Source organism: Thalassotalea ponticola, from assembly GCF_041379045.1.
Lineage (GTDB): Bacteria > Pseudomonadota > Gammaproteobacteria > Enterobacterales > Alteromonadaceae > Thalassotalea_A > Thalassotalea_A ponticola.
Window position 1 is genome coordinate 288,358 of sequence record NZ_CP166871.1, and the last position, 230,686, is coordinate 519,043.

The 230,686-nt window shown below is 45.1% G+C and carries 209 protein-coding genes, 3 rRNA genes and 1 other RNA gene (2 of these 213 running past the window's edge); 130 read left to right on the forward strand and 83 right to left on the reverse strand.

Annotation, left to right across the window (positions count from 1 at the left end):
• The 3 genes from ACAY30_RS01295 to bioH all read right to left on the reverse strand — a co-directional run.
• Positions 1-709: the 5' portion of a mechanosensitive ion channel family protein gene (locus ACAY30_RS01295; RefSeq protein WP_290251156.1), read on the reverse strand. It extends 437 nt beyond the left edge of the window; the window shows 709 of its 1,146 coding nt (coding positions 1-709); its start codon is at positions 707-709; its stop codon lies off the left edge, out of view.
• A 57-nt stretch (positions 710-766) separates the two neighbouring features.
• Positions 767-2,044, reverse strand: a complete 1,278-nt coding sequence (locus ACAY30_RS01300; protein WP_290251155.1) for an NADH:flavin oxidoreductase/NADH oxidase family protein — start codon at positions 2,042-2,044, stop codon at positions 767-769.
• Between the two features lie 123 nt (positions 2,045-2,167).
• On the reverse strand, positions 2,168-2,959 hold the full coding sequence (gene bioH / locus ACAY30_RS01305; protein WP_290251154.1) for a pimeloyl-ACP methyl ester esterase BioH: 792 nt from the start codon (positions 2,957-2,959) through the stop codon (positions 2,168-2,170).
• A gap of 92 nt (positions 2,960-3,051) precedes the next feature.
• Between bioH and ACAY30_RS01310 the strand changes: the two genes are divergently transcribed.
• Entirely contained in the window at positions 3,052-3,840 is a 789-nt protein-coding gene (locus ACAY30_RS01310; RefSeq protein WP_290251153.1) for a ComF family protein, read from the forward strand.
• Here the strand turns inward: ACAY30_RS01310 and ACAY30_RS01315 are convergent.
• Complete coding sequence (locus ACAY30_RS01315; protein ID WP_290251152.1) at positions 3,837-6,446, reverse strand: M14 family zinc carboxypeptidase; 2,610 nt, start codon at positions 6,444-6,446, stop codon at positions 3,837-3,839. The two genes, ACAY30_RS01310 and ACAY30_RS01315, sit on opposite strands and share 4 nt — an antisense overlap.
• Before the next feature lie 228 nt (positions 6,447-6,674).
• Between ACAY30_RS01315 and nfuA the strand changes: the two genes are divergently transcribed.
• Positions 6,675-7,253, forward strand: a complete 579-nt coding sequence (gene nfuA / locus ACAY30_RS01320) for a Fe-S biogenesis protein NfuA (protein WP_290251151.1) — start codon at positions 6,675-6,677, stop codon at positions 7,251-7,253.
• A 106-nt stretch (positions 7,254-7,359) separates the two neighbouring features.
• Here nfuA and ACAY30_RS01325 read toward each other — a convergent pair whose 3' ends face one another.
• Both ACAY30_RS01325 and dinF read right to left on the reverse strand, forming a co-directional pair.
• Positions 7,360-8,622: an MFS transporter gene (locus ACAY30_RS01325; RefSeq protein ID WP_290251150.1), complete on the reverse strand. Its 1,263-nt coding sequence runs from the start codon at positions 8,620-8,622 to the stop codon at positions 7,360-7,362.
• 11 nt (positions 8,623-8,633) lie between these two features.
• Positions 8,634-9,974, reverse strand: coding sequence for an MATE family efflux transporter DinF (gene dinF, locus ACAY30_RS01330; protein WP_290251149.1), 1,341 nt, complete (start codon positions 9,972-9,974; stop codon positions 8,634-8,636).
• A gap of 73 nt (positions 9,975-10,047) precedes the next feature.
• On the opposite strand from dinF, the gene ACAY30_RS01335 reads away from it, so the two are divergent.
• Together ACAY30_RS01335 and ACAY30_RS01340 are read left to right on the forward strand one after the other, a co-directional pair.
• Positions 10,048-11,103 carry a polysaccharide deacetylase family protein gene (locus tag ACAY30_RS01335; RefSeq protein ID WP_290251148.1) on the forward strand — a complete coding sequence of 352 codons (1,056 nt, stop codon included), beginning with the start codon at positions 10,048-10,050 and terminating at the stop codon, positions 11,101-11,103.
• A gap of 118 nt (positions 11,104-11,221) precedes the next feature.
• Positions 11,222-11,740 (forward strand): NUDIX hydrolase, encoded by a 519-nt coding sequence (locus ACAY30_RS01340; RefSeq protein WP_290251147.1) that lies wholly within the window; start codon positions 11,222-11,224, stop codon positions 11,738-11,740.
• Between the two features lie 95 nt (positions 11,741-11,835).
• On the opposite strand, the gene ACAY30_RS01345 is transcribed toward ACAY30_RS01340, so the two are convergent.
• The 6 genes from ACAY30_RS01345 to ACAY30_RS01370 all read right to left on the reverse strand — a co-directional run bounded on the left by ACAY30_RS01345 (position 11,836) and on the right by ACAY30_RS01370 (position 16,715).
• The gene (locus ACAY30_RS01345) at positions 11,836-12,561 is read right to left on the reverse strand and encodes a YebC/PmpR family DNA-binding transcriptional regulator (RefSeq protein WP_290251146.1); all 726 of its coding nucleotides are present in this window, start codon (positions 12,559-12,561) and stop codon (positions 11,836-11,838) included.
• 193 nt (positions 12,562-12,754) lie between these two features.
• Positions 12,755-13,390 carry an SCO family protein gene (locus ACAY30_RS01350; RefSeq protein ID WP_290251145.1) on the reverse strand — a complete coding sequence of 212 codons (636 nt, stop codon included), beginning with the start codon at positions 13,388-13,390 and terminating at the stop codon, positions 12,755-12,757.
• A 32-nt stretch (positions 13,391-13,422) separates the two neighbouring features.
• A complete protein-coding gene (gene cyoE / locus ACAY30_RS01355; protein WP_290251144.1) occupies positions 13,423-14,328 on the reverse strand; it encodes a heme o synthase in 906 nt (301 codons plus the stop codon).
• 3 nt (positions 14,329-14,331) lie between these two features.
• A complete protein-coding gene (locus ACAY30_RS01360) occupies positions 14,332-15,330 on the reverse strand; it encodes a heme A synthase (RefSeq protein ID WP_290251143.1) in 999 nt (332 codons plus the stop codon).
• Complete coding sequence (locus ACAY30_RS01365; RefSeq protein WP_290251142.1) at positions 15,330-15,890, reverse strand: hypothetical protein; 561 nt, start codon at positions 15,888-15,890, stop codon at positions 15,330-15,332. The genes ACAY30_RS01360 and ACAY30_RS01365 overlap by 1 nt, the downstream gene beginning before the upstream one ends.
• Before the next feature lie 30 nt (positions 15,891-15,920).
• A complete protein-coding gene (locus ACAY30_RS01370) occupies positions 15,921-16,715 on the reverse strand; it encodes an SURF1 family protein (protein WP_290251141.1) in 795 nt (264 codons plus the stop codon).
• Positions 16,716-16,760: 45 nt separating this feature from the next.
• Between ACAY30_RS01370 and ACAY30_RS01375 the strand changes: the two genes are divergently transcribed.
• Positions 16,761-16,973, forward strand: coding sequence for a DUF2909 domain-containing protein (locus ACAY30_RS01375; protein WP_290251140.1), 213 nt, complete (start codon positions 16,761-16,763; stop codon positions 16,971-16,973).
• Between the two features lie 123 nt (positions 16,974-17,096).
• Here the strand turns inward: ACAY30_RS01375 and ACAY30_RS01380 are convergent, their stop codons facing one another.
• The 6 genes from ACAY30_RS01380 to ACAY30_RS01405 all read right to left on the reverse strand — a co-directional run bounded on the left by ACAY30_RS01380 (position 17,097) and on the right by ACAY30_RS01405 (position 24,843).
• Positions 17,097-17,978, reverse strand: coding sequence for a cytochrome c oxidase subunit 3 (locus ACAY30_RS01380; RefSeq protein WP_290251139.1), 882 nt, complete (start codon positions 17,976-17,978; stop codon positions 17,097-17,099).
• A 51-nt stretch (positions 17,979-18,029) separates the two neighbouring features.
• Complete coding sequence (locus ACAY30_RS01385; protein WP_290251138.1) at positions 18,030-18,605, reverse strand: cytochrome c oxidase assembly protein; 576 nt, start codon at positions 18,603-18,605, stop codon at positions 18,030-18,032.
• 12 nt (positions 18,606-18,617) lie between these two features.
• Positions 18,618-20,207: a cytochrome c oxidase subunit I gene (gene ctaD / locus ACAY30_RS01390; protein WP_290251137.1), complete on the reverse strand. Its 1,590-nt coding sequence runs from the start codon at positions 20,205-20,207 to the stop codon at positions 18,618-18,620.
• Between the two features lie 11 nt (positions 20,208-20,218).
• Complete coding sequence (gene coxB, locus ACAY30_RS01395; RefSeq protein WP_290251379.1) at positions 20,219-21,760, reverse strand: cytochrome c oxidase subunit II; 1,542 nt, start codon at positions 21,758-21,760, stop codon at positions 20,219-20,221.
• A 610-nt stretch (positions 21,761-22,370) separates the two neighbouring features.
• Complete coding sequence (lexA, locus tag ACAY30_RS01400) at positions 22,371-22,985, reverse strand: transcriptional repressor LexA (RefSeq protein ID WP_290251136.1); 615 nt, start codon at positions 22,983-22,985, stop codon at positions 22,371-22,373.
• A 1,450-nt stretch (positions 22,986-24,435) separates the two neighbouring features.
• Entirely contained in the window at positions 24,436-24,843 is a 408-nt protein-coding gene (locus ACAY30_RS01405; protein WP_290251783.1) for an energy transducer TonB, read from the reverse strand.
• A 522-nt stretch (positions 24,844-25,365) separates the two neighbouring features.
• On the opposite strand from ACAY30_RS01405, the gene ACAY30_RS01410 reads away from it, so the two are divergent.
• The 14 genes from ACAY30_RS01410 to ACAY30_RS01475 all read left to right on the forward strand — a co-directional run bounded on the left by ACAY30_RS01410 (position 25,366) and on the right by ACAY30_RS01475 (position 34,205).
• Positions 25,366-25,977, forward strand: a complete 612-nt coding sequence (locus tag ACAY30_RS01410) for a hypothetical protein (protein ID WP_290252677.1) — start codon at positions 25,366-25,368, stop codon at positions 25,975-25,977.
• 119 nt (positions 25,978-26,096) lie between these two features.
• Positions 26,097-26,555, forward strand: coding sequence for a hypothetical protein (locus ACAY30_RS01415; RefSeq protein ID WP_290252678.1), 459 nt, complete (start codon positions 26,097-26,099; stop codon positions 26,553-26,555).
• 103 nt (positions 26,556-26,658) lie between these two features.
• Complete coding sequence (locus ACAY30_RS01420) at positions 26,659-27,027, forward strand: hypothetical protein (RefSeq protein ID WP_371189922.1); 369 nt, start codon at positions 26,659-26,661, stop codon at positions 27,025-27,027.
• Positions 27,028-27,545: 518 nt separating this feature from the next.
• Positions 27,546-27,890, forward strand: a complete 345-nt coding sequence (locus tag ACAY30_RS01425; RefSeq protein ID WP_371189993.1) for a hypothetical protein — start codon at positions 27,546-27,548, stop codon at positions 27,888-27,890.
• Positions 27,891-27,938: 48 nt separating this feature from the next.
• Entirely contained in the window at positions 27,939-28,412 is a 474-nt protein-coding gene (locus ACAY30_RS01430; protein WP_290252260.1) for a DUF6438 domain-containing protein, read from the forward strand.
• Between the two features lie 582 nt (positions 28,413-28,994).
• Complete coding sequence (locus ACAY30_RS01435; protein ID WP_290252261.1) at positions 28,995-29,729, forward strand: hypothetical protein; 735 nt, start codon at positions 28,995-28,997, stop codon at positions 29,727-29,729.
• Between the two features lie 175 nt (positions 29,730-29,904).
• Positions 29,905-30,411, forward strand: a complete 507-nt coding sequence (locus tag ACAY30_RS01440; RefSeq protein WP_290252262.1) for a hypothetical protein — start codon at positions 29,905-29,907, stop codon at positions 30,409-30,411.
• Between the two features lie 171 nt (positions 30,412-30,582).
• On the forward strand, positions 30,583-30,960 hold the full coding sequence (locus tag ACAY30_RS01445; protein ID WP_290252263.1) for a hypothetical protein: 378 nt from the start codon (positions 30,583-30,585) through the stop codon (positions 30,958-30,960).
• Between the two features lie 47 nt (positions 30,961-31,007).
• Positions 31,008-31,202, forward strand: coding sequence for a hypothetical protein (locus ACAY30_RS01450; RefSeq protein WP_290252264.1), 195 nt, complete (start codon positions 31,008-31,010; stop codon positions 31,200-31,202).
• 89 nt (positions 31,203-31,291) lie between these two features.
• Positions 31,292-31,570, forward strand: coding sequence for a hypothetical protein (locus ACAY30_RS01455; RefSeq protein WP_290252265.1), 279 nt, complete (start codon positions 31,292-31,294; stop codon positions 31,568-31,570).
• 50 nt (positions 31,571-31,620) lie between these two features.
• Positions 31,621-32,061 (forward strand): hypothetical protein, encoded by a 441-nt coding sequence (locus ACAY30_RS01460; RefSeq protein WP_290252266.1) that lies wholly within the window; start codon positions 31,621-31,623, stop codon positions 32,059-32,061.
• Between the two features lie 93 nt (positions 32,062-32,154).
• Complete coding sequence (locus ACAY30_RS01465; protein ID WP_290252267.1) at positions 32,155-32,523, forward strand: hypothetical protein; 369 nt, start codon at positions 32,155-32,157, stop codon at positions 32,521-32,523.
• A 143-nt stretch (positions 32,524-32,666) separates the two neighbouring features.
• On the forward strand, positions 32,667-32,939 hold the full coding sequence (locus tag ACAY30_RS01470) for a hypothetical protein (RefSeq protein WP_290252268.1): 273 nt from the start codon (positions 32,667-32,669) through the stop codon (positions 32,937-32,939).
• A 183-nt stretch (positions 32,940-33,122) separates the two neighbouring features.
• Entirely contained in the window at positions 33,123-34,205 is a 1,083-nt protein-coding gene (locus ACAY30_RS01475) for a hypothetical protein (protein ID WP_290252269.1), read from the forward strand.
• A 131-nt stretch (positions 34,206-34,336) separates the two neighbouring features.
• Here the strand turns inward: ACAY30_RS01475 and csrA are convergent, their stop codons facing one another.
• Both csrA and ACAY30_RS01485 read right to left on the reverse strand, forming a co-directional pair.
• The gene (gene csrA / locus ACAY30_RS01480) at positions 34,337-34,510 is read right to left on the reverse strand and encodes a carbon storage regulator CsrA (RefSeq protein ID WP_290252270.1); all 174 of its coding nucleotides are present in this window, start codon (positions 34,508-34,510) and stop codon (positions 34,337-34,339) included.
• A gap of 148 nt (positions 34,511-34,658) precedes the next feature.
• Complete coding sequence (locus ACAY30_RS01485) at positions 34,659-34,895, reverse strand: hypothetical protein (RefSeq protein ID WP_290252271.1); 237 nt, start codon at positions 34,893-34,895, stop codon at positions 34,659-34,661.
• 284 nt (positions 34,896-35,179) lie between these two features.
• On the opposite strand from ACAY30_RS01485, the gene ACAY30_RS01490 reads away from it, so the two are divergent.
• Positions 35,180-35,572 (forward strand): hypothetical protein, encoded by a 393-nt coding sequence (locus tag ACAY30_RS01490; RefSeq protein ID WP_290252272.1) that lies wholly within the window; start codon positions 35,180-35,182, stop codon positions 35,570-35,572.
• 30 nt (positions 35,573-35,602) lie between these two features.
• Here ACAY30_RS01490 and ACAY30_RS01495 read toward each other — a convergent pair whose 3' ends face one another.
• Complete coding sequence (locus tag ACAY30_RS01495; protein WP_290252273.1) at positions 35,603-35,737, reverse strand: hypothetical protein; 135 nt, start codon at positions 35,735-35,737, stop codon at positions 35,603-35,605.
• Positions 35,738-35,745: 8 nt separating this feature from the next.
• Positions 35,746-35,955, reverse strand: a complete 210-nt coding sequence (locus tag ACAY30_RS01500) for a hypothetical protein (RefSeq protein ID WP_290252274.1) — start codon at positions 35,953-35,955, stop codon at positions 35,746-35,748.
• An 88-nt stretch (positions 35,956-36,043) separates the two neighbouring features.
• On the opposite strand from ACAY30_RS01500, the gene ACAY30_RS01505 reads away from it, so the two are divergent.
• Complete coding sequence (locus ACAY30_RS01505) at positions 36,044-36,382, forward strand: hypothetical protein (protein WP_290252275.1); 339 nt, start codon at positions 36,044-36,046, stop codon at positions 36,380-36,382.
• A 106-nt stretch (positions 36,383-36,488) separates the two neighbouring features.
• On the opposite strand, the gene ACAY30_RS01510 is transcribed toward ACAY30_RS01505, so the two are convergent.
• Positions 36,489-37,073 carry a hypothetical protein gene (locus ACAY30_RS01510; protein WP_290252276.1) on the reverse strand — a complete coding sequence of 195 codons (585 nt, stop codon included), beginning with the start codon at positions 37,071-37,073 and terminating at the stop codon, positions 36,489-36,491.
• A gap of 786 nt (positions 37,074-37,859) precedes the next feature.
• On the opposite strand from ACAY30_RS01510, the gene ACAY30_RS01515 reads away from it, so the two are divergent.
• The 6 genes from ACAY30_RS01515 (at position 37,860) to ACAY30_RS01540 (ending at position 45,417) form a co-directional block, all read left to right on the forward strand.
• Positions 37,860-38,372, forward strand: a complete 513-nt coding sequence (locus tag ACAY30_RS01515; RefSeq protein WP_290252277.1) for a Tn7 transposase TnsA N-terminal domain-containing protein — start codon at positions 37,860-37,862, stop codon at positions 38,370-38,372.
• Entirely contained in the window at positions 38,369-39,157 is a 789-nt protein-coding gene (locus ACAY30_RS01520; RefSeq protein WP_290252278.1) for a TnsA endonuclease N-terminal domain-containing protein, read from the forward strand. Before ACAY30_RS01515 ends, ACAY30_RS01520 begins: the two co-directional genes overlap by 4 nt.
• Positions 39,154-41,157 (forward strand): hypothetical protein, encoded by a 2,004-nt coding sequence (locus ACAY30_RS01525; RefSeq protein ID WP_290252279.1) that lies wholly within the window; start codon positions 39,154-39,156, stop codon positions 41,155-41,157. Before ACAY30_RS01520 ends, ACAY30_RS01525 begins: the two co-directional genes overlap by 4 nt.
• Positions 41,158-41,175: 18 nt before the next feature.
• The gene (locus tag ACAY30_RS01530) at positions 41,176-42,126 is read left to right on the forward strand and encodes a TniB family NTP-binding protein (RefSeq protein ID WP_290252280.1); all 951 of its coding nucleotides are present in this window, start codon (positions 41,176-41,178) and stop codon (positions 42,124-42,126) included.
• Positions 42,119-43,834, forward strand: a complete 1,716-nt coding sequence (locus ACAY30_RS01535; protein WP_290252281.1) for a TniQ family protein — start codon at positions 42,119-42,121, stop codon at positions 43,832-43,834. The genes ACAY30_RS01530 and ACAY30_RS01535 overlap by 8 nt, the downstream gene beginning before the upstream one ends.
• Positions 43,835-44,220: 386 nt before the next feature.
• Positions 44,221-45,417 carry a hypothetical protein gene (locus tag ACAY30_RS01540; RefSeq protein WP_290252282.1) on the forward strand — a complete coding sequence of 399 codons (1,197 nt, stop codon included), beginning with the start codon at positions 44,221-44,223 and terminating at the stop codon, positions 45,415-45,417.
• A gap of 565 nt (positions 45,418-45,982) precedes the next feature.
• On the opposite strand, the gene ACAY30_RS01545 is transcribed toward ACAY30_RS01540, so the two are convergent.
• On the reverse strand, positions 45,983-46,132 hold the full coding sequence (locus ACAY30_RS01545; protein ID WP_290252283.1) for a hypothetical protein: 150 nt from the start codon (positions 46,130-46,132) through the stop codon (positions 45,983-45,985).
• Between the two features lie 1,188 nt (positions 46,133-47,320).
• Here ACAY30_RS01545 and ACAY30_RS01550 point away from each other — a divergent pair.
• The 3 genes from ACAY30_RS01550 to ACAY30_RS01560 all read left to right on the forward strand — a co-directional run bounded on the left by ACAY30_RS01550 (position 47,321) and on the right by ACAY30_RS01560 (position 50,478).
• On the forward strand, positions 47,321-47,593 hold the full coding sequence (locus ACAY30_RS01550; protein WP_290252284.1) for a hypothetical protein: 273 nt from the start codon (positions 47,321-47,323) through the stop codon (positions 47,591-47,593).
• 352 nt (positions 47,594-47,945) lie between these two features.
• Entirely contained in the window at positions 47,946-49,115 is a 1,170-nt protein-coding gene (locus ACAY30_RS01555) for a MerR family transcriptional regulator (protein ID WP_290252285.1), read from the forward strand.
• Between the two features lie 376 nt (positions 49,116-49,491).
• Positions 49,492-50,478 carry a helix-turn-helix domain-containing protein gene (locus ACAY30_RS01560; RefSeq protein ID WP_290252305.1) on the forward strand — a complete coding sequence of 329 codons (987 nt, stop codon included), beginning with the start codon at positions 49,492-49,494 and terminating at the stop codon, positions 50,476-50,478.
• 32 nt (positions 50,479-50,510) lie between these two features.
• Here the strand turns inward: ACAY30_RS01560 and ACAY30_RS01565 are convergent, their stop codons facing one another.
• Both ACAY30_RS01565 and ACAY30_RS01570 read right to left on the reverse strand, forming a co-directional pair.
• Entirely contained in the window at positions 50,511-52,199 is a 1,689-nt protein-coding gene (locus tag ACAY30_RS01565) for an RluA family pseudouridine synthase (RefSeq protein ID WP_290252286.1), read from the reverse strand.
• Between the two features lie 166 nt (positions 52,200-52,365).
• A complete protein-coding gene (locus ACAY30_RS01570) occupies positions 52,366-52,740 on the reverse strand; it encodes a VOC family protein (protein ID WP_290252287.1) in 375 nt (124 codons plus the stop codon).
• Positions 52,741-53,025: 285 nt separating this feature from the next.
• On the opposite strand from ACAY30_RS01570, the gene ACAY30_RS01575 reads away from it, so the two are divergent.
• From ACAY30_RS01575 to ACAY30_RS01590, 4 genes are read left to right on the forward strand one after another with little or no spacing between them, the layout of a single operon-like run.
• Complete coding sequence (locus ACAY30_RS01575; RefSeq protein ID WP_290252288.1) at positions 53,026-54,135, forward strand: MBL fold metallo-hydrolase; 1,110 nt, start codon at positions 53,026-53,028, stop codon at positions 54,133-54,135.
• 4 nt (positions 54,136-54,139) lie between these two features.
• Positions 54,140-55,897 carry a class I adenylate-forming enzyme family protein gene (locus ACAY30_RS01580; RefSeq protein ID WP_290252289.1) on the forward strand — a complete coding sequence of 586 codons (1,758 nt, stop codon included), beginning with the start codon at positions 54,140-54,142 and terminating at the stop codon, positions 55,895-55,897.
• Between the two features lie 10 nt (positions 55,898-55,907).
• Positions 55,908-57,608: an FAD-binding protein gene (locus tag ACAY30_RS01585; RefSeq protein WP_290252290.1), complete on the forward strand. Its 1,701-nt coding sequence runs from the start codon at positions 55,908-55,910 to the stop codon at positions 57,606-57,608.
• A 1-nt stretch (position 57,609) separates the two neighbouring features.
• On the forward strand, positions 57,610-59,223 hold the full coding sequence (locus tag ACAY30_RS01590) for an AMP-binding protein (protein ID WP_290252291.1): 1,614 nt from the start codon (positions 57,610-57,612) through the stop codon (positions 59,221-59,223).
• A 116-nt stretch (positions 59,224-59,339) separates the two neighbouring features.
• Here ACAY30_RS01590 and ACAY30_RS01595 read toward each other — a convergent pair whose 3' ends face one another.
• Together ACAY30_RS01595 and ACAY30_RS01600 are read right to left on the reverse strand one after the other, a co-directional pair.
• A complete protein-coding gene (locus ACAY30_RS01595) occupies positions 59,340-60,293 on the reverse strand; it encodes a class I SAM-dependent methyltransferase (RefSeq protein WP_290252292.1) in 954 nt (317 codons plus the stop codon).
• 162 nt (positions 60,294-60,455) lie between these two features.
• Positions 60,456-60,977: a DUF962 domain-containing protein gene (locus ACAY30_RS01600; RefSeq protein ID WP_290252293.1), complete on the reverse strand. Its 522-nt coding sequence runs from the start codon at positions 60,975-60,977 to the stop codon at positions 60,456-60,458.
• Positions 60,978-61,278: 301 nt separating this feature from the next.
• On the opposite strand from ACAY30_RS01600, the gene ACAY30_RS01605 reads away from it, so the two are divergent.
• From ACAY30_RS01605 to pssA, 15 genes are all read left to right on the forward strand, one after another.
• Entirely contained in the window at positions 61,279-62,502 is a 1,224-nt protein-coding gene (locus tag ACAY30_RS01605) for an acyl-CoA dehydrogenase family protein (protein ID WP_290252294.1), read from the forward strand.
• Positions 62,503-62,517: 15 nt separating this feature from the next.
• On the forward strand, positions 62,518-63,561 hold the full coding sequence (locus tag ACAY30_RS01610; protein ID WP_290252295.1) for a ferredoxin--NADP reductase: 1,044 nt from the start codon (positions 62,518-62,520) through the stop codon (positions 63,559-63,561).
• 398 nt (positions 63,562-63,959) lie between these two features.
• Complete coding sequence (locus ACAY30_RS01615) at positions 63,960-65,114, forward strand: helix-turn-helix transcriptional regulator (protein ID WP_290252296.1); 1,155 nt, start codon at positions 63,960-63,962, stop codon at positions 65,112-65,114.
• A 120-nt stretch (positions 65,115-65,234) separates the two neighbouring features.
• Positions 65,235-66,005: an SDR family oxidoreductase gene (locus tag ACAY30_RS01620; RefSeq protein ID WP_290252297.1), complete on the forward strand. Its 771-nt coding sequence runs from the start codon at positions 65,235-65,237 to the stop codon at positions 66,003-66,005.
• Positions 66,006-66,041: 36 nt separating this feature from the next.
• On the forward strand, positions 66,042-67,019 hold the full coding sequence (locus ACAY30_RS01625) for a bifunctional MaoC family dehydratase N-terminal/OB-fold nucleic acid binding domain-containing protein (RefSeq protein WP_290252298.1): 978 nt from the start codon (positions 66,042-66,044) through the stop codon (positions 67,017-67,019).
• 11 nt (positions 67,020-67,030) lie between these two features.
• On the forward strand, positions 67,031-68,134 hold the full coding sequence (locus ACAY30_RS01630) for an acyl-CoA dehydrogenase family protein (RefSeq protein ID WP_290252299.1): 1,104 nt from the start codon (positions 67,031-67,033) through the stop codon (positions 68,132-68,134).
• Positions 68,121-68,552, forward strand: a complete 432-nt coding sequence (locus tag ACAY30_RS01635) for a MaoC/PaaZ C-terminal domain-containing protein (RefSeq protein ID WP_290252300.1) — start codon at positions 68,121-68,123, stop codon at positions 68,550-68,552. Before ACAY30_RS01630 ends, ACAY30_RS01635 begins: the two co-directional genes overlap by 14 nt.
• A 2-nt stretch (positions 68,553-68,554) precedes the next feature.
• Entirely contained in the window at positions 68,555-69,739 is a 1,185-nt protein-coding gene (locus ACAY30_RS01640; RefSeq protein WP_290252301.1) for a lipid-transfer protein, read from the forward strand.
• Positions 69,740-70,906 (forward strand): acyl-CoA dehydrogenase family protein, encoded by a 1,167-nt coding sequence (locus tag ACAY30_RS01645; RefSeq protein WP_290252302.1) that lies wholly within the window; start codon positions 69,740-69,742, stop codon positions 70,904-70,906. It begins immediately after the preceding gene.
• Between the two features lie 10 nt (positions 70,907-70,916).
• Entirely contained in the window at positions 70,917-72,116 is a 1,200-nt protein-coding gene (locus tag ACAY30_RS01650) for an acyl-CoA dehydrogenase family protein (RefSeq protein WP_290252303.1), read from the forward strand.
• Positions 72,117-72,118: 2 nt separating this feature from the next.
• The gene (locus ACAY30_RS01655; RefSeq protein ID WP_290252304.1) at positions 72,119-73,261 is read left to right on the forward strand and encodes an acyl-CoA dehydrogenase family protein; all 1,143 of its coding nucleotides are present in this window, start codon (positions 72,119-72,121) and stop codon (positions 73,259-73,261) included.
• A 648-nt stretch (positions 73,262-73,909) separates the two neighbouring features.
• Positions 73,910-75,449: ribosomal RNA gene (locus tag ACAY30_RS01660) — 16S ribosomal RNA — on the forward strand.
• A 442-nt stretch (positions 75,450-75,891) separates the two neighbouring features.
• A 23S ribosomal RNA gene (locus ACAY30_RS01665) occupies positions 75,892-78,776 on the forward strand.
• A gap of 165 nt (positions 78,777-78,941) precedes the next feature.
• Positions 78,942-79,056: ribosomal RNA gene (rrf, locus tag ACAY30_RS01670) — 5S ribosomal RNA — on the forward strand.
• Together the 16S, 23S and 5S rRNA genes form the textbook arrangement of a ribosomal RNA operon.
• A gap of 444 nt (positions 79,057-79,500) precedes the next feature.
• Positions 79,501-80,844 carry a CDP-diacylglycerol--serine O-phosphatidyltransferase gene (gene pssA / locus ACAY30_RS01675; protein WP_290252306.1) on the forward strand — a complete coding sequence of 448 codons (1,344 nt, stop codon included), beginning with the start codon at positions 79,501-79,503 and terminating at the stop codon, positions 80,842-80,844.
• A 57-nt stretch (positions 80,845-80,901) separates the two neighbouring features.
• On the opposite strand, the gene ACAY30_RS01680 is transcribed toward pssA, so the two are convergent.
• A complete protein-coding gene (locus ACAY30_RS01680; RefSeq protein ID WP_290252307.1) occupies positions 80,902-81,597 on the reverse strand; it encodes a 2OG-Fe(II) oxygenase in 696 nt (231 codons plus the stop codon).
• Positions 81,598-81,678: 81 nt separating this feature from the next.
• Between ACAY30_RS01680 and ACAY30_RS01685 the strand changes: the two genes are divergently transcribed.
• Together ACAY30_RS01685 and ACAY30_RS01690 are read left to right on the forward strand one after the other, a co-directional pair.
• Complete coding sequence (locus tag ACAY30_RS01685; RefSeq protein ID WP_290252308.1) at positions 81,679-82,071, forward strand: thioesterase family protein; 393 nt, start codon at positions 81,679-81,681, stop codon at positions 82,069-82,071.
• 86 nt (positions 82,072-82,157) lie between these two features.
• Positions 82,158-83,519, forward strand: coding sequence for an MFS transporter (locus tag ACAY30_RS01690; protein WP_290252309.1), 1,362 nt, complete (start codon positions 82,158-82,160; stop codon positions 83,517-83,519).
• A gap of 66 nt (positions 83,520-83,585) precedes the next feature.
• Here ACAY30_RS01690 and ACAY30_RS01695 read toward each other — a convergent pair whose 3' ends face one another.
• Positions 83,586-84,077, reverse strand: a complete 492-nt coding sequence (locus ACAY30_RS01695; protein ID WP_290252310.1) for a hypothetical protein — start codon at positions 84,075-84,077, stop codon at positions 83,586-83,588.
• 151 nt (positions 84,078-84,228) lie between these two features.
• Here ACAY30_RS01695 and ACAY30_RS01700 point away from each other — a divergent pair, with 151 nt between their 5' ends.
• From ACAY30_RS01700 to panP, 4 genes are all read left to right on the forward strand, one after another.
• Positions 84,229-85,164: an ABC transporter ATP-binding protein gene (locus tag ACAY30_RS01700; protein ID WP_290252311.1), complete on the forward strand. Its 936-nt coding sequence runs from the start codon at positions 84,229-84,231 to the stop codon at positions 85,162-85,164.
• Positions 85,164-85,937, forward strand: coding sequence for an ABC transporter permease (locus tag ACAY30_RS01705; RefSeq protein ID WP_290252312.1), 774 nt, complete (start codon positions 85,164-85,166; stop codon positions 85,935-85,937). The genes ACAY30_RS01700 and ACAY30_RS01705 overlap by 1 nt, the downstream gene beginning before the upstream one ends.
• Complete coding sequence (locus tag ACAY30_RS01710; RefSeq protein ID WP_290252313.1) at positions 85,937-86,602, forward strand: tRNA (guanosine(46)-N(7))-methyltransferase TrmB; 666 nt, start codon at positions 85,937-85,939, stop codon at positions 86,600-86,602. Before ACAY30_RS01705 ends, ACAY30_RS01710 begins: the two co-directional genes overlap by 1 nt.
• 253 nt (positions 86,603-86,855) lie before the next feature.
• Entirely contained in the window at positions 86,856-88,490 is a 1,635-nt protein-coding gene (panP, locus tag ACAY30_RS01715) for a pyridoxal-dependent aspartate 1-decarboxylase PanP (protein ID WP_290252314.1), read from the forward strand.
• Between the two features lie 77 nt (positions 88,491-88,567).
• On the opposite strand, the gene panC is transcribed toward panP, so the two are convergent.
• The 7 genes from panC to sfsA form a co-directional block, all read right to left on the reverse strand.
• Positions 88,568-89,437 (reverse strand): pantoate--beta-alanine ligase, encoded by an 870-nt coding sequence (panC, locus tag ACAY30_RS01720; protein ID WP_290252315.1) that lies wholly within the window; start codon positions 89,435-89,437, stop codon positions 88,568-88,570.
• Between the two features lie 12 nt (positions 89,438-89,449).
• Positions 89,450-90,244 carry a 3-methyl-2-oxobutanoate hydroxymethyltransferase gene (panB, locus tag ACAY30_RS01725; RefSeq protein ID WP_290252316.1) on the reverse strand — a complete coding sequence of 265 codons (795 nt, stop codon included), beginning with the start codon at positions 90,242-90,244 and terminating at the stop codon, positions 89,450-89,452.
• A 66-nt stretch (positions 90,245-90,310) separates the two neighbouring features.
• A complete protein-coding gene (gene folK / locus ACAY30_RS01730; RefSeq protein WP_290252317.1) occupies positions 90,311-90,808 on the reverse strand; it encodes a 2-amino-4-hydroxy-6-hydroxymethyldihydropteridine diphosphokinase in 498 nt (165 codons plus the stop codon).
• Positions 90,808-92,151 (reverse strand): polynucleotide adenylyltransferase PcnB, encoded by a 1,344-nt coding sequence (gene pcnB, locus ACAY30_RS01735; protein ID WP_290252318.1) that lies wholly within the window; start codon positions 92,149-92,151, stop codon positions 90,808-90,810. Before pcnB ends, folK begins: the two co-directional genes overlap by 1 nt.
• A 164-nt stretch (positions 92,152-92,315) precedes the next feature.
• A complete protein-coding gene (gene gluQRS / locus ACAY30_RS01740) occupies positions 92,316-93,227 on the reverse strand; it encodes a tRNA glutamyl-Q(34) synthetase GluQRS (RefSeq protein ID WP_290252319.1) in 912 nt (303 codons plus the stop codon).
• A 3-nt stretch (positions 93,228-93,230) separates the two neighbouring features.
• Positions 93,231-93,677 carry an RNA polymerase-binding protein DksA gene (gene dksA / locus ACAY30_RS01745; protein ID WP_290252320.1) on the reverse strand — a complete coding sequence of 149 codons (447 nt, stop codon included), beginning with the start codon at positions 93,675-93,677 and terminating at the stop codon, positions 93,231-93,233.
• Between the two features lie 508 nt (positions 93,678-94,185).
• On the reverse strand, positions 94,186-94,893 hold the full coding sequence (sfsA, locus tag ACAY30_RS01750; protein ID WP_290252321.1) for a DNA/RNA nuclease SfsA: 708 nt from the start codon (positions 94,891-94,893) through the stop codon (positions 94,186-94,188).
• A 233-nt stretch (positions 94,894-95,126) separates the two neighbouring features.
• Here sfsA and pepB point away from each other — a divergent pair, with 233 nt between their 5' ends.
• Complete coding sequence (pepB, locus tag ACAY30_RS01755; RefSeq protein WP_290252322.1) at positions 95,127-96,416, forward strand: aminopeptidase PepB; 1,290 nt, start codon at positions 95,127-95,129, stop codon at positions 96,414-96,416.
• Between the two features lie 88 nt (positions 96,417-96,504).
• On the opposite strand, the gene ACAY30_RS01760 is transcribed toward pepB, so the two are convergent.
• Both ACAY30_RS01760 and thpR read right to left on the reverse strand, forming a co-directional pair.
• Complete coding sequence (locus tag ACAY30_RS01760; protein WP_290252323.1) at positions 96,505-97,404, reverse strand: hypothetical protein; 900 nt, start codon at positions 97,402-97,404, stop codon at positions 96,505-96,507.
• A 28-nt stretch (positions 97,405-97,432) separates the two neighbouring features.
• The gene (gene thpR / locus ACAY30_RS01765; RefSeq protein WP_290252324.1) at positions 97,433-97,969 is read right to left on the reverse strand and encodes an RNA 2',3'-cyclic phosphodiesterase; all 537 of its coding nucleotides are present in this window, start codon (positions 97,967-97,969) and stop codon (positions 97,433-97,435) included.
• A gap of 245 nt (positions 97,970-98,214) precedes the next feature.
• On the opposite strand from thpR, the gene hrpB reads away from it, so the two are divergent.
• Both hrpB and mrcB read left to right on the forward strand, forming a co-directional pair.
• The gene (gene hrpB / locus ACAY30_RS01770) at positions 98,215-100,764 is read left to right on the forward strand and encodes an ATP-dependent helicase HrpB (protein ID WP_290252325.1); all 2,550 of its coding nucleotides are present in this window, start codon (positions 98,215-98,217) and stop codon (positions 100,762-100,764) included.
• Positions 100,757-103,090: a penicillin-binding protein 1B gene (gene mrcB / locus ACAY30_RS01775; RefSeq protein ID WP_290252326.1), complete on the forward strand. Its 2,334-nt coding sequence runs from the start codon at positions 100,757-100,759 to the stop codon at positions 103,088-103,090. Before hrpB ends, mrcB begins: the two co-directional genes overlap by 8 nt.
• Before the next feature lie 118 nt (positions 103,091-103,208).
• Here the strand turns inward: mrcB and hemL are convergent, their stop codons facing one another.
• The 4 genes from hemL to ACAY30_RS01795 form a co-directional block, all read right to left on the reverse strand.
• On the reverse strand, positions 103,209-104,498 hold the full coding sequence (gene hemL / locus ACAY30_RS01780) for a glutamate-1-semialdehyde 2,1-aminomutase (RefSeq protein WP_290252327.1): 1,290 nt from the start codon (positions 104,496-104,498) through the stop codon (positions 103,209-103,211).
• Between the two features lie 13 nt (positions 104,499-104,511).
• Positions 104,512-105,522, reverse strand: coding sequence for an aspartate carbamoyltransferase (locus ACAY30_RS01785; RefSeq protein ID WP_290252328.1), 1,011 nt, complete (start codon positions 105,520-105,522; stop codon positions 104,512-104,514).
• 138 nt (positions 105,523-105,660) lie between these two features.
• Positions 105,661-106,095, reverse strand: coding sequence for a protoporphyrinogen oxidase HemJ (gene hemJ / locus ACAY30_RS01790; RefSeq protein ID WP_290252329.1), 435 nt, complete (start codon positions 106,093-106,095; stop codon positions 105,661-105,663).
• Positions 106,095-107,777, reverse strand: coding sequence for a chloride channel protein (locus tag ACAY30_RS01795; protein ID WP_290252330.1), 1,683 nt, complete (start codon positions 107,775-107,777; stop codon positions 106,095-106,097). The genes hemJ and ACAY30_RS01795 overlap by 1 nt, the downstream gene beginning before the upstream one ends.
• 53 nt (positions 107,778-107,830) lie before the next feature.
• Between ACAY30_RS01795 and ACAY30_RS01800 the strand changes: the two genes are divergently transcribed.
• From ACAY30_RS01800 to ACAY30_RS01825, 6 genes are all read left to right on the forward strand, one after another.
• A complete protein-coding gene (locus ACAY30_RS01800; RefSeq protein WP_290252331.1) occupies positions 107,831-108,550 on the forward strand; it encodes a DUF6776 family protein in 720 nt (239 codons plus the stop codon).
• A gap of 119 nt (positions 108,551-108,669) precedes the next feature.
• Positions 108,670-109,011 carry an iron-sulfur cluster insertion protein ErpA gene (gene erpA, locus ACAY30_RS01805; RefSeq protein ID WP_290252332.1) on the forward strand — a complete coding sequence of 114 codons (342 nt, stop codon included), beginning with the start codon at positions 108,670-108,672 and terminating at the stop codon, positions 109,009-109,011.
• Positions 109,012-109,231: 220 nt separating this feature from the next.
• Positions 109,232-110,335 (forward strand): efflux RND transporter periplasmic adaptor subunit, encoded by a 1,104-nt coding sequence (locus ACAY30_RS01810; RefSeq protein WP_290252333.1) that lies wholly within the window; start codon positions 109,232-109,234, stop codon positions 110,333-110,335.
• Positions 110,336-113,470, forward strand: coding sequence for an efflux RND transporter permease subunit (locus ACAY30_RS01815; RefSeq protein ID WP_290252334.1), 3,135 nt, complete (start codon positions 110,336-110,338; stop codon positions 113,468-113,470).
• A gap of 76 nt (positions 113,471-113,546) precedes the next feature.
• Positions 113,547-114,959, forward strand: coding sequence for a M20/M25/M40 family metallo-hydrolase (locus ACAY30_RS01820; RefSeq protein ID WP_290252335.1), 1,413 nt, complete (start codon positions 113,547-113,549; stop codon positions 114,957-114,959).
• A gap of 131 nt (positions 114,960-115,090) precedes the next feature.
• Positions 115,091-115,996: a TraB/GumN family protein gene (locus ACAY30_RS01825; RefSeq protein WP_290252336.1), complete on the forward strand. Its 906-nt coding sequence runs from the start codon at positions 115,091-115,093 to the stop codon at positions 115,994-115,996.
• Between the two features lie 119 nt (positions 115,997-116,115).
• On the opposite strand, the gene ACAY30_RS01830 is transcribed toward ACAY30_RS01825, so the two are convergent.
• Entirely contained in the window at positions 116,116-116,778 is a 663-nt protein-coding gene (locus ACAY30_RS01830; RefSeq protein WP_290252337.1) for a cytochrome b/b6 domain-containing protein, read from the reverse strand.
• 11 nt (positions 116,779-116,789) lie between these two features.
• Positions 116,790-117,221, reverse strand: a complete 432-nt coding sequence (locus ACAY30_RS01835; RefSeq protein ID WP_290252338.1) for a cytochrome b562 — start codon at positions 117,219-117,221, stop codon at positions 116,790-116,792.
• Positions 117,222-117,349: 128 nt separating this feature from the next.
• On the opposite strand from ACAY30_RS01835, the gene rnr reads away from it, so the two are divergent.
• The 8 genes from rnr to ACAY30_RS01875 all read left to right on the forward strand — a co-directional run bounded on the left by rnr (position 117,350) and on the right by ACAY30_RS01875 (position 124,039).
• The gene (gene rnr / locus ACAY30_RS01840; RefSeq protein WP_290252339.1) at positions 117,350-119,716 is read left to right on the forward strand and encodes a ribonuclease R; all 2,367 of its coding nucleotides are present in this window, start codon (positions 117,350-117,352) and stop codon (positions 119,714-119,716) included.
• Positions 119,717-119,737: 21 nt separating this feature from the next.
• A complete protein-coding gene (gene rlmB / locus ACAY30_RS01845) occupies positions 119,738-120,496 on the forward strand; it encodes a 23S rRNA (guanosine(2251)-2'-O)-methyltransferase RlmB (RefSeq protein WP_290252340.1) in 759 nt (252 codons plus the stop codon).
• Positions 120,497-120,758: 262 nt separating this feature from the next.
• Entirely contained in the window at positions 120,759-121,169 is a 411-nt protein-coding gene (rpsF, locus tag ACAY30_RS01850) for a 30S ribosomal protein S6 (RefSeq protein WP_290252341.1), read from the forward strand.
• 57 nt (positions 121,170-121,226) lie between these two features.
• On the forward strand, positions 121,227-121,484 hold the full coding sequence (gene priB, locus ACAY30_RS01855; RefSeq protein WP_371190013.1) for a primosomal replication protein N: 258 nt from the start codon (positions 121,227-121,229) through the stop codon (positions 121,482-121,484).
• 9 nt (positions 121,485-121,493) lie between these two features.
• Positions 121,494-121,721, forward strand: a complete 228-nt coding sequence (rpsR, locus tag ACAY30_RS01860) for a 30S ribosomal protein S18 (RefSeq protein ID WP_169128084.1) — start codon at positions 121,494-121,496, stop codon at positions 121,719-121,721.
• A gap of 18 nt (positions 121,722-121,739) precedes the next feature.
• Positions 121,740-122,192: a 50S ribosomal protein L9 gene (rplI, locus tag ACAY30_RS01865; protein WP_290252343.1), complete on the forward strand. Its 453-nt coding sequence runs from the start codon at positions 121,740-121,742 to the stop codon at positions 122,190-122,192.
• A gap of 377 nt (positions 122,193-122,569) precedes the next feature.
• A complete protein-coding gene (locus ACAY30_RS01870; protein WP_290252344.1) occupies positions 122,570-123,301 on the forward strand; it encodes a complement resistance protein TraT in 732 nt (243 codons plus the stop codon).
• Between the two features lie 9 nt (positions 123,302-123,310).
• The gene (locus tag ACAY30_RS01875; protein ID WP_290252345.1) at positions 123,311-124,039 is read left to right on the forward strand and encodes a complement resistance protein TraT; all 729 of its coding nucleotides are present in this window, start codon (positions 123,311-123,313) and stop codon (positions 124,037-124,039) included.
• 19 nt (positions 124,040-124,058) lie between these two features.
• Here ACAY30_RS01875 and ACAY30_RS01880 read toward each other — a convergent pair whose 3' ends face one another.
• Entirely contained in the window at positions 124,059-125,003 is a 945-nt protein-coding gene (locus tag ACAY30_RS01880; protein WP_290252346.1) for a 1-aminocyclopropane-1-carboxylate deaminase/D-cysteine desulfhydrase, read from the reverse strand.
• Positions 125,004-125,406: 403 nt separating this feature from the next.
• Here ACAY30_RS01880 and ACAY30_RS01885 point away from each other — a divergent pair, with 403 nt between their 5' ends.
• The 8 genes from ACAY30_RS01885 to tldD are packed head-to-tail and all read left to right on the forward strand — an operon-like array spanning position 125,407 to position 136,168.
• Positions 125,407-126,450 carry a rod shape-determining protein gene (locus ACAY30_RS01885; RefSeq protein WP_290252347.1) on the forward strand — a complete coding sequence of 348 codons (1,044 nt, stop codon included), beginning with the start codon at positions 125,407-125,409 and terminating at the stop codon, positions 126,448-126,450.
• Between the two features lie 55 nt (positions 126,451-126,505).
• Positions 126,506-127,402 carry a rod shape-determining protein MreC gene (gene mreC, locus ACAY30_RS01890; RefSeq protein ID WP_290252348.1) on the forward strand — a complete coding sequence of 299 codons (897 nt, stop codon included), beginning with the start codon at positions 126,506-126,508 and terminating at the stop codon, positions 127,400-127,402.
• The gene (gene mreD, locus ACAY30_RS01895) at positions 127,383-127,865 is read left to right on the forward strand and encodes a rod shape-determining protein MreD (RefSeq protein WP_290252349.1); all 483 of its coding nucleotides are present in this window, start codon (positions 127,383-127,385) and stop codon (positions 127,863-127,865) included. The genes mreC and mreD overlap by 20 nt, the downstream gene beginning before the upstream one ends.
• The gene (locus tag ACAY30_RS01900) at positions 127,865-128,449 is read left to right on the forward strand and encodes a nucleoside triphosphate pyrophosphatase (protein ID WP_290252350.1); all 585 of its coding nucleotides are present in this window, start codon (positions 127,865-127,867) and stop codon (positions 128,447-128,449) included. Before mreD ends, ACAY30_RS01900 begins: the two co-directional genes overlap by 1 nt.
• Positions 128,446-129,912 carry a ribonuclease G gene (gene rng / locus ACAY30_RS01905; RefSeq protein ID WP_290252351.1) on the forward strand — a complete coding sequence of 489 codons (1,467 nt, stop codon included), beginning with the start codon at positions 128,446-128,448 and terminating at the stop codon, positions 129,910-129,912. Before ACAY30_RS01900 ends, rng begins: the two co-directional genes overlap by 4 nt.
• Positions 129,912-133,856: a YhdP family protein gene (locus ACAY30_RS01910; protein ID WP_290252352.1), complete on the forward strand. Its 3,945-nt coding sequence runs from the start codon at positions 129,912-129,914 to the stop codon at positions 133,854-133,856. Before rng ends, ACAY30_RS01910 begins: the two co-directional genes overlap by 1 nt.
• Positions 133,857-133,880: 24 nt before the next feature.
• Positions 133,881-134,717, forward strand: coding sequence for a carbon-nitrogen hydrolase family protein (locus ACAY30_RS01915; protein WP_290252353.1), 837 nt, complete (start codon positions 133,881-133,883; stop codon positions 134,715-134,717).
• A gap of 11 nt (positions 134,718-134,728) precedes the next feature.
• Positions 134,729-136,168: a metalloprotease TldD gene (tldD, locus tag ACAY30_RS01920; RefSeq protein WP_290252354.1), complete on the forward strand. Its 1,440-nt coding sequence runs from the start codon at positions 134,729-134,731 to the stop codon at positions 136,166-136,168.
• Between the two features lie 116 nt (positions 136,169-136,284).
• Here the strand turns inward: tldD and yjgA are convergent, their stop codons facing one another.
• Positions 136,285-136,818, reverse strand: coding sequence for a ribosome biogenesis factor YjgA (gene yjgA / locus ACAY30_RS01925; protein WP_290252355.1), 534 nt, complete (start codon positions 136,816-136,818; stop codon positions 136,285-136,287).
• Positions 136,819-136,982: 164 nt separating this feature from the next.
• Between yjgA and pmbA the strand changes: the two genes are divergently transcribed.
• Positions 136,983-138,326, forward strand: coding sequence for a metalloprotease PmbA (gene pmbA / locus ACAY30_RS01930; RefSeq protein WP_290252356.1), 1,344 nt, complete (start codon positions 136,983-136,985; stop codon positions 138,324-138,326).
• Between the two features lie 152 nt (positions 138,327-138,478).
• On the opposite strand, the gene mgtE is transcribed toward pmbA, so the two are convergent.
• The 12 genes from mgtE to ACAY30_RS01990 all read right to left on the reverse strand — a co-directional run bounded on the left by mgtE (position 138,479) and on the right by ACAY30_RS01990 (position 147,825).
• Positions 138,479-139,846: a magnesium transporter gene (gene mgtE / locus ACAY30_RS01935; protein ID WP_290252357.1), complete on the reverse strand. Its 1,368-nt coding sequence runs from the start codon at positions 139,844-139,846 to the stop codon at positions 138,479-138,481.
• Positions 139,847-139,997: 151 nt separating this feature from the next.
• On the reverse strand, positions 139,998-140,297 hold the full coding sequence (locus tag ACAY30_RS01940) for an HPr family phosphocarrier protein (RefSeq protein WP_290252358.1): 300 nt from the start codon (positions 140,295-140,297) through the stop codon (positions 139,998-140,000).
• A gap of 14 nt (positions 140,298-140,311) precedes the next feature.
• On the reverse strand, positions 140,312-141,157 hold the full coding sequence (gene rapZ, locus ACAY30_RS01945) for an RNase adapter RapZ (protein ID WP_290252359.1): 846 nt from the start codon (positions 141,155-141,157) through the stop codon (positions 140,312-140,314).
• Positions 141,158-141,169: 12 nt separating this feature from the next.
• Entirely contained in the window at positions 141,170-141,619 is a 450-nt protein-coding gene (ptsN, locus tag ACAY30_RS01950; protein ID WP_290252360.1) for a PTS IIA-like nitrogen regulatory protein PtsN, read from the reverse strand.
• 5 nt (positions 141,620-141,624) lie between these two features.
• Positions 141,625-141,912, reverse strand: coding sequence for a ribosome hibernation promoting factor (gene hpf / locus ACAY30_RS01955; RefSeq protein WP_290252361.1), 288 nt, complete (start codon positions 141,910-141,912; stop codon positions 141,625-141,627).
• Positions 141,913-141,935: 23 nt separating this feature from the next.
• Entirely contained in the window at positions 141,936-143,399 is a 1,464-nt protein-coding gene (locus ACAY30_RS01960) for an RNA polymerase factor sigma-54 (RefSeq protein WP_290252362.1), read from the reverse strand.
• Positions 143,400-143,495: 96 nt separating this feature from the next.
• The gene (gene lptB, locus ACAY30_RS01965; RefSeq protein ID WP_290252363.1) at positions 143,496-144,224 is read right to left on the reverse strand and encodes an LPS export ABC transporter ATP-binding protein; all 729 of its coding nucleotides are present in this window, start codon (positions 144,222-144,224) and stop codon (positions 143,496-143,498) included.
• Position 144,225: 1 nt separating this feature from the next.
• On the reverse strand, positions 144,226-144,774 hold the full coding sequence (lptA, locus tag ACAY30_RS01970; protein ID WP_290252364.1) for a lipopolysaccharide transport periplasmic protein LptA: 549 nt from the start codon (positions 144,772-144,774) through the stop codon (positions 144,226-144,228).
• Complete coding sequence (gene lptC, locus ACAY30_RS01975; protein WP_290252365.1) at positions 144,740-145,306, reverse strand: LPS export ABC transporter periplasmic protein LptC; 567 nt, start codon at positions 145,304-145,306, stop codon at positions 144,740-144,742. The genes lptA and lptC overlap by 35 nt, the downstream gene beginning before the upstream one ends.
• Positions 145,303-145,875, reverse strand: coding sequence for a 3-deoxy-manno-octulosonate-8-phosphatase KdsC (kdsC, locus tag ACAY30_RS01980; RefSeq protein WP_371190239.1), 573 nt, complete (start codon positions 145,873-145,875; stop codon positions 145,303-145,305). Before kdsC ends, lptC begins: the two co-directional genes overlap by 4 nt.
• On the reverse strand, positions 145,869-146,843 hold the full coding sequence (locus ACAY30_RS01985; protein WP_290252367.1) for a KpsF/GutQ family sugar-phosphate isomerase: 975 nt from the start codon (positions 146,841-146,843) through the stop codon (positions 145,869-145,871). Before ACAY30_RS01985 ends, kdsC begins: the two co-directional genes overlap by 7 nt.
• A 13-nt stretch (positions 146,844-146,856) precedes the next feature.
• Positions 146,857-147,825: a calcium/sodium antiporter gene (locus ACAY30_RS01990; RefSeq protein WP_290252368.1), complete on the reverse strand. Its 969-nt coding sequence runs from the start codon at positions 147,823-147,825 to the stop codon at positions 146,857-146,859.
• 253 nt (positions 147,826-148,078) lie between these two features.
• Between ACAY30_RS01990 and ACAY30_RS01995 the strand changes: the two genes are divergently transcribed.
• The 9 genes from ACAY30_RS01995 (at position 148,079) to murA (ending at position 155,121) form a co-directional block, all read left to right on the forward strand.
• Complete coding sequence (locus ACAY30_RS01995; RefSeq protein ID WP_290252369.1) at positions 148,079-148,888, forward strand: outer membrane protein OmpK; 810 nt, start codon at positions 148,079-148,081, stop codon at positions 148,886-148,888.
• Positions 148,889-149,248: 360 nt separating this feature from the next.
• Positions 149,249-150,052, forward strand: a complete 804-nt coding sequence (locus tag ACAY30_RS02000) for an outer membrane protein OmpK (RefSeq protein WP_290252370.1) — start codon at positions 149,249-149,251, stop codon at positions 150,050-150,052.
• Positions 150,053-150,439: 387 nt separating this feature from the next.
• A complete protein-coding gene (gene mlaF, locus ACAY30_RS02005) occupies positions 150,440-151,240 on the forward strand; it encodes a phospholipid ABC transporter ATP-binding protein MlaF (RefSeq protein WP_290252371.1) in 801 nt (266 codons plus the stop codon).
• Complete coding sequence (mlaE, locus tag ACAY30_RS02010; protein ID WP_290252490.1) at positions 151,240-152,019, forward strand: lipid asymmetry maintenance ABC transporter permease subunit MlaE; 780 nt, start codon at positions 151,240-151,242, stop codon at positions 152,017-152,019. Before mlaF ends, mlaE begins: the two co-directional genes overlap by 1 nt.
• 18 nt (positions 152,020-152,037) lie before the next feature.
• A complete protein-coding gene (mlaD, locus tag ACAY30_RS02015) occupies positions 152,038-152,511 on the forward strand; it encodes an outer membrane lipid asymmetry maintenance protein MlaD (RefSeq protein ID WP_290252372.1) in 474 nt (157 codons plus the stop codon).
• Between the two features lie 18 nt (positions 152,512-152,529).
• The gene (gene mlaC, locus ACAY30_RS02020) at positions 152,530-153,210 is read left to right on the forward strand and encodes a phospholipid-binding protein MlaC (RefSeq protein WP_290252373.1); all 681 of its coding nucleotides are present in this window, start codon (positions 152,530-152,532) and stop codon (positions 153,208-153,210) included.
• 5 nt (positions 153,211-153,215) lie between these two features.
• Positions 153,216-153,518, forward strand: coding sequence for a lipid asymmetry maintenance protein MlaB (locus ACAY30_RS02025; RefSeq protein WP_290252374.1), 303 nt, complete (start codon positions 153,216-153,218; stop codon positions 153,516-153,518).
• Positions 153,519-153,571: 53 nt separating this feature from the next.
• Entirely contained in the window at positions 153,572-153,829 is a 258-nt protein-coding gene (locus ACAY30_RS02030) for a BolA family protein (RefSeq protein WP_290252375.1), read from the forward strand.
• A gap of 29 nt (positions 153,830-153,858) precedes the next feature.
• Complete coding sequence (gene murA, locus ACAY30_RS02035) at positions 153,859-155,121, forward strand: UDP-N-acetylglucosamine 1-carboxyvinyltransferase (protein ID WP_290252376.1); 1,263 nt, start codon at positions 153,859-153,861, stop codon at positions 155,119-155,121.
• A gap of 97 nt (positions 155,122-155,218) precedes the next feature.
• Here the strand turns inward: murA and ACAY30_RS02040 are convergent, their stop codons facing one another.
• The 3 genes from ACAY30_RS02040 to ACAY30_RS02050 form a co-directional block, all read right to left on the reverse strand.
• On the reverse strand, positions 155,219-156,280 hold the full coding sequence (locus ACAY30_RS02040; protein WP_290252377.1) for a trypsin-like peptidase domain-containing protein: 1,062 nt from the start codon (positions 156,278-156,280) through the stop codon (positions 155,219-155,221).
• 138 nt (positions 156,281-156,418) lie between these two features.
• Positions 156,419-157,765: a Do family serine endopeptidase gene (locus tag ACAY30_RS02045; protein ID WP_290252378.1), complete on the reverse strand. Its 1,347-nt coding sequence runs from the start codon at positions 157,763-157,765 to the stop codon at positions 156,419-156,421.
• A 136-nt stretch (positions 157,766-157,901) separates the two neighbouring features.
• On the reverse strand, positions 157,902-158,354 hold the full coding sequence (locus ACAY30_RS02050; RefSeq protein WP_290252379.1) for a ZapG family protein: 453 nt from the start codon (positions 158,352-158,354) through the stop codon (positions 157,902-157,904).
• A 326-nt stretch (positions 158,355-158,680) separates the two neighbouring features.
• On the opposite strand from ACAY30_RS02050, the gene zapE reads away from it, so the two are divergent.
• The 8 genes from zapE (at position 158,681) to ACAY30_RS02090 (ending at position 165,302) form a co-directional block, all read left to right on the forward strand.
• Positions 158,681-159,796, forward strand: coding sequence for a cell division protein ZapE (gene zapE, locus ACAY30_RS02055; RefSeq protein ID WP_290252380.1), 1,116 nt, complete (start codon positions 158,681-158,683; stop codon positions 159,794-159,796).
• Positions 159,797-160,279: 483 nt separating this feature from the next.
• Positions 160,280-160,708: a 50S ribosomal protein L13 gene (gene rplM, locus ACAY30_RS02060; RefSeq protein WP_290252381.1), complete on the forward strand. Its 429-nt coding sequence runs from the start codon at positions 160,280-160,282 to the stop codon at positions 160,706-160,708.
• A gap of 2 nt (positions 160,709-160,710) precedes the next feature.
• Complete coding sequence (rpsI, locus tag ACAY30_RS02065) at positions 160,711-161,103, forward strand: 30S ribosomal protein S9 (RefSeq protein WP_290252382.1); 393 nt, start codon at positions 160,711-160,713, stop codon at positions 161,101-161,103.
• A 375-nt stretch (positions 161,104-161,478) separates the two neighbouring features.
• The gene (petA, locus tag ACAY30_RS02070) at positions 161,479-162,069 is read left to right on the forward strand and encodes a ubiquinol-cytochrome c reductase iron-sulfur subunit (protein ID WP_290252383.1); all 591 of its coding nucleotides are present in this window, start codon (positions 161,479-161,481) and stop codon (positions 162,067-162,069) included.
• The gene (locus tag ACAY30_RS02075) at positions 162,069-163,334 is read left to right on the forward strand and encodes a cytochrome bc complex cytochrome b subunit (RefSeq protein WP_290252384.1); all 1,266 of its coding nucleotides are present in this window, start codon (positions 162,069-162,071) and stop codon (positions 163,332-163,334) included. The genes petA and ACAY30_RS02075 overlap by 1 nt, the downstream gene beginning before the upstream one ends.
• Positions 163,334-164,089 carry a cytochrome c1 gene (locus tag ACAY30_RS02080; protein ID WP_290252385.1) on the forward strand — a complete coding sequence of 252 codons (756 nt, stop codon included), beginning with the start codon at positions 163,334-163,336 and terminating at the stop codon, positions 164,087-164,089. Before ACAY30_RS02075 ends, ACAY30_RS02080 begins: the two co-directional genes overlap by 1 nt.
• Before the next feature lie 143 nt (positions 164,090-164,232).
• Positions 164,233-164,874: a stringent starvation protein SspA gene (sspA, locus tag ACAY30_RS02085; protein WP_290252386.1), complete on the forward strand. Its 642-nt coding sequence runs from the start codon at positions 164,233-164,235 to the stop codon at positions 164,872-164,874.
• 17 nt (positions 164,875-164,891) lie between these two features.
• The gene (locus tag ACAY30_RS02090) at positions 164,892-165,302 is read left to right on the forward strand and encodes a ClpXP protease specificity-enhancing factor (protein WP_290252387.1); all 411 of its coding nucleotides are present in this window, start codon (positions 164,892-164,894) and stop codon (positions 165,300-165,302) included.
• 413 nt (positions 165,303-165,715) lie between these two features.
• Here ACAY30_RS02090 and ACAY30_RS02095 read toward each other — a convergent pair whose 3' ends face one another.
• The 4 genes from ACAY30_RS02095 to ACAY30_RS02110 are packed head-to-tail and all read right to left on the reverse strand — an operon-like array spanning position 165,716 to position 169,254.
• Positions 165,716-166,279 (reverse strand): BON domain-containing protein, encoded by a 564-nt coding sequence (locus ACAY30_RS02095; protein WP_290252388.1) that lies wholly within the window; start codon positions 166,277-166,279, stop codon positions 165,716-165,718.
• 28 nt (positions 166,280-166,307) lie between these two features.
• Positions 166,308-166,898 (reverse strand): phosphoheptose isomerase, encoded by a 591-nt coding sequence (locus ACAY30_RS02100; protein ID WP_290252389.1) that lies wholly within the window; start codon positions 166,896-166,898, stop codon positions 166,308-166,310.
• 3 nt (positions 166,899-166,901) lie between these two features.
• Positions 166,902-167,282 (reverse strand): YraN family protein, encoded by a 381-nt coding sequence (locus tag ACAY30_RS02105; protein ID WP_290252390.1) that lies wholly within the window; start codon positions 167,280-167,282, stop codon positions 166,902-166,904.
• Positions 167,269-169,254: a penicillin-binding protein activator gene (locus ACAY30_RS02110; RefSeq protein WP_290252391.1), complete on the reverse strand. Its 1,986-nt coding sequence runs from the start codon at positions 169,252-169,254 to the stop codon at positions 167,269-167,271. The genes ACAY30_RS02105 and ACAY30_RS02110 overlap by 14 nt, the downstream gene beginning before the upstream one ends.
• A 130-nt stretch (positions 169,255-169,384) precedes the next feature.
• Between ACAY30_RS02110 and rsmI the strand changes: the two genes are divergently transcribed.
• Positions 169,385-170,233: a 16S rRNA (cytidine(1402)-2'-O)-methyltransferase gene (rsmI, locus tag ACAY30_RS02115; RefSeq protein ID WP_290252392.1), complete on the forward strand. Its 849-nt coding sequence runs from the start codon at positions 169,385-169,387 to the stop codon at positions 170,231-170,233.
• Positions 170,234-170,243: 10 nt separating this feature from the next.
• Here rsmI and ACAY30_RS02120 read toward each other — a convergent pair whose 3' ends face one another.
• Both ACAY30_RS02120 and ACAY30_RS02125 read right to left on the reverse strand, forming a co-directional pair.
• Entirely contained in the window at positions 170,244-170,498 is a 255-nt protein-coding gene (locus ACAY30_RS02120) for a DUF3081 domain-containing protein (protein WP_290252393.1), read from the reverse strand.
• Positions 170,499-170,706: 208 nt separating this feature from the next.
• Positions 170,707-172,005 carry a DASH family cryptochrome gene (locus ACAY30_RS02125; protein WP_290252394.1) on the reverse strand — a complete coding sequence of 433 codons (1,299 nt, stop codon included), beginning with the start codon at positions 172,003-172,005 and terminating at the stop codon, positions 170,707-170,709.
• A gap of 118 nt (positions 172,006-172,123) precedes the next feature.
• Between ACAY30_RS02125 and rnpB the strand changes: the two genes are divergently transcribed.
• Positions 172,124-172,503: RNase P RNA component class A (gene rnpB, locus ACAY30_RS02130), an RNA gene on the forward strand.
• A gap of 314 nt (positions 172,504-172,817) precedes the next feature.
• On the opposite strand, the gene ACAY30_RS02135 is transcribed toward rnpB, so the two are convergent.
• On the reverse strand, positions 172,818-173,249 hold the full coding sequence (locus ACAY30_RS02135) for a hemerythrin domain-containing protein (RefSeq protein ID WP_290252395.1): 432 nt from the start codon (positions 173,247-173,249) through the stop codon (positions 172,818-172,820).
• A 415-nt stretch (positions 173,250-173,664) separates the two neighbouring features.
• On the opposite strand from ACAY30_RS02135, the gene gdhA reads away from it, so the two are divergent.
• The 4 genes from gdhA (at position 173,665) to ACAY30_RS02155 (ending at position 177,839) form a co-directional block, all read left to right on the forward strand.
• Positions 173,665-174,978, forward strand: coding sequence for an NADP-specific glutamate dehydrogenase (gene gdhA, locus ACAY30_RS02140; protein ID WP_290252396.1), 1,314 nt, complete (start codon positions 173,665-173,667; stop codon positions 174,976-174,978).
• 215 nt (positions 174,979-175,193) lie between these two features.
• On the forward strand, positions 175,194-176,516 hold the full coding sequence (locus ACAY30_RS02145) for a GntP family permease (protein WP_290252397.1): 1,323 nt from the start codon (positions 175,194-175,196) through the stop codon (positions 176,514-176,516).
• Between the two features lie 82 nt (positions 176,517-176,598).
• Complete coding sequence (locus tag ACAY30_RS02150; protein WP_290252398.1) at positions 176,599-177,330, forward strand: YdiY family protein; 732 nt, start codon at positions 176,599-176,601, stop codon at positions 177,328-177,330.
• A 38-nt stretch (positions 177,331-177,368) separates the two neighbouring features.
• A complete protein-coding gene (locus tag ACAY30_RS02155) occupies positions 177,369-177,839 on the forward strand; it encodes an EVE domain-containing protein (protein ID WP_290252399.1) in 471 nt (156 codons plus the stop codon).
• Between the two features lie 13 nt (positions 177,840-177,852).
• Here ACAY30_RS02155 and ACAY30_RS02160 read toward each other — a convergent pair whose 3' ends face one another.
• From ACAY30_RS02160 to tkt, 3 genes are all read right to left on the reverse strand, one after another.
• Positions 177,853-182,937 carry a PAS domain S-box protein gene (locus tag ACAY30_RS02160; protein WP_290252400.1) on the reverse strand — a complete coding sequence of 1,695 codons (5,085 nt, stop codon included), beginning with the start codon at positions 182,935-182,937 and terminating at the stop codon, positions 177,853-177,855.
• A gap of 122 nt (positions 182,938-183,059) precedes the next feature.
• Positions 183,060-184,706 (reverse strand): glucose-6-phosphate isomerase, encoded by a 1,647-nt coding sequence (pgi, locus tag ACAY30_RS02165; protein WP_290252401.1) that lies wholly within the window; start codon positions 184,704-184,706, stop codon positions 183,060-183,062.
• 26 nt (positions 184,707-184,732) lie between these two features.
• Complete coding sequence (gene tkt, locus ACAY30_RS02170) at positions 184,733-186,739, reverse strand: transketolase (protein WP_290252402.1); 2,007 nt, start codon at positions 186,737-186,739, stop codon at positions 184,733-184,735.
• A gap of 640 nt (positions 186,740-187,379) precedes the next feature.
• On the opposite strand from tkt, the gene mraZ reads away from it, so the two are divergent.
• The 16 genes from mraZ (at position 187,380) to lpxC (ending at position 205,472) form a co-directional block, all read left to right on the forward strand.
• Positions 187,380-187,838: a division/cell wall cluster transcriptional repressor MraZ gene (gene mraZ, locus ACAY30_RS02175; protein WP_290252403.1), complete on the forward strand. Its 459-nt coding sequence runs from the start codon at positions 187,380-187,382 to the stop codon at positions 187,836-187,838.
• A gap of 28 nt (positions 187,839-187,866) precedes the next feature.
• Positions 187,867-188,808, forward strand: coding sequence for a 16S rRNA (cytosine(1402)-N(4))-methyltransferase RsmH (rsmH, locus tag ACAY30_RS02180; RefSeq protein WP_290252404.1), 942 nt, complete (start codon positions 187,867-187,869; stop codon positions 188,806-188,808).
• Between the two features lie 47 nt (positions 188,809-188,855).
• Entirely contained in the window at positions 188,856-189,164 is a 309-nt protein-coding gene (gene ftsL, locus ACAY30_RS02185; RefSeq protein ID WP_290252405.1) for a cell division protein FtsL, read from the forward strand.
• Positions 189,161-190,894: a penicillin-binding protein 2 gene (locus tag ACAY30_RS02190; RefSeq protein WP_290252406.1), complete on the forward strand. Its 1,734-nt coding sequence runs from the start codon at positions 189,161-189,163 to the stop codon at positions 190,892-190,894. The genes ftsL and ACAY30_RS02190 overlap by 4 nt, the downstream gene beginning before the upstream one ends.
• A 2-nt stretch (positions 190,895-190,896) precedes the next feature.
• The gene (murE, locus tag ACAY30_RS02195; protein ID WP_290252407.1) at positions 190,897-192,435 is read left to right on the forward strand and encodes a UDP-N-acetylmuramoyl-L-alanyl-D-glutamate--2,6-diaminopimelate ligase; all 1,539 of its coding nucleotides are present in this window, start codon (positions 190,897-190,899) and stop codon (positions 192,433-192,435) included.
• Entirely contained in the window at positions 192,432-193,826 is a 1,395-nt protein-coding gene (murF, locus tag ACAY30_RS02200) for a UDP-N-acetylmuramoyl-tripeptide--D-alanyl-D-alanine ligase (protein ID WP_290252408.1), read from the forward strand. Before murE ends, murF begins: the two co-directional genes overlap by 4 nt.
• Positions 193,820-194,899: a phospho-N-acetylmuramoyl-pentapeptide-transferase gene (mraY, locus tag ACAY30_RS02205; RefSeq protein ID WP_290252409.1), complete on the forward strand. Its 1,080-nt coding sequence runs from the start codon at positions 193,820-193,822 to the stop codon at positions 194,897-194,899. The genes murF and mraY overlap by 7 nt, the downstream gene beginning before the upstream one ends.
• A 94-nt stretch (positions 194,900-194,993) precedes the next feature.
• Positions 194,994-196,322, forward strand: coding sequence for a UDP-N-acetylmuramoyl-L-alanine--D-glutamate ligase (gene murD / locus ACAY30_RS02210; protein ID WP_290252410.1), 1,329 nt, complete (start codon positions 194,994-194,996; stop codon positions 196,320-196,322).
• Positions 196,322-197,527, forward strand: a complete 1,206-nt coding sequence (ftsW, locus tag ACAY30_RS02215; RefSeq protein ID WP_371190027.1) for a cell division protein FtsW — start codon at positions 196,322-196,324, stop codon at positions 197,525-197,527. Before murD ends, ftsW begins: the two co-directional genes overlap by 1 nt.
• Positions 197,520-198,599: an undecaprenyldiphospho-muramoylpentapeptide beta-N-acetylglucosaminyltransferase gene (gene murG / locus ACAY30_RS02220; RefSeq protein ID WP_290252411.1), complete on the forward strand. Its 1,080-nt coding sequence runs from the start codon at positions 197,520-197,522 to the stop codon at positions 198,597-198,599. The genes ftsW and murG overlap by 8 nt, the downstream gene beginning before the upstream one ends.
• A 7-nt stretch (positions 198,600-198,606) precedes the next feature.
• Positions 198,607-200,025, forward strand: a complete 1,419-nt coding sequence (gene murC / locus ACAY30_RS02225) for a UDP-N-acetylmuramate--L-alanine ligase (protein ID WP_290252412.1) — start codon at positions 198,607-198,609, stop codon at positions 200,023-200,025.
• Between the two features lie 5 nt (positions 200,026-200,030).
• Positions 200,031-200,978: a D-alanine--D-alanine ligase gene (locus ACAY30_RS02230; protein ID WP_290252413.1), complete on the forward strand. Its 948-nt coding sequence runs from the start codon at positions 200,031-200,033 to the stop codon at positions 200,976-200,978.
• A gap of 77 nt (positions 200,979-201,055) precedes the next feature.
• Complete coding sequence (locus ACAY30_RS02235) at positions 201,056-201,832, forward strand: cell division protein FtsQ/DivIB (RefSeq protein ID WP_290252414.1); 777 nt, start codon at positions 201,056-201,058, stop codon at positions 201,830-201,832.
• Positions 201,825-203,060, forward strand: coding sequence for a cell division protein FtsA (gene ftsA / locus ACAY30_RS02240; RefSeq protein ID WP_290252415.1), 1,236 nt, complete (start codon positions 201,825-201,827; stop codon positions 203,058-203,060). The genes ACAY30_RS02235 and ftsA overlap by 8 nt, the downstream gene beginning before the upstream one ends.
• A 60-nt stretch (positions 203,061-203,120) precedes the next feature.
• Positions 203,121-204,281: a cell division protein FtsZ gene (gene ftsZ, locus ACAY30_RS02245; protein ID WP_290252416.1), complete on the forward strand. Its 1,161-nt coding sequence runs from the start codon at positions 203,121-203,123 to the stop codon at positions 204,279-204,281.
• 279 nt (positions 204,282-204,560) lie between these two features.
• Entirely contained in the window at positions 204,561-205,472 is a 912-nt protein-coding gene (gene lpxC, locus ACAY30_RS02250) for a UDP-3-O-acyl-N-acetylglucosamine deacetylase (protein ID WP_290252417.1), read from the forward strand.
• Between the two features lie 184 nt (positions 205,473-205,656).
• Here the strand turns inward: lpxC and ACAY30_RS02255 are convergent, their stop codons facing one another.
• Complete coding sequence (locus tag ACAY30_RS02255; RefSeq protein ID WP_290252418.1) at positions 205,657-206,133, reverse strand: DUF721 domain-containing protein; 477 nt, start codon at positions 206,131-206,133, stop codon at positions 205,657-205,659.
• 110 nt (positions 206,134-206,243) lie between these two features.
• Between ACAY30_RS02255 and ACAY30_RS02260 the strand changes: the two genes are divergently transcribed.
• From ACAY30_RS02260 to mutT, 3 genes are all read left to right on the forward strand, one after another.
• Positions 206,244-207,101: a M23 family metallopeptidase gene (locus ACAY30_RS02260; RefSeq protein ID WP_290252419.1), complete on the forward strand. Its 858-nt coding sequence runs from the start codon at positions 206,244-206,246 to the stop codon at positions 207,099-207,101.
• Positions 207,102-207,190: 89 nt separating this feature from the next.
• The gene (gene secA, locus ACAY30_RS02265) at positions 207,191-209,878 is read left to right on the forward strand and encodes a preprotein translocase subunit SecA (protein WP_290252420.1); all 2,688 of its coding nucleotides are present in this window, start codon (positions 207,191-207,193) and stop codon (positions 209,876-209,878) included.
• Positions 209,879-209,995: 117 nt separating this feature from the next.
• Entirely contained in the window at positions 209,996-210,391 is a 396-nt protein-coding gene (gene mutT, locus ACAY30_RS02270) for an 8-oxo-dGTP diphosphatase MutT (RefSeq protein ID WP_290252421.1), read from the forward strand.
• 261 nt (positions 210,392-210,652) lie between these two features.
• On the opposite strand, the gene ACAY30_RS02275 is transcribed toward mutT, so the two are convergent.
• From ACAY30_RS02275 to ACAY30_RS02320, 10 genes are all read right to left on the reverse strand, one after another.
• Positions 210,653-211,174: a DUF3465 domain-containing protein gene (locus ACAY30_RS02275; protein WP_290252422.1), complete on the reverse strand. Its 522-nt coding sequence runs from the start codon at positions 211,172-211,174 to the stop codon at positions 210,653-210,655.
• A 165-nt stretch (positions 211,175-211,339) separates the two neighbouring features.
• Positions 211,340-211,576, reverse strand: a complete 237-nt coding sequence (gene yacG / locus ACAY30_RS02280; protein WP_290252423.1) for a DNA gyrase inhibitor YacG — start codon at positions 211,574-211,576, stop codon at positions 211,340-211,342.
• A gap of 99 nt (positions 211,577-211,675) precedes the next feature.
• Complete coding sequence (zapD, locus tag ACAY30_RS02285; protein ID WP_290252424.1) at positions 211,676-212,422, reverse strand: cell division protein ZapD; 747 nt, start codon at positions 212,420-212,422, stop codon at positions 211,676-211,678.
• A 202-nt stretch (positions 212,423-212,624) separates the two neighbouring features.
• On the reverse strand, positions 212,625-213,227 hold the full coding sequence (coaE, locus tag ACAY30_RS02290) for a dephospho-CoA kinase (protein WP_290252425.1): 603 nt from the start codon (positions 213,225-213,227) through the stop codon (positions 212,625-212,627).
• Positions 213,228-213,343: 116 nt separating this feature from the next.
• Entirely contained in the window at positions 213,344-214,249 is a 906-nt protein-coding gene (locus ACAY30_RS02295; RefSeq protein ID WP_290252426.1) for an A24 family peptidase, read from the reverse strand.
• A gap of 94 nt (positions 214,250-214,343) precedes the next feature.
• The gene (locus tag ACAY30_RS02300) at positions 214,344-215,588 is read right to left on the reverse strand and encodes a type II secretion system F family protein (RefSeq protein WP_290252427.1); all 1,245 of its coding nucleotides are present in this window, start codon (positions 215,586-215,588) and stop codon (positions 214,344-214,346) included.
• A gap of 128 nt (positions 215,589-215,716) precedes the next feature.
• Positions 215,717-217,417: a type IV-A pilus assembly ATPase PilB gene (gene pilB, locus ACAY30_RS02305; RefSeq protein ID WP_290252428.1), complete on the reverse strand. Its 1,701-nt coding sequence runs from the start codon at positions 217,415-217,417 to the stop codon at positions 215,717-215,719.
• A 94-nt stretch (positions 217,418-217,511) separates the two neighbouring features.
• Complete coding sequence (locus ACAY30_RS02310) at positions 217,512-217,943, reverse strand: prepilin-type N-terminal cleavage/methylation domain-containing protein (protein ID WP_290252429.1); 432 nt, start codon at positions 217,941-217,943, stop codon at positions 217,512-217,514.
• Between the two features lie 655 nt (positions 217,944-218,598).
• A complete protein-coding gene (gene nadC / locus ACAY30_RS02315) occupies positions 218,599-219,492 on the reverse strand; it encodes a carboxylating nicotinate-nucleotide diphosphorylase (RefSeq protein ID WP_290252430.1) in 894 nt (297 codons plus the stop codon).
• Between the two features lie 185 nt (positions 219,493-219,677).
• Complete coding sequence (locus ACAY30_RS02320; RefSeq protein WP_290252431.1) at positions 219,678-220,193, reverse strand: TIGR02281 family clan AA aspartic protease; 516 nt, start codon at positions 220,191-220,193, stop codon at positions 219,678-219,680.
• A 42-nt stretch (positions 220,194-220,235) separates the two neighbouring features.
• Between ACAY30_RS02320 and ampD the strand changes: the two genes are divergently transcribed.
• From ampD to acnB, 7 genes are all read left to right on the forward strand, one after another.
• The gene (gene ampD, locus ACAY30_RS02325) at positions 220,236-220,817 is read left to right on the forward strand and encodes a 1,6-anhydro-N-acetylmuramyl-L-alanine amidase AmpD (protein WP_371190241.1); all 582 of its coding nucleotides are present in this window, start codon (positions 220,236-220,238) and stop codon (positions 220,815-220,817) included.
• A 225-nt stretch (positions 220,818-221,042) separates the two neighbouring features.
• Positions 221,043-221,888, forward strand: a complete 846-nt coding sequence (gene ampE / locus ACAY30_RS02330; RefSeq protein WP_290252432.1) for a regulatory signaling modulator protein AmpE — start codon at positions 221,043-221,045, stop codon at positions 221,886-221,888.
• A 529-nt stretch (positions 221,889-222,417) separates the two neighbouring features.
• The gene (gene pdhR / locus ACAY30_RS02335) at positions 222,418-223,191 is read left to right on the forward strand and encodes a pyruvate dehydrogenase complex transcriptional repressor PdhR (RefSeq protein ID WP_290252433.1); all 774 of its coding nucleotides are present in this window, start codon (positions 222,418-222,420) and stop codon (positions 223,189-223,191) included.
• A gap of 117 nt (positions 223,192-223,308) precedes the next feature.
• On the forward strand, positions 223,309-225,981 hold the full coding sequence (gene aceE / locus ACAY30_RS02340) for a pyruvate dehydrogenase (acetyl-transferring), homodimeric type (protein WP_290252434.1): 2,673 nt from the start codon (positions 223,309-223,311) through the stop codon (positions 225,979-225,981).
• 36 nt (positions 225,982-226,017) lie between these two features.
• Positions 226,018-227,964 carry a pyruvate dehydrogenase complex dihydrolipoyllysine-residue acetyltransferase gene (gene aceF / locus ACAY30_RS02345; protein ID WP_290252435.1) on the forward strand — a complete coding sequence of 649 codons (1,947 nt, stop codon included), beginning with the start codon at positions 226,018-226,020 and terminating at the stop codon, positions 227,962-227,964.
• 324 nt (positions 227,965-228,288) lie between these two features.
• Entirely contained in the window at positions 228,289-229,719 is a 1,431-nt protein-coding gene (gene lpdA / locus ACAY30_RS02350; RefSeq protein WP_290252436.1) for a dihydrolipoyl dehydrogenase, read from the forward strand.
• Between the two features lie 350 nt (positions 229,720-230,069).
• A protein-coding gene (gene acnB / locus ACAY30_RS02355; protein ID WP_290252437.1) for a bifunctional aconitate hydratase 2/2-methylisocitrate dehydratase crosses the window boundary here: on the forward strand, positions 230,070-230,686 show its start. The gene runs 1,981 nt beyond the window's last position; only the first 617 of its 2,598 coding nucleotides appear in the window; it begins with the start codon at positions 230,070-230,072; its stop codon lies beyond the right edge, outside the window.

Here is a 230,686-nt window from a genome sequence, read left to right on the forward strand (position 1 = left end):
GCACGGTAATTTCAATGTGATCGCGAGTTAAAATACGAGTACTGCGCAAACCGATATTGGTTACCTCACCGCGCTCGCCTGTTTCCAAGACAATGTAATCTTTAATTTTATAAGGCGCATCGGCCATGATAAACACCCCGGAAAACAAATTGGCTAGGGTGTCTTTGGCGGCAAAACCCACCGCAATACCGACGATACCGGCTGAGGCGAGCCACGCCGACATATCGATACTCCACGACGATAGAATGAAATATATCGATAAAATAAGAATGACAATCAGTGCCAAATTTTCAAACAGTGGCAAGGTTTGCATGTGCAGCACCTTGAAATGTTTGTCATTTGCAGCCATTCGTCGCAAGCTAATGCGAGTTATACGAATAAAAAACAAGGTCCAAAGGACTAATAGCAGGGTATAAAAAATTGGGAAGATTACATTGCCGATATTGTCGGGTAACTGAACAATGCGCGAGGCGATTGAAATACCAAACACCACCACCGAATAAAACAGCGGTTGGTGCAGTAGCTCAACCAGTTGATCGTCTAGGGTACCCTCGGTGCGTTCGGCAATGCGCTTAACCCATGATATGACAATGCGATCGATTACCCACGCAACAATCAGTGATAACGCAATAATAATGGTTGCTTGTAAAAACACATTATCGCCACTAAAACTGAGATAATGTTGCAACAGCTGCATTAGGTTGTCCATGTAAAGCCCTTTTCTATTTGTACCGACTAACGCGCCTATCTGTATGATGAATGCGGATTAAGGCGCGTGTTTTTGTGCTTTTTTTCGTTGTATATTTAAACCGGTATCGTTGTATAAGTGTTTAATAAATAGCCCCAATACGTTAGATGGGGCGGTCACCTTGCGGTTGTGTGCCATATTGATCATTTGCTGATAATAGAAGCTAACTTGACCAACGCTGTTAATGGTTTTGATCAGTTGCAAAGGGCTATTGTTGCCCCAAAACCCTTCTCCCATTTTTAGCGTATGCTCATAATCGTCTACTTGATCAATTGTTTGCGCTAATAATTTATCAGATACATCGGGCATGGTACATAGAGGACGGGCCAAACCAACCATATCGACTTCCCCGTTAGCCACCGCTTGCTCCATCACCACCCGCGAGCGAAAGCCACCGGTGATCATCAACGGGATCTTGGTGTGCTGTTTGATGACGTCGGCGTACTCAATAAAATAGGCTTCACGCCGACGTGTACTTTCTCTTACCTCGGTCGCTTCTACGCCAATCAGTGATAACTGCTCGTAGGTACCGCCAGATATTTCTAATAAATCAACGCTGTCTTCACTGAGCCAGCTAGCTACTTGCACACAGTCATCTAAGGTAAAGCCACCTTTTTGAAAATCGGCCGAATTGAGTTTAACCGATACGGGAAAATCCGGCCCCACGGCTTGGCGAACGGCGCGTACCACATGGCGAGCAAAGCGGGCTCTGTTTTCTAAACTACCACCCCATTTATCTTGGCGCTGATTTGTTTTAGGTGATAAAAATTGGCTAATGAGATAGCCATGCGCGCAGTGAACTTGCACGCCGGTAAAGCCGGCCTGCTTCGCTAAGGCCGCACTGTTGGCGTAGCGTTGAATGATGTCATCAATTTCCAGTTGCGTTAGCGCGCGGGGTTGCGCAAATAAGCCCAGTATTTTTAGCGGTACGGCAGAGGGCGACACTGGTTCGATATTAACCAAACGCGGACACTGTCTACCGGGGTGTGATATTTGCATCCACAAGTGATTACCGCTTTCAGTACCGGCTTTTGCCCATGCTTTAAACTTATCCAAGTCGCTGTCGTCTTCGAGAACAACGTTGCCTGCGCGTTCTAAATAGCGCTTGTCGATCATCACGTTACCGGTAATGTGTAGACCTGTTCCACCCAATGACCAGGTGCGGTACAAGTTATTCAATTCAGGTGTGGGTCGATCGAAGGGATCGGCAAGCCCCTCGGTCATCGCGCTTTTGCCCAAACGGTTGTTTATCACCGCGCCACACGGCAAGGTAAGTGGTTGTGCAAGTGGTGACATAGTTAGGCTCCCTGGTTGATTATTATCGTTTTCTCTTGCTGTTGTATTGTCTTTGTATTGTTTTTGTATGGCTTTCTTATTATGTCGCTGTGTCGCTTATCTTCGTTTGGCGAGAGTTATTTGCTAGCGTTGACCGTCTTGGATACCGTTTAGCCAGTCAGACAACACAGTGTAAAACTCTTCTTTGTGTGAAATAAACGGCGCGTGCGATGCGCGATGAAACACGTATCGGTCCGCATTGGGCACGAGTTTGTCCATCTGCTCTATCATCCCCTTGGGTACGAGTGAGTCTAAGCGGCCATATAACCGTAAAAAAGGTACCGTTAAATCAGCAATTTTACAACGTAAATCAACGGTTTCTAACAAACATAAACTCGCGTCTAGCACCCGTTCATTGGCTTTTGGCCGCGATGCTAACAAGCTCTTAATTTCTTTGATGTCCCTTGCGACATGCTCGCTACCCATCGCTTGAAGTTTTAAAAAGTTGCTGATGGTTTTGTCACTATCTGCTGCTAATTGTCGATGAAACGAGGTTAACAATTCAGCTTTTATACCCGGCCAATTGTCTTGTTGGACAAAGTACGGGCTCGAGGCAATGGTCACCAAACCCGTCACTAGATTGCGGTGATGCAGGGCGATCTCGGTGGCCACCAAACCACCTAACGACCAACCTAAAATTACGCTCGGCTGGGTAATGCAGTCGGCAACTAAGTTGCTTATCACGCTAAGTGAGTATTCACTTGGTGCTATGTGTTGATTATCGCCAAAGCCGGGCAGGTCTATCAAGGTAACTTGATATCGACTGGCCAGTTTATCCGCCACCGGTTTAAAAATAGCACTGTTCAGGCCCCAGCCGTGGATAAATACCAATGGCATACCGCTGCCAAATGTTTCACATTGTAAGGTGTCGCTCATCTTGTTCTATGTTGTCCGTTAGTCTATACCTATAGTCTAGCTGGTACTTGATTTAACACGTAGCACAACGCTACTTTTATCACGGTTCACGGATGACCTTATTAGCGCAAATATCGCCCCTTGCAACGCGTATAACCGCATGGTGTAAAGCCCATCTTAATAGCTGGTTATGTCAGCAATCAGCATGTGATCTGTGCCATCAGTCTTGTGACGCTATCCCCTTGTTGTGCACTACCTGCCAACGCAGTTTACCGGGTTTTGATTTGTCGCTGTGTAGCGCAAATTTACTCAACGTCGCGGTGATACAACGCCACTTAAACGCGCGCTATATTGACCAGTTATTGGTGTTATCGCCTCATCTGCCGCCAGTGAGCAAATGGATTACTGAGCTCAAATATCAACGCCGAGTGCAACTGGTGCCCTTACTGGCTTACTTGTTACAACAGCAACTGCACACGGTGCAGTTTGGCGCCGATCTGCTGGTTCCGGTGCCATTGGCGTTTGCTCGTTTGCGCTGGCGTCAGTTTAATCAATCGTCATTGCTTGCCCAAGCGCTGTCAAAATACATGCAAATTGAGGTTAATGACCAACTCATAAAGCGCCGACAGCGGTTGTCTTTAGACCAACAAGTGGGAAAAACCGGTGCTGAACGCCGTCGCGCGCTGGCAAAGGTATTTTATTTACACGGCACTAAACAGCAGATCGCTATTGCGGTGAAGGGCAAACACATTGCCATTGTTGACGATGTGGTCACTACCGGCACCACTGCTAATGCGATAGCCCGCTTGCTCAAACAGCAAGGCGCTAGCAAAGTGAGCGTGATAGCCCTGTCGCTGGCGCCGATAAAAGGGGTGTTCAACACAGACCCCAGTTACCGTTAATTAGGTGGCGTGGTATCGAACGCATGAGCAAAAAACAGCGCGTTGGCGATAATCTTTGCCGTTGCAGGCCAGTGGCCGCGAAACACCAAATTGCTGTCGCTGGCAATAACCCGTCCTTGACCTAATGTATGGGCGACGATGGCGGCATTATCACTGAGCTGATTTAACAGCGGTTGCGCAACATAGCCACTTAACAAAGGCTTGGCGTGATAACGACCTAAAGTGATAAATGGTTCATTAGGCAATTTAATAATGTCATTGGAATTTTTAAATATCGGTAAATTGCCATTTGATACGCCAAAGGCAAGTGGGTGAGTCGTATCAAGCTGGGTATGTAAAATACTGCCGGCAATGCGCTGTTTGGCGTAAAATTCTGACAGTTGTTGATAATCGAGCCCTTGCCCATTAAAGGCGCGCTGTGCATCAGTGGCCGATGCTAACTTGGCGCGCAACAAACCGTTGGCACTTAAATACGCTACGCCGGCTTTCTGCCCGTAAACAACCCCACCTTGTTCAACAAAGTGGCGTAATTTACTCGCTGTTTTTTCACCGACTACGTTATAGTCGCCATCGACCAGTAAGATATGGGTGTAGTCATTAAAATTAATGGTATCGAGGCGATATACATCAATAACGCTAGCGGCAATGGTCATTTGTTGATCGAGGTAGTACAACATATGGCCTACTTCATTGTCGCTGATACCATAACCACCAATGATCATTACTTTCACCGGCTTAATCGGCATAACCGAAGGACTGCCCACATCAATGCCGTCGTTATAACCGCTTAGCAAACGGGTAAGTGTGATATCGCTTTGCTGTGCAAACTGTTGCAATGTCAGCTGCCACTGCGGTGTGGTTTGCAGTGCGCTGGGGATAATAATCGTACCGGCGTTAAACGCAGTTGTCTGTTCATCGAAAAACGCGTTAAACGGCTTAGTTGCAACCCGTGCCTTAATACCGTGTTGCAGTAATTGGTTGAGCAACTTCGGCGCGTTAAAGCGCTGCCAATCAAATACGTAGGCATAGGCTGTGCTAGGTTGCATTGCAGCACTTGAGTCATCTGACTGAGTTAACGCCACATCACTGTTGTCTGCGTGAATCGGATGATTGGCCAGTTCGTTTTGTTGCCATTGCCAACGCAGGGTTGACACCGACAGGCCTCTATCTGTGTCGACTTGGTTGTAACGCAAGTTAAACGCCAATGGCATGGTCCAACCCGATACATCGTAAAACGTGCTGTCGGCAAACTCGGTTACCCGACTGAATAAGGTTTTGACCAGTCGATATTGAGGCTGCTGTAAAGGCACAAAATAACTGTTATCGGCCAAGTAGATGTCCGATTTGTGGCGATAGTCTTTACTGAGCGCATAGGCGTCTATTTGATGCTGTTCTAATAGTTGTAAAAACATCTGTAAACGTTTGGCGTCAGCCGAGGTAAATACGTAGCCAGCAAAGTCTTGCTCATCAACTAAATCGTCGATTTGTTGGTAAAATTGGTGGCGATAGCGGTGTAAACGCTTTTTGTGCTGCCACGCGCCTTTGAGGGTCGACAGTGAGGTGAGTAAGTGGTTTTTGATGCCATAGGCAAAGGTGAGCGGGCCGTTGATGGTATCTTGGACAAACCCGCGACTACTGGCTTGCTCGAATAAAATGCCAATGGCGCCATTGATATCTGGGTACGTGGATCCTTTGCCATAAAAAAAGTCATCAAAACTTTCTTCGCTGTAATACAAACGATTGTTGGCGTCTAACTCGCGAGCGTGAAACGTGGCCAGAAGCTCGGTAAGCTCAATGTTTTCAGACGGGGTGAGCGGATTGTTGCGACTGGGGACGCCAGGCTGAAAAAAATAACTGCTGTTGTGATCCATTTCGTGAAAATCGGCCAACACATTGGGCTTGTAGCGGTGATAATAGCGCAGGCGATTTTGACTTTCTCGTTGACTGAGTGCCAACCAATCGCGATTTAAATCAAACATATAGTGATTCAGGCGCGAATTAGGCCACTGCAAATGGTGTTCTCGGTGGTTGGGATCGCCATTAACCGTAGCGCCGCGATTGGTATTTACCCAATTGGCAAAGCGATCCATGCCGTCTGGGTTCATGCTCGGTTCGATAACAATAATTAAGTCTTTGAGCAATTGGCTGATCTCAGGTGAGGTCGATGCGGCTAATTGATAGGCCAGCAACAGCGACGCGTGTGAGCCAGAAATCTCATTGCCGTGAATGCTGTAACCCAGCCAGATAACAGCAGGATCGCTATTGCGCTGTTGGTAAGAGGTATGACGATTGTCTAAAATGCGATCCAAATTAGCTAAGTTATCGGCACTGGATACGGTGGCGATAATTTGGCGGCGACCCTGATAGGTGGTACCGATGTCGGTTAATTGCACATTGCTACTGGCTTTGGCCAGAGCCTGAAAATAATGAATCAGCTGGTCGTGACGCAGGTGACGCTCACCAACCTCAATGCCAATCACTTCATGCGGTGTGGGAATATTTTGTTTGAAACGCGTATGTTGATCAAAATAGTAGTCTAATGGCGCGGCCACAAGCTTAAAAGTCGTTACTGCCAACAGTAAAAACGCTACCCGTAATAATCTCACTTAACTTCCCTAAATAACCAAAAAAATCATTATTATTAGTACATTAGCAAATTTGTAGACAAATGTTGTGAGTTTTTTATCGACACCGAGTAATCGACCCATTGAAAATTAAAAAGTTATTTGGAAATTTATCGCCAACAGGCGTATTATAGGCACCATACTTGAGTTAATTAGTCAGGCTTTATTACCGCCTGAAATTTGTCAAAATAAGCATTAAGCGAGACATTTATGATTAAGATTTCTGATGCTGCTCAACAGCATTTTGTAAAATTACTTGCAACACAAGCCGAAGGCACCTGCATTCGCGTGTTTGTGGTTAACCCAGGCACGGCGCAAGCCGAGTGTGGCGTGTCCTATTGCCCGGTTGAAGCCATTGAAGCCGACGATATTCGCATCGAATACAATGGTTTTGCCGCCTTAGTTGACAAAGACAGTGAAAAGTACCTAGAAGATGCTGAGATTGACTTTACCACCGATCAAATGGGTTCACAGCTAACGCTAAAAGCGCCTAACGCAAAACTGCGTAAAGTAAGCGATGATGCACCACTGTTCGAGCGTGTTAACTACTTTATCGAGTCTGAAGTAAACCCTCAGTTAGCCGGCCATGGTGGCAACTGTCAATTAGTTGAAATCACTGAAGACGGTATTGCCGTACTCCAATTCGGTGGTGGTTGTAACGGTTGTTCGCAAATTGATTTAACCGTTAAAGACGGTGTTGAAAAACAATTAATCGCGGTTATGGGTGACGAAATCACAGGTGTTCGAGACGTCACAGAACACCAACGTGGCGAGCATTCTTACTACTAATTACGCGAGCGTCTTACACTGTATAAGGGCACCGTGAGGTTTGATTTTACAAGCTTCACGGTGCTTTTTTTATCGCTGTTGTTTACCACTCGTTAGTGGTTAGTGGTTAGTGGTTAGCGACCATGGCTTGCCGCGTTGAGATGCGATAGTAACAGATGATCACCAAGGCCATTACTATGATCAGTGGCACCATCAAGAGCACCACCATATTCCAGTGAGTTTGAAACAGCAGCCAGCCCGCTAATAGCGATGCTAATGCTTGGGTGCTGAAAATAACAAAGTCGTTGCACGCTTGTACTTTAAAGCGCTCATGGCTTTGGTAGCTTTGCGGTAACAAGGCGGTACCACTGATAAATAAGAAGTTCCAACCTATACCCAACAATACCAATGCCCACCAGTAATGCATAACGTGTTGACCGCTTAAGGCAATTATCGCAACCAATGAGTAGGCAATGACACCGGCGACTAATACCCACAGCACGCTGTAGCGTTTGATCAACCAACCGGTGACGATTGACGGTAAAAACATGGCGATCACATGGCTTTGAATCACCCACTTGGTATCTTCGAGGGAGTGACCATTCATGGTGTGCATGCTAAGCGGTGTGGCGGTCATGATAAAACTCATTAAGCCATAACCAATCGCACCAGACATTAAAGCAATAACGAAAAGGGGTTGTTTGACTATGGTCCATAGGGCTCTGGGCTGTCGCTCTTCTAGGTGTGGGTGATGCACCATTGGATTCTGAAACCATTGAAATATCACCATCGCCAAGCACAAAACCAAGCTCAAACCTAAAAATGAACCTGCGTAACCGTGTTCAGATACCAGCCAGTTACGACCTAAAAACGCCACTTCAGGGCCTAACATAGCCGCAAATACCCCCGATAACATCAGTGCTGACAGCACATTAGGTGCTTGTTCAGCACTTACGCTTTCAATGGCGGCAAAGCGCAACTGTTGCGCAAAGGCAAGACTACTGCCCATAAGCAAGGCCGCCAATAATAATAGGTAGAATTGGCCAAAAAGCGCAGCCACACTGGCAATTAACGCACCACAAATCGCCAGTACAAAACCAATATTGGTTGCCCCTTTGCGCGAAAAGGCCTGATTTAGTTTGGCAATAAACAAGGTAGCTATTGCGGTACCAATAATCATAAACGTCAGTGGTAAGGTGGCGAGCTTGGGATCAGGGGCAATACGACTTGCCAACAAGCCACCGATAAAGGTCATGGTGGAGCTGATGCACATCAACATGGGCACGGTAATAAACAACACGCCGACATTACGCGGATAGCGCAAGCCTTTGGTTAACACCACAACCGCAATGCCCATGGCAACAATAATACAAAGGAGAGTTAGATTCATAGGTAATTCCGTTAATTGGTTGTGGAGGTGCTGGCGAAATGGCGCTGATAGTGCCAATACAAGGCGATTCCTCGACTTGCCATAAAGCAACAAAACGCGGCCCAAAGGCCGTGATTACCAAAGTCTTTTAATATAAACCACGTTGGAAAGAAGACCAAAAACGTGGACACAAGCATGGTGTTTCGCATCGCTTTGGCTTGGGTTAGGCCAATATAGATTCCATCGTATAGGTAACACCAGCAGGCAATAATAGGCAGGGCAACAATCCACGGTAAAAAGGCTGTGGCATAGTCGATGATGTCGTCAATGTCGGTTAATAGGCGAATAAGGGCTTCGCCGAACAGCAAAAACAATAGCGAATACACCGCCGCCAACATTAAGTTATAACGTGTTGCTATGCGAATCGACAGTTGCATATCGCCGCTGTTTCCTGCTCCTTTAGCACGTCCCACACGTGCCTCAGCGCCATAGGCAATTCCATCGAGGCCAAATGAAATGAGCAATAAAAAGTTGAGCAAAATGGCATTGGCGGCAACGACGGTATCGCCAAGTCTCGCCCCCATAAAGGTGATAAACACAAAACATATTTCTAAACACAGGGTGCGAATCACGATATCTCGATTCAGCGACAGGTACGGCATAAGAGTGTGCTTGGCAAAAAAGCGTTTTGGCCTCAGTAGCATCGGTTTTAACAGGTCAGCGACACTGATGTTAAGCGTGCGTGCGGCCATAATTAAGCCAAGGGTAAGACAACTGTATTCGGCAATGACGGTGGCCCAAGCCACACCTGCAACTCCCCAATGAAGCGAGAGCACAAATACCAAGTCGAGGACGACGTTAATGCTATTGGTAATGATCAATAACCACATCGCCAATTTTGCTCTGTGCATGCCCAACAGCCAGCCAATTAACACTAAATTGGCTAATGCCGCGGGCAATCCCCAAATGCGAATTTGGCAATACTGCTTGGCAAATTCCAACACTCGCTCGCTGGCACCACTTAACGTGAGGGCAGTATTAATGTAGGGACCTTGCAATATAACGAACAGCGCACCAATGGCAAATGCCACCAACAAACCGCGACTCAACACTAACGTTATATGTTCTCGATCATTACCGCCAAAGGCTTGAGCGGCTAGGCCGGTAGTCGACATACGCAAAAAACCGCAGAACCAACTGACAAAGGTGATGATCATTGCGCCAACGGCCGTAGCACCGAGATAATAGGCTTCGTTTAAGTGGCCTATGACGGCGGTATCAACCAAGCCGAGAATGGGAATGGTGATGTTTGATAAGATCATCGGCAACGCCAGTGCAAATAGGGCGCTGCGTTCTTTTTGTTCGGCGTTCACTCGCGTCTGTCCTTTATTCACTATTGGGCGCTGTGGTAAAATGTGATGATATCCGATTATGAAGCTGTGATATATGAAAAAGCTTGTTATTTTACTGTTGGTTACGTTGTTGCTTGGGCTAAAGCCTAGTTTCGCCGCAGTGATTTTGGTATACCATCACGTATCTGAACACACCCCTAAAAGTACTTCTGTGACGCCACAGCAGTTTGCCAAACACTTGCAGTTTATTAAAGACAACGGCTATAACGTGGTTGCGCTAAACCGCGTAATTGAGCGACTAAAGCAAGGCCTACCGTTAGCCGACAAAACCGTGGTGATCACCTTTGACGATGGTTACAGCGATATCTTAGCAAATGGTCACCCGCTATTGAAACAGTATGGCTTTCCGTACACGGTGTTTATTAATCCATCAACAGTGCCCGAAGAACCTGGCGCATATCTCACCTGGTCGCAAATTCAGCAAATGAGCAATGACGGTGTACTCATTGCGAATCACGGCTTAACCCATGACTCATTAATTAAGACACCCGCTGGTTACAGCCAAGCGGGCTGGCTTGATAAACAATTAACCGCACTTGAACAAGCCGAACAAATTATTGCCGATAAAACCGGCCAAAATTGGCGCTACTTTGCCTTGCCCTACGGTGAATATTCGCTACAAGCACAGCAAAAATTGCAGCAACTTGGTTTTGTGGTGTTTACCCAACAGTCAGGTGCGGTGGGTTTGAGTACTGATTTGACAGCGATTCCAAGGTTTCCGGCATCGGTTCCTTATCACCAATTAACCACGTTAAAAGATAAGCTCGCGTCGCTGCCATTTGATTTAGACAGGCAAACACAACGCGACGAGACCGTGGTCCCTCACGCCGTTGATGCGAAGACTAAAGTTACCTTGAATAGCGCCGATTTTGATAAACGACAACTCAATTGTTTTGTTGCCGGTCACGGCAAAGCTGAAATTCAATGGCAAGATGAACGAAGCTTTATTGTCAGTGTCGACGGCGGGTTTAAAGCGGGACGCAATCGGGCTAATTGTACCGCGCCAAGTAACAGTAAACCGGGCAGATATTATTGGTATTCGAAACCCTGGTTTGTGCCGCATCAAGATGGCCGCTGGTACAAGAACTAGCCACGACGTGATTCACACAGACGTTGGTTAAAAGCCAACGCTTGGCAAGCCGCATAGGCTTAGCATTTTTTAATAAACAGACATCCTTTTTAGGCTTGTCACTTGATACGGACTCGCGATGCGACTACTACGAACAACCACACACCCGAGTTTGCAACACTTCTGCGGCAAACGCTTTCATCGCCAAGCCGCGCGGGCGATTATTTTGCGTGAGCAAGACATACTGATGTTGTATACCGAGCGCTATCATGACTACACTTTGCCAGGTGGTGGGGTTGATGACGGTGAAGATTTGCAGCAGGGCTTGATCCGCGAATTAAAAGAAGAAACGGGCGCGCAAAACGTACAAAATATTCAACCGTTTGGTCGCTATGAAGAGTTTCGCCCTTGGTACAAAGACGACGCCGATATTATGCACATGGAGTCGTATTGCTACACCTGTGATATCGACGCTGAATTAACAGCACCTGCGTTTGAACAGCACGAAATAGCTAATGGTATGCGCCCAGTGTGGATTAACATTCACGAGGCCATTGCGCATAATGAAAATACCATGGCCAACAGTGACAAAAAAGGTATGTCGATTGAGCGTGAAACGTTTTTATTAAAGCTGATCGTCAAAGAATTACTCGCGTAACCGCGCTTCATTAATCCAGCGATAACGCTTTTCTACGGACAATAAAAAAGCGGCTAAGTTATTGTACTTAGCCGCTTATTTTGATGTTAATGCGATTAGCGCTTTACTTCAGCATTGTGGTAGATGTTTTGTACATCATCGCTGTCGTTTAACATGTCCATAAACTTGTCAAACATTTTGATATCGTCTTCTTCAGTGATCTCTTTATAATCTTGTGGGATCCAGGTGATTTCATCCACTTCGAAGTTAATATCACCAAGCTCTTCAATAAGTGCGTTTTTCACTTTGAAGTACTCGGTTTGCGGCGCGGTAACGGTGATAATACCGTCTTCTTTTTCAACGTTGGTTACGTCGACATCAGCCATTAGTAATGCTTCAAAAATGGCTTCTTCATCGTCGCCTTCAAAGCAAAACAGAGCAACGTGATCAAACATGAACGCCGCTGAACCTTGTGCACCAATTTTTGAATCGGTCTTAGTAAAAGCAAAACGCACGTCTTTGATGGTGCGGTTTGGGTTGTCGGTTAAGCAGTCAACAATAACCATACAACCGCCAGGACCAAAACCTTCGTAACGAGCTGGCTCGTAGTTTTCACCACCGGCGCCACTTGCTTTGTCAATGGCTTTGTCAATGACGTGAGTTGGTACTTGGTCTTTTTTCGCTTTATCAATTAAGCGACGCAATGCAAGGTTGCCATCAGGGTCTAGGCCACCGTTTTTAGCGCATACATAGATTTCTTTACCGTATTTTGAATAAACCTTGGTCTTCATGCCGGCGGTTTTCGCCATAGACTCTTTACGGTTTTGGAACGCTCTACCCATTAGTCAGTCTCTTCGTTGAAATTTAAAACGCTGCAATTTTAGCAAGGATTAAACAGAAGTTGTAGAGGCATTAACCAGGGAAAGTGATGAAAGCTGAGATTTTAGTGATCATTGGGCTAATAACATCAGCCTAGTGGCTCGATAACCAATAGGCTGATGGCATTATTTCGTTAGCTAAAATAGTAACTGGGAGTTAGTTTAGTTGACTGTGAATTATGCGAAAGTCAGCGAGCATGCGATCAGAGTCAATCGCCGGTACGGTGCCAGGCTCGCCTTGCACCGGTTTAAAAATCGCCTGAATTTGCCCTTTGGGGTTGGTCATCACAATTGACGCGCTGTGATTGACCAAATAGAACTCTTCATTGGTGTCTTCGGCAATGGCGTACATCAAACCGATATTTCGAGAAAATGGGAATAACACATCATGGCCGGCGCGCACCGCAATAAACTCATCATTAAAATACTGCATATACTGATTGAGTTTTTCGACGCTATCGCGCTTTGGATCGGCGCTAACCATAACCACCTGAACTTTGTCATTGGTGATATTTTTCAGCTCAGGGTAGATGTAGTTAAGCTCTTGTAAGGTCATCGGACAAATATCTGGACACGAGGTGTAGCCGAAAAAGAACAGGCTGTATTTGCCATACAAATTTTCATTGTTAAACACGTTGCCTTGGTGATCGGTTAGGCTAAAGTCTGCCAGCGAGCGCGTTTGCTTGTACAACAAGGCGTGTGATGGCTCGGCTTGTTGCTGTTGGCTTTTATAGGCAAAGACACCGATAGCAACAGCAACGATAGCCAGTAGCAAGGTTAAAAGTTTATTCATAATACATGTCTTAGGGTAAACGTGAGTACCGGTTAATTTATCGCGTAATGGTCAACCAATAGCACCAGAAATAGCACCATTAGGTGAATGATCGAAAACCTAAAGGTTTGCATCGCGGTTTTGCTGTCTGCATTAAACTTTAATTTCCACGCATAGGCAAAAAATATCGCATTAAGTACGCTAGCGCCGAGTAAATAAATCCATCCACTCATACCCACTAAGTAGGGGATTAAACAGACCACAAACAACAAAATGGTATAAAGCAAAATTTGCGTTTTGGTAAATTCGATACCGTGAGTAACGGGTAACATTGGAATATTCACCTTAGCGTAATCGTCTCGACGATGAATGGCCAACGCCCAAAAATGCGGCGGTGTCCAAGTGAACACAATCAGCACCAATAACAAGGCATGAGGGTGAATTTCATTGGTCATGGCGGTCCAGCCAAGCAGTGGCGGAATCGCCCCGGCAAGCCCACCAATAGTAATGTTTTGTGGCGTCGCGCGCTTCAAGTACATGGTGTAAATAACCGAGTAACCAACCAAACCCGACAGGGTTAGCCACGCAGTTAACGGATTGACCAGAGCATAAAGCATCACAAAACCGGTAAACGCCAAGCTCGCGGCAAACGCGATCGCTTTGCTGTTGCTGATACGGCCGTTGGGTAACGGACGGTTGTGGGTGCGAGCCATTACCGCATCAATGCGCTGGTCAACAATGTGATTGATCGCCGCAGAAGCCGACGACAACAAACCAATGCCAAGCATCGCCGGTATCAATACTTGCCACGGAATGGCGCCGGGCACTGATAAGCTCATGCCCACCAACGCGGTTAATACCAGCAGCGCTACAACTTTGGGCTTGGTAATTTCGTAGTATTCACGCCAGCTGACACCGGTGGTGATCATTGGCGTTTGAGAAGCATAAGATTTAGCCATACATTACTCCTTGACTCGGCGTCGTAAACTGTAGGTGAGAGTGATTAACGAAAGCATTAGTAGGGCGGCCACCACGTTGTGAGCAACGGCTACAGGTAGCGGTAAATTAAATACGATATTACTCACCCCTAAACTGACTTGAATCGCTAAAATCGCCAACACGGCTAATGCATTGCGTTGGAAAAAACGACTGCTGGTGCGCGATAAAATAAACAGCGCTAACCAGATTAAGTAAACACTGGTAACAATCGCGCCAATGCGGTGCATGGCGTGAATAGTGACGCGCTCTGCGTGGTTTAAAAAGCCGAACTCATAGGTGTCTCTTTTCGGTGGCACTAAGTCAAATGAGTTTTCAAATGTTAATTGTTGTTGCCAACCACTTTGACATATCGGTAATTCGGTACAAGCCAGCGCCGCGTAGTTACTCGATGTCCAACCCCCTAGGGCGATTTGCGAGGCTAAAATCACAATGCCGATCACCCCGTAAATGGAATATTGGCGCAGATTTTTGTTCCCGCTTTCAATGGTATATGGGGTTAAGCGCAAATACAGTAAATACAGCAAACACAACGTAATGAAACCGCCGAGCAAATGGGCCATGACAATGACTGGCATAAGCTTCAAAGTGACGGTCCACATGCCTAATGCGGCCTGAAAAGTAACCGTTGCTAACAAAGCGAGTGGTAGGTACAAGGGCATGCCTTGGTTGCGCATCCGCAGGCCAATAATGAAAATAGTGGCAATGAACAGTCCCAGTGTTCCAGCAAAATAGCGGTGGATCATTTCATTCCAAGCTTTTTGGGTTTCTACCGGACGTTCGGGGAAGGCCTGTTCAGCGCGCTCAATCTCTTGTGCTGTTTTTGGCACGTCCAAGTGACCATAGCAGCCAGGCCAATCAGGGCAACCAAGGCCGGCGTGTGTTAATCGAGTATAAGCGCCTAAGGTAATAACAATGATGGCCAATACAACAGACAGCAAAACCAGAGTACGTGTTTTTTTCATTAACCAATCCTCGAATATTTCAATAACTTCTTTAAATCACTTAGCATGGCTTTACCCAAACTAAGTACGGCATCATCACCGGTTGGCTGCGGGTAAGTTAACACCACATTGCCAAGCGGGTCTGCAATATAAATTTGTTCACTGCTTAATTGGTTGGGCTTGCTGGTAGCAGTCAGCTCACTCACAAATTGCCAGTGATTGTTATTTACTTTGGTAAGTTGTTCTGCATTAAACGGCGATAAACTCACCGCAACCGGCGTGACTCGCGGGGTTTCACGACCAAGAGCAAAGTAGGTATTTTCAATTGTTGATAAGGTCAACTCACATTGCTCATCGCAATTGTCGGGTAGCGCATAAATGATCAGCCATTGTTTACCCTGTGCTTCGCTTAAGCCCAAATTGGTTAACTTGAGCTTTTGTTCGAGCAAGCGGCCTTGATTGGTGACGCCATAGTTAAACCATTGATAATCCAAAGCGAGTTTGGCAAGGAGAATAGGAACTACGAATACCAGTAATAATAATATTAAACTGCGTCGATTCTTTTTTACTTCATCGGTCATAACATGCCTTTGTTGTTGTTATTTTCGTTGTTATTTTTGCTCTACAGAGGGTACTGAACCGTCTTGTTGGCGTTTAAATGCGCGGTAGCTTGCGATGATCATTAAGGTTAACCACGCGAGCGCTAATCCCCCCCATTGTACGGCGTAGCCAAAGTGTTTTTCGGCGGGCATAACAATGGGTTGCCAGCTCTTTTTGTAACCAATAGATTCTTTTTTATCCAATATCAGGGTAAAGGGCAATAGCGGTTTGTTAATTAATTGTGAAAACTCTTGGCTGTTAATTTGTTGGATGCGAAGCGGCCAATCAATGGCTTGAAAATTATCACTACTAAGCATGATGGTATTACTGATAAAACGGACACGAGCAGTTAGTGTATGTTCACCCTTAGGCAGGGTTATATCGGGTAGGTAACGTCGATCAACGGAGCCTTTAACCCAACCGAGATTGAGTAATACGTATTGGTTTGAAATAGCGTCTAAAAATACCGCCAATACTTTATAGCCAGGCTGGCCATTATCCACTTGGTTATCGAGTAAAAATACATAGGGTTCAACAAAATAGCCATTAATTGTCACGAGTATATCGTTAATGGTTTGGTCGTCTTCAAGCGAGTTTTGGTTAAGTAAGGCGCTAAGGCTGATTGCTTGTTGTTGGCCGAGTTGCTCAATTCGCGCAACCCGTTGTTGTTTTTCAATACCGCGACTGTACTGCCAAAAACTTAACTTGATTAATCCGGCAAATACCGCCATGGTAATAACAATCCACAGCCAGTTAAAGCTCGATAAGTATTTGACTATCTGTGTCTTTTTATTAACTCGGTTCATTAACTACCTTGACTACATACCGGCTAAATAGGAGATGTTACGTTGGTGATAGCGTATAAAATTATTTTAATTATCTTACTTGTGGCAATGGTTTATAACCTGTTTCGCGCTGGCTATGCGATGAATAAAAACGATGCCAGCAAGCCGAAAATGTCGGTGTATATTGGGCGTCGTGTGTTACTTGCCATATTAATTGTATTAATGCTTATTATTGGCATGGCAACGGGCATCATTACCCCAAATCCTAAGCCTTATTAATACAGTAATTGCCTTACCATTGCGCCATATCACACCTATAAGGCCTAGTTTATTAAGCGTTATAGGTGTAATGCTGGCAGGAACTTACCGCCCATGACGGCAAGCTCCAGCGAGCAATTTTATCTACAGCACGTAGACAAAAATAAACAGCAGCACCCAAACCACGTCAACAAAGTGCCAGTACCAACTAGCCGCCTGAAATGCGAAGTGATTCTTTGGTGTGAAGTGCCCCTTTAACACCCGGAAAAACATCACAATCAACATGATCGTTCCCAGTGTTACGTGTAACCCGTGAAAACCGGTTAACATAAAAAAGGTATTGCCATAGACACCACTGGCAAGGGTTAAACCCATTTGCGTATAAGCGTGAATGTATTCTTCAACCTGTAATGCTAAGAACGCGAGACCCAACAGAATAGTCAGTCCTAACCATGCTTTTAACGCACCGCGCTTGTTTTGTTCTAACGATACATGGGCAAAGTGCAAGGTAACCGATGAGGTAAGCAGTAAAATGGTGTTATACAGTGGTAATCCGCCCCAACCCATTGCTTCTGTTGTGGTGCCATCAGGGGTAACCACAAGCGGCCATGCCGCCTGAAATTCTGGCCACAGAACTTGCCACGTTTCAAAGTTGTTGCTAGCGCCGCCTAACCAAGGCACTGAAATGGCTCTGGCATAGAACAGAGCACCAAAGAAGGCGGCGAAAAACATTACTTCAGAAAAAATAAACCAACTCATGCCTTGGCGAAAGCTGGTGTCCATTTGCGCACTGTATTTGCCGGCCATCGATTCATCGATAACATTGGAAAACCAGCCGATGACCATATAAATCACTAAGGCAATACCGGCGAGTAAGATATAACCACCGTATCCGTCACCGGTTTCTAAGTTGGTAACATAGCTACCTGCGCCAACGGCTATTAAAAAGAGCGCAATAGCACCAACGATGGGCCAGTGGCTTTGCGCTGGTACGTAATACGTGTCGTATTGTTTTGTTGTCGTCATGGTATTTTCCTCTACACCTGAGCGTTAACTCAGGGCTAATCTTTCACTGTCTTAGCTTCTGTCGGTAATATCGTACAAGGTGTACGATAACGTCAGCTCACTCACGTCTTCGGGCAAATCCACATCAACGTAAAATTGCAGTGGCATCCATACGTCAGTGTTTGCTTCTAATGGTTGTTGGTTGAAGCAAAAGCACTCGATTTTTTGAAAGTAGTTAGCCGCTTGCCCAGGTGATACCGATGGTATCGCTTGGGCAACCGCATAGCGGCCCGATTCATTCTTGGCGTAAAATTTCACCAGTTTCATTTCCCCGGGATGTACTTCGATGGCATTCATCTCAGGCTCAAATTGCCAAGGCGCGCCTTGAGCGGTTCGACTCATAAACTGCACTTTTACAGTGCGAGAGGTGTCGATACCGCTGTCGTTGACTACTGCCGCTGTTGTAGCGGTTTTGCCATTTAAGCCGGTAATGTCACAGAATACGTCGTACAAGGGGACAAGCGCAAAGCCAAAACCAAACATCCCTAGTACAATCAACATCAGCTTAGTAACACTTTGTTTTACCTGCTTATGTTGGCTTTTATTAGCGTCGTTTTGTTGATTTTGTAAATCTTGCTCTGGATTCATTTTACGCCTCGCCTATTTAACCTCTGGTGGGGTGCTAAAGGTGTGATAAGGTGCCGGTGATGCGACCGTCCACTCTAAACCTTCCGCGCCTTCCCAACATTTCGCTTCAGCTTTTTCGCCACCTTTAATGCACTTAATCACCACGTATAGGAAAATTAATTGCGATAGACCAAAGGCAAAGCCGCCAATACTGATCCACTTATTAAAGTCAGCAAATTGCAGGGCATAGTCTGGTACGCGGCGAGGCATACCGGCTAAGCCAATAAAATGCATTGGGAAGAACAATACGTTGACCGAGATAAGCGAACACCAAAAGTGCAATTTACCAATTTTTTCATCGTACATGTGACCAGTCCATTTCGGTAACCAATAGTAGGTTGCCGCAAATAAACTAAACAGTGAGCCGGTTACCAGCACGTAATGAAAGTGCGCCACCACAAAGTAGGTGTCGTGATATTGGAAATCGACCGGGGTCATGGCCAGCATCAAGCCACTAAAACCGCCAATAGTAAACAAGATGACAAAGGCGATTGAAAACAACATAGGTGTTTCAAACGTCATTGAACCTTGCCACATGGTGGCTACCCAGTTAAACACTTTCACCCCGGTGGGCACCGCAATTAGCATCGTACAATACATAAAGAACAGTTCACCCGCTAACGGCATACCGGTGGTAAACATGTGGTGTGCCCATACGATAAACGATAAAAAGGCAATTGATGCGGTGGCGTATACCATTGAGCTATAACCAAATAAGCGTTTACGAGTGAACGCTGGAATGGTTGTAGATACAATACCAAACGCCGGCAAAATCATGATGTACACTTCTGGGTGACCAAAGAACCAAAAGATGTGCTGGAACATGACTGGGTCACCACCACCTGCGGCATCAAAAAACGAGGTGCCAAAGTAGGTGTCTGTTAGTACCATGGTTACCGCACCTGCCAATACCGGCATAACCGCAATAAGTAGGTAAGCGGTAATAAAGAAGGTCCACACGAATAATGGCATTTTCATGTACGTCATGCCGGGTGCGCGCATGTTCATAATGGTCACGATGATATTTATTGCGCCCATGATTGATGAAATACCCATGATGTGTACCGCAAATACAAAAAATGCGGTACTGCCATTTGAATACGTGGTTGATAACGGTGCGTAGAACGTCCAGCCAAAGTTAGGACCACCACCCTCTAAAAACAATGACGATAACAAGATGGTAAACGCAAATGGCAGTATCCAAAATGACCAGTTATTCAATCTTGGTAGAGCCATGTCTGGAGCACCAATCATCATTGGAATTAACCAGTTAGCTAGCCCGGTAAAGGCTGGCATAATGGCGCCGAAGACCATAATGAGACCGTGAACTGTGGTCATTTGGTTAAAGAAATCTGGCTCGACAATTTGCAATCCAGGTTGAAATAACTCAGCCCGAATAACCATCGCCATGGCGCCACCAGTAAGCAGCATAATGAAGCTAAACCAAAGGTATAGCGTACCGATATCTTTGTGGTTGGTTGTGAATAACCAACGCTTGATGCCGGTCATTTTATGATCATGGTGATCATCGATATGATCTAATGTGTCAGTTGCAGTACTCATAATCATTCCCCCTACTTAGCAACGTCTTTGGCTTGAACTACATCGCCGGTATCATTGCCCCAAGCATTGCGCTCGTAGGTAATAACCGCGGCCATTTCTTGCGCTGATAATTGGCTAGCAAAGCCCATCATCGCCGTACCTGGCTTACCGTTAACGACCATATCAATATGGGCGCTGATATCACCAGTTGCGATAGCGCTGCCTTTTAAGCCGGGAAATGCCGGTGGCATACCCTCGCCATTGGCTTGATGACAAGCGGCACATTTAGCTATATAAACTTGTTCGCCGAGTGTCATTAGCTCACTCATTTCTAAGTCGTCCATGGTATCGCTTGCGCTGGCCGCAACGCTTTGTTCGGCATCACTTGCGACGTCAGCGACTAGTGCCTGACTAGTCGGTGCTGTTGACGCTGGCGCTGCACTAGCCGTATCGGCAGTATCGGCTGAGTCACCTGACGCGGTGTTTTGAACATCTTTGGCTTGTACTGCATCGCCTGTGTTGTTGCCCCAAGCGTTTCGCTCATAGGTGACAACAGCGGCAATTTCTTTAAGGCTCAACTGTTTGCCATAGCCTTGCATACCGGTACCAGCACGACCGTGAAAGACCACATTAATGTGTTCGCTGACTTTTTCTGGGTCTATCGCAATGCCCGAGCCCGCCAAGGCTGGGAATGCCGGTGGTAAGCCTTGACCATTGGGTTGGTGACAGGCGGCGCAGTGGGCGGTGTAGGTTTGTTGACCTAAGCTCATTAGCTCGTCCATACTCATTTGTGCATTGAGCGATGCCGCTTCAGCTTGTTTCGCTTTGGTTATGGCAATTTTCTGCTCGTTAATCCATTGCTCGTAGTCGACTTCGCTGCGAACATCAACCACAATCGGCATATAACCGTGGTCTTTGCCACACAACTCGGCGCATCGGCCGCGATAAATACCTGGCTCGTTGACCTTAGTCCACGCTTCGTTGATAAAGCCTGGGTTTGCATCTTGCTTGACTGCAAACGCGGGTACCCACCACGAGTGAATGACGTCATCAGAGGTAATTAAGAAGCGGACTTTTCTATTTACCGGAATTACCAACGGCTTATCGACTTCTAACAAGTAATTTTCACCCTTGGGCGCGCCTTCACCTTCGCGATTGTCAAACTGTTCTCTCGGAGTGGCTAACACACTGTAAAACTCGATGCCTTGATCAAAGTATTTATAATGCCACTTCCATTGTGAACCGGTGACTTGAATGGTGATATCGGAATTTGAGTTATCTTCCATGGCGATCAGCGTTTTGGTTGCTGGCCATGCCATGGCAATAAGAATAAAAACAGGAATGGCCGTCCACAGTATCTCTACTTTCGTGCTTTCATGAAAATCAGCTGGCTTAGATCCCTTTGATTTACGGTGGAAAAGCATTGACCAAAACATGGCCCCAAATACGACAATACCGATGGCGGTACAGATCCACATGACCATCATATGCAAGTCATAGACATTTTGGCTGACATCCGTCACACCTTTAGTCATATTGAATTGCGACTCAGCATGAACTGAACTGACAAACATACTTGTCAACAACAGCCAACTCAGGTTGCGTCTTTTCACTCGACATCTCCTCTGCTTATTAAGCCAAAGAAAATACAGAAAGAAGGACAAGATACATCTTAATTCGATGTCGCAAATTTCCGTAAATTTTATTTTTATAGTGCGGTTGAAATTTCACCGCTGTTATTTACGTACAGCAAATCTACGTTGGGTTTTGATGTGGTAGATATTGCGCGTGTTATTGTTGTTATGTGTTGCGCTTTTTCGTTATTACGCGATACAAATGCCAATAACTGATTAATACGTATACTAGAATTACTCAATTTTTATACGAGGTAAAGCTGTTTGTGTAAAAAATGATAGAATTTTTGGATATTTAGTAATGACTACGTGTAGAGCAAATACTCTTTATTTTTTATGGATTTACGATTTTTTCGTCGGAGGGAAAAATGTTTCACACTAAAGGTGTCGGTGTAAAGGGATAGTGTTCTGCGGGACAAATAAAAAAGCGCCTTCAACAAAAGGCGCTTGATTGTTCGATTGTAAAAGGTGAGTTTCTATTGGTAGATAATAGAACTGCAGTTAGCAGTTAGCAGTTAGCAGTTAGCAGTTAGCAGTGAGACTACCGCTATTACATCCAGTCGGCGTTGCGAATAACACCTACTGCGATACCTTCAACATTAAAAGGCGTTGCGGCTAAATCAACGACAATCGGTTCAAAGTCTTTATTTTCGGCGTGTAAGTACACCACATTACCTTCTCGTTTAAAACGCTTTACGGTAACGTCATCTTCCACACGAGCAACAATAACTTGGCCATTGTGGATATCAGTTGTTTGATGCACGGCAAGTAAATCACCATCCATAATACCAATATCTTTCATACTCTCGCCGTTAACGCGCAGTAAGTAATCGGCGGCTGGATGAAATAGGTTGCCATCAATTTTGTATCTATCTTCAATGTGCTCTTGTGCCAAAATGGGTTCACCGGCAGCGACGCGACCAATAAGTGGTAGGCCGTCGTCGTCGATGTGCTCTTCTGCGAGTTTGATACCGCGTGACGTGCCTGGCAGCATTTCAATAAAGCCTTTCTTGGCTAGTGCTTTTAAATGTTCTTCGGCGGCGTTGGCAGATTTAAAGCCAAAAAAGTTAGCAATTTCAGCACGTGTCGGTGGCATACCGGTGGCGTTTATTGTTTCTTTGATTAAATCAAATATTTGTTGTTGTCTGGCAGTTAGTGCTCGCATGTTAATTTGGCCTGTTTATTCGTACAGTTACTGTTAGTATATACAGCTTGTGGATTATCGCAACAGCAAATTAAAAATAAGGTATGTGTGTGTGCAATCCAGTTTATTTCTAAAATAATCCAAGCAAAATAAACTGAGCAAATACTTTAATGCGGGTTAACTTCAGTGAACTGTCATGTTTTTGCTGGAAAATGATCGAAAATGAGGTGATAAGATCAAAAAATGAGCCTATCTAAGGTCTTTGTGATTTGAATGCCAATCTTTTGTATTTAACCAGTTATTGGTCCATATAAGCATCTTGTGACGTTGACTTAATTTGTATAAGTCTCGACTTGAACTGTCAGACGTGAATAATAGGTCTTAACCAAATCTGACAATCACACTAATCGTAGATCTGCTAATAGGCTATGACCGCTTTGTGCCATTTTCTGCCCGTTAGCAATTGCTAATATACGCTGGTTTCGAGGTAATAACACCTCAATAAGTGGCGCAAAATAGTTGGCTAAAATAAGCGAGGCACGAGCGCAGCCAACTGTTTTGCGTCCATGACTTTATTGCCTTGTTATGGGGATCTGCGCAACTTAAAAAGCTTAAATAAAAAGGCTAAACCAAAACAAATTAAACAAAGGGTTATAAAGCGATCAAAATTTGCTATATGAGTATTGTCAATATTCTCAGGAGATGAAAAAGCGCCTAAGAAATATAAGCCGATTGTCCATCCGACCAAAATCGGGCTGAATTTGTCAAACGCAAAATGAAAAGCATTCTTGACGTCCTCTAACACTCTTTTGATCCTCATAACAGTTGCAATAAGTGGAAATATCCATGAAACACGGAATTATTCCACGTTTTATTAAATGATAATTATCGGTATTACTAAACCGACCGTTGATCGCTCTTTACTGCCTGTTAGCCTAAAGGCTTTTCGCATTTGTGGCAATTGTTCTCAGGCCACCGAATGTTAAACGCACTTAAACCTCGGAATACCTGACCAGCACCGCAATTTGGGCATCGTAGATTCAAAGCGAACCAAATAACATATATTCCAAAACCCAATGCAGCTAAGAAGTGCCAAGTAATAAAACTCACATCATTTGGCGTATCTAAATATTTGTGAATGGCAGTCAACAACACTTGAATAGCCAGCATCCGGATTAATTTTTTCTTATTGTTATTCATCGTATTAATAAGGTCTGCTTATCGCTCAAAGCGGTAGTTGCCTCCGCCACTTCGCTTCATACTAACCTAACCGACCGCCAAGTCAAATATTCACTTTTATGAATAAAAATTCGAGGACTAAGCCTCGAATTTGTTGGTCGCCCCACTTAAGGTTAATGCCTTGTGAAGAAGGCGGTTTTCATTTATTCATATTAACGTCCTAGTAAGAATATTGAGCCTAACTAAAATATAATTCTAAGCACAACAATGTACGTAGCTCGACTCTGCAGTCTTAGCTCAGCCTAAAATCAATTTGTACACTATGGCACTTGCTTAATGCTGGCGAGCCACTTTTAGTCATAGGGATATATTCCCACTGTGAAAGAGCCTGTTTTGCAGCGTCTATAAAAGTATCTGAAGGAAATGACGATATTGGTTCAATATTTATTGGCTTGCCTTGTTCAGATATATCAAAATTAAATTGAACATACCCTTCAACTTTATCTCTTGCCGCTTGAATTGGGTACTTAGGAGCTACTCTATTGATAGAGTTCTTATAAGAATTATATTCGAGCCTGTCGGAGTCATTGGACTCAAAGCCTTCACATTTGCTATTAAAACTTAAAGTTTCATTGTTTGTTGAAGCACAACCTAACAAAAAACACATCACTGTTATATTGGTTATTAATAGCTGATTCAAAGTAATTTCCCTGTTAAGTAACTATTTATTTTAAATTTTTCAGTTACGTTTAGATTGCTAACACTTGAATATACATTAACCTTTTCAATTGTTTATAGTCAAATTCCGGGCACAAAAAAGGCCGCTTACGCTGGGCTGATATGAAATTAAGGATCTACATAACGTAGATCCTTTTTTTATTCCTATTTATAATCAACAGCTTAGCTCTTATTGAGGCGCAACGAAATCGTTCCGTGTCGATTGCATTTATCATTAAAATCAATAGTTTGTAGCACATGTTGTTGAGTTTCATGTCACGAATCGTCGTAATAGACACTTTTACTTTTGACGTTTAATCAGTAAATTAAATAAAAACATAGTGGAAATTTACTTCCGCTTTGAGCGAACAACGGTCGTTCTAGTAATACCGATAATTATCATTAAATAAAACGTGGAATAATTCCGTATTTCATGGATATTTCCACTTATTACAACTGTTATAGGCCAAAGCAAAATTCGCAGCAATTATGTATGGATATTTAGATGGACTCAGTAGTGCGGGATAGAATACATTTTCAGTTATCAGGTCTTAAGTTGCTGTTGCTTTTTGTTGTACTTTTATCGTCAGCATATTTTTCCTTTTCAATTTTGGCAATGCCCTATGAGCAGCTTGAACAAAATGCAGATAAGTACCATCCGATCATCGCCTATTTATTCTTTATCCCTTTTTCCATATTGATTACTGCATTAATATTAATTTATGGAAAGTTCATTTGTAGCCGTAATAAGGGACTTATAATTGCAGACGGCTTTTTAATTGATAATTCATCACCATTTTCAATTGGTGAAATTCCAGCCGAGCAAATTTCATCAATATATAGTTCTATAAATGGTTCAGTTAAATACAAGTTCGTTAGCTTTAAAATTAACGAGTTGAATGTTAATTTGAGGAAAAGGAAAAAGGATATTAACTGGTGGAAAAGCAAAGGGTTTATGGGGACAATAGTTAAGAAACTTTACACCTACACAATCCCAACCCGTGGTTTTAAAGCTAGTCATAGTCAAATATTAGATTCAATAAAATGCTTTGCTGACCAAAATAATATCAAAGTAACTGAAGTGGATCACTTAGCAAGAAAAAGTTTACGCAATTAGGTCAGGTGCAATTGGCCTATAACAAAGCAAGTCAAGCGGACAATTTTTAGCAGGCTGGTTCCGCTTCGCTTCAATTATAGCCTGCCCAAAATAGCCGTTGCTTGCGGCGTTAGGTGTACATGGATAATCTTTCCAAACAGGTGGTTTTAACGGCTATTGGGTTCTTTGTTTTAGGTATTCTTTGGTTTAGTTCTGGACTTCAAGGTTCTTCTAATAAACTTAAAGCACACTACTTTGGAAGTATTATTGAACTTTCACCTATTGAATTAAGATACATAGATGAGCAAAAGCGAAACAAAAGTGCAGGCCCCAAATTGTTCGTTTATTTAACTGACTCCAATGAAATCCATTTAAGGTTAGTTTCATTAAAAGAACTAAAAATAGGTAACCTAGTTGTTTGTAAAAAATTTGGTGATTACTGCTATTACACAGAGAGCAATAATGTTTTCCCTTACATACCGACTATAAAATTCGTAAAGTTTGCTTGTGGTTTTCTTTTCGTAATTACGAGTATTTTTACAGTAATATTTCGGCATAAAATTGCAAATAAAGTTCAACGCAATCAAAAGGACACCTAACAAGTCGTTAAAGCACGGACAAATAAAGCTTGGCTTTGTTCACTGCGTTCCAAATTATAGCCAAGCATTATTTGCCTCTTAACGAGGCGTTAGGAGTACTGAAATGGAGTTCATATTTGGGCACTGGTTTGCCCTAATAATAGTAACCACTATTTTGGTTATTATATGGAAATCAGGACTCCAGAATTCAGAAGGTGAAAATAAAGCTATAAGCATTTTATTGACTGCTTTAGTTTTTATTCCGCCTTGGTTCCTAACCCCTGAAAAAACTCTGCTTTCTGTAATCTATGCTGTTTTTCTTGGTTGCATATGTTTATTAGCGTATTTCAAAACCAATATGTGTATTTTTTTTAAAGGCTTGGCAGGTGTTAGTAAAACGCTTTTTTACCCTCCAAGTAAGAAGTGGTTGCTGGCTTTGGGCTGTTTATTGGTTTCTGTGCCACCAATACAATATTTTATGGGGTTGTTGTAAAGTACTCCTAACAAGCGCATTAAGCACGGGACACGTAAAGCTTGCTCGGTTCCGCTTCGCTGCACATTTTAGCAAGCATTACTTAGCCCCTTATGCGGGCGCTAGGTATACGCGTTAATGTTTCGAGTAAGTGTCAATATTTTATGATATCCAATATCTTTTTGGTTTTAATACCATTAATCGCATATTGGGCTACTGATATTGTTTGGGTGTTATTGCTTTGGATTCTAACATTACCAGTAGTTATATTTGGTAAGCTGAAAGAGCATCATGAAAATCAGATGTTTGTCGAACCTCGAAAGGTTAGGTTTTATCAAAGAGCATATTGGGCTTCGTATTTAACTTTGGCTTTTTCTGCTGCTTTAATAGAATTCATTGCAATAGCATTAGAGGCATTGTATACCTAACAAGCTAATAAATGGCACATTTGCGCCTGTCGGTTAAATAGCGTAAGTTATTGATTAATGGTCAGTAGCGAATGGCTGTTGCGAGCGATAAGCGGAAATAAAAGGATATTTATGCTTTCCATATTATGGTCCAAAAAGACACGAGCATTGTTGGCTTTTTTAAGAGAAGGAAATAGTTTCCTCAACAAAGAATATCCAAAGGCCAAATACTATTCAAAAGAGCAAATTTCATGGATGTTAGTTTCGCTATTTCCGCAATATAAGTGTTATTCGGAATATGCACTTTATGTCTTTATGGAGCCTGAACAGTTTAAAGCTTTGAATATCGCCTTGGGTGGTATATATGACTTAGACGGGATACAAACAGATATACAGCATGTTCTGAAAGAAATTAAAGATAAATCAGCTTTAGCCAAATACTCTAGCATCAGCAGTGTAAGCGGTATGAGTCTGTAATGAGCGAAGAACAGTCGGTTAAATATTCTTAAAAACCAGGGAAATCATATGAAGCTCCTTACTTTTATTTTCATCCTTATATCTTTTACGTCACTTTCAAAAGAATCTCCAAGTGATGCTTTCATTTTCGCTCAAACACCATGCTTTGGAACATGTCCAGTATATGAAATAACGGTTCTTTCCGACGGTACTGTTATTTACAAAGGAGAAAGCCATGTATCTAATAAAGGGGTCTACAGCTTTCCAAAGAGTCCGGAATTATTTACTCACTTATTGAAAGTTATTGATAGCTATAATTTCCATAATTTTAGGGATGATTATGGTTGGTCTGACGAAGAAAATATCTGCAAAGAGCAATGGACTGATCATTCAAGCACAATACTAACAATTCAATATGCTGGCGATGTAAAATCTGTTCACCATTATCACGGATGTAAAGGCTTCGAAAGAGAAGATGAATTGGTGAAGTTAGAAAAAGAAATTAAAGAGCTATTCATATCTAAAGGCTATTTAACTAGGTAGCAATTTAGAAAGCTTAATGTCTGGACTGAGCGAACAGCAGCCGCAAGAATAAAATGGAATTGAATAGTGGTAACTTCTAAAAAACATAAAAGACTGTTCACCATAGCTTTAATAAAAATATTCATCATATTTCTTCTGATGACAATCGCATTAGGGTACTTAATTCACCAATCCTCAAGGGTATCGGGTATCGGGTATCGTATATTTTGTGGGAGCAAAAGGCTTTGGCGCATCTAACTTAACGTCTTTGTTTCTCACGAGCTTAGCAATATCCCTTGTTTTTGTATTCGGAGCGTATAAGCATTTATTTAAGAGAGATAGTTTTAATGAATTTAAAAAGGCATCGCCTCTCTACAAAAAACAAGCTATGAAATTGCCTAAGTGGTTTGTAGTGATAGGGGCTTCTCTGGCTACTTTCGTTTTCCTAACTTTGCTTCTGTAAGTAACATTACCAACGGCGGCTTATGGCACATTTGCGCCTGTCGGTTAAATAGCGTAAGTTATTGATTAATGGTCAGTAGCGAACGGCTGCTGTGAGCGATAAGCAGCCGTTAAGGCACTCCTAGTACGTATGGTTAAATAATGAAAAAATTGGCGCTTACTATATTTTTAATGAGCTTTAATGCTCTTTCTTCACCAATTTTTAGTGAATTCGAATGTGGAAAATACGATGAGGGCAAAGCCTTAGAGTTGGACCCTGATAAGTCTTATTTTGACGACCCTATTAGAAGAGGGCCACTTCCTAAAAAAGTTCAAGATTCTGAAATTTATGAATTTTATCAACAGTTTGAGTTAAACGAACGACAACTTTTGATTGTGTCGAATCCGGTAATTGCAGCAGATGCTAATGCGCCTTTAGCCTATACAATGACCTTTTATAGAGATAGGTGGAAATATGGCTCGGCACCTGAAGGGCATTTGACTATTCAAGACGTAATTCCTCACGTAATTTATAGGACGCCTTTTGGGGTTTTGGCTGGTGATAGTAGAGGAGAGTTTGGTGGAGAGTTGGTTTTCTTTGATCTCGAAAATAAAGTATCAATACTGGCTGACTTAAATGTTGAGGATATTTACAAATTTCCGTTTGGATATGTAGTTACTGAGGGAATATCCCACATGTCGAGCGACAGAGGAAACTTATATATAATTACTTTTTCTAAATCGAAGCCCGTCATAAATAAATTATATGGATTAATCGGTGCTCCTATAGCCTCTTATAAAACTAAGCCGAATGAGTTGTTAATAAAATCAAAGGGTGGGTACCAGTTGCTGGACGATGCTGGGAAATTAAGTCGTGTAGTTTGTAGCAAGCTATGACCCATACGGCAGAAAATGGCACGTTTGCGTCACTCGCAGTTATAGCGTAAGTTATTGAATAAGAGGCAGTCTTGTACGGCTGCTGTGAGCGAACTACAGACAATCAAAAATCCTTTAAGAGCCAAAAATTTCTATTTCTTTATCAAATTTAATTAACATTTTTCAAGGAGGTATTGTGCGCATAATATTAGTATTAATATTTTTTCATAGTGGTTATTCGTATGCACAAAAAACAGCACCAATATCTTCATGCCTTTCTTATGAAATGAATCGTATTAATAAAAATACAGGAACATTCGTCTTAAAAAATGTATTTTCTCAAGAGCTTTTCGATAATTTAAATAGTAAATTTCCTAATCAAGAAATTGATTGGTCTGCTTGGACAACCGAAGTGCTTGAATACAATAGTGAAGATGGAAAAGCGAAGACCAAACTTAAAGGATGTTTTGATGTTTCAAAAATATATGAAGATAGTGCACTAATCTCCTCAATAATGAGGGTTTCAATGAAGAGATTTAATGCTGCTATGACGTTTTATTCGAAGCCTAGCTCAGAGCAAATTCCACAGGATAAAGTTGATACTATGGTTGATGGATACGAAGAATTACTTAAGGATGATGAAGTCAAAAAAGCTATTAAGTCTGAGTTGAAACGAAACGAACAATTCAAGAACGAAAAATAAAACTGAGACATTTGTTACCACGTTCTATATCTTAGCAAGATATAGAAAACTCGTTCGTTATGATTTAGCGAACGGCGGTTATTGGCACAAGTTTGACGTTAACAGATTGAAAAGGTTAATGTCTCTAACGAGCGAACAGCGGCCGTAGCAATATATAAATATAAGCTAGATATGACAGGAAAAAAGACAAATACCACTTTGGCAGGGATACTAATTGTCTTAGCAAAGTTTTGCTTCCTTTTTGGAATAATTTCACTAGTTCAATTCTCCCTAGGAACAAATGAATTAACCTTTAGGCCAGTAATCCTTCTAATTCTGGGTTCTATATTAGGAGCAGTAGGTTTTTATTTAGTTGGTTCCTCAAAGATTGCTTGGCTACAACTTCCGCATCAAGCATTGGCATTTGTTGGTGTTGGCACTACCGTATATGGGGGTATAGAGTTGTACAATGGCAATGGAAATGTAATGTTGTGGGTATGGTTTTTATTAGGTCCATTTTTCTTTTTCAGTTGGCGATACTGTGCAAAACACAACTTTTATAAAGCTTAAACTTTAGTACACCCCTAGCGACTGCTCCTGAAACATGAGAGAGGTTTATGACAAAGTTAAAAGGAATGACGATAAATGAAAGGCTATTTGTCATGAACAAAATTAACAATTTTAATTCTGCAATTCGCCAAAAGAATATCGAAGAGGCAATCGCTATATTAGAGCAGTGCGAATTATCACTTGATGCTGCAAAAGATAGTGTTGCAGCAATATTGAGAAATCCTAAAAAATATGGCTACTAACGCGTTCGCGTCGGTCTAAGTAATCCGGTACTTTGGGAAGCAGTCAGGGGCTGTTGTGAGCGAATAGCAGAAGTTAAAGTAGAGTTAAAATGGCATATACGATTTATTTTTCTGTCCTTATTTTTTTACAGTTTTTAGCGCCAAAGTTAGCGGTAAAAATCAAAAATCGATTTAGAGAACTTGGGGTTGACATGGAAACCAGTGTATATATCTCAATGTTAAATACTTCAGGTTTTTGGCACGAAGCTAAGGATCTTAACTCTTCAAGGAATGATGCTTTGATAGCAAAATATTTATGGATATATAAATCTTGGTGGGTTTTATTTATAGTCGGTATGGTCGGACTGTTTTTTGGGGTAGGTTACTGATTGACTGCTGCCTTTTAGAGCGAACAACAGACGTTAAAGGATAACTAATTTTGAAGCATGGAATTGCACTCATATTACTTTTTAGTTGTACTTCATGTTCTGTAATAACTGATGCTAGTAAAGACTGCTCAAGACCAAATCACATCGAAGTAGAACTTAATTCGAAATATTTTGAAGGGAAATGGTTTAGCCAAATAGATATAGGTGATGATGCCATCGAAACTTATGATTGTGATTTTCAACTCAACGGTAATTTCAGTTGTCATGTCATCGAGCGTGGCCCTTTAAACAAAGAGCAATCAGTTTACCATACTGATGAATATTGGGAGAAAGGAATATGGACTTTCGAGACGAATAGTTTGTTAAAAACAATCAACGGTCACTCTCAGATTCAGTATACGGTTGTGTCAGCTAACCAGAGTAATTATGTTCTTTCAGATGGTAGAGCTGAATATTGGTTTACCAAAGAATATAGCTGTTTAGGCAGTTAAGAGCGACAAGCAGCCTAAAGTCAACATAAGGTAATCTATTTAACCTGTACCATGAAGCACTCCCGTTTTGACACAAAGAAAGTAACTGAGCCTATGCCTCGTATCCAATCCATTGTCTTTGGACTGGCTTGTCTTTTTATATTTATATTTGTAGCGCACAAAGCTTTATTCGATACGACATCTGACTCAGGATTATTTACAATTTTGTTGGTCATCCTAGGAATACCTTTAGGGTTAATAGGTTGGAGGCTATTATTTGCGTCAACACGCGAAAGAAATTACGGATATTTCTCCCCGCTAACTTTATGTGTATTAGGTGTTTTAATCGTTATAGTTGGTTTGATGCTTGCTTATCAAGGAGCTAGAGGTTCAGGTATTGCTGTAGCGGGTGGCCTAGCTCTTATAGCTTTAGGCAAAAGAAGACGCGTTCAGCGAAGAAAACAAAAACTGTGGTTTAAATAACTGTTGCGACTGACAGGTATTGGCACATTTGCGCCTGTCGGTTAAATAGCGTAAGTTATTGATTAATAGTCAGTAGCGAACGGCTGCTGTGAGCGAATCAGAGTCACTCAACTTACGACAAAAGATTAAACTGTTAGGTGTTTATGAAATATAGTCAACCTGAGGTTAAGATAATCAATGAATCGATTAAATTTGTTAATCGATGGCGATGGTACAAATACGTTTTAGTTGTAACGGTGATTGTACTGATTTGGTTTAGTTATTTTCTTATCACTAATGAAGGTTATGGAAAATTTTCAGCTTTGGTTGGTGTTCCAGTTGGCCTTTTACTCGGTTACTTAAAGCGAAATTGGACAACGCCTAGAAAAGAAGCATTGTTAATTAAGTTAGTCTCTAATCTAAAAACACCTAACTGAGACTTGGGCGCTAATACTCCAAAATTATCGTATATAAGCAAACTCTAACGGACCGAGGTTGGCACAATTGCGGCGTCTGCATAAATAACGTAACTTATTGAAAAGTGAGTGGCCGCGAGCGACTGCTGTGAGCGATTAACGGACTAAATCGGAATTATTGAGTTAACCCGAAAAGGATGCACAATGAAAAAGTTATTTTATACGGTAGTTGTCTTTTTCGGATTAATTGCAATTTTTTATTTTTCATTGTTAGTGTTGATTGATAAAGAAACATACCCTCCTACAGCCCTTAATTTTACTCCCACTGAATTTACCGTAGTTAATGAACAAGAAGTCTTTTATTCAATAGGTAATTCAATTAAGTTTGGGAACCAATTCTCTATAGCAGACAAAACAATATTCGAGTCTGATAAGAGAATAGTAGATGTTCACGTATCGCCAAATAATTCTTTTGCGGTCATTGAATATTCTGATGAAATTTGGTTGCTTTCATATGACGGTTCTATAAAGCAGTTTATATCTAAAGTAATGAACCCGTTTGATGTTAAAAGTGAACCTGTTGGAGAAACATTTTATACAGGTAACATTCAATGGGGGCCTACTTCAGATTACTTTTACGTTCTAGAATATGAAGTATATAAACGAAATAAAGATGGCTATATTAGTTCAGAAACAAAAGCGTTAGTTAAATATACTATTGATAATCAAGAGTTTTCGAAGGTTGTTAATCCTATGCCGTTCTTCTTATATGCTCAGGGTGAAAATGGTATTTATTTTGTAAGCCCTACACCTGATGGGGACTTGGTACTGAACCACAGCCCTTTAAATTCTACTCAGAGAAAAGTTGTCGGTTTAGAGGAATTAAAGAAAATAAATAATCTTCGCACTATATTTTACAATTTTTCTGTTCACGATTATTCAGACATGTTGATAGCGGAAGGCCGAGTAAAAAGCCAGATAAGTGAAGATAGAACGAATATGTCTTTTTATATTGACGATAATAAGGTATTAACAACTAAAGAAGGTATGGGGTTTAAAGGGCCTACATTTGGAATGCAAGCGGGTATCGGAAATGTGTTTACACCGAGCGGACGTTATTTCTTATTGAATCTATATTCAGAGCAATATAATGGGCCATTACTATTCAATGTCGAAACCTATGAGTATATGAAAATGCCTGCTGATTTACGTATATACCAAAATGTAAATACTAAGACATCAAATTCGTGGATACTGACAAATTCAGGCGTGGAAATTAGAAAATAAATAATTTGCGAACGGCAGCAAGTGGCACAACAGAGACGTTTAACGTAAGAATTTCCACCGAAGGAGTTATCGCAGAATGAAAGTAGTGCGATAACTCCTGATGCTCATACTAGATAAAGTCAGAATAGGCTTTACGCATTTAACTCCGACCTGATCCGCTTGTAGATTTCAGACCGATGCACGCTGACCGTTTTAGGTGCTTCTATACCAACCTTCACCTGCTCCCCTTGGATTGAAATAATTTTGCAGGTGATGTTGTTACCAATGTGGATTACTTGTCCGATTGTTCGGGTGAGAATAAGCATGATAAATCCTTTTAATTAAATGATAGAAGAAAAGCAAGGTAACCGTATCGAGAGCACGTCCTTGCCCATTCAATTTGAGTGTAGTCCAGGGTTTGACTTATGACAAAACCGCATGGTTTACATATCGTTGACTTGGTTAATCCCCACTTTAGCTAGCTTTCATAAGCTGAACACCAATGCCTTGTTGTAATAAATAGCGCTGAATGTTCTTACCTTCTTTTACGATAACATTACCAAGCTGTTCAGCGATGATTTCACCATTTGCACTTAACGAAGCGCCAGTAAGCAAATCAGTCTTCTGGTCATTTCTGTGTTCGCTCTTATCAAAAAGTGCGTTGGTTGCGCCAGTGATTGTTTCTGTCGTTAGAGATTCGATGTTTTTCATAATTTTTCTGGTTCGTATTTTGTGTACGGTTTTGCTTGACGGGGTAGTAGTACGCAACCAGGTTCGGATGCAAGAAGTTTTTTAAATTATTTTAATTCGTACGTGGTGTACTGTTCGCTCTATTTGATGCATAAAAAGGTTTTTTTTGGGGAGCTGTTTCGAAATAATAGTTGCTTAGGGTGGTGGGCTTGGATTTATTTTAGTATATATATTAGTGGTTTAACTTCGTTGTTTATTTTTGATAACGAATGAATGGAATAATAATAAATCAGCAAGGAGTAAACATGTCAGAATCTTGTAGCTGTGGAGATGATGCCGAAGTTGGGGCAACAGTAAAGTTGCATTGTAAGACGTGTAAAAGCGTTTTAGAGAAATTTTCCATTGCCAAGCCAATTAAAGCAGCAGGGCTGACAGTTTGTTTAGCTTATGGTGGTAGCCTCTTTATCGATTACGCAATAACTGATAATCGATATCCCATGGATGTTGAGTATGCGGTGTTAGATGCTTGTTTAAGTTCTTACCAAGCGCCTTTACGCTATTCTTCGTATGGTTCAAAGAAAAGCATTTGCTTGTGTGCATTAGAAGATACGATGAATGAAATTTCTTATGTACGCTACAAAGTAGACGAAGATAGCTTTTTAGACGCTTTTAGAAAAAACGCTAAAGAATGTAGGTAGCTCAGACTGATCGCCTGAGCTACCTTGTTTTTAATCGCCCAAGTAGTCGTCGTTGTTAGGATTATGGGCATCAGCCCAGTCATCCATATCGGCGTCGTTATTGGGGTTGTTAATGTCTGACCATAGATCTAACTCAGCATCAGACATATTAGAGGTATTTGGCATAAACCCTGCTATTTACTTTTAGGTGGATTATTGCCACGACCTCCCCCAGAGGGGTTGCCTGTTTTACTCGGACCATTTGGTGGTGTACCGCCAGATTTGCTGGCTGAAGACATCGCTCTTGCTGCAAATGAGTCTTTAGGCACGACGCCACCGTTAGCTTTCGCTGTAGCTGATTGAATTCGCGCAGCAGCGGCTTTGGACATGGTGTTTTTAGACATATTTTTTCCTTATTAATTAGGTTATTAATTCAATTTACTGGCCCCGCTGGGTCAGTAATGACAAACATAGCAAAGGTGTTAGGGACAAATGGGGACAGAAGAATTACAAAAAGAAATAAAAAAGCTTCTCGGGATGTTGAAGTGGTCTCAAAAAAGACTTGGGCGTGAGCTTTACTATACAAAATATGAAGACGACGATGAGCTTGAAGTGGCTCGCTTTGAAGAGAAGGTTAAAAAAGATCTATCAAGATCGACAACCAAACCGGTGTTATTGAAATCGTACCTGGATTTAATTACTCATCATGACGAATTTAAGAGCTTGGGTATCATCGTACCAACTTATCAAAAAACAGAAGTTTTAAGTGCATCTATGGAAAGCGGCATGTTTGAAATATCTAAAATGGTAGAAAAGTTAGTTCAAAGTTAATGTGTACTAACTCAAAACCTGCACTATGTTTTTTTTCAGTGCAGGCATTGAGTTTTGCTCGGCTAATAAAGTATAGATATTTAATCTAAGCCTTTAGTTTTAGCGCTTATTGCTCAAATCTTTTGTACTGAGCAGGGTAGCGTTTTCGGCATTCTTTCTTAAACCAATTCGGAATGATGGCATCATCAACAAATAACTTCTCTTGGTATCGAGCTAGCTTGTCTTTAGGGTTCGGCCGTTCTGTGATTGCGCGTTTGAGGTAAAACAGTTCTTCCATCTCTTTTTCCCGGAGGTTTTTGAAGTTTCCACCCGTAACTCGAAAAACAGCTTCACTCATCACAAATTCTATAAAGTTGTCTTTGTTTAATGACCAGTAGGTACACTTATCGTTAAGTAGCTCGATTTCTTTCTCAGTCATTTGAACATAAAAATACTCCCACTCTTTTACTCGCAAGTTAGTTGTTCCTTGAGCCTTGTATAGCCGCTCAATATACCTCATAGCTGTAAAACTATTTATCGGTATATCTTTAGATTTTCGGAGCTTGAAATAAACCCATTCAAGGAAGTCTATTTCGAATCTTATAAATGCGTTAAACCAGAATTTTTTCACCAGACCTAGCCCCTCGATCATTCGATCGAAGTCAGCGATGACGGACGGGTTTACTTTGAATCGTTGCGTTTTTTGAGGCATGCAATAGCTCCAGTTGTGATAATTATCACATTTTAATTTATTTTGAATTATTATGAAATTATTTTCATTTTTTTTCGCTTCTTGACAAGAATATCGACCATGTAGAGTATTTTAACTGTGAAAAACAGTGGTTAATTGCATAAAAATAAAAATTAGCGGTAAAAATGTAACTTAACCTGTTTTTGTGTGGCTTTTTTGGAACTTAATCTAAATAAGGTTGCAAAGCGCAAATTATTTAAAAACAGTTGCTTGTGTTGTTTTGTGGTGTGTTTTTTGCACTTTTTTGCGGGGTTTTTAGTTTTATGGAATCGCGTTTGCAAAGCCCCGAAAAAACCTGTTTAATTCTCACAAATCTGCTTTTGCAGAGTGTTAATTAAACAAAAATAGGTGTTTTAGGGTGGGTATTATGCTTTCGAGCGTGTTTTTTAATAAAAATAATGTTTATGGCTTTTGGGGAGACGAGCAATTAGGTGAATTTTCATTAGCCCAACCTTTCAGTATTGCACATATCGACTACACTTCCAGCAAATGGCGCGAAAAGTGTGCAAATTTTTACCGTCGCTGTAGTGACACAAAAACAACAAAAAACCGCTTGATGCTTATTTGCATTGTTGTGTTTCGCAAGAACGCGGAGGGCGAGAAATGTTGTTAAAAGAGCGTGAGTTGAAATTGATGCGAAAGCTGCCACGAAAGAGCAAGCTATCTGTACTCCATCAGTTTTATTCACACAAGAACCACTGTTCGTTTCGATTTGAGAGCGCGCTCGAAGCGCACTCAGCACTATGTTTGGAGTTTGACGCTAACGTTGCGCGTTATGTGGCGCAGCCGTTTTCAGTCACTTACTCACTAAATGGCCGCAATGTGCGCTATACACCTGATTTTCTGGTGCAGCTGACTAATGGCCGCTTTAAGAGCCAAGAAATTAAGCCGAGCGAAAAGCTCGCAAGTCCCAAAAACCAGCGTAAGTTTCAAACGTTGCAAGCCTATTTTGCACAGAGCCTGCATCACCCGCTAGAGCTGGTTGACGAGAAATTCATTTATCGAGGTCACAAGGTAAATAACTTTCAGCGCCTCTATCCATATCTTCAGCGCCAGCCTAGCGCGACAGAGCTGCAAACCCTTAATGGTTTACCCTGCCAGCAATTGAGTTTTGGTGAGTTGGTAGGTCATCTTGCAGAGCACGTTCAAGAACCACTGCACAGTGCTTTGACACTGGTTGCACTTGGCTTTTTTGATTGGAATGAAACCCTTTTAATCGATGAAAATTCGACACTTACATTAAAATCGGGGGTCGCATGAGCGCTTTTGTTATTTCTGAAGGTAAAGAGATTCTTTACCATGGCAAGTTAGCCGTTATCCGTGCTTTCAAGGACAGCTTTGTTGTTATCGAAGTCAATTCACAATACATCATGCTGTCACCCGAGGACTACCACAAAAAAGTTCGAAGTGAACATATTCAAACACCTCCGATGGAGAAGAGCAAGCTATCGGTACAGCATCAGTTTTATTCACATAAGAACCACTGTTCGTTTCGATTTGAGAGCGCGCTCGAAGCGCACTCAGCACTATGTTTAGAGTTTGACGCCAACGTTGCGCGTTATGTGGCGCAGCCGTTTTCAGTCACTTACCCACTAAATGGCCGCAATGGGCGCTATACACCTGATTTTCTGGTGCAGCTGACTAATGGCCGCTTTAAGAGCCAAGAAATTAAGCCGAGCGAAAAGCTCGCAAGTCCCAAAAACCAGCGTAAGTTTCAAACTTTGCAAGCCTATTTTGCACAGAGCCTGCATCACCCGCTAGAGCTGGTTGACGAGAAGTTCATTTATCGAGGTCACAAGGTAGATAACTTTCAGCGCCTCTATCCATATCTTCAGCGCCAGCCTAGCGCGACAGAGGTGCAATCTCTTGATGGTTTACCATGCCAGCAATTGAGTTTTGGTGAGTTAGTTGGTCATCTTGCAGAACACGTTCAAGAACCACTGCACAGTGCTTTGGCACTGGTTGCACATGGCTTTTTTGAGTGGGATGAAACACTTTTAATCGATGCAAATTCGACACTTACATTAAAATTGGAGGTCGCATGAGCGCTCTTGTAATTTCGGAAGGTAAAGAGATTCTTTATCATGGCATGCTAGCCGTCATCCGTGCTTTTAAGGAAAACTTTGTTGTTATAGAACTCAATTCACGGTGCATCATGCTTTCACCTGAGAAGTACCAGAAAAAAGTTCTAAGTGAACATATTCAAACACCGCCGATGGAGGGGTGTATTGCGCCTGTAATACCGCTGACTTCTCAATCAGAGAAGCTTTCTGCGGAGCGATATGAAGCGTATGTGATGCCGCTCCGAGATCGTGAATCAAACTGCTCTCGCAGAGTCATTCGCGAAGTTATTGATAAAGTAGCACAAGAACGTGGTGATACCGGAAAGAATAAACCATCGGCAGATACAGTATATTCGTGGCTAAAAAAGGCTGAACAACTTGACTTTGACTTTGTCGCCATGGTCAACCTTAAAAAGGGAAAGCGAGGTGAGCAAGCCTCCGGAGAGGCCGTTGATTTATTCTTTGACATCATTCATCAATACTATTTCCAGCCTACCAAAGCTGAAAAGGACCAACAACAAGGTCTATCTCAAGAAGCGTGCTGGCGAAAGTATAAAGAAGCGCAAAAAAAATTAGTTAACGGGATGCCGTGTCGTGACCGCGAAAACTACAAAGGCATGGCTCGTTCAACATTTCTTGCTAAGTTTGCAAGCTTAGATCCCGTAGAAGTGTGCATTGCACGCGAAGGTTATAATGTCGCCCGCAGAAGATTCAGACAATCGAGTCAACATATAGTGGTCTCTCGTCCGCTGGAGCTTGTCCAAATTGACGCTGTTCACATTAACCTTGGTTTGTTTAACCATGCGGGTGAGTACGTAGGTATGCCCGTCGTATTCTTTGCGATTGATATTTTTACTCGAGCGATTATTGGCTACGTAATAGTCTATGCGCACTCGCGCAGAGAAGACTTAAGCTCAGCAATCGAGCTACTGAGAGTATCGATACAAGCCAAACGCAAGCCTGAGCATACTGAGCACGACTGGCCTCTATACGGTAAGCCTGAAGAAGTACGTTACGACTCTGGTATCTTTTCAGCCAAGCAGATGAGTAGCTATTTAATGCATGTTCAAATTCGTGGCCAACAAAACCCGGTAGCGTCACCGTGGTCAAACGGTATCATTGAACGCTTTAACCTCACCTTTCGAGAGCATTGTTGCAAGCGCATCGATGGATACGAGGGCAAGCGCATGCAAGGCTATAAAGATACGCAACAAGCCAAAGTCTCAGCATGTATCACAGAGACAGAATTTCGCAAGATAGTTGAGACCTTTATCTTAGATGAATATCACCAAACCGAGCACTGCGGGCTTCGTAAGGCTACACCTGCAGAGGTTGCGAGAGAGTATAAACACCTTGTACCGATGCTTGACCCTGCCTACCTAGTCAAAGTTAACACTTTCCGTGGTGTAGAAACGGAGTTCACTATCCATGCGCACAAAGGCATTGTTCGTAACAATGTTTGGTACAACGACCAAACCAAAACACGTAATATGCCTGGCAAACTTATCCGTATTTACGACAAATACCACAAAAAGTCTAAGTCAGTAAAAGTCATAGGGTTCTATTCACATGTTGATATCTCTCGCATCTCAGTTGTCGACCCTGACACCGGTGAATTGTTTGAGGTGCCGTCAACGACGTACTCAGAGCCCACATCCCTGGCACAACACAAAGCGTTGCAAATGTCGAAGGGACCATTGGATTTAACCAATGCGGTGGGCCGCCTGTCACCAAAGTTACTTATCGATGAGGATGATGAAATCGAGCAGGCAAGCTCTAGCGAGGCTGAAGCATTTGAACCATCAGATGCTAACGAGACTATGCCTGCAGAGATTCAGCTGCAGCTCGAGCAATGCATCAGCGCTAACGAGGCAGGAATGATTGCCCCACCAGAGCTCAGTGAGGATGACGCAGAAGTGGATGAGCCAGTTAAGAAAGTAACAACCGTCGTCAAAAAGAACGTTAAACGCATTAAAGTCTAAGTAGTAGGTAAAGTTATTATGAAAAAGCATGATTTAAACTCAGTCGCCCGTCAAATCGCAGAGACATACTGTCGCACGGGTAAGTATTTAAAAGCTGAGCAGTCCGTATTACATACCATGAAATACCGTGATTCTGAGCGTGGGGGTGCAATCCTATTAGGTGAGTCGGGTATTGGTAAAACAACGTTTGCGAAAACGTTTTTATCTCAGCATGCTGAAGCATCACTTTCCGAGCACGATAACAAGTTTGGTATTTATGTCGAAGTACCGGGGGGTAATCTGAAGGTTCTGTATGGTCAGATACTTCAAGAGCTGGGTGATATTGCTCCTGAAAAAGGCACGGCTGCCGATAAGAAGACTCGCATCATCAAGCTAATCAATGAGATGGATGTCAAAGTGGTGTTTGTTGATGAGGTTCAGGAGGTTCTTCCCTCAACTAAGTTATTACCCACTAGCGCTTTTGTTAAAGACTTTAAAGAAATAGCGAACAACACCAATTGCGCGTGGATACTATGCGGAACCCCCAATGCTATGGCTATTAAAGACGTTGATAAACAGCTTGCGTCACGCTTACCGAAGACAATTTTGTTACCCGTTTTCAGCTTTAAAACCCAAGAAGATAAGCTTGAATACCTTGAGTTCTTATTCGAATTTTTTGAGCACCTTCCGGTCGCAGCCCCTTACTTTAAATGCTTAAACGAGTCGATTACTGACGAGGGCTTTTCATATTTTTGCAATGTTAATTACGACAATTTACTACGCATGTTACTTGCGACCGATGGTTGCTTACGTCCATTTATGACGTTGATGCAAGACTGTTTAGATCGTTTAGAAGATGGCGAGAAAATCACTAAATCAACATTGGTTGAAGCGTACGACGAATGCTTTGAAGGTGAAGAACTTAATCCATTCAGTGCTTCAATAAGTAAAGTTAAAAAGCTGCTTATCCAGCGAGGGTTATATGCGTAATCACCCTCCGATTCGACCTCGCCCGCAAGCAGGGGAAAGCGTACAAGGCTATGTACTGCGAATCGCTGCATGCAATGGTTTCTTTGATAGCAAAATCATCTTTCAGATGCTTGATTTGAATCCAAGTGAAACTGTTTACGATGTCAAACGTGACCGTTTTCCCCAGTTTGCTTCTCGACTCGCGGTAGCCCTGCAGTTAGCACCGGAGGACTTAAAAAATCATTTTGACACCACGCATGCCCTAGATAAAAATGACTCCACGTGTGTCGTCAAAATCTCCTCAAAAAAGCTCAAGTTGTGCTCTGTTTGCATTGATGAGAAGGATGGCTACGTTAAGCATGAGTGGCAACATGGGCACATTACACATTGCAATGAACATCAGGTGATGCTTATCGACAGTTGCCCAAGTTGTCATCATCAGCTTGAGTGGAATAGCGACGTGTTTGCTGGTTGTTTCCGTTGCGGCTTACGTTGGAGCGATTACAGTCCGCTCCCCGAGGATATCCCAAGTTATCAGCGAGCTTGGCTACAATGCTTGCCGCTTGAAAAGGAGGCGTACTTAGACGCTTTATATCAAGCCGGAACGATAGTTTTGAGTCCGAGCCGCTTTAATGTGACGCCAATTGCACGTTGGGACAAAACGGTTGAAGAATCAGTAAATGTCTTCAGCAAGGCGTTTAGTTTACTCCGGTCGGCTGATAATCGCTCTCGATTATTGAAACAGTTGTATGCAGCTCTTGGGGCAACAGTACAAAATAACCTGATTAATTCGATAAAACGGTTGTTGCAACACCCTGTTGAGCAGTTGCCTTCATTGGGAGGATGTGCAGAGGGCATAGCCGAAGAGCGATGTAACGTTGAAGTATGTGACGAGTGTTTGTTGTTAGATGGTCAAGCGAGTAAGTTGCTTGCCTTAACGCCTGCGCAATTGAAAGAACTTAACCACGGCCTTGGCTTGTCATCAACGAAAGTCAAAAGCTCATACCGGTACTCTCTAATTCAGCTGCAAGAAATTTTGGATCGTCTACGTAAACAGTCAGCATCTGCAATTTGTGAATTTGACGATGATTATTTAACGCTAAATAGCATCTCAAATATATGCGCTAAATACTTATTCAACTTTGGCGATGCTCTAGCATTGTTATTACGTGAAAATGTTAATTTTCATCGTCGTAATGATGCTTCAACATTTGCTGATTTTTATGTTTCTAAATCAGAGCTTATTATGCTCTTGGCTGAGCATGAAGAGTCACAGTATGGCCGTTTATTGTCAACATCCGAGATAATGGCATACTTAGGCACCGAGCGCGTTAAAGTCACGGCTATTGCGTCTTTATTGGGCTGGGAGACAGTGCCAGTGACTCGGTCAAGTTTTCAGTATCAAGCGAAAGATGTAAAGGCGTTCACAGATAATTACGTGTTACTCGACAAGTGGTGTGATGTAGCTCTGTATGGCAAGCGTAGTTTGAACAAGTTCCTTATAGAAAATGGGTTCCAAGCGGTTGACGGTGCCGATACACCACACACCAAGTTGCACCTTTTTAATAAAACCCCTGAGTTGCTTAGCGCTATAGAAGAATTTGAGCGCGAATGGTATAAATCCAAACCTCCTCGTCATTTAAAACACCGTCTTCAACTACAGCTACAGGGTAACCATTTATTATCAGCTTCTTCTTTAGAGCTGTTTAAGCAGCGATGTGCTAGCTAAACCCGAACTTACTTACCTAATTAAAGTTGCGTAGTTGAATTACGCAACTTGCGCTTCAAACTTTAATTCTTAAAATGACCTCGCAATACATCTCAAGTGCAGCCCCGCATTAAGCGCAAGATAGTTACAATCTAGTCATTCAAGACTACCCACCTCATCTATACACTTCATTAGGAAAGTAAAAATATCGCATTATAGACTCATTCAACAGGCTTCAGCTCATATTTATCTTACATACATCAATAACCTTTACTTCATTGAAAATATAACCTTGCAAAAATCCTGTAATCAATTACGATTTTGTTACGTGCTTTTTGTAATTTGTTTATTTGATGGGATTTTAAATTATCAGTAGATTTTGTCGTGGATTTAACAAGGAGAAATCAATGAACTACAACCCTAACGAACTTAGACAAGACAAATTAACAACCAAGATTTTGGTAGAGCATGCACTCACTCAGATTAAGTCACAGCAAATTCTAGCTTTTGAACTAAATGTTCCTGAGTCAAGGATCTCTGAAGCAAAGCAAGGTAAACATGGATTTAAAACAGAAACTGCTGAAATCTTGATAGCCAAATATGGTTTACCCCAAAGCGCTTTTGGAGAATATAAAGCAGACTGCATTTATCTGGATCAACATTCAAATATTGAAGGGTTTCTTTCTCAAGAAAATGATCTCCAATTAAGTATCTTGATCGATCTTTATATTCAAAAAATGAAACTTCATTTATTCCCAGAACGTGAAGGTCAACTTGATGTGACTATTGAGGACGTTAAGGTAAATGATTTGTTATCTGATAAGCATTTTATCGAACTAGCAACGCTTGCGGTTGAACAATTCTATGAAGGAGCAGACTATGAAGAACAGACATTTAGGCTTCAATCAAACAGTTTAAGAAAATTAACTACACCTTCTGGAGACCATAATTTGCCATCTCTACTTGAACGATACTCGTTAGAAAGTGAGCTAAGTGAGAGTCAAGATAGTCTGTCTAATCTGTTATATGCGGCATACGCGATAAACGAGTGCAATAAGCGAAAGCATACTCAAGTTGTGAAATGGAACAAGACAGCAGATTTATTTCAAGATGTTCGAAGTAAAACAGAATTGAATGTCACTGGCAGAAAAATTGTTGCTGATGAATGGTTGGATGTGAAAGTTGATGTTTTTGCTAGAAACAATGTTAGAAATAAAACAATCGATACTGTCCTGACGGATATCGTGAACAATCTAGATAGGTTGACACCATCAATATTGGGCTTTAATGAGCCGTTAAATTCGATCAACGAGAAACTATCAATTAAGCTCAAATCTCTAGATGTGTTTTACAAAGAAGATTCTACATTTACCGTTATTTTAGGTGTGGAACATTCAGAGAAAATTAACCCTCATGTAAAACTAAGCGATTACAATCTAGTGCTTCATGGTATCACTCCCGATGAAATGTTACATTCGGTCACACCGCAATTACTTAATTTGCCGACGAGCAGCTATGTCTTGGATTTTGCATGGTCAGAATTTCAGGCTAAAGCATTCTTTGCAAAGAACGGAATTATGATTCCGGGGGCTATAGTGATTTAAAAGCCGCTTTTGAATGTCACTATCAAGTTAAGAGTGACAATACTTTAAAGTTTAACGCGGCCAAATCATTGTAAACTTGTTGTTTTTATTGTTTACATATTTGACACAGTAAGTTTTTATAACTCATTGTTATTATATGGAAAAACAAAAGGCGTTGAGTGTGTCGACACTTGATTTCCTTTTAGCCCCAATTAAAGTTGCGCAATAAAAGCGCAACTTTTCTTCATGTTTATTGAAGAATTGCCAAACCTATCTAATAATTTCCCTAATACGCACCTATATATTACTGCTCGTCCATAACTAAAAAGCTATTTAATATCAAAGGTTTGCATCGAATAGTGCGGGAGTTTATTTTAAGTTGGATTTTTGGCAAGAAGTTTACGTTTTAGCTGGATTATTAAAAATCTCTATTTGGATTTCTCGCCTGCAGCCCGCATTCTTACGCTGAAATAATTTACTTTTAAACTGGATTGCACATGTGTGGGTTCCAGTTTAAAAATAAATTATTCCAAGGCAATTAAATTGGGTGAAAGTTCCTAAAGACGTATCCACGCTTATTTGACCGTTACAATTCATAACCGCCGCCTAATTCGATTACCCCTCCAAACTCTTCTTCACTATGAGTATGGATTTCTACAGTTTCAAAGACGACACCACCTTTCGCTTGAAAAAATAGATCTCCTTTGGTTTTGTATGCACCTAAAATTGAAAACATATCGATATGTGCGGTGAAATGTCTGGTAGAGGTTTCACTGAACGTTAAGTCTATTCGTTAAGAGAATCAGGTGCGGTTTACCGATTGGTAAATATGTCCAAAAACCATAGATGCTCCTTGTTTTGCTCTACTTTTCTTTAGCTTTAAAAAGGTGCTTAAGATCGGCGTTGAACGCCCAGCATCCTAACAGAGCTGATGGTGTGGCAAAGGTGGCGTAGAGTACGGCGGTCATTGGTGCGCTAGTTGGTGGTCCGAAAATGGTTATGTAATTCACCTGGATTAGATAGACCAACGCAAACGGCCATGTAAGCAAAAATGCGTATATGGCTTTGATTGCATACGTGTTGCATGAGCGTTTGAGTCCAACGCTCAGTGCTAGTCCAATCACAATTGATGGTAAGAGATATAGCAAGAATTTGAATTCCATGTAGGTTTATTGTCTCGGGTTTAAATGTTCTAGGGGGTTATAGATACTATAGAGCAATTACGTCTTAAGTAATAATAGCTACCAGTTCCGTCGGGAAATTGCCATAGTTCACATGAAAACGTGTATGTTCGATTGTTTATTCCTGATGTTACTCTGTTCTCGTAACCGGTAGGTCTTCCAAGTGAGAGATTTTGGCTATTCGGTTGGCATTCGCTCGCGTTAGGGTTGGATGTTGCGTTACAGTACGCAATTGTCGCTTCGTATGTGCTGTTGACCGCTTCAAAGTAGATGTCTGATGTAACTTCAAGCAAACCCGCCACAAATAGTTCTTCGAAGCTAGTTATTGTCCCTAGCAAGGCCTCATTGATGGTTTTCATGTCTAATGAAAAGGCTGCATCGCAGGTGGCCTTGGGGGTGCTGCTCGCGTAACAGATGTCGTGGTTATTGCACGCGGATGTGTATATGAAGTCTGGAACGTCGAATTGCGATGTCCCGCAGTCATTCGCAATTCCTGAGCTAGCGGCTTGGGTTCCTGCTCCAGTGTTAATGTTTCCTCCAACTTTAAATGTTAAGCTATCAAATTGGTTTTTATAATATTGGTACGTGTCCATGGCGTCCCAAACTTCTTGGGGTACGGGGCGTGGTGGCATAGTTATTTTGGCCACCAAACTAGAGAAATTTCTCAAGTTTATTAAATTAACACTGAATTGGTCTAATATTTAATTCATTGAGTTTCGTTAGTGATAAATGGCAGGTGTACAGTGGATCTTGAAGAAAAAGATAAAGGTGTTATTGCCGTAATATTAAAGCGTTTTGAAACCGAACGCTTACCCAAAGTGAAAAAGCTGCAAGCGAAAGTCGACGCTGGTGGTGTGTTAGATGAGTACGATATAGACTTTCTAGAGCAAGTATTTGACGATGCGCATCAAGTGATGGATGTGGTTAAGCGTCACCCTGAATACAGTAAATTAGCCAAAGGTATCTTACAAATGTACAACGAGATCATGGCTAAGTCGCAGGCGAACAGCAATTAACACCAATAACTTTTAATCACCAATAGTAAGCATGACCTTTTGCTCTTGGCCGGCTGGTCTTAAAAACGTCGGTTAGGGATGGATTGTACGAGGCTTGTTTTTAATATTATGTGTTAATTTACATCGAAAATTGAGCCACAATCCAACCAACATGTATTCCAATATGCGCCAAATAGTTTCCTCAAGTTTCTGTATTAAATAAAAAATTATTGGTTTAGGCGAAACGCTGTTCACTACAAATAGTGGTTCAGTGTGAAACGCAAATAAACACTAAAGCTAATATCACATCTTGACCTGTCTATTACTTTATAGTTTACATTTGATCTCACATTTTAAATGTACGGAGTTTTATGTGTATCGTATTTCTGAATTAGCTTCATTAGTTGGTTTGTCTAGAACGGCTTTGCTTTATTACGAAAAGCTAAATTTGATCAAGGGAAAACGATTAGAAAACGGATATCGGGTATATAGCGATAGAGATGTTCAGCAAATTCGCTTGATTCAGCAGTTGCAAAGCGGTGGGCTGACTCTAGCTGAATGCAAATCATGTCTTGAGAGTAAGCTAGACAAGTCAGTACTTAGATTGCGTTATGACGAGCTTGACAATGAAATTAAGCGAAAGCAAAAGTCATTGGCTTTGTTAGCTTGTCTGCTAGGCGATAAAACGAGTAAGCCTTGGCATGAAACACTTGCCGAAATAGCACCTGATGCACATATAGACTGGTTAAAAGTTCAGGGGTTTGACGAAAAGCAAGCCCTTCGAGTTAAGTGGTTATCAAAAGATATGAACGAACATGACAAATACATGCAAGACTTTATGAGTGTTTTCGAAACACTTGAGTTTTGGGGCCCCAACAGCGAAGACGACACGACTAAAGCGTTTAATTGGCTCAACCTAAATCCTATGCGAATTTTAGAAGTAGGTTGTGGTAAAGGTAACTCTACCATTGTTATTGCCAAACTATCGAATGCTGAAATCGTGGCAACAGATAATGAGAAATTAGCCCTAGAGCAGTTGGAAGACAAAATAAAATCACATGGCTTAGATAATAGAATCACAACTGAGTGCGTTAGTATGACTGAGCTAAATTTTGCTAAGGGAGCATTTGATGTTATTTGGGCGGAGGCGTCAGCATATGTAATGGGCGTAGAGAATGCACTGTCCAAATGGAAACCTTTGTTAAAAGATGGCGGATTACTCGTCTTCAGCGATTTAGCTTGGTTGACAGACAAGCCGAGCAAAGAGTCTATCAACCACTGGAAAAGTGATTATCCAGACATCCAAACTATTGAAACTCGCAAGTTGCAAATTGCAAAGGCTGGTTATCAACTTGAGCACACATTCACTGTTTCAGAGCAAGCTTGGAAAAACTACTATGAGCCGCTTGAGGAGCGATTGCATAAGGTTGCTGCGATGATGAAAAACTCTCAAGCAATCGCAGATATTCAAAACGAGGTGAACCTTTATAAGTCGCATCTAGGTGAGTTTGGCTATCAGTTTTTTATTGCTAAAAAGCTTTAATTCAAGTCATGCTATGGTTGCTTACTTGTTGTAAGCAACCCAACCAAAGTATTGTATGTGTACCAACAGCGAATTGATGTTGATACAGAACAAATCGCCATTGCTTTTGCAATAGAGCAAACTTCATTGTCGGCTTTTCTATGTTATTGGTATTTTTTTGCTGAGCGCTATGCCGGTGTTGGTCGCATTACATGAGCTAGTACTATGTTTTTTTATGGTTTGTGGTAAATCACAAAAGTAAAAAATATTTTAATATCTTTCAATTGTTTATGTACTTTGCAACTGCTCGTTGACAAAATACCAACTGTAGTTGCTAGTGTGCAACTGCGGTATTCTATACGCTCAAAGCTCAATAAAATTAAAAAGGAAGAATCTTGTGATATTGGCAGAAAAAATCATCAGGTTAAGAAAACAGTTGGGCTGGTCTCAAGAAGAACTTGCAGAAAAAATGAGTGTATCTCGTCAGTCTATTTCAAAGTGGGAAAGTGCTAACAGTATTCCTGATCTTAACAAAATCATTGCACTGGCAAAAATCTTTGATGTATCAACAGACTTTTTATTACTCGATGAAAACGAGGTGTTGCAAAACAATGGGACTGATACAGCACCAGATACCCCCCTTATCAGCCTAGAGCAGGCAAAAGTCTATGTCGAAAGCAAATTGGCGGTATCATCTTCGGTGACTAAGGGGGCTATTTTGTGCTTGTGTAGTGCAATCCCGTTACTGTTCTTGTTGGCGATGGCGCAAGGTCAGCGCCTCAATATCACCACAAGTACGGCGGCAGCCTTTGGCATTTTGGCTTTGTTGGTCATGGTCTCCATTGCCGTGAGTTATTTTATTAAAGCCAATGACTATAAAGCTCAAACAGCTATTATAGATGAGCAACAATTTGACTTGGCCTATGGAGTTCACAGTGTGTTCAGCGAAAAGCTAAATGCATTCAAATCAATTTACCACAAAAAACTTTCTATTGGTGTTGGCCTATTTATTATCAGCCCAATGGCTTTAATATTCGCAGCTGTTTTTAGTCAAGATAACGATATTCTCATTTTAATGCTTATCGTATTAAAACTGTTTATAGCAGCCGGCTTAACACTGGTGATACCTGTGTCTACGCGATTGACAGCGTATCAAAATATTTTGGCAGATATAAAGCTAAAACATGAAAAATCGGAGCGTAATAAGAGAATAGAAAGCTTTGCATCATTTTATTGGCCTTTACTCACTGCTATTTATCTCGGTTGGAGTTTGTGGACAATGGATTGGGGGATCACTTGGATTTTATGGCCTGTTGGATCTGTCCTTTACATTGCACTTGTTGGCTTAATGGATTTACTAATCAAAGATTCGACGAGCTATTAGGCTATCAAGCAAAACAAGCGCATTTAGTTCGGCTAAAAATCAGGTTCAGCGCTAAAACTCAGTACTTGATGGCTGATCGGGTGCTTAATTTGCAAGTACTGGGCGTGTAAATGCAATCTATCGGCGGCATTTCCGTAGTGTTCATCGCCAATAATCGGCATGTTCAAGCCGAGCCTATGAGCACAGTGCACCCTTAATTGGTGAGTGCGACCGGTTTTGGGAAACAGCGACAATCGAGTTCGATTGGCTGTGCGCTCCATTACTTTGTATAGGGTATGAGCTGGTTTCCCGGTGTCAAAGCAGACCATTTGTCTCGGTCTGTCGTTAATGTCTAAGGTCAGCGGTAAGGTGATCTCCCCCTCATCGTTGGTAACGATGCCATCCACGTCGGCAATATAGTTTTTAGTGACCGTGCGGGCGATAAACTGACGTTGCAATCCCTTGTTGGCTTTTGCATTTAATGCGAGCACCATTAACCCCGACGTCGACATATCTAGGCGATGCACAATAAGTGGCCCTGTGGCGTTAGGGAAGCGCTGCTTAATACGGCTATATACGCTGTCCTCTATGGTTTTTCCCGGAACACTTAACAATCCGGATGGTTTGTTTACCACCACGATATCTTGGTCTTGGTAAATAATATCAAGCGCTTTATCTTTGCCAGGGTTTTCCAATAGCGGGTTATCATCTAAGGCCATACCGTCTAACATATGACCTAAAATGGGTTGGCACTTGCTGTAACACGAAGGGTAAAAATGTCGGTGTCGACGTACTTCAGACTTTGGCGACTCGCCCCACCAAAACTCAGCCATCACGACCGGTTTTAACTTATGGTTAAAGGCATACTGCAATAATTTGGGCGCGGCGCAGTCACCCGCTCCGGCAGGTGGTACTTTAAAGGGCGTTTCTTTAAAGATATCATTTAAATCTTTGCGCTGACCGACAATGTTTAAAAATTGGTATTGGGCAAATAACTTGCGCTGTAATTTAGCCGATAATTTACGACGCGTTTTGGCCAGCTGTTTGAGCTGGTTTTCGAGTTCGTCATAATTTTCTTGTGCCTGACTAATTCGTTGTTGCCAATAGATTTTTAAATCTCGAAGCTTTAGTTTGTCAATAACACTCTGCTGACTCAGTTGTACACAAAGTTGCTGATATTGTTGTTCATTTAATTGTTGTTTCGCTTGCTTGCGTTGTAATTTGCGCTGTTGTTTGCGCTCGCTTGCCTGCTGTTTAAACTCGTTAAGGGCGTTGTCAAAGCCGTGTTGTTGTTTTGTTAGCAACTCGGCAAGTTGCTGGCGCAGCGGGTTGTTGCTAAGGGTTTTGTAATCACTGCTTACGTTGTTGATTATTGCCAGGTCGTCTTTAAAGAAGCTGTCTTTGCTGAGCATGTCAAACACCGGTGGCACAAAGCCCCGGATTTGAGTTTGTTCTGCCAGTTTGCCAGAAAATGCCGCCAAAAAGCCCAAGCGATTATCTGGGGTTTGCACCACCAAAACGCCAAACATTTTACCGCTAGCCTGGTCTTTATCATCACTATCGCTTAAGCCAAAGTTGTGTTGCCAGTGTGTTGGTTGCTGTAATTCATGTTGCAATTGTTCGGCCGCCAATAGGGCGAGTGGGTGCGGTTGATAATAAAATGGGAAGGTAAACCGCGTTGGCAGATCATAGGTTGATACATCGCCAGTGAATGGTCTAAAACAATCGGCAGACTCTAACATGAACAAATTGCACTTAAATGATGGGTGAAAGTATTAACTCAATGCCCCGTATTGTATCACTACTGAAGTGATTTACTAATTACTAACCAACATTTACTACCGCCGCTAAAATAACGACAAATTAACCCCCCTATGCCCTGTTAACGCAAATAGACGTGGCTGATGGTTACGACACGTGTTGATCAATTAAAATGACGTTACCATCGGGGTCGGTAATGGCAAAGCTCGCTGGCCCTTGGGCGCTAGTTATATCATTTTTACTAATTTCAATGCCGTTGGCTTGCATTTGCTCACAGAGCTGACGGATGTCGGTAAAGGGGTGCTGCGGTTGAGCATTTTGATCCCAACCGGGGTTAAAGGTGAGTATGTTGTTTTCAAACATTCCGGCAAATAAGCCAATATTGGTTTCACCGTTTTTCATAATTAAAAAATTATGCGACTCGTCGCCAGCGTAAACCGAAAAGCCAAGTTTTTGATAAAAGCGTTTTGACTTTTGTAAGTCACTAACCGCCAAACTAATTGAAAAGCACCCGAGCTGCATTTAATCCTCCATTTTTCTGCGTTTTAACCTCGCACTAGGCGATTGTTTGATTGCTGTTAAGCAAGTATAGACGATGCAAAAATATTATTCCCCACCAGCGCTTGCTAACGCGTTGGACTATGCAATGGCATGGCCTTATACAGTGCGCGCGGGCATTGTCTTTAGAGCTTTTACTCTTGATTTTGAAGTGTTTTATATCGTCCTTATGGACGTATTCTAAAGTGTTTGATGACACTACATTGATGGGGCAATGTACATTAGGACAAGTTTTGGATACGGCATAAGATGACGGTAAGTGACAAGCAAACACGACGGCAGCGAAAGCAAAGAGAACGCTCTGAGCTGAAGTTTGTGTATCCGCTAACCGACCGCGAAGGTGTGCCAAACATGTTGGTGCCGGGCGTGTATATGTTGCGTCTACCTCTGCATATGGGCATATCACATGTGAATGTGTACTTGCTAGAAGACCGCGACGGTTGGTATATCGTTGATACCGGTCTGCCCAATCAGCAAACCAAACAATATTGGCAACAATTAGCCACAGATTTTTTTGTCGACAAACCGGTCAAAGCTATTCTTTGCACCCATTTTCATTACGACCACGCGGGACTTGCGCCATTTTTAAGTGAGTTGTTTTCTGCACCCGTGTCGATGACTTACGGTGAATACTACACCTTGCGCTCATTGGCGGTTGAAGACAGACAACAGCGCGTGGCAAGTCAGGTGGCATTTTTACAACAGCAAGGCTTGCCCACAAACGACGTAAACAAGATTGCCAGTGCGTGTCTTAACGATCCCTTTGTCGAGAATGTACCAAACAGTTTTGATCGCTTGTATCACGGGCAGGTGATTACCATTGGACAACGTCAATGGCAGGTGATGATAGGTCGAGGTCACTCACCGGAACACGCCTGTTTAGTCAGTCTAAGCGATAGCGAAAATCTACTGCTCGCTGGCGATCAATTATTACCAGATATCAGTTCAAATATTTTCGTTGCCGATACCGAACCGAGAGCAAATAGCTTGGCTCTGTGGTTTGACTCCTTGGCATCGTTAGCAACGTTACCCAAGGACACCTTAGTACTGCCCTCACACGGTAACGCCTTTTTAAATTTGCATGCTCGTGTTGATCAGCTTCAACAGCATCACCAACGGATGTTGGCAATAATCATTGCTAATGCGCAAAACCACACGGAGTTTAATGCGTATCAAGCAATGCAATGGTTATTTGGACCGCTTAAGCATGCTATCGATATCATGTTGGCACAAAGTGAGACCCTCGCTCACCTTAACTACCTGTTAGCCAATAATAAATTAAAACAAGTGTTAGCCAGCGGTTCAGCATCAGTTTTGCTGTATGCGACTGCCGACAACAACACAGATCAGGAGAGTTAGCATAATGGTTTTTGCAACATTGTCGTCAATCCAGCAACAATTAACCCAACCCGGTGCACCGTTCGAATTAGCGAAGGATGCGCAAACCCAGTTAACGTATTATAAAAATGCACCTCAAACGTTAGCTCAGATGTTACAAGCTGCGCGACGCGAAGACGATGACATCTTTTTAGTGTATGGTGATGATCGTTGGAGCTTTGCGCGCTTTTATGATGCGGTAGATCGCGTCGCCAGCTATCTGCAAGCACAACACGTGACACCAGGTCAGCGCGTTGCTATTGCCATGCGCAACCGCCCTGAATGGGCTGTATTTTTTGTTGCTAGCGTCTATATCGGCGCAATTCCTGCCCCGTTAAATAGTTTTGGCTTAGGTGATGAGTTATCGGCTGCAATTAACGACATTAACGCGGATGTGCTAGTGTGCGACGATGCGCGTTTAAAGCGTTTGCAAAATACTGAGCAGTGTTTGCCAAGCCAAGTAATTTGTTTATACGGTGATATGGCGGGGGACATTAGCCCTGAGATCAGCCGCCAATTGAGTCGCTCAAATCACGCAAATTCTGACCCTGACACTACAAGCGTTATTGTTGATGCCAACGAAGTGTTGCACTACGCGGATACAACATGGCAAGCACCAGATATTGATACCAATAGCCCAGCGTTAATTTTGTTTACATCTGGCGCGACAAGTCGGGCCAAAGCCGTTGAGTCATCTAATAAAGCCGTTTGCCAAGCGCTGTATAACATCAATTACATCACCGCAATATCGGCAATGAGCTCACCCGATATAGTGCAGTCTATTCAAGCCAAAGGTTTACCACCGGTAGCCCTTACCGCGGTGCCTCTATTTCACGTCAGTGGCTTGCACGCACAACTTTTAAACGGTTTGTTGTCTTCTCGCAGGTTAGTGTTTTTGCACAAATGGGACACCGATTCTGCTATTGATGTGATCGAACAAGAACAGGTTACGGTGTTTAATGGCGCACCTGCGATGATTATGCAAATGATGCGTAATAAACGATTTGTAGAAGGCAAAGCCCATCAACAGCTGGTTGGCTTGGGTTTTGGCGGTGCGGGGATACCGAAAAAGCTGATCAATAACGTGCTTGAACGCATGAGCGATAAAATGGTGGGAATCGGCTACGGTATGACCGAAACCAATGGCGCTGGCGCCGCTGGCTCGGGTGCAATTTTTAACAGCAATCCTTCAGCATCTGGGATTATTTCACCCATTATGCAAGTGCGTATTAAACGAGACGATGGCAGTGTCGCAGTCACTGGCGAGCGCGGAGAAATTCAGTTGAAGGGGGTAACCTTGATGAACGGTTACTTAGACGCTGAACACGGTTTAACCAAGGCTGTCGATAACGATGGCTGGCTAAGTACTGGCGATATTGGTTACATCGATGAAAACGACTACATCTATGTGGTCGATCGCATAAAAGACGTTATTAATCGCGCGGGTGAAAATGTCTCGGCAGCCGAAGTCGAGTGTTGCCTGCTTCATCACGAAGATGTGATTGAAGTTGGTGTTACCGGTATTCCCGATGACAACTTAGGCGAAGCTGTTGTTGCCGTAGTCAATTATCGCCAAGGCAGCAAGCTTGACGAAGACAGTTTAAAAGCCTTTTGTGCCGAGCACCTAGCCGCCTTTAAAGTGCCGTGTAAAGTGGTGTTTACCGATCAAAAATTACCGCGCAATCCGGCTGGCAAACTACTGAAATCTGAACTTAAACAACACTTTGTCAGTACCCTAGCTTAAGGACCTCGCGATGAAAACAGAATACGATGTGATTGTTATTGGTTCGGGTGCTGGCGCCTTGACCTCAGCCCTAACTGCGACTGATCAAGGACTTGATGTATTAGTTTGTGAAAAATCTGATAAGTTTGGCGGTACATCGGCGTTATCGGGTGGTGGCATTTGGATCCCCAATAATAGTTTATTTAAAAAAATGGGTGGCAAGGACAGTTTTGAAGACGCCTTAACCTACCTAAAAGCGGCGACACAAGATTCGGTAAGTGAAGAGCGATTGATTGCTTACTTAGAAAAAGCGCCCGAAATGGTGGATTACTTACACCAACACAGTCAGGTTCGCTTTGCCGTTGCAGCGCAATACCCCGATTATTATCCGCACCTACCTGGCTCATTAGCAGGCGGTCGAACACTCGATCCCGAGTTGTATGATTCGAGTAAATTAAACGGTCATTTAAGTGAGTTGCGCGAAGCCTCTCCGGCGACCTTACTCATGGGTAAAATAGGTTGGACAGCCCGCGATGCACATTTGGCTATCAGCCGTAAATTTGGCTGGCAATGGACAATGCTAAAACGCATTATTCGTTATAAGCTCGACGCCAAATGGCGTAAAAAACACAACACTAAACGCGATCGTCGGGTTGGTCTGGGAAACAGTTTGATTGCGTCATTGCGCGCTTCATTAAGCGATCGAGATGTACCAATTTGGCTTAACAGCGAGTTTGTTGAATACATTAAACAGGACAATCGTGTAACTGGGGTAGTGATTAACAAAGACGGCCAATCAGTACAACTTAGCGCACGCAAAGCGGTGATTATGGCCAGTGGTGGCTTTGAACAAAATCAGCAATTGCGGGAAAAACACTTACCGCAACCAACGTCTGTACAGTGGAGTGCAACACCACCAGGACAAAATACCGGGCAAGCACTCATCGCCGGTGAGCAAATTGACGCTGCCACCGATCTGCTTGAGTGCGCTTGGTGGTCACCCACAATGGTGGTGCCCAATGAAGACAAAGCCCGAGGCTTATTTGCCGAGCGCGCGTTTCCTGGGGCAATTGTCGTCAATGCTCAAGGTCAACGCTTTACCAATGAAGCAGGTCCCTACCTAGAGTTCGGTGAGGCCATGTACAACAATTATCAAAGTAGTGAACGCAAGCAACTTCAATCGTATGTGGTGTTTGATAGCCATTTTCGCTTTAACTACGCAATGGGGCCGCTGATGCCAGCGCAAATTATGCCCGACCGTCGTTTACCTAAAGCGTGGAAAGACAGCGTTTATTACAAAGCCGATTCTCTTGAGGCGTTAGCACTACAAATTAACGTTGACGCCAACGGACTAAAGCAAACGGTTGATAAAATTAATCAGTACGCACAAAGTGGTAATGATCAAGACTTTCAACGCGGTGGCAATGTGTTTGATCGCTACTACGGCGACCGCAACGTCAAGCCAAACCCATGTCTGGCGCCCATTGTGAAAGGGCCGTTTTATGCGATGCCGATTCAAGCCGGCGATATTGGCACCAAAGGCGGCTTGTTAACCAACGAGTACGCGCAAGTGTTATCGGCCACAACCAATGCACCTATCGAGGGTTTGTATGCTATCGGTAACTGTTCGGCAGCGGTTATGGGACGCAGTTATCCCGGTGCTGGTTCAACATTGGGGCCGGCCATGACCTTTGGTTACATTGCCGCTAACCATATTGCACAGCGTGATTAATATGCAACACAGTAGTTTACAACATCAATCGAGCAAGCAAGCAGAGTGGCGACATCCAGCTCGCACCATTGGTGAATTAGCCACTAACATACCACCTCAGTTTGCAGCGATTACCGCTCTTAAAGACGCCGACAGAGAAGTCAGTTATGCCGAACTGTCAGGGCAAATACAGCCGATCTGTAAAGCATTAATGGCATCTGGTGTGATCAAAGGTGACAGAGTGGCTATTTGGGCACCAAACAGTATTGATTGGGTGTTAATTGCGCTCGCCATTCATGCGTGTGGTGCGATATTGGTACCGATCAACACGCGCATGAAAGGCCCAGAAGTGGCTCATATACTCAATGAAAGCCAGTGCAAGGTATTGTTTTCTGTCGGTAAGTTTTTAAAGCATGACTACCCAATGCAGTTACACGGGCAGCAACTAAGTAGCCAGCCGTTAACCGTATTATTAGCAGAGCAAGTTTCTTCTGCGAAGGCGGCAGTAACGTGGTCGTCGTGGTTGAGCAGGCAAGTCGCGATAAGCGAATCGGCACTTAAACAACGCTTAGCTAGCGTTGATGAAACCGATGGCGCCGATATCCTATTTACCTCGGGAACCACGGGTAAGCCAAAAGGGGTATTGTGTTCGCACGGTGCAACGTTAAAAGCGTATCGGCAATATATAAACGCCTTGGGCTATCAGCCAGGCGAGCGCTTTTTGATTGTTAACCCATTCTTTCACGCTTTCGGTTATAAAGCCGGCTGGGTTAGCGCCTTATTAGCCGGTTGTACTATTTTACCCGAAGCGGTATTTGACGCAGAGAAAATCTTACAGCGAATCGAAACCGAGCAAGTCAATATTTTGCCAGGGCCACCTACGTTATACAGCTCATTGTTAGCCGTTGAAAACATTGGTAATGCCAATTTATCAAGTCTACGGGTCGCGGTAACGGGATCGTCGTCAGTGTCACCAACGCTAGTAGAGTCGATGTGGAAAACACTGCAGTTTGATCAGGTGGTAACCGCGTACGGGTTAACCGAATGTGGAGGCTTGGCAACCATGTGCAGAGCCGATGACTCAGCAACCACCATTGCCAATACCAGCGGTAAAGCGATTGCTGATACCCAGCTTGCCATTTTAAACGACAACGGTGACGAAGTAGCGCAGGGTGAGGTCGGGGAAATTTGTTTGCGCGGATATCATATCATGCAGGGCTATTGGCAAAATGATGTGGCAACACGAGCGGCCATTGACCAAGCCAACTGGTTGCACACCGGTGATTTAGGTTATCTCGATCAACAGGGTAATTTGTGTATTACTGGTCGCTTAAAAGACATGTATATTTGCGGTGGTTTTAATTGCTACCCCGCTGAAATAGAGGCGATAATGCAAACCCACCCGCACATCCACGACGTCGCGGTGATCGGTGTTCCAGATGAGCGCATGGGAGAAGTGGGCTGTGCCTTTGTTATTGCCAAGGGCGATTACCGTTTTGACCCAGATGAACTTATCCATTGGTGTCGTGACAATATGGCCAATTACAAAACGCCGCGTTTTATTCGTCAAGTTGATGCATTTCCGTTAAATGCGTCTAACAAAGTGTTAAAACAAGAGCTGTTCGCACGGTTTTAGCGTAACCTCTGGGTTAGCTATGGCTGGCAAGAAATTGTCGATTGGATAATAAAAAAGCAGCGACACAGGCTGCTTTTTTTGAGTATCAGGATAGCTTTTTTGATTAGACGACGCAGTTAGGCGACTTTTTTTAGTTTAATCACCCAAGCTAACAGATTGTCTTTATCATTAATTAACGTTGATGTCGACTCAACAGTTAGCCCAACTTGTTTGGCTTGTGTTTGCAGTAATTCGACATTGTTCGCGTTTAATGCTGCTTTTTTCAAGTCAGCTAAGCGCTGGACATGCGCTTTCGCTTCCACTCTAAATGCCGCCACCATAGCCAGCTTTTGCGTTAACGTTAACGAGCCACCTTGTTTAAACAGAGTCACTAATAAGCCCTGAACATTGGTATCTAAATAGCTGACTTTGTCTTCGCCTTCTAAATGACTAATTTTTTGGTTTAGTTTCTGACGCAGTTTTTCTGTCTTTGCATCGCCGCGAGGACCGGTAATGTCGAGTTGCTTAAACAGCTTAGTGACAATATCTAAAATGCCATTGCTAGCCAGTATTTTGTTGAGCAACTGAATGGTTTTATTGTTGCGCTTTAAAATAACCGATTCGCTGTGATGGGTCACTAATACAACATCGCCATTGAGCTTACAGACGCGAGAGATTTGCGCTAGCGTTTTGGCTTGGTGGCTGTATTCAAATCCGTACTGCGAGGTAACACAGTCAAACTGACCATCGTTAAATGGCAGTTGAGTTGAACACACACCCGGTAAAATGGTGACCTTATTACTGGCATCACTGTCGATATCGCTGAGGTGTTTGTTGATTAGCTCAACGTCAACCGATGCGAGGTCAGTGCCTGTGTAGTGATGATCGCGACCAAGGTCATGTGCGACTTTTGCTCCGATAAGTGGAATAGAACCATTTCCGGTCGCGATATCAAGAATATTAGCGGCCTCTTGGTATTGTGAGAAGGTCTCATGCCAAAAGTCTAAAAACGCGCCTTCGTAATTTTTTTCAAAAGCGTTACCAAAAGAGGTGATAAAACCGGTTTTCCAATATTCATCCCAGTGTTGCATGCGAGTTCCTCGTATTACTGCATATTATCGATAGAGAGCATGACATTTATATTGATATTGTCAGTGGCAAACAAGTGCTCATGTTACGTTTTGGTAGCAATTATTCAAGGTATTTTTAACGCTTTGCCGATCGGCGCAGTTAATGCCCGTTATTTAACCCACTTATGCTGTGACATTGTGGTCAATATCGGCGCGCAACGCTAATGCTTGTTCGGTCACTTTGTGCTCCAACGAGGTGAACAAACCCAGGGCAAAACAAAGTTCAGCAACCAAAAATAATGGACCGATTAACAGTTGTTTTAAATCGTCAAAAAACGCCGGTTTTGCCTTTTCGTAATAGTGACCAATAAACTGAAATATCCAACCGATAACAAAAACCAGTGCCGCCAGCCAATAGGCGTTCTCTGACGCCGCATAGCTTTGCGCGTGCAGCCAAATGGGGCCGATCAGCAAAATGGCAACGCTACCAAGTTTGACATCAAGAATCAGATAGTAAGCAAAAATTAGCACAGCGAGTAATTGCATGGCATTGGTTTTAATAGAAAAAATTTCGACAGAAAACGTAGCAAACAGCAAGGCGGCGGACCACAAAATTAACGGGATGCCAATAAAGTGAGTGATAACATTGTGCTTATTTAAGTGCACACTTTTGTAAATGCTCAATAAGCGCGGCAGTGATTTCATAGGATTTCCTAAATAACATCGCCCGACTAAACACATTGACTGTGTAATTAATCTGACTTTAACAATATTTCTCATCCTATCACATCGGCCCCTTGTATTGTCTACAATTAAGCCGATCGACAGCAATCCCATATAAAAACTAGGGTTATGTGCATTCAGCTAACAATATAGGTCATCAACGGCCGGTGATTACTGGCACAACGGCACCAATACAGCGTGGCAAGTTAGTCCATATTGACGATGAGAAGTGTGCTAAATGGTGGACAATCGAGTTAGATTCCATAACGATGAGGTACACCACATGGGTGCTCAACTTAATGACGCAATTTTAGACCACATTTCTAACGATTATATGTCGACTGAGGCAAAAGCCTTGGTTGAAAAAGCCCACGCGCTCGGACCCTTATTGGCTGCTAACGCACGCCAAGCCGATGAAGACGGCAAAGTCTGCCCTGAGGTTATCGCGGCGATTGACGAAGCGGGTTTGTTCCGCATTTTACAACCCAAGCGCTGGGGCGGCTATGAAATGGACCCGCGGGTGTTTTATCGCTGTCAAATGGCGTTGGCTCAACACTGTATGTCAACGGCGTGGATGTACGGAGTCATTGGTGTGCACTTTTGGCAGTTATCGCTGTTTCCAGAGCAAGCACAACAAGATGTATGGGCACAAAACCCAGCAACTTTAATTGCCTCCACGTATATGCCGGTAGGCAAAGCCGAGAAAGTCGACGGCGGTTACCGCTTATCGGGTCACTGGAAATTTTCAACCGGTGTGGAGCATTGCCAATGGTTGTTCTTAGGCGGCTTATTGCCCAACAGCGATGGCAGCGACGGCATGCAACACACCACGTTTTTGGTACCGGTGAGTGAGGTCACGGTGAAGAAGAACTGGGATGTATTAGGTCTGCGCGGCACTGGTAGCCACGACATCATCGTCGACGATGTGTTTGTGCCGAGCCACCACACCAACTCAACCAATGACCACAGCGATGCGGCCTGTCCTGGTCGTGAGCACAACAGTGGTTGGTTGTATAAAATTCCGTTTATTCAAGTGTTCCAACGCGCGGTTTCTTCGGCGTGTATCGGCGCATTAGATGGCACCATCAACAACTTTAGAGAGTACGCGGCGAGCCACGTCGGTGCGCACGGTGGTCAAACCGCACAAGACCCGAATGCGCAATTGGCGGTGAGTGAAGCGATGATGTTAAGCGACCAATTAAAACTGGTCTTGTATCGCAACTACGAGCAAGTAGTACAAAACGCCTTAGCAGGTCAAGAAATGCCGGTAGAAGAGCGCTTGTTCCAACGCGCACAATCGGCCTATGTGGCCAAGTCGTGTGCTGAAAAGGTCAATGACATCATGCGCGCTACGGCGGCATCGGGCACCTATAAGAGCAACCCGATTGAGCGATTCTTTCGCGACTTAAACCAAGCGCGTGGCCATATCGCCAATAACGCCGATGCCTATCTTCGAGCGCACGGTGCGGTGATGCTGGGCTTACCTAACCAAGACCCGTTTGTTTAACAGGCGGGTTGTGTGATGAGTCTTTATCATGCCTTAACCGTGGTGGATGTGCGTCATGAAACGGCGGACGCCTGTACCTTTACCTTTGGCGTGCCGACGCAATTGGCCGATAGCTATGCCTATCAAGCGGGCCAATTCTTAACGCTTAAGGTGCCTCACCCCGAAGGCGAGCTATTGCGTTGTTATTCGATGTGCAGCGCGCCAACGCAAACGGTCAATGACCAGGTTCAATTGTCGATTACCGTCAAGCGGGTTGTTGACGGTCGCGCCTCAAACTACTTATGCGATAACATCACCCCGGGCTGTCGCCTTGAAGTGATGCGCCCAAGTGGGGTGTTTGTGGTCAACGACTGGCAACAAGACTTGTTGTTGTTTGCCGGTGGCAGTGGCATTACCCCAGTGTTTTCCATACTCAAGACCGCGCTTGCCCAAGGCAGTGGTCAAATACGCTTAATCTATGCCAACCGGGATGAACGCAGCATCATCTTTTTGCACGAGCTCAATCAACTGCGCCAGCAATATCCTGAGCGCTTGGAGATAGTTCACTTGCTCGATAGCTTACAAGGTGTGCCTCGCATCGGCTTGTTGCAGTCCTTGTGTTATGACATGCAAAGCGCACGCGCCTTTATTTGTGGTCCAGGCCCTTACATGGATGCGGCAGAAACGGCGCTGCACAACGCCGGTTTCAACGCCGACACCATTCACGTTGAGCGCTTTGTCTCACTCGACAGCGCTACAGCCAAACGCGACGAGTCACGGCCACAAACACCAGATGCATCGGGCGAGCACACCACAGTTACCATCGATTTATACGGTACCACCCATGTGATTGATTGCGCCTCTGGCGAGACTGTTCTCAATGCGGCGCGTGAGCAAGGTATTGAATTGCCGTATTCGTGTGAAGTCGGTATGTGCGCGTCGTGTATGTGTGAAGTCACCGACGGTGATGTTGAATTACGGCACAACGACGTACTGACCGAACGCGACTTAAACAACGGCATCACGCTGACCTGTCAAGCCGTCCCCAAAAGCAAAACGCTGCAGTTGAAATATACCTAGGTCACAACGTCCTAGTTAGGTAACAGAAATTATCGGTTTCGTCACTCGTTACATTGTTTGATTTAACGCAATTTTTTTCTAAATAATAACATTGGTCATCGCTGTTCAAGCCCGATGACCAATATTTCCTCTTTACCACATCCCTTGTTGCGATTATGATGTCGACAGTCTGTTAACACCATGCTAACTGTAATGTAACTCTTGTTTGACTTGATTTACCTCGCATTGATGCACATAAAAACAATGGTGTTAGGCCAATAATAATAACTAACTAATCAATAATAAGTGTTACTCGCTTAACAAAAAAATCGCCAAATAACAGCTTTGGCTGAAACCTAACTGCAGAAAAAAATAAAAAAGCCGTTAGGTCAAACAATACAACAAGAATAGGAAGAACTATGGCAGTGAAAGACCTGTGTGTCGCAGAGTACGATGACATACTCGGGTTGTTGTACGACGCTGCAATTGATGAAAGCTCTTGGGGAGAGCCGCTTAACCACATCCGCAAAGCGTTAAACGCCAACTACATCACCCTAATTTTGAAGAGTCCGCAAGCCGAAGAGGACGATGACTTAGGGATGATGATCTTCGTTGGCGATAACGACGACGGAGACGGTTATGTGAAATATCATCAGTATCAGCACAACCTGACACCTTTTAGAGATTGTGAACCAGATAAAGTATTTACTGTTTCTGATGTGATGCCGATGGAAAAGTGGGAGCAAAGTACTTACTTTAAACATTGGTTACCCGACGACGTGTATTACGTATTGTCTACTGACATCAGTACAGGGAATAGCGGACGCTTGCGGTTTCGCGCCACGCGTGCCAAAGAGGCCGGAGACTTTAGTGACTCAGACAAGGCATTTTGTCAGCAATTAATTCCGCATCTGCGCCGTGCGTTAAATATTCATAATCAAATCGATCGCAGTTATTCGTTAGGGGTCATGTACACCCAAGCGATAGGGCGCATGTCGACAGCAACGCTACTTATCGACGAGCACGGTCATGTGATTGATAAAAACGTTTACGCACAAGAGATTTTGGATCGCAAAGACGGTTTGCGGATAACCAACGGCGTTCTCGAAGCCTGTTCAGGCACTGATAATAAACGCCTTAAAGAGCTGATGAAGCACGCCTTTACCGAATCGGTGGCGAAAAAATCAGACGGCTTACCGGAAGCGATGTCGATCTCTCGCAATTCCAGTGAAGTTAAGTTAGGCGTCGTTATTGAACCGATTCCGTCGACCACCTGGGCGACCGGGTATGGTCAGCCGACCGCGGTTGTTTACGTGCGAGATTCTGAGAGCAAATCGAGAACAAGTGCAGATATTGCCAAAAAGTTATTTGATTTAACGCCAGCAGAAACAGCCTTGTCGATGCAGCTTACCAATGGCTTGTCACTTGAAGAGGCTGCGGAAGAGCTGGGCATTCGACGCAATACGGCACGCGCGCACTTGCGCTCTATTTTTTCGAAAACTGGCGTTCGTCGTCAAACCGAGCTCGTTCGGCTGTTTTTAAACTCAGTCGCATCGCTTGGATTCTGTCGATAACCCATCGCTAGATGTGTGAATAGCGATATTCACACATCCTTCAATCGTCCATTTGAACGAATCACTGATATTGAGCTAGGCATACAATGAGTTTCATTTGTATTGTACGCAGATATCATTATGACAAGAGATCTATCAACATCACCAGCTAAAGTTGTGCTAATCACTGGTGGAACTAAGGGAATTGGTGCGGGTATTGCCAAAGCATATTTGGCTCAAGGTGACACGGTTATCGTTTGTGCTCGCACAGCACCCCAAGCGCCAATTCAAGTCGGTGATGCCAAAGCGCACTTTATCTCAGTTGATCTGAAGTCACTTGACGATATTGAGCGTTTATTTATGGACATCGAAGAGGGGTTTGGCCGTCTTGATGTGGTGATCAATAACGCGGGTGGTAGTCCAGCAGTCGATGCGGCCGAAGTTTCTCCGCGCTTTCACGAAAGTATTTTAAAGCTCAACCTAATTGCGCCGTTAAATGTGGCCCAGCAAGCGAATCGGCTGATGCAAAAACAAAACAGCGGTGGCTGTATCGTCTTTATCGGCAGTATCAGTGCGTTGCGCCCATCACCGGGTACCGCCGCGTATGGTGCAGCCAAAGCGGGGGTGCTGTCGTTAGTGCAATCACTCGCTGTTGAATGGGCGCCTAAGGTACGCGTGGTCGCGGTAAGTCCAGGGCTGATAAAAACGGAATTGTCACATCTTCACTACGGTGATGAAAGCGGAATCGCTCGTGTCGAGCAAACCATTCCACTACAGCGCATGGGCTTACCAGAGGATGTCGCCAACGCGTGTTTGTACGTCTCATCCGAACAAGCGAGCTATGTATCAGGCAGTAACTTGGTGATTCATGGCGGTGGTGAAAAACCGGCCTTCCTATCATCAAACGACTAACTCTTATTTAAATCTTAACCAGACAGGAGAATGGCTTTGGCTGACACAACGTGGTTAAACGACATAAAAAACATGGTGGGTAAACAGTACGGCAAGGTATATGCCTGGGACCACGTTAATCCGGCCATGATCAGACAGTGGTGTGAGGTAATGGGGGTGACGAACCCGTTATACACCGACGAGAGCTTCGCCAATGACACCGAGTTTGGTGGCATCGTTGCGCCACCGACAATGTTGCAAGCTTGGTGTATGGAAGGCTTGCACATGAACAATTATCCACCGGGTTCAACCGATGAAAACCCTTATCAAGCACTTAAGTTGTTTGAAGCGCAGGGTTTTGAAGCCGTTGTTGCGGTTAATTCAGACTTGCATTTTGATCGCTATGTTAGCCTTGGTGAAAAGCTGTATTACACCACTCAACTGACCGATGTGGGTGATGAAAAAGTCACCGCACTGGGCACCGGTTATTTTGTCACCTTAACACTGAGCTTCTTTGCCGAACAGGTCGATGGCGATGAGCCGGTTGGCAATTTGTTGTTTAGAGTGTTTAAGTTTAAACCGCATAAAAAACCAGAGCCGGTCACCACCGATAGTAACGACAGTGCTGTGCCTAAAATTTTGCGTTCTAAACCGGTTATCAGCAATGACAATGCGTTTTTTTGGGACGGAGTTGAACAAGGCGAACTGCGCATTCAGCAATGTAATCGCTGCGAAAAACTACAACACCCTCCGGGGCCAATTTGTTCTCATTGTCAGCACTTGGAAATGGGTTATATCAAAGCGTCGGGCAAGGGGCACATTTATTCATTTGTGATCATGCACTACCCTGAGGTGCCGCCATTTGATTACCCCAATCCGATCGGTTTGATCGAGCTTGACGAAGGCGTGCGCATTGTCGCGCAATTAACGGGGATCAAACGCGACGATATTCGTATTGGCAAAGCGGTGCAAGTGACGTTTGAGAAGTTTGATGGGGACTTAACCTTGCCACTATTTACAGCAGCGCAGAATTAAGGGGTTTTTTTATGGATTTTCAATTAAGCGAAGATCAAAACGCGATTGCGGATATGGCCAACGGCTTATTTGCCGATTTTTGTTCAGACGAACAGTTATTGGCGTATAGCGAAGCTAACAAAACGGTTATGGACGACGCGTGGCAAGCGGCCAAAGACACAGGCTTGCACAACTTATTGGTACCGGAGTCGCTAGGCGGCAGTGGTCTTGGTATGCAAGAGCTTATGGTTGTGCTGGTCGCACAAGGTCGCAACTTAGCGCAAGTGCCGTTGTGGCGCAATCAAGTGGCCATCTCATTACTCGCGCCCTATATGCCAGAAGGCCTGCAACCGCTACTTGAACGCGCTAGTGTTGCCGAGGATATGATCACGATTGCCACGGCTCAACACCAGCAATCGAGAGGCTTGAACCTGACCTTATCAGCACAGGGAACTGTATCGGGTACCAGTATTGCCGTCGCTGACGTTGATATGTGCCGTTATGCATTACTACCTGCCAAGCAAGCTGATAAACAAGTGTTGGTACTTGTTGATCTCAAAGCTGAACAGGTGACTGCAGTTGAGGGAGTAATGACCCATGGTGGTACGGTAGCGGATATTCAATGCGACGGTGTAGAACCCTTGGTTGTGCTTAGTGAAGACTCTGTTAAGCAATTAAATTGCTGGATCATTGCCTGCTACGCTGCATTGCAAGTTGGTGTCAGCGAGCGTCAATTGGAACGCACGGTTGAATACGTCAGTGAGCGTGTCCAGTTTGACCGTCCTATTGGCTCATTTCAAGCAGTACAAATGAGCTTAGCTGATTGTCATATTAGCGCCGAAGCCTTGCGTACCTGCTTATGGCAACTTTGTTATCGCATCGATGCCGGACTGCCTTGTCAATCAGAAGCGCTAGCCACGGCCTATCACGCATGTGAAACCGGTCATATTGTCGGTCATAAAGCACAGCATGTTCACGGTGGCTTTGGCGTTGATATCAGTTATCCAATGTATCGCTTTTTGTATTGGAGCAGAGAAATCAGCGCAGGCTTAGGTGGCAGCCGAGCTGCCCTAGAGGAATTGGGGCAATGGTTGGGCGATAACGATGTATTAGGATGGAAGTATGACTTGGAATAACAAGGTAAACATTGAGCAATTGACAGTTGGTGCCGAGTTACCTGTCGTCGAAGTACCGATAACCACGACATTAATTACTTCGGGTGCTATTGCTACACGCGATTATTTTCCTGGGCATCACGACAAAGATGCGGCACAAGCGTTAGGTTCACCGCATGTTTTTATGAATATTTTAACAACGTCTGCGCTAGTGCAGCGTTATGTGGAAGACTGGGCTGGTGCGGCGACTCGCTTTGAAGACATTAAAGTCAAACTTGGCGCACCGAATTACCCAGGCGATACGATGACTTTTAAGGGCGTTATCGAGGCCATTGATATAGCGGCTAAGCGCATTGAGGTTACGGTCAAAGGTAATAACGGATTAGGTAATCACGTTACCAGTAATGTCACATTCTCACTTGCAACAACAGGATTATAGCCATGGGTGATACGATTGGAGGAAAAACAGCCGTAGTAGGTATTGGTCAAACCGAATTCTCAAAAAACTCAGGCCGTACCGAGTTGCGCTTAGCTTTAGAGGCGACCCTTGCTGCATTAGACGACGCGGGCATTGACCCGAGTGAAGTTGATGGCTTTGCCAGCTACTCGGTTGATAAGGTTCCCGAATACGAAATTGCCCGTTTATTGGGCTGCAAAGAGGTAAACTTTTTCTCGCAGGTACCACACGGCGGTGGTGCAGCTTGTGCACCCTTGATGCATGCCGCGATGGCAATTATGACCGGTGCAGCTAAAACCGTGGTTGTTTATCGCGCGATGAATGAGCGCTCTTGGTATCGCTTTGGCAGTGGCAATTATGGTTTTAACGACACGCCAATTGTGCAAAACGTGAGCTATGGCTGGTACATGCCACATGGTTTTCACACGCCTGCCGCGTGGATAGGTATGTTTGCCCAGCGATACATGCATGAATACGGTGCGACCACACAAGACTTTGGTCATATTTCGGTTGCCGCACGCGATTTTGCGGCCACTAACCCAGATGCATTTTTTTATCAAAAGCCAATTACTTTGGAAGAGCATCAACAAAGCCGATGGATTTGTGAGCCCCTGCGTTTATTAGATTGTTGTCAAGAATCTGATGGCGCTGTAGCTATGGTGATTACCAGTGCCGAGCGAGCTAAAGACTTGCGCCAAAAGCCGGTGTATATCAGAGGTGCGGCACAAGGTATCGCCCCGGGTCAACAAGAAATGACCTCGTTTTATCGCGATTCGATTACCGGCTTGCCAGAAATGGGCGTGGTAGCAAACACCTTATACAAACAGTCACAATTGACACCTGCCGATATACAAACGGCGATTTTATATGATCATTTTACCCCATTTGTGTTACCTCAACTCGAGGAGTTTGGCTTTTGTCAACGCGGTGAGGCCAAAGACTTTGTCCGAGATCAACAACACGCTCGACATGGCTCGTTACCGATAAACCCTCATGGCGGCCAAATTGGTGAGGCCTACATACACGGTATGAACGGTATTGCCGAGGGGGTGCGTCAGGTTCGTCATAGCGCGGTAAACCAAGTGGCCAATGTTGAAAATGTACTCGTAACCGCAGGCACGGGCGTACCAACCAGCGGATTGATTTTAAGTGATAGTGAGGGTGAATAAATGTTTGTTGATTTAACACCAGAACAAAAGCAACTGCGGATAAAAATTCGCGATTATTTCACCGAACTGATGACGCCAGAGTTGCGTTTATCACTGCGTGGTAGTGAGGGTGGCGATACCTTTCGCAAGGTGATTCGTCAAATGGGCAAAGATGGCTGGTTAGCCGTTGGCTGGCCAAAAGAACACGGCGGCCAGGGATATACGGCCACCGAACAATTGATCTTCTTTGAAGAAGCCAATATTGCTGGAGCACCTTTGCCATTTGTGACCATCAGCACCGTAGGGCCATCGCTGATGAGCTTTGGCAGTGAAAAGCAAAAACAAATGTTTTTGCCCGGTATTGCCCAAGGCGAAATTCACTTTGCTATCGGTTATTCAGAGCCGGGTGCCGGTTCGGATTTAGCAACCTTAAAAACCCACGCCAAGCTCGATGGTGACCAATTTATTGTCAATGGCAATAAACTGTGGACCTCAGGCGCTAACGAAGCGGACTACATTTGGCTAGCGGCTCGCACTGACATGGATCAAGCGCGCCATAAAGGTATATCGATAATGATTGTTGATACCAAGGCCGATGGTTTTTCTCATACTATGATCCCGACCTGTTCAAATAGTACAACGGCGACCTATTACGATAACGTGCATGTGCCTAAAGACATGTTGGTGGGTGAGTTACACGGCGGCTGGAAGCTTATTACCGCGCAACTCAATCACGAGCGACTAGGCCTAGGTTCTTGGTCGGATAAAGTGGTCGGTTTGTATAAGCGGGTATTACTGTGGGCAAAGAGCGAAGATGAGTACGGTAACCGAGCTATCGATAAAGCCTGGGTACGCTCATCGTTGGCAGAGTGTTATGCGCGTTTAGAAGCGATGCGATTAATTAACTTTCGCATTGCTGCCGACTTAGAACGAGGTCACATGGATGTAGGACTGGCCTCGACGACTAAGGTTTATGGCTCTGAATCTGCGATCGAAATCTTACGTCGGTTAATTGATATCGTTGGTGCCAACTCGTTAGTGCAGCAAGGCTCCGCCGCAGCATTTTTACTGGGCGAACTTGAATATGAAGTTCGCGCCTCTGTGACCGTTACGTTTGGTGGTGGTACCAATGAAATTCAACGGGAGCTGATTGCTCAGCTCGGTATGAAATTACCGCGCACACGTTAAGGAATTGACTATGAGTATTGAAACATTTCAACAACAAACCCGTGCTTGGTTAGAGCAACACTGTCCTCCTTCGATGAGAACACCTATTCCTGACGGAGAATTAGTGTGGGGTGGCAGTCACATTGAGTTTGTCAATGAAGATCAACAGCGCTGGTTTGAAGCGATGCGTGACAAAGGTTGGTTCTGTCCTGCTTGGCCAAAAGAATACGGCGGCGGTGGTCTAAGCGCTGAACAGGTTAAAGTGCTGGAAAATGAGATGCGCCGGTTAGGCTGTCGTCCGCCGCAAATTAACCTCGGTATATGGATGCTCGGTCCTGTGCTCTTAGAACACGGCAGCGAACAACAAAAACAGCGATTTTTAACGCCAATGGCACAAGGTAAGGTGCGCTGGTGTCAGGGGTTTAGCGAACCAAATGCCGGCTCTGATTTAGCTAATATTCGCACGACTGCCGAGGATATGGGTGATCACTACCTTGTTAATGGTAGCAAAATATGGACGTCGTACGGCGATAAGTCGGATATGATGTACGGCGTTTTTCGCACCGACAAATCGGCGTCTAAGCACGCTGGCATAAGTTTGCTAGTACTCGATATGAACAGCGAGGGGATAACGGTTCGTCCTATCGATTTGATCGCCGGTAAATCGGCGTTTTGTGAAGTGTTCTTTGACAACGTTAAAGTGCCCAAAGATCATTTGATAGGTGAACAAAACAACGGTTGGACATTAGCCAAGCAGTTGTTGCAGCACGAGCGTATGGCGATGTCTAAATTTGGTGAGTTTACCTTACCGACGCACTTCCCATTAGCACCGGCCATTAATCAGTATATGGACGATGCTCAAGTGGGTAAAGACAACGCCTTAGTACAACAGGCAGTGGCTTGTATGATGGAAGAGGAAGCATTTCATTTGACTTCACAGCGGATGAAAGACGAAATGATTGCCCGTCAACACAACCCAGGATTGATGTCGATAATGAAATTGGTGCATACCGAGCAAGAGAAAGTGAAGTTTGAACTGCTGTTGGATCTATATGGCTTTAACGCGCTCGGTGAAAGCGGTTCGCCGTTTTCTGATAACGAACTATTGATGACCAAAGGCTGGTTAAACAGCTTTACCCAAACTATCGCTGGAGGTTCCTCTGAAATTCAGCTCAACGTTATTGCTAAACGGGTATTGGAGCTTCCCGATAGTAAGCAAGGAGGTAAATAAGCATGCTAGTTTACAATGAAGAAGAGCGTATGTTAGCCGATTCTGCAGAGGAATTTATTCAAGACTTAAGTCCCATTTCGGCGCAACGTGCCCTTAGAGATGAGCATGTCAGTTTGGGTTTTTCAGCTGATACTTGGGGTGAAATGATCAATATGGGCTGGCCTGCGATGCCATTTGCCGAACAATACGGTGGGTTAGACTACAGTTGCAAAGGGTTAACCGCGATTTTTGAGCAAATTGGCGTTAATTTGTGTGCAGCACCCATGCTCAGCTCAGTAATCTTGGCGGGCTGTACCATTGAGCGTTGCGCACTTGATGCACACAAAGAACATTATCTACCGAGTATTATTGACGGACAGTTGCGACTCGCTCTAGCGTTTGATGAAGGGCGTCTGCACGCACCAGAGCGCATTGCAAGTGACTATGTAAAAACGGCCAATGGCTACCAGTTGTCTGGACACAAAACCATGGTAATCGATGGTATCGACGCCGATGCCTACCTTATTGTCGCTAAACACTGTGACAATGATAATGACTTCGCTGTGTTTTATGTTCCTGCTGATACCTTGGGCTTAACGGTAACAAAACTTAATTTAATCGACAGCCGAAATTATGCACAGTTGATTTTTGATGGTATTGAATTACCCGATAGTGCGAAAATAAGTGGGGAAGATTTCGATATATTGCAATTGCAACAAACGCTCGATATAGGGCGATGTTGTATTGCCGCTGAAATTCTCGGTAGTTGTCAGAACTTATTCGACATGACCATAGACTATCTAAAAACTCGCGTTCAATTTGATGCCCCTATTGGTTCATTCCAAGCGCTGCAGCACCGAGCGGCATGGATGTTTACCGAACTTGAATTGGCGCGGAGCTGTGTTTTACATGCAGCCCAATCACTCGATGAAGGCAAAGCAGGTCAAATAGACGCTGACAAGGTCGCTAAAGCCGTTAGCTTGGCGATGTATAAAGTGTCGGTTATGGCTGATAAGGTGACATCTGAAGCGGTGCAATTACACGGCGGCATTGGTGTTACTGATGAATTAGATATTGGTTTATTACTGAAGCGGATTCGCGTTGCGCAGGCGATTCTTGGTGACCGCGCTTATCATCAAAACCGATATAGCCATATCGTCCTGTAATCATAGCTACGGCAAAAAGTTCAGCAGACCCTATCGACAACAAAAGCGAATATCGACTTTTGTTGTCGGTAAACAATCCACCTTAGAGTATGGAAATGTTGCATTTTTGTGGGCGTTTTGTTGCTTTCAGGTTGTATTATAAGTCAACAAAGTATTATCTGTACATTAATTGCTCGAACGGGCCTTTTTTTCAGTTTTTTAGCAAAAAACAGTTGACCCCTTCGCAAAAATCCCTAAAATGCGCATCCACTTCAACGGCACAGGCCAACGGGGTAAACAGTAGGAAATACCTACTAGACCGAATCAAATTGAGATAAGGTCGGTTTTGATAAGTTAAGTCAGAGAACATCGAGCTTAACGGTCAACAAAACGCTTGAAAATGTTTTTGAAAAAACTTTCAAAAAGCGGTTGACATCAAAACTCAGATGCGTAGAATGCGCATCCGCTTTCAACGAAAAGCAACGCCAACAACGAGTGCGATTGATTGGCTTCGATTCATTAAGAATCGGTTCTTTAACAAATAGTTATCATGCAATTTGTGTGAGCATTCATAAGATATGTAGTTTTACCACTATTCAAAATCTTAATGAGGTTCATGCAAACGACATATGTCAAATGCAACAGAATTCATTGAGTAGATTAAATTTTTAATTGAAGAGTTTGATCATGGCTCAGATTGAACGCTGGCGGCAGGCTTAACACATGCAAGTCGAGCGGAAACGATTCTAGTTTACTAGAAGGCGTCGAGCGGCGGACGGGTGAGTAATGCTTGGGAATATGCCTTAAGGTGGGGGACAACAGTTGGAAACGACTGCTAATACCGCATAATGTCTACGGACCAAAGGAGGGGCTCTTCGGACCTTTCGCCTTTAGATTAGCCCAAGTGAGATTAGCTAGATGGTGGGGTAATGGCCTACCATGGCGACGATCTCTAGCTGGTTTGAGAGGATGATCAGCCACACTGGGACTGAGACACGGCCCAGACTCCTACGGGAGGCAGCAGTGGGGAATATTGCACAATGGGGGAAACCCTGATGCAGCCATGCCGCGTGTGTGAAGAAGGCCTTCGGGTTGTAAAGCACTTTCAGCGAGGAGGAAAGGTTAGTAGTTAATACCTGCTAGCTGTGACGTTACTCGCAGAAGAAGCACCGGCTAACTCCGTGCCAGCAGCCGCGGTAATACGGAGGGTGCGAGCGTTAATCGGAATTACTGGGCGTAAAGCGTGTGTAGGCGGATTGTTAAGCGAGATGTGAAAGCCCAGGGCTCAACCTTGGAACTGCATTTCGAACTGGCTGTCTAGAGTATTGTAGAGGGTGGTGGAATTTCCAGTGTAGCGGTGAAATGCGTAGAGATTGGAAGGAACATCAGTGGCGAAGGCGGCCACCTGGACAAATACTGACGCTGAGACACGAAAGCGTGGGGAGCAAACAGGATTAGATACCCTGGTAGTCCACGCCGTAAACGATGTCAACTAGCTGTCTGTGAACTTGATTCGTGGGTAGCGTAGCTAACGCGCTAAGTTGACCGCCTGGGGAGTACGGCCGCAAGGTTAAAACTCAAATGAATTGACGGGGGCCCGCACAAGCGGTGGAGCATGTGGTTTAATTCGATGCAACGCGAAGAACCTTACCATCCCTTGACATCCAGAGAACTTACTAGAGATAGTTTGGTGCCTTCGGGAACTCTGAGACAGGTGCTGCATGGCTGTCGTCAGCTCGTGTTGTGAAATGTTGGGTTAAGTCCCGCAACGAGCGCAACCCCTATCCTTATTTGCCAGCGCTTTGGGCGGGAACTCTAAGGAGACTGCCGGTGATAAACCGGAGGAAGGTGGGGACGACGTCAAGTCATCATGGCCCTTACGGGATGGGCTACACACGTGCTACAATGGCGGATACAAAGGGCAGCGAGACCGCGAGGTGGAGCGAATCCCATAAAGTCCGTCGTAGTCCGGATTGGAGTCTGCAACTCGACTCCATGAAGTCGGAATCGCTAGTAATCGTGGATCAGAATGCCGCGGTGAATACGTTCCCGGGCCTTGTACACACCGCCCGTCACACCATGGGAGTGGGTTGCAAAAGAAGTAGCTAGTTTAACCTTCGGGAGGACGGTTACCACTTTGTGATTCATGACTGGGGTGAAGTCGTAACAAGGTAACCCTAGGGGAACCTGGGGTTGGATCACCTCCTTACCTTAAGTAAAACACTGTCTTTTGAGTGTTCACACAAATTGAATGATAACATTCGCATGCAATTGCATGATGCTCTTTAACAATTTGGAAAGCTGATATTAAACCCGGTGTTTATATTGGCAACAACGTGTCGCACGGTGTTGCATTAGATATAAATACCAAAACTTGAAAACATATTCCTTGTGTTTTCATTTGGTAATAATCGAAAGGTTATTACTTACTCAAGACATTCTTAATGAATGCGTGAAAATGTCAGACATACATTTGAACCCAGCTTTGTCACTGGGTTATCCAAATACGCGATTTCGCGTAGGGGTTTGAGGTTTAGACAACGCCGTCGAGTTTATTGTGCTGGGAGTTACCTTTTGGTAATGACCAAACAATTAACGAAGACAAGGCAGTATAAACACCAAAGACCAAGCGAAACTTTTTGGGGTTGTATGGTTAAGTGACTAAGCGTATGTGGTGGATGCCTTGGCAGTTAGAGGCGATGAAGGACGTGTTAATCTGCGATAAGCTGTGTTGAGCCGATAAAAGGCGTTATAGGCACAGATTTCCGAATGGGGAAACCCACCCGTCATAAGGCGGGTATCGTTAAGTGAATACATAGCTTAACGAGGCGAACCGGGAGAACTGAAACATCTAAGTACCCCGAGGAAAAGAAATCAACCGAGATTTCCTTAGTAGCGGCGAGCGAACGGGAATTAGCCCTTAAGCGGTTTGTGAATTAGTGGAATAAGCTGGAAAGCTTGACGATACAGGGTGATAGTCCCGTACACGAAAATGACCTTGCCGTGAAATCGAGTAGGACGGAACACGTGAAATTCTGTCTGAATATGGGGGGACCATCCTCCAAGGCTAAATACTCCTAACTGACCGATAGTGAACCAGTACCGTGAGGGAAAGGCGAAAAGAACCCCTGTGAGGGGAGTGAAATAGAACCTGAAACCGCATACGTACAAGCAGTGGAAGCCTTCGGGTGACTGCGTACCTTTTGTATAATGGGTCAGCGACTTATGTTCTGTAGCAAGGTTAACCGATTAGGGGAGCCGTAGCGAAAGCGAGTGTTAACTGCGCGTTTAGTTGCAGGGCATAGACCCGAAACCCGGCGATCTACCCATGGGCAGGTTGAAGGTTGAGTAACATCAACTGGAGGACCGAACACACGTATGTTGAAAAATGCGGTGATGACTTGTGGGTCGGAGTGAAAGGCTAATCAAGCCGGGAGATAGCTGGTTCTCCCCGAAATCTATTTAGGTAGAGCCTCGGACGAACACCACTGGGGGTAGAGCACTGTTAAGGCTAGGGGGTCATCCCGACTTACCAACCCTTTGCAAACTCCGAATACCAGTGAGTGATATCCGGGAGACACACGGCGGGTGCTAACGTCCGTCGTGGAAAGGGAAACAACCCAGACCGCCAGCTAAGGTCCCAAAGTCTATGTTAAGTGGGAAACGATGTGGAAAGGCCCAGACAGCTAGGAGGTTGGCTTAGAAGCAGCCATCCTTTAAAGAAAGCGTAATAGCTCACTAGTCGAGTCGGTCTGCGCGGAAGATGTAACGGGGCTAAACATAGCACCGAAGCTGCGGATTTAATCTTAGGATTAAGTGGTAGGGGAGCGTTCTGTAAGCCGTTGAAGGTGTGTTGTAAAGCATGCTGGAGGTATCAGAAGTGCGAATGCTGACATGAGTAACGATAATGGGGGTGAAAAACCCCCACGCCGAAAGACCAAGGTTTCCTGTCCCATGTTAATCAGGGCAGGGTAAGTCGGCCCCTAAGGCGAGACCGAAAGGTGTAGTCGATGGGAAACAGATTAATATTTCTGTACTTCTTATAATTGCGAAGGAGGGACGGAGCAGGCTAGGCAAGCATGGCGTTGGTTGTCCATGTGAAAGTATGTAGGCTGGAGATTTAGGTAAATCCGGATTTCCTTAAGGCTGAGATACGAGACGAGACTCTACGGAGTTGAAGTTGTTGATGCCATACTTCCAGGAAAAGCTTCTAAGCATCAGATTATAAGGAACCGTACCCCAAACCGACACAGGTGGTTAGGTAGAGAATACTAAGGCGCTTGAGAGAACTCGGGTGAAGGAACTAGGCAAAATAGTACCGTAACTTCGGGAGAAGGTACGCTGGCTCTGGTGATGGGACTTGCTCCCTAAGCTGAGGCCAGTCGAAGTAACCAGGTGGCTGGAACTGTTTATTAAAAACACAGCACTGTGCTAAATCGTAAGATGACGTATACGGTGTGACGCCTGCCCGGTGCCGGAAGGTTAATTGATTGGGTTAGCGCAAGCGAAGCTCATGATCGAAGCCCCGGTAAACGGCGGCCGTAACTATAACGGTCCTAAGGTAGCGAAATTCCTTGTCGGGTAAGTTCCGACCTGCACGAATGGCGTAATCATGGCCACACTGTCTCCACCCGAGACTCAGTGAAATTGAATTTGCGGTTAAGATGCCGTATACCCGCGGCTAGACGGAAAGACCCCGTGAACCTTTACTATAGCTTGACAGTGAACATTGCTCCTACATGTGTAGGATAGGTGGGAGGCTTTGAAGCGAGTACGCCAGTATTCGTGGAGCCATCCTTGAAATACCACCCTTGTATGCGTGATGTTCTAACCTGGTCCCATAATCTGGGATGGGGACACTGTCTGGTGGGTAGTTTGACTGGGGCGGTCTCCTCCCAAAGTGTAACGGAGGAGCACGAAGGTTGGCTAAGTACGGTCGGACATCGTACGGTTAGTGCAATGGCATAAGCCAGCTTAACTGCGAGACAGACACGTCGAGCAGGTACGAAAGTAGGTCATAGTGATCCGGTGGTTCTGTATGGAAGGGCCATCGCTCAACGGATAAAAGGTACTCCGGGGATAACAGGCTGATACCGCCCAAGAGTTCATATCGACGGCGGTGTTTGGCACCTCGATGTCGGCTCATCACATCCTGGGGCTGAAGTCGGTCCCAAGGGTATGGCTGTTCGCCATTTAAAGTGGTACGCGAGCTGGGTTTAGAACGTCGTGAGACAGTTCGGTCCCTATCTGCCGTGGGCGTTTGAGAATTGAAGAGGGCTGCTCCTAGTACGAGAGGACCGGAGTGGACGAACCTCTGGTGTTCCGGTTGTCACGCCAGTGGCATTGCCGGGTAGCTATGTTCGGAACTGATAACCGCTGAAAGCATCTAAGCGGGAAGCAGGCTTTGAGATGAGTTCTCACTGGGACTTTGAGTCCCCTAAAGGGTCGTCGGAGACTACGACGTTGATAGGTCAGGTGTGTAAGCGTTGTGAGATGTTGAGCTAACTGATACTAATTGCCCGTGAGGCTTAACCATACAACACCCAAGAGGTTTTACTCTGGTGTGTATGGTCTGATAATCATCACGCATGATTAAGAATTGAGTAAATATCGCTTTCCAGATTATTAAATACGTGGAGACGTCGCTCCAAGCCATCCATGGCATCGCGACATAAATACATCCATGTATAAAAGTTTTTTGTCTGGCGACAATAGCACTTTGGAACCACCTGAACCCATGCCGAACTCAGAAGTGAAACGAAGTAGCGCCGATGGTAGTGTGGGAGTTCCCATGTGAGAGTAGGTCATCGCCAGGCTTCCAATTAAAAGAAAGGCTGCACATTGTGCAGCCTTTTTTGCTTTGTGTAGATTAAATTTTTTTAAGCCTCTGCGCGCTCAAGGAGGTCCCGGACATCGCTGCGCGATTCCAGGATGACGTTGAGTCGTTTCTAGAAAGGTATCGCCGTCGCCGATCCTGCGCATCCATGCACCCGCGGCATTAGTACATCCGTGTACGTCATCCCAGCATGTTTTTGGCTGGGACCTCTACTCGTTTCGAAGTGTCTTATTCATGTATTTCTACTCGTTTCGAAGTGTCTTATTCATGTATTTTGGTCGCTTTAGCGCCCTAGTTAGCATGCTGTTATTTTAACTGCAGTGCTATATAAAACCGCAATCAGTTTTAAAATAGCCTAGCTTAGCTATTTAATTCGTCTTAAATACGTTTATAATCAGGTACAAATTAACAGTGTATTGTTTGAATGATATTTACCCGTAACAAAGTGCTATCCGTTAAAGACACGATTCCGCTCGAGGCCGAACAGGTTGAATTTTTGTATTCTCCGAGCGAATATCAGCAACGTCTGAAAACGCTAATTAGCAATGCTAAAAAACGAATATATATTACCGCCTTATATTTACAAGACGACGAGGCTGGGCGTGAGATATTACAGTTAATATACCAAGCGAAACAGGCGAGACCAGAGCTTGAGGTGAATGTATTCGTCGATTTTCATCGCGCCCAGCGCGGTTTAATTGGCGAAGCAAAGTCACTGGGCAATCGCCAATTGTACTTGGATATGTCAGCGCAATACGAGCACGATATTAATGTGTATGGGGTACCGGTAAAGCGTCGTGAGTTTCTGGGTGTTCTGCATTTAAAAGGTTATATTATTGATGACACATTATTGTTTACTGGTGCCAGTATCAATAACGTATATCTTCACTATAACGACAAGTACCGCTGTGATAGATATCACTTGTTTCACAACGGCGATCTTGCGGATAGTTTCGTTCACTATTTGAATAAGTACTTTGTTAGCAGTGGCTTGGCACCCAAGTTAAACGTACCTGAGGTGCCCGGCAAGACGGCACTCAAGGATATGGTTAAACGACTCAAGGCAAATTTGCGCAAGAGTCGCTACACGGTTCGTGGGCGAACGCAAACAGATACCAACTTAAGTGTTATGCCGCTTGTTGGCTTAGGCGTGCGTTCAAATAAGCTAAACGCAGTAGTCCGCAAAGTATTTCGCGTTGCCGAACGAGAGCTGTTCGTATTTACCCCGTATTTTAATTTTCCAAAGCAACTTAGTGCTGATTTGCAAAAAGCGTTGAACAACGGTGTGCGCGTCACCATCGTGGTGGGCGACAAAACTGCTAATGATTTCTATATCGCGGATAGTAAAAACTTTTCAACGATTGGCATTGTTCCCTATATCTACGAGACGCTGTTGCGCAATTTTATTAAACGCCACAGTCGCTTTATTGACAACGGTCAGTTAAATATTCACTTGTGGAAGGACGCTGACAACAGCTATCACCTGAAAGGGGTAGTTGCCGACGATTGTTATCACTTAATAACAGGTAGCAACCTCAACCCAAGGGCGTGGGCGTTAGATCTAGAGAACGGTTTATTGCTAAGTGATAAAAAGCAGCAACTTTTGACGCAGTGGCACAAAGAGCGGGATACGATATTGGCAAAAACCACGCGCGTTAACAGTGTTGATGATATCGAAGCGATGGCTGATTACCCCGACAAGCCGAAAGAACTATTGCGTCGCTTGAAGTTGACGAAGCTCGATAGACTTCTCAAGCGCTTTTTATAACGCGCAGTAAAAATAAAGCCAACGATGTTGGCTTTATTTTTTTATCCGCTAGTATTGTTAGCCCGTATAAATTTGCTCTGCGGGATTGAACATTAGCCAAGAGGTAAGAACGTATTTATCATTTGATAGTGGCACGTTACCTCGGTGGGTGTGGGTAAACCCGCACGGTGCGATAACAATGCTGCCCGCTTTCGGTTTAATCGCTTTTTGTTGATAGAAAAACTCGGTTTCTCCACCTTCTTCAATGTCGTTTAGATAAATTAAAAACAGCAATACCCGATGCAGTGGTGCGTTGCCATTAGGCTGCGGGTAAATCTCTGAATGCCAATAATTGTAATTGCCAACACCCTGTTGATATTTTTGCGCATTAATTGGCGCGATGCGATACAGATAGCGCAGTAAATGTAGCGCATTGGGACGACCAACTTCGTCAAAGTTCTCAGCGGTTAGCAGTGTTGGTTGACCGGTTTTTGGATGCTTTAAGGTAATGCTTATGCCACTGATAAGGCTAAAGTAATACTTACTCACATAGTCTGCGAGTGCGTTGCTTGTGGCGTCGAAAATTTGCCGTAATGCGGGGTGGAATTCGCGATGTTCATTAAGGTAAATATCTTCACTTATTTTTTTACTGGTATCAACGCCACCACCAGTACGGCCAGATACTTTATGCGGACTCGAGTTAAACTGCTTGATAAAGTCTTGGCAAAAATCTGCCGATAAGACGTTGTCATAAACTTCGATAAAATCTGTCATTGTTTTTATTGCGTATCGCTGTTCAAAAGAATAAATTGTCGATAAGGTTACGTGGTTTTAATTAAAATTCAAAGTATTTATATGTTTCATTATTCACTCAGTCCCGCATTTAGCGACACCGATGCTCTCGGCCATATCAACAACAGCCGCTTACCCATTTGGTTTGAAAATGCACGCACACCAATTTTTAAACTATTTAACCCGCAGCTCGATTTAACGCGTTGGCCATTAATCGTGGCGAAAATAGAAGTTACTTTTCTCGCCCAAATTTACTACGGCCAAGACGTAGAAATTCAAACCTCAATTGATCGCATCGGCAATAGTTCGTTTACGGTAAAACACGCCTTGTACCAGGGTGATAATTTATGTGCACAGGGCAGTGCGGTAATGGTTCATTTTGACTATCAAAGCAATCAGCCCCAAGCCCTCAGTGACTCACAACGTCAAGCGCTTGGCGCACACATGAGTAACTAGCAGAGTGCACTATAAGCGTTTATCTTGGTTGTTAGTTCGTGCTAAAATTTGCCTATCTAATTTCGTTATATGACAAACAATAATCAATGAGTACAAACGCTTTAAATAGTATTGAGAAAAAAGCCTCGCTGTCGTTGGCCATGGTGTTCGGCATGCGCATGATTGGCTTATTCATGATTTTACCCGTATTCGCTATTTATGGTGTTCAACTGCAAGGTTATAGCCCTGTATGGCTCGGTCTGGCGATTGGAGCATACGGTTTCACTCAGGCGTTACTGCAAATTCCCATGGGTATACTGTCCGATAAATTTGGTCGTAAGCCCGTTATTATCAGTGGTTTGTTGGTCTTTTTCCTCGGTAGTTTAGTGGCTGCTTGGTCTGATTCGGTTTACGGTGTGGTGTTTGGTCGAGCACTACAGGGAATGGGCGCTATTGCCAGTGCTACCTTGGCCTTAGCAGCCGACTTGTCCCGCGAAGAACAGCGCCCTAAAGTAATGGCAACGATAGGTATGTTTATTGGTTTGTCATTTGCCGTAGCCATGGTATTAGGGCCGTTGATTGCCGATGACTATGGTTTAGCCGGTATTTTTTATGTAACGGCCGTGTTTGCTGTACTGGGCGTTTTACTGGTGTTTTTTGTGGTCCCTAATGCGGTTACTAGCGCTCCTAAAGGCGACTTAGTCGCCGCACCAACCGCACTTATCGACATGCTTAAAGACAGCCAACTGCTGCGTCTTAATGCCGGAGTACTTATTTTGCACATGGCACTGACCGCAATGTTTGTCGTTTTACCGGTAATGCTTACAGAAGTTGGCTTTGCCGCGGCAAAGCATTGGCAATTATACTTGCCTGCGTTACTGGTCTCGTTTGTGTTAATGGTACCGGTGATGATTTTGGCGATTAAGCACAATAAAGAAAAACTAGCGTTTTGTGGTGCTATTGCTTTGATGATAGTCACGCAATTTACGCTGTGGCAAAATCAGCAGCAGTTGTGGTTGTTGGTGCTACTTGTGGTGTTATTTTTTATCGCTTTTAACTATTTAGAAGCAACGATGCCCGCAAACTTATCACGCATCGCGCCCGCAGGTCAAAAAGGCTCGGCGATGGGAATATTCTCTAGTTGTCAGTTTTTAGGGGCTTTTTTGGGTGGTGCACTGGGTGGAATGATCACCGCGATGTGGGGGCGTGAACACGTATTTTTACTGGCAGCGGGGTTATCGATGCTGTGGTTGATTCTCGCTTTGGGTATGAAACCTGTTGCGAAGTCAAAAAGTTTAAGCTTTCACGTTAACTTAAGTGACGAGTCTCACGCCAAGCAAATGGCCGATAGCCTAGCCAAACTGCCGGGTGTTATCGAATCGAGCATTGTTTATAGCGATGCGGTAGCCTATGTCAAAGTCGACGATAAAGCGGTTGATATGCAGCAATTAAAGGCGCTGTTACAATAGCAACATGGGCTGACGACGCGCTACCTTAGACGGTGGTGCATAACGTGTTGTTATCAGGCCGGACAGTTAGCAGATGTCGGTAATGATGCGATGGTGTTCGGTTTGTTCAGGCCAGTCAACGCGATCCTCTAGATATAAGCCGATTAGGTGCTTGCCAAGGGGCGCTTTTGGGGTGATCACGGTGATCAATTTACCTCGTATTGTTACTTTTATGCCACCGGCATGTGGACCGATGAAGTAGTGTTGGCAGTTAGTTTTGTCATTGGCTAAACCGACACTGACCAAAGCACTCATTGCTATCGCATCGTCAAGGTCAAACTGCCGCAACTCGAGGGCTGAGTACGCATTAATTTGCTGCATTAATTGCGCGGCTCGCTCACTCTGTCCATGCGCCAAGTAAGACGCTTCAATACCCAATGTATCATATTGAGTTTCGGCGACGCTTTGCTCGTCGATGGCGGCTAGCCTGGCATTATTGGCAGAGAGTAAAGCATCGTTTAGTTGCTGCTGTAATTGAGCAATAATAGCGTCTTTTATGGCGGATTTTTGAATGTTCATAATACCGGTCAGTATACGTGATTTTTAGTGATAAACATCAATAAAAAAATGGCTAGGGCGTGTTTGTATTAAACAAATATAAACACGCCCTAGAGTTGAATAATTTAATAACGCCCACATTTATCGTGTAATTGGGAAAGAGGAATGTATTATGACTCCTGCATTAAAAATTGCCGGTTTAAGAAAGGTTTATAAAGGCGGGTTTGTCGCCGTAAAAGGGCTTGATCTACAAGTTGATGAGGGCGATTTTTTCGCTTTGTTAGGCCCCAATGGTGCCGGTAAGTCAACCACGATTGGCGTAGTGACCTCACTGGTTAACAAAACCGAAGGTCAAGTCGAGGTATTTGGTCATAATATTGATAATGAACTCGATCTGGCCAAGAGCTTTCTTGGCTTAGTACCACAAGAGTTTAACTTTAACCAGTTTGAAGCACCGATGAAAATATTGGTCAACCAAGCTGGTTACTACGGCGTACCTCGCAAAGAGGCGACCATACGCGCAGAAAAATATTTAAAGCAGTTAGAACTGTGGGATAAAAAAGATCAACCATCGCGAAATTTATCGGGCGGCATGAAGCGTCGATTAATGATTGCAAGAGCGTTAATGCACGAACCTAAAGTGCTCATTCTCGATGAACCGACTGCTGGAGTTGATATTGAGTTGCGCCGCCATATGTGGGACTACTTGCGTCAGCTCAATGCGCAAGGTATCACCATTATCCTAACCACTCATTACCTAGAAGAAGCGGAAATGCTGTGTCGCAATATCGCGATTATCGACAAAGGTCGCATTGTAGAGCATACGTCGATGAAAAACTTATTGGCAAAATTGCACGTTGAAACCTTTGTCTTTGACACACAAGCGATGAGTGAGCCCCCTACGCTGCAAGGCTATCAATTGCGCTACATTGATGAGCACACTATCGAGGTTGATGTCGATAAGTCACAGCCGATTAACTCGGTGTTTGACCAACTTAGCGCACAAGGTGTTGCAGTGAAGAGCATGCGCAACAAAACCAACCGTTTAGAAGAGCTGTTCGTCAGACTGGTTGCTAATAAAGCTGATCAACAAGCAGAGGCTGAATAATGATAAGTACACAAAACCGTATTGCCTTGAGCAGTATCTTACACAAAGAAATTCATCGTTTTACTCGTATTTGGGTGCAAACTTTGGTACCCCCTGCGATTACTATCAGTCTGTATTTTGTCATCTTTGGCTCGTTGATTGGTTCGCGCATAGGTCAGATGGGCGGTTTTGACTACATGTCATTTATCGTTCCGGGTTTGATCATGATGGCGGTAATTACCAACTCATACTCAAACGTAGCCTCATCGTTTTTTAGTGCGAAATGGCAACGCAATGTCGAAGAGATGTTGGTCGCACCGGTACCAAACTGGGTTATTGTTGCTGGCTATGTTGGCGGTGGAATGTGCCGTGGCATATTGGTTGGCCTGATAGTGTCTTGCATTGCCATGCTGTTTGTTGATTTACAAATTCACAATATTGCCGTGGTAATGATTACCGTGGTATTAACCTCTGCGGTATTTGCCCTAGGCGGTCTGATCAATGCCGTGTTTGCGGGTAGTTTTGATGATATTTCTATTATCCCAACGTTCGTATTAACGCCATTAACGTACTTGGGTGGGGTGTTTTATTCGATTTCGCTGTTGCCGGAGTTTTGGCAGGGCGTTTCTAAGATCAATCCTATCGTATATATGGTAAATGCATTTCGTTACGGCTTTTTAGGGACCAGTGACGTTAGCTTAACCATGGCATTCTCAGTGATCTGCATTTTTGTTGTCGTGCTATACTCAATTGCCATGTACCTTATTAACAAAGGCATAGGATTGCGTAGCTAATGTCGTTTGGCGATTCAAAACAAATTATCACCAACCAACCGGGTATTCATGACAACTTAACTGAGATTGTTAATAAACACCTCACGCATGAATTTAAAAAGCCAATTGCCGAACATACCCGTTCGGCCTTTGACCAAGTAAATGAACTGGTGCAACGGCACCAGGGGCCAATTATTCTCGATGCGTGCTGTGGCGTTGGTCAAAGCAGTCGTATTTTGGCGTCGCGTTACCCCGATGCTCTGGTGGTCGGCGTTGATAAATCCGATAATCGAATTTCACGCAATGTCGACGATGTATGGCAAGCGGATAATTATGTCCTTGTCAGAGCTGATTTAAATGACTTTTATCGCCTTGTGGTAGAAGCCAATTGGCCGGTTGAGCAACACTACATTCTCTACCCGAATCCGTGGCCAAAGGCGAAACATGTGCAACGTCGTTGGCACGGTAGTGCCGTGTTCGGTTATATTGTCAAAGTTGGTAAAACCTTGCACCTTAGAAGCAATTGGCGCTTGTATTTAGAAGAGTTTTTGCATGCCGCACAAATTGCTGGTTATCAAGGTAAAATAACCGAGGTAAACGATGAGCAACCAATCACGCCGTTTGAAGCAAAGTATCAAGCAAGCGGACAAACGTGTTACCAGCTCACCATATCGCTGCGATCATAGTGGGCCAGGCGAGTTTTACCATCTGCCATCCTGCGTCCCTAAGGCGCTGCGGTAAGCCTGAGTAGTAACTGTAGATGTTGTAGTTTTTGATTTTGGTTTTTTGTTGGCGAATATTTATAATATCGCTTTCAAAATAATTTTAATGATACTTTTTTTCGCAAAATATACAGACATTTGAGTCGATTTTTATTAAAGTCCGCGATATAAAAAAGTAAACAATTGAACAGCGGCACACAGTTGCTGCAAAACGGTTATGACAACAAATAAACGAGCAGCTGAAGCGACGCTTGAAACATTACATCAAATTTTCACCATTCCTGAAGCGCCGGATTCGACTCTCGGCCGCATTGAGGCGGAGATTTCACAGAATTTAAACGGCTTTTTAGCAAAATCCATTGTTGCTACCGAAAAGCCGCTGTCTGAGATTGAGAAGGATTTCGCTCAATCGCATATTCCAGAGCAACCTCAGTACGTGTCAGACCACACCCATCACTTACTCGATAAATTAATTTCGCAGTCGGTGCATACATCGGCGCCGAGTTTTATCGGTCACATGACATCGGCTTTGCCATACTTTTTGCTGCCCTTGTCGAAACTGATGACGGGCTTAAATCAAAACCTAGTCAAAATAGAAACTTCAAAGGCATTTACTCCGTTAGAGCGCCAAGTGCTTGGTATGATGCACCGATTGGTTTACAACCAAGGTGATAGTTTCTATCACGAATTTATGCACAGTGCAGATCACTCACTGGGAGCGTTTTGTTCTGGGGGGACTGTCGCTAATATTACCGCGTTATGGGTAGCGCGTAATAATCTGCTCAAAGCGGATGGCGACTTTAAAGGCGTCGCTCAACAAGGCTTGCACAAAGCGTTGCAACACTACGGCTATCAAGGCGTGGCCATTTTAGTATCTGAACGCGGCCATTACTCGCTAAAAAAAGCGGCGGATATTCTTGGTATTGGGCGTGAATCCGTCATCTCAATTACCACAGATAGTCACAATCGAATTGATATTGAGGCACTTGAACAAACCTGTCAGCAACTTGAAAAAGACAATATCAAGGTGATGTCTATCGTGGGTGTTGCAGGGACAACTGAAACCGGCAACGTTGACCCATTAGTCGATATGGCGGCTATCGCCAAACGCTTTGGCTGTCACTTCCACGTTGATGCCGCTTGGGGCGGGGCCACCTTGCTATCGAATAAATACCGTCATTTGTTATCCGGTATCGAGTTAGCAGACTCGGTGACCATTGACGCACATAAACAAATGTATGTGCCAATGGGGGCTGGATTGGTGGTGTTTAAAAACCCGGCGAGTGTCGCTTCAATTGAACATCACGCCGAGTATATATTGCGCCGTGGTTCAAAAGATTTAGGTTCACACACGTTGGAAGGCTCGCGTCCAGGTATGGCGATGATGGTCTATGCAAGCTTGCACATTATCTCGCGTCCAGGCTATGAACTGCTTATTAATCAAAGTATCGAAAAAGCAAAATACTTTGCTACTCTGATCGAGCAAGACAGAGACTTTGAGTTGATCAGTGAGCCCGAGCTGTGCTTATTGACCTATCGTTATGTGCCACAGGCAGTGCAAACGTTTTTAGCTACTGCCGATCAACAGCAGTCACTGCAAATTAATAAGCTGCTCGATAAATTAACTAAATTTATTCAAAAGTCGCAGCGAGAAAATGGCAAATCGTTTGTGTCTCGTACTCGTATTGAAGTCGACAAGTACAACGGTCGCAAAACCCTCGTGTTCCGCGTCGTACTTGCTAACCCACTTACCAGTAAAGAGATCTTACAAGATATCCTTGACGAACAAAAACAAATAGCCGCCACGAGCTTGCAGCATATCCAATCGTTGCTGCAGTCGATTAACGCCTAGGACGGGTCAAACCTAATAAAAAAGGAGGTTATAACCTCCTTTTTTATTAGTCGATGAAACACAGTTAACAGGCCGTGCTAATTGGCTCCGTTCAACTCAACTTGTAAATTGTCGATTAACCGCGCTTTACCGCAATGTGCGGCGGCCAGAATAACGAGCTTGTGGTCATCGGGGGTTGCCGGTGCCAGTGTCCGTGCATTGGCAATATGAATGTAATCCGTTTTCATACCCGTGGCGTTAATTTTTTCACTAGCTTGCTCTAATAAGGCATCGTAGCTACCTTTGACTATCTGCCCGTTGTTGAGTTGTTCAGCTAGCCAGTTAAGAGTCTGGCTCAACTGAGCTGCGGTGACTTTTTGTTGCTCGGTTAAGTAATTGTTGCGCGAGCTCATCGCCAAGCCCGACGCCTCTCGCATCGTCGCCACAGGAATAATATCAATCGGTATCGATAAGTCTTCTACCATGGTTTGGATGACCTGTACCTGCTGATAGTCTTTTAATCCAAAACACGCGACATCTGGTTGTACTAGGTTGAATAACTTGCAGACCACAGTTGCGACACCGCGAAAATGACCGGGTCGTGATTCGCCACAGTAACCGGCTGATACATCTGGGACTTCAACATAGGTTTGATTGTCTAACCCCTTGGGGTAAATAATCTCAGGTGTCGGTGTAAATAGTAAATCACAATTGGCATCAACCAACTTTTGTTGGTCATCGGCTAAAGTACGTGGGTAGTTATCAATATCTTCGTTAGCGCCAAATTGCATCGGATTGACAAAAATACTGGCAACAACTTTATCGGCGTGTTTATGTGCTTCATTCACCAAAGAAATATGGCCTTGATGTAGGTTGCCCATCGTCGGTACAAAACCAACCGTTAAACCTTGTTGACGCCATTGACGAACGATTGTGCGCAGTTGTGCAATCTGACTTACCGTTTGCATTGTACTTTGCTCCTAGTTAAAGGTGTGCTCGGGACCAGGGAAATTTCCTGACTCAACCTCAGACTTATACAGGGCAACGGCTGCGCGAATATCGCCTGTATCTTGTAAAAAGTTGCGTGAGAACTTAGGGATTTTACCAACTGAAATACCGAAGGCGTCATGCATCACTAAAATCTGTCCGTCAGTCACGTTACCTGCGCCAATGCCGATAACCGGAATGGTTAGTGCCTCGGTAATTGCTTTTGCCAACTCGACAGGGATACATTCAAGTACCAGTAGTTGAATTCCAGCCGCCTCTAACTGTTTAGCATCGTCAATCATTTGGCGTGCTTTATCATTGTCGCGCCCTTGGACTTTGAACCCGCCAAATACATTTACTGATTGTGGGGTTAAACCTAAATGACCGCATACTGGGACGCTGCGCTCGACAAGGCCCTTGATGGTGTCAACAAGCCACGCTCCACCTTCAAGCTTCACCATGTTCGCGCCTGCGCGCATTAGCTTAGCTGCGTTGTCATACGTTTGTTCAGGGGTTGCGTAACTCATAAACGGCAAATCGGCGAGGATCAATGCTTTATCGGCACCAGCGCGAACACACTTGGTGTGATAACAAATATCATCAACCGTAACGGGTAAGGTATCCGCTTGGCCTTGTAAGACCATTCCGAGTGAATCACCGATCAACATCGCATGAATTCCAGCTTGATCAAACAAGTGACTAAAGCTGGCGTCATAGGCAGTGATGGTGGATATTTTTTGCCCTTCCTGCTTCATTTTTTGCAGGGTACTTACAGTAATTCTACTCATAATACTATTCGCAATATCATGTATATGGGTTGTAAAAATAAGGTTGCTAACCTTGACACATTCAAATTAAATGTGCAATTGCTTAACCACAAACAAACCGTTTTTGTTGAGGTTTTGTTGCAGTTCTAGCGCTGCAGTCCCGTCGGGTAATTGCAGTTCAGGCATTATTTCAACCAACGGATAGATAACGAACTCTCTTTGCTTCATGCCGTAATGTGGTACGGTTAAGCGCTCGGTATTTATCACGTGTTGGCCATATAATAAAATGTCTAAGTCGAGTACACGGGCGCCCCAGCGCTGATCTTTTCTCACTCGACCAAACGCGTGTTCGATGTGTTGTAATTGGTCTAGTAGCGCTTCTGCAGCTAATGTGGTGCTCAATAGGGCAACGGCGTTCATGTAATCGGGCTGATCTTGTGGCCCCATCGGTTTACTGCTGTACAACGACGACACTTTAATGAGATTGCTGTCTTTAATTTTGCCCATGGCTTGTAAGGCGCGCTCTATTTGCGTGTCGGGTTGCTCGAGGTTACTACCCAAACCGATGAAAACGTCAATACTCATTATTCGGCGACCTTTTTGCGCTTGCGTGGGCTGCGACGTCGACGCGAGCGAGTGGGTTTAAAGCTCTTTAACATCTGCTGTTTGGTATCGGCTGAGGCGTGTTGAAAGTGGGTCCACCAGTTAGCCAGCTCAACAAGGTCACCCTGTTCAACCTCAGAGCGAATTAACAAGAAGTCATAACCGGCGCGAAAACGAGGGTGCTCTAATGTTTTAAACGCTTTTTTCGCTTCTCTATGCGGTAGTTTGTGCTGTAAGAACCAAATGTCTTTCATCGGTAATTGAAAACGTTTAGGAATAGCAATACAGCGTTGCTGCTCAGCCATCACTTCGTTCATAGCGGTAAAAAAGGCGTCTTGAAACGGCATCTGCTGTTGTTCAGTCAGCGTATTAAGTTGGCTTTCAATGCGGTGCCACAACATCGCGGCAAGTAAGAATGCTGGGGTAACGCGTTTTCCTTGGTTAATACGCAGATCTGTGTTGCGCAACACCTTGCGAACAAATTGCACCGAGGCGCTGTTGTCATCGGCTTTCATATCACTGGCGATATGCGGGAAAAAATACTCAAGTAATTGGTATTCGGCAAGCATGTCGAAGTTTTGTTCAGCCTTGCCACCCAAAAATAGTTTCATGTACTCTTCAAACATTCGCGCGGGTGGAATATGGGCCATTAGCGGCGCTAATCGCTTAATCGGTTCGCGCGTTGACGGCTCAATTTGCATATCCAATTTGGTGGCAAATCTAATCGCTCTTAGCATGCGCACGGGATCTTCGCGATAGCGAGTCTCGGCATCGCCAATCAATCGGATCACCCGATTTTTAATATCGGCTACACCGTTGGCAAAGTCGTAAACTTTAAAGTCGGCGATGTTGTAATACAAGGCATTAATGGTGAAATCTCGACGCTCAGCATCTTCGTCTATGGTGCCGTAGATATTGTCCCGTAACAACATGCCATGCGCTGATTGCTTAGACTGTTTTTGGTTGTCGCTGCTTTGTTCGTCGTGATGGCCTCTAAATGTTGCGACTTCAATGATATCGCGACCAAAGACGATATGGGCAAGGCGAAAACGGCGTCCAATAAGGCGACAATTGCGAAATAGCTTTTTAATTTGCTCTGGCGTTGCGTTGGTGACGATATCAAAGTCTTTTGGGTGTTCACCCAATAAAATATCGCGCACGCCACCACCAACAAGATAGGCATCATAGCCGCCTTTGTTGAGTCGATATAGCACTTTTAACGCGTTCTCGCTGAGCTCATTACGCGACACATTGTGCTCATCTCGGGCGAACACCAAGGGGGATTCTAGTGTGTTGCTTTGCTGTGTTTTCGCTTTGTTTGTCATCGATTTGAATAGCCTGATGAATGCCTTAAACATGGTCATCGAAAATAATTTTGCATATGGGAATCAAAAAATAAGGCGAGATCATACTCCTTTTTGCTTAAAAAGAGAACGAAAAGCCTATGATTTGCCGATAATTTTCGAGCCAACAAGGCAATGTGCTTATATTATAGTGATATTTCTCGGCGCTGTGGTACTTTGTCCAACTGCCAGTGGTCAATTGCCCAGCCAATAATTTGTTCAACACTGGCGTCGACTAATGCCGGGTCGGGCTGCTGCCCCAAAAAAGTCAATGCGCTGATTAACGCCGGTTGTGGATGTGTTTTGTCAATAGCTGGAGCGGCATTTTGCTTGCTTAGCTTATAGCCTTGTTCGGTGACCGCCAGCGGTAAATGGGCATAATCGGGTTGGGGCTGAGCCAGCGTTTTGTACAAGGTGATTTGTCGTGCGGTTGGTTCGAGTAAATCACAGCCTCGCACCACCTCGGTTATGCCTTGATAAATATCATCAATAACAACCGCTAATTGATAAGCGTACAACCCATCGCGACGATGAATAATAAAATCTTCGCCACTAAGCGCCGCATTCACCAATACCTCGCCTTGTACTTTGTCGCTAAACTGACCAATTGGGTGGTGGTTGATCAATCGCAGTGCACTGCCATCGGGGCTGAGATTGAGGTGTTTGCAATGACCTTGATAAATGCCACCAATGGCTTTTATCTGCGCTCGAGTGCACTGGCAGTAATAGCTCATCCGTTGATTTAATAATTCAGCAATAACTGCATCGTAAAGGTCGCTTTGCTGACTTTGATATAAAACTTGTTCATCCCAATACAAGCCATAAGCTTCTAATGTGCTGAGAATCGACTTATCGGCACCGAGTTGTTCTCGCGGTTTATCAATATCTTCAATGCGGACTAACCACTTGCCGCGTTGGTGTTTCGCTTGTAAATAACTGCCAAGAGCGGCAATCAACGAACCAAAATGAAGGTGACCAGAGGGGGAGGGAGCGAAGCGACCGCGATATTGAACATGCGATCGCTCTGATTTATTACCGAAAAAGTCGTGCTTAAACAAGGGTTACCCTGCTAGTTGACGCTCTTTAATTTCAGCTAAGGTTTTGCATTCAATACACAAATCAGCTGTTGGGCGCGCTTCTAAACGCTTGATGCCAATTTCGATGCCGCATGAGTCACAAAAACCGAAATCACCTTCTTCGATTAGCTGCAGTGTTTTCTCGATTTTCTTGATTAGTTTGCGTTCGCGATCGCGAGTGCGAAGTTCTAAGCTAAACTCTTCTTCTTGAGCTGCACGGTCAACAGGATCTGGGAAGTTGGCCGCTTCATCTTTCATGTGAGTTACGGTACGATCTACTTCTGCACGTAGTTGCGCACGCCACGCTTCGAGAATTTTCTTAAAGTGCTCTTCTTGAGCTGGGTTCATGTATTCTTCACCAGCTTTTTCAACGTACGGCTCAACGCCAGCTAATGCCAGAATGCCGATGGCTTGTGTGTTGTTTGTTGGCATGCTGAATCTCCTAAAGTACTGCTTACTCTTTTAGCATTTAATTTAATGTGATTATCTATAACAGAATGTTTGAAAGCTGGCAAAGAATTTGTAAAAAAATTATTACTGAGCCACAAACGCTTCCCATTATAGGTTTGACAGGGAATATAAGGTTTAATTTCCCAATATCAAGCGTTTTTACACTTTAAATTGCATTTTTTCATATTTTAACGCCTATATCTCGCCGTCTACGACAATTTTTTAGGTTAAAAAGATCATCTTATAGCGTACCAACCAGACCCTAACGGCTGAACAAATTGGTAAAAATAGCGCCGAATTAGATAATGGCGCTCATCTATAACAATACGTAACGTCGTGCATCCGAACTCACCGCTTGAAAAAGCGCTCAGCCACGGCCTGGTCTTCGTCGTTTCGATAAAATAACACTGCGCTTTATTATCGCATTGTTTTTAGCTCGTGTTTTTAGCTCGTGTCTGTCGCCTCGGAACAACCCCGAAGATAGCGGTCGCTAGTCAGCTAAAAACGCCAGTTTATCGGTTATGACCATTTGCTCACCGGTAAAACTAGCTTTGTAAGCGAGTATTTCAACACCGGCGCGCATCGCTTGATCAATTAATAAACCGTATTGATGATCGATGTGCCGAGCCGGCTTTACGCTGTTAATACCAGAGTGAAGTACGGCGAAAAATAATACCGCGCGGTGTCCAGATTGTTTCACTTCAATCAGCTCGCGCAGGTGTTTTTGCCCACGAGCGGTAACCGCATCAGGAAAAAAGCCCTGAGAGTTATCGAGTAAGGTGACACTTTTTACTTCAATATACGCATTAGGCGCGCTACCGTCGCTTAACAAGAAATCAATCTTGCTGTTTTCACTGCCGTACTTAACTTCGCGATTTATACGCGAATAACCGACTAATTCTTCAATCACCTGGTTAGTGATCGCTTCTTCCACTAGTTGATTGGCGCGGATGGTATTGACACATATGAAATGGTTATCCGCGGTTTCGGTTAATTCCCAGCTGTATGGGTATTTGCGTTTGGGATTATCCGACGTACTGTACCAGACGGTGTCACCGGGATGTGCACACCCTGTCATCGCACCGGTATTTGCTACGTGTAAGGTGGTTTGCGAGCCATCTTCTAATATGACATCCGCTAAGAAGCGTTTATAGCGTTTGATTAGCGTGGACTGTTTTAATGGCGGGGAGAATTTCATTGTCGATATTGATTTATACCAAGGGAGACACCACGTTAATGGATACCGGCTATAACGAGTGCTGGTGACCATCGCCAGGTGGCGACATAGTTACTTGTTTTCATGTACTATGCTATATAGCAAACAATACGGCAAGCGTTGTCGTATTAAACATTCACTTATATTGATCGAACGGGTAATCAAGCCATACAGGCGTACCATCGGTCGTCCAACACGTTTGAATAGGAATTTTCATGACGCAAACAGCCATTGTTAAACTTTCCACTGTTAAACCGAGTAACTGGCAGGCCAATAACCCATTCAGTGTTCATCAAGACGATATCCATATTCATATCACCGGTGGCGCTGCGGATAATTTGCGTAGCATTCAAGAAGCGGCGCGCAAGATAGAAAGTTTAGGTGTCGCTTCGGCAAAACTCGTCGGCGATCTTTGGTGCGAGCAGAGTCAATGGGCATTTGCTCAGGGCTTTACCAAAGTGGGTAAGTTAGAAGCGGTTGAGTTTACCGGAAGTGACGCCCAGGTTAAGTATTTAACAGACAAACTCAGCTGTTACGCATGGGGACGCAACCTGATTAACCAAACGCCGTCAGATATCGTACCAGAGTCGTTATGTGACAGCGCAGCGAGCTTTCTAAAAACCGTTGCAGGCGATGCGATTAGCATCGAAATGATTGTTGGTGAACAGTTAGCCGAGCAAGGCTGGACTGGGATTTACAACGTCGGTAAAGGCAGTGTCAACCCACCGAGTATGATGATTGTCGATTACAATCCAAGCCAAAACGCTGACCAGCCGGTGTTTGCAACACTGGTTGGTAAAGGTATCACCTTTGATTCAGGGGGCTATTCGATTAAACCAAGTGCAGGCATGTTCTCGATGAAGTCGGATATGGGGGGGGCTGCGACAGTAACCGCCGCATTGGCACTGGCGATTAAGTCGGGTTTGAAAAAGCGGGTCAAGTTAATCTTGTGCTGTGCCGAAAATATGATCAGCAGTCATGCCTATAAGTTGGGTGATGTACTCAGCTATAAAAACGGTATCACCGTGGAAATTGCCAATACTGATGCAGAAGGGCGATTAGTACTCGCGGATGGCTTGATTAAAGCCAGTGAGTTTAACTCTGAGATGATTATTGATGCTGCCACGTTAACAGGGGCCGCAGTCATGGCCACAGGTGGAGAATACAACGCCATTTTCGCGCTTGATCAACAATTAGCGCAAAAAACGCTGGTCAGTGCAGAGCAGCAAGCCGATCCGGCATGGCAGTTGCCATTGGCTAAATTTCACCAAGCCAAATGTCCATCGGCGTTTGCCGATACGGCAAATAGCACGACACAAAAAGGCGGTGGTGCAGGCGGAGCGAGCAATGCCGCTGGCTTCTTATCTCGCTTTGTGACTAATGACGCCAAAGGATGGGTGCATATTGACTTGGCAGCGTGTTACAACGAGCAGGCGTCAAGCTTGTGGGCTGCCGGCGCAACGGGTTCAGGCATCGCAACGATCAGCGCGTTATTGCAAAACTAGGTTGACGACTAAGCGCTGAGCCGAAAGCGGTTAAGCATTGATTTATTAAAACGAACGCTTGCAGCGTTCGTTTTTTTTGCAACAAACCCTAGCGAATCATCACGCCAACGATGAATAACACCCAGAAGGCAAAGTAGGCAAGTTGGACTTTAGTCAGTTGGGCTTTGGCAATATCGGCTTCCGGAATGTGTTTAACGGTAATGTTAGCGGCAAACAGAGCGGGCAATGCCAGTATGTATATCAGCGCTAACCATGGAATGTTGAGAGCGTAAATCGCAAGGGTAGTCAAAGCGATGGTGATGATCAGCAGTACAAACTGAGTAACCAGCATGGTGATCAAGGAAGGCGGCAGATTATCACTGTTGAGTAATGGATGGCATTTTATAAATTCATTAATGTGTTTACTCAAGCCAGCTACCAAGGCAAGTAGGGCAACGCAAAAGGCTACAGCAAGTACGTAGTCAGTGATTTGAGCCGTTTGCAGGTAAAAACTTATCAGGCATGGCAATAGAGCATTGCCCGTTGCGTAGGCCGCCAGATGGCGCTTGCTATAGCTGTATAACTGTTGGTTGCTATACAAGGTTTTTAAGCGTATTGCGGTGGCGAACAAAACCAACAAGGCCACTGTTAATAGAGCTATTGTTGCGCTAAAGCCGACACTGGTTTTAATTAATAACCACAGCAAAACGGCAAATATCATTGCGCTGATATAGCTCAATCGGCGTAGGGCCATTTGGCTGGTTAGTGCGTGTTGATGAAGGTTTGTTTGCGGATCTTTTCTGTTATTAACGAACGCCTGCTGATAGTTAGACGCTAAGTTTAGAGCCAGTTGACCGAGAAACACTAAGATGATGCAACTGCTGAACAAGGCACCATCAACAGGCCATTGCAGTGCCGATAGACCCGTGCCAACAATTAGGCTTGCCATGGGAATAAATACATCGCGTGGCTGAATTGCGCCAGCTAATAATTTGAGATACAAGCCCATAGTTGAGATGTCCTTTTATGGTTCCAATTCAAGTTGCTTGGTTAACCTTCAACGGCCAACGAAGTCGCACATGATAACGCACACCGTCAGGCTTTGAAACTGACTCAAATAAACAAAAATGTTGAAACTGGAGGTTAAAGTTGAGTGCGTTGTAGGCATCTTGTGATAGCGCCGGAATAGCTTGGGTTTTACGGGCCAAGGTTAAATGGGCAATGTATTCGCGCTTGTCAATCGCCAAGCCAAGTTGGCGACAGCCCTGTTGTAACTTTGCAGCCAGTGAGTTTAATCTATCGCTTTGTTGTTGAGCGCGTAAAAATAATACCTTGGGCTTGGGCCAACAGTCTATTTGATTTAAGCAGATATCCACCGGTAAAGACGATATCCTATCGGCCATTGATGACAATGCTTGCAGCTTATCGGCTGGGGTGTGGCCTAAAAATACCAGGGTGATATGGAAGTTATCGCGGGCGACGACGTGATTGATATTGGTGACAAATTGTTGCCGCCATAAGTCGATTTGTTGTTTGCTTTGCTGGTCTGGTTCAAGACCAAAGAATAATCGCATAACACCTCTTTTGCCCAATAAACGCTGTCCTGCATAGTCGGTTGTTGGATTCGGTTAAAAGTTATTTTCTCATTGTTGCAACTCGGTCGTATGGAGTCACCATACTGGTCTTGTAGCGCCTCGATTTAATGCCTTTTAATTCGAACAAAATCTATACCACAAAGAGCAATAGACCTTAGATACAGAGCTTGGAAACTAAAATTGTGGTATAACAGCATCACGGTAACCGATACTGTTTAGCATATATGGATAGCGCATCACTTGACCACTACCCCGTTGCTCAAATAAAGCATAACCCATTACAGGCGATCAATCACAGCCATACTTTAGTACTGTCCGCACCACCCGGAGCGGGTAAGTCGACGGTTTTACCACTTTGGCTATTAGCACTGCCAAAGTTTTCCAATAAAAAAATCATTATGCTTCAACCTCGACGCATCGCAACGCGAACGGTGGCACAACGGCTGGCGCAACTTTTGGGAGAGCCGGTCGGGCAAACGGTTGGTTATCAAATGCGCAATGATAGCAAGTATGGTAAGCAAACCCGTTTACTGGTTGTGACCGAAGGTGTTCTCACTCGCATGATGCTCGATGATAATGAACTGGCAGATGTCGGTTTGATTATTTTTGATGAATTTCACGAGCGTTCATTGCACGCCGACTTCGGCTTGGCGTTAGCCCGTGATATTCAGTTGGGGTTGCGTGACGATTTGTGTCTGTTATTAATGTCGGCAACGATTGATAACCAGTATCTAGAGGCGGCATTACCCGATGCGGTTTACTTACACAGCGAGGGCAAAAGCTATCCAGTTACTATTGATTATCAGCCGCTAACTGGGCAGCAGCGATTAGCCGAACACGTTGCTAGGGTGATTATTGCGCAAACACAACAACAGCTCGGTTCGATATTGGTCTTTTTGCCTGGCAGTGGCGAAATACGTCAGGTACAAGGCTTATTGCAACAACGGCTTAGTTCGTCGTTTGCGGTACATGCATTGTACGGCGATTTGTCCATCGAAGAGCAACGCCACGCAATAGCACCCGCACCTGAAGGCAGCTATAAGGTCGTATTAGCGACCAATATTGCCGAAACATCGATAACTATTGAGGGTGTTACAGTGGTCATTGATAGCGGTTTAGAAAAGGTCGCGAGTTATCACCCTAGCACCCTAACTAACCGTTTAACCTTACAGCAAATTAGCAAAGCTTCGGCTATACAGCGCTGTGGTCGAGCAGGGCGAGTGGCGCCTGGACATTGTATTCGGCTTTATAGCAAAGACAACTATGAACGGCGGATGGAACACGGCGCTAGTCAAATCAGTCAAAGTGATTTATTGCCTCTCACCCTAGATGTGGCGAGCTGGCAGGTGACAGAATTTAGTCAGTTGCCGTTTATCGAATTGCCCAACGCCAGCATTGAGCAACACTGTTGGCAATTACTCAGCGATTTACAATTGGTGAATGACGCTAGGCGTTTAACCAAACACGGTCAGCGGGCGGCACAATTGCCAACGCATCCGCGATTTGCCCACATGATTTTGTCGTCGCTTACTATCGACGGTGACCGTCGCGCTGTGGTGTCGCTGGCTTGTTTGTTAAGTGCGTTATTAGAGCAGCCGCGTTTGCCCAGTGAATATGCCAGTAACAGTGATATTAGCTTGTGTCTGCGCTCGATATTAACTGCGGGTAACCACCGCGCCTTAAAGCAAGCTGTATTACAACAAGCGCGTCGTCTATACAACGCTGCGACCAAAGCGGTAACCTCAGTTAACTTAGCCCATGGCTTTTGCGATCACGTCGATAAATTACCCGAGTCGCGCTGTGGTGTTTTATTGGCGTTTGCCTATCCAGAGCGCATTGCCAAGTTGCGGGATACAGGCAACCGCTATTTCAGTGCCAGTGGCAAAGGCTTAGAGCTTGACTCACTCGACCCGCTTAGCGGCGAGGCTTATCTGTCAGCGGCGAAAGTGTATCAATCAAAGCGCGAATTGCGCATTGAACTCGCCGCTCCCATCAGCAAGGGAGAGCTCGAACAATATTTTTCGCATTTATGTCAACGCCAAGATGTCACTTACTTTGCAACCGATACGCAACGCATTATGTCTGAACGACAACAGCGCTTGGGTCATATCATACTGTCGCGGCAGGCGTTGAAAGCGTCTAAGTCAACGCTTGATTACAGCTCTGTGTGGGTCGATTATGTGCGCGCGCAAGGCTTGACGGTGTTAGCGCTTGATCAGCGTAGCGAAAATTTGCTCAGTCGCTTGCGGTGGTTAAATAACTTTGTGGACAACGCGGGGTTCGGTGACTTTAGTGAGCGTCATTTACTGGCCACACTTGAACATTGGTTTGCTCCGTATGTTAGAGATGTCGATAACCTTAAAAAATTACAGACTTTGAACTATTATGATATGTTGTTGAATATATTAGATTATCAACAACAGCAACAACTAAATGTTTGGGCGCCTGAATATTATCAAAGTCCATTAGGGCGAAAGTTTCGCTATCAGTACGGCGAGTTTTTAGAGCCGAAGGTTGCCTTGCCTATGCAGCAGGTGTATGGTTTACAATATTCGCCAACGGTTGCAAACGGTCGTATAAACGCGTTACTTGAGTTACTATCACCTGCGGGTAGGGTGATACAAATAACCAAAGATCTTGCGACGTTTTGGCAAGGGAGTTATGCCGACGTACAAAAAGATATGAAGGCAAATTACCCCAAGCATTATTGGCCAGATGATCCTGCATCTGCAAGCCCAACCAATAAAACCAAGAAATATATAAACAATGGCTAATAAAAAATCACAATCTCGTACGCAGTCTGCAAATTCAGTATCCGGGCAAAGCAAAGGTCATGAAGTAAGTCGGTACTTACTTGTTACTGCGGTTAAGCTGTCGCTTATTTTCATTACGACCTTTTTGCTATACGCAATTTATTTGGACGGCAAAGTTAGACAAAGCTTTGAAGGACAGCGTTGGCAGGTACCGGCGCAAGTATACGGCCGCGTATTAACATTAGATTACGATAGCCAAATCAACCTAGATGATGTAACCGAAGAGCTGCGTTACATTGGTTATCAACCGGTTGAGATGGTACGTCAACCCGGACAATACTCACAGGGTGTGGGCGGGCTCACGGTTTATCGACGTCCGTTTGACTTTGGCTTTGGTATGGAGCCCGCAACTCGTATTCGTATTGATGTGCGCGACGATACCGTATTTCGTTTGTTTGTCGATGATCAGCAAGTCCATCAAGTTAAGTTAGAGCCGGTGTTGATAGACCGCATTACCTCTTCCGATGGTGAGGATCGAGTGGTATTGCGACTCGATCAAACGCCGCAAGCGTTAATTGATGCATTACTGTTAGTCGAAGATCGCAATTTTTATGAACACTACGGTATCTCACCCACCGGTATTTTACGGGCGTTTTGGAAGAACCTGTTAGCCGGTGAAGCGGTGCAAGGGGGGAGTACGCTAACCCAACAGCTTGCCAAAAACATGTACTTGAGTCGCGACAAAACCATTTGGCGCAAAGTCAATGAAGCGATGATTGCGGTTATTTTAGAGCAACGCTATTCCAAAGATCAGTTGCTCGAAGCGTATATTAATGAAGTCTATCTCGGACAACACTTCGCCAATGGTATTCACGGTTTTGGTTTAGCCGCTGAGTTTTACTTTGGCAAGCGCATCGAAAACTTAGATGCAAGTCAACTAGCGTTGTTGGTGGGCATGGTAAAAGGGCCGTCGTATTATGACCCATGGCGCCGTCCTCAGCGGGCCTTAGAACGACGTGATCTGGTGTTGTCGATGATGTTTCAAAAACACTTCTTCGACAGCGATACCTATCAGCATTTGCTGATGAGTCCGTTGGCAGTGCGTGCCGAGCGCCGAATGGATAAACAAAAATTTCCGGGTTATATGCAACTGGTTCGCAGAGAGCTGAAAAATATGGGCGCTGCCAGTGCAATGCAATCTGGTATTCGCGTATTTACTGGGTTCAATTTAAGCAAACAACTCAACGCCGAACGAGCTGTCGTTGAGCAATTGGCTAAACTGTCTAAACAACACGATACTGATTTACAAGGGGCAATGGTGGTCAGTGATGTTCGCAGCGGTATGATTGAAGCGATTGTCGCTGGTAAGGAGGCCAAGTTCTCTGGTTTTAACCGCGCACTTGATGCCAAGCGTCCGATTGGATCACTCATTAAACCCGTGGTTTACCTTACCGCATTACAACAAGCTCAAGCCTATCACTTTGCCACACCACTTGACGATAAACCCATTGTCTTAAAAAACGAGCAAGGCGATACGTGGCAACCAAAAAATTACGATGGTAAATATCGCGGTAACGTACCGCTGTTAGACGCCTTGGTTTACTCTCTCAATGTACCGACGGTGAACTTGGGGCAACAGTTAGGGGTCAACAACGTCGCTCACACCTTGTGGTCACTTGGTTATGATGGTGATATCAATCAGGTGCCAAGTTTGTTTTTAGGGGCGATTAACATGTCTCCGCTTGAAGTCAATACCTGGTATAACACTATCGCAAACCACGGTTTGTACAATCAAACCTCTGCGGTTGATTACGTGTTATCAGGTGATGGCGAAGAACTGTGGCGGCGATTTACCAATGTCGACGTGCGCATCTCTCCAAAGGTGGCTTATTTACTTGATTTTGCATTGACTAAGGTTGCCCAGCAAGGTACTGCGCGCTCCCTATCGTGGCGCTTGCCCGAGCAACAGGTGGCGGGAAAAACCGGTACCAGCAACGATGGCCGCGACGCATGGTTTGTTGGTTACGATCAAAACAGCTTAGTCACCACCTGGGTCGGCCGTGATGACAACGGTCAAACTGAGCTCACCGGGAGTTCTGGTGCGTTACCTATCTTTGCCCAGTTTATGCAGCAACAGGGCGTCAGCGAACGGTTAGAATTTATGCCTGTTGGTATTGAAATGACCACCTTTGAACTTGCCACGGGCAATGCGGTATTGGGCGATTGCGCTAACGTGATTGACTACCCGGCGATTGTTGACAATCTCGCCTACAGTTCAACCTGTTTGCAAAAACGGGAAAAGCCACCTAGCTGGTTAAAGCGCTTATTTGGTTTGGGCGCAGATTAACTGAGCCACATATCAGTGGCGCAAACCACACCAATAAAAAGGCCGGAACGCATATGCTGTCGTTCCGGCCTCGTTTTATTTGTTGCTTAGCTTGAGCTATGACTGCACAGCGGTGTGCTTATGCGCTCGCTAATTTGGCAAAACAACGATCAGCTGCCGCGATGGTATTTTCAATGTCAGCTTGTGAGTGAGCAGTTGACAAAAAGCCAGCTTCAAATGCCGATGGTGCTAGGTAAACGCCTTCGTCGAGCATCATGTGAAAGAAGCGGTTGAACGCATCGTTATCACATTGCATCACTTGGGCAAACGTATTGACCTGTGGTTGATCGGTAAAGAAAATACCAAACATCGCGCCGACGTAATTAATGCTCAAGGCAATACCGTGCTTAGTTGCCGCATCCTTAAAACCTTCGGCTAATTGCTGGGTATTAGCAGCCAGTTGTTGATGATAATCTTGGCTACTTAATTCGGTTAACGCCGCTAAGCCCGCTGCCATGGCAATAGGGTTACCAGACAATGTACCCGCTTGGTAAACCGGACCAACAGGGGCAATGTAATCCATTATTTCGGCTTTGCCACCAAAAGCACCAACAGGCATCCCGCCGCCGATAACTTTGCCCAGCGTGGTGAGATCGGGTTTGACTTGATAATGTGCCTGTGCACCACCTAGGGCAACGCGGAAACCGGTCATCACTTCGTCAAATATTAATACGCTGTTATATTGATCACAGATATCGCGTAAGCCCTGTAAAAATCCATCTACAGGAGGAATACAGTTCATGTTACCCGCTACTGGCTCAACAATAATACAAGCGATATCATCGCCGTACTCGCTAAAAGCGGTTTTAACAGAGTCGATATCATTGTAGTTAACTGTCAACGTGTGTTGTGCTAAGTCAGCCGGAATACCTGGTGAATTGGGCACGCCTAAGGTTAAAGCACCTGAGCCGGCTTTGACTAATAGCGAATCTGCATGGCCGTGATAGCAACCTTCAAATTTGAGGATCTTGTTGCGGTTGGTATAACCGCGCGCTAGGCGAATGGCGCTCATGGTGGCTTCGGTACCCGAACTAACCATGCGCAGCTTTTCCATGCTCGGCACTAACTCGCGCACTTTCTCGGCCATGGTGATTTCAAGTTCCGTTGGGGCGCCAAAGCTGAGGCCGTTTTGTGCGGTTTCAATCACCGCTTGTAAAATTTTAGGGTGATTATGACCTAAAATCATCGGTCCCCAAGAGCCAACGTAATCGATATATTTATTGCCATCGGCATCATAAGTATATGCACCATCCGCTTTTTCAATAAAGCGAGGGCTGCCACCAACACCCTTAAAGGCGCGTACAGGTGAATTTACGCCACCGGGAATGGTTTGTTGCGCTTTTTCAAATAATTGCTGTGAATGTGACATAAAAATTCCTATATTATTTCGCTTTATTACTGTACCAAGTGACGTCTCGTTCGTATTGGCTTAGCTTGTCTTCGACCCCAAGCGCCAAGGCAAATAAGGCCATGCGTACCAAAACCCCATTTTGCGCTTGGCGGAAGATCGCTAAATTAACGTTGTCGTCTAAATCAACGCTCAATTCGTTTGCTTCAGGGCGCGAGTCGCGTGGTAATGGATGCATGATCACCGTGTTGTCTTTACAGTGTTGCTCATATACCGCTTTATTCAAACTAAAGTGGCCTCGGTAGAGGTCGGCTTCCGCTTTACTGCTAAAGCGCTCTTCTTGAATGCGGGTTTGATACAAAACATCGCTCTTTAAATTGCCAGCCATGGTATCGGTAATGGTCACCTTATGCCCAGCGTCATCGAGAATACTGACCACGTGATCTGGCATCTGCAACTCTTTTGGCGATACTAAGGTTAGGTGCACATTGTCGTATAAACTCAATAGTTTAGACAGTGAATGGACGGTGCGACCGTGCTTTAGGTCACCCATTAAGCAGATATTCAAGTTGTCGATACCTTGACCAAAACGACTCATTTCGGCATCGATAGTAAATAAATCAAGTAGTGCTTGAGTTGGGTGTTCATTGGCACCATCACCACCATTGATCACGGGAACGCTGCTGCCCGAGGCAAATTCAGCTACCGAGTGCATAGTCGGGTGTCGCATTGCGATGATATCCGCATAGCCGCTAATAACCCGAGCGGTATCAACTAGCGATTCACCTTTGGTTAGCGACGAGCTTTCTTGACCTACGGTTTCATGAACAAAACCACCTAGCAACTGAAATGCCGTACCAAAAGATACGCGAGTACGAGTGCTTGGCTCGAAAAACAAGTTGTTTAATATTGCCCCCTGTAATACGTGACACTGCTTTTGACGGCTGGCATAAGGGATCATGCGCTTGGCAACATCGAGAATTCGGGTTACTGCATCGCGATCAAACTGGGATACCGATAAGATGTGGCTGCCCTGAAATTTCATTGTGGTTTTCTACCTGATTAAGATTAACTAACGTTGCTGGAACACACCGCCTAGGTACTGATAAAACAGCTTTGAGTCGGTGTGTTAAATTTTCGCGCAACGATAGCATAAAAGCGCACTATTGTTAACAATTCGAGGTTAATAGAGCACCGGTTTTACTACCGCTAAAAGGATAATGGCAAACAACGCAAATACTGGGATCTCATTAAAAATACGATAAAAGCGACCACTGCGCTTATTGCGGTCGTGTTTGAAATCGGCTAACAATTTAAAACAGTAGACGTGGTATCCTGTCAATAAAATCACGATGACCAGTTTTAGGTGTAACCAACTACTGACTAAAATCCATGAGGTGCCGTAGTAATGCATCATCCACAAACCAAACAACCAAGTGAGTAACGCAAACGGCGTGACAAAAAACAACAAACGCCGCTCCATGATTTTGAGCTGTTGATGGACTTCGTTTTGCGTCGATTCTGCGTGATATACAAATAGCCTAGGCAAATAAAAAATACCGGCAAACCACGCTACCATAAAGGCAATATGAAACGCCTTAACCCATAATATTGACACTACATCGCTCCTTTTGTTAAGACTTGGCGAATTTTTTCAAAGGTTAATACGCCAATAATATTATCCATTGATTTTTGGTAAATATAAACGGCGCCATCGCGCTTCTCATACAAGGCATAATAGGCCTCGGATAAGGTGGCTTGGCTATCGATTGCCGGCATGTCGGTGATCTTTAAGGCGCTATTATCAGAATCGACGGGATGTAAATTAAGGTCAATATCGACTAAGCGAAATCGATGCGGCTGAGTTTTATCGCGAATGATGAGGTGCCCTTCGGTGATTGCGCTCAAGGCGCTTTTTACGTATTTGGTTTCATCGTTATCAATTAGCTGAAAACGCGTGTCGATATGTGACAACACCCCGTACTTTTGCAAACTGCTTTCCACTGGCGTAAGTTGATACGGCAATTGTTGAAACTCCAATTGCTGTAAAAATATCGAGCGATTTTGCCAAAACTGCGTCGAGGTTAAATAGGCACTGGTAATAACCACCATGGCGGGCAAAACCAACGCCAATTGGTTGGACAACTCGACAATAGTCAACAACGCTGCTAGCGGAGCATTGAGTGTTGCTGCCAACATACCCGCCATGCCAAGCAGGGCATAGTCACCAGCAATACTGGCATCGTGAAACAACAGCGATACGCACAGTGCCATCAAGGCCCCAGCTACTGCGCCAATACCCAACGTCGGCCCAATAATCCCACCGGGAATACCCAAGCCAAGCACTATCACCGTGGCTAAAAACTTGGCGACAAGTACCGCTAAAATAAGCCATACATGAGTGTCAGAATCAAATAAAAACGTTATCGCACTTAAACTGGCTCCCATGCTATGGGGGACGATAAGACCAATTAAGCCCATCAGCAATGCGGCGATCATTAAACGTCTGGCCATGTGTATATCGCGGGTGTATTTGAGTACCGCCATCAATGAACTATTAAAGGCTTTTGCCAAGGTACCGAGTAATATACCGAACAGAATTAATAACGGGTAATGCCAAAAGTCGATGGCAACGTAGGCGAAAAATTCAAACTCGTGATAGGGGCCAAAAAACGCGTGAGTCATCAATGAGCCAATGACAGACGCTAACATCACCGGAACGAAAATGTGCAGCTTGTATTCGCGCAGAATCACTTCCATAACAAAGATAACAGCCGCAAGTGGGGTGTTAAAGCTCGCCGATATGCCGGCTGCAATACCGCAAGCACAGAGGATTCTTATGCTGTTGTACGGCAGCGACAATTTATTACCTAAAAACGAACTGGCTGCTGCGCCAATGTGCACAGCGGGTCCCTCTCGGCCAACCGAGAAGCCACCGGCTAATGCGGCAATACCGCCAAAAAATTGAGTAAGGGTGTTTTTAAAGGGAATGACACCATAGGCGCTCTTGAGCCGGTACAAGACAAATGGGATCCCCATACGCGCATATTTAAAGCGACTGATAAGGGCGACTAAAAGAATAAAGCAAACCGCAATTAATGGGGTTATAAATCGATAAAATTCTGGTAAAGTGGTGTAATCGTCTGCAGTTTGCAGATATAACAATTGGATAGACTCAACGCTGTAACGAAATAAGATGATAAATACAGATGCTAATGTCGCTCCCAAAATAGCGAGCAAGCACAGCTGTAAAGATGGCTCGGGTTTAGCCAATTTTTTCCTTAATGACCCTAAGGACATAAAATAACCTTTTCGCGTTTTCGGTTACAGAGTACTTATATAATACGTTAAAAATGAACTGGTTAAAATCATTAACATTAACAGATTTGCATCGTCAATTTGGCGCATTTCGACTGCTGATAATCACTGTCTTCGCATTGTCGATAGTGGCGTTTTGCGCATACAAAGTCGGTCACAGCTATCAAGGCTACCAAGACACCATTATTGCCCAGCAAAAACAACGCCTAGATAAGCTTTATCAAATGAATGAAGTGGCAAGAACGCAAATTAACACCTTGCTCTTAGAGCTAGAAATAGAACGGCTTGCCAATCAAAAAGCCCAAAACGCGCTGCGGTTGGTTGAAGACGAGCATTTTTCGCTGCGTAAAGAGTTGGCATTTTACGAAAAGATCATGGCGCCAGAGAAAACCGCTAACGGGGTCATTATCGACGACGTCGAAATCACCCCGACCGCAAGTGCTAACCACTATCGTTTTCGGGTTGTGCTGGTACAGCAACAGCAGAGTAAGCGATACGCAAAAGGCTATATTGCGCTAAAATTAAAGGGCAGTAAAAACCAGCGTCCAGCAAGTATTGATATTACTAACCTATCGACATTGGATAAAGAAGCACTCTCGTTTAGTTTTCAATATTTTCAGGTGATAGAAGGGGCATTTACGCTACCCGATGATTTTATTCCTGAGAGTGTTGATGTTTCTGCCATATTGCCCAAAGGTCGATGGCAAAAGTATCATCGCTTAGATGAAACACATGCTTGGCCAACAAATACTTGATCTAAACGCTCAGGTTTAAGATAATTCACATCGGTAAATTATGGCTGCGCCTTGCATCGAGTCAAAGGCGACGCTTAATTTGGTAATTACAATTCATATTTGAGTGTTAAGAAGTCGTTATGTCAGATAACCAGTTTCCAATACAATTTAGTGACGCAGCAGCGAATAAAGTGAAGCTATTAGTCAGTGAAGAAGAAAACCCTGAATTAAAGCTGCGAGTTTATGTTACCGGTGGTGGTTGCTCTGGTTTTCAGTATGGCTTTACCTTTGACGAAAAAGTTAATGACGGCGACATGACCATTGAAAAAAATGGCGTGACCATGGTTGTCGATCCCATGAGTTTACAATATCTCGTTGGCGGTACCGTTGACTATGTTGAAGGGCTTGAGGGCGCTCGCTTTTTAGTCGATAACCCGAATGCTGAAACAACCTGTGGTTGTGGAGCATCGTTTTCGATTTAATCGATATTTACCGAGCACAGGTAACGCATTGATAGGTTGATCGCAATTCAATGTGAAAAAGCAGCAAATATTTGCTGCTTTTTTGCATTTAAGTGCTGATTAATTATGCAATTTCGTTTTATACTAGCAGAAAAGATAAAAAATAATTATAAGTGTGCTACTGATTTACGGCGAATGTAGGTGGTGGTGCGCAATACGACTTACTTTTTTGGGAATCTTTATGGCAGTAATTGGCCAACAAAAACGCGCTAATTCGTTGTTAACAGGGCTCGCAACACGTCCTTATATACTCGCCATCGCTATCGCCTTGTTGCTCAGTTTATGGCTGTTCAGCGGCATGCTTGGTCAAGAGCAAAAGTCGGCGCCAACCATCCGTACCAACGCCCCAGTAGCCAATGTAACGGTGAAAACCTTTTACGCCGAGCCGATTGAACACACTGTGACCTTGTATGGTCGTACAGAACCCGACAGGCAAGTGATATTGCAGGCACAAGTTGCCGGTGAGATCACCGAAGTATTCGCGCAACGAGGTCAATATGTGCGCAAAGGCGATGTTATCGCTAAAATTGCACTCAATGATTTACCCGCTCAGTTAGAGCACTATCAAACTCTACTAAAACAACGCCGTGTTGATTACTACGGCGCTAAGGCTCTGTTTAGCGGTGGCCTAGAAAACGAATCTGCGTTGGCCAAGCGCCTTGCCGATGTAACCGAAGCAAAAGCAGATTTGGCACGCATTGAGTTGGCGATTGAAAACACCACCATCGTGGCGCCATTTGATGGCGTATTGAATGAGCGATTTGTTGAAGTTGGTGACTACGTCAGTCCGAGTGAAGACATTGCCATGCTGGCTGATTTGGATCCGTTGATTATTCGCGCCCACTTGTCGGAACAACAAGTGGGTACTATGGAACTCAATCAACGAGCGCGCGTGACTTTGCTCAATCAGCAACAGGCAAGCGGACAAATTCGCTACATCGCCAGTGTCGCAAACGAGCAAACCAATACTTTTAAAGTTGAAATCGCCATCGATAATGGCAACCAGCAGTATTTAGCTGGAATGAGCTCGGAAGTTGAACTGTCGAAAAGGCAAGTCTCAGCGATCAAAGTGTCCCCGGCGTTATTGGCATTAGATGCCAATGGCAGCATTGGTATTAAGTCGGTAGCCGACGAGCGCGTTGTGTTTACGCCGGCGCAAATTGTCAAAAGCGATGAAGATGGTATTTGGTTAGCTGGGTTGGCCGACGAGATGCGCATTATTACCCTAGGCCAAGGGTTTGTGCGTGCCGGCGATAAGGTGTCAGTCGTCGAGGTACTTGATTAGATGGTATCAATGATTGATGCGGCTATCGTTCGCGCCCGCTCGGTGCTGATGGTTTTTGCGCTGTTATTATTTAGTGGTATCTGGACCTACATCGACATTGCCAAAGAGTCGAATCCCGACATCACTATGCCACAAATTTACGTGTCGATTGTTCACGACGGTATTTCTCCCGAAGATGCCGAGCGCATGTTGGTTAGACCAATGGAGTTTGAGCTTAAGTCAATTGAAGGAATTGAGCATATGCGCGCAGTGGCTAGCGAAGGCCACGCCAGTATTACCCTCGAATTCGTACCGGGTTTTGATGCCAAACAAGCCCTAGCTGACGTGCGCGATCGCGTTACCCTTGCCAAAGCAAAACTACCGAGTGAAAGTGAAGAACCCGTGGTTCGCGAAGTAACGATGGCCAACATGCAACCCGCGGTGACCATCTTTTTATCAGGCGCGGTAACCGAACGAGGGTTAATTGGCATAGCTCGCGATCTGCGCGATAAAATAGCCAGCATGGAGCAAGTGCTCGAAGTAGATATTGGCGGTGAGCGCGAAGATATGCTGGAGATCATCGTCGATCCGCTATTGATGGAAAGTTACGCATTAGATCAGGCGGATATCTTCAGTCGCGTATCACGCAGTAACCGATTGGTACCGGCGGGTACTCTAGACACAGGCAAAGGTCGTTTTGCGGTGAAGGTACCTTCGGTGTTTGAAGATATCACCGACCTGTTACAGATGCCGATCAAAGTAGACGGCGATCGCGTGGTCACTTTTGCCGACATTGCCATTGTTCGTCGAGCCTATAAAGACGCGACCAGTTATGCGCGTTTTAACGGTGAACGCGCGATTTCAATTGAAGTGAAAAAACGACCCGGTGAAAACATTATCGAAACGGTTGATCGCGTCAAGCAACTGGTTGCAGAGCAACGCAAATCTTGGCCCGAACACATTGATGTTGACTATACCGGCGATCAATCTCGTTTTGTCAAAGACGTGTTAACTGATCTGCAGAACAATGTTATATCGGCGGTAGTTTTGGTGATCATTGTCATCATTGCCGCATTAGGTGCGCGAACCGCCAGTTTAGTTGCGTTGGCGATACCCGGCTCTTTTCTAACCGGCGTGTTGGCATTGTCGATGTTAGGGTTAACGGTCAATATCGTGGTCTTATTCGGCCTGATTATGTCTGTCGGTATGCTCGTTGACGGGGCGATTGTAGTGACCGAATTTGCCGATCGGCAAATGAATGAAGGGGTCCCTAAACAGCAAGCCTACAGCAAAGCTGCAAAGCGCATGGCGTGGCCGATCATCAACTCTACGGCGACCACATTAGCGGCATTTGCGCCATTGTTGTTTTGGCCGGGCATGATGGGTGAGTTTATGAAGTACTTGCCAATTACCTTAATTTGCGTGTTGTTGGCCTCGTTGTTTATGGCGCTGGTATTTATTCCGACAATGGGCGCAATGTGGGGCAAAGCGCGCTATATTAGCGAGCGACAAAGACAGTATTTAACGCAAAGTGAAGACGGCGATATTACGCAATTACCTGGCTTTAGCGGTAAATACGTGCGCTTGCTCGAGCAAGCGATATCCTATCCAAAAACGATATTAGCACTAACGCTTCTATTCGCACTAGGTGTGTTTACTAATTACCATTCTTCCCAACTCGGAACAGAGTTCTTCCCGACGATTGAACCGGATGGTATCAATTTAATTGTGCGCTCATACGGCGATTTATCGATTGATGAAAAAGACGACATTATGCGAGAAGTCGAGCGTCGAATTCTCGATATAGAAGGTCTCAAATCGGTGTACACCCGGGTAGGGGGAAACGACGCTAATACCATTGGTCGCTTGCGTCTCAACTTGCTCAATTGGCAGCAGCGCAAATCAGCCAGTGAGTTGGTGGATATCATTCACCAACGCGTTGATGACTACGCTGGCGTGCAAGTTGAAGTGCGCAAAGACAACATGGGGCCACAACAAGGTAAAGATGTAACCTTAGAGCTGTCGTCGCGTTACCCTGATTTGTTGCAAGATGCGGTGCGTAAAGTGGCCCGTTATATGGACCACAGTGATGCATTTATCAATATTGAAGACGGTGCTTCCAAGCCCGGAATAGAGTGGCAGTTAAAAGTAAACCGCACCTTGGCTGCCTCATTTGATGCCGATGCATCACTGTTAGGTACTTCGGTACAAATGGTGACCAATGGCGTTAAGATTGGCGAGTATCGACCGGATGATGTGGATGATGAGGTCGATATTCGCGTGCGTTTCCCAGCTGAACAACGAAGTATTAGCAAGCTCGAGCAATTGAGATTAAAAACTGACCATGGTTTAGTGCCAGTGACCAATTTTGTTGAACAGTCAGCTGCGCAAAAGGTCGATAGCATTTACCGCATTGACTCGCGCCGCGTTGTCACCGTATCAGCTGATTTAGCTGACTCGGTTAGTTTGTCGAATCAATTAGAGCAATTGCAACACGACTTACAGCAACTGGATATTGACTGGCTTAACGTGACGGTTAAGGTAACCGGTGAAAACGAAGATCAGCAAGAGTCACAGCAGTTTTTGAGCTACGCATTTACGGTTGCACTGTTTATTATTGGTATCATTCTGGTAAGCCAATTCAACAGCTTCTATCAATCGGCATTGATTTTATCTGCCGTATTGTTGTCGACCGTCGGTGTTTTTTTCGCATTATTGATAGGCCAACAACCATTTGGCATTGTGATGTCTGGTTTAGGAGTGATCGCGTTGGCGGGCATTGTCGTTAACAACAACATCGTACTGATCGACACCTACAATGTCCTGCGCCAACAGGGACGACCGGCTAAAGATGCTATATTGCGCACCGGCTTACAGCGTCTTCGCCCTGTACTATTGACCACGGTCACCACTGTATTGGGACTGCTGCCGATGGTGATGCAGGTCAATATCGATTTTATTTCGCGCAATGTCACTATTGGTGCCCCGTCAACTCAGTGGTGGGCACAATTGGCAACGGCGGTGGTCGGAGGGTTGACGTTTGCAACGGTATTAACCTTAATCTTAACGCCTTGTTTACTCGCACTTCGCGACTATCGAGAGCAACCACACTCTAACGCAACCTGGCAGCCAGCCCCTGCGTACGAAGAAATTTAAGTAAGTGCCGTATGTTAATCGCCAAATACGTTGCCCTTGACCAACTAATAAATAAAGAACTCACTTAGGAATAACCATGATCAAAACAGCTTTTCAAACCAGTGTGTTGTTATTGACAACTCTGGCAACAACCGTCTTTGCCAGCGAATCATCGGTGCTCACGAAAGCGCAGCGAGCAGAGTTACAGCAATTGACGACAACAGCATCAACCTCGGATTTGTCCTATCAAATCGTCGAGTCGTTAACCACCGAAGTCGGTGCGCGTATGATCGGCACAGAAGGCGATAAACGCGCGATTAAATGGGCTGTAGACAAAATGAATGCGCTGGGCTTTGACAAGGTTTGGACCGAGGAAGTGGCACATTTTCAGTGGATTCGAGGAGATGTTGAAGCAAAAATTACCGCCCCATTTCCACAGCCAATCAAGGCTATTGCTTTAGGGGAAAGCGTTGGCACCGGTGAACAGGGCATCGAAGCCGACGTTGTGCACTTTGCCACGTTAGCTGATTTAGAGGCTGCCGATGCGACGCGCGTTGACGGTAAAATTGTTTTCGTTTCATATCGAATGGAGCGTTTAAAAACCGGACGAGGTTACGGTAAGGCCGTGGGAGCGCGTGTTCGCGGTGCCAGTGTTGCCGCCGAAAAAGGGGCCGTTGGTTTTATCATGCGCTCGGTTGGCACGGCAAACAATCGCTTGGCTCACACTGGTATCACTCGATACCAGAACGATGAGAGACGCATTCCAGCAGTGGCTTTGTCCAACCCCGACGCTGACCTTTTGATCAATCAATTAAAACGCAATAAACCGGTGCGCTTTTTCTTGAAGGTGACCGCTATGCGCAACGAAGTGGTCACCGTTAAAGGCGCCAATGTTATCGGGGAAATTACCGGTTCTCAATGGCCTGAGCAAATTGTCGCCTTAGGTGCGCATCTCGATAGTTGGGATGTTGGTACCGGCGCAATTGATGACGGGCTAGGTGTGGGTATGGTGATGGCAACAGCTGCCCACATCGGTCAACTGGACAAGCGACCTAAGCGCACCATTCGGGTAATTTTGTTTGCCGGTGAGGAAGTCGGTTTACTCGGTGCCAAGCAATATCTCATTGATCACCAAGCTACGCTCAAAGATCACGTTATTGCCGCCGAATGGGATTTTGGCTTAGGTAAGATTTATTCAATGCAGGCAAATGTGGCTGAACCAGCAATACCAGCCATCGACGAGTTGGCCAGTTACTTAGCGCCATTAGGTGTGGCGTACAACACCGCTAACCAAGGGCGTGGTCAATCGGACATGGGATTGATCACCGACCAAGGTGTTCCTGCCATGAATTTCACTCCAGATGGTCTGCGCTACTTTGACATTCACCACACTGAAAACGATACACTAGACAAAGTCGTACCTGAAGACTTACAGCAGAATACCGCTGTTTACACTATTTTCGCCTATTTTGCGGCGCAAGCAGATGTTGAGTTTAGAAAAGCCAATTAAACTTAACGAAACCATTTACAGTAATTGAATAAAAAGCCAATATGATTATTGGCTTTTTATTTTTTGTCTGTTTGATAGCAAAATCCTTTGTAAATTATAGAGATAAAAAACTACAACGAGGGGAGTAGTAGGTGGGAAATCGTAAATTTATAGCAAGTGGTCTGTTGGTAAAGCGCGTGTGCGCGTCGTTAATAACACTGTCACTGTGCTCTGTCGCCGTGTTTGCCAACGCCAAATCACCGGTTTGGAAAGTAACTAAAGGTGAACAATCAGTCTACCTAGGGGGCACTGTACACGTGTTGGCACAAGCCGATTATCCATTGCCTAAAGCCTTTGATAAGGCTTACCAACAAGCTGATGTATTGGTGCTTGAAATGGACATGAAGCAAACCCAAACACTGGCGTTTCAACAGGCGATGCTAACCAAAATGACCTTTCAAGACGGGCGAACATACGAAGATGTGTTACGCCCAGAAACCGTTTCTCGGCTCAACAATTACTTAACTGAACGTCAGTTACCGATTGCCCAATTTAAGAAGTTTAAGCCGTCGATGCTATCAATAACCTTAACCATGTTAGAAATGCAACGCTTAGGTATTGGTGGTACTGGGGTTGATATGTACTACAATGCGCTTGGGGAAAATGACAACAAAGACTTTGTCTTTTTAGAACAGGGCGAAGAGCAAGTCGACTTTTTGGCAAAACTGGGGGCTGGCTACGAAGATGAATTCATCAATTATACGCTTGATGATATTAATCGCCTCGGCCAAGTGATGAGCGAGATGAAACAGGCGTGGCGTACTGGCCAATCAAAGGCGCTTTTTGACCTGGCTGCAAAAGACTGGCGAGATACGTTTCCGGCGTCTTATCAGTCGCTTATTGTGCAGCGTAATCACAATTGGATAGACGACATTGAAAGTTATTTTAACAGTGATGAAGTCGAGTTGGTGTTGGTCGGCGCATTGCACTTGGTGGGTCCAGACGGGGTTCTAAATATGTTACGCGCTAAAGGTTATACGATTGAGCAGTTACCTTAACTGAGCGCGTCTACTGACTCACTGTTATTGACATAAAAGCTCAAGTTAGCAACTTGAGCTTTTATCTCTTTTGGCGTTCCTTCCTTGCATTTTCCCGCCATAATGCTCGCCTAGCCAGCTTAATAACTGCTCAAGTGTAAACCAAAATAGGTACACAACAACGCACTAGCTAACCACAAACACAGCGGTGCAGTCGCTGATTTAAACTTGAGTTGGTCAGGGCTCGTTTGCGCAGGCATACGCTTTTTGCCAGTGATTATGGCTTTAATCACGTGATCACCACGTATGCTGTGGAATATGCCGGCCAAGGCGTGTAGCACAATGAGTCCCCACAGCAGGTTGATATTACTCGAGTGGATGCTATCCATGTACGCGGTGACTGACTCACTCGCTAGAGCGTAAAACGGTCCTTCAGCAAACACATCATCAGTTGCAAATAAGCCACTGATAAATTGCACAGCAAGCACGATAAGCAATGCCAACACCATGTAACCACTGACGGGGTTGTGACCACTATGGGGTTTGGCGACGAGGTTGGTACGCCATGCTTGAATCACTCGATAAGGATTGACGACAAAGTGGCTAAAGCGCGCAGTATCACTGCCGACAAAGCCCCAAATTATGCGAGCTAACCACAAGCTAGCCAATGTAAAACCACTGACAAAATGAAGCTCAAAATCCGCTTGTTCAGCGCTATACCACAGAAGTGCGATGAGTATTAACTGGGCAATGTGGTAGATGCGAATGAAATTATCCCAGATGCGGATGGATGTGAACGACATGCCGTGTGTACCTAGTCGTCACAATCGAGCTTAAAGGCTTTGTGACCTTTTTTAGCCACCTTGCCAATATTGGCCAGCGCCTGTTTTATCGCGTCACTGTCATTGGCGTTAATCAGTTCAGTGGTGGCCTGTTCAAGTGTTGCCATACCGCGCTGATATTGCTCAAATTTGCGTTTTTGCTCGGCGGTTAACTGGTTGTCGTCGCTGATCGATAGCGGCACTAACGAGTCGGTTTTACCGATGTTGCTTAGCAACTCCTCGGCAGCCTGTTTAACTTGTGCGGTATTCCCCGCTTTAAACGACTGCTTGATGGTCTTCATATTGTCTTTCATGTCATTCATAACAGCTGCAAGCTCAGTTTCACCGCACATGGGATGTGCTGCAAATGCTGACGACATGGTAGTTGCCGTTAATAGGCTGGCAACGAGTAGTGGTTTTATCATTGTTGTTATTCCCTTTGAAAGTATGCTGAGTTAGTTAACATCGAACACAATAAATATCATGCTGTGAATAATAACTCACGTGTTATAGTAAGGTGGTATACTAATTAAAAAAATAGACAGATTAAATAGTGAAATCAAAAGACCCAAATTTTAAACGCGAAGCGGAAAAATACGATAAGCCAGTAGCAAGTCGAGAGTATATTCTCAGCTTGCTTGAAAGCAGAGGCTATCCAATGTCTCTAGCGCAAATTATTAAAGCGCTAGACTATCGCGATGAGCAGCAAAAAATTGCCATCAAACGACGTTTGCGGGCAATGGAAAACTCAGGTCAGTTAGTATTCACTAAGTTTAAGCAGTACGCCATTGCAAGCCAAAGCGAGATTATTACCGGTGAAGTAATCGGCCATCGCGATGGCTTCGGATTTCTCAAACCGGATAATGGCGATAAAGACTTATACATCCCTTTCCATGAAATGCGAAACTTGTTGCACGGTGATGTGGTGGAAGCACGTGTCACCGCAAGCGATGACGCCAAGGGCCGACAAGAAGTTAAAGTATTGGACGTACTCGTACCGCGCAAGGAAAAGATCATCGGCCGAATCTTTGTCGAGCACTCTATTAGTACCGTGGTTCCAGAAGACGCGCGTATCAATCACGAAATCATCATTCCCAATGATAAACGCCTAGGCGCACGACACGGTCACATGGTAATTGTTGAACTGTTACAACGTCCCTCTAAGCGCAGTACTGCACTTGGTAAAGTGGTCGAGGTTCTCGGCGAGCACATGGCACCCGGTATGGAAGTGCAAGTAGCCTTGCATACCCACGATATACCCCACACATGGCCGCAAGAATTACTCGATGAAATTGCGGATTTACAGCCTGACGTTGATGCGGCGGCCAAGCAAGGGCGTATTGATTTAACCGAACTGCCTCTGGTTACCATAGACGGCGAAGATGCCCGTGATTTTGACGATGCGGTTTACTGTAAACCGCAAGCCAACGGCGGTTGGCGACTGTGGGTGGCCATTGCCGATGTCAGTTACTACGTGCGACCTGGCACCGCTCTTGACGATGAGGCAATAAAACGCGGCAATTCGGTTTACTTTCCAAACCAAGTTATTCCGATGTTGCCTGAAGTGCTATCCAACGGCTTGTGTTCGCTCAATCCCGATGTCGATCGACTGTGTATGGTGTGTGAAATGAACGTGACTGGCAGTGGCCAATTGGACGATGCGCGTTTTTACCCAGCATTGATGCGCTCGCATGCGCGATTCACCTATACCAAAGTGGCGGCGATTTTAGCTGGCGATGAAGAGTTGCGTGAGCAATACGCTGATCGCGTTGCCGACCTCGAACAACTGCATGCCATGTACCACGCGTTGGTTAGTGCCCGTCGCGATCGCGGGGCGATCGAATTTGAAACCGAAGAAGTGCGCTTTATTTATAATGCCCAACGCAAAATTGATTCGGTCGAGCCACTGGTGCGCAATGACGCTCATAAAATCATCGAAGAGTGTATGATATTAGCCAACGTTGCTACGGCGAAATTTGTCGAACAGCATCATCAGCACGGTCTATTTCGAGTTCACGATAAACCCAACCCTGAAAAGTACAATAATTTAATTAGCTACCTTGCGGAACTGGGTATCGAACTCAATAAAAAAGACGAACCAGAGCCACGCGATTTTGGCAGTATTACTGAGCGAGTTGCAGAGCGACCGGATCGCGAATTGATTCAAACCATGATGCTACGCTCGATGAAACAAGCGGTCTATCAAGCGGAAAATATAGGCCATTTTGGCCTAGCGTTAGCTCAGTATGCGCATTTTACCTCGCCTATTCGCCGTTACCCTGACTTGGTAATTCATCGCCTGATTAAGTCTGTACTTGAGCAACAACAAAGTGATGTGGTCAACGTTGGTTTTTACAGCTACGACGAGCAACAGCTGAGTGAGCTGGGCGAGCATTGTTCGATGACTGAGCGTCGAGCCGATGAAGCAACACGCGAAGTGGCAGATTGGCTTAAATGCGAGTTTATGCAAGATCACGTTGGCGATACGTTTACCGGCGTCATTGCCACGGTGACCAATTTTGGTTTTTTTGTTCGTCTACAAGATTTCCACATTGAAGGCTTGGTACACATTAGCTCACTTGGCAAAGACTTTTTTCAACACGATGAAGTGCGCATGTGCCTCGTTGGCGAAATGACCAAACAAACTTATCACGTTGGTGATATCATCAGTGTACAAGTCGCGGCAGTGAATTTAGAAGAGAAAAAGATCGACCTTGTCTTAGCTGGCGACAATGCGATTATTGAACGCGCCGGAAAAAAACAACTTGCCAAGAGCAACCGCAAGTCGGCTAAATCCGCAAATGAGCGAGCGAGCAAAGCCTCTAAGCGCAAAACCAAAGCCGGTGCTAAAAGTGCCACTAAGGCGCGCCCTGGCAAAAACCAGCGAGCTCGCAATAAAACCAAAAAACGTAATAAGTAATAGTGAGAGACCAGACCTCCCATGGCAAAACAAGATGAATTGATATTCGGTATTCATGCGGTTAACGCGTTGATTGAAAACGCACCGGAGCGCTTGATCGAAATTTGGTGTTTAAAAGGCCGAGAAGATGAGCGCTTGCTGAATATCATTAATCAAGCGCGAAAATTCGGTATTGCAGTGCAATTTATGCACCGCAAAGCACTTGATGAAAAGAGCAAAGGTGAGCAACACCAAGGGGTTATTGCCAAAGCGACACCGGGTAAAGTGTATGACGAGCGAGATCTCGATGATATCGTTGCCACGGCACAACGGTTGGGTAAAACACCATTCTTATTGGTGTTAGACGGTGTGACTGATCCGCACAATTTGGGCGCCTGCTTGCGCAATGCCGATGCCGCTGGAGTACAGGCTATCGTCGTCCCCAAAGACAATGCAGCGAAAATTACCGCTACGGTGCGCAAGGTGGCAGTTGGTGCCGCGGAAACCGTCCCCTTAGTGCAGGTAACGAATTTAGCGCGTGCACTAAAACAGTTACAACAGCTTGGTATTTGGGTAGTAGGTACCGCAGGCGAAGCGGAGCAAAGTTTATACGACTGCCGCATGCATGGCCCGATGGCTCTGGTTATGGGAGCAGAGGGCAAGGGGATGCGTCGCTTAACCCGAGAAACCTGTGATGAATTGGTTAAACTACCCATGGCCGGCAGCGTATCGAGTTTGAATGTCGCAGTAGCATCTGGTATTTGTTTATTTGAGATTGTTCGCCAACGATTAGCGCAATAACGCGTTACTAAAGGCGCGTTAAGATACTACTGAGTTGATGCTTATCAACGACTTAAAGCGCCTCAAAGGCTGTTATCTCAGTCGCCTATTGAGCTGGTTTTTCTTTGCGATTTAAGAGCTTAGTACGAGAAAAACTATTACTTGCCTTTGTTGTTCATTTTCCCTACAATACGGCTCCTTAAATCAGCCACTTTATTTTGTTCCTTGCCTTTATGCTGGTGTGGCTGAGCCAGAAAGAGGCTACAACCGTAAGGAGCTCGTAATGCGTCATTACGAAATCGTATTTATGGTTCACCCTGATCAGAGTGAACAAGTTAACGGTATGATCCAACGTTATACCGACATGATCGAAGCTGCTGAAGGCAAAATCCACCGTCTAGAAGACTGGGGTCGTCGTCAATTAGCTTACCCAATCAACAAGCTGCACAAAGCACACTACGTTTTAATGAACGTTGAAGCGCCTCAAGCAGTAATTGATGAATTAGAAACTTCTTTCCGTTACAACGATGTAGTTATCCGTAACATGATCATGCGTACTAAAGGTGCGGTAACTGAAGCGTCTCCAATGGCTGCTGCCAAAGAAGAGCGTCAAGACCGTCGCGAGAAAAAAGAAGTTGCTAAAGAAGCGCCAGCTGCTGAAGCAAAAGCTGAAGAAGCTGCAAGCGAAGAATAGTAATTAGTGACCGATAATTGTCTTGTTTTGACTGGTGAGCTTGTAAAAGCGCCGACCGTGTCAATAACCCCTGCGGGGATCGCCCATTGTCAATTTGCCCTAGAGCATCGCTCAGTGCAGGTTGAAGAAGGGATGAGCCGACAAGCATATGCTCGTATCCAGGTGGTTGCAACTGGCCAATGGTCACAAAATTTATCTCGTGAATTAGTAGCGGGCAGTAAGGTAAAAGTGAGTGGTTTTATTAACCGCCACGAATCCAGAAACGGCAATCCGATTTTGGTATTACATGCCCAGCACATTGAAATGATTAATTAGGAGAAATCCATGTCTCGTTTATTTAGACGTCGCAAGTTCTGTCGCTTCAGCGCAGAAGGCGTAGCAGAAATCGATTACAAAGACATCGCTACGTTAAAAAACTACATCACTGAAAGTGGTAAAATCGTTCCTAGCCGTATCACTGGTACGTCAGCTAAGTATCAACGTCAACTTGGTCGTGCGATCAAGCGTGCTCGTTACTTATCTTTACTACCATATACTGATCTTCACAAGTAACCTAAAGGGGCTATTAAAATGCAAGTAATTCTTCTTGATAAAATTGCCAAGTTAGGCGGCCTGGGTGATCAGGTAGAAGTAAAAGCAGGTTACGCTCGTAACTTCCTACTTCCACAAGGTAAAGCAGTTATCGCTTCTAAAACGAACGTTGAGCACTTTGAAGCTCGTCGCGCTGAACTTGAAGCTAAACTAGCTGAAGAACTAGCATCAGCTGAAGCTCGTGCAGCAAAACTTGCTGAACTTGCAGAAGTAACTATCGCTTCTAAAGCTGGTGACGAAGGCAAACTATTCGGTTCAATCGGTACAAACGACATCGCTGAAGCTTTAACTGAAGCTGGTGTTGAAGTAGCAAAAGCTGAAGTACGTCTTCCTCTAGGTACTATCCGTGAAACGGGTGAATACGAAATCACTATCCACCTTCACGCAGACGTTGACGCAACTGTTAAAGTTATCGTTATCGCTCAAGCCTAGTCAAAAGTTTTCTTTTGATAAAAAGCCTGCCTTTGCGCAGGCTTTTTTTTTTACCCCCTTATTCCTCAGTTAGAAGCCTACAAACTATCGTTGTTAACGGTTGAGTTGGCCCTGCGATACACACTTTCATTCCCCTAGGTCGCAACAAATCGGCGCAATTTATCGACACTGTCTATAATGGTATCGATTAAACGGACGCCATCGTGCTGTGCGAGTGTTATTGGCTTTCGTTGCCGGGCGATGAAGGCCATCAAAAAGAACCGAGTTGTAGCGTATCAAAATAGGTGTTGATGACAGGTTCGTTGCAATACCTTAGTTACAGTGTTAGCTTGGAAGGAGTTATTTTCGTGTTTAATGCATCTAGCAGACAGCGTTTTATGAGCATATATTACATTCCCAGGTTATTTATCGCATCTGTATTGCTGTACCTAGCGGGCTGTAGTGCACTGCATACCGCCGTCGACAAGCGCGATCTGCAAGTGCAAACACAAATGTCATCAACCATTGTGCTTGAACCGGTTGCTGAACAACAACGAACAGTATTTTTGCAGTTGCGCAACACCTCAGATAAACAAGGTATCGATTATGCGCCAGCGCTGGCCAACGCACTCACCGATAAAGGCTATCGCATTGTCGACAACCCAGAAGCTGCGCATTATTGGATTCAAGCCAACGTGTTGCAAGTTGGCCGCACCGATTTACGCACCGTAGACGGGCGTGATGATCGCGGCTACGGTGCCGCTATTGAAGGCGCCGAAATAGGTTCTATGTTTGGTGATGGCGACGGCCAGATTGCGGCAATAGTGGTTGGTGGATTGATTGGTGTACTTACCGATGCCATGGTCAGTGACATTGTCTATGTGATGATTACCGATTTGCAAATCGCAGAAAAAGTGGCACCTGGAACGACGGTGTCAGAACAAAATCAAGCAACACTTAAGCAAGGTAATTCGACAACTGCCACCCAGCTGAGCAATGAAACAGTTGACCGAAAAAAATATCAAACTCGTATTACATCAACGGCGAATCAAGTGAATTTAAGCTTTGCCGAGGCCGAACAGCAGCTTTTGCAAGGGTTAATTCAGTCGATGACAGGCATTTTATACTAAGGAACAACAATGAGCGTATATAAACATTATTTAACGACGCTAGTTTTGGCGATTGCGATACTTTCTATCGCCGGCTGTGGGGCACTGCACACATCAGTAAAAAAACGCAATCTCGATGTGCAGACTAAAATGAGCTCTACCGTTTGGCTAGATCCCGTAGCCGCGGATAAGCGCACGGTATTTTTGCAACTGCGCAATACATCAGATAAGCCGGGCTTAACCTACGAAAACGAAGTGCGCAATGCGATTATAGCCAAGGGCTATCAAGTGGTTGATGACCCTGATTTGGCTCACTATTGGTTACAAGTAAATGTTCTGCAAGTTGGTCGAACAGATTTGCGTTCTGGCGATTCGTTCGGTACCTATGGATCGGCGATTGCCGGTGGTGCCGTTGGCGCTCAAATTGGCTCTGGTGCTGGGCAAGTGGCGGCTGGCGTAGCAGGGGCTGGCTTGGGTATCATTTTTGACGCTATGGTTGATGATAATTTGTTTACCATGATCACCGATATTCAAATATCAGAAAAAGCCAAGCAGGGTGTGCGTGTAACCGAATCTGAAAAAGCGGTGTTAAAGCAAGGCGAATCGGGCTCTAAAACACAAACGGCAACACAAGTGGTTGATCGAAAAAAATATCAAACCCGCGTGGTATCGTTGGCAAACAAAGCCAACTTACAGTTTGAAGAGGCTGAGCCGGCATTGCGTCAAGGTTTAATCACTTCAATATCTGGCATGCTTTGATCGTGGATAACCAGTTTGGTTATAACCTTGGCGCCGGTGGTGGCATAATGAAATCATCAGCAGTGATGCGCTGACGTTCAAGCAGGCCACCAAGACCTTGTGTACCACCGGTGTGTAATAGCACGACGGTACTGCCTTTAGCAAAGTAGCCTTGCTTTGCTAATTCAATCGCGGCTAGTACCATTTTACCTGTGTATACCGGCTCAAATGGTATACCGGTTTGTTTGATTATCTGACCAAGACGCGCCGCATCTTGCTTGCCAAATTTACCATAACCACCTTGATGAAACTGGTTTAACAGATGCCAATTTCGCCATTTACTGGCACGGTCGTTCAACAGTGATTGTACTTGTTGTTGCAAGTAGTCTTGCTGTTTTAATACCGCAATGCCGAGCAGCGTATAGCGGTTCTGAGCACCTTCTATTAAACCCGCTAAGGTACCACCACTGCCGACTGGGCTGAGCAGGTAATCAAACTCACATTGCTGCTCGAGTTCGTCGACAACTTCAGCAACACCGGCTACCGCCAACTTATTTGAACCACCTTCGGGGATGATGACACTGTGTGGATGCTGATCACTGATGCGTTTTAAAAATTGACCGTCTTCACGCAGTCGATAAGTTTGACGGTCGACAAATTGAAGTTGCATTTGCCAGTGTCTAGCCCAGCGCAAGGTATAGTTATCTCGATATGCCTGCTCACCGCGAATAATGCCTAAACTCGGTAAATTTGCCAAATGGCAAGCGTATGCAAGTGCGTGAATATGATTGGAATAGGCACCGCCAAAGCTGATCACTTTGCTAACATCTCGTTGCTTTGCCTGCTCAATATTGTATTTTAACTTACGCCATTTATTACCAGAAATAATCGGGTGCAATAAGTCGTCTCGCTTGATAAATACCCGTAATCCAGCACGTTGGAACGGCTCTAATGTAAACGGTTGAAGCGGGCTATGGGTTAACAAGTCATGTCCTTAGTTGGCGGTTTATGTGCGAGTTAGGTGCTTGCATCTCAGTTAGTCTCAGCATCGGTATTTTATCACATCAACAGTCAATAATTGAATCGGTTTGGGTTTATTATGGGGGTAGTATACAAGCGATTGGAATCTCGATGTGGTAGAGACTCAGCCCTTATTTTACCTGTGTTCAGCAACTTAGATGGCTAGGCCAAAATTAGCGTATTATTGGCTTTATCGGCAATGCTGAAATTTTTTGCTGTTTTTTCATAGTTGCCACTGTCTTTTAGCCCTAAGTCGGGTATGATAAGCGTATTATTTTCAGATTTAAAACGATTGAGCTTGGCTAACACATTGATATCTCTTGATACGACGTGAAACCCAGCAACTAAGCGAAAGGAATTTTGTCCACATGTTAAAAGTGTTACGTGGAATGTTCTCAAATGACCTGTCTATTGATTTGGGGACAGCCAATACTCTAATTTATGTAAAGGAGCAAGGCATTGTACTGGATGAGCCATCCGTTGTGGCAATTCGTCAAGACAAGGCCGGCGGCAATAAAAGTGTTGCTGCAGTAGGTACCGCAGCAAAACAGATGCTAGGTCGTACACCGGGTAACATCGAGGCGGTCCGCCCGATGAAGGACGGTGTGATAGCCAACTTCTTTGTTACCGAAAAAATGCTTCAGCACTTTATCAAACAAGTGCACTCTAACAATTTCTTACGTCCTAGCCCGCGAGTGCTAGTGTGTGTACCTTGTGGTTCAACTCAGGTTGAGCGTCGTGCGATAAAAGAATCGGCTCTTGGTGCAGGGGCGCGTGATGTTTATCTAATTGACGAGCCTATGGCCGCCGCCATTGGTGCCGATTTACCGGTTTCAGCAGCCGAAGGTTCAATGGTGGTTGATATCGGTGGTGGTACAACAGAAGTCGGTATTATCTCACTTAACGGTTTGGTTTACTCATCATCCGTGCGCATTGGTGGTGATAAATTTGACGACGCTATTATCAACTACGTACGCCGTAACTTTGGTAGCTTGATTGGTGAAGCCACTGCAGAGCGCATCAAGCAAGAAATTGGCAGCGCCTATCCCGGTGAAGAGTTGATGGAAATTGAGGTGCGTGGCCGCAACCTAGCAGAAGGGGTTCCTCGTAGCTTTACCCTAAACAGCAATGAAATATTAGAAGCGTTACAAGAGCCGTTATCGGGTATTGTTAGTGCGGTCATGGTTGCATTGGAGCAGTGTCCGCCAGAACTAGCGTCAGATATTTCTGAGCGCGGTATGGTACTCACCGGCGGTGGTGCTCTACTGAAAGACTTAGACCGCTTGATCGCTGAGGAAACCGGTATTCCAGTTATTGTTGCTGACGATCCGCTTACCTGTGTTGCTCGCGGTGGTGGTAAAGCCTTAGAAATGATTGATATGCACGGCGGTGACCTGTTTGCTTACGAGTAAACCGCTTAGCATCAACACTGAGGTATAGGCAGCGTAAGCTGCCTTTGCGATATTTATGACGCCAATTTTTCTTGAAGGATACTCCAGTCATCGACGCATGGTCACCGCGGTGATCTTGTCGGTGCTGTGCATCTTTTTGGATCATAAACTAGGCCGTTTTGACGGCTTTCGCGTGGTGTTACAGTCGTTTGTCAGTCCGTTGCAGTACATTGCCAATGCACCGCGACAAATTATGGACTATGCCTCAGATAATTTGGTGACCCGACAACAGCTACAACAACAAAACCAACAGCTGCAGATGAACGAACTGTTGTTGCGTGAGCGCTTGTTAGAATTAGACATTCTCAAACTAGAAAACGACCGTTTACGGCGCCTGTTGGCATCCAACGTCAAAGCCGATATAAAAAAAATGGTCGCTGAAATTCAGTCGGTTGACAGCGATCCATATTCGCATCAAGTGGTCATTAACAAGGGCCAAAACGATGGCGTTTACGAAGGACAGCCAATAATTAATGACACTGGGGTGGTAGGGCAAGTTTATCGCGTTGGTTTGAACAATGCTCGGGTTTTACTGATCACCGATATTACCCACGCCATCCCCCTGCGAGTAAAGCGCAACGGCTTACAGGTGATCGCACGCGGTACGGGTAGCGTCAAGTATATGGATGTCACCCATGTTACCCACTCCAGTGATATTCAAGTTGGCGATGTATTAGTGACATCAGGATTGGGGGGAACTTTTCCAGAGGGTTACCCCGTTGCCATCGTCAATTACGTCTACGATGACCCGACTAAGGAATTTGCCCAAGTGCGAGTAAGCCCACTTGTGGCGATGAATAAACTCAGGTACTTACTGTTGCTATGGCCCAACCAGCAGCAAGGCGAGGTGAGTAATGACACACTGCCGATTAATGCCCCGTTAGGAGAGACGAATGAAGGCCAAGAGCAATAATTATATTATTGTTATCACCTTAGTGGTGTCGTTACTACTGACCATTTTACCTATGCCTATTGAAGCAGATTCATACCGCCCTAACTGGACGCTATTGGTGTTAGTGTATTGGTCGCTGGCCCTGCCAAATCGAGTTAATGTACTTTACGGATGGTTTTTTGGCTTTGTTATCGATGTCTTGCTCGGGTCGGTTTTGGGTATTCACGCCTTTGCCAGTGCACTTGTGGTCTATATTAGTGCAAACAATTACCAAAAAGTGCGCAACTTTTCGCTGTGGCAGCAGTCGTTAATAGTAGCCCTATTAGTTGCGTTGTATCACCTAGTGGTATTTTGGTTACAGCGCTTTTTGTTTGAGGTCGATTTTTCCATAAGTTATCTGAAGCCGGTAATTAGCTCGACAATATTGTGGTTTGTAATCTTTTTATTGCTGCGCAAAATTAGACGTCATTTTAAGGTCCATTAATGAAACTGTATCTCGCTTCTCAGTCACCCCGTCGACGGGAATTGCTGGCCTATATCTGGCCAGACTTTGAGTTGGTTGAAGCGCAAATAGACGAGCGAGTATTAGACAATGAGTCGGCCCACGACTACGTTTGCCGGTTAGCAATGCAAAAGGCGCAACAGGGCTGGCAAAATTTACTCAGCGCCAATGATAGCTGTTGGACATTGGGCTCCGACACAGCCGTAGTTTACCAACAGCACATTTTGGGTAAGCCAGTGGATTTGGAGGATTGCCGGCGTACCTTAACGATGCTATCTGGACAAACCCATCAAGTGATGACCGCAATCAGTTTATTTAATGGCACTGAGCAATTCGTCGATTGCGTCACCACATTGGTGCAGTTTCGTTGCATCGACAACCAAGAAATAGACGATTACTGGCACAGTGGCGAGCCGAGAGATAAGGCGGGAAGCTACGGTATTCAGGGGATTGGTGGTAAATTTGTCGAGCAAATCCACGGCAGTTATTCTGCGGTTGTGGGTTTGCCACTGTGTGAAACTCGCGCCTTGCTTAGCAGAGCACAACAGCAAGTAGGTGAAAAATGAGCGGTGAATTATTAATCAATGTGACACCGAGTGAGACTCGTGTCGCCTTAATTGAAAACGGCACGTTGCAAGAAGTCCATGTCGAGCGCAACGCCAAACGCGGTATTGTTGGCAATATTTATTTAGGTAAAGTGATTCGAGTGCTACCAGGGATGCAAGCAGCGTTTGTTGATATCGGCCTCGATAAGGCCGCATTTTTACACGCCTCGGATATTCATACTCGCTTGATCACTAGCGCGGTTGAGCAGGGCGAGCAGGATGTCGCAGACATTCGCACCTTGGTACACGAAGGCCAATACCTGATGGTGCAAGTGGTCAAGGATCCACTCGGAACTAAAGGCGCGCGTTTGACCACAGATCTTACTATTGCGTCGCGCTATTTAGTGATGATGCCTAACTCGTCTCACGCTGGTGTTTCACAGCGCATAGAAGATGACAGCGAAAGAAATCGACTGCGACAAATTATTGAGCCGTTTTGCGACGAGCAAGGCGGTTTTATCGTGCGCACCGCCGCAGAAGGCGCTGGCGAAGATGAACTGGTCCACGACGCAGAGTTTTTGCGCCGTGTTTGGTTGAAGATTGGCGAGCGCAAACAGCGCAAGCAAACCGATCAAGCGCTATATCAAGATTTGCAGCTGGCCTGTCGTATTATTCGAGACTTTGTCGGTGGCGGGTTAGAGCGGGTGCGTGTTGACTCGCGGTTAACGTATCAGCAAATTTTAGAGTTTACCGACGAATTTGTCCCTGAAATCAATCATATCGTAGAGTATTACCCCGGTGAAAAACCGATCTTTGATTTGTTTTCAGTCGAAACTGAAATTCAGCGAGCTTTACAACGCAAAGTAGAATTAAAATCTGGCGGCTATTTGATCATCGATCAAACAGAAGCGATGACCACTATCGACATTAATACCGGCGCTTTTGTCGGTCATCGCAATCTCGAAGAAACCATATTTAATACCAATATTGAGGCTACTCAGGCCATCGCGCGACAACTTAGACTGCGCAACCTCGGCGGTATCATTATTATTGACTTCATCGATATGGCCGATGTGGAGCATCAAAAACGGGTGCTGCACAGCCTTGAGTTGGCAATGTCAAAAGATAACGTGAAATACTCCATTAGTGGCTTTTCACAGCTTGGTTTAGTTGAAATGACACGAAAGCGCACCCGCGAGTCATTGGAACACATCTTATGTGATGAGTGCCCTGTGTGCGATGGGCGCGGACAACTGAAAACCGTTGAAACCGTGTGTTTTGAGATTTTGCGAGAAATTGTACGAGTAAATCGAGCCTATGACGCTGATAAATTCATTGTCTACGCCGCACCGAGCGTATCAACAGCGCTAAATGATGACGAACTGCATCACTTGGCCGAATTGGAAGTGTTTATAGGCAAGCAGATTAAGGTACAAAGTGAAAATCTGTACAATCAGGAACAGTTTGATGTGGTGATGATGTAGTGAATGCATTTTGGGCTGGCTTAAACCGATGGTTAAATAGGTTATACAAAACCCTAGCGGTGCTGCTTGTTTTACTCGCGGTTATCATCACTTCTGCCCGCATTTTACTGCCCCACGCGCCAGCGTTTAAACAAGAGTTAGAACAGGCGATCAACAATCGCTTTGACGGCCAAATCAGTATTGGCGAGTTGTCGGCCGGTTGGCACCGCTTGGGACCGACGTTAATTTTGCGCAAGGTGGTGTTATTAAATGCCAACGCCATGTCGCTTGAGGTAGATGAAATTGATGTAGGCGTTGACTTTTGGCATGCCATACGACGTCAGAGCTTGCGATTTCACGACTTTACGTTAAAAGGTGCGACCTTAACATTTGATCAAACTCAGCATCAGTACGAGGCAAAGCAAAGTGCCACCGATCTCGATGCCATGTACGACATTATCTTTAGCCAAGTCAGTCGTTTTTCCGTGGTCAATTCGCGTATCGTTCACATCAATAGTCAGCAACGACAAACCATGCGTTTGCGCAAGCTCGCTTGGCACAATGATGGCGAGCTTCACCAGGGGGTTGGCGCAGTTGAGCTCGACGATTTAGGTCAGCAAACGGCAAAGTTATTGATCGAACTGCGCGGAGATGCGCGGCAACAATTGCAAGGTCAGATATATTTAGCCGGTAGCGATTTAGACTTGAGCTATTTAATTAGTGAGCAGCTTGGCGAGCAAGCGCAGTCGCTCAGCAGTCAGATCAATTTCCAAACTTGGTTGTATATCGATCAAGGTCAGTTAACCCAAGCGCACTTGAATTTAGGTGACAATACGCTGTCATGGCGTAATCATCAACAGCAACACCAGCTGACATTGAACCAGGGCAACGTCAGTGTCTATCGAACCCAAGCGGGGCAAGCTTATCAATTGGTCAGTTCGCCGTTGGCGCTTCAATTTGACCAACAAGCGCCAACGGACGTTAGTGTTACGGGGTTATTTAATCAGGCCGGTACGACACTGCGCCTATCCGATATTGATTTGGCAAAGGTCTGGCCCATTGTTGGTTCGCTTACCCAATTAAGCGAGCAAGCCGAGGCCATGGCGCCACTCAACTTGCGCGGTACGCTATCTGACATCGCCCTGTTTGCCAATGACCGCGTGGTCAAGCTGACCACTGACTTTCATGCGCTGGGCATCGACAATACCGATGCGATTCCAGGGGTTGAGCAATTATCAGGAAAACTTTGGCTGAACAACAACGCCTTAAAGGTCGACCTGCTGTCAACGAACAGCGCGTTAGACTTTGGCGACCGTTTCCGCCAACCGATTGCCTTTGATCAGCTTAACGCCAATGTCAGAGTTGACTGGCAGCAAGGGCAGTGGAGTGTTCAGGTCGACAAGGCGACAATGCGCGCTGAGCAGTTGCAGTTAAACGCTGACCTGCAATATCAAGTTGGGCAGCAAGAGCCGGCGTTATTGAGTTTATATGCAACGGTTGAAAATGCCGATGCGAGTAACGTTGCTAATTACCTACCGCTTCATTTGATGAGCCCTAAACTAGTTGATTATCTAACCGGGGCAATAAAACAGGGGCAGATTAAGCAGGCACAGGTGCTCGTTAACGGTCCGGTTAAAAACTTCCCGTTTCGCGATAACTCAGGCATTTTTACGGTACAGGCCGATGTCGAGCAGGCAGACTATGCTTTTGCTCCGAGCTGGCCGGATATTAACGATGCAGATCTGCACTTAAACTTTACCAATGAATCGATGTTGATCACCGCAAGCAAAGGCACATTATCCGGTATAGCAATGGACGATGTGAAAGTGGCAATCGCCGATTTATCGAAAAATGCGGTACTCACCGTACGCACGCCAGTGACCACTCAAGCGAGTAATGTTCAAGCACTGATGAATGCCAGTCCGTTGGCAAAAAGTGTCGGTGAAACACTCAATACACTTGGTGCTGTGGGCGAGGTCAAAGGACAATTTAGCCTTGACTTACCGCTTGCTGATATGAGTTCCGCAGTCGCCAAAGGCACGATTGAATTTCGTGACAATGAACTCCAATTGGCAACGCCTTCTATGCACTTTACGCAAGTTAACGGTCAGCTAACGTTCATTAATGATCAAATTAATGCCCAGGATGTGTACGTGCGTTGGCGAGACATGCCTATCAGTCTTGATGTCAGTGGCGAAAGACGACCAGATTTCTACCAGTTGGGTATTGATATCAATGCCTTGTGGCAAGAGCAAGACACCAAAGCTCAAATACCAGCCTCGTTACAAGCATACTTGCAAGGCGATATTCTTTGGCAAGGTAACTTAAATCTATTTATCACCGATGACAACATCAGTTATCAATTTGACGCTAATTCACTACTCAATGAGGCCACACTGTCGCTACCAGCGCCTTATCACAAACAAAAGGGCACCGACCGAGCGCTTACCGTTAAGGTAAAAGGCAGTAAACGCAGTTCGGCGATTGAAGCAAAGTATGCTAATAACCTGTCCTTTTCAGGGGTGCTCGACCACGACAAGGTTACTTTTAGACAAGCACAGCTGGTACTCGGTCAGCAACAAATGTTATTACCCATGGATGGCTTTCACGTTATCGCTGACTTAGCCAGTATCGAGTACGACAGCTGGCAACGGTTTGTGTTTGACTTGCTGGCGACGCTGCCAAGTGCAAACTCCAGTGAGCAAAGCCACTCAGTGTTACCAGCACCTGAGCGCATACGCGGTGATATAGGTCAGGTAAATTTGTACGGTCTGCAAGTGGATAACGTCGACTTTAATTTACTCGCAGAAGAAGACTGGTGGTTACTGCAATTAGACAGTAAGCAAATGCGTGGGCGAGTTAAGTTTTATCATCAATTTAGCGAGCAAGGTATTGATATTGATGCTGACTTTATTCGCTTTGAAGCAGATTCAGAAGACACTGATAGAGCCGATAAGTCTGTTCCTCGGCTTGACTTAAATAACTCGGTTGGGGAGTTAACCGCGGATGTGGCGGAGCAATCTCAGCTGCAGCCAAGTGACATTCCAAGTTTACGCTTTAAATGCGATAGCTGCCGCTTTAAACAGTTTGATTTTGGCGAAGTGGATTTGGCATTAGAGAAGAACAACGACACCATGATTTCACTGTCGCGCTTTAACGCTGAGCGCAAAAACTTAAAGTTACAACTCAGTGGAAGTTGGATCAAGACCGCAACGAGAGACGCAACGCAAGTATCCGGTACCGTGCAAACCAATGAAATAGAAAAAGAGCTGGCTCGGTTTGATATCGAGTCGGGGATTAAAGACAGCGGTTTAAGAGCCAATTATGAACTGCGTTGGCAGGGTGGTCCACATCAGTTTAATGTTGATAGTTTATACGGTTCGGCAAAAGGTCGCTTAGACGATGGTTATTTAGCTAAAGTAAGCGATCAAGGGGCTCGATTATTTAGTATTTTTAGTTTGCAGTCACTGCTGCGCAAACTGACCTTAGACTTTCGAGATATATTTTCTAAGGGAATGTTTTACAGTGATTTCAAAGGTGATTTTGCCATCGCAGAAGGGGTTATTTATACTGACAACTTAAAGATGGATGGTGCGGCGGGTAACTTGACCATCAAGGGCAATACCAATTTGGTCAATAACCAGCTCGATTACAAAATGCTGTTTGCGCCGAAGGTGACGTCAAGCTTGCCAATACTCGCTTGGTTAGTGAACCCCATTGCCGGTGCCGCTGCGATCGTAATTAACGAGGCGATAGAGCAGGCAGAGGTGGTCGCGGCGATTAATTTTGAATTAACCGGCACGGTAGACGAGCCGAGTTTAAAAGAAGTCAATCGAAAAACTCGCAACGTCAATGTCGGTAAATCAAGGCCGGATAACCCAGAAGGCAGTGAGCCTCAGGCACCTGACAATGCCAATGTTGAACGCAGCAACCCACAGCCAGCTGAGCCAATTGTAGGTGCTTAGTACAGAGTATAAGGTAACGATGACATGCCCACCTTAACCGCAATACAAATGCACTCGGTTACCGACGTCAGCGCTAACTTCGCTTTTATTGAAGCACAGCTTGAGATGTTAACCGTGGATGATGAACACCTTGTGGTGTTACCTGAGTGTTGTTTGTACTTTGGTGGCAATGACAGCCAACAACTGGCCTTGGCAAACTCTTCTGTGATTAGCGACATGGAACGCGAGTTAGCTCGATTAGCAAAGCAATATCGGGTGTACCTGCTCGCGGGTAGTGTGCCTACACGGTTAAGTGATAATAAGTTTCAGGCCTCGAGTTTACTCTTTGACAACCGTGGTCAACGCATCGCCGATTATCAAAAGTTGCATTTGTTCGATGTTGATGTTGCCGATAATTCAAAGCACTATCGAGAATCAAGATACACTCAAGCGGGCGACAAAACGGTTGTTCAAACGCTCCAACAAATACAGCTCGGATTGAGTATTTGTTACGATTTGCGCTTTCCCGCTTTATACCAACAATTGGCGCAGCAAGGGGCGAATGTAATCAGTGTTCCCGCTGCTTTTACTCAGCTAACAGGACAAGCACATTGGCAGCCATTACTGCAGGCCAGAGCAATAGAGACACAGTGTTATATTGTCGCTGCAGGTCAAGTTGGCGAACACCAAAATGGCCGTCAAACCCATGGTCACTCGATGATTATTGACCCGTGGGGAGAAATTAGCTGTTGCTTAGCTGAGCAAGTTGGCAGTATATCAACCAAACTGGATATGTCATTACTCGCTAAAGTACGCAACAATATACCGGTTGCTAAGCACAATCGCTTTAACTGCTCATTACGCACAAATGAGCCTGATTAAATGGATCTGAAATGAATTCTGTAGAACTAGAACTACTCGATGCCAGTGATTTAGGGCACGAAGAACTGCAACGCTGTCTCAATCATATGTTTGAGCGCAATATCGATTTCGCCGACTTGTATTTTCAAGCGTCCAGCAATGAGCACTGGATGCTTGAAGACGGTATCGTTAAGGAAGGTTCGCATAATATAGAGCGCGGTGTTGGCGTCCGTGCCATTGCCGGAGAGAAAACCGGTTTTGCTTATTCTGACGATATTAACCTTGACGCCTTAAGCCAAGCTTCAGTTGCAGCCAGAAGTATTGTTGGCGAACAAAAGTCGCAAACAGTACAGGTTTTCTCATCAACTAACCCGACAGCGCTTTATCAAGCGATAGACCCGCTTTACAGCTTGCCACAAGAGCAAAAAATTAGCTTGTTACACGAAGTTGAGGCTCATGCCAGAGCACAAGATACGCGAGTCAAACAAGTTATAGTGAGTCTCTCCGGTGTATACGAACGGGTGTTAATTGCGGCAAGTGACGGTACCTTTGCTACCGATATTCGCCCACTGGTTCGCTTGAATTGCTCTGTTTTAGTCGAAGCCAATGGTCGTCGTGAACGCGGTAATTCTGGCGGTGGTGCACGTACTGACTACAGTTATTTCTTTGAATTAGAGCAAGGTAAAGCCCGCTATAAAGTCTACGCAGAGGAGGCGGTACGCCAAGCTCTGGTGAATCTCAACGCGATTGACGCTCCTGCGGGCATGTTGCCGGTTGTACTGGGCGCTGGCTGGCCAGGGGTGTTATTACACGAGGCGGTAGGTCACGGCTTAGAAGGTGACTTTAACCGCAAAGGTTCGTCGGCGTTTTCTGGCAAAATTGGCCAAAAGGTGGCTTCTGAGCACTGTACCATTGTCGATGACGGCACGCTAACGGGTCGTCGAGGTTCGGTGTCGATAGATGACGAAGGCACACCGGGTCAATATAACTTACTTATCGAGAAGGGCATATTGCGTGGTTACATGCAAGATAAACACAATGCGCACCTGATGGGGGTAGCGCCTACCGGTAATGGTCGCCGGGAGTCCTACGCTCATTTACCGATGCCGCGTATGACCAATACCTATATGCTCGCAGGTGAACACCAGCCTGATGACATCATTAAGTCGGTGAAAAAAGGCATTTATGCACCAAATTTCGCTGGCGGACAAGTGGATATTACCTCGGGCAAGTTTGTGTTTTCGACCGCCGAAGCGTATTTAATAGAAAATGGCCAAATCACTTCGCCAGTCAAAGGGGCGACGTTAATTGGCAGTGGCCCTGAAGCGATGCAAAAAGTCAGCATGGTGGGCAACGATCTATCGCTTGATAGTGGGGTAGGCGTGTGTGGTAAAGACGGTCAATCAGTGCCAGTAGGTGTTGGTCAACCGACGTTAAAAATTGACGAAATGACCATAGGCGGTACACAGTAATACCCTGTATCGAGCAAAAAAAAGCGCCACTGACTTAGTCAGAGGCGCTTTTTTTTTACGGTTCTTTTTGTGTGGCGTGGTTACACGGGCTTGTCAACGCCAAAAGTGAGCTGCGCTTAAGCGCTCGGCGTATAGGCTACGTGTTGTTTTAAATACTTAAACAGCTCTTTATAACTCTTGCCAGGTTTGCTTTGTTTGACCTCTTTGTTGGCCTGACGGATCAGTTGGCGCAAGCGCTGGCGTTCTAAGCTACTGTTGTCGTTAATTAATGTCTCAATAGTTTGGTTATCAGCGCTTAGTATCTGCTCGCGTAACTCTTCGTAGAAGCGGTTGTGCGCGTCAGCAATACCGTGTTTATTCTCCATGATGTCAATTTTTAAGCGAATCGCCTCGACATCAAGGCTGTGTAATTGCTTGGCAATGAACTGTACGTTGCGATGAAAAGCATCGTGTTTGCCTTTGATCTTATCAGCGATAACCAGGGCCTGCTCAATTTCGCTGTTTAACGCCAGTTTAGCGCGCTGTTTGGGACCCATGTGACAGATCGCTTCCGCTAATTTTTGTAGGTCCTTCATGTCTTGCTTTAATTCAGTTTTGCTTACGTAGAGAATGTCATTTTCTTCGTCGTATTCGCCAATTTCTCGAGCCATAATTGATACAGATAGATAAAGTCAGTTTGTCTTATTATAACTGTTTTTCGTTATCAATAATGCCCTGATCAGCAAAAATCAATGAAATTATTGGTCAATGTGCGTTGGGAAAATGGCAGGCTGTGATATCCTTGCTGTACGTTAACCTCTTTATCTCGCAAATCATGGAAAACAAGCAATCAATTGAACAATCGATGGAACACGTTAAACAAAGTGTCAGCAAAGTGTTAGAGATGGCGAAGAGCCTGGGTGCGCAGAGCGCAGAAGTCTCAATCTCAAAGATGCAAGGGCTGAGTGTTTCGACGCGTATGGGTGAGGTAGAAACCGTCGAGTTTAACAATGATGGTGCATTGGGTATTTCACTGTATAAAGACGGTCGCAAGGGCTCTGCGTCAACCGCGGACTTATCGGAAAAAGCATTACAACAATCGGTTAATGCAGCTGTCAATATTGCCAACTATACCTCCGTTGATCCGTTTGCTGGACTTGCAGATAAAGAGCTTCTTGAGTTTGAGCCTGAAGACCTCGACTTATATCACCCGCAGCAGATCAGTGCTGATCAGGCCATTGATATTGCTCGAGAAGCCGAATTAACGGCTTTGCAACGGGATGCGCGCATTGTTAATTCAGACGGTGCTAACTTTGCTAGCTACGAGGGTTTTAAAGTTTATGGCAACAGCCATGGGCAGTTAGTTGCTTATCCAAGTACGCGTCACAGCTTAACTTGCATGATGATTGCCGCCAGTGGTGAGGATATGCAACGCGATTATAATTATACGGTGAGTCGTGAGTTTGCTCAGTTGACGCCGGCCAAGTCACTTGGCGAGCAAGCGGCCGATGCCGCACTAGAGCGTTTGAACCCGCGTAAAATCGCTACCCAAAAGTGTCCTGTGCTATTTCGCGCCGATGTTGCTAACAGCATTTTTGGTCACCTTATCTCGGCGATCAGCGGTGGCAATTTATATCGCAATTCATCGTTCTTAGTTGACAGTATTGGTGAGCGGATATTTAGTGATCACCTAACGATTGAAGAGCGACCGTTTATCAAGCGAGGCTTAGCCAGTTCGGCATTTGATGCGGAAGGGGTAAAGCCTATACAACGCGAAATCATCAAAAACGGCTGTTTGCAATCGTATTTGCTGACCAGTTACTCAGCGCGTAAACTCGGCTTGCAAACCACTGGTAACGCCGGCGGTATTCACAATTGGCAAGTGTCGGCAAACGGCGGTGATTTAACGGCAATGCTTGAAGCGATGGGGACCGGTTTATTAGTCACCGAGCTGATGGGACAGGGCGTTAACGTTGTTACGGGTGATTACTCCAGAGGCGCCGCTGGCTTTTGGGTAGAAAATGGGCAAATTGCTTATCCGGTCTCTGAAATCACCATTGCGGCCAATTTAAAAGACATGTTTAAGTCTCTAGTATTAAGCGGTAACGACTATGATCTGCGCGGTAGTATAAAAACCGGTAGTTTATTGATTGAACAAATGCAGGTGTCAGGTCAGTAACCGGTGTTGTGTGGCTAAGCAAGCGATTGGTACTTGCTTAGCTACGGCTAATTCATCTTATCACTAACCGCTATCACTGGCGTTACTAGAATTTGACTCGTCTATCAGTGCTAAACCGAGCGGTAATACCTTTGTCGACAGCCGTGAATGCTTTAAGCAGTTGAGCTTAGGAGCAGGGTAGCCGTACCTAAAAAGGCAAAGATACCAACGACATCGGTTACCGTGGTGAGGATCACCCCACCAGCCAAGGCTGGGTCTATATTCATTTTTTTCAATGCTAACGGCGTGATCACACCGGCCAAGCCGGCAACCGTTAAATTAGCGAGCATGGCAAACGCAATAATACCACCTAGTAACAAGTCTTGCTTCCACAGAGTAACAATCGACGCAATCAACAGTGACCAAATAAGCCCGTTTAAAAAGCCCACGGCTAATTCCTTGGTTAATATCGTGCGCGCGTTGTTTTCGCCTATGTGACCCAACGCCAAACCGCGAATAACCAAGGTTAGCGTTTGACTACCAGCGACGCCACCCATACTGGGGACTAACGTATTTAACACCGCTAAGATGGCCATTTCCGCTAAAATAGGTTCAAACATACTCGACACCGCAACGGCTAATAAGGCGGTGATTAAATTGACCCCTAACCAAATGGAGCGTTGTCGAGTACTTTTAATAACTGGTGCAAATGTATCGGCTTCGTCATCGAGACCGGCCATACTCATCATTGAGTGCTCTGCGTCTTCGCGAATAATATCAACCACATCATCCACGGTAATACGACCGAGCAGGCGGTTGTCGTCATCAACAACAGGAGCGGAAAACCAGTCGTGGCGTTCAAACATAATGGCCACTTCGGTATCTTCCATCGCGACGTTTACTGGCACCGTATGGGTGTCGGTAATTTCCCCTATCGCTTGCTCTGGTTGGGCTGTGACTAAGTCAGCCAAAGAAACACTGCCGATGAGGATATCTTCACGGTTTACCACATAAAAGGAGTCTGTCGATTCAGGCAGTTTGCCCTTGAGACGCAAATAGCGCAGTACGACATCAACTGTTACATCAGGACGCAGGGTAATGGTATCCGTATTCATGATACCACCGGCCGTTTCTGGCTCGTAAGCGAGAGCCTGCTCTACTCGCATACGGTCTTGCGTATCCATCGAGTTGAGCACTTCTTGATACGCTGAATCAGGCAATCCGCGCAGGACTTCGGCGAGGTCGTCTATATCCATGCCTTCTGTCGCGGCCGCAACTTTTTCCGGTTGCATTTTGCGCAGAATGCCTTTGCGCACCTCTTCTGAAAGCTCTTCTAAAATATCGCCGTGTAGGTCGGGATCAACAAGTTGCCATAATACGTTACGACTTTTGGCCGGAGACGACTCGAGTAGCAAAGCGATGTCGTAATCGGACATGTTTTGCAGCATTTTACGCACGTAGACAAACATACCACTATCGATAGCGGTATTAATTTCTAGTAATCGCTGTTGGCTTGTTTCTTGTTCTGACAACTCTGCCACGGTTCACCTCATGCGCAAGGGTGTTGTTGTTATTAAGTCTTGATGGTTATGTTCAGCCTCGCAAGTCGTCACTTGTTTTATTTGTGGTTGAAGCTTATAACTTGGAGTTATCGTATTGAAGTGTATCGTAAATTTGTAAAATAATCAGCTACTATTCTGCTTCGTCAAATTTGTCGCCAAATAACTGGCACACCGCATCAAGAGCTTGTTCAGCATCATCGCCTTGGCACTCAACTGCAACCGTCTTCCCTTGACTACCGGTTAATAACATCAAGCCCATGATCGAGCCAGCGTCGGCCGTTTTACCATCTAACACAATGCGAATTGACGAGTTAAATTGCTGGCTCAATTTAGCTAGCTTAGTTGCTGCGCGCGCGTGTAGGCCGAGTTTATTTTCAATGGTCACCATACGCGAGGCATGGGTTGAGGTTGCAGACTTGGTTTTTGCCATGATATTTAGATCGCTTATTTAATTAACTCTCGATGACGTACTTGCACATCTTTTTCTTCTTTTTTAAATTGCTTGGCCAGAGTTTCAGCAATATAAACACTTCGATGCTGTCCTCCAGTGCAACCAATGGCCACCGTTAAATAGGTGCGATTATTGCGTTCAAGGTGAGGCAACCAAGTCATCATAAATGAGTTTATTTGCCAAATAAACTTGGTGACTATGGGTTGTGCTGCGAGGAAATCTTGCACCGGTTGATCGAGACCGGTAAATGCCTTTAAGCCTTGCTCCCAAAAAGGGTTTGGTAAGAAGCGCGCATCAAATACATAATCGGCATCGGTGGGAACACCGTGTTTGAAACCAAATGATTCAAACACTAACACCAATGAACCAGTCTTTGACCCCATTACTCGCTCGCGCACTAAATCCGCCAACTGATGCGGCGTTAAACTGGTGGTATTGATATACATGTTAGCGCGACTGGCGACTGGATCGAGAAGTTTCTTTTCCAATGCGATAGCTTGATCTAAAGCCATGTTTTTGCGGATCAAGGGATGTAATCGCCGGGTTTCACTGTAGCGGCGTACTAACTCTTTATCATCAGCATCGAGAAATAGCACCGACAAGTCGACGCTATTTGGTAAATAATCGATAATCTCACTGGCATCGTCAGGGTTGGTTGGCAGGTTGCGTACATCTAACGAGACGGCAACATGCTGGTAATCATTAATCACCGTGTGTGTGAGAGCGGGTAATAGATTGACGGGAATATTGTCTACACAGTAGTAGCCCAAGTCTTCCAGTACGCGCAGAGCGACAGTTTTTCCCGAGCCGGAGCGGCCACTGACGATCATTAATTTCATAGCGATTCCCTGTTAGCCGTTGGCGACCGTGTTGTAAAGTTCATTGGCTGAGGTACAGCGTCTGACTTTTTTACTGTTTTGTTTATCGGCAAAATATTGCGCGATACTCGCTAGTGTCTCTAAGTGTTGCTGACAGCGGTCTTCAGGAACGAACAGAGCAAAGAAGATATCCACCGGTTTATTATCGATTGCATCAAAGCCTATAGGTGTATCTGTGGTGATAAGTACGGCGATGGGTTGCTCGTTATTATTGATTTTACTGTGCGGTATGGCGATGCCATTACCAATCCCTGTACTACTCAACTTTTCCCTGTTGATCAGGTTATTGAGTAATTCTTTTGCTGTCGCCGAACTGATTTTGTTGGCCGCAAGCACACTAATTTGTTCTAGAATGTTTTTTTTACTATTGCCCGGAGCTGCACACACTGTGCAGTCCGGTGATAACAAGTTGGCAAGATTCATAAAATTTAATGACTGGATAATTTCGCCTTGTGTTTTAACACTTGACGGTCAAGTTTATCGACAAGTGCATCTATCGATGCATACATGTCCTCATTTTCGGCAGAACCAAATATTTCACCTTGGTTCACGTGTAGCGTTGCCTCTGCGATTTGTTGCAGCTTTTCAACTTTCAATACGACATAAACGTTGTTTATATGGTCGAAGTGACGTTCAAGTTTCTCAAATTTTTGTTCAACATAACCGCGCATAGAGTCGGTAACTTCAACATGATGACCAGAGATATTGATTTGCATAAGCTGTTTCCTTATCGTTGTGCTTACAGTAAGCTTTTTCTTTGGTTAGATGGTGGGATACCCAAAGATTCTCGATACTTAGCTATTGTCCGGCGCGCAACGTTAATACCTTGTTCCGCCAATAATGCAGTAATTTTACTGTCACTTAAAGGCTTCTGTGGGTTTTCAGCGTTGACCAGCTTTTCAATTAGGGCGCGTATCGCCGTCGATGAGCACTCTCCCCCGTTTTCAGTACTGACATGACTAGAAAAGAAATACTTTAATTCAAAGATTCCCCTTGGAGTATGCATGTACTTTTGTGTGGTAACCCGAGAAATTGTCGACTCGTGCATCTCAACCGCTTCGGCAACGTCATTTAGCACCATAGGGCGCATGGCTTCAGGTCCGTGTTCAAAAAAACCTTGCTGTTGTTGAACAATACAGTTAGATACCTTCAACAGGGTATCGTTGCGGCTTTCCAGTGATTTGATGAACCATTTAGCCTCTTGTAAGTGCGAGCGAATAAACTGGCTGTCTTGGGCTGAACTGTTTTTCGCCATAGCAGCATACTGACCATTTATATTGAGCTTTGGTGCAGTATCGGGGTTTAGTTCAACCACCCAACGTCCGTTTTTCTTCACCACACTGACATCAGGAATAATATATTGCTCCTCGCCTTGGGCAATGGCATCGCCAGGACGAGGGTTTAAACTTTGTATTAAGCGCATTACCTCGCGTAACTCGTCTTCTTTTAACCGCGTTTTGCGCATGATACTGCGAAAGTCGCGGTTGGCGAGCAAATCAATGTGTTTACTGATCACTTGTTTGGCTTGCGCTAAATACGGTGTATTGCTGTCAAATTGATTTAATTGGATTAATAAACAATGTTGTACAGAACACGCACCGGAGCCGATGGGATCAAACATGTGAATTCGCTTGAGCACCGCTTCAACTTCGTCCAATTCGATGCGTTCATCGGCGATACTTTCGAGTATTTCAGCAGTACTGATAGTCAGGTAGCCGGCATCGTCTATCGCGTCAATGATCGTCATCGCGATACTGCGGTCGGTATCAGAAAACGGAGTGAGCTCCATTTGCCAAGTCAAATGATCGCGAATTGTTTCACTGGTTTCACCTTGATATAGCGAATCGTCGTCGTTTGGCGGGGCAATGCCGGTCATTGACGTACCGGCGCTGAAGCTTTCTTCCCAAGTCGAATCAACCGACAAATCCTGAGGGATTTCACTGTTGGTAAGAGCTTCACTGGTGGTAATTTGATCGGCGTTATCACTATTGCTCGACGATTGTTGCACATCGTTCATATCGAGATCCGCCATATCATCCGTCGATTGACTATCATCAACCTCAAGCAACGGATTAGAGTCGAGAGCTTCTTGAATTTCTTGTTGCAGATCCAAGGTAGATAGCTGCAACAATTTGATCGCTTGTTGCAACTGTGGCGTCATCGTTAAATGCTGGCCTATGCGCAGCTGAAGACTTGGTCTCATGAGTTAATTGCTTTCCATAAAACGAATTACATATGCCAATTTTGGCGGAGAAAACTAACCCTGCTGATACAGTGTTTGGTCACCTTGTTACTATAACTATAGCGTGAATTTATCACCTAGGTAGACATCTCTCACATGCTGATTAGATAATACCTGATCGGCACTACCTTGCGCGATTAGTTCACCGTGACTCACAATATACGCATGTTCACACACATCGAGTGTCTCACGCACGTTGTGGTCGGTGATAAGCACACCAATACCGCGTTCTTTTAAGTGTAAAATTATTTTTTTTATATCGCTGACTGAAATCGGGTCGACGCCGGCAAAGGGCTCATCGAGTAAGATAAATTTGGGATCAGCCGCTAACGCTCTGGCTATTTCAACGCGTCGACGCTCTCCCCCCGACAGGCTTTGCCCGGTATTGTCGATAATATGGCCAATATTGAATTCTTCGACTAGCGATTCGAGCTTGTCTTGGCGCTGACTCGCGCTGAGTTCTTTACGGGTTTGCAATATTGCCATAATGTTATCGCGTACCGATAACTTGCGAAAGATAGATGCCTCTTGCGGCAAGTAGCCAATACCGTGTCGCGCGCGTTCGTGCATCGGTAACAGGGTCAGATCTACGTCATCTAAGGTCACTGTACCCTCGTCGCTGGCAACCAGTCCAACAATCATGTAAAACGACGTCGTCTTTCCGGCGCCATTTGGACCGAGCAGGCCGACTACTTGACCAGCGTTAACGGACAAACTGACATCTTTTACGACTTTGCGCCCTTTGTAGGCTTTGGCTAAGTGCTTTGCATCGAGAGTAGCGGTCATCTTACTGTTCTTTTTCACTTTCAGGTTCGGTTGTTTTTTTTGATTTTTTATCGGGAGCAATAATGGTGGTAACAATACCCGTGCCATCTCCGTCTGCGGTTAACTGCTCTGTTTCTAGGTTGTAGGTAATAACGTCACCTTGCACCATACTGTCTTGCTGGCTGACCTTGGCATTGCCGCGTATCACTAGTGTGCTGGTATATGGCGAGTAGGTGATTTCATTGGCTTGCAGTTTAATGGTATCGCCATTGTCTAACTGTTGTGAAAACGTTGCCGGCTTTCCCTGCGCCAGATATTTTTTATTTTCTGCTTCTTTGGCGTCAATTACTTGCACTAAGTCGGCCGATATAGTCAGAGAGCCTTGGGTGATTTTGACATTGCCGCTGTAGCTAGCGATGCGCTTCTTTAAATCGGTGGCCTGTTTTTTCGCGACAATTTTGATGTCTTGCTCAAAATCAGCTTGTTGGGCAATCGATAAATGACTGACGAAACACAATGGTAGAGCGATTACTAACTTATTGATCGCGTTTTTTAAAGATTGTCTGTACATGGTCACTCAACGTCATTTCAGTGGTAGTAGCATTAATTTCTAAACCAGAGCCGTACATAGTAAAGTCTTTACCCAGTATCTTAATGTCTTGCTCTGAGGTAATAATTTTGGTGTTTAAATCCAACAGTAAGGATGTCGCCTGAACTTCAGAGATATAGGCCAATTGATCATCATTGGATAATCTTACTTGATTTTCAAGCATTAATATATTGTCGCGGCCAATTAAGCCAGAATCGGCGCTTAAACGCCACGATGTTGAGCCATCAGTTGGGTAAATCGTATAGGCTGGGGCGACAAACTGAGTCTCAGCTGTTTGGTCAAAATGGGTCATTTGTTCGGCATAAATGGTATGGATTAACTGTCCATCTTTATCAAATTTTTTGGCGGTAAGTGCTTTGGCGACAAATGCCGGTTCATTAATTTCGATTAAAGGTTGTCTATCGAGTTTGAGAGACTGCTGATACTGCAAATAGCCATAAATGGCGATGGCAATAACAAATAAGATAATCGAAATATAATGCGAGCGGGTCATACGCTCGCTCCTTTGGCAAGGTGCAGAGTTCCTTGTGCTTGCATGATCAGATCACACAGCTCTCTAACTGCGCCGTGTCCACCTTTTAAAAAGGTGACATAGTCAGCGCTTCGCACCACTAGAGGGTGTGCGTCATTCACTGCAACGCCAAGGCCTACCGCTTCAATGCAGGGCAGGTCGGGCACATCGTCACCAATATAGGCGACCTCATCGATATCAAGGTCGAGCTGCTGAGCAATATCAACTAACGCGGGCATCTTGTCTTCTTGTCCTTGCACAATAAACTGCACATTTAGCGCGCGCATCCGATTGTTGACAATATTTGACTGACGACCGGTGATCACTGCAACAGCAACCCCGTTTTGAGACAAGGCCTTAATTCCAAAACCGTCTTTGGTGTTAAATGCCTTTAACTCTTCGGAGTCATTGCCTAGATAAATACGGCCATCTGAAAAAACACCATCGATGTCACAGACTAATAGTTTTACCTTCTTTGCTGCCGTTAAAACTCGCTCATCAACATTGCCGTATAGGGTGTTGAATAATGCATTAACCGTACTCACTACAATACTCCAGCTTTTAATAGATCATGCATGTTCATGGCACCGATCGGTTGTTGTTGATCGTTCACCACGACCAAGCCATTAATGCTATTGTCTTCCATCAATTTTAGTCCTTCAGCTGCCAGCATTCCTTGCTTGGCGACGACAGGGTGCTTGGTCATCACCTCGTGGATGGACACTTGATGAAAGTCGAGTTGTGCGTCGAGAATTCGACGCAAGTCCCCGTCGGTAAACAAGCCGACGAGCGTGCCGTGGTCATCGACCACTGTCGTCATTCCCAAGCCCTTTTGCGTCATTTCAACCAAGGCATCTTTAATTTTACACTGGTAGTTAATTTTAGGCAGTAAATCACCGCTGTGCATGACATCGTCTAGACGCAATAGCAATCGCCTACCTAGGCTTCCTCCCGGATGAGATAGGGCAAAATCATCAGCGGTAAAGCCTCGGGCGTTGAGTAGGGCAACGGCTAGTGCATCGCCCATAACTAAAGTTGCCGTAGTACTTGACGTTGGTGCTAAGCCCAAAGGGCACGCTTCGCGAGGCACTTTAATGCAGATATGTACATCGCTCAATGTGGCTAGTGTAGACTGCGTGTTACCCGACATACCAATGAGGTGTGCACCGATGCGCTTAATAATAGGAATGATGGCTAGCAGTTCCGAGGTTTCCCCAGAATTAGATATGGCCAGTACCACATCTGCGCTCGTGACCATGCCCAAGTCGCCGTGACTGGCTTCACCCGGATGGACAAAAAATGCCGGTGTACCGGTGCTCGCCAACGTTGCCGCGATTTTGCCTCCAACGTGTCCAGACTTGCCCATGCCGATCACGATCACCCGTCCTGTGCACTCGTACATGAGCTGGCACGCTCGAGCAAAATGCTCGTCGACGTAGCGTGTTAAGTTGCTAATTGCTTCGCGCTCAATAGCAATAACCTCGGATGCGATTTCAATAAACTGGTTGGCCGTAGGCATACTCATTCTCAAATCAACTAAAAATTAAATACTGATAGACAATAAAGGTCGTCAACAATACACCACCTTTTACGCGCGTAATGCGAAATTGTCCCTGGCGACTAAAGCACAATAACAGCAACAAAATGGTTAATGCCATCATATATGGAACGTCTCGGCTGGCAACATCACTGTCGACGCTACCCGGCGCGATGATACCTGGTAAACTTAACACAGCGAGAATATTAAAGATATTTGAGCCGATAATATTACCTAATGCCAGATCATCTTCTTTTTTAATAATACTCATAATACTTGCCGCTAACTCGGGTAAACTGGTACCTATGGCAATGATGGTTAGGCCAATAACCAAATCACTCATACCGAGTGCTTTGGCAATGACGGTCGCGGAGTCAACGAGGTAGTTAGCGCTTAGTGGCAATAAAACAAGACCAAAAATCAACCACGCTATAGCGACACCTGTGTTGACGTTATCGGGGATGTCTTGTTCTGCTTCCGCAATCATCGGGTCTACGGCGAGGTTTTGTCCGGCTTGTTTTATACTCACCATCAACAAGCTTGCAATAAAGACAATAAAACCCGCCATCAACACCATGCCTTCGAACCAAGAGAAGTGCAAGTTATAGAGCATTACGCTGGCGATAAAGGTAACCGAAAGTAAAATAGGGAGTTCGCGTTTTAGCGTCATTGAAGAGACGATTAAAGGCTTACACAATGCGGTTAAGCCGAGTACTAACGCGATGTTGGTAATATTTGAGCCAAGCGCGTTGCCAATAGCGGTATCGGGGCTACCTTGTAAGGCCGCCGTCGCCGCGACCATCATTTCCGGTGCCGAAGAGCCCATCGCGACAATGGTCAAACCAATGATCATCGGCGCAATACCAAAGTTGCGGGCTATTGCCGCTGCGCCATAAACAAACTTATCTGCGCTGTAAATTAACGCGAATAGAGAAATTATTAGAATGATTACTTCGATTAACATCTATTACTCCAAAAAACTAATCCTTAAATTTTCGCTGTTAATGAGCCAAATTAAAAGAGATAAAGCATAAATAACTGTATTTTTTGTAAAACAGTGGACTTTTCTGGCAAGCGTGGGACGACGCGACCACCTCAATTTAAATAAATCTGGCAAAAACTAGAAATAGCAATAAGCTTTTAAGCAAGCTGATACCATTTTTACCATCAGTACATACGTCGCAGCGTATGTACTGATGGCGATCAGAGGATCTATTATGAAACACCCGTTGATTACCTTAGCTTTGTCACTATCACTGGCTACCCCCGCAGTTAACGCTGAACAGCTGTATGGTTTTGCTGATTTCTCGATTAACTTTTTAGACTGGACTGAAAAGGCGGAAGACCGAACCGATCCTGATATTGGCGGGTTTGGTGGTCCCAAAGAAGATTTTTTCTACATTGAAGTCGAAGGTGGTGCCGGCTTTGATTGGGGTGATCTCTATGGTTTTTTTGACGTTGAAAATCCCAACAACAGTCGCAACTACGGGCAATTCTCTGAAGACGCCGGTGCAACCGATGGCTTTCGCTATGCGATGAAAGGCAGTATTGCGGTCAATATCGGCCAAAGTAACTGGAATTATTACTCTCACTTTTACAGTTTTTCTGAAGCATCAAATGGCTTTTTTGATCAAAACTTTGTGTTGGGTGTCAGTTACGATGTGTACACCGATTGGGGTTTTTGGATGAAACCTTTTATCGGCTTGCACATTGAAAATCAAACCTTTACTGGTTCGGGGGCCAATGGCTACATGTTCGGTTGGGTATTGGGTTATGACTTTACAATAGGCGAGCAAAAGTTTGCCATAACTCAGTGGCATGAAACTGAATTTGCCCGTCGAGACCAATTTCGTTCTAACGGCACCGATTATCGGCTAAACGAAACCGGGTACAACGGTGCGGTAGCGCTTTGGTGGCACCTATCGCCGAAGTTTACCACAGGCTTTCAATACCGCTATGCAGATCACAAACTCGGCACAGCGGCTTACCACGATGCGCTGATCTACACCCTCAAGTATAATTTTTAGCGTTAACACTCGCGCTATCTGCTAATTTTTGCAGGTGGCGCGGCTATATTCCCTATCTCTAATTCGAACAAAATCCATATCAAAAGATCAACGTTTCCTAACAAACCAGCTCAAATTTCGCAACACAAACTTAACTTCCCCACTTAAATTGTAGCGATATGTAACTGTAAAATGCGATTAAGTATCTGTTAGTTGGATTTTTATTAAATTTTAGTGAACGCTAAGCGTCTTTCGTTAACACTTAATCACACTAAAAAGATAGCTGTACATTAAATAATCATTACAATGCGCATCGAATTTGAAGCGGTAGGTGATTATCCCAATGACCTGCCTACTATTTAGTAATAGTGAGAAAGTAAAATGCGTAAATTGGCTATTGCATTAGCGGCAACCATGGCAGTAACACCAGCGTTAGCTGAACAGTACTATGGTTTTGCGGATATTTCAGTTAACTACCTCGACTGGACAAATAAAACCGAAGATCTAACCAATCCAGATATCGGTGGTTTCGGTGGCGCAAAAGAAGACTTCTTTTTCTTAGAACTTGAAGGTGGTGCTGGCTTTGATTGGGGTGATGTATACGGTTTTATCGACCTAGAAAACCCACAAAATGTTAGCAATAAAGGTCAATTCTCTGAAGATGGCGGTGCAACCGACGGTTTCCGTATCGCAGCGAAAGGCTCAATTGCAGCTAATATTGGTAAGTCTAACTGGAACTACTACGGTCACGTTTACTCGTTTACCGAAGCATCAAATGGTTTTTACGATCAAAACGTGGTGTTAGGTGTTAGCTACGATTTATTCACTGACTTTGGTCTTTGGGTTAAGCCGTTTTTTGGTGCTCATATTGAGAACCAAACATTTGCAGGCTCAGGTTTCAACGGCTTCATGGCAGGTTATGTATTAGGTTACGATTTCATGTTAGGTGAGCAAAAATTTGCAATCACCCAGTGGCACGAAACTGAATTTGGTCGCAAAGATCAATTCCGTAGCAATGGTACCGAGCATACCTTGAACTCAGTTGGTCACAACGGTGCTGTGTCATTGTGGTGGCACGCGAACCAGAAGCTAACGCTTGGTGTGCAATACCGTTATGCGGATCACAAGTTAGGTACAGCAGCGTATCACGATGCAACTATCTTTACCGCAAAATACAACTTCTAAGTCAAGTTGTTAATGAACAAATAAAAAGGCGCTATTAGCGCCTTTTTTGTTGTTTTAATCAGGCAATGCCGCACAGTTCAAATACGCCCTAGCGAAAAAATCAACAGCCCCTAAGCCAGCTAACATGTTGTCTGTATCCACGGCTATTAAACAGTCATTTTCGCTTATCTTTGAACTAATCACTGATTTCGCACTCTCAACCTCGGTAAATTTGTCGCACGCCATAAAAATCTAAACGGATTTGTTTAAAGTTAATACAACCATTCGCTTTTTTCGAATACATTAGGCATAAATTGATAATATATAACGAATTATCGTTGAATTTATAATGCGAACTAAATACACCTGCGGTAACATTAGCGGATTAACCAGTGATAACAAGTGACCATGGAAAACCTAGTAGAGATTAAAAACTTAAGCTTTTATCGTGGCGAACGTTGTATCTATGACGATATTAGTTTGACCATTCCAAAAGGCAAAGTGACGGCGATCATGGGGCCTAGTGGCATAGGTAAAACCACGCTATTGCGCTTGATTGGTGGTCAGTTAAAACCACAGCGTGGGCAGATATTGTTTGCAGATGAGGACATTCCGACACTTTCTCGCCGTGATTTATACAGGTTGCGAAAAAAAATCAGTATGCTTTTCCAGTCGGGCGCATTGTTTAGCGACATGAGCGTGTTTGATAACGTCGCCTTTCCCATTCGCGAACACAGTCAACTTCCCGAAGATATTATCGAAAAAATGGTGATGATGAAGTTGGAAGTCGTCGGTTTGCGCGGAGCCATGGAGCTGTTTCCCAGTGAGCTGTCTGGCGGCATGGCAAGACGAGCAGCACTCGCTAGAGCCATAGCCCTTGATCCCGAGTTGATTTTATACGACGAACCATTCGCAGGCCAAGACCCCATATCTATGGGGGTGATTGTGCGCTTAATTCGCGATTTAAGCGACGCATTGGGATTGACGTCGGTAGTCGTGTCACATGATGTAAAGGAAGTCATGAGTATCGCTGATTATATTTATATCATTGCAGACAAACGCATTATCGGTCAGGGCACACGGCAACAGATAGAACAGCAACAATCAGAATTGGTAAAACAGTTCATCAAGGGTGAAGCTGACGGTCCTGTACCATTTCATTACCCCGCGAGTGCGTATCGCGAGCAGTTGTTAGGGAGCGATACGTGATGTTAGAAAATTTCGCTTCACTCGGGCGCAAAGTTATCGACGTTGTCGCCGGCTTGGGCCGTGCGTTAATCATGTTGATCTCGGCGTTATGGCACTGGCCAAATATTAGAAAGGGCTGGCCGTTATTAGCGAAACAGCTATATTCAGTAGGAGTGTTGTCACTGCTGATTATCGTTGTCTCAGGGACGTTTATCGGTATGGTTATTGCGCTTCAGGGCTACACCATATTAATTGATTATGGCGCTGAGGCCAGCCTTGGCCCAATGGTTGCTTTATCGATACTCAGAGAACTCGGTCCTGTTGTTACCGCCTTGCTCTTTGCCGGACGAGCCGGTTCGGCACTGACTGCGGAGATTGGTTTGATGAAAGCGACTGAGCAATTAAGCAGCATGGAAATGATGGCCGTAGACCCGCTTAAACGGGTTATTGCGCCTCGATTTTGGGCTGGTTTTATATCAATGCCGCTGTTGGTGGCCATATTCTCGACCGTCGGTATTTTAGGTGGGCACCTCGTTGGTGTCGACTGGCTTGGGGTTGACTCAGGCACTTATTGGTCTGTGATGCAAGCACAGGTTGACTGGACGGATGACGTACTAAACGGCATGATCAAAGCCGTGGTGTTTGCATTTGTGGTCACTTGGGTTGCTGTGTACAAAGGATATGATTGTATTCCAACCTCAGAAGGCATTAGCCGTGCCACAACGTCAACGGTGGTTCAGTCTTCTTTGATCGTATTGGGTTTAGATTTTATTTTAACTGCTTTAATGTTTGCGAATTAGCGTAGTAGGTATAGTGACATGATGTCGAAAAAAATTGAAATAATGGTCGGTGTGTTTGTAGCCTTGGGTATTGCTGCCCTATTAACGCTAGCGTTAAAGGTAGCCGATGCAGGCTTTAGGGGCAATGGTGATACGTATCGCTTGTATGCAAAATTTGATAATATTGGTGGCCTGAAAGAGCGCTCGGCGGTTAAAGTTGGTGGCGTTATCGTTGGTCGAGTTGCCGCAATCGAGCTTGACTCTGGGGATTACATGCCCAAAGTTGCTCTGGATATAGATAGTCGCTACGACGCATTTTCAGAATCGACTTCGATTTCTATTTTAACTGCGGGCTTATTGGGCGAACAGTACATAGGGTTAGAGCCCGGCTTTATCGATGAAGACATGGGCATCGGTTTATTGGCTGACGGTGACTTCATTGAAGACACTAAGTCGGCCTTAGTATTAGAAGATCTTATTGGCCAATTTTTATTTAGCCAAGACGACAACTAGTTTTAGGAAGAAGAGGTTATGAAATCATTACTATTGAGAAGTTTTGCGCTGGTACTTGCATTAGTGAGCAGTGCTGCAATGGCCAAAACAGATGTCGACAAAAGCAACCCTTACGTTATGGTTGAGCAGGTTGCGCAAATAACATTTGATCGCCTAGCTAAGCAAGAAGCAGACATTCGCGCCAACCCCGAGCTTCTAAAAGATGTGGTCCGCGAAGAGTTGATGCCATATATTTTCTATCAATACGCTGGTCTGAAAGTCTTGGGTAACTACGCAAAGCAAGCATCACAACAAGAGCGCCGTGATTTCGTTGCCGCATTTCGCGAGTATTTGATCACTTCCTATGCACAAGTCTTCACCTTGTACGACAGACAAGCCGTGGTATTTCAACCGGCTAAAGATTTTGCTAACAAGAAAATTGTTATGGTGCCAGTCGATATTATTGACGAGCAACGACCGCCGATAAACTTACAATTTAAAGTGCGCAAAAACAGCAAGTCTAATCAGTGGCAAGCCTTTGACTTAGTGGCGGAAGGCGTTAGTTTACTCGACGCTAAACAAAAAGAGCTACGCTCAATTTTGGCGCAAAATGGCGTACCAGAAGTGACTCAAATGCTGATTGAAAAAAGCAAGCGCCCCATTGTTTTTAAAGACGAAAACGACACTGACGCAAGTAAAAATGCACAGGTTCAGGAGTAAACACCTTGACTCATCAGTTTACAATTGACGAAAACCCGCAAGGGATGTTGGCCATCGTCGGAGAACTGACGCGTAAGTCGATTATTGGTAAGCAACAGTCAGTGTATGAGGATATCCTTGCTAAATACCAACAAGGTATTGATCTGTCGAAACTTAATAAAATTGATACAGCTGGGCTTGCTTGGCTGTTGTCGCTCTATCAATGTGCGCTGCAAAAACAAATCACAATTAACTATTCCCAAGCACCTAGCGAATTAGTTAAACTGGCGACTTTAAGTCGAGTAAATGAATTGCTAGCACTGAGCTAAGTGTCCGCTTTCAAAGCCTGATTAGGCACTAACTAGATACTGGAGAAGTCACTATGGACGTTAGTGATATAGAACGTTTGCTTAAGGCAAGTCTGAATTTAGATGAACTGCATGTTACTTTCGATGGTTCACAGTGTAAGGTCATTGCCGTCGCCGATATGTTTGCTGACATGTCTCGAGTAAAGAAGCAGCAAACGGTATATGCCCCTTTAGCCAGCGCAATCGCTGAAGGAAAAATTCACGCGGTTACCATCAAAACATTTAGCCTTGCCCAATGGCAACGCGAAAAAATGTTTAATATGCCGTCATAAATAACAGTTTGAGAAAAAAGAGGGCTATTTTGGACGCGTTTCGTATAAATAGTGGTAACCAGTTACACGGCGATGTCGTTATTAGTGGTGCCAAGAATTCCGCTTTACCGATTCTATTTGCAACGATTTTGGCTGAAACGCCATTAACCATCGGTAATGTCCCCAAATTAAACGACATCAATACCACCTGCAAGCTACTCAATGAGTTGGGTGCTGATGTATCGTGGCAAGGTGAAGGCCAAGTTGCGATTGATGCCGCAAACATTAACAATTGTTTGGCACCTTATGAATTGGTGAAAACCATGCGCGCTTCTATTTTGGTTTTAGGGCCATTATTAGCCCGTTTCGGCCATGCAGAAGTGTCTTTGCCAGGTGGCTGCGCTATTGGCGCGCGACCAGTAGATCTACACATATCTGGTTTGAAAATGATGGGCGCTGAAATTAGCGTTGAAAACGGCTACATCATCGCCAAAAAGCAAGGTCGTTTGCAGGGTGCTACCATTTTCATGGACGCCGTTAGCGTCACCGGCACTGAGAACTTGATGATGGCCGCAGCGCTTGCGGAAGGTACTACCATCATTGAAAACGCAGCGCGCGAGCCTGAGATTGTCGACTTGGCTAATTTCTTGACCGCGATGGGGGCAAAAATCTCTGGTGCTGGCACAGATACGTTAACCATTGAAGGTGTAGAGCGACTAACCGGTGCAGACTACAACGTCATGCCAGATCGCATTGAGACGGGTACCTTCCTCGTTGCCGCGGCAGTGACCGGTGGTAAAATTCGCTGTTTAAACACAGATCCGCACGCGCTTGAGGCTGTGATCAGCAAGCTGCAAGAGGCTGGCGCAACCGTCACTTTCGGCGATGACTGGATTGAATTGGAAATGTTGCAACGACCAAAAGCGGTCAACATTCGCACGGCCCCACACCCGGCTTTCCCAACAGATATGCAGGCCCAGTTTGTTACCTTAAATGCGATAGCTAACGGTATGGCAACAACGGTTGAAACGATTTTTGAAAACCGCTTTATGCATGTTCCAGAATTACAGCGCATGGGAGCTAATATAAAGTTAGAAGGCAATACGGCCATCTCAGAAGGGGTAGACAAACTCACCAGTGCACAAGTGATGGCGACGGATTTGAGAGCGTCAGCGAGTTTGGTTATCGCCGGCTTAGTGGCAGAAGGCGAAACCGTTGTCGATCGCATTTATCACATCGACCGCGGCTACCAAAAAATTGAAGACAAGTTACAGAAGCTCGGCGCCGACATTGTGCGCGTCAGTAATCAGTAACGACATCGTTATATCATTAAAAAGAGCAGCCTGTAGGCTGCTCTTTTTGTTTAATACGTACTCTGTTATTAGTATTCGATCGCTTCAGTATCTCGAACTAAGACTCAAATTCACCAATAATAACCGATATGGTTAATAGCTTGTCTTGTCGATAAACGCTAAATTCCAATTGCGCGCCTGGATTGGTTTCTGCAATGATATCTAGAGCGTGAGTGATACTTTTAATTTCTTGACCGCCAATTTTATGCACTACATCGTTTACCTCAAGGCCGGCTCGATCAGCGGGGCCTCCCGGTGTTACCGCGTTAATCACAAAACCGCGTAGGTTGGGATTATAGCTGTCTGAGCCAACACCTAACCAACCGCGAACCACTTGACCGTGCTCGATCAATTCGCGCATTACTTTGGCAGCAAGTTTATAGGGAACGGCGAAAAAGATCCCTTGAATATTCATTTGCGAGTTTAAGCGTTTAAATTGTGCTGATGTAATACCGACTAGATCACCATTTGAATTGACTAATGCACCCCCTGAGTTACCGTCGTTAATGGCGGCATCCATCTGTAAAAATTCGCGGTAGTTGGTACTGCTTAAACCATTGCGCCCCGTGGCACTGATGATCCCTTGAGTGACCGTTTGACCGATGTTTAACGGATTGCCTATGGCAAGCACAACGTCGCCGACAAGAGGTGTAAGAGAGTCATCCTGCGGTATTACTGGCAAGCTGTCGGCGGCTACTTTAAGCACCGCTAGATCGGTTATTTCATCACTGCCAATTAATTCCGCAGTAAGGCGCGTATTGTCTTGCAGGACGACAATGATCAGGTTGGCATCTACAACTACGTGATAGTTGGTCAGTATATAGCCACCAGGATCCATTATCACACCAGAACCCAGCTTCACTTGTTTGCGCGGGGTATTTTGATAGTAGTTGCCACGTTCAATGGACTCGGAGTATATGTTGACCACGGCGGGGGCGGCTTTAGCAACTGCCGTAGCAAATGACAAGGGGGCTTCTTTGCTGTTAGTGGGTTGAAATATATTGAATGAAAGATTGTTGCCATCGCGCAGATCCGGCACCAAAATAAGTAGTACAACAGCGGCTAAGAGGCCGTAACTAACAGCGCGTAAAACATAAGAAAGTGCCGGTAAAAGTTTCATCAAACAAGTTTTTTTTACTAGGAAATGATTGAAATACTAGCATTATTTTTTGTCCATACAAAGTCCTAATAGAGCGATAAAAAAAGGGAAGCAAAACTTCCCTTTATCAATAAAGCGCAGCCCGTATAGGCAATGCATTTAGCGAATCATTAAATACAAGGTGTTGTTGCCACGAATGATATTAAGCGCGATTACGCCGTTGGTGTCTTCTAACACTTTGCGCAGTTCGGCTAAATTCGAGATGCGCTGTCTGTTCACGCCAGCGATGACGTCATCACTGCGCAATCCCAATGCTGCGGCAGGTGAGTTATCGGCAACGCTTTTTACCAGTACACCGCCATTGCTATTGTTGTTGGCAAATTGCGCGCCTTGTAACATCGGGTGTAAATTGGCAGCGGTAATATTGGCGTCGTCCATACCTTGCAAGGTGACGTCAAACGTTTTGCGTTTACCATCGCGCAAAACGGTTAGTTCTACGTCGGTACCTGCGCCAAGAGAACCAATTTTACTGCGCAATTCATTAAAGTTTTTAATTTTTCGACCATTGACCTCAATGATGATATCGCCGGCTTTAATTCCCGCTTTTTCGGCAGCAGAATCAGCGACAACTTGTGAGACAAAGCCACCTTGGTTGGTGTCTAAGTCCATGGCTTCCGCTAGCTCTGGGTTGATAGAATTACCTGTGACGCCAAGCACGCCACGACGCACTTCGCCGTATTCGATAATTTGTTCAACTAAGCTTTGCATCATAGACGAAGGAATAGCAAAGCCGATACCGACATTACCGCCGTTTGGTCCTAAAATTGCGGTATTAATACCGATTAACTCGCCGTTTAGGTTAACCAGAGCTCCGCCCGAATTACCGCTGTTAATGGCTGCGTCGGTTTGAATGAAATCCTCGAGTTGCTCAACGTTCAAACCACTTCGACCCAGGGCACTTACAATACCTGAGGTTACCGTTTGACCCAAGCCAAATGGGCTGCCAATGGCTACGGCAAAGTCACCAACGCGAATATTGTCGGAGTTGGCTATTTTGATTTCAATCAGGTCGTCGGCATCGACTTGTAATAGAGCGATATCACTTTGCGCATCAGCGCCTATTTTTTTGGCTTTAAATTGGCGTCCGTCTTTGAGATTCACCAATATTTTATCGGCATCGTCAATGACGTGATTGTTGGTGACAATGTAGCCTTTGTTAGCGTCGATAATAACCCCAGAACCAAGTCCTCGAAACGGACGCTCTTGTGGACCTTGACCGCGTCGTTGACCAAAAAAGTAACTGAATGGGTCCATTTGTTGGACTTGTTGCGTTCCCTCGACACTGATGCTTACAACGGCTGGAGTAACCTCTTCAAGCATCGGTGCGAGCGAGGGCAGTTGTTGGCCAGCGACAACGCTGGGCAGCGCCGCATGACTTTGCATTGGCGCCAACGCCAGCGAACCTATTAATAGCGCGATGGGGGACATGGTAAACATCTTGTTCATAGATAAGACTCCAAAAATAGTTAATTCTTAAAATACTAATATTTCAAAATCTAAGCCCGTGCGAATTCGGGCTTGTCAGATTACCTGATAACTAAAGACTCTCGGCTATAGGCAAAGTTCAGCCTGACAAAACTAATTAGCTTGCCTTGTTTGTAACATTTTGTTGCGCTTCACTGAACAGTCCGCTGCGATCGTTGGCGTAATCACGCGGCGCTTCGGTTAGCGATTCACGCTGTGCGGTGCGTTTATTGCCTTTATTTGCAGCGCTGTTGCGCATGTACTCTTGTGCCTCTGCTGAAAAAAATGGCATGTCGTTGCTGCGCTGGTTAGCGCGGTCAAGAAGGTCGGTACTCTGTTCCATTTGTACCATAGCTGCTTGACAGGCCTCGTTCATGCGAGCGAGTAAACTGGTTGAATTTTTAAGGTGCGTTGCAACATCGCTTTGATATTGCTCTAGTGAGGTTTGGCTGTCATTCACTTGTTGTTGCAGTCGCTGCAGCTGTTGCTCAGAAGCCGACATTTGTTTACGAGCGATGAAGCCACCGATAGCGCCGATTGTGATACCGACAAGAAGGTAGACGATTTCCATGTTATTTTCCTTATTGTTAAGTCACACCTGTTCGGTTTGTGAGCTTATAAACGCTCAATTTGGTCATCTTGGACAAGGACGAAACCAGAGGTGTTTTATTGTAATACTGTTGTTTTCGCTTGGTGATTGTTATTACATCAATGTGATGAGTTTTAATCAAGCAGCCATAGCGGTCTTGGCTACCTTCTTTTATAATAGCGCTAATTTAAAACTTTCACACCTTAGATATGGTGATTGTTGGCAGTTTTTCAACCGGCTAATGTCGATTTAGCCAGAGCGTCGTAAATTGTTAATAAAGCCAGTGTGTAACCGATTGAAGTAAGAGCATGTTACCGTTAACCCCTTGGCAAAAGTATCAACAAGATCTACAAGCAGATGACTTTACTCACGATCCCGCGCAACAAAATGCCGTTCGCCATCTACAGCGCTTATACGATGACTTATTACCGCAACCGATTGCTGTTAGTGGCTTTAAAAAGGTGCTGTCCAAGTGGGTGAGAACCCTGGCGTCGCCACAGCCAAAACCACTCAAGGGATTGTATTTTTGGGGGGGTGTCGGTCGAGGTAAAACCTATTTGGTGGATACCTTTTACGACTGTTTGCCATTTGAACAAAAAATGCGAGTTCACTTTCACCGCTTTATGCATCGAGTACACAGTGAGCTGGGACTGTTAAAGGGACAAACGGATCCATTAAAAATTATTGCCAAAAAATTTGCTGATGAGACGCGGATCATTTGCTTTGATGAGTTCTTTGTCTCCGATATTACTGATGCCATGTTATTGGGTACCTTGTTTGAGGAATTATTTGCTCATGGCGTCACCCTTGTTGCCACCTCGAACATCATACCGGATGAGTTATACAAAAATGGCTTGCAACGCGCGCGATTTTTACCAGCGATTGCACTGATCAAAGAGCACTGCGAGGTGGTAAACGTTGACAGCGGCATTGATTATCGACTGCGTACCCTAGAGCAAGCTGAGATTTATCACTCGCCATTGGACGAGGCTGCGAGCGAGAACATGTCTTTATATTTTAGCAAGCTGGCCAATGATCAAGGTCAAGCGGCTAAAGTTATCGAAATCAACAATCGCCCGTTAAAGACTATTCGCGAGAGCGACGGTGTCGTGCAGTTTGAATTTAGCGAGTTATGCGAAACCGCCCGCAGTCAATCTGATTACATGGAGTTAAGCCGAATCTATCACACCGTATTGATGGCTAACGTGATGCAGATGGGCCGCGACACGGACGATAGCGCCAGGCGTTTCATTGCGTTGGTGGATGAGTTTTACGAACGCAAAGTAAAACTTATTATTTCTGCCCAAGTCGCCATGGAACACTTGTATAGCGATGGCGGTTTGAATTTTGAATTTAAACGTTGTTTGTCGCGCTTACAAGAAATGCAATCAAAGGATTATTTAGCGGCTGAGCATCTGCCTTAGTTTGTCATTATTCCATCGTGTTATTCGACGGCAAGGGTGCAGGAGGAAGAGCACGCATGGAGCCGTTGCCGAGGATGTGGCCTCGTTAACTCTCAATAAGCTTCTGACGAAATCACTTCGAAGCTAAGGGAGATCCCACACAAAAGCTTTTGTGGGATGACGTATCTGGAGCTATAAATGCCGATAGGCTCACGGATCAACGTTCTCTATTTTTGACAGAGTACCAGTCCAAAAGTCGGTGTTTTTTGACCTATCCAACGCAGTACTTTTCATTCAGTTTGAAATATTTTGTAAAAATCACTAGTTGATTGAAAAATAAACTTCATTTTTTGGAAAAAATTCTCTATAATTCGCGGCTCCCAACGTTACAACGCTTGAAAAAGCAACAGACTCGATACTCGAAGGGGTAATAGCGCAGTCTCATTAATCGGTTATTGATAACAATAACTTTTTATGTAACTTATATTTAATGGGTTTTTATCAATGAAAACTTTTGTAGCTAAACCAGAAAGCGTAACTCGCGAATGGTTTGTAGTGGACGCTGAAGGTAAAACTTTAGGTCGTATCGCTACTGAAATTGCTCGTCGTTTACGCGGCAAGCACAAGCCAGAATACACTCCTCACTGTGACACCGGTGACTACATCGTTGTTGTTAACGCTGAGAAAGTACGTGTAACTGGTAACAAAGCGAAAGGTAAAATTTACTACTCGCACACTGAATTCCCTGGTGGTCTTAAGCAAATTAGCTTTGAAAAGCTAATCGAAAAAGCGCCAGAGCGTGTAATCGAATTCGCAGTTAAAGGTATGTTACCTAAAGGCCCTCTAGGTCGTGACATGTACCGTAAACTTAAAGTGTATGCTGGCCCTGAGCACAAGCATGCGGCACAACAACCTAAAGTATTGGAGTTGTAATCATGGCTGATAATCAATATTACGGCACTGGTCGTCGCAAGAGCTCTGTAGCTCGTGTATTCATGAAAGCTGGTAACGGTACTATTACCATTAACAATCGTGACATCGATACTTACTTCGGTCGTCCTACTGCTCGTATGGTTGTTCGTCAACCTCTTGAGTTAGTAGATATGGTTGAAAAGTTTGACCTACACATCACTGTTGTTGGTGGTGGTATCTCTGGTCAAGCTGGTGCTATCCGTCACGGTATCACTCGTGCGTTAATGCAGTTTGACGAATCTCTGCGTTCAGAGCTTCGCAAAGCTGGTTACGTTACACGTGATGCTCGTAAAGTTGAGCGTAAGAAAGTGGGTCTTCACAAAGCGCGTAAGCGTCCACAATTCTCGAAGCGTTAATTTTACATTTCGAATCAAAAAACCGGTCATTTGGCCGGTTTTTTTTATGCCTGTTTCTCGCCACTCGCACTAGTCAATACACGCGGCAAAATCAGTTCGTTAACTCGCTTGCTAAGCCAAATAAACACACCTGTGATAAGGTTTTACCTTGTAAAAAAATCCGCAATTCTTTATTATAGGCAAAATTTTTTAATGGCAATTTTGCTGATTTTTCGTCGGTACTGACAAAAAATCATAAATTGCAATGAAATCAACAGTTTTTCTATTCTCTTTAAAAGCTGTTGATTGGCCAAATACCTTCGTTAGAGCTGTGCGATTTTTTAAGCTTTAATGGATAAAATTTTCTGTGTCTAATAAAAGTATTGGAGAAATGAAATGAGCAATGCGCCCGTGGACAACGGCCGTCGACGCTTCCTGACAATCACGACTTCTGTCGTTGGTGGTGTAGGCGTTGCTGGTGCAGCTGTGCCATTCATCGCTTCCTGGAACCCAAGTGCGAAAGCGAAAGCTGCCGGTGCCCCAGTTGAAGTAAATATAAGTAAAATCGAAGCTGGTCAGCTAGTACGTGCTGAGTATCGCGGTAAACCGATTTATGTTGTGCGTCGCCCACAAAATGTCATAGATGCATTAAGTGGTCACGACGACAAGTTACGCGACCCGAATTCTCAACAAGAACAGCAACCAGCGTACGCGCAAAATCCGTACCGCTCAATTAATCCTGAGTTCTTGGTAGCAGAGGGTGTTTGTACTCACCTAGGTTGTGCACCGACCTACAAAAAAGGCGACTTTGCTGAGCATGTTGAAGGCGTAGATTACGGTTTCTTCTGTCCGTGTCACGGCTCTAAGTTCGATATGGCAGGCCGCGTATTTGCCGGTGTTCCTGCGCCACTTAACTTGGTTGTTCCTGAGCACTCATTCCCAAATGATGACACGCTTGTTATCGGTATTGGTAAAGGAGAAGCCTAATGTTCGCTAATTTTATGGCTTGGATAGACAAGCGTTTGCCTGTCACCGACGCGTGGAATAAACACGTTGGTCAATATCCAGCACCGAAAAACTTTAACTTTTGGTACTTCTTTGGCTCCCTAGCCATGCTAGTACTCGTTAACCAAATCGTTACTGGTATCTGGTTGACAATGAACTACGAGCCATCTGGTGACGGTGCTTTCGCATCTGTTGAATACATCATGCGTGATGTTGATTACGGTTGGTTATTGCGTTACATGCACTCTACCGGTGCGTCGGCATTCTTTGTTGTTGTGTATTTGCACATGTTCCGCGGCCTAATTTACGGCTCTTACCAAAAGCCTCGTGAATTACTGTGGATCTTCGGTATGCTAATTTACTTAGTGCTAATGGCTGAAGCATTTATGGGTTACTTATTGCCTTGGGGCAACATGAGTTACTGGGGTGCACAGGTAATTATTTCACTGTTTGGTGCAATTCCGGTAATTGGCGATGACCTAACGACTTGGATTCGCGGTGACTACGTTATTTCAGGAGCGACGCTAAACCGTTTCTTCGCACTACACGTTATTGCCCTACCGTTGGTATTGTGTGTGTTGGTTTTCTTACATATCTTAGCGTTACACGAAGTGGGCTCAAACAACCCTGATGGTACTGACATTAAGAAACCAAAAGGCTCAGTGCCAGAAGAAGAAAAGAGCAAGTTTACGTTCCACGAAAGCTACACAAATAAGTACGATATCGTTGATGCGATTCCGTTCCACCCTTATTACTCTGTCAAAGACATTATGGGCGTAGTCGGTTTCCTTATCTTATTCTGCTGGGTTATGTTCTTCTTCCCTGAAGGCGGTGGTTACTTCCTTGAAGCACCAAACTTTGAACCGGCGAATGGTTTGAAAACACCTGAGCACATTGCACCAGTATGGTACTTCGGTCCGTTCTACACCATCTTACGTGTTGTTCCTGATAAGTTGGGCGGTATGATCTTAATGTTCGCGGCAATCGGTATGCTATTTGCTTTACCTTGGTTTGATCGCGGTATTGTTCGCTCTTTCCGCTACCGCAGTAAGTTACACTTAGCTAACCTAGTTCAGTTTGCTATCTGTTTCGTGGCACTAGGTGTGCTAGGTACTAAACCGGCGTCACCAATCAATAACTTCATTGGTACTGTGGCCACCTTTGGTTACTTCGGTTTCTTCGTAGCACTTTGGTTCTACTCAAAAGGTGAGAATACAAAACCTGTTCCAGAGAGAGTGACAAAATAATGAAAAAGACAATTATTGCATTACTTGCACTAGTACCTGTATTCGCATTTGCTGCGGGTCCGAGCGTTCCACTGGACAAAGCGAATAATGATCTGACAGATAAAGCATCACTTCGCAATGGTGCAGAAACCTTTATGAATTACTGTTTAGGTTGTCACTCATTGCAATATCAACGTTACAATCGCACTTTCCAAGATCTGGGTATCGATGAGAAAGAAGGCATTGAAACCTTGATGTTTACTGGTGAAAAAGTTGGTGACCATATCACTAACACCATGCCGGCTAAAGAAGCTGCTGCGTGGTTTGGTGCGGCGCCACCTGATTTGACCTTGGTAACCCGTTATAAAAAGGGTGGTGCAGACTGGGTATACACTTACTTGCGCTCTTTCTACGTTGACCCGAACCGCCCGTTTGGTGTGAACAACACGGTGTTTAAAGATGTTGGTATGCCACATGTTTTCCAACAACTACAAGGTGTTCAAGAGTTAACCGAGGAAGCCAAGGCGATGTTACAAAAGCCTGCGACGGAACAGCGCCCATTAACATCAGCTGATTTAGTGTTAACCCAACCAGGTGAATTGACACCACAAGAGTATGACATCTTGGCTCGCGACCTTGCCAACTTCCTAGAGTACACTGGGGAACCGGGTAAAGTTGAACGTCAACGATTGGGTTATTGGGTACTAGGCTTCCTATTTATCCTGTTCGTACTATCATACTTATTGAAGAAAGAATATTGGCGCGACGTACACTAATATTTGTTTCTTAAGCTAACTTATTGGGGCTATACTGGTTATCTGAGACGATAACTTAACATAGCCCCTTTCGCGTATGTATACGCCCCCCGATTGCTAACAATAATGTTAGTGATACTGGAAATGACATCTTTGGAGGATATATGGCTGTAGCCGCCAACAAACGTTCTGTAATGACTCTGTTTTCCCTTGCTGACGACATGTATTCGCACCAAGCACGTATTGTGTTGGCTGAGAAAGGCGTTGGTGTTGATATTCATTTAGTCGAGCCAGATAATTTACCGGAAGATCTCATCGATCTTAACCCGTACGGTTCTGTGCCAACGCTTATCGATCGCGAGCTAGCACTGTACGAAGCGAAGATCATTATGGAGTACCTCGATGAGCGCTTTCCACACCCGCCATTAATGCCTGTTTATCCGGTCATGCGAGGTCGCAGTCGCTTGATGATGCACCGCATCGAAAACGACTGGTATTCATTGGCGAAAACCATTTTAGCCGGTGATGAAAAGAAAGCCGAGAAAGCACGTCAAGAACTGCGCGAAAGCTTGCTAAGTGTTGCGCCTATTTTAAATGAAGCGCCATACTTTATGAGTGAAGAGTTTAGTTTAGTTGACTGTTATTTAGCTCCGTTACTATGGCGCTTACCAGTGCTTGGTATTGAGTTATCAGGTCAGGGCAGTCGTGAACTAAAAGCGTATATGTTGCGCTTGTTCGATCGCGAGTCGTTCCAAGCATCACTGACCGAAGCTGAGCGTGAATTGCGCTTTGGCCGTCCAGCGTAATCACTGAGGCGGTAAAAATGAGCCAAGAGATGACCTCGAACAAACCGTACTTGATCCGCGCTTTTTACGACTGGATTTTAGATAATGAGTTAACCCCTTACATTGTGGTTGACTGCAATTATCCCAATGTTATGGTGCCTCAAGGTTATGCCGACGACGGACAGATTGTATTAAATATTGCGCCTGCGTCTGTTGGTTCTATCAGCCTCACCGGTGAGGTGATTGAATTTACTGCTCGCTTTGGCGGTAAGGTAGAGCACTTGTATGTGCCTCACCAGGCCGTAGCGGCGATTTACGCACGAGAAAATGGCGTAGGTAGTTCATTTGTCGTTGACTATCCTGAGCTCGCTGACAGTGGCGAAGAGGTTGACTCTGAGCCCAAGCGTCCTGAAACAAAAGGCAAGCCAAGCTTATCAATTGTTAAATAATCATTAGATCGTTAACAGGTTCAGGCGAGCATCGTATCAACATCGTGAAAAGGCCCCAATACAATGGTATTGGGGCCTTTTTGTTTGAGCGATAACGCGGTGTGCGCTTAACCGCAGCTAATACAATGGCGCTATTGGCCAGTCGAGTCAGTCGATTTTGGCTTGAACGCACTGAGTACCTTATAACGCAAATGGGTATGCAACATGTGTTTAATAGAGCTGGCGTTAGAGGCTGTCAACAACAAGGCTATAAGCGCTGAATAGTCGATAACTATCATTGCCAAATCAGCCTTACTCAAACGTTGACATAGAGATTTTGGCGACATAAAAAGGCGCTAACCGCGCCTTAATAAAAAATGATTTTTACAGCTACTGCTCAGAATGCACTGCGCAGTCGCTATCGCAATCCGAGGTTATAACGTTTCAAACGCTTTATAAACGCGCGATACACCGTTGATATTGCGAGCGATATTAACCGCTTTATCGGCTTCTTTCGCACTTACTAAGCCCATCAAAAAGACTTCTGAGTCTTCGGTGATTACCTTGATAGCTGTGCCGTCTAATTGATCAGAGGCCAATAATTCGGTCTTCACTTTGGTGGTAATCCAAGTGTCGGTAGTACGGGTACCCAGGTCAGCAATATTACCAACGCGAATTTGGTTGTGTAATTTTCGTATTCCTTTAATGTCCTTGATAATATTGATCAGTTGATCGCGAGCTGCTTTGTTCGGCGCTTGACCAACGACTAAGACCGTGCCGTTTACGCTGACCACCTGAATTTTACTCATCTCATGTAATTCACTGTGCTGTGCAATTAAGGCATGAGCTTTGATTTCGATATTTTGATCGTCAACTTGAGCACCGATAGTGCGACGGTCATTAACTGACGCAGCACCGGCTCCAACGCCGGCGACGACAACCGCCGCACAACCCTGAAGTAGTGTTAAAGACATTAGCGCAATGGTCAATTTTTTCATTGTTATAACCTAATTTTGTTAGCAGTCGTTAATCATCCGCTTGTGGAAACAGCGTGGTATCTATAATTTCGCACAAACAGTGGATGGCGAGCAAGTGGACTTCTTGAATTCTTGCTGTGCGCGCTGAAGGAACGCGAATCTCGACGTCATTATCACCCAGTAAACCGGCAATTTCACCACCGTCTTTACCCGTTAAAGCAATAATTTTCATATCGCGAGCGACGGCCGCTTCGATGGCTTTTATCACATTTTTTGAGTTACCACTGGTTGATATAGCCAATAAAATATCGCCGCCGTTACCCAACGCGCGTACTTGCTTAGAAAACACTTCTTCGTAACAGTAGTCATTAGCAATAGAGGTTAACGTCGAACTGTCGGTGGTCAGCGCAATGGCCGGTAAACTTGGGCGTTCAGTCTCGTAGCGATTGAGTAGCTCAGATGAAAAGTGTTGCGCATCGCCAGCACTACCACCATTGCCACAACTGAGGATTTTGTGTCCACCTAACAGACACTCAACCATGGTCATCCCTGCTTTTTCAATCGTTGCAGGTAACGCCTCGCTGGCTGCAATTTTGGTTTCAATACTTTCTCTAAAGTTCTGTTTAACCCGTTCTAACATGTTTTATTCTCCGTAAAAGGCGTTTTTGTGCCAGCAAATAGTGGGCGTGCTCTCTTTGCCTGTGATACTGACAACATCAAATCGGCAGTGTGTATTATATTCATTCAAGCGTTGCTTTTGCAGGAAAATTTGCGCCGTTTTGATAATTTTTTGTTGTTTGCTACTGTTGACCATCTCGGCGGCCAAACCATAATCATTGTTGTTGCGAAACTTTACCTCAACAAAGACAATGCAGTCATTGTCTTGCATCACCAGGTCAATTTCACCAAAACGGCTGCTGACGTTACTCGCTAGCCATTGCAATCCGTGTTGTTGCAAGTAGCGCTTGGCAAGTTGCTCGTAATGTTGACCAATTTTGCGCTTGTCGTGACTATTCCATAGCAATAGCTGAAATCCTAGATGAACGGAATTTAGCCCAACCTAGGCTGCGGTGAAAGACACCCTGTTGGTCTAATTTCCAAGTGCCCGTTTCACCTTCAAAGATGATTGATGGCAGTAACTTCATTGCTCTGAGTTTGTCGAGTAAATTAATGCTATCAATGCCCATGGCGTACAAACGAGCCATTTGGCTAGAGCGATTCGGCCACAACTGCTGAGCCTGAGCGTATTGCACTTGATCTTTTGAGGCGCCGGGAATGAGCCATGGCGCATCGGTAAAGGTAACGCCGCGTAAATCTCGACGGGTATTGGTATCGGCGTCGCGATCATGGCTACGAGAACTCGCAAATACTGGAATTGCATTGGCAAAAGGGCTGATATTGACGTCGATATAGGGTTTTACCAGTCGCGCTTGGTCTGCATTAGCAATTAGGTAGATCATATCGATATCGCGACGGCTACGCGCTTCGGCTTTAACGTTTTCCTTGATTCGGTTGCGCAATTGGTAGATGCGCTGATCCGACAATGCCACGTCGAGACTTGATTTAACCGAACTTTGCATTTTTTTGCCTTCGGGATAATAGACAATAGTAATGTCATGTCCCGTTAAAGTTTGCCATTGCTGAGCAAACGTCTGTGCCATACGCTTACCAATCGCGTTGTCTTGGCTTAACACCATGGCATTTTTAAAGCCTTTTTTACTGAGCGTAAAAGCGGCTTGTTTAGCTTCATCTTCAGGTAACATTGAAAGCGCATATTGATTAGCGCCAATGGTTTGCTGATCAGGTAAATTCAATAATAAGGTCTGCCAGGGATATAGTCCCTGGGTCGCGTTCTTTGCAGTTAAGTTATCGGTATTGTCAACTCGAGTTATCGCATCGTCGCGAACTGCTGGATTTGGTGTTAACAAAGTATCCGAGACTATCGGGCCAGCAAGTGGTTCTAGACTGCGAGTCGCTTGTTGCGGTGCGAGCTGTAAATAGCTGTCGACGTGGTGCTTTAGCAACGGACCAATCACGACATCTGGGGTCAGCGACTGTAACTGTTTAACGATGTTGGCCATAGACGTGGTATTGGTGTCGATAAAGTGGATAGATTGCTCACCCTGATAGGCGGCTAATATACCCGCTTGAATGGTCTCACCGATGCGCTTTTCGCGACCTGACAGAGGCAGTAAAACAGCAACTGTGTCAATTGTTGGTTGGTTGCTCATGGTTTGTACTTTGCTGCTAATTTGCGCTAACAAACGTCTACCCGGGTGGCGTTGATAATCTCGTTGCCATTGGCTCAAAGCGTCATTAATGGCCGCGGGGTTCGCGTTGCTTTTGGCAATGGCTTGATCGAGTGCTAGCCAACCTTTTAGGTGTGCTGTGTCGTATTCACTCAACGCCTTTTTTTGCCACGGCTGCAATGATGTAATGAGGTCAAATAGGTGTTGGCTGTCGGTTACATCTTGACTTGGATATCGATCGACTAGGCTTAAATAGGCGAGGATAGCCTCAACTGGCATATCTAATTGTTCGTTCACTTGCCCGCGCAACCGCAATTCGCGCTGTGTTGGTGAGCGCTGTTCAATCAGCTTGAGTTGTTGTTGTGCTAGTTCGTACTCACCTAGCTCATAAAGCGCATGAGCACTATTTAAGCGATTGTATGTGCTCTGCGAAGGCGACAGCGGCAACCGACTTAACTGGTTGGCAATGTGCAAACTTTTGCCGTATTGTTGCTCGTTGATAAATAGCCTTGATGATTGCAGCAAGTACACAATCGCTTGGCTAACACTGGCTTGTTCGGCTTTATCGAGTAGCGCATTAGCATCGTCATCTTGCTCGGGTTCAGCAACAGGAATTTCATTAATAAGCGGATATTCGGGGACTGGCTCCGGTTCTTTTTCGGGGCTAGCACAGGAAAAGAGCAATACGCTGGCCAAAGCTGCAAACGACAAATTTAGGCGTAAGTGGGGTGTTTTTTTTGTGGACACTGTATCGTGTTTCCTATTATTCGCTCTGATGATGATACGACCTATGCGGTAGTCATATAACTGTATTAAAGTATATAATAAACCGCGCATTGCTCTACGAGCAACCATTTGTCTTGTTTGGAACTTATCTATGACCCAAAATACCGTTAACCCAGGTACACTTTACGTTGTTGCTACTCCTATCGGCAATCTGCATGATATCTCGCAAAGGGCTCTAGACGTGTTATCCAATGTTGATATTATCGCCTGTGAAGACACTCGTCATACCAACCGTTTATTGAGTGCATTTAATATTAAAAACAAGACGATATCACTTCACGATCACAATGAGCGGCAACGCCAGGAACAAATTGCGCAGATGCTTGTGCAAGGCCAAAGCGTTGCGCTAGTCTCTGACGCGGGTACACCGTTGATCTCTGATCCTGGATTTCACATTGTGCGTCATTTGCGAGGAGAGAATTTGCCCGTTGTCCCCATACCCGGAGCCTGTGCAGCTATTGCCGCTTTGTCGGTGTCGGGCCTAGCAACAGACAGATTTTCATTTGAGGGGTTTCTCCCTTCTAAATCAGCAGCTCGTCAAGCGGTGTTGTCAAACGTGGCGCACGAGCCTCGTACCATGGTTTTCTACGATGCGCCAAGGCGCGCCATTGATACCGTGCAAGACATTGTTGATGTTTTGGGTGGGGATAGGCAAATTGTTATCGCTCGAGAATTGACTAAAACCTTTGAAACGGTACACGCAAACTCTGCACAGAACATTTTAACTTGGTTGCAGCAGGATGCGAATCAACTGAAGGGAGAAATGGTGCTTATTATTCAAGGTGCTGAACGCGACCCCGACGCAATACCGCCTGAAGCCATTGCCACCTTACAGTTATTACTTGATGAAATGAAGCCGAAAAAGGCGTGTGCGATAGCAGCACAAATTCACGGAGTGAAGAAAAATGCTTTGTATCAATATGCGCTGGATATGAAGTAACTCGTTTGAGTCACTGTTCACAAATGCGATGGATCTTTTGTACAAATTGCTTGAGAGTGTCGGCGTTTTCAAACTCGATGTCGTACTTGCCGTGAAACATTAGGGTCATGGTGACATCGTTGTAATTGAGAAAGCAAGTATAACCATCAAAGTCTTGCCAAGCAGTAACACCTAAATAGTGATAACGATCATCGCTTTTTTCCCCGAGACGGGTAATTTTTTCAAAGGCGTTGAGTGCCAGTTTATTATCGATCAAGTTTTCCATGTTTATTGTCCTGCAGTGTGTGCTAATGCGTTGTTACTCATTGGCGCTTGGTGTTGTTATCATTGCCGAGGCAAAACCTTCGACCATCGGCAATGATTGTGTTCAGTCTATGTTAGTATAATGGCGGTTAGCAACCTTATTTGATCAAATCTCAATGCCACCTCGATGTGCTAACCGCGTGCTTTGTATCATCGCCGATCAACACGCCCTAGTTGTTTGTAGGCCAATCCACAATATCCGTTTGATGGTGTGGATGCGCCTTTCCGCCCCAGCGCTTTACGTAACTACCATCGGCATCAAATAATTGCTGTTGCTTTTCAATATTAAAATGTCTTCCTTGTCGGGGATCGCAGCCGACACCGGCAATGTACTGCCAATTGCCCCAATTTGCGGCAACGTCATAATCGATCAAATGCATTTGAAAATAACGCGCCCCATAGCGCCAATCGAGTTGTAATTCGTTGACAAAATAGCTGGCCACAATTTGCCGAGCGCGATTGGAAATGAAGCCGGTTTTCCTCAGTTGGTTTATCGCTGCATTGATAAGTGGTTCGGCAGTTTGAGCGTGATAAAATGCACTAAATCGAGCGGCATTAAAACTGGTTAAAGGGCGCTTGCCCGTCAACCCACAGAACTGAAAAAACTTGTTTTGATGTAATGCCAACAACCAGTAAAAATAATCGCGCCACAGTAATTCGAATCCTATCCAATAGGTTGATTCGTTAGCTTGATGCTCAGCTTCGAAGCGCTTTAACATCCACCAAACTTGTCTTGCAGAGACTAAACCGAGGGATAGCAAGGGACTGAACCGGGTTGAGCTTAAACTATCGTCTAACGCATTTCGCGTTTGCTTGTAAGTAAGTGCTTGCTGTGTTTTAAAGTATTGATTAACCGCTCTAATGCCATCAACGTCGAACAGTATCGTGGGACGTTCCCATCGCTTAAACGATGCGTTCTGGTCAGTGTCTTGTTTTACCAGCGCTGGGGGAAATGACGGTTGCTGAAGGCATCGGTCAACCCGTAGCGATGATTTTTCTAACGACCGGCGAAAGGCGCTAAAGGTAGCCGGCAAATCAGCGACAGCAAATGGTAAATCCGATGCGGCGATCAAGGTGTGTTGCCAGACACAGTGTATGGAGACACGGCAGTATTTGGTTATCGAGTTAATCGCATTGCGCTCATCACTCGCGACAGGTGTTGAGCAGTACACATTGTCGATGTTGTGCTCAGTGATAAAGTTGCACAGGGCTGTTATCCCTCGGCTTTGAAGTACGTGAAGATGTTGCGAGAAATCGCCCAATTGGCGATTTAAATTAGCTAGGCTCGCGAATAAATAACGGCGTCGGTGCTGACCTATGTAACTGCAATCGGCGTTGTCAAATAACTCGTGATCGAGATTGTAGTGATACACCAGCGCTAATCGCGTAGAGCTCGCACAAGCGCGTTGTAACGCGAGGTTATCTTCGATCCGCAAATCATTGGTAAACAAAAACAGGTTGTTGGCCATAGTCACTCCTTACCAAGTTATTTACGAAGCTTATTGCTAAACAGTTTCGTCGTGGCTTTTTTTCCACAAATTAGCGCAAAGTGATTTACCTAGGCTAACCTATCAACTAAAATAGCGACGAGTTGGCCAGACAATCGCTGCTTGTTCGTTGTATCTTCGGGTAGACGGAACAAGGGGAGGAAAGTCCGGGCTCCACAGAGCAGGGTGCCAGATAACGTCTGGGAGGCGCAAGCCTACGACAAGTGCAGCAGAGAGAAGACCGCCTAAGTACACAGTACCGGTAAGGGTGAAAGGGTGCGGTAAGAGCGCACCGGGCCGCTGGTAACAGTTGGCAGCAGGGTAAACTCCACCCGGAGCAAGACCAAATAGGGTTCCTTATGGCGTGGCTCGCGTTGGAACCGGGTAGGTTGCTTGAGCCTTAAAGCGATTTAAGGCCTAGACGAATGATTGTCGCTCTTTTTAAGAGAACAGAACCCGGCTTATCGGCCAACTCAACAAATAATTAAAAACCCGGTGTGTTTCGGCATGCCGGGTTTGTTTTTTCTAGCTTTTGTATTTTTGCTGTTAACCCAGTTTGAACTGACAAAAACGTTTAGGCATGCTCTGAAAATACGCGGCTCGCGTTGGAACCGGTCAATACCGACTACGCAGCTTGAGCCTTAAAGCGATTTAAGGCCTAGACGAATGGTTGTCGCTCTTTTTAAGAGAACAGAACCCGGCTTATCGGCCAACTCAACAAATATTTAAAAACCCGGTGTGTTTCGGCATGCCGGGTTTGTTTTTTCAGTTTTTGCAACGGCGGTCGATTCTATTTAACGATCCCTATGTTGTTCGTATTTTTTGGCGAGACTTGTTTTTTGTCTTTCAGAAAGCGCCTTACCCGCCACTTGGAAAAAGCGCAGCTCCTCTTCCTCTAGGTGATGCGACACTTTGTGCTCCAGCGTTTTCATCAGCGTCAACCACGCAGGCGAATCAAACGGTGTGTCGTCTAATTCCGCCAATACCTTGTCAATCGCATGGTGTTCGGCGATACCGTGTCGGGTTAAATCAATGGTTTGATCGCTTTCGATTAACGGCTTGTAGAAAAAACGCTCTTCAGCGATAGCATGATCTTTGAGCTCCGTTTTTAATTGTTGATAAAACTCGCGACGAGTATGCGAATCGCCAGAGGTTTTTAGTAGCGCATCAATGAGTAAACGTTGCTTTTGGTGACTGTCTTTTAATGCATCAAATATATTTGTCATGCTTATAGTGTACTCCTTTTGCTAATGTGTTATTCAGTACGCAACAAAACACGTTTTAGATTTTAATTCATTGAATTTAAATATCTTTATATGGTTTATTTGAGCTCGTTCAAGTGCTTATATGAATAAATTACACCGTACTGTGAAAAAAAACTTTAGTGAGTCTTTTGCGGATTTATCGAGTTGGTTCTGGAGTGTTTGTTGGTTGTGAATATCAATCTAGAGTGAAAAGTGTCAAACAACTTTGTGACTCCAACGCCAATAGGCTAGGCTACTAAAGAATCTATGTGTGTTTGGTCAAGGGGAACATTAAAACATTACATTGCTAAATTTCAGTGGCGTTTGGAATATAAGAGCGCGTACGTCACCCAATTGTGAAACAGATTAAAAGTCAGACACGGGATAAGGAGATATTGTGAAATCGAGTTATATTGAGCAAAAGTTGGCACAAATACGCTCGCAATACGCAGATCAACCTGAGTATTTGCAAGTCGTTGAGGAGTTAACTCAATTCAGCCAATTACATCCTTCGTTTGAAACAGCGTTTGAGCAGGATAATATTTATCAGCGGTTAATGACGCCAGACAGGATAATCAGTTTTAAAGTTGAGTGGGTTGACGATCACAACCGAGTAAACATTAATCGAGGATGGCGAGTTCAGCACTCAAATCTAATAGGTCCATACAAAGGCGGGATCCGTTTTCATCCGAGCGTTAATGAATCAGTGCTGAAATTTTTAGCCCTTGAACAAACCTTTAAAAATGCCTTAACTGGTCTGTCAATTGGCGGTGCTAAAGGGGGCGCGGACTTTGATCCAAAAGGCAAGTCTCGTGCGGAAGTGATGCGTTTTTGTCAAGCGTTTATGGATGAATTACATCGTCATATCGGACCTACGACAGACATACCCGCTGGTGATATAAATGTTGGTAGTCGAGAAATTGGCTTTTTGTTTGGGCGCTATCGGCGTTTGCAGAATCAATTTACCGGTGCACTTACCGGTAAAGAAATAGATTTTGGTGGTAGTCATGTGCGTACCGAAGCAACTGGGTTTGGTTGTATATTTTTTATTGAAGAGGTACTGGCAACACACGACAAAACGCTAGACGGTCAAATAATCGCTATCTCCGGAGCTGGTAATGTCGCCTTACACGCTGCTCAAAAGGCGTCAGCTGAAGGCGCTCGAGTTGTAACTCTGTCAAATAGCCAAGGCTTTTTGTACTATAAAAATGGGTTGAGTAGGGAGATGATAGACAGTTTGCTCAACCACGCACAGAGTTTATCGCAGTTTGCCGAAAAAATTGGCGGGCAATGGCACGAAGGGAAAAACCCATGGCGTGTAGCATGCGATATTGCCATTCCTTGTGCGACTCAAAATGAGCTCGATTTAACCGATGCCAAACAACTTATTGGCAATCGCGTCGGCTACGTCTTTGAAGGCGCCAATATGCCTTGTACAAATCAGGCTATCGACGCATTTCGACAAGCGGGTGTTGTATTTGCGCCGGCAAAAGCGGTTAATTCAGGAGGCGTTGCCACGTCGACATTCGAAATGGGACAAAATGCCATATTCTCACCAAAACCGTTTACAGAAATCGAGCGAGACTTACGCAAAATCATGCACGAAATCCATCATCATTGCAGCGACGGCAATAATCATGATTACCTTATAGGCGCCAACAGTTTTGCATTAAATCGATTGGTGCGAGCGATGCTTGCCCAAGGTGTGTGATCAGTTGACGCAGTGTAATAAACACTTATTAACGTTGTAGCTGGGGCTGTTACATCAGTGTAAGTTGTTTTTACTGTTTTTTTAACCAACAAAAACAACAATCTAATACCATGTGGGCTAAGTTGGGCGACAAACCGTTGGTTAATTTCTCTTTGTCACTGATTGTGATATAAAAATGTTACAACACCAACAACAATAACAACAATATACCTATTATGGATTTCGCTTTAGTAGGCTTAATAGCCTCATTAATATTGCTGATGGTCCTTGCCTTAAAAGGCATGGATTTACTCATCGCTGCTCCTATTTGTGCTCTTGTCGTTGCTCTGAGTAATGGTTTACCGATTTTTGCAACTCAGGAGCAAGGTGACATCGCCAATTACTCGGATAGCTATCTCGGTGGTTTTAGCCAATTTTTAAAGGTTTGGTTTTTAGTGTTTCTCACCGGAGCGCTGTACGGCAAGCTGATGGAGTATTCCGGCGGCGCAAAAAGTATCGCCCATTGGATTATTGAGCATGTGGGCATGAAGCGGGCCGTAACCGCAGTTGTGCTGGCGACGGGTATTTTAACTTATGGTGGGGTAAGTGCCTTTATTGCCGCATTTGCGGTTTACCCGTTAGCGGCCAGTTTATTTAAACAGGCTGACTTACCACATCGCTTTATTCCCGCCGCATTGGCTTTGGGTTCTGTCACGTTTACCATGACCAGCGCCGGTTCGATGGAAATTCAAAATTGGTTGCCAGCACCGTATTTAGGTACAACGCCATACGCTGCCTGGCAAGTGAGTTTATTTACCGCGTTGGCCATGGCTGCCATTGGTATTTATTGGCTAAATCGGATGATACACACGGCTTATCAACAAGGCGAGCGATTCATCCTTCCACAAGCGTCAATCATTGCCAGTGTAGAGGCTGAACAACAGCAAAACGTCAATCCGTTAACAGCGGTATTGTCACTATTAGCCGTATTTATCACCGCTTTTTTATTTCATCAAGATTACAGTAATAATGCGTTGGTGATCGCCCTCGTCGCCGGTTGTGTGGTTTTAGTGGTGGGGTATTGGCGACAACTTAGCCAACATTTTACCAAAGTTGGTTCCGAGGGGGCATTAGGCGCCTTGATAGCTGGAGCCAACACCTCAGCGGTGGTTGGTTTTGGCAGTGTTGTAAAAGCCACTCCTGCGTTTGCGTTTGCCGTTGACGCGGTAACCGCTATACCCGGTTCCCCCTTGGTGTCAGCGGCAATCGCGGTCACGGTTATCGCAGGCATTACCGGCTCGGCATCGGGAGGGCAAACCATCGCCTTACCGATACTCGGACCGATATATTTGGACGCGGGAGCCAATCCAGAACATTTACATAGAACGATCTCATTGTCATCGGGGGTGCTAGACAGTCTTCCCCATAATGGCTATGTGGTGACCTTAATTAGGGCAATCTGCGGTGAAAGTCACCAATCAGCGTATTTGGCACTTGCCAAAATGACGATGGTGGTACCGGGTATTTGCACCGTATTAGCTTTGTATTTTTTAGCTTAAAAAAATTAGTAGAACAATACTGTTCGGTCTACACTTAGAATATAAAAAGTAAAGAAAAACAATAAATAAAGTAGAGGGCGGTATGAGATTAATACTTTTACTAATGGTTTTGTTAGTGGCGAGCACAGGGGCTAATGGGCAACAAAGCGAACCGCAAGAAGAACCCAAACTGTGGTCCGGTACCGTAGATTTTGGTTACACTAACCTCACCGGTAATACAGAAGAATCGACCATGGCTGGACGGGTTGCTGTCAGCCGAGAAAACAAACCGTGGAAGTGGGACATCACTGGCGAGTCTCTGTTTTCAGAAAATGGCAACACCCGAACAGCGGAAAAATACGCCGCACTAAGCCGCCTGGCCTATAACTTCACCGAAAAAAATTATGTTTTTGGCCGAGCGACCTATGAAACCGATAAGTTCAGCGGATTTGATTATCAAGCAACCGCAATTGCCGGCTTTGGCTGGAATCTTTACGATGAAGAAACTTTTCAGTGGGATATCGAACTCGGTGCCGGCTACCGTAAATCTAAAGTAGACGATCCGCTGACCGGGGATGATCAAAACGAACCCATCGTTACCGCATCAACGCTTATTGACTACCAATTTTCTCAAACAACGACATTTCATCAGTATTTGAGTTTGGAAAAAGGCAGTGATACCGATATTGTCTATTCGCGCAGCGAATTGCGGGTGCAAGCCATCGAAAATTTAGCGTTTAAGTTTAGCTACAACATTAAACACACCTCTGATGTGCCGGTAGGTAGTGAAAATACCGATACAGAAACCATTGTCAGCTTGAGTTATGCGTTTTAAACTTTGCCGCTAATAATGCGAGTAAAGCGAGTGCGACAATGCAAAACTGGTTATTTAAAAGCGAGCCGAGTGAATTTTCAATTGACGATCTAAAGCAGCGAGGCCAACGCGGCGAGCTCTGGGATGGTGTGCGCAACTATCAGGCGCGCAATTTTATGCGCGATAAGATGTCCGTTGGTGACAATGTGTTGTTCTACCACTCAAGTTGCAAGCACGTGGGGGTAGCCGGTGTCGCTAAAGTGATTGAAACCGAGCTGATTGATCCTGCACAGTTTGACGAAAACAGTAAGTACTTTGACCCAAAAGCCAGTCACGACAAGCCCCGATGGTTTTGTGTTCGCATCGCTTTTGTCAGTAAGTTTGCCAACTTGGTTAGTTTACAGCGCCTAAAGGCAGAAGCGAGCTTACGCGACATCGACTTGCTTAAACGCGGTAATCGCTTATCGATACTACCCGTTAGCGATACTCACTGGCAGATAATTGAATCATTGTCTCAGCGCGAGCGATAATCACTGTACTGGTTTAAGGCGTTGCTGAGCCTTGTTGGGCAATCAAACTCAGCGCCTGATCATAATCGTAGTTTTCAACCGCTGTGGTTAATTTTTTAAGCCACGCCGCATCGCTTCGCTGTTCAAACTTATCGTATTGCGACTGCAAAAAGTCACCCGCTTGACTGTCATAATCCGCTAACATCTGGGTCAATTCGGCTAACATCTGTTGCCATTGCGCATCGCTGATTGCGCGCTTCGATGATGACTCTTTCGAGGGCTCGTCTATTGCGGCAATCTCTGTCAATACATCACGTAGCGCTTGTCGCAATGCATCGATATTTAATTGACTGCAGTCATCGCACGTACTAGCGAATCGTTCGAGTTGTTCAGCCTGCTGCTGCAATTGATGGGCGCCAATATTACCCGCTAACCCCTTTAACGTGTGCAGTAAACGTTGTACTTCGGTTAAATTGTTATCATCGATTAGCTGTTGCAACTGATGGTCGGTGTGTTGCTGATTTTGATGAAATTTAACTAGCAGTTTGTGATATAGGGTCGCATCGTTTAGGGTTCGATTTAAACCGTCTTGTCGGTCAATAAAACGCCAATCTTGCGGAAGTTCTAGCTCGCTGTGCAAGCGAGGCTGCTCTATAGAGGGGCGGTCGCTATCGACCGAGATCCACTTGGCCATGGTGTTAAATAAGTTATTGACGTTAATGGGTTTGGGGATGTGGTCGTTCATACCCGCTTGGATTGCTTTTTCACGATCACCGGCCATGGCATTGGCGGTCATAGCCAAAATGGGTAGTTGCTTAAATTTGTGTTGTTGACGCAATATTTTGGTCGCGGTATAGCCATCCATAATCGGCATCTGACAATCCATCAATACCCCGTCAAAGGGCTCTTTTTGGATGCGCTCAATGGCCTCCTGACCATTGCTTGCAATACAACACTCAATGCCGTTATTGGTTAGCAGCCCGACAATGAGTTCTTGGTTTATGTCATTGTCTTCAACCGCTAAAATACGCGCCCCTTGTAACGCTTTGATGCTCTCTTTGTTGATTTCTCTGCGAGAGTTGTGATGCCGCTTTTTAATTGTCGATCCCATGACGTCATTTATTGCATCGTTTAGGCTCGAAGCGGTTACCGGTTTGGTTAATATCGCCGCTATTTTTACCTCGTCGGTGTGCAAATCAAGCTCTTCACGACCGTAGGCAGTAATCATAAAAATCACTGGTTGCTGGGCTAGTGCTAACGAATGTTGAATCTTGTGAGTGGTCTCAATACCATCCATTTGTGGCATTTGCCAGTCAATGATAACCAGCTGATACGGTGTCGTTTTATCCGCTTGTTGAATCATTGTTAACGCGGTCAGTGCGTTATCCACGGTATCTACCAGATAGCCCAAGCTGGTTAACATATTGGCAAAAATAACACGCGCATGAGGGTTGTCATCGATAACAAGAATTTTGTCGATGTGCTGATGTCTGGTCGGTTTTGGTTGGTTATCGGTTTTTTGTCGTTTTAAAGTGATCGAAAAACTGAAGGTACTGCCTTGATCTGGTTCGCTTTTTAGGCTTATTTCACCGCCCATCAGCCTCACTAATTTTTGCGAAATAACCAAGCCCAAACCGGTACCACCGTGTTTACGTGTCGTTGAGGCATCGGCTTGGGTAAATGGTTGGAACAATTTTTTTTGCTGCTTGCGGCTTATACCAATGCCGGAGTCAATAACGCTAAACTCAATTCCGGCGTAATCTTGGTTGGTGAACTGGCGGCGAATTCTAATGATTACGTCACCTTTATCGGTAAATTTGACCGCGTTGCTGGCGAGGTTGATCAATACTTGGGTTAACCTAAGCGGATCGCCGATTAATCGCATGGGCAAATTGGGTTCAATATCAAATAACAGTTCCAATTTTTTTTCTTCAGCCTTAATGCTGATAAAGTTGGCCACGTTATCAAGGATATCGGCGAGATTGAAATCGGTTTCTTCAACATCCAATTTTCCGGCTTCAATTTTTGAAAAATCTAAGATGTCGTTGATAATACCCAACAGCGACTCAGCACTGCGATGCACCCGATCGATATAATTGCGCTGCTGTTTGTTTAGATCGGTTTCTAAGGCTAAGTGTGACATACCAATGATGGCATTCATCGGGGTGCGAATTTCGTGAGACATATTGGCGAGGAAATCAGACTTGGCCTGGTTGGCTTCTTCAGCCAGTTGCTGTGCTTTTAAATAATCCAATTCCAGCTGTTTGCGCTCTGTAATATCAATGTGTACACCGGAAACGCGAGTGGCACGACCATTGTTGTCGGTCTCTGTTATACGGCCAACGTCTAATATCCATTTGCAATTATCAGGATCTGTTCCCAATCTCAATTCTTCTTTAAACTCGGTTCGCTGTCCGCGCAAGTACTCGGTCATTCGCTGCTCGGCAAACTCCTTGTCTTCAGGGTGAATGTACTTTCCCCAAGCGTTGGCACTGTCGTACAGGGTAAACCAATCTTTTTCTTCTTCGATAAAGTCACTGTTGTGTCCCAAACCTAGCATATTGGCACTAATCTTGTTGATTTTGATAATGCTTTTATCGGGGAAAAACTCCCATAGACCGATACGCGCCCCATAGGTTGCTGCATCGAGTCGTTCTTCGCTTTGTTTGAGCTTGAGCTCTTGTTCATGCCGCTCGGTAATGTCGCGCATAATACCAATAAATACGGTTTTTCCTTCTAATTCACTCTCCTTAATCGACAACTCCATTGGAAATACATCGCCACTTTTGCGTCGAGCCAATACTTCGCCACCTTGTTCAACCACCCACGGGCGCTGTTTGTTGTCAAAATGCTGGGCTCGTTGCTCATCAATGTTTTGCTGCTGTTGCGGTTGAATAAGACTGATGTTTTGACCAATAACCTGCTCTCTGGTGTAACCAAAAATGCGCTGCGCGGCAGTTGAAAACTCTTGAATACGACCTTGTTTATCCACCACAACAACGCCTTCGGCGACGCTGTCGAGGATGCTGCGATAACGACTCTCACTCTTTAACAACTCAGTTTTTAGCGACTCTTGTTCAGTGATATCAATCATCACTCCGTCAAAATACTTACTCTGACTTACGGTATCGATTAAGGCACCGGCTTTAAGCTGAACGGTGCGGATGTGCTGATGTTTGTCGGTAATTTTTAAGGTAGTAGCAAACGGTTTTAGGTCTTTAAACGACTTAGATATCAGCGCTTCGAGCGAGGCTTTGTCATCACTGTGGACGAAATCTCGAAAGTTTAAATCGGCATCTTTACCGACAAATTTCGCCGGCGGATGACCTGTGAGCTCGACGATTTTGGGGCTGACGAAAACCAGTTCGCTTCGGCTGTAAAAATCACTGCCAAAATAAAAGCGAAACACAACGCCTGGTATATTGCTCACCATAGAGCGAAATTGCTGTTCATTTTGAGTCAGTTTGGCCAAGGCTTTTTCACGTTGGGTCACATCAACTAACGACACTCTAACCTCTCGGCCTTGTTTAGCTGGAACGGCAGAGACAGAGACCTTGATGGTCTGCGATTTGGCATTGGCTAAATCAATGACGACGTCCTGTTGGCTGAGCCCATCGCGGGCGGAATCAAGCAAAGCCATGCCGTTGTGTTTACTATCGTTTGCAGGCAGTAATTGTTGCCAAGTTAATTGGCTGATTTGTTCAGTACTATAGCCTGTGAGTTGGGCAAATACTTTATTGTGTTTGGCAATAGAGCCATCGTGTTTTAACGTGGCATAGGCAACGGGTGAGTTTTGATATAAATCCCACAAGCGGGCTTCTCTATCTGACAGCTCTTTGGTGCGCATAGCAACGCGCTTTTCAAGTTCACTATTGGTTTGTAGTAGTCGGTTATTCATGCGCCTGACAATATTCAAAGCAATGTTAGCCAACAACACCGTAAGCACGATGATACTGGCTAAGACGGCTAGAATGGTGTAGCGCAATTGCAAATAGCCCTGTTGTACTTCTTGCAGACTGATCTCACTAACCAAGCCAAGCTGTAGATCGCTGTTGTAACGCCATGCGCCGAGTACTTTTACCCCCCGATAATCTCGGTAGCCTTTGGCATTAAGCCCCTCCGTGCCTTTGAGAACGGCTTCTGCACTGAAGGTCAAAGGCCATTGGCTCTGTTGTTGAGCGTTGGGCAACGATGCCGAATCTAATTGCTGTTCAGGGTCGGCGCTTTTGATATTTAAAATACTCGATTGACCACTTGCTAACAAACCGATATCCGTGAGCTGCGATTCAAACCGACTCGGCGATGCGATGATACCTTGCTGGTTGACTAAATAGGTTTCTCCGGTGCTTCCCACCCGACCGCTGGTAACCAATTTAAACAGTTCTAGAAACGGATCAATGCGAAATGCGATAACGGCGATTACTCGGTTGTTTTTATCTCGCACTGGCCCGACGAAAAACAGCGTCGTATTGTGCGCACCGAGCCCTTTTTGCACTAAGTGCAGTGACGTTTGGCTGCGCACCGGTCCTATCATCAGAGTCTTGCCGGCAAACGCCTGTTGCAGTGATGCTCTGTGCTGTGTGGCTAAAAAGCTGGTGGTATTGAGGTTGTCATCAGTTAACGACGCATATTCCATGTCATCGTTACCGACAATAAAAAAGTCGAGTCGCTGTGGGTCGGTAGGTAAAGCGTGAAATCGCTGTCTGAGTTCTTCAATATACGTGTTGGTACTAGAACTCGTCTCGTTGGCCTGTTTTGCTTTAGCCAGTAACGCTGCGACCAGCTCGACTGTTTTATCCCTTTGTGAAAACAGTTGCAGTGAGCTGACTTGGTTTTGATACCAAGCGTCTAACGATGAATCAGTCGTTTGGATGACCGTTGATAACGAAGTTGCCGCTTGCTGTTGCATTTGTTCGCGCAGCATATGCAAGCCGTAATTAATGATCACCGAGATAATAATCAGAAATATCATCAGTGCACCAGCAATTAACTGTCGCGATTGAGTATCGGCGAGAAATCGCGGTGGATCTTGTTGTGTTTGCTGGTGAACCTTTAACACCACAAAGATAAGCAGTGCAACGAGTAAAACCACCGCCGCCAAAATTGACTCGTTATCCATACGTTAAGGTGCTAACTATAAATAGAATTTACTTAAGCATAGCAGGGTGTTATTGATTTGTTGCAGAATTGGAGCGGGTAAAAAGCGAGACCTAAGCCTCGCTTTATCACGGCGTAAACGCGTTAAGACTGGTTTTTATTGGCTTTGTAAAAATTGATCAATGAGCGAGTTGAGCTATCGTGACCGCTCACCTCACCTTCGGCCAAAATCTCAGCGTGAATATTATTGGCTAAGCCCTTGCCCAGTTCAACACCCCATTGGTCAAACGAGCAGACCTCAAGTAAGATGCCTTGACTAAATATTTTGTGTTCGTATAAGGCAATCAGTTGGCCTAAGCTATATGGGGTGATTTTATCAAATAAAAACATGGAACTAGGGCGGTTACCCTGATGCACTTTGTGGGGCGCAATAAGGTTTATCTCATCGTCACTCTTACCCTGTTTTGCCAAACTGCTGCGCACCTCTTGCTCACTGACACCACACATGAGTGCCTCGGCCTGAGCAAACATATTAGCGATCAGTATATCGTGATGCTGTTCGATATCGCGAATAGGCGTTATCGAACCAATAAAGTCTGCAGGTACAATATTATTGCCTTGATGCAGATATTGATAAAACGCATGCTGACCATTGATGCCTATTTCACCCCAAATGGTGGGGACGGTGTTGTAGTCAACGGTGTCTCCGGCAAAGTTGACATGTTTACCATTACTTTCCATTTCGGCTTGTTGCAAATATGCCGTTAACCGGTGCAAGACCTGATCATAGGGCAGAATAACTTGCGAACGGGCATTTAAAAAGCTGCAATTCCAAACACTTAAACAGGCCATGATAAAAGGAATATTCTTCTCGAGTGGCGCTGTCTGGAAATGTTGGTCAATATCGCGCGCGCCCTGTAGCAATTGTTCAAATTGTTCGTAACCCAGGTACAAGGCGATTGGTAAACCAATAGTTGACCAGAGGCTGAATCGACCGCCAACCCAGTCCCACATATCGAAAATGTTATTGGCATCAATGCCAAATTGGGTAACTTTTTCGGTGTTGGTTGACACGGCGACAAAGTGTTTGGCAATCGCCGACTTATCACCAGCAGCAGCCAATAAGTGCTTCACCGCGGTATTGGCGTTGGTCATGGTTTCGCTGGTGGTAAAGGTCTTGCTAGAAATGATAAATAAGGTGGTTTCAATGTCGACGCTATCGAGTACGTCAGCGATTTGGTTACCATCAACATTCGACGCATAGTGAACCGTAAGGTCACTCGTTTTGTATGCTTTTAACGCATTGGTGGTCATTTCTGGACCTAGATTTGAACCGCCTACGCCAATACTGACAATGTGACGAATTGGCTTGTCAGTATAACCACGCCACTGTCCAGAATGCACTTGCTGACAAAATTGCTTCATCTTCGCCAGTTGCTCGGCAACTTGCTGTGAGACATCCGTACCGTCAACCAGCAAAGGTTGACTGGTATCGCGACGCAAGGCAACGTGCAACACGCTGCGATCTTCAGTAATGTTGATTCGCTCACCAGCGAACATTTTGGCGCGCCAGTCAGTGAACTGACACTGCTCAGCTAACTCGGCAAAAAGAGCCATGGTCAATTGGTTGATGTTTTGCTTGGAATAGTCAAATAGCAGACCGGGGCGCTGCACCGAAAATCGCTCAAAACGCTTGCTGTCGGTATCAAATAGCGCTTTGATTGACTGCTGTTGCATATCTTCGGCGTGTTTTTGTAAAGCCTGCCAAGCTGGTAATGACGAACGTGTCATAGAAATTACCCTTACTGAAATCGTCGTTAAATCATTGATTTTATTGTGGCCACAATATTATCAGAACTAAAGCCAAAATGCCTCATTAATGTCCCGCCAGGCGCCGACTCACCAAAGCTATCTAAACCAATAATTCGTCCTTGTTTACCAACGTATTTATGCCAAAAATCTGGGTGTGCTGCCTCAATGGCGACAATCGGGCAGGTGTTTGGCAGTACGGATTGTTGATACTCGGTTGACTGTTGATCAAAAACATTAGTCGAGGGCATAGACACTACGCGAATTTGATGTCCCTGCTGGCTGAGTTCATTAGCTGCTTGCATGGCAATATCGACTTCCGAACCGGTGGCAAGTAACACCACTTGCGGAGCAATATCACAATCGCGAAGAATATAGCCCCCGCGTTCGATCGCCTTTACTTGAGCTTCGCTGCGCTGTTGATGAGTCAAGTTTTGCCGTGAAAATACCAGTGCACTTGGTCCCTGACGGTGTTTAATCGCCATTTTCCATGCCACGGCCGACTCGGTGGCGTCACATGGTCGCCAAGTGATGAGCTTAGGAGTGGTGCGCAAGTTGGTTAACTGTTCAACCGGTTGATGCGTTGGCCCGTCTTCCCCTTGGCCAATAGAGTCATGGGTGTAAACAAAGATATTTTGAATACCCATTAATGCCGACATGCGCACCGCATTGCGCGCATACTCCATAAACATTAAAAATGTTGCCCCGTAATTTATAAATCCGCCGTGTAAAGATAAGCCGTTCATAATTGCGGTCATACCAAATTCACGTACCCCGTAGTAAAGGTAATTGCCATTGGCATCGTCTTTAGTAACGCCTTTGGAACCAGACCATAATGTTAAATTGGAGCCCGCTAAATCGGCACTGCCACCGAGTAATTCGGGTAACTGCGCAGCAAACGCTTCAATCGCATTTTGAGAGGCTTTGCGCGACGCTATATTGTCCATCTGTTGTTGACATTGGCCAATAAATTGGTCGGCCAGTTGGTCAAAATTCTCTGGTAATGTGCGCTCCATCACTCGGCGTTTAAATTCACTGGCCAGTTTGGGGTGTGCTGTTTGATAGTCACTGAACAACTGATGCCATGTCGACTCTAATTGTGCGCCTCGTTGTTTTGCGTCCCAACCTTGATAAATATCATCACTGATAACAAATGGCGGCTCTGACCAGTTTAAAAATTTTCGGCTGGCGGCAATTTCATCGTCGCCCAATGGCGAACCGTGACAGTCGTGGCTACCGCTTTTATTAGGGGAGCCAAAACCAATCACCGTTTTACAAATAATTAGGGTGGGTTTGTCGGTAATGGTTTTCGCCTCAACAATGGCTTGGTTGATTGCCTCGCTGTTGTGGCCATCTACGCTTTCAATGACCTGCCAACCATAGGCTTTGAAACGCATCGCGGTATCATCGGTAAACCACCCTTCAACGTGACCGTCAATGGAAATGCCATTGTCGTCGTAAAAGGCGATCAGTTTTCCCAAACCGAGTGTTCCCGCTAAAGAGCACACTTCGTGAGATATCCCTTCCATCAAGCAGCCATCACCTAAGAAACAGTAGGTGTGGTGATCGACGATGTCGAAGCCGTCGCGGTTAAAATGTGCCGCCAGTACTTTTTCGCCAATGGCCATACCAACCGCGTTGGCGATACCAGCGCCAAGAGGGCCTGTGGTGGTTTCGACACCGGCGGTATAACCGTATTCAGGGTGACCAGGGGTACGAGAGTGCAGTTGTCGAAACTGTTTGAGGTCGTCCATGCTCAAGTCGTACCCGGTTAAATGCAACAGCGCATAAATGAGCATCGAACCGTGACCATTGGACAAGACAAAGCGATCTCGGTCAACCCAATGGGGATTGCTGGGATTGTGTTGCAGGTGGTCGTTAAATACGACTTCTGCAATGTCGGCCATACCCATAGGTGCACCGGGATGGCCAGAATTGGCTTTTTGTACGGCATCCATCGCCAGTACGCGAATTGCATTTGCAAGTTGTTGGCGCGAGGCCTTATTCGTTGCCATAGCGTTGTACCTATTAAAAAGTGTTTTGTGTCAATTGTTGTGATGATGCATGAACTGTTGCAAAGCCGAGGTGGTTTGTGTTGGCCACAGCTAATGCAATGACTAAATTTACTAATGCATTAGATTATAGACGTTGCGTTAGAGCCTGCATGAGGTTTGTGTTAATTTGCTTTGCTCGGTAGATTTCTATATCACTGTCCTGTTTGGTATCATTGGTGTTGCCAGTTCGCTGTGGCCTGAGGCTAGCGGCGAACTTAGGCCCAACCCAGACACCTAGCTAATTCGGTTAACCCTTTGTCGGTGATGCTTTTTTCCCACTTTTGAGACTCACAGTTACAATTTACTTGGCTTTGTTAGCCTAAATCGGCTTTGTTTCATGCTGTTTTGGGGTAAAATAGCCACAGCGATCCACAAAACAACACAACTTTTTGTCGTCGCGCGACGACAACGGGGTAATATCACTTCGAGCCTTGAAATTCGCTGTGTTTTACCGTGTCGTTGACGGCCTTATTTCCTTGACAATGGTTGACTTTAATCACTAAACTGTAAAATTAGTGGGAAAAAGTGGAGAAATGTGGATCTTTGCGCTATTGTTTAAAAAATAGACAGTGATAAACGCAAGAGAAAAACAATAACAACCATGTTTAGAGGCGCAAGCAACATCACGCTAGACAGCAAGAATCGGATCACGATACCAACTCGGTACCGTGAGCTTTTGCTTGCTGAAAGTGAAGGTAAAATGGTTTGCACTGTGCATACAGAAAGTCGTTGTTTGTTGTTGTATCCACTATCTGAATGGGAAGAACTTGAGCTCAAGCTCAGCCGTCTATCGGACATGAATCCCAGCGAACGCACCATTAAACGCATTCTATTAGGTAATGCCAGTGAATGCGATATGGATAAAAATGGCCGCTTATTGCTCGGCAGTGTATTACGCCAACATGCCAACCTCGACAAGAATGTTATTTTGGTTGGATTATTTAACAAGTTTGAAATTTGGAATGAGAGCGATTGGCATGATGCCATGCGCCAAGGTATTGCAGATAACCAAGATGGAAAACTTGAAGCAACCGAACGATTAGCGGATTTATCGCTGTAACCACTAGGTTAAAGCGCGAGAAAAAATTATGGCATCAGAATTTTCACACATATCAGTACTATTACAAGAAGCCGTGGATGGCCTAGATATAAAACCGGATGGCACCTATATCGACTGCACTTTTGGTCGTGGTGGACACTCTGGATTAATACTAAAAAAACTAGGTGAAAACGGACGTTTAATAGCCATTGATCGCGATCCTCAGGCAATAGAGTCTGCGCAAAAATTTGCTGAGGATTCGCGGTTTGAAATTGTTCACAGTGGCTTTGCAAACTTGCAAGATATTGCCATCGACCTTGACGTTGTAGGTCAGGTCGATGGTATCTTGCTCGATCTTGGGGTGTCTTCACCGCAACTGGATGACGCCAGTCGCGGTTTCAGCTTTATGAATGACGGCCCGTTGGATATGCGCATGGATACCAGTAAAGGACAGACGGCGGCAGAGTGGATCAACGTTGCCGATGTTGAAGATATTACGTGGGTGTTGCGCACCTTTGGCGAAGAAAAAATGGCATGGCGCATTGCCAATGCGATAGTTGATGCGCGTGAAGAAGAAGCGATCACTACAACGGGACAATTAGCCAAGATTATCAAGCAGGCTGCGCCGCAAAGAGATATTAAAAAGCATCCCGCAACGCGAAGTTTTCAAGCCATACGGATGTACATTAACTCTGAGCTTGAGCAGATAGAAAAAGCGTTGGCAGCCAGTTTAGACGTGCTTCGAGCCGGTGGGCGTTTAGTGGTGATCAGTTTTCATTCACTCGAAGATCGCTTAGTTAAACAGTTTATGAAAAAGCACAGCCAAGGCAAACAGGTGCCGCGTGGTATGCCAATTACCGAAGCAGAGATACAAAAGGGTAAAAAGTTGGCGCTTGAAGGACGAACTAAGCCGAGTAAGAGCGAAGTATCAGACAATGTCCGCTCCCGCAGTTCCGTGCTTCGCATTGCGCGTCGCCTTGCGGACAGTTAAACACTAGCCGGTTGTCGTTGTTGGCGCTTGGTTGTAAGGATTAAACCATGGCAAATCTGGTTTTACTAACAGATATTTGGCAAGACATAAAGCGATATAGCAGTACCTATGTGTTAGCAGCCTTGGTACTGCTTTCTGCGCTTGCGGTGATTTATATGTCGCACCTAAATCGACAAGCGACAAGCGAGCTGGAAAAGCTATACGCCGAGCACGACAAACTCAATATTGAGTGGCGCAATTTACAACTGGAACAAAACTCGTTGGCAGAACACAGCGAGATAGAGCACAAAGCCGATAAGGTGCTAGATATGCACCGCCCAGAATCAAAAAGTGAAATAATAATAAAAATACCATGACGGTCAGCAAGGTAAAACGCAACAAAGACAGAGCTATGCCCACCACGATTGCTTGGCGATTTAACGTGGTGGTAGGGTTAATTTGCCTAGTTTTTGCCGGTATTGCCGCTCGCGCCGCCTATATTCAGGTAATTGAACCTGATCTGCTCCAGGTTCGGGGAGACAACCGCACCATACGCAATGCGTCAAATTATTCGTATCGCGGCGCTATCGTCGATCGCAATGGCATTGAACTTGCTATTTCGGTACCGGTGCAAACGGTGTATGCCGACCCGCAACGCTTTATTCGCGGTCATGCTGGGCAAATGAAAAAGCGGGTCCACGCTTTAGCTCAAGCGCTCGATATGAACGTAACCGAGATAACTGAGCGCATAGGCACCGACGACAGTCGCCGCTTTGTTTATCTAGCGCGTCATATCTCACCGCGCATGGCAGAATATATCAAGCAACTAAAAATTCCCGGTATTGGTACTCGCCAAGAAACCAAGCGCTTTTACCCAACCGCAGAAATTAGCGCGCATGTGGTCGGCTTTACCAATGTTGACGATGAAGGTATCGAAGGCATCGAGCGCCTATTTAACGAGCGTTTAACCGGTATCGACGGTAAAGATAAATACATCAAAGACGCACGAGGTAATCGCATTGAGGTGTTGGAAAAAGTCGAGCCGGTACCACCTGAAGATGTGGTGTTGTCTATCGATCAGCGCATTCAAACGTTGGCCTACAAAGAGTTAAAAGCGGCGATCAAGTCGTTTCAGGCGGCTTCTGGTTCAGCCGTGGTACTGGACGTACACAGCGGTGAAATATTGGCGATGGTTAACGGCCCTTCGTATAACCCCAATAATCGCAGTAATGTCGCTGTACACCGTTTTCGCAATCGCGCAATTACCGATACGTTTGAGCCGGGTTCTACGATGAAACCGTTAACCATACTCAGTGCCCTTGAATTGGGTTCAAAGCGCAAAGACGACATCATAGATACCTCACCCGGTTGGATGCGCATTGGTGGACGCCGTGTCTCTGATCCTCGCAATTACGGTGAGTTGTCGCTAACCGAGGTGTTAATTAAGTCGTCTAATATGGGTTCAACCCGTATCGCCATGGAGATCCCCAAGGAATTTTTGTTGTCTAAATTCTTTGAAATGGGCTTTGCAGAAGATACCGGTAGCGGTTTAATCGGCGAAAGCTCTGGCCAATTATCCGACAGACCGCGTTGGTCGCAATTTGAGTTAGCCGCCTTGTCCTATGGCTATGGCTTAGCCATTACCCCTCTGCAACTCGCGCGTTTTTACGCAACCATCGGCAATGGCGGTAAAAAAGTACCGTTATCAATATTAAAAGATCCGCAGTTCAATCAAGGTGAACAAGTACTCGATGCGTACAATACTCGTGCGGTGTTAGAGATGATGGAGCAAGTGGTTCTTGAAGGCGCGCCCAAAGCCAAGGTCGCCGGTTATCGCGTAGCCGGTAAAACCGGTACCGTTCGCAAGGCAACGGCAGGCGGATACGGCAATGAATATATGGGGATTTTTGCCGGCGTCGCACCGGTTTCAGATCCGCGTTTAGCGGTTGTTGTGGTAATTAATGAGCCCGGTGGCGATGATTATCACGGTGGTGAGGTTGCAGCCCCAGTTTTTTCTCGGATTATGGGCGGTGCGTTACAGCACCTAAACATTGCTCCCGATGACGCAACATTAATAACTCAAGCGACGCGTGGACTGGGAGACTAACAATGACCCAATTACCAGCACGTTCTATTAATCAGATCCTGAGCGCCTACGATATTGACCTAGCTAGCGCGGGCTTTGACGACAGTCATTGTGGTCATATGGTCAACGATTCAAGACAAGTAAATGCGGGCGATATTTTTGTCGCGGTCGTTGGCACGCAAACCGATGCCAAACAATTTATCGATACTGCCGTGGCCAAAGGTGCTTCGTTGGTAGTCTATCAATGTCAGAGCAAACAGCAACACGGCAGTGTTGAACTCTACGCGCATGAGCACAAAACAGTGCCATTAGTGGCGTTTTATCAGCTCGCCGAGATATTGCATCAATTAGCGGCTGACTACTACGGTCAACCAGCAACTAAGATGACGCTGGTTGGGGTAACGGGCACCAACGGAAAAACCAGTTGCTGCCAATTACTCGCGCAATTACTCGATAGTCATGCGCATAAGACAGCCATTATTGGCACCTTGGGGGCTGGTACGTTAGACAATTTAGTCGATATAAACAACACCACGCCGGGACCGACATTATTGCAACGGTTGCTTGCCACATTTGCACAGCAGCACATCGATACGGTGGCAATGGAAGTATCGTCTCACGCGTTAGATCAAAAGCGTCTCAATAGTGAGATGATTGATATTGCCGTGTTTACGAATTTAAGCCGTGATCACCTTGATTATCACGGTGATATGCAGCAGTATGCCGAGGCGAAAAAATCGTTATTTGTCGCCAACCATCAGCAAAAGTGGGTGATCAATGCCGATGATACCATTGCTCAGCAATGGTTAAGTGAGTCGGCATACATCGACAAAACATGGCTGTTTTCGCTACAGCGCAACGGAGCAGAATTGGCGCCGTTTAACTATGTTATCGCTACCGATATTGTCTGTCACAATAGAGGGGTTCGCTTTCAGCTACAGACATCGTTGGGCGACTGCGTTATTGAAAGTCCGTTATTAGGTGAATTTAATGTCGCCAACTTGCTGGCAGTGATAGCTGTTGCCTTGATTCAAGGCACGAGCGTTGCACAGTTACCGACATTGATCACTAAGTTGCGCGCGGTTGCTGGCCGAATGGAAGTGTTTTCATCGCCCAATCAACCATCAGCTGTGGTCGATTACGCGCACACCCCTGATGGCTTAGAACAGGCGTTGCGCTCGGCCAAGCAACATTGCCAAGGTCAGTTATGGGTCGTGTTTGGCTGCGGAGGAGATCGCGACAAAGGTAAGCGCCCACTGATGGCGCAAGTGGCAGAACGCTATGCCGATCGCATTGTATTAACCAATGACAACCCAAGAACTGAACCAGCGGAGCAAATCATAGCCGATATAGTTGCCGGCTTGTCTTCAGCTGAGGTTGCAGAAGTGATTGTCGATCGCCAGCAAGCGGTGTTGTCAACATTAGCCAAAGCCAAGGCCAATGATATGGTATTGTTGGCAGGAAAAGGTCACGAAGATTATTTAATTATTGGTCATCAGCGCCTCGACTACGATGAACGAGCGCTGGTCGGGCAATTTTATCAACAGAGGGAAGGTAAATGATCCCATTAGGGTTAGATGACATTGCCGAGGTTGTCGGCGGTAAAGTATTACGTTGTGAACAACCACACACAGTATTGGTGACGAGCGTGAGCTCTGACTCGCGTCAACTCAGTCAAGGCGATATGTTTATTGCCCTAAAAGGTCCTAATTTTGATGGCCATCGCTTCGTCGCCAAAGCGGCAGAAATGGGCTGTTCAGTAGCCCTTGTTGAATCTGAACAAGAAGTCGATATACCGCAATTACTGGTAACCGACTGCTACAAGGCAATGGGTTTACTCGCCGCTTTCGTCAAACAACAAGTGAAGCCTAAAACCGTTGCCATTACCGGCAGTAGTGGTAAAACCACGGTAAAAGAAATGGTTGCCGCGATTTTATCGCAATTGGGTTCGGTACTGGCCACCAAAGGAAATTTCAACAATGAAATCGGCGTGCCATTAACCCTTTTGCGCCTAGAACCTCAACACCAATACGCGGTAATTGAATTAGGCGCGAATCACATTGGTGAGATAGCTTATACCACTGCCTTAACCAAACCTGATGTCGCAGTCATCAACAATATCGCCGCCGCCCACTTAGAAGGTTTTGGCGACTTATGTGGCGTGGCTCGAGCTAAAGGTGAGATTTATGAAGGTCTCAGTGAGAGCGGGGTGGCTATTTACAATCAGGACACGCCGTATACAGAGAAGTGGCAATGGCGATTGACCGATAAAAAAGTGCGTACGTTTAGCTGTGTCAAACAAGCCGATTGCTATTGTTCGAATATTCGTATTAACGATTTAGGTTTTTCATCATTTACCTTACATACCGCAGAAGGCGAGATAGATATTACAGTGCCGGTACCGGGGCGTCACAATGTCTGTAACGCAGTGGCTGCGGCTGCGGTCGCCCTTGAGTTTGGTGCCAGTTTAGAGCAAATAAAATCGGGGTTAGCGGGTATGGCACCGGTCAAAGGCCGGTTAAATATTGTTAATCTGGCGACGAGTATGACGTTAATCGACGATAGCTATAACGCCAATGTTGAATCGACCAAAGCAGCGGTTGAACTCTTGAGTGGTTATAAAGGGCGTCGAATCTTAATTCTCGGTGATATGGCTGAGCTCGGTGAAGATGCTCGTCGCTATCACCAAGACATTGGCGAGCACGCGCTCGCGCTCGGCGTTGATAATGTGCTGACTCTCGGAGTATTAAGTCAAAGTGCATCCAGCGTTTACGACGGCAATGGCGCGCATTTTTCGCAGCGCGATAAATTGCTAGCACATTTAATCGAGCTATGTGCAGGAGAGCAGCAAAACATCACCATACTGGTAAAAGGCTCGCGCAGCGCGCGCATGGAGCAAGTGGTACAAGATATCAAGAGTTGGCGCAATAGTGAAAAGGAAAGCACATGTTAGTTTGGTTAGGTCAATTTTTAACGGAATGGTATAGCGGTTTCAACGTATTTTCATACCTGACATTTAGAGCCATCGTGGCAACGTTAACCGCATTGGTGGCCAGTTTGTATTTTGGCCCAAAATTGATTCGCTACCTGCAAACGATGCAAATCGGCCAAACCGTGCGCGATGACGGACCACAGAGCCATTTATCTAAATCAGGCACGCCAACGATGGGGGGGATTTTGATCCTCGGCACCATTTTACTCAGCGTGTTACTGTGGGCAGATTTGAGTAATCGTTACGTTCAGGTCGTACTGTTTGTTACCGTGAGCTTTGGCTTGATTGGTTTTATTGATGATTATCGCAAGGTGATTCGCAAAGACCCCAACGGACTTATTGCCCGCTGGAAGTATTTTTGGCAAACGGTCGCCGGCTTAGCAACCGCGTTTTACCTGTACGCCATTGCCCAACCCGATGGCACTACGTTGTTAATTCCATTTGTTAAAGACGTTATGCCGCAGTTGGGGCTGATGTATATCGCTTTGGTGTATTTCGTTATCGTCGGCACCTCAAACGCGGTTAACCTTACCGATGGCTTGGACGGCTTGGCGATTGTACCAACCATTCTCGTTGCGGCAGCATTTGCCGTATTCGCCTATGTCACCGGTAACGCAAACTTTTCAGAGTACTTGCACTTACCCCATATCCGTGAGGCCAGTGAATTGGTCATTGTATGTACGGCAATTGTTGGTGCGGGGCTTGGCTTTTTGTGGTTTAACACCTATCCCGCGCAAGTGTTTATGGGCGATGTTGGTTCATTGGCGCTAGGCGCAATTTTAGGCGTGATCGCGGTATTGGTAAAACAAGAGCTGGTATTGTTTATCATGGGCGGGATTTTCGTCTTGGAAACGGTATCGGTGATTTTGCAAGTTGGTTCTTATAAATTGCGGGCAAAACGCATTTTCCGCATGGCGCCAATTCATCACCATTACGAATTAAAGGGATGGCCTGAGCCGCGAGTTATTGTCCGCTTTTGGATTATCTCAGTGGTGTTGGTTTTAATTGGCTTGTCGACGCTGAAGTTGCGTTAAACGTTAGCTTGATTACGACACGGCGCAGGGAAGCCAATACACGGCAAATAAAGCGCACAAACAAAATAAAACGACACATGGTATGACAGTGAGTATGACGACGTATTTTAAGGGTAAAAAGGTATTAATTCTGGGCCTAGGAGCTACCGGGATTGCCTGTGCTCGCTATCTGACCAAACTCAACGTTGATTTTCGCGTTAATGATTCTCGAGTCCAGCCTCCAGGACAAAATCGCTTGCGCGAGTTAAACCCCGGTGCATCACTATTAACAGGCAAATGGCATGGCGATGCCATTGCTGAGGCTGATGTGTTGATCGCCAGTCCGGGGGTTGATATTAACGATGCCAATATTCGCAATCACGTGCGAGCCGATGCCGAGTTAATCGGTGATGTCGAGTTGTATTGCCGAGCGAACAAGGCAAACAAGCTGGCAGTAACTGGCTCTAATGGTAAATCTACCGTGGTCAGTGTATTACATCACTTGGCCAATTACCTCGGGGTGAAATCGATTCTCGCCGGTAATATTGGTTTGCCGGTATTAGAGGTTGTTGATCTAGAACCGGAAATAGTGATTTTAGAGCTGTCGAGTTTCCAGTTGGAAACCATGACTTCGCTCGATGCCATTGCTGGAACCGTACTCAATATTTGTGACGACCACTTAGACCGTCACAAAAGTATTGAAAACTACACTCGCATTAAACATCGAATTTATCAGCAAAGTCGCTGTCGCGTATACAGCAGAGAACAAGTTGCCACCCAGCCGAGCGATGTTCGCGCCACCGATATCAGCTTTGGCCTTGATCAACCAGAACCGGGACACTTTGGTGTAGTGGCAGATGGCGATCGTCAATTTTTAGCCTTTGGCGATAAAAAGTTGATTAACTGCCAGTTGCTACCACTGGCCGGTACTCACAATCATCTCAATTGTTTGGCAGCGTTGGCTCTTGGCCACAGCGCCGGTTGGCCAGTTGTAAAAATGGCTCAAGGGCTGCTGTCATTTGAAGGTTTAGCACATCGCTGTAAACCGGTGCCAACCCTAGACGGCATTACTTGGATTAATGACTCTAAGGCGACTAATATCGGTGCGACGCTAGCGGCAATTGACGGATTGCAGCAATCTACAGGGCAATTGATTTTAATTGCCGGCGGTGATGGCAAAGGGGCTAACTTTGACGAATTAAAGCCTGGCTTGGCCAAGGTCGATAAGCTTATTACGCTCGGTAAAGACGGTAGTCAAATAGCGCATTACAAGAGCGACGCGGTTGAAGTAGAAGACCTTCATCAGGCGGTACAACAAGCGAGAAAATGGGCAAATACTGGGGATGTTGTGCTGTTGTCACCGGCCTGTGCAAGTATTGATATGTTCAATAATTACATGCACCGAGGTGATGTGTTTATTGAAGCGGTGCGGGAGATACAATAGTGCTTGCCTTGTTAGACAAACTGCATTTTCCACAGTGGTTACAAAACACTAATCAGCCAGCTAAGCAGGTTACTTTAAGCTTTGACCGTGGCTTTTTGTTACTCGCTTTTACCCTGTATCTATTGGGGTTGGTGATGGTTGCCAGTGCGTCTATTCCAGTTGGAGAACGCTTGTTTGACGATCCCTTTCACTTTGTTAAACGCCATGCCGTATACGTATTGATCAGTATTACTATGGCAGCGGTAGCGCTTAACGTGACTATGGAACAATGGCACAAATACAGTTGGACCTTATTGCTGTTGGCGATTTTATTGTTGATTGCAGTATTAGTGGTCGGACGCAAAGTGAACGGCTCGACCCGCTGGATTGGTATTGGTCCGCTCAACTTGCAGGCGGCAGAGCCAGCAAAGTTATTTTTCTTTTGCTATCTATCCGCTTATTTAGTGCGCCGTCGCGACGAAGTTATGGATAAATTTTCAGGCTTTTTTAAACCATTATTGGTATTATTCGCGCTTGGTTTGCTGCTGTTGAAACAGCCGGATCTCGGTACCGTTGTGGTGATGGGATGCACAGCACTTGGTCTGTTGTTTTTGGCAGGGGCTAGATTGTGGCAATTTATTGCTATTGTTGGCGGCTTATTGGCTGCGTTTAGTTTATTAATTTATTGGGAACCATACCGCATGGCGCGGGTTACCGGTTTTTTGAATCCGTGGGATGATCAATTTGGTACCGGTTATCAATTAACCCAGTCGCTTATGGCGTATGGCCGTGGTGAATTTTTTGGTTTAGGGCTTGGCAATAGTATTCAGAAGCTTGATTACCTTCCCGAAGCGCACACCGACTTTGTGATGGCGGTGGTCGGAGAAGAATTTGGCTTTGTTGGTGTTGTCAGCTTGTTGTGTTTAGTGCTTTTACTCGTTATTAAAGCAATATATTTAGGCAAGCAGGCACTGCAGCAAGAGCGCTTTTTTGAGGGCTTCTTTGCTTATGCAATCGGTATTTGGATTAGCTTTCAAACAGCCGTTAATGTCGGTGCAAGTGCTGGTGTTTTTCCTACAAAAGGATTAACCATGCCGTTGATCAGTTATGGTGGTAGTTCAATGATAGTTATGACATTGGCAATTGCAATATTGATTCGTATCGATCACGAATTGCGATTACAGTCGATGCAAGCGATCGCAAAAGGAGGCGAAGTCGATGGCTAAGCGTCCGACAATTTTAATCATGGCCGGTGGCACGGGAGGTCATATTTTCCCAGGGCTAGCGGTAGCACAGTATTTACAGCAACAAGGCTGGCATATTCACTGGTTAGGCACCGCCGATCGGATGGAAGCGGAATTGATCCCTGAGCGAAATATCGACATTTCATTTATTAATATTTCCGGTCTGCGCGGCAAGGGCTGGCGCTCTAAACTGAGCATGCCGTTTAAAGTGTTACAATCGGTTTTGCAGTCTTTGCAAGTAATTAATAAAGTACAACCTGATGTGGTACTCGGCATGGGCGGCTACGCCAGTGCACCAGGTGGTGTTGCCGCTTGGCTTAAAAGGATTCCTCTGGTTTTGCACGAGCAAAATGCGGTAGCCGGTATGACGAATCGCTACTTGGCGAAAATCGCCAGTAAAGTGCTCAGTGCGTTTCCCGATGCGTTTAAAGACAACGTCTCTTATGAGGTGGTGGGCAATCCGGTACGCGCTGATATCACCTCGCTCGATTACCAGATACAAGAGCACAATAGTAAACGCGTATTGGTGGTTGGTGGCAGCTTGGGCGCAAAGGTGCTCAATGAAACGGTGCCACAAGCGATTTCGCAGATAAAATTGCAGGGCATTGATGTCTGGCATCAAACGGGCAAGGGTAATCAGCAAGCCGTTGAACAAGCCTACCAGGGCTACAAAATTAACAGCGACAAAGTAACCGTCAGCGAATTTATCGATGATATGGCGAAGGCTTATCAATGGGCCGATGTGGTAATATGTCGCGCAGGAGCGTTGACGGTATCGGAATTAGCCATCGCTGGACGCCCGGCAATATTTATCCCTCTGCCGCATGCGGTTGACGATCACCAAAGCAAAAATGCACAATTTTTGGTGGATGCAGGGGCGGCCTATTCGCTGCCACAAGCACAGTTAAGCGCAACGCTGTTATCGCGTAAATTAAATTTATTATTCAGTTCTCAATCCGCGCTGCAGAAAATGGCAAAAGCGAGTAAAGCGGTTTCGAGCCCTGATGCGACCGAACGCGTAGCGTTAGTTTGTCGGTCGTTAGTAAACAAGTGAAGAGTGTATGATGAAAATACCAGAAATGCGTCGAGTTAAAGTTATCCATTTCGTTGGTATCGGTGGTGCCGGTATGGGAGGGATTGCCGAAGTCCTGCTCAACGAGGGCTATCAAATTAGTGGCTCAGATATTGGTGAAAACGCAGTTGTTAAACGCTTGCGCAAGTTAGGAGCAAGCGTTCATATAGGTCACGCCAGCGACAATGTCACCGATGCGAGTGTGGTTGTCGTCTCCAGTGCAATAGATGCCGACAATATTGAATTAGTGGCGGCCCAGAATAAACGCATTCCCATTGTTCGCCGTGCCGAAATGCTCGCCGAGTTAATGCGCTTTCGCCATGGTATCGCCATTGCTGGCACCCACGGTAAGACCACAACGACGAGTTTGATCGCCAGTATTTTTGCCCAAGCAGACTTAGATCCAACCTTTGTTATCGGTGGTTTGTTAAACAGTGCCGGTACCAATGCGAGATTGGGTAAGAGTCGCTACCTCATTGCCGAGGCAGATGAAAGCGACGCGTCGTTTTTACATCTTCAGCCAATGGTTAGTGTGGTGACGAATATTGACGCCGATCACATGGACACGTATCAGGGCGATTTTGAAAAACTCAAAGATACCTACGTTGAGTTTTTACACAATCTGCCGTTTTACGGCTTGGCGGTATTATGTGTGGATAACCCGGTGGTAGCCGAGTTGCTGCCGTCGGTTGGCCGTCAGTTTATCACCTATGGCTTTAGTGAGCAGGCGGATGTGCGCGCCATTGATTATCAACAACGCGCAGGGGTCAGTGAATTTACTGTGGTGCGCAAAGGCCATGCTGATTTGCAGGTGGTATTAAATCTACCGGGCCGGCACAACGTCGCCAACGCCTTAGCGGCTATCGCTGTGGCGACTGATGAAGGGGTTAGCGATGATGCTATTGTTGCAGCCTTACAAACCTTTGAGGGAATCGGACGTCGCTTTGAGGGCCTGGGCCAACTGTCGACCAAACAAGGCCAAATTACCGTTATCGATGATTACGGTCACCATCCGAGTGAGGTTGCAGCCACCATTAAAGCGATGCGCAACGGCTGGCCAGAACGTCGCCTGGTGATGCTGTTTCAGCCACATCGATACTCGCGCACCCGCGATCTTTACGAAGATTTTGTCGAGGTTTTAGCTAGCGTTGACCAGCTGATTTTACTCGACGTATACGCAGCAGGTGAAGAGCCGATCAGCAATGCCGATTCAAAAGCCTTGGCTCGCAGTATTCGTTTGCGCGGCGCGATGGAGCCGATTTACGTGAGTTCAGTTGAGCAATTACCTGAGTTACTGGCCAACGTATTAGAGCATAACGACATGCTCATCACCCAAGGTGCAGGTAATGTCGGTGCCATTGCGCGCCAGCTGATGTCAGCAGAGCAGCTGAATGTTAAGGAGCGATAAGGGTCATGCAGTTAGTTGATATAGCCGAATTAAAACAGCAACACATCGCGGTATTATACGGCGGTCAGAGTGCTGAACGAGAGGTATCGCTGGCCTCTGGTGCTGCCGTGGTTGCCGGATTGAGCGCGGCTGGTTTTAAAGTGACCGGCATTGACACCAAACACGTTGCCTTGGCTCAGTTGGTTGATATGGGTATTGAACGCGTGTTTATTGCCTTGCACGGTCGCGGTGGCGAAGACGGGTGTATTCAAGGTGCGTTAGAATACTTGGGTTTGCCTTATACCGGTTCAGGGGTACTGGGCTCTGCGCTGTCGATGGACAAAGTGAGAACTAAGCAAATATTCGCCGCCAATGCGTTGCCGACTGCAGATTTTGTTGTGGTTAACAAAGAACATCACCACGACATTGACTGCGCCGAAATTTTAGCGCGCCTTGGTAATAAGGTCATGGTAAAGCCGGCAAAAGAAGGGTCGAGTATTGGCATGAGTATCGCTCGCGACGCCGAGCAACTGGCTCGCGCTTTGGCCACGGCGTTTGACTATGACCAACAGGTACTGGTGGAAGCTTGGCTCAGTGGTGCAGAGTTTACCGTTGCCGTACTCGGTGATGAAACCTTGCCGCCGATATCGATGGTAACCAATAATGAGTTTTACGACTATCAAGCCAAATATCAGAGTAAAACCACTCAGTATTTGTGCCCATGCGGTTTGGACTCGGTAAAAGAGCACGAGCTTAGACAACTTGCGCTAAATGCGTTTAGAGCAACAGGTGCTCAAGGGTGGGGGCGAGTTGATGTGATGCAAGACAGCCACGGCAACTTTAATTTACTGGAAGTGAACACGGTACCGGGGATGACTGAAACATCGTTAGTCCCTAAAGCCGCTAAGGTTGCCGGTCTTGATTTTCAACAATTAGTGACTCGTATATTACAAATGAGTGAAATCAATAAATAATAACTGTTGCTGCCCAAAGGGCGTTTAATGAGCTGATAATAACGATATAATAACAACAGAAAATAATAGCGCTAATCATGACGAAGACGATAGCTAAACAAACCACTGAAACCAGTCGAGTACCTCGCCAGTACTGGGCTGGCTTGTGCTTTTTTATTGCGGTTTGTATCGCCTTGGTATGTTTGGCGCTATCTTGGTATCAGTCGATGCTAAAAGACCAGGTATTGCCAGTGTCAACCTTGGTCATTGAAGGCAGCACACCGTATACCATGAATGAGGAGATTGTCGCTGCATTGCATCAAGGCAATCTCGATAACTTCTTTCAGCTAGATGTTAATTTGGTACAACGGGAGTTGGAACACTTACCCTGGGTTTACTCGGCATCGGTGCGCAAACAATGGCCTGATACAGTGAGTGTGTACGTGGTTGATCAAACACCGTTAGCACTGTGGAATGACAATTTTTTGATCAATCAACACGGTGTGCTGTTTCAAGCAGATAATCAGCGCGTTACGACTAAGTTACCGAAGCTATTTGGTCCTGAAGGCAGTGAACACTTAGCGCTAGAAACATACCGAGATTTGCGTTTATTGTTAACACATATCAATAGAGATATCGATGAATTGGTACTTAGTGAACGCCATGCGTGGCTAGTTACCTTGAGCGATGGTGTATCGCTTAAGCTCGGGCGAGAAGATAGAGTGATGCGCGTGCAGCGTTTTATGGATGCGTATGACAAGATTAAGTCAATGGCCGAACAGGATATGCAAGTTGACTACGTAGACTTGCGCTATGACGTTGGCATGGCTGTGGGTTGGAAACCAAAACGAGAAGAAGAAAAAACAAATGCCTAAAGCAGTAGAAAGAAATTTGGTTGTCGGATTAGACATTGGTACTTCGAAAGTGGTTGCCGTTGTTGGTGAAGTGACCCCCGACAATCAATTAAGTATCATTGGTGTTGGTCATCATGCCGCTCGAGGCATGGACAAAGGTGGTGTTAACGACCTCAATTTGGTGGTGCAATCAATTCAGCGCGCCATTAACGAGGCTGAGTTGATGGCTGATTGCAGCATAGGTTCTGTGTATCTGGGCATTTCAGGTAAACACATTGCATGTCAAAACGAAAATGGCATGGTGCCGATTAATGATCACGAGGTGACTCAAGACGACGTTGAAAGCGTGATTCACACCGCGCGTTCGGTACCGATTTCGGCTGAGCGAAAAATGTTACACGTGCTACCGCAAGAGTATTGCGTCGATGTACAAGAAGACATAAAGAGCCCGATTGGTATGTCGGGTGTTCGCCTTGAAGCACAGGTGCACATCATTACGTGTGCTAACGACATGGCAAAAAATATCGTCAAGTGTGTTGAACGCTGTAATTTAACCGCTGATCAGTTGATTTTCTCTGCTTTAGCATCCACTTATTCGGTATTGACTGACGATGAAAAAGAGCTTGGCGTGTGTGTGGTTGATATGGGCGCCGGAACGCTTGATATTTCGATTGTTGCCGGTGGTGCGATTCGCCATAGCGCGGTGATTCCGGTAGGTGGCAACCAAGTGAGTAGCGATATTGCGAAAATATTTAGAACTCCATTGAGTCATGCCGAAGACATTAAGGTACAATACGCGTGCGCGCTTCGACAAATGGTGAGCATGGAAGAAAATATCGAAGTGCCGAGCGTTGGTGACCGCCCCGCACGCACAATGTCGCGTCATACACTAGCGGAAGTGGTCGAGCCGAGGTATCATGAGCTGTTTGAACTGATTTTAGAAGAAATTAAGGCCAGCGGGCTAGAAGATCAGATTGCTGCCGGTATCGTATTAACCGGTGGTACGGCGAAAATGGAAGGGGTAGTCGAATTTGCCGAAGAGGTATTTCAGATGCCTGTGCGCATTGGTGCACCGCGCAATATTCAAGGGCTAACCGATTACGTCAACGACCCGAGTTACGCAACGGTGGTTGGCTTACTGCATTACGGCTTACAGGCCAGTAGCGATAAACACAGTGATGTCGGTACTAGCGATAGCGTGGTGAGTATGTTGTCGCGATTAAAAAATTGGTTTGAGAACCGATTTTAACGACAGAGTTATAAAAGATTTTTTTGGTGGAACAAAAAACAATAGAACGGAGAGAAAATTATGTTCGAATTAATGGATGAGCACAGCGAAGAAGCGGTGATCAAAGTCATCGGTGTAGGTGGCGGCGGCGGTAACGCCGTAGAACACATGGTTGTACAAACCATTGAAGGGGTTGAGTTCATAACTGCGAATACCGATTCGCAAGCGTTGCGCAACTCATCAGCAACCGTAACCTTACAAATTGGTGCCGATGTCACTAAAGGTCTTGGTGCAGGTGCTAACCCAGAAATTGGTCGTCGCAGTGCCGAAGAAGACCGCGAAACCATTCGCCAAACGCTTCAAGGCGCGGATATGGTCTTTATTGCCGCCGGTATGGGTGGCGGTACAGGTACTGGTGCGGCACCAGTGGTTGCTGAAATCGCTAAAGAAATGGGTATCTTAACCGTCGCGGTAGTGACTAAGCCGTTCCCATTCGAAGGCAAAAAGCGTATGAATTACGCCGAGCAAGGCATTCAATTTTTGGCTGAGCACGTTGACTCATTGATCACTATTCCAAATGAGAAATTGCTAAAAGTTTTAGGTCCAGGTACCTCGCTACTCGACGCGTTTAAAGCGGCTAACAACGTTTTACTAGGCGCTGTACAGGGGATTGCCGAGCTGATCACTCGCCCAGGTCTAATCAACGTTGACTTTGCTGACGTACGTACAGTTATGTCGGAAATGGGTACGGCAATGATGGGCTCTGGCTCTGCAGCTGGCGAAGACCGCGCAGAAGAAGCGGCTGAGTCGGCAATTTCAAGCCCGTTACTCGAAGATGTCGATCTTGCCGGTGCGCGCGGTATTTTGGTAAATATCACCGCAGGCTTAGATATCTCAATTGACGAATTTGAAACCGTTGGTAATGCAGTTCGCGCCTTTGCATCTGAAAGTGCAACCGTGGTTGTCGGTGCGGTTATTGATCCTGATATGACCGATGAATTGCGAGTTACGGTTGTCGCAACGGGTATTGGCCAGCAACAAAAGCCAGAGATTTCGATTGTGCCAGCTGTGCAAAAACCAGAGCCGGTAACCGTTAATGCGCCTTATACGCCAGAACCGGAACCTGCAGCGTCACCAGCGCCATCAGCATATGCTGAAGAGCGCCAAGAGAAGGCACCGTCGACGGCTCCTGATGCTGATTACTTGGACATTCCGGCGTTCTTGCGCAAACAAGCTGATTAATTGCTGTAAAGTATTGGCGTGAACACACATACCAGTGTGGTCGACGAGCAATGCTAACAGCGGTCAGCTAGGGTAATAAGGAAGGCAATGACACATTGCTTTTAGGGCGTTTATTTACCTTACATAACAGGGTGTTAATAGATATTAACAAAGCTGTAATCGAATGTAAGCAAAGATCACGCCAAACTGTAATAACTTTGACTGGAAACGATAATTTTGCTAACATTGAGCCCGCTTTTTACAGGTAAAAGCTCGGTGTAACTGATTTTAAGGCGAAATATGATCAAGCAACGTACACTCAAACAAGCGATTGACGCAGTGGGCGTAGGCCTACACAAAGGTGAAAAAGTGCAGCTAACTCTCCGTCCTGCACCTGTTAACACCGGAATTATTTTCCGTCGTGTTGATCTGTCACCTGCCGTTGATATCCCAGCAACCCCTCAAGCGGTTGGTGAGACGACGTTGTGTACCTGTCTGGTAAATGAGCAAGGTGTTCAAGTATCCACCGTGGAACACTTACTTGCCGCACTTGCTGGTCTGGGTATTGATAATCTAATCGTTGAAATCGATTCGCCAGAAATCCCGATTATGGACGGTAGCTCGTTACCGTTCGTCTATTTGATACAATCGGTTGGCATTGAAGAGCAAAATGCAGCGAAAAAGTTTTTACGAATTACCAAGCCGATCCGCGTTGAAGAAGGTGATAAATGGGCAGAATTGCGTCCTTATGAAGGTTTTCGCGTCAATTTCGCCATTGATTTTGAACACCCAGTTATCGCCAATACCGCACAGCAAATGCGCTTAGACTTGTCTAGTACTGCCTTTGTGAAAGAAATCAGCCGCGCCCGTACGTTTGGTTTTATGAAAGACATTGAGTACTTGCGCTCGCACAACTTAGCCTTGGGTGGCAGTTTAGAAAATGCCATTGTATTGGATGAGTTCAAGATGCTAAACAGCGATGATTTGCGTTATGACGATGAATTCGTCAAGCACAAGATCCTCGATGCTATCGGTGATTTATACATGGCCAGCACCAGCATTTTAGGCGAGCTTAATGCCTACAAGTCGGGACACGGTTTAAACAACTTGTTGTTGCGTGAAGTCTTTAAACAACAAGATTGCTGGGAATGGGTAACGTTTGAACAACAAACGACGTCACCGATTGCCTATCAAGACGCAGTATTTGCCTAACGGCGAACAGCAGATAAGATTTTGAAAACGGAGCGCTTAGCTCCGTTTTTTTTCGCGGTTTTTGTTATCAGTGGTCTGTTATCGCAGCGCGCAGGTAAGAGATGAGGTAAGGGCTGATTGGTGGTACGCTAGTCGCTAACTAAAAAGTGCGCTAAAAGTTGTTTGTTGGTAAATTTTTACTAAGCTAAGTATTTGAATTATCGTCCTTTACGTGCGAAGCAAGTTTTAATAGTTTTTGTTTTAATCCCTCGGGTGCACCTTCAGCCACTTTGCGCAATTGCTCGGCGCTATTCGCGGACATGTGCTTGGTCGGTTTACTAGGTGCTGGTGCAGCTTGCTGTTTTTTTAAACCAAACGGATTAACCTTAATTTCTATGCGATTAAATACACCTTGGGTTTGCAAAGACAGTTGCGTTGCTATATTGTTACGTTCAAATTGTAACCTTTGCCCCCAGACCGATGATTTTGCTTCAATAACAACGAGATTGTCGCGACAGTTGGCAATTTGCCAAGCGTTATCGGGAAGGTCGGGACACACTTGGCTAACGATGTTGGCCAATATCTGTAACGATTGAGCCTTTACTGACAAATTCGCCATATTACTGCTGGCATTTTGCAGTAAAGTTTGTAAGTCTTGCGGTGGTTTAACAATTCGTTTCATCGGTTATTGTGCCATGAGTGTTTTGTGATAAAGTGGCAAACAGTGCATTTAAACAATGTGAGTATATGAGTTTAACATTAATATATCGCGGACAAAATGTCCGATTTTCAATGAAACTAAGTAAACCTAGGTGGTTAGCTGCCGTTGGTGGTTTTGCCGTGGTTTCAGGTTTGCTCATACACAGCTTTTTATCGCCCAACGAAGTGCCGGAACACTTGCGCAATATGCAAAATGTGGCGCAGTCACCTGAGTTGAACAACGACACAGAGAGCCAACAAGTGTTAGCGCTAACGGTAAAAATTGCCGAATTGCAATCACACTTGGCGCGGCTTAACGCACTGGGTGAGCGCTTAGCCGAAGAAGCCGATATTCCGGCAGAAGAGTTTAATATGGCTAACAGTCCTTCATCTGGCGGACCATTGCAAGTCGGGATGTTAGATAGCGAATTTAGCTTGAGCGATTTACAACAGCAAGTGAGTGCGTTAACAACACACCTCGATCAAAAAGAAAATCAACTAAAGCTACTTGAATCACTGACCTTAGGTCACCATATACAAACGACGAGCTATTTATCTGGGCGACCCATTGGTAAAGGTTGGTTGTCATCGTATTACGGTGTGCGCAAGGACCCATTTACCGGTAAACCGGCAATGCATAAAGGTGTCGACTTCGCGGGTAAGGAAAACGCCGAAGTATTTGCCACCGGCAGTGGCGTGGTGAGTTTTGCGGGTGAAAAGTATGGCTATGGTTTAATGGTTGAAATTGATCACGGTAACAGTTATAAAACCCGCTACGCACATAATAAGGAAAATTTAGTGGCACTTGGTGATGTAGTAAACAAAGGTCAAGCCATTGCTAAGATGGGTTCAACCGGACGTTCAACTGGACCTCATGTTCATTATGAAATCCTGCGTAACGACAAGCAAATCAATCCTGCAAAATATGTTTATCGCAAGCCAAAGACTTAAGATAAACCCAATCAACTCAATAACAACGCATAACGCACACTAAAATACTGGTAGTTGCCAACGTATATTTCAATAATTGGTTTAATAAGATGTTTGTAAAATTAATGACGAAGCTGTTCGGTAGTCGCAATGACCGCCTACTGAAACAATTAAATAAAGAAGTAAAAAAAATTAACGACCTAGAGCCAAGCATGCAAGCGCTAAGCGATGACGAGCTCAAGGCCAAAACAGCTGAGTTCAAAGAACGCATAGCCAACGGTGCGAGCCTTGACGATGTGTTAGTTGACGCATTTGCCGTAGTGCGCGAAGCCAGTGTACGGGTATTTGGCATGCGTCACTTTGACGTGCAAATGATCGGTGGCATGGTATTGCACCAAGGCAAGATTTCAGAGATGCGTACCGGTGAAGGTAAAACCCTAACCGCCACCTTGCCGTCATACTTAAATGCGTTATCAGGCAATGGCGTACACGTTATTACCGTGAATGATTACCTTGCTAAGCGCGATGCCGATTGGTCACGCCCGTTGTTTGAATTTTTAGGTCTAAGCGTTGGTTGTAATATTCCGGGTCTGTCACAAGACGACAAAAAAGCAGCGTATGAGGCGGATATCACCTACGGTACCAACAATGAATTTGGCTTTGATTATCTACGCGATAACATGGCGTTTTCACCAGAACAACGAGTACAGCGCACCTTAAACTTCGCCGTTATCGATGAGGTTGACTCGATCTTAATCGATGAAGCGCGTACTCCGTTGATTATCTCAGGTGCTGCCGAAAACAGTTCAGAAATGTACCGCGTGGTCGATCAAATTGTACCACTGCTTGAGCTACAAGATCGCGAAGACGAAGAGGGCGTTGAAAGCACCGGTGATTTCACCGTCGATGAAAAATCAAAACAAGTTTACCTAACTGAGCGCGGCCAAGTGAGAGTTGAGGAAATCTTAATTGAGCGCGGTATGCTAAACGAAGGTGATTCGCTTTACGGCGCAACCAATATCGCCTTACTGCACCACGTTATGGCAGCGCTTCGCGCGCACAAATTGTTTGTTAAAGACGTTGATTACATCGTTAAAGACGGTGAAGTGGTTATCGTTGATGAGCACACCGGTCGTACCATGGAAGGCCGCCGTTGGTCTGAAGGTTTGCACCAAGCGGTGGAAGCCAAAGAAGGTGTAGACATTCAAAACGAAAACCAAACGTTAGCGTCAATTACCTTCCAAAACTACTTCCGTTTGTACAACAAACTATCGGGGATGACTGGTACGGCGGATACCGAAGCGTTTGAGTTTAACCACATTTACGGTTTGGAAACGGTTATCATTCCAACCAACCGTCCAATGATCCGCAACGACATGTCGGATTTAGTTTACCTGACCCAACAAGAAAAGTTTGAAGCAATCCTCGCCGACATCAAAGACTGTGTTGAGCGGGGCCAACCAGTGCTTGTTGGTACTATCAGTATCGAAACATCTGAGTTTTTATCGCAATTACTGCGCAAAGAAAAAATCAAACACAAAGTACTGAATGCGAAATTCCACGCTGAAGAAGCTGAAATTGTGGCCAATGCCGGTAAGATTGGCGCAGTGACCATTGCTACCAATATGGCAGGCCGTGGTACCGATATCGTGTTGGGCGGCAATTTAGCGACCGAACTGGCTAAATTAGACAACCCATCGCAACAACAAATCGACAGTGTAACGTCACAATGGCAAGCCGAGCATGAAAAAGTACTTGAGCTAGGCGGCTTACACATTATTGCTACTGAACGCCATGAGTCGCGTCGTATTGACAATCAGCTACGCGGTCGAAGTGGTCGTCAAGGTGACCCTGGTTCAACCCGCTTTTACCTGTCAATGGAAGATGCGTTAATGCGAATTTTCGCCTCAGAGCGCATAGCAAACATGATGCGCAAGTTGGGGATGGAACACGGTGAAGCCATTGAGCATCCATGGGTAACCAAGTCAATAGAAAACGCGCAACGCAAAGTTGAAGGTCGCAACTTCGATATTCGCAAGCAGTTGCTTGAATACGATGATGTTGCCAACGACCAACGCAAGGTTATTTACGATCAACGCAACGAGCTACTCGATGACGGCGATATTGCTGAAACCATTGAAGCCATTCGCTTAGATGTGATCAATGGCATTATTGATGGTCATATTCCACCGCAATCACTTGAAGAGATGTGGGATATTCAAGGCCTTGAAGAGCAGCTTAAAGGCGACTTAGCGCTTGATTTACCAATTGCCAAGTGGTTAGAAGAAGATGACAAGCTACACGAAGAGTCATTGCGCGATAAGATCATTAACGCTGCTAATGACGCTTACAAAGCGAAAGAAGAGCAAATTGGTGCCGATGTATTGCGCCACTTTGAAAAGGCGGTCATGCTGCAAACACTTGATAACCTTTGGAAAGAGCACTTAGCTGCGATGGATCACTTGCGTCAAGGTATCCACTTGCGTGGCTATGCACAAAAGAATCCAAAGCAAGAGTACAAGAAAGAGTCTTTCGCGCTGTTTTCTAGTATGTTAGATAACTTGAAGTACGATGTGGTTAGCTTGTTGTCAAAAGTTCGCATTCAACAAGAAAACGAAGTTGAACAAATGGAACAGCAGCAACAGCAAAAAGCAGAACAAGCGCCAATGCAGTTTAACCATGACAGCGCGAGCGCAACGGCGGCTGAAACAAACTCAGTGCCACGCGTTGGTCGCAATGAACCGTGTCCGTGCGGTTCGGGTAAAAAATATAAGCAATGTCACGGTAAGCTTTCGTAACGCGCGGCATGCATAACCACAGAAGGGCGGTGCTACGATGCGTAGTTACCGTCCTTTTTTACATTTAAAGCCATTATTAACGATAAATATTAACAGTAAACCTTTGTTGAAGTGATTATGACAAAACGTATTCATGTTGCCGTTGGGGTGATCTACCGTCAAGGCCAGTTCTTTTTAACCAAGCGTTTAGCCAACGCGCATCAAGGTGGTAAGTGGGAATTTCCAGGGGGCAAAGTCGAAGTCGATGAAACCGTCCACCAAGCACTGCATCGCGAGCTGTTAGAGGAAATTGCCATTGATACCTTAGCGATGCAGCCGTTATTAATCATTAGTCATGACTACCCAGATAAACAGGTGTTACTTGAGGTGTTTTTAGTCGACCAATTTAATGGTGAGCCAAGTGCGCAAGAAGGGCAGCAACAAGGTTGGTTTAGCTTACCGCAATTAACGGATATGGACTTTCCCGCCGCCAATCAGGAAATTCTAACTAAGCTGTTGTCAATGGGCCTATAAACCCTCTAGTGGTCATTTAAAGCGGATAATGCCTACATCGCTAAGAGCGGCCTAACTTTAGTTTAAATCGACTGTCAGACCGTTTTAACCAGTACGGTACAAATTACTACAGTATTGCCGTCTACTTACCACCGACTTTAGAGTTGGTGTTTATCTACAACAGTTGTGGTGAAGTTAGAGGTGTTGTGAGGAAAAAGGTTGAATCTAGGCTCTAGCGGAACGATGTCTAGAGCCTAAGGATGCCAGTGGAATTTTATAGGCTTACCAGTATTTAATGCCGGCGTGAATTAAGTAGCCGTCTTCGTGATCACCTCGTGGATCGGGATCGCGATGGGTCCAGTGCACTACGCCCCCCTTGTCATTCCATTCGTATTCGCCGTAAAACTTAACTTTATCGCCTTGGCGCAAGGTATTGATTCGATTTGCTAAATCAATATTGTGAGCAATTAACAGTGTTTGTTTATTATCAAGGCGAATAATAAAGCGCTGATGACGAGAGCCTTGTTCATCGTCGGCTAAAATTTTAATCACCATTCCTTCACCTGAGACTTGAATATCAGAGATGTTGTGTTGCTGCGCATAAGCAATTTTTTCTAACTCACCAAGCTTGTCGATATCAACAAACTCTTTGTAATTACTGGTGTTAAACGCGCGTTCAAGCCGCTCAATGTCATTGGTTGGCTTTTTATCTTCGGCGATCTGCGCCGATTTTTGCCGTTCCTGAAATTCAAAATACGTCATCCCAGCAACAAATATAGCAAACACTAACAGTATATATTTCATAATAACCACATCGTCTATTTAAACAGAAAGGGGACTTTTTCAGTATGCCAAATAGCCACATTTAAAAGCAAGTAACTTATTGATTTACAGAGGTTAGCTAACACCAATGGTAGTTAGCTATTGTTGGCTATTACACCAACACCTAGCGGACAAGTGAATCTTGGTTTATTTGGCGTCGGTGAAGAAGCTGTTGTTTTGTAAAAATTGGTCTTCAAGAGCATCGAGCATATCTTCACTTAATGCGTCGGTTGCTTGAATCGGTTGCGAAATTTTGTGGTTTTCTTCAGCCCAGTCACCTAAGTCAATTAGCTTACAGCGCTCTGAACAAAACGGGCGAAACTTGGCTTGTTCATTCCACACAACAGTTTTTTTGCAAGTGGGGCAGTCTACTTTTGTCACCATGAATATCCTCAAACTACGATGATAATAAATTATAGGGTAAGCGAGAGTAATGGTAGCGCAGATAGCCCTTGGATGAAATGGTTTTTGTTATCAAAAGCCTTAGCACTTGGCTAGTTTAAAGGTGACATTATCGGTAATGTACTGTTGACCCTTTTGTTCGCAAAGCTCCATAAAGCGAATCGAATAGCGATAGCGATTACCACTGACCAACGGAAAGTAATCGGCGCCGTCTTGCACTTCGATGCGCAATAGCAATAAACCTTCGCCGGCGTCTTGATAAAAGCTGTTATCGACGTTAACGATTTCAAAGTTGGCTTTTTGGCGAATAAATTTAAGTACGAGTGCCAGTGACTGTTCAACCAGATTTAACGACGATAACCAGCGTTCAATATCGTTTTGTAAGAAAATTGGTGGTTGCTTTAACCAGTGCACTAACGCCGGTAAGTCAAAACCACAATAAGCGCCGGTAACGCTAAAGCGTTTGCGCATCGCATCTAAAAATTTGTCGTCTTTTAATGCAGACCAAGGGGTCTGTTTGCTGCGTAACTCGCTAGACAGCTGTTGGGTCTGCTGTAGGCTGTGACTGAGTACTTTGCTATCAACAGATGGTGATTTTGACCACAAATTGAGGTTGTGTTCGAGCTTTTCTAAATCTTTGATCATATCACCGCGCACATCGGTGCGATCAAGGGTGTCTAATATGGTAAATAGAGCACTGAAAAACGCACTGTGACTGGTCTCAAAATCTTGGCCTAAACACGCTCTGGCTTGAGCAAATAACTGCTCTAGCTTTAAATAGTTGCGAATGCGCTCGTTTAATGGGTGTTCGTAAAGAATGCCTGCCATCGATTTATTAGCTAATGTTGTGGTTATCGTTATTGGTTAATTTTTCTATAGTAACGACACCGCAATACAAAGGCAACACAGTTGCAAGGATTAAAGCAAAATGGCTGTAATTCACATTTCATCACGATGATAGTATGGGGGGGATCAGAGGTGAAATTGGTGTTTTATTTGTACTGGATGCTAATTTCTATACCAACTTCTGTTAGCCTGCCAAAGCCAATAGTTGCTTGTGTACCTGAGCCACCTGTTGTTTTAATTCTGCTAGGCTACAGTTGTTGTTATCAATAACAAAATCAGCGGCGGCTACCCGCTGTTCTCGGCTTATTTGCGCATCAATAATTCGCTCTACTTGTGCTTTATCGTTGTTATCTCGGGCGATGGTGCGGCTAATTTGGGTTTCAACGGTTACATCAACCACCAAGACTTTATCAACGTGCTGGTCAAGGCCGTTTTCAAGCAATAACGGCACGACAAGCAGGCAGTAAGGGCTGGTGGCTTGTTTACATTGTGTTAACATGGTTTGCCGAATAACAGGGTGTAGTAACGCATTTAACCAGTCTTTGTCCTTAGCTACTTTAAATACCCGCTCGCGCAACTTGGCGCGATTTAGCTCGCCATTGGCAAGTATGTAGTCTGCGCCAAAGTACTCGGCAATTTTAGCTAACGCTGGAGTACCTGGGGCGACAACGTCACGGGCAACAACGTCGGCATCAACAATATCAATGCCGAACTCGGCAAACATATTGGCAACGGTAGTCTTACCGCTACCAATACCACCTGTTAGACCTATAATTAGCTGACTCATTATCTACCTCAAACACTTAATTGATGGGCAAACTTTAGCGCTTTGCCTCTTACAGTCTTACGCATTACAGCTTACCGCCTTACAGCTTACCGCCTTATAGCTTACAGCTTTATAGCTTAACCCAAAAGCCCCATATACCGCGCCCAAATTTGTTGTCCCCATAGGGCGCAAATCCAACCAGCTATAGCTAAATACGGACCAAACGGAATGGGCTTTGACCCTTCATGGCGTTTAAATAAAATTAAACTCACGCCAATAACAGCACCGACTAATGAGGCCATTAAAATAAGTAAAGGCAACAGTTGCCAGCCAAACCAAGCGCCAAATACGGCAAACAGCTTAAAGTCGCCATAACCCATACCCTCTTTACCTGTGGCTAGCTTAAATAGCCAATAAATTGACCACAAACTCATATAACCGGCAATGGCACCAATGACTGCTTGGTCTAAGCTAACAAAGACGTTATTTAAGCCAAGAATTAAGCCAAGCCAGACCAGTGGTAAGGTAATTTGATCCGGCAAAATCATATGATCAAAATCAATCATGGTCAGCGCGATTAAACACCAGGTAAGAACAATCATAAACAGCGCTTGCCAAGTCACACCAAAGTGCATCGCAACAACTAGTGAGGCAAGGCCGCTGAGCAGTTCAATTATCGGATAACGCATGGATATTGGGTTACTGCACTTGGCGCATTTACCGCGTAGTAACAACCACGAGATTACGGGAATGTTTTGCCATGGCTTAATTTTAGCACCGCACTTGGGGCAACTTGATGCTGGCTTTGACAACGTCATCGCCGCACTTTGCTCCGCCGATTGTTTCGCAGATTTTTTTGCTTCTTCAGTTAATTCATCGGCTAACAACTCACGACATTCACAGGCCCATTCAGCTTGCATCATTTTCGGCAAGCGATAAATGACCACATTTAAAAAACTACCAACGAGGAGGCCTAACACTGCGCAGGAACTATAAAAAGCAACAGGGTATTGGTTAAATAGCGAGATCAAATCAGAAAGCACGGTGAATTACCTTTTTATTGTTATTAATACTTAAAAAAGCCGAAGTCTTAACTTCGGCTTTTGTTATTTGCAGTGTGAAAAATGTACAAACTGCTTAAATTACGGCACCGATTTGGAATATCGGCAGGTACATGGCAATAATCAAACCACCAATCACTACGCCTAAAACCGCCATGATCATTGGCTCAAGTAGCGCAGTTAAGCCATCAACGGCATCATCTACTTCTTGCTCGTAAATGGTGGCTACCTTAGCTAGCATATCATCGAGGGCGCCCGATTCTTCACCTATCGTCACCATTTGAATTACCATATCGGGAAATATATTCACGTTGCGCATTGCAAGGTTCATTTGCATACCGGCAGATACTTCAGATCGAATCTCTTTTATCGCCTCGCGATATATCGCATTGCCTGAGGCTCCAGCAGCCGAGTCAAGGGCGTCAATTAAAGGGACACCAGCGGCAAATGTGGTTGATAGGGTACGGGCAAAGCGGGCTACCGCGGCCTTATCTAAAATCATACCGATAACTGGTATCTTTAATACGTAGGCATCCACTTTATCGCGAAATTGTTGACTGTTTAAATGTGCACGTTTGAATAACCAGCCGACGATAGAAACAGCAGCGAGGGCGATATACCAATAGGCGACCATAAAATCAGATATACCAACCACAAACAAAGTGAAAGCAGGTAGTTCAGCATTAAAGCTAGCAAAAATATCAACAAAGGTTGGTACCACAAATATTAACAAAATTGAGGTAACAATTGCTGCAACAATCAGTACCGCAATTGGATAAAATAGCGCTTTTTTAATTTTTGATTTTAACGCTTCGGCCTTTTCTTTGTATAAGGCAATACGACCAAAAATGGCTTCTAAGGCACCTGATTGTTCACCCGATTGCACTAAATCACAATATAAGTCATCAAAATATTTTGGATGGTCGCGCAAACACTCTGATAGTGGTAAGCCAGATTGAACTTTATTACCGATGTCACCTAACAGTTGGCGGATGTTACCGTTGTCGTTGCCTTTACCGATCATTTCGATGGTTTGTACTAATGGTACACCAGCGGTTAGCATGGTAGCGATTTGTCTCGATATTACTGCGATATCGGCAGGCGTAATGGCTTTATCGCCACTGCTAAGCAGTGATTTTTTCTTCTTTTTGTGTTTTAACGGGGTAATGCCTTGTTTGCGCAGCTGGGCTTTGAGTTCAATTGCGTTGGTGGCAGCAAGCTCGCCTTTTATTTTTTTACCTTTGCGGTTAACCCCTTCCCACTGAAAGGTATCTAGTGCTTTAGGTTTAACCGTTTTTTCTTGTGGGGTTGCAACAGTCATGAAATTTATACCTTATTGTTATTTGCGTTGTGTTTTAAATCTTCGCACAGATTTACTTTGCGCTTACCGCTTATAGCTTAGGACTTATCGCTTACAGCCTTACCACTTTATAGTCTTAAAGCCTTGTTTTAAGCCGTCACTCGACTGACTTCAGCCAAACTGGTCACCCCGGCTTTGGCTTTTAATAAAGCCGACTGGCGCAGGTTATTATAACCTTCTTTTTGCGCTTGCTCGGCAATATCTAACGAGCTGGCACCATCCATAATCAGCTTGGCGTTTTCTTCACTAATTTTCATTACTTCGTAAATCCCCACACGGCCTTTATAACCCTTGGTGCATTCGTCACAGCCTTTGGGTCTATAGATGGTGATATCGTTTACTTCATCAGGATTAAAACCGAGTTCAATTAACGCTTGCGGCGAGGTATCGTCTACCTCCTTACAGTGGTTACACAATCGGCGCGCAAGGCGTTGGGCAATAATCAAGCTGACTGAGCTTGCCACGTTATAAGATGGCACGCCCATATTTAACAAACGAGTCAAGGTCTCGGCGGCTGAATTGGTATGTAGGGTAGACAATACCAAGTGACCGGTTTGCGCCGCTTTAATGGCGATTTCTGCAGTTTCTAAATCACGTATTTCACCGACCATAACAATATCGGGATCTTGTCGTAAAAACGACTTTAACGCCTCGGCAAAGGTTAAGCCGGCTTTGTTGTTAATTTGTACCTGATTAACCCCTTCAAGATTAATTTCTACCGGGTCTTCGGCGGTAGAAATATTGCGTTCTTCTGTATTTAAAATATTTAAACCGGTATAAAGCGATACCGTTTTACCAGAACCTGTTGGCCCAGTGACCAAAATCATCCCTTGCGGTTTTGATAGCGCATCTAAATACAAAGCTTTTTGGTCTTCTTCGTAACCTAAAATATCAATGCCAAGCTCGGCGCTTGAAGAGTCTAAAATACGCATTACCACTTTCTCGCCCCACATGGTAGGCAGGGTGGAGACACGAAAATCAATCGATTTATTTTTGGTTAGTGCCAGTTTAATGCGACCATCTTGCGGTACACGGCGCTCGGCAATATCTAGCTTTGACATAACCTTTAAACGGGCGGTCATTCGACTAGCAAGATTTACCGGTGGAGTGGCGACTTCTGTTAAAATACCGTCAACGCGAAAGCGAATGCGAAACTTTTTCTCAAACGGTTCAAAGTGTAAGTCAGAGGCACCTTTTTTTATCGCATCGAGCAAAATTTTATTAATATACACCACGATAGGGGCGTCGTTTTCGCCACCTTGCGGATCGTCGTCTTGCTTTTCTGTATCTTCAACCGCTATGCTGCCAAGCTCATCGGCATCTAAGTCGCTAATATCAAGTGCTGATTGTTCGTCTTCTAGTATCGATTCAATGGTAGCGTTTAAGGTTGTGTCATCAGCGAGCACCATTTCGGTGCTATAGCCGGTATTAAATTGCAACTCTTCAAGAGCATCAACATTGGTTGGGTCGGATACCGCCACATATAAAATACCACCGCGTAAATACAGCGGTAAAGCGCGGTGTTTTTGAATCAGCTTATCGTTGCGAAGGCCATCGGGTAATAGGGTTAAATCGAGCTTTTTAAGGTTGACTACCGGTATACCAAAGCTTTTTGACAGTACGCCAATTAATTCAAGCGCAGATAGCTTTTCTTTATTAATTAAATAATCAACCACAGAGCGCCCTGTTTTTTGGCACTCACCATATATATCGGTCGCTTTGGCTCTCGATATCAACTCGTGTTTTACTACGGCTGAAAGAATACTTGATTGACGCTGAATCCCTTTCATAACGATTACATTCTTATATTATTCATAACTACAGTGTACCTAATTTCAGCCATAAAAAAAGCCCCAAAAAGGGGCTTTTTAAAAACAGTTTTAATTAACCATTATTAACGTCACAAGCACCAGCAGCAACACACGAACCAGTGAAGGTCCAAGCTACTTTACCGTTAGCAACAGCGCCGGTAGCTATGTAAGTATAACCACCAGCAGCAGCTGTACCAGTACCTGTGATCACTGGAGCAGTAGCTGTACCTGTTAAAACAACTGATGATAAGTTCGATGTTGCGGTTGTGTTATCCGCAGGAACGCCATTCGTACCTGGTGTGTGACAAGCCGTACCACCTGTTTGAACACATAGATCAACAGCTGTTTTTACAGAGCCAACGGCAGTTGTTACTTCAGAAAAACGAGCTTTGCGCGTGTAATCTTGATATGCAGGTAATGCTACCGCTGCCAAAATACCGATGATCGCAACAACGATCATTAATTCGATTAGGGTAAAACCTTTATTGTTTTGAATAGTTTTCATAATGAAGTTCCATTAAATATATATTTATTGTTATGGGGGCTATTGGCTAATATGGATCAGAAATTCATAAAAGTAAAATATAAATTGATGAAAAAGTTGAAAAAGTTTGTTTTTTATTGTTTTCTTACAGCGCTTTTACCCCTTTAGCCCAGAAAATATACAGTTTTGCTACATGACGCAGACTTTAAATGTTTTTTCAAATTTTTTCTAATTTGTTATTGGGGGGGCCAATAGATTTTCATTTAAGTAGGGTATCAGTATCATTTACACCTAAATTCAAACTCACTCTTAATACTACAGTCCTACGCTACAGACACATACTACAGATATGCGCTAAAGGCGTATGCTGCAAGCGTACTATACAGGCATAGTTTATAGGTATAGTAGCAACGCCAATGGGCTTGCATTATTCGTGCACTATTTGTGAACGACCATAGAGGGCTGTTACCTCTGGTTCTATTGCTATGCATGTAGCACTCATTGCCGTCTGAGCTTTTAGGTGCTTGGCTGTTTAGGTACTTGGCTGTTTAGGTACTTGGCAATGAGTGTGTTTATACAAAACTATTTTGCGAGTTGGGTATACCGGTTGATCAAAAGTTTAATTAAAACGTTTAATTAACATGTTGAGTTAAAACGCTGGGTTATAAACCCTTAGCTAAACAAAGCGCATCGACAAATCAATGGCTTGCACGTGTTTGGTAAGCGCGCCTACCGAAATAAAATCGACTTTGGCGGCAGTATAGGCTTTTAATGTTTCTAGAGTCATATTGCCAGAGACTTCGAGCTTGGCTTTGCCTTGGGTAAGTTGTACCGCTTGCTCGATCATCTCTATGGTAAAGTTATCTAGCATAATAATGTCGGCACCAGCGTTTAGCGCTTGTGTTAATTCGTCTAAGCTTTCTACTTCAACCTCTACGGTTTTACCCGGGTGATTGGCTTTAGCCGTAGCAACCGCATTTTTAATCCCGCCGCAGGCATTAACGTGATTTTCTTTGATTAAGTAGGCGTCAAATAAGCCAATGCGATGGTTATAGCCACCGCCACAGGTTACCGCATACTTTTGTGCACTGCGCAATCCCGGTAAGGTTTTGCGAGTATCCAACAACTTGGTGTGACCACCTTCTAGCTCTTTAACATAGCGGCTGGTTAAGGTGGCAGTGCCCGATAAGCTTTGTAAGAAGTTTAACGCCGTGCGCTCACCTGTTAATAAGATGCGCGCATTACCTTGTAATTCGCACAGGGTGGTGTTGGCTTTTACCGTTTGTCCATCTTGTACAAACCAAGTAATTTGGGTGTTGTCGTTTCGACCTTGGTCGAGTTGTTGAAATACTTCGTTAACCCAGGCAACACCTGATATCACACAATCTTCACGGCAAATAATCGTTGCCACTGCTTGGTTTTCAGCGGGGATGAGTTCGGCGGTAATATCATCGCTTGCTTTGGCTAATTGACCTGGTGCTGCGCCGAGATCTTCGGCGAGTGCCCAAGCAACAGTGGCTTGAATGTCTTGTTGTAACTGTGGACTGATTGACAGGGTTTGCTCTGACATAGAGGGATCTCGGTAATTGTTGTGTTTTCTAAATTAATAAAGTGTTTGTAGCGACTATCTGTGCTTTTGCTAACTCTTATCGCCTAGTACGGCATTGGCTGTTTTTTATTTATCGTGTTTGCAGCTCTAGCGTCTTATCGCTTGCGGCTAACAGCTTTTCGCTTACAGCTTATCGCCTTACAGCCTTACTGCGTCAGGGTTAAATATTTACCACTTTGACTGAAGTCTAGCTGTTTAAGTGCACTCATACCCAGTAAAATTTCGTTTGTTTTCATCCCTGGGTTTATGTTTGCGGCGACATTATACAAAATAATGTTACCAATACTCAATTCGGCAATTTCGGTTTGCTGCACTTGGACACTGCCATTGGCGGTTTGCACGTAATGGTAGCCCATGATAGGAAGATTTAAATTGTCGGCAAGACTGGCGGGAATCGATACGTTAGTGGCACCGGTATCGAGCAAAAACACCACGTCGCTACCGTTAATAGAGCCGTTGGTAAGGTAGTGGCCAAAGCGATTGCGTTCGAGCGTAACCTCGCTGCGACCGTCTTGGGTTAAATTCATTTGTGGTTGCTGATTGGGGTTGTGTTGCTTTTGCAATACCCCTTGAAAAAACCAAAACATCAGCACAAAAAACAGGCCCCATGCAATCCACATCATGGCTTTGCCCATTTTTTTATTGTCATCAAATTCGCTCATAGGCTATGGTATCAGTTTTAAGAAATCCTATTAGATACTATGATGGTTGAGACCATGAAGATCAACAACGGTTGGTTAGACCTCGATAATTTTTGCATTCCGATTGAACACCAACCCTCCCCCTATTGTGATGATCGTGAAGATAGCGACATCAGTTTATTGGTCATTCACAATATTTCACTGCCGCCGGGACAATTTGGTGGTCCGTATATAACCGATTTATTTATGGGGCGATTAAATCCAGCCGAGCACGATTATTTTGTTGATATCTATCAACTCAAGGTATCGGCGCATGTTTTGGTGCGACGCGATGGTTCGGTTATCCAATATGTGCCGTTTCACAAACGGGCGTGGCACGCAGGCGTGTCCTGTTTTCAAGGCCGGGAAAAGTGCAATGATTTTTCCATTGGTATTGAACTCGAAGGCACCGATACTGCACCGTATACTGATGCTCAATACGCGTCACTAGCAACCATTACTCAGGCGATACAGGCCCATTATCCCGATATTACTGAACAACGTATCACTGGGCACTGTGATATTGCGCCGGGGCGAAAAACCGATCCGGGACAAAGTTTTGACTGGCACTGTTTCAGGCGCACACTCTCTGCTAAGCATACGTAACTAGCGACAGTGAACCTGTACAGGAGCGTTTAGCTGTTGTGCTAAGCCTTATTGGCGCTTTGTGTAGGCGAGACGAGTGTAAGGGATTGTGAATGTTTCGCGTATATTGATATACTGCTTTTTTATTGTATTGTTACCTTAAGTTATTAAATTGTATCGGTTATCTTTGAGCTGTTCGCTCAGACGATAGCAATGTTAACAAGGTTACCAACGACGGTTTTTTATATGAGTTTGATCAGTTTACTTTTTGCCCTTGCCGCCGAGCGCGTATTGATGTCGCAACGTTGGCATTTTGACGTGTATTATCGCGCTTATGTTCGTTTTGTTCGCCGCTTTGTGTCAAAGGGCGAAATTTGCAAAAGCCGTGGCAATTTACTCGCCTTTGCCGTATTGCCCGCGTTGGCGTTATGGGCTGTGCTTGAGTTTATCGACAGCGCCGTTATTGAGTTTTTGCTGTCAACCGCGATACTTATGGTATGTATAGGCTGTCAAACTGCGCGAAATGGTTATAAACACTTTTTAAATGCCGCAATGCGCGGTGACGATGTAGCCATGTCGCATCAGCAAATGCAACTACAGGGGGAGCAAAGTTTTGATGGCGAAACCTTTGGTCAAACCCTAGTTTGGTTAAACTATCGCTATTATATGGCGGTGATGATTCTGTTTGTATTTTTTGGCATTGCCGCGGTGGTGTTTTATCGTTTACTCGTGGCGGCTAATACCAGTATTCGACATGACAATGACGACTTGGTTTTACCTGAACAAGCACAACAAAAATCGGCTTCACTATTGGCGATTATCGATTTTATTCCGGTGCGCTTTGTCGCCTTTGGTTACATGTTGGTAGGTCATTTTTCACGAGCGCTAAGTACTTGGTTAGAAGGCTTGCTAAACAGCAAGTTAAGCAATCGCCAGTACTTGTGTGATGTTGCCAAACAGTCGGAAGAAATTACCGTTGCCGACGGTGACTACACCTCTGAGCCAAGCTTTTTGGTTCGCCTTGCCAAGCGCAATGTGATGTTGTTACTCGCAGCCGTTGCTTTTCTCACCCTTGCCGGCGCCGTGCACTAGTTGCTCGGCGCACCGCTCGCTATACCTTATCCCCTTATTTCAGTTACCAACAGCGCCACCTATATAACTATATTGTTATACATGGTGGCTGTGAGCTGCGTAGACATGTGCATTAGTGCAGTGGCAAGTTTGGCAATGACATCTATAGTGTTAGCTAGGCTGACTATTAAGGTACTTTCAATCAGCCTGACGGTTAATCGCTGACCCTTACCTATTATTGATTGGCTTTCGGTCGCTTAATACTTGCGATAACCGCTATCTAAGTCGGAATTTATTGGTCTTACCAATGGTGTTTTCTAACTACTTTACGCTTGTTAATACAATGTTTTTAGATGCATATTTATACTGGTCGTAGCTGTAATGATTTTACATAAGCCATTATATCTGTTATTTTAACGGCTGGTTTTGTAAAATTGGTAATACCAATTTACCATCAGTGTTCTGCGGCTTTAAAGCAACAATTTTGCTTTGGCACCGAGCAGACACTTTGGTAAGGCAGGCGAAAAGCACAAGGCTTATATTAATATCAATGGCTTACGAAAAGATAAAACAACCGAAGTTGTCGGATGTGATCACTGCTCAGTTAGAGGAGATGATCCGCGAAGGTAGTTTACGTGCCGGGCAAAAATTGCCACCGGAGCGCGAACTTGCTAGTCAGTTTAACGTGTCTCGTCCATCACTTCGCGAAGCCATTCAAAATTTAGAGGCGAAAGGTTTAGTTAATCGTCGCCAAGGCGGCGGTACCTTTGTTAGTGAAGACTTGCTCAAAGGCTTGTCCGATCCTCTGTTTGCGCTGATGGCACAACAAGGTGAATCGCAATTTGATTTGCTTGAGTTTCGCCACGGTATAGAGGGGATGGCGGCGTATTATGCGGCCATGCGCGGTACCAAAGACGACTTTAAAGTCATCGAAGAAAAATACGAAGCAATTAGCGTTGCCCACATTGAAAATACGGCGCTGCAGGAAAACTTTCGCGCCGAAGCCGAAAGCGTATTTGAGTTCTATCTCGCTATCTGCCAAGCATCGCACAATGCGGTCATTTTGCAATTAGCACGAGCAATGAGTGGCTTGCTGATTGACAATATTGAAAAAAATTTACAGGTATTAGCCAAGCGCCCTGATGTACCAGGGCGCATTGCGCATTACCGAAAACGCCTTATGGAAAGCATTATCAGTGGCGAACCCAACAAAGCATGGGGGGCAAGTCACAAAAATTTGGCCTACATCGAAGAGGTTATGCTTAATTTGGCACAAGAAAACTCGCGGGTGACACGCAGTTTGCGTCGTTTACAAACTCGCTAAACGTTTACTGCCTTTAAAATTAAGGTTTGTCGTTATTTTCGACTACATTTTAAGGCAACTTATACATTTATTACGTCCTTTAATAACAAAGGCGTGAAATTGGAGAAAAACATCGTTATGACTGATCAAATCAATCACGATATCGATCCACAAGAAACGCAAGAATGGTTAGAGTCATTAGACGCTATTCTTGAGCAAGATGGGCCAGAGCGTGCGCATCACATTCTTGAGTCGTTGATCGAACGCGCGCGTCGTGGTGGTACACATTTACCTTTTGACGCTACAACGGCTTACGTGAACACCATTCCTCCTGGGCAAGAGCCAAACATGCCAGCTGATCAAACGATTGAAGCGCGTATTCGCGCCGCGATCCGTTGGAATGCGATGGCGTTGGTATTGCGTGCTTCTAAGAAAGACTTAGAGTTAGGTGGTCACATTGGTTCATTTGCATCAAGTGCGACGTTATACGATGTTGGTTTTAACCACTTTTTCAAAGCTGCTAGCCCTGCAGACGGTGGCGATTTTATTTTTGCCCAAGGTCATATCTCGCCTGGTATTTACGCACGTGCTTTCTTAGAAGGTCGTTTGACTGAAAAGCAAATGGACAACTTCCGTCAAGAAGTTGATGGCGAAGGTCTGTCGTCGTACCCACACCCGCACTTGATGCAAGATTTTTGGCAGTTCCCAACGGTATCAATGGGCTTAGGTCCGCTACAAGCAATTTACACGGCTCGTTTCCTTAAGTACTTAACCGATCGCGGTATCAAAGACTGTTCAGGTCAGCGCGTTTACTGTTTCTTAGGCGACGGTGAAACTGATGAGCCAGAATCATTAGGTGCTATTGGCTTGGCAGCGCGTGAAGGCTTAGACAACTTGTGTTTCGTTATCAACTGTAACCTTCAGCGTCTAGACGGCCCGGTGCGTGGTAACGGCAAAATCATTCAAGAGCTTGAAGGTACCTTCCGCGGTGCTGGTTGGGAAGTGTGTAAAGTTATTTGGGGTTCTTACTGGGATCCACTTATTGCTCGCGACACCTCAGGCAAGTTATTACAGCTAATGAACGAAACGGTTGACGGTGAATACCAAAACTGTAAAGCCAAAGGCGGTAAGTACACTCGCGAAAATTGGTTTGGCAAATACCCAGAAACGGCACAGTTAGTGGCTAACATGTCAGACGATGACATTTGGCGCTTAAACCGCGGTGGTCACGATCCAGTAAAAGTATACGCTGCTTACGACAAAGCGATGAAGACCAAAGGCCGTCCAACGGTAATCTTAGCTAAAACTGTTAAAGGTTACGGTTTAGGTCAATCAGGTGAAGCACAAAACGTTGCTCACAACGTTAAGAAAATGGATATTGAATCAATCAAGCAATACCGCGATCGTTTCAATATGCCAATTTCTGATGATCAAATCGAAGATTTACCATTCTTCCGCTTTGCTGACGATAGCCCTGAAATGCAATACATGCGCGCTCGTCGCGAAGCGTTAGGCGGTCAGTTGCCGGCACGTCGTGAACAGGCTGATGAAAGTTTAGAGATCCCATCGCTAAAAGCGTTTGAAGCAATTACCAAAGGCAGTGGTGAGCGTGAAGTATCATCTACTATGACCTTTGTTCGCGTGTTAAATGCGTTGTTAAAAGACAAGAAAATTGGCGATCGCATTGTGCCAATTATTCCAGACGAAGCGCGTACCTTTGGTATGGAAGGTTTGTTCCGTCAAGTGGGTATTTACGCTCACGAAGGACAAAAATACGTACCACAAGATTCAGACCAAGTTGCTTACTATCGCGAAGATAAGAAAGGTCAAGTTTTACAAGAAGGTATTAACGAGTTAGGTGCAATGGCATCTTGGGTAGCCTCTGGTACCTCGTACTCAACGTGTAATGCAACGACTATCCCGTTTTACATCTACTACTCTATGTTTGGTTTCCAACGCGTTGGCGACTTAGCGTGGGCAGCTGGTGATAGCCAAGCGCGTGGTTTCTTATTAGGTGCAACAGCGGGTCGAACGACACTAAACGGTGAAGGCTTACAACACCAAGATGGTCATTCACACGTACAAGCGGGTTTGATCCCGAACTGTTTAACCTACGATCCAACGTACGGCTATGAAGTAGCGGTAGTTGTGCGCGAAGGTTTGCGTCGTATGTACGAAGAAAATGAAAACATCTTCTACTACTTAACGCTAATGAATGAAAACTACCAGCACCCTGCAATGCCAGAAGGCGTTGAAGATGGCATTATCAAAGGTATCTACAAGCTAGACCGCGTTGAGGCCAACGGTAGCGCCAAAGCCAATGTTCAGCTAATGGGTTCAGGTACTATCTTACTGCAAGTAAGGGAAGCGGCTCGTATCTTAGCCGAAGACTTTGCTATTTCATCTGACGTGTTCTCAGTAACCTCGTACAACGAGTTGGCTCGTGACGGTCAAGAAGCCTTGCGTTGGAACATGCTACACCCAGAAAGCGAAGCAAAAGTGCCGTACATCAGCACGGTTATCAGCAAAGATGCTGGCCCTGCGATTTCAGCTACTGACTACGTAAAAGCCTACTCAGATCAAGTTCGTGCATTTATCGACACCGACTACCGAGTGTTAGGTACTGACGGTTTCGGTCGTTCAGATTCTCGCGCTAACTTGCGTCGTCACTTTGAAGTGAACGCGCACTACATTGTTGTTGCGTCATTGTATGAATTGGCGCAGCGCGGCGAAATCTCAATGGATGTAGTTACCAAAGCAATTAACGACTTTGGTATTGATGCTGACAAAATTAACCCGCTTTACGCTTAATTAAGCAATTAGCGTAAGATAGGCAAGGATAACAACATGTCTGATATTAAAGAAATTGTTGTACCAGACGTTGGCGGTGACGAGGTCGAGGTAATCGAACTTAGCGTTGCTGTTGGCGATACGGTTGACGTAGAAGATGCGTTAGTCAGTGTAGAAACTGACAAAGCGTCGATGGATATCCCATCACCAGAAGCTGGTGTGGTGAAAGAAATTAAAGTGGCTGTTGGCGACAAAATTTCAGAAGGCGATCTAATCGTACTTCTTGAAACGGCAGCAAGTGCTGACCAAGCACCAGCAGAACAAGCACCCACAGCGCAAGCTGAGCAAGCCACACCGCAAGCGGCTAGCGCAGAGCAGGGCTCATCATCTCAAGTGATTGAGGTAATGGTACCTGACATCGGCCAAGACGGCGAAGTTGACGTAATTGACGTATTAGTTGCCGCGGGTGACAACATTGAAGCTGAAGACGGTCTTATTACGTTAGAAACCGATAAAGCCACCATGGATGTACCAGCTCCTCAAGCCGGTAAAGTGGTTGAGGTTAAAGTTGCGAGCGGTGATAAAGTTGGTGAAGGTTCTTTGGTGTTGTTGCTAGAAGTGGGCGAGGCGTCTGCTGAGCAACCTGTGGCACCTGCAGCGAGTACCGCAACCGAACAAGCAAGCCCTGCACCTGCTAGCAGCGAAGTTATCGAAGTAACGGTACCTGATATTGGTCAAGACGGCGAAGTTGATGTAATTGATGTATTAGTTGCCGCGGGCGATAGCATTGACGCAGAAGACGGTTTGATCACCTTAGAGACCGACAAAGCCACGATGGATGTTCCGGCACCGCAAGCGGGTAAAGTGGTTGAGGTTAAAGTGGCAACTGGTGATAAAGTTGGCACGGGTTCATTGGTGTTATTGCTTGAAACGCAACCTACAACATCAACACCGGCTCCAGCACCTGCTGCTCCTGCGCCAAAAGAGCAAACCGTTGTTGCAGCGCCAGCAAGTGCTGAGAAAAAAGCGGCACCGGTTCCGCATCACCCAAGTGCGGGTGCCAAACAAAAGCAAGGTCATATTTACGCGTCACCAGCGATTCGTCGTTTAGCGCGCGAGTTTGGTGTGGACCTAAGCCAAGTTAACGGTACCGGTAAGAAAGGTCGAATCCTTAAAGAAGACGTCCAATCGTATGTGAAATACGAACTGTCACGTCCGAAAGCGACGGCAAGTGCCTCAGTATCAGGCGGCCAAGGTGGTTTACAGGTTATTGCTCAGCCGAAAGTGGATTTTGCTAAGTTCGGTGAAGTTGAAACCGTCCCACTGACTCGTATTCAAAAGATATCGGGTCCAAACTTACATCGCAACTGGGTAACCATTCCTCATGTCACTCAGTTTGATGAAGCGGATATCACCAACGTAGAAGCGTTCCGCAAGGAACAAAACGTATTGGCTGAGAAGCGCAAGCTTGGCTTTAAGATCACGCCATTAGTGTTCATCATGAAAGCAGCCGCAGCGGCCCTGCGCGAGTACCCGGTATTTAACTCGAGTTTGAGTGAAGACGGCGAAAGCTTAATCATGAAGAAATACGTGCATATTGGTGTGGCGGTAGATACACCAAATGGTCTGGTGGTACCTGTGGTACGCGATGTAGATCAAAAAGGTATCTACGAGTTGTCAAAAGAGTTGCTAGAAATCTCTGCCAAAGCGCGTGACGGCAAACTAACGGCCAAAGATATGCAAGGTAGCTGTTTTACCATCTCATCACTGGGTGGTATTGGTGGTACTGCATTTACGCCGATTGTTAACGCCCCAGACGTTGCCATTTTGGGTGTCTCTAAATCGGAGATGAAACCAAAGTGGAATGGTAAAGAGTTCGAGCCGCGCTTGATGTTACCATTGTCATTGTCATATGATCATCGCGTTATTGACGGTGCGGTAGCCGCGCGTTTCAGCGTTTATTTATCATCAATGATGACAGATATTCGCCAGCTAATTTTATAAGCGAACTAGCCGGTGCTTGCACCGGCTTTTCTGCGTAATGGGCAGTGCTTAACCGAGATAAAATAGCCTAACGTTTATCGATATCGCCTCTGTTGCGTGTTGAAACATTAACTTTTGCATTATTTTGCAGAAATGTTGGCGATTTTTTATCACTCACGGTAAACTTGCCCGCAATAAAAACAGAGCGTGCGTTAAAAGTTTTCAAAATGGCTTTTAACTGCGCTTAAAGTAAGAATTTCACAACACGCCGTAAGTATTTTGGGGTGTTGTTTGGTCGCCGATAAAGCGGATTATTGGCGCTAGTATCAAGTATTTGAGGTAAACATGAGTAATGATATAAAAACTCAAGTCGTTGTGTTAGGTGCAGGCCCAGGTGGTTATTCTGCTGCGTTTCGCGCTGCAGACCTTGGTTTAGACGTAGTATTAGTAGAAAGCCGTAAAACGTTAGGTGGTGTTTGCCTTAACGTTGGTTGTATCCCTTCAAAAGCACTACTACACGTTGCTAAAGTGATCGACGATGCTAAAGAAATGGCGTCACACGGTGTTACTTTTGGCGCACCACAAATCGATTTAGACAAAATTCGCAGCTGGAAAGAAAGCGTAATTGGCCAGTTAACCGGTGGTCTTGCGGGTATGTCTAAAGCTCGTAAAGTAACAACGGTAACGGGGTACGGTAAATTCACCGGCAGCAACACCATTGCTGTTGAAGGCGAAGACGGCACCACCAATATTAGCTTTGACAATGCAATCATTGCCTGTGGCTCGTCTGTTATCGATTTACCCTTTATTCCAAATGACGATCCTCGCGTGATCGATTCAACTGGTGCGCTTGAGTTACAAGACGTTCCAGAAGAAATGCTGGTACTAGGTGGCGGTATTATTGGCTTAGAAATGGGTACCGTATACAACGCATTGGGCTCAAACGTTTCTGTTGTTGAATTTGCAGATCAACTCGTGCCTGCTGCTGACAAAGATATCGTTAAAGCGTACACCAATTACAACAAGAAAAAGTTCAACATCATGTTGTCTACTAAAGTTGTTGCTGTTGACGCCAAAGACGATGGTTTATACGTAACCTTCGAAGGTAAAAATGCGCCAGAAGGTCAAGTGCGTTATGACAAAATCTTAGTTGCGGTTGGTCGTAAGCCAAACGGTCATTTAGTTGCTGCTGACAAAGCTGGCGTTAATGTGGATGAGCGTGGCTTTATCAATGTAACCAACGAGTTGCGTACTAACGTTAACCACATCTTCGCGATTGGTGACGTGGTTGGTCAACCAATGCTAGCACACAAAGCAGTGCATGAAGCACACGTTGCAGCTGAAGTTATCGCTGGTAAGAAACACGTATTCGACCCGCGTTGTATTCCGTCAATTGCTTACACTGACCCTGAAATGGCTTGGGTTGGTATCACTGAGCGTGAAGCAAAAGAGCAAGGCTTGAACATCGAAGTGGCAAACTTCCCGTGGGCTGCATCTGGCCGTGCTATTGCATCAGCGCGCACAGAAGGTAAAACCAAGATGATCTTTGATAAAGACACGGGTCGCGTTCTTGGTGGTGCGATTGTGGGTATCAATGCTGGCGAAATGCTAGGTGAAATCTGTTTAGCCGTTGAAATGGGCGCCGACGCTGAAGACGTTGGTTTAACCATTCACGCTCACCCAACGTTAAACGAATCAATCGGTTTAGCGGCTGAAATTTTTGAAGGTTCAATTACCGATCTTCCTAACCCAAAAGCGGTTAAGAAAAAGAAGTAATTAGTACGTCAAACTAATCGGTTGTCGCCACTTTTGCGGTGACAAGTGCAAACGCCTTATAGAGTTATCTGTAAGGCGTTTTTGTTTTTAATAACTTATTAAAAGGCAAAGCTCGGAGTTGCCTTTTTGCGTACTGTGTTATTTAGAATACGGTTTCGCGTTTTATCACCTTGTTGAATTTAATAGTAAATTTCAATGGTGAATACCAGATATAAATATCAGTTATGACAACTCGGTTTAGTTTTTTGTCTAAATCCCGTATAATTCGCACGGTTTAAATGACGAAAATCAAATGATCTGTAATGCATTTACGCTTGGATTATTTGCGACACAGAAGAGAGGAAAGCAAAGTGCTTCAAGAATATCGCAAACACGTAGAAGAACGTGCGGCAGAGGGTATTGTACCTAAGCCTCTAGATGCAGAACAAGTTGCACAACTTGTTGAATTAATTAAAAACCCACCAGCAGGCGAAGAAGAATTTTTATTAGAGTTATTAACTCATCGCGTACCGCCAGGGGTTGATGACGCTGCGTATGTAAAAGCGGGCTTTTTGGCCGCAGTTGCTAAAGGTGAAGCGCAATCACCAATCTTAAACGCTGAACGCGCAACGGAATTATTGGGCACCATGTTAGGTGGCTACAACATCCAGCCAATGATCGACTTATTAGACGATGAGGCGTTAGCCGACAAAGCCGTGGCTGGTTTATCAAAAACGTTATTGATGTTCGACGCGTTCTTTGACGTTAAAGAAAAAGCCGATGCAGGTAATGAAAAAGCAAAAGCTGTTATCGAATCATGGGCTAATGGCGAGTGGTTCACATCGCGTGAAAAAGTCGCAGAAAAAATCACCGTAAAAGTATTTAAAGTCACGGGTGAAACCAACACTGATGACTTATCTCCAGCACCAGATGCGTGGTCACGTCCTGATATTCCTTTGCACGCGAAAGCGATGTTAAAAATGTCTCG

Bases quoted from the DNA above. Each gene is read 5' to 3' on its own strand.
- ACAY30_RS01590 (WP_290252291.1), top strand. From the start codon at position 57,610: ATGCAACACAGTAGTTTACAACATCAATCGAGCAAGCAAGCAGAGTGG.
- ACAY30_RS01455 (WP_290252265.1), top strand. From the start codon at position 31,292: ATGGCATATACGATTTATTTTTCTGTCCTTATTTTTTTACAGTTTTTA.
- ACAY30_RS02050 (WP_290252379.1), bottom strand. From the start codon at position 158,354: ATGGAAATCGTCTACCTTCTTGTCGGTATCACAATCGGCGCTATCGGT.
- tkt (WP_290252402.1), bottom strand. From the start codon at position 186,739: ATGGCAACGAATAAGGCCTCGCGCCAACAACTTGCAAATGCAATTCGC.
- ctaD (WP_290251137.1), bottom strand. From the start codon at position 20,207: ATGAGTACTGCAACTGACACATTAGATCATATCGATGATCACCATGAT.
- lptA (WP_290252364.1), bottom strand. From the start codon at position 144,774: ATGTACAGACAATCTTTAAAAAACGCGATCAATAAGTTAGTAATCGCT.
- ACAY30_RS01350 (WP_290251145.1), bottom strand. From the start codon at position 13,390: ATGAATAAACTTTTAACCTTGCTACTGGCTATCGTTGCTGTTGCTATC.
- murF (WP_290252408.1), top strand. From the start codon at position 192,432: ATGATCCCATTAGGGTTAGATGACATTGCCGAGGTTGTCGGCGGTAAA.
- ampE (WP_290252432.1), top strand. From the start codon at position 221,043: ATGAGTTTGATCAGTTTACTTTTTGCCCTTGCCGCCGAGCGCGTATTG.
- bioH (WP_290251154.1), bottom strand. From the start codon at position 2,959: ATGAGCGACACCTTACAATGTGAAACATTTGGCAGCGGTATGCCATTG.
- ACAY30_RS01995 (WP_290252369.1), top strand. From the start codon at position 148,079: ATGAAACACCCGTTGATTACCTTAGCTTTGTCACTATCACTGGCTACC.
- coxB (WP_290251379.1), bottom strand. From the start codon at position 21,760: ATGTTTGTCAGTTCAGTTCATGCTGAGTCGCAATTCAATATGACTAAA.
- ACAY30_RS01415 (WP_290252678.1), top strand. From the start codon at position 26,097: ATGGATAATCTTTCCAAACAGGTGGTTTTAACGGCTATTGGGTTCTTT.
- ACAY30_RS01300 (WP_290251155.1), bottom strand. From the start codon at position 2,044: ATGTCACCACTTGCACAACCACTTACCTTGCCGTGTGGCGCGGTGATA.
- ACAY30_RS01680 (WP_290252307.1), bottom strand. From the start codon at position 81,597: ATGACAGATTTTATCGAAGTTTATGACAACGTCTTATCGGCAGATTTT.
- erpA (WP_290252332.1), top strand. From the start codon at position 108,670: ATGTCAGATAACCAGTTTCCAATACAATTTAGTGACGCAGCAGCGAAT.
- ACAY30_RS01490 (WP_290252272.1), top strand. From the start codon at position 35,180: ATGTCAGAATCTTGTAGCTGTGGAGATGATGCCGAAGTTGGGGCAACA.
- lptC (WP_290252365.1), bottom strand. From the start codon at position 145,306: ATGACCCGCTCGCATTATATTTCGATTATCTTATTTGTTATTGCCATC.
- mraZ (WP_290252403.1), top strand. From the start codon at position 187,380: ATGTTTAGAGGCGCAAGCAACATCACGCTAGACAGCAAGAATCGGATC.
- ftsL (WP_290252405.1), top strand. From the start codon at position 188,856: ATGGCAAATCTGGTTTTACTAACAGATATTTGGCAAGACATAAAGCGA.
- ACAY30_RS02090 (WP_290252387.1), top strand. From the start codon at position 164,892: ATGAGCCAAGAGATGACCTCGAACAAACCGTACTTGATCCGCGCTTTT.
- ACAY30_RS02075 (WP_290252384.1), top strand. From the start codon at position 162,069: ATGTTCGCTAATTTTATGGCTTGGATAGACAAGCGTTTGCCTGTCACC.
- ACAY30_RS01370 (WP_290251141.1), bottom strand. From the start codon at position 16,715: ATGAACCGAGTTAATAAAAAGACACAGATAGTCAAATACTTATCGAGC.
- pcnB (WP_290252318.1), bottom strand. From the start codon at position 92,151: ATGACAAACAAAGCGAAAACACAGCAAAGCAACACACTAGAATCCCCC.
- ACAY30_RS02160 (WP_290252400.1), bottom strand. From the start codon at position 182,937: ATGGATAACGAGTCAATTTTGGCGGCGGTGGTTTTACTCGTTGCACTG.
- ACAY30_RS01605 (WP_290252294.1), top strand. From the start codon at position 61,279: ATGGGTGCTCAACTTAATGACGCAATTTTAGACCACATTTCTAACGAT.
- ACAY30_RS01505 (WP_290252275.1), top strand. From the start codon at position 36,044: ATGGGGACAGAAGAATTACAAAAAGAAATAAAAAAGCTTCTCGGGATG.
- ACAY30_RS02275 (WP_290252422.1), bottom strand. From the start codon at position 211,174: ATGAAATATATACTGTTAGTGTTTGCTATATTTGTTGCTGGGATGACG.
- aceF (WP_290252435.1), top strand. From the start codon at position 226,018: ATGTCTGATATTAAAGAAATTGTTGTACCAGACGTTGGCGGTGACGAG.
- zapD (WP_290252424.1), bottom strand. From the start codon at position 212,422: ATGGCAGGCATTCTTTACGAACACCCATTAAACGAGCGCATTCGCAAC.
- ACAY30_RS01435 (WP_290252261.1), top strand. From the start codon at position 28,995: ATGAAAAAATTGGCGCTTACTATATTTTTAATGAGCTTTAATGCTCTT.
- ACAY30_RS01585 (WP_290252290.1), top strand. From the start codon at position 55,908: ATGAAAACAGAATACGATGTGATTGTTATTGGTTCGGGTGCTGGCGCC.
- ACAY30_RS01345 (WP_290251146.1), bottom strand. From the start codon at position 12,561: ATGGGTAGAGCGTTCCAAAACCGTAAAGAGTCTATGGCGAAAACCGCC.
- ACAY30_RS02230 (WP_290252413.1), top strand. From the start codon at position 200,031: ATGCAGTTAGTTGATATAGCCGAATTAAAACAGCAACACATCGCGGTA.
- ACAY30_RS01820 (WP_290252335.1), top strand. From the start codon at position 113,547: ATGATCAAAACAGCTTTTCAAACCAGTGTGTTGTTATTGACAACTCTG.
- ACAY30_RS02095 (WP_290252388.1), bottom strand. From the start codon at position 166,279: ATGAAAAAATTGACCATTGCGCTAATGTCTTTAACACTACTTCAGGGT.
- rsmH (WP_290252404.1), top strand. From the start codon at position 187,867: ATGGCATCAGAATTTTCACACATATCAGTACTATTACAAGAAGCCGTG.
- rplM (WP_290252381.1), top strand. From the start codon at position 160,280: ATGAAAACTTTTGTAGCTAAACCAGAAAGCGTAACTCGCGAATGGTTT.
- panC (WP_290252315.1), bottom strand. From the start codon at position 89,437: ATGCAAACGGTAAGTCAGATTGCACAACTGCGCACAATCGTTCGTCAA.
- murC (WP_290252412.1), top strand. From the start codon at position 198,607: ATGATGAAAATACCAGAAATGCGTCGAGTTAAAGTTATCCATTTCGTT.
- ACAY30_RS01580 (WP_290252289.1), top strand. From the start codon at position 54,140: ATGGTTTTTGCAACATTGTCGTCAATCCAGCAACAATTAACCCAACCC.
- ACAY30_RS01785 (WP_290252328.1), bottom strand. From the start codon at position 105,522: ATGAAATTTCAGGGCAGCCACATCTTATCGGTATCCCAGTTTGATCGC.
- pgi (WP_290252401.1), bottom strand. From the start codon at position 184,706: ATGACACGTTCGTCATTACCAGCTTGGCAGGCTTTACAAAAACACGCC.
- ACAY30_RS01700 (WP_290252311.1), top strand. From the start codon at position 84,229: ATGACTCCTGCATTAAAAATTGCCGGTTTAAGAAAGGTTTATAAAGGC.
- ACAY30_RS02150 (WP_290252398.1), top strand. From the start codon at position 176,599: ATGAGATTAATACTTTTACTAATGGTTTTGTTAGTGGCGAGCACAGGG.
- lpxC (WP_290252417.1), top strand. From the start codon at position 204,561: ATGATCAAGCAACGTACACTCAAACAAGCGATTGACGCAGTGGGCGTA.
- mlaC (WP_290252373.1), top strand. From the start codon at position 152,530: ATGAAATCATTACTATTGAGAAGTTTTGCGCTGGTACTTGCATTAGTG.
- ACAY30_RS01420 (WP_371189922.1), top strand. From the start codon at position 26,659: ATGGAGTTCATATTTGGGCACTGGTTTGCCCTAATAATAGTAACCACT.
- ACAY30_RS02100 (WP_290252389.1), bottom strand. From the start codon at position 166,898: ATGTTAGAACGGGTTAAACAGAACTTTAGAGAAAGTATTGAAACCAAA.
- ACAY30_RS01530 (WP_290252280.1), top strand. From the start codon at position 41,176: ATGAAAAAGCATGATTTAAACTCAGTCGCCCGTCAAATCGCAGAGACA.
- rplI (WP_290252343.1), top strand. From the start codon at position 121,740: ATGCAAGTAATTCTTCTTGATAAAATTGCCAAGTTAGGCGGCCTGGGT.
- ACAY30_RS01325 (WP_290251150.1), bottom strand. From the start codon at position 8,622: ATGAATCTAACTCTCCTTTGTATTATTGTTGCCATGGGCATTGCGGTT.
- ACAY30_RS01940 (WP_290252358.1), bottom strand. From the start codon at position 140,297: ATGGCAAAAACCAAGTCTGCAACCTCAACCCATGCCTCGCGTATGGTG.
- mreC (WP_290252348.1), top strand. From the start codon at position 126,506: ATGACGCCAATTTTTCTTGAAGGATACTCCAGTCATCGACGCATGGTC.
- lpdA (WP_290252436.1), top strand. From the start codon at position 228,289: ATGAGTAATGATATAAAAACTCAAGTCGTTGTGTTAGGTGCAGGCCCA.
- ACAY30_RS01615 (WP_290252296.1), top strand. From the start codon at position 63,960: ATGGCAGTGAAAGACCTGTGTGTCGCAGAGTACGATGACATACTCGGG.
- ACAY30_RS01960 (WP_290252362.1), bottom strand. From the start codon at position 143,399: ATGAGACCAAGTCTTCAGCTGCGCATAGGCCAGCATTTAACGATGACG.
- ACAY30_RS01335 (WP_290251148.1), top strand. From the start codon at position 10,048: ATGAAAAAGCTTGTTATTTTACTGTTGGTTACGTTGTTGCTTGGGCTA.
- rapZ (WP_290252359.1), bottom strand. From the start codon at position 141,157: ATGAAATTAATGATCGTCAGTGGCCGCTCCGGCTCGGGAAAAACTGTC.
- yacG (WP_290252423.1), bottom strand. From the start codon at position 211,576: ATGGTGACAAAAGTAGACTGCCCCACTTGCAAAAAAACTGTTGTGTGG.
- ACAY30_RS02300 (WP_290252427.1), bottom strand. From the start codon at position 215,588: ATGACTGTTGCAACCCCACAAGAAAAAACGGTTAAACCTAAAGCACTA.
- ACAY30_RS02310 (WP_290252429.1), bottom strand. From the start codon at position 217,943: ATGAAAACTATTCAAAACAATAAAGGTTTTACCCTAATCGAATTAATG.
- hpf (WP_290252361.1), bottom strand. From the start codon at position 141,912: ATGCAAATCAATATCTCTGGTCATCATGTTGAAGTTACCGACTCTATG.
- mrcB (WP_290252326.1), top strand. From the start codon at position 100,757: ATGGCTAATAAAAAATCACAATCTCGTACGCAGTCTGCAAATTCAGTA.
- ACAY30_RS01445 (WP_290252263.1), top strand. From the start codon at position 30,583: ATGACAGGAAAAAAGACAAATACCACTTTGGCAGGGATACTAATTGTC.
- ACAY30_RS01795 (WP_290252330.1), bottom strand. From the start codon at position 107,777: ATGTCCTTAGGGTCATTAAGGAAAAAATTGGCTAAACCCGAGCCATCT.
- ACAY30_RS01810 (WP_290252333.1), top strand. From the start codon at position 109,232: ATGGCAGTAATTGGCCAACAAAAACGCGCTAATTCGTTGTTAACAGGG.
- ACAY30_RS01760 (WP_290252323.1), bottom strand. From the start codon at position 97,404: ATGGGCTTGTATCTCAAATTATTAGCTGGCGCAATTCAGCCACGCGAT.
- ptsN (WP_290252360.1), bottom strand. From the start codon at position 141,619: ATGAATCTTGCCAACTTGTTATCACCGGACTGCACAGTGTGTGCAGCT.
- ACAY30_RS01695 (WP_290252310.1), bottom strand. From the start codon at position 84,077: ATGAACATTCAAAAATCCGCCATAAAAGACGCTATTATTGCTCAATTA.
- tldD (WP_290252354.1), top strand. From the start codon at position 134,729: ATGAATTCTGTAGAACTAGAACTACTCGATGCCAGTGATTTAGGGCAC.
- ACAY30_RS01360 (WP_290251143.1), bottom strand. From the start codon at position 15,330: ATGAAAAAAACACGTACTCTGGTTTTGCTGTCTGTTGTATTGGCCATC.
- ACAY30_RS01835 (WP_290252338.1), bottom strand. From the start codon at position 117,221: ATGATAAAACCACTACTCGTTGCCAGCCTATTAACGGCAACTACCATG.
- aceE (WP_290252434.1), top strand. From the start codon at position 223,309: ATGACTGATCAAATCAATCACGATATCGATCCACAAGAAACGCAAGAA.
- ACAY30_RS01650 (WP_290252303.1), top strand. From the start codon at position 70,917: ATGAGTATTGAAACATTTCAACAACAAACCCGTGCTTGGTTAGAGCAA.
- pepB (WP_290252322.1), top strand. From the start codon at position 95,127: ATGACGCAAACAGCCATTGTTAAACTTTCCACTGTTAAACCGAGTAAC.
- ACAY30_RS01500 (WP_290252274.1), bottom strand. From the start codon at position 35,955: ATGTCTAAAAACACCATGTCCAAAGCCGCTGCTGCGCGAATTCAATCA.
- ACAY30_RS01800 (WP_290252331.1), top strand. From the start codon at position 107,831: ATGAACTGGTTAAAATCATTAACATTAACAGATTTGCATCGTCAATTT.
- ACAY30_RS02260 (WP_290252419.1), top strand. From the start codon at position 206,244: ATGAAACTAAGTAAACCTAGGTGGTTAGCTGCCGTTGGTGGTTTTGCC.
- ACAY30_RS01885 (WP_290252347.1), top strand. From the start codon at position 125,407: ATGTTAAAAGTGTTACGTGGAATGTTCTCAAATGACCTGTCTATTGAT.
- ACAY30_RS01340 (WP_290251147.1), top strand. From the start codon at position 11,222: ATGCGACTACTACGAACAACCACACACCCGAGTTTGCAACACTTCTGC.
- zapE (WP_290252380.1), top strand. From the start codon at position 158,681: ATGTTACCGTTAACCCCTTGGCAAAAGTATCAACAAGATCTACAAGCA.
- dksA (WP_290252320.1), bottom strand. From the start codon at position 93,677: ATGCCAACAAACAACACACAAGCCATCGGCATTCTGGCATTAGCTGGC.
- ACAY30_RS01495 (WP_290252273.1), bottom strand. From the start codon at position 35,737: ATGCCAAATACCTCTAATATGTCTGATGCTGAGTTAGATCTATGGTCA.
- ACAY30_RS01525 (WP_290252279.1), top strand. From the start codon at position 39,154: ATGAGCGCTCTTGTAATTTCGGAAGGTAAAGAGATTCTTTATCATGGC.
- ACAY30_RS01705 (WP_290252312.1), top strand. From the start codon at position 85,164: ATGATAAGTACACAAAACCGTATTGCCTTGAGCAGTATCTTACACAAA.
- ACAY30_RS02080 (WP_290252385.1), top strand. From the start codon at position 163,334: ATGAAAAAGACAATTATTGCATTACTTGCACTAGTACCTGTATTCGCA.
- pssA (WP_290252306.1), top strand. From the start codon at position 79,501: ATGATATTTACCCGTAACAAAGTGCTATCCGTTAAAGACACGATTCCG.
- ACAY30_RS01520 (WP_290252278.1), top strand. From the start codon at position 38,369: ATGAGCGCTTTTGTTATTTCTGAAGGTAAAGAGATTCTTTACCATGGC.
- ACAY30_RS01410 (WP_290252677.1), top strand. From the start codon at position 25,366: ATGGACTCAGTAGTGCGGGATAGAATACATTTTCAGTTATCAGGTCTT.
- mutT (WP_290252421.1), top strand. From the start codon at position 209,996: ATGACAAAACGTATTCATGTTGCCGTTGGGGTGATCTACCGTCAAGGC.
- ACAY30_RS02125 (WP_290252394.1), bottom strand. From the start codon at position 172,005: ATGGCCAACAACCTGTTTTTGTTTACCAATGATTTGCGGATCGAAGAT.
- ACAY30_RS02255 (WP_290252418.1), bottom strand. From the start codon at position 206,133: ATGAAACGAATTGTTAAACCACCGCAAGACTTACAAACTTTACTGCAA.
- mlaF (WP_290252371.1), top strand. From the start codon at position 150,440: ATGGAAAACCTAGTAGAGATTAAAAACTTAAGCTTTTATCGTGGCGAA.
- ACAY30_RS01450 (WP_290252264.1), top strand. From the start codon at position 31,008: ATGACAAAGTTAAAAGGAATGACGATAAATGAAAGGCTATTTGTCATG.
- ACAY30_RS01710 (WP_290252313.1), top strand. From the start codon at position 85,937: ATGTCGTTTGGCGATTCAAAACAAATTATCACCAACCAACCGGGTATT.
- ACAY30_RS02120 (WP_290252393.1), bottom strand. From the start codon at position 170,498: ATGGAAAACTTGATCGATAATAAACTGGCACTCAACGCCTTTGAAAAA.
- mreD (WP_290252349.1), top strand. From the start codon at position 127,383: ATGAAGGCCAAGAGCAATAATTATATTATTGTTATCACCTTAGTGGTG.
- ACAY30_RS01385 (WP_290251138.1), bottom strand. From the start codon at position 18,605: ATGAATCCAGAGCAAGATTTACAAAATCAACAAAACGACGCTAATAAA.
- ACAY30_RS01645 (WP_290252302.1), top strand. From the start codon at position 69,740: ATGTTTGTTGATTTAACACCAGAACAAAAGCAACTGCGGATAAAAATT.
- ACAY30_RS01985 (WP_290252367.1), bottom strand. From the start codon at position 146,843: ATGCCTACGGCCAACCAGTTTATTGAAATCGCATCCGAGGTTATTGCT.
- pdhR (WP_290252433.1), top strand. From the start codon at position 222,418: ATGGCTTACGAAAAGATAAAACAACCGAAGTTGTCGGATGTGATCACT.
- ACAY30_RS01535 (WP_290252281.1), top strand. From the start codon at position 42,119: ATGCGTAATCACCCTCCGATTCGACCTCGCCCGCAAGCAGGGGAAAGC.
- ACAY30_RS02155 (WP_290252399.1), top strand. From the start codon at position 177,369: ATGCAAAACTGGTTATTTAAAAGCGAGCCGAGTGAATTTTCAATTGAC.
- ACAY30_RS01610 (WP_290252295.1), top strand. From the start codon at position 62,518: ATGAGTCTTTATCATGCCTTAACCGTGGTGGATGTGCGTCATGAAACG.
- pmbA (WP_290252356.1), top strand. From the start codon at position 136,983: ATGGAAAACAAGCAATCAATTGAACAATCGATGGAACACGTTAAACAA.
- csrA (WP_290252270.1), bottom strand. From the start codon at position 34,510: ATGCTTATTCTCACCCGAACAATCGGACAAGTAATCCACATTGGTAAC.
- rlmB (WP_290252340.1), top strand. From the start codon at position 119,738: ATGGCAAAACAAGATGAATTGATATTCGGTATTCATGCGGTTAACGCG.
- coaE (WP_290252425.1), bottom strand. From the start codon at position 213,227: ATGAGTCAGCTAATTATAGGTCTAACAGGTGGTATTGGTAGCGGTAAG.
- ACAY30_RS01990 (WP_290252368.1), bottom strand. From the start codon at position 147,825: ATGTTAATCGAAGTAATCATTCTAATAATTTCTCTATTCGCGTTAATT.
- ftsA (WP_290252415.1), top strand. From the start codon at position 201,825: ATGCCTAAAGCAGTAGAAAGAAATTTGGTTGTCGGATTAGACATTGGT.
- ACAY30_RS02145 (WP_290252397.1), top strand. From the start codon at position 175,194: ATGGATTTCGCTTTAGTAGGCTTAATAGCCTCATTAATATTGCTGATG.
- ACAY30_RS01690 (WP_290252309.1), top strand. From the start codon at position 82,158: ATGAGTACAAACGCTTTAAATAGTATTGAGAAAAAAGCCTCGCTGTCG.
- ftsZ (WP_290252416.1), top strand. From the start codon at position 203,121: ATGTTCGAATTAATGGATGAGCACAGCGAAGAAGCGGTGATCAAAGTC.
- murG (WP_290252411.1), top strand. From the start codon at position 197,520: ATGGCTAAGCGTCCGACAATTTTAATCATGGCCGGTGGCACGGGAGGT.
- rsmI (WP_290252392.1), top strand. From the start codon at position 169,385: ATGACCCAAAATACCGTTAACCCAGGTACACTTTACGTTGTTGCTACT.
- mraY (WP_290252409.1), top strand. From the start codon at position 193,820: ATGTTAGTTTGGTTAGGTCAATTTTTAACGGAATGGTATAGCGGTTTC.
- ACAY30_RS01600 (WP_290252293.1), bottom strand. From the start codon at position 60,977: ATGAAATCACTGCCGCGCTTATTGAGCATTTACAAAAGTGTGCACTTA.
- ACAY30_RS01830 (WP_290252337.1), bottom strand. From the start codon at position 116,778: ATGTCGTTCACATCCATCCGCATCTGGGATAATTTCATTCGCATCTAC.
- ACAY30_RS02000 (WP_290252370.1), top strand. From the start codon at position 149,249: ATGCGTAAATTGGCTATTGCATTAGCGGCAACCATGGCAGTAACACCA.
- ACAY30_RS01540 (WP_290252282.1), top strand. From the start codon at position 44,221: ATGAACTACAACCCTAACGAACTTAGACAAGACAAATTAACAACCAAG.
- ampD (WP_371190241.1), top strand. From the start codon at position 220,236: ATGGTTGAGACCATGAAGATCAACAACGGTTGGTTAGACCTCGATAAT.
- ACAY30_RS01470 (WP_290252268.1), top strand. From the start codon at position 32,667: ATGAAATATAGTCAACCTGAGGTTAAGATAATCAATGAATCGATTAAA.
- hrpB (WP_290252325.1), top strand. From the start codon at position 98,215: ATGGATAGCGCATCACTTGACCACTACCCCGTTGCTCAAATAAAGCAT.
- pilB (WP_290252428.1), bottom strand. From the start codon at position 217,417: ATGAAAGGGATTCAGCGTCAATCAAGTATTCTTTCAGCCGTAGTAAAA.
- ACAY30_RS01815 (WP_290252334.1), top strand. From the start codon at position 110,336: ATGGTATCAATGATTGATGCGGCTATCGTTCGCGCCCGCTCGGTGCTG.
- ACAY30_RS01870 (WP_290252344.1), top strand. From the start codon at position 122,570: ATGAGCATATATTACATTCCCAGGTTATTTATCGCATCTGTATTGCTG.
- lptB (WP_290252363.1), bottom strand. From the start codon at position 144,224: ATGACCGCTACTCTCGATGCAAAGCACTTAGCCAAAGCCTACAAAGGG.
- ACAY30_RS01570 (WP_290252287.1), bottom strand. From the start codon at position 52,740: ATGCAGCTCGGGTGCTTTTCAATTAGTTTGGCGGTTAGTGACTTACAA.
- rpsI (WP_290252382.1), top strand. From the start codon at position 160,711: ATGGCTGATAATCAATATTACGGCACTGGTCGTCGCAAGAGCTCTGTA.
- ACAY30_RS01640 (WP_290252301.1), top strand. From the start codon at position 68,555: ATGGGTGATACGATTGGAGGAAAAACAGCCGTAGTAGGTATTGGTCAA.
- rpsF (WP_290252341.1), top strand. From the start codon at position 120,759: ATGCGTCATTACGAAATCGTATTTATGGTTCACCCTGATCAGAGTGAA.
- lexA (WP_290251136.1), bottom strand. From the start codon at position 22,985: ATGCGAGCACTAACTGCCAGACAACAACAAATATTTGATTTAATCAAA.
- rng (WP_290252351.1), top strand. From the start codon at position 128,446: ATGAGCGGTGAATTATTAATCAATGTGACACCGAGTGAGACTCGTGTC.
- ACAY30_RS01635 (WP_290252300.1), top strand. From the start codon at position 68,121: ATGACTTGGAATAACAAGGTAAACATTGAGCAATTGACAGTTGGTGCC.
- ACAY30_RS01565 (WP_290252286.1), bottom strand. From the start codon at position 52,199: ATGTTAGAGTCTGCCGATTGTTTTAGACCATTCACTGGCGATGTATCA.
- folK (WP_290252317.1), bottom strand. From the start codon at position 90,808: ATGAGTATTGACGTTTTCATCGGTTTGGGTAGTAACCTCGAGCAACCC.
- ACAY30_RS01425 (WP_371189993.1), top strand. From the start codon at position 27,546: ATGCTTTCCATATTATGGTCCAAAAAGACACGAGCATTGTTGGCTTTT.
- rpsR (WP_169128084.1), top strand. From the start codon at position 121,494: ATGTCTCGTTTATTTAGACGTCGCAAGTTCTGTCGCTTCAGCGCAGAA.
- murD (WP_290252410.1), top strand. From the start codon at position 194,994: ATGACGACGTATTTTAAGGGTAAAAAGGTATTAATTCTGGGCCTAGGA.
- ACAY30_RS01430 (WP_290252260.1), top strand. From the start codon at position 27,939: ATGAAGCTCCTTACTTTTATTTTCATCCTTATATCTTTTACGTCACTT.
- sspA (WP_290252386.1), top strand. From the start codon at position 164,233: ATGGCTGTAGCCGCCAACAAACGTTCTGTAATGACTCTGTTTTCCCTT.
- petA (WP_290252383.1), top strand. From the start codon at position 161,479: ATGAGCAATGCGCCCGTGGACAACGGCCGTCGACGCTTCCTGACAATC.
- ACAY30_RS02030 (WP_290252375.1), top strand. From the start codon at position 153,572: ATGGACGTTAGTGATATAGAACGTTTGCTTAAGGCAAGTCTGAATTTA.
- ACAY30_RS01900 (WP_290252350.1), top strand. From the start codon at position 127,865: ATGAAACTGTATCTCGCTTCTCAGTCACCCCGTCGACGGGAATTGCTG.
- mlaD (WP_290252372.1), top strand. From the start codon at position 152,038: ATGATGTCGAAAAAAATTGAAATAATGGTCGGTGTGTTTGTAGCCTTG.
- ACAY30_RS01380 (WP_290251139.1), bottom strand. From the start codon at position 17,978: ATGACGACAACAAAACAATACGACACGTATTACGTACCAGCGCAAAGC.
- panP (WP_290252314.1), top strand. From the start codon at position 86,856: ATGACAACAAATAAACGAGCAGCTGAAGCGACGCTTGAAACATTACAT.
- ACAY30_RS02045 (WP_290252378.1), bottom strand. From the start codon at position 157,765: ATGAACAAGATGTTTACCATGTCCCCCATCGCGCTATTAATAGGTTCG.
- secA (WP_290252420.1), top strand. From the start codon at position 207,191: ATGTTTGTAAAATTAATGACGAAGCTGTTCGGTAGTCGCAATGACCGC.
- thpR (WP_290252324.1), bottom strand. From the start codon at position 97,969: ATGCGATTATTCTTTGGTCTTGAACCAGACCAGCAAAGCAAACAACAA.
- mlaE (WP_290252490.1), top strand. From the start codon at position 151,240: ATGTTAGAAAATTTCGCTTCACTCGGGCGCAAAGTTATCGACGTTGTC.
- panB (WP_290252316.1), bottom strand. From the start codon at position 90,244: ATGAGTAGAATTACTGTAAGTACCCTGCAAAAAATGAAGCAGGAAGGG.
- ACAY30_RS01595 (WP_290252292.1), bottom strand. From the start codon at position 60,293: ATGCAACACTGGGATGAATATTGGAAAACCGGTTTTATCACCTCTTTT.
- ACAY30_RS01685 (WP_290252308.1), top strand. From the start codon at position 81,679: ATGTTTCATTATTCACTCAGTCCCGCATTTAGCGACACCGATGCTCTC.
- yjgA (WP_290252355.1), bottom strand. From the start codon at position 136,818: ATGGCTCGAGAAATTGGCGAATACGACGAAGAAAATGACATTCTCTAC.
- ACAY30_RS01655 (WP_290252304.1), top strand. From the start codon at position 72,119: ATGCTAGTTTACAATGAAGAAGAGCGTATGTTAGCCGATTCTGCAGAG.
- ACAY30_RS01575 (WP_290252288.1), top strand. From the start codon at position 53,026: ATGACGGTAAGTGACAAGCAAACACGACGGCAGCGAAAGCAAAGAGAA.
- ACAY30_RS02235 (WP_290252414.1), top strand. From the start codon at position 201,056: ATGACGAAGACGATAGCTAAACAAACCACTGAAACCAGTCGAGTACCT.
- nfuA (WP_290251151.1), top strand. From the start codon at position 6,675: ATGATTAAGATTTCTGATGCTGCTCAACAGCATTTTGTAAAATTACTT.
- cyoE (WP_290251144.1), bottom strand. From the start codon at position 14,328: ATGGCTAAATCTTATGCTTCTCAAACGCCAATGATCACCACCGGTGTC.
- ACAY30_RS01510 (WP_290252276.1), bottom strand. From the start codon at position 37,073: ATGCCTCAAAAAACGCAACGATTCAAAGTAAACCCGTCCGTCATCGCT.
- ACAY30_RS01485 (WP_290252271.1), bottom strand. From the start codon at position 34,895: ATGAAAAACATCGAATCTCTAACGACAGAAACAATCACTGGCGCAACC.
- ACAY30_RS01365 (WP_290251142.1), bottom strand. From the start codon at position 15,890: ATGACCGATGAAGTAAAAAAGAATCGACGCAGTTTAATATTATTATTA.
- ACAY30_RS01630 (WP_290252299.1), top strand. From the start codon at position 67,031: ATGGATTTTCAATTAAGCGAAGATCAAAACGCGATTGCGGATATGGCC.
- ACAY30_RS02135 (WP_290252395.1), bottom strand. From the start codon at position 173,249: ATGACAAATATATTTGATGCATTAAAAGACAGTCACCAAAAGCAACGT.
- ACAY30_RS01310 (WP_290251153.1), top strand. From the start codon at position 3,052: ATGACCTTATTAGCGCAAATATCGCCCCTTGCAACGCGTATAACCGCA.
- ACAY30_RS01545 (WP_290252283.1), bottom strand. From the start codon at position 46,132: ATGTTTTCAATTTTAGGTGCATACAAAACCAAAGGAGATCTATTTTTT.
- ACAY30_RS02190 (WP_290252406.1), top strand. From the start codon at position 189,161: ATGACGGTCAGCAAGGTAAAACGCAACAAAGACAGAGCTATGCCCACC.
- hemL (WP_290252327.1), bottom strand. From the start codon at position 104,498: ATGTCACATTCACAGCAATTATTTGAAAAAGCGCAACAAACCATTCCC.
- ACAY30_RS01620 (WP_290252297.1), top strand. From the start codon at position 65,235: ATGACAAGAGATCTATCAACATCACCAGCTAAAGTTGTGCTAATCACT.
- sfsA (WP_290252321.1), bottom strand. From the start codon at position 94,893: ATGAAATTCTCCCCGCCATTAAAACAGTCCACGCTAATCAAACGCTAT.
- ACAY30_RS02040 (WP_290252377.1), bottom strand. From the start codon at position 156,280: ATGAAACTTTTACCGGCACTTTCTTATGTTTTACGCGCTGTTAGTTAC.
- ACAY30_RS01915 (WP_290252353.1), top strand. From the start codon at position 133,881: ATGCCCACCTTAACCGCAATACAAATGCACTCGGTTACCGACGTCAGC.
- ACAY30_RS02320 (WP_290252431.1), bottom strand. From the start codon at position 220,193: ATGAGCGAATTTGATGACAATAAAAAAATGGGCAAAGCCATGATGTGG.
- ACAY30_RS01875 (WP_290252345.1), top strand. From the start codon at position 123,311: ATGAGCGTATATAAACATTATTTAACGACGCTAGTTTTGGCGATTGCG.
- murE (WP_290252407.1), top strand. From the start codon at position 190,897: ATGACCCAATTACCAGCACGTTCTATTAATCAGATCCTGAGCGCCTAC.
- nadC (WP_290252430.1), bottom strand. From the start codon at position 219,492: ATGTCAGAGCAAACCCTGTCAATCAGTCCACAGTTACAACAAGACATT.
- ACAY30_RS01465 (WP_290252267.1), top strand. From the start codon at position 32,155: ATGCCTCGTATCCAATCCATTGTCTTTGGACTGGCTTGTCTTTTTATA.
- ACAY30_RS01475 (WP_290252269.1), top strand. From the start codon at position 33,123: ATGAAAAAGTTATTTTATACGGTAGTTGTCTTTTTCGGATTAATTGCA.